Consider the following 190,813-nt stretch of genomic DNA (forward strand, 5'->3'; position numbering starts at 1 on the left):
AAGCCTTCATCTTTCAAGCCGGAGACAAATTCGATCTCGCGAAACTGCATGGATTGAAAACCGCTCGCCGGTTTCAAACGATCGCGGAACTCGAGGAAATTGAACGGCGTCATCGTCTCCAAGATGTGTAGCTGCGCGAGCAGAAGCTTTTCGATTTCGACGACGCGCTCTAGAGCGCGCGTCGCCGGGACGACGCGCATCTCGTCCATGTATGCGATGGAAGCATCGATCTCGTGCAAGATCTGTTTGAACCACAGTTCGTATGTTTGGTGTGTGATGATGAAGAGGAGTTCGTCATGATGCGGTGGCGTCGATAGACATTCCTGCAACGCGATCAGCTCGCGCACGCGCAGGTAACGGTTGTAAGAGAGCGGCGCGCCGCGGCCGTAGTCATCCTGAGCCATTTCGCTACCCCCTTGCTTTAGAAGCGGAAATCCGCGCCCATCGCCTCTTCGGCGTAGGCGCGCGTGCTGACGATCCTTTCGAGCTCGCGCATGGCGATCTCCAGCTCTTCATCCGCGGTGTAAAAATGGGGCGAGATGCGGATCCCCGCGCCCGGTCGATAATCGACGATGATCTCGCGGCGAAGCAGTTCGCGCGTGACCGCCGCGCCATGTTCGACATCTATGGTGACAGTTCCCCCGCGCTCTTCAGCGCGGCGCGGCGTGTTAACTTTAAATCCGCGCTCTTCGGCCAAACGGATCAGCATCTCGGTTTGTTTGATGCTCTTGGCGCGGATCTTTTCGACGCCGATCCGGCTGATGATCTCGTAGCCGGATTGCGCCGCATAAAGGGCTGGGATGGCCGGAGATCCGTGGAGGAAGCGCGCGATCCCTTGTGCATAGCGCATCGGCGGGAGCGCGAAGGCGAAGGGCTCCGCGTGCGCCATCCAACCTGTGACCTTGGGCTCCAAATCGTGCCAGCGCGGATGAACGTAAAGATAAGCCGCGCCCGGTCCGCCGCATAGCCATTTGACCGAGCCGCCGGTGGCGAAATCGACATCCAACTCTTGCACGCTGAACGGGATGGTCCCCGCCGATTGATAGGTGTCGAGGATGACAAGGGCGCCGACTTCATGTGCGCGCCGTGTGATCGCCTGCACGTCTTGTAGGGCTGAGCTTTTGAAGAGCACGTGCGAGATGGGGACAAGTAGCGTCTCTTCATCGATCGCTTCGAGCATCCGTTCGAGCTGCACGGTGATGCCGTCGTCCGATGGGACGCGCACGAGGCGAAACCGGCCATCGCGCGCATGCGCTTCATAAACGTAGATCACCGAGGGAAATTCGAGTTCCGAATAGACGATCTTGTTGCGTTTCCCCTGCGGCTCGAAACATGAGAGGATGATGGATTGGCAGAGCGACACGTTCTGATGCATGACGACTGTGCCCGGCGGCGCGCCGATGATCTGTGCCACTAGGTCTCCGACCGTCAGCGGCATCTCCCACCACCCTTCGGCCCAAGCGCGCACTCCGCGCGTCGCCCAGGCATCGGCGTACGCTTGAAGCCGTTCGTATGTGGCGCGTGGCATCGCTCCCAGACTGTGCGAGACGAGATAGATCGTTCGTTCGAGAATAGGGAACTCCCGCCGCCAGCTCAGCAGTTCATCCATAAACTCCCCTCTCTTCGTGACACAAGAGCAGCTCGCCTTTAACGTCTGCTCTTTGCCTGCGGTAAGACTCGGCTACGCGGACCGCTTGGATCCTCGCTCATCTCGATCAGAACAGCAATCGAAGGGCGGGGAGTCCACGCCGCATCCTTTCGACTGGATGATCGCTTATGAGCGATTCTCGCCCGATCGCTTCTGTCGCGATGGCGATGATTCTATGCGCGAGGTCAAAGATGATGCCGAACGCTTCGCGGTCGAGATCTAGCCGCACGGTCTCTGGCTTCGTATCGTGGCAATGCGCCGCTTCGTAAAGCAGCGAGCGCGCCGCGCGCAGTTCGGCCCAGAGGCGCCGCGCGCGTTCGGTCATCTTATCGCGCGCGAGGATTTCGTGAAGCGCGCGCTCTGCCATGCCGCAGGCGGCGGCAGCGTGGCTTAGGAGAAAAGCGTCGCGCGTCGTTCGCAAAATCCTTTCGCCGTCGCCTTCGTTGCCGATCATCTCTTCGATTGGCACGCGCAACGCCGCGCACTTGACGTGCGCGATCGGATATCCGGTCGCCGTCTCTTGCAGCCCTTCGATCTCCAATCCCGCCATGCGCGCGCCGATGACGAAAGCGGTGGAACGGCCCGACTCCGCCGGGCGATTGGCGTTCGCTACGCGAGCGAAGATCGTGTAAAGATCAGCCAGTCCCGCGTTGAGCGCGAAGGGCGCCGTCCCTTCGAGCCGATAGAGCCCATCTTCGCGTCGCGCCGTCGGTCCGGCATCGTCGGTCGGTAACGAAATGGCCGCGATGGCTCGACCTGCGGTGATGCGCGAAAGCCAGAAGTCGCGCAGATGGTCGGGCGCTGCCAACGCCAATGGATAAGAGGCGAGACCTTGCGTGGCGAACAGATAGTCAGCCGCGGGCGATGCATGTGCCAGCCTCTCCCGTACTATGCACAGCGCGCGCATGTCGAGCGGGGGCGAAGGGAGCGCGACCGCATAGCGCAACAGGTCGGCTTGCGCGAGGAGCGCCGCCATCTCTCGGTAAACTTGCGGATCGCGTGAAAAGCGCGCGCGCGGTTCGATCTCGATTTCGACGAACCGCGCGAGGCTGCGCGCTAGGCGCGCATGTTCCTCGGTCAGAGCGGGAGCGTCTTCGAACAGCGAATCCATCGTCGGTTTTCGCCGCTTCGAACAGCGAATCCATCGTCGGTTTTCGCCGCCAACTCAGGGTTGAGCCGAAGCGACCGTTTCAACCCACGGGAAGCGGCGAGCAAAATTTTGCCAGCAAATCTGGCTCCTTCGGAACGAGCCGTGTCGCGCGCTTTTTGCGCTCAATGCCCGGTAAAGCGCGGGGCGCGACGCTCCAGAAAAGCGCGCACGCCTTCGCGCGCATCTTGCGTCTGAAAACAGCGCAATTGCGATTCGAGTTCGTATTGGAGCATTTGGTCCAGAGTCGCGTGATCGCTCATGTAGACGGCGTGTTTCGCTGCCGTGATCACGGCAGGGGGCGCATCGCGCAGCCTCTCGGCGAACCGCCTCGTTTCGGCCTCGAGCTCTTCATCCGGGAAGACGCGGTTGACCAGTCCGAAACGCCACGCCTCTTCTGCCGTGATCGTCTCGCCGAGGAAGAACATCTCGCAGGCGATGTTGGGCGGCACGATGCGCGGCAGAAAATATGTCCCGCCCCAGTCGGGGTGAAGGCCAAGGCGCACGAACGATTGCGTAAACGTCGCCGAACGCGCCGCGAGGCGAATGTCGCAGGCCAGAGCGAGATTGCATCCCGCTCCGGCGGCTGGTCCGGGGATCGAGGCGATGACTGGTTTGGGCATCTGTCGGATCGCCGTGACGACGCGGCGTCCGGCGCCGAGCAGCCGCGCGAACTCATCCGTGTCGCGGCGTTCCATGAGTTCAGCGATCGCCTCGACATCGCCGCCAGCGCAGAAGGCTTGACCGGCTCCGGTGATGACGACTACGCGGATACGCGGGTCGCTTCCGGCGCGCTCCAATACCTCTGCCAGATCGCGCCGCATATGGCCTGCGAAAGCGTTGAGGCGTTCTGGGCGGTTGAGCGTGATCGTGACGATGCCAGCTTCGCAACTTACTTTGATGTGTTCCAACATGGGCCACTCACCGCTGTGATGATTACGCTTGCGCCGGGCGCGCTCATTGCCCTTTGAATTGCGGCTTGCGCTTTTCGACGTAAGCGGTCAATCCCTCTTTGGCATCCTCGCTCATGAAGAGCTGTTGTTGCAGCTCGCGCTCAAGTGCCAGCGCGTACTCGAACGGTATCTCCGCGCCCGATTGCACGCTCCGTTTGATCCTTCCAACGGCCCGCGCCGCCTTGTTCGGCGGAGTGAACTGCTGGGCGTATGCCATCACCTGTTCCATGAACTTCTCGTTGTTCTCGGCTTCGAAGATGTGGTTGATGATGCCGAGTTCGAGACCTTTTTCGAAATCGAACAGTTCGCCCGTCGTCATCAGCTCGATGGCGCGCGATTTCCCGATCAAGCGGGCCAGCCGCTGTGTCCCGCCAGTGCCGGGAAGAACGCCCAGTGAGACCTCCGGCAGCCCCAGTTTGCCTGCCCCCTTGCGCGCGATGCGGATGTCGGCGGCCATCGCGATCTCCAACCCGCCGCCGACCGTGTGGCCATTGAGCGCGGCGATGACGAGCTTGGGCGTCTGCTCAAGTCGCGAGAGCGTCTCGTTGGCATGAAGGCAGAAGAAATATTTGAAACTCGGGGTCACTTCGGCCAACATGCGAATGTTGGCGCCAGCCGAAAAGAATTTGTCGCCGTGACCGGTGATGACGATGACATGCACGCTATCGTCCATCCGCGCATCGAGGATGGATCGGTCGAGCTCTTGCATCATCTCATAGGTGTAGGTGTTGGCTGGCGGATCGTTGAGCGTCAGCAGTGCGATGCCATTTTGCACGCGATAGCGGACCAGCGATCCCCTCTCAGCCGATTGCGCCGTCGCATCAGTCATTTGTTTATTCCTCCAACTAAAATTTCCAACTCGCAGCAGGTCGCTCACGGCGAAAGCCTCAGATTCGCAAGCGTCCGCCCCTTACGTGGCGCGCTGTCTCGCTCCTTGCGCTTCGCTCGGGCGCCACCGCGCCACATAAGGGGTTGAAGCGCCGCCGTGAACGGATGAGCAGACCTGAAGCGACATCTATCACGCGGGACCCAGCAAGCGAATGATAGCTCGCTTCCAGTCGACCTTCAAGCGGGCCTTGACACGAAGCGGGCGTGGCGCGTAGCTTCTGAGATTTGCCGGAGGGCAGTGCGGGCATAGAGGGAGGCGCATCCGTTCTGGTGAACGGCGCGGTCTTCAAAACCGTCGGCGAGCTCGCCGATGCGCGAGCTCGGGTAGGTTCGATTCCTACACGCCTCCGCCAGCCTGACGGACTGAAGGTCGATCAACTTTCAAGCGAAGCTCGCGCTCGGTTACTTGGGGCTCGCGTTTTATGCTTGATTGGATCGCGCTCAACATGACGCCGGGAGTAGGGCCGCGCATCGCCGCGCGTCTGCTCGAGCATTTCGGCTCGGCGCGCGCCGTGTTCGATGCTCCGCGCACGGAACTTGAACGGTTGGGGCTATCCGAAGAGACGGTCGCCAGCATCATCGCGCGGGATCAACATGAGCGTGCGGAACGCGAACTGGCAAGCGTGCGCGCGCTGGGCGGAGATCTATTGGTGCTCGATGACGGCGCCTATCCGGCTCTGCTGCGCGAGATCCACGATCCGCCGCTTGCGCTTTACGTGCGCGGCGCATGGAAAGAGTGTCTGGAAGCCCCATGCATCGCGATGGTCGGTTCGCGCCGTTGTTCGACCTATGGGCAGAATGCGGCGACGATGCTCGCGCGCGATCTAGCCGAGCGCGGCGTGACGATCATCTCCGGGCTCGCGCGCGGGATCGATGCTGCTTCGCACCGAGGCGCGCTCGAAGCTGATGGACGAACGGTCGCCGTACTCGGGACGGGGATCGATGATGTCTACCCGCGCGAGCATCGCAAGCTCGTCGAAGAGATTTTGGCGAAAGGCGGGAGCCTCGTCTCCGAGTTTCCGCTCGGCACTCCGCCGATGGGCCAGAACTTCCCTTACCGCAACCGCATCATCAGCGGATTGAGTTTAGGCGTGCTTGTGGTCGAGGCGGCGGAAAATAGCGGATCGTTGATCACGGCGCGACTCGCGCTCGAACAAGGGCGTGAAGTTTTCGCCGTGCCGGGCAACATCACGTCGCGCACTTCGTTCGGCACGAACTACTTGATCAAAGGGGCGGGCGCTAAGCTGGTCCAGAGTTGGCGAGATGTGGTGGCCGAATTGCCGGCAGAGATCGCTTCGGCGATGTTGCCGGAAAAGAAGAAAGGTCGGCAAACGGCGGCGCAACTGGCGCTCGATTTAAGTGGCTTAGCTGAATCGGAGCGCGCCATCTTGAATCTACTCTCGCCCGATGAGCCGGCTCATATCGACGCGCTGGCGCAGGCGAGCAAGATGACGATCGCGGATCTGAACGCCGCGTTGCTCAATCTCGAACTGCGCGATCTGATCATCCAGCTTCCGGGCAGGTGTTTCGTGCGAAAACTATGAACCTTCGGCGAAGGCTCGGAGAGAGGTTGGCGCTCGGGTCGAAGGGTGAGACAATTAAAAGCGCTCTCAATTGCATCTAAAAATCATCGCCTTAAAGGGGTTCAGCTATAGGTTAGCATAAAGCTATTATGGCCAAGAATTTAGTCATCGTCGAATCGCCCGCGAAAGCCAAAACGATCGGCAAGTACTTGGGGCGCGATTTTCGCGTCATGGCTTCGCTCGGCCACATCAAGGATCTGCCATCCAAGGGGCTCGGTGTGGATATCGAGCATGATTTCAAGCCGATATACGAGATCATCCCCGATTCGAAAAAACGAAATAACAAAAAGATCATCGCCGAGTTGAAGGAAGCGGCCAAAGAATCGGACGCGATCTACTTGGCGGCGGATCCGGATCGTGAAGGAGAGGCCATCTGTCAGCATTTGGCCGAGGAGGTCGTGCCGAAGCGTCCGCGCAAGCCTTACTACCGCGTGCGTTTCAACGAGATCACGCAACGGGCCGTGCGCGAAGCTTTCAGCAATCCGACGCAGATCGACCAGAATCTAGTCGATGCGCAACAGGCGCGGCGCGTGCTCGATCGTTTGGTCGGCTACAAAGTCTCACCGCTGCTGTGTCGTACCATCGGCGGGCGGTTGAGCGCCGGGCGCGTGCAATCGGTTGCGCTCCGCATGATCGTCGAGCGCGAGCGCGAGATCGAGAATTTCGTCAAGACCGAGTACTGGACCATCACGGCGAATCTCGCGGCCAAACTGCCGCCAGCGTTCGACGCGCGTTTGGTCAAAGTCGATGACAAGACCGTAAAGACGAGCGGTTTCGACGAAGGGGCGAAGAAGAACGAACTGCACATCAAGGATGAAGAGCAAGCTCGTGCGCTCGTCACCGAAGCGGAGAAAGAGAGATTCGTCGTCATCGACGTTTCGACGCGCGAGCGTAAGCGCAATCCAGTCCCGCCGTTTACGACCTCTAAGTTGCAGCAGGAGGCTTCGCGAAAACTTGGCTTCTCGGTCAAAAAGACGATGCAGATCGCGCAGCGCTTATATGAAGGCGTCGAACTCGGCGACGAGGGTTCCGTCGGATTGATCACCTACATGCGCACCGATTCGACGCGCGTCTCGGAGGTCGCTTTGCAAGAGGTGCGCGCGCTGATCGGCGAGCAGTACGGCAAAGACTACCTTCCCGAAAAGCCGAACCACTACCGATCGAAGAAGGATGCGCAGGACGCGCACGAGGCGATCCGTCCGACCGAAGTCCACCGCACGCCCGAATCGGTGGCGAAATTCCTGAGCCGCGATGAACTAAAACTTTACCGTTTGATCTGGCAGCGCTTCGTCGCCTCGCAGATGACGCCCGCGGTTTACGATCAGACGACGGTGGAGATCAAAGCCGGGCGCTTCCTGTTCCGCGCGACCGGATCGGTCCAGAAGTTCGACGGCTTTTTGCGCGTCTATGAAGAGGGGCGCGATGAGAAGTCCGAAGAGGAGGACGAGGCGGCGCGCGCGCTGCCGCCCATCGAACGCGGCGAGGAATTGAAGCTGAATTCGCTCACGCCGGAGCAGCACTGGACCGAGCCGCCGCCGCGCTATACGGAGGCGACGCTCGTCAAAGCGCTCGAAGAGAAGGGCATCGGTCGTCCTTCGACCTATGCGACGATCATGGCGACGATTCAAGATCGCGATTACGTCGAGAAGATAGATGGGCGGTTCCATCCGACGCCGCTCGGCATGACGGTTTGCGACCTTCTCGTCGCCAACTTCGACGACCTCTTCAACGAGTCATACACGGCGCGCATGGAAGAGGAGCTGGATGAGATCGAAGAGGGCAAGAGGCGGTGGACCGAAGCCTTGCGCGAGTTCTATGCGAAGTTCGAGAAGGATCTGCAACGGGCCGAAAAGCAGATGAAGCAAGCCAAACGGCAAGCCATCCCGACCGATGAGGTGTGCGAAAAGTGCGGCGCGCCGATGGTCATCAAACTGGGCCGCTTCGGCCAATTCCTCGCCTGTTCGAACTACCCCGAGTGCCGCACGACGCGCGAACTGGCGCGCCCGGGTTCGAGCGAAGAGGCTGAAAACGGCGAGGCGGCTTCGTTCGAGGATGAGAGATGCGAACTCTGCGGTCGCCCGATGGCGCTCAAGCGCGGGCGATACGGGCCGTTCTTGGGCTGCACCGGTTATCCCGAATGTCGCAACATCCGCAAGATCAGTAAGAAGACCGGAACGATAGCTCCTGCTCCGGTGCCGCTCGAAGAGACTTGCCCGGTCGATGGCGCGCCGCTCGTCATGCGACAGGGACCTTACGGCCAATTCGTCTCGTGCTCGAACTACCCGGAGTGCAAGTATGTGAAGCGTGAGACGACCGGGGTGGCCTGTCCGCGACCCGGCTGCCGTGGCGAGATCGTCGTCAAACGATCGAAGCGGGGCAAGATCTTCTACGGCTGTTCGGAGTACCCCGAATGCGCGATCGTCTTTTGGGATAAACCGGTGCCGGAGCCGTGCCCGAGATGCAATGCGCCGTTTCTCCTTGAGAAGGCGACTAAAAAGGAGGGGATCGTTCGCCGCTGCTCGCGCGAAGAGTGCGATTACCGTCGCGCCGTCAGTACGGAGGAGCAGGCGATGGGGCAGGAGACGGCGCAGCCCGAAGCGACGCTTGTCTCATGATGCGCGGGATGCGACTTTTGCTGGGCCAAGCTTGAACTCGAAACTCTTTCGAGGCATTTTCCGCTTCATCATCCGGTAGATCGTGCTAGGCCAAGCTTGAACTCGAAACTCTTTCGAGGCCAAGCTCGGGTGTTGCGGCGCTCGGGTTAGACCAGATTCGGTTAAAATCCTTTTCGAGTCGGACGGCCATTTGATGCTCGTCTTCTACTTTCTAATGGCCTTGGCCATCTGGCAAGGGGTGAGGTCGGTTATCGGCGGGGGGCGCTTTCTCGCCCACGTTCGCCGTGAGACCGGGCGGCGAGCTGAAGGCTACGCGCCATACGCTTCGATCATCGTTCCCTGTCGCGGATTGGACCAGAACTTGCGCGACAATCTGCGCGCGCTTTTTTGTCAAGACTATCCGCAATATGAACTCATCTTCGTCGCGGACGATGCGAACGATCCGGCGCTCACCGTCGTGCGCGCGTTGCAAGATGAGTTGCGGGATGGAGAGACGGTGGATCGCGCTCTGCGCCCGGCGATTCAAAATGTGCCCTGTCGCGTGCGCCTCCTCATAGCTGGACCAGCGCGGGATCGCGGGCAAAAGGTTCACAATCTCAGCTTCGCCGTGCGTGAAGCCGATCCGACGAGCGAGGTCCTCGTCTTCGTCGATACGGACGCGCGTCCGCATGCCGGTTGGCTGCGCGCGCTCGTTGCGCCGCTGGCTGACGAAACTGTAGGAGCGGCGACCGGGTATCGCTGGTTTCTGCCCGTGCGCGGCGGATTAGCCTCGCATCTACGGTCGGTGTGGAACGCTTCGATCGCTTCGGCTCTCGGACCGGATGGGAAGAGGAACTTTTGTTGGGGCGGTTCGACGGCCATCCGGCGTGTGACTTTCGACCGCGCGCGCGTCATGGCGCACTGGCGCGGCGCGCTTTCAGACGATTTCGCTCTGACGCGCGCGTTGCAAAACGAGGGGCTACGAATACATTTCGTCCCCGATTGCCTTCTGCCTTCGCATGAGGATTGCTCTTGGGGGGAATTGCTTGAGTTTACGACGCGGCAGCTTAAGATCACGCGCGTTTACGCTCCGCACTTGTGGCGGTTGGCGCTCATCGGCAATGCGCTCTTCGCCCTCGCCTTCTGGGGCGGCATGGCGCTCTCGATCGCGCGCGCTTCGACGCTGGCCGCCTGCCTCGTCGCTTCGGTCTTCGTCTTGGGCGCGTTGAAGGCGTGGATGCGCCTGTACGCCGTGCTCATCCCGCTGGCCCGTTTGCGCGATGAGATCGGCAAAACCGCTTGGGCGCATCTTCTGCTCTGGCCCATCGCATCGGTCCTCTTTCTTTACAATACGCTTCTTGCGGCGTGGTCGCGCCGATTGACTTGGCGCGGCATTGAATACGAATTGAAATCGCCGACGGAAACTGTCATCATTGGCGAAAACGGCTGCGCGCAACGGGATGCTCTTCTCTCGCGCTAGCGAGACCCATTTCGAACGAGGGAGCGATGTTCGATAAAGCGAGGCAGTTGGCGCGATTGATCCGCTCGACGGCGCGAGAGCGCAAACTCGATACGCTCATCTTTTTCGTCACCTCGCGCTGTAACGCGCGTTGTGAGACGTGCTTCTACTGGCGCGAGTTGAATCGCCCCGGAGATTTGACTTTCGAGCAGATCGAAAGGATCTCGCGCACCGCGCCGCGGATCGGAGACTTATGGTTATCTGGCGGGGAGCCGACTTTGCGCCGCGATCTCGCCGAAATAATCGATCTGTTCGTCACCAATAACGGCGTGCGGCGCGTCATCATCCCGACCAATGCGCTCGTCAAAGAGAGAGTCTATGCGACGGTCGAACATGTGCTAAGCCGTCACGAAGCCCTGCATCTTTACCTGAACATCGCGCTCGACGGATTGGGCGAAACGCACGATCGCATCCGCGGCGTGCCTGGCAATTGGGAAAGAACGCTTGCTTGCATTCGAACGCTCGGCCCGCTCAAAAAGCGGTTCGAGGAGCGCTTCCGCTTGAACGTGAACACCGTCGTGTGTGCGGAGAATTACTTTGAGATCGAACGTTTGGCCGATTACCTTTGGGAGAACTTCGATCTCGACGGTCACTACTTCAATCTCGTTCGCGGCGAGACGAAGAAGGGGGAGGCGATCAAAAGGATCCCGCCGGAGGTGTTGCCGGCGATCTACGCGCGCATCGCGCGTTTGACGAAACGTTATGGCGACCGCATGTTCGCCGCCGATGATGCGGCGACGCGCTTTGTCAAGAATCTCGTCTATGTGGGCGCGATCACGACGCACTATCGCGTGCAGGTCCGCAACTTCGAGCGTCCATCCGAATGGCCCATGCCGTGCACGGCTGGCGAGACGATCGCTGTGATAGATTACAATGGCGATGTGCGCGCGTGCGAATTGCGCGGCAGATTCGCTCGGCTCGCCGACTACGATTTCGACTTCGGCGCGCTGTGGGCGAGCGAAGCGCGGCAGACGGAACTGCGCGCTATCGATGGCGGGCGCGCTTGTTGGTGCACGCATGTCTGTTTCATCCACGATTCCATGCGCCATTCGCGTCGCGCGATGTTGTGGGAGCTGCCGAAGAACTATGTGACGCGAAGCAAGTGGCAGATCGCGCAGGAGACGTCATAATGAAGAGGGATGATGACAAAAATGTCACGCGACGAAGCGCGATCGCTTATGCCGCCGGATTATCGGTCGTCTTCTCCGTGCTCACGTTTCTAGGCCTAGGCCTGTTGCTGGACCGTTGGCTGGGCACAAGTCCATGGATGGTCGCCATCGGCATCGTAGTGGGCTCGGCCATCGGCCTTTACGAATTCATCAGGGTCACGACCAAGCTCTGACCCTAAAGCGCGCCCATCCGGCCTCGACATCGCCCGATCCAGCATGTAAAATGGCCTGTTTGCTCGATGGGCGACGCGCTCGACAGTGTGGCTAGCGACTCGATCGATGGCGAGCGTGAGGCGGTCGTGCGCCGGTTGTTCCGCCTGATGATATGGACCGTCCTTTTCGCCACGGCATTGAGCTCGCTTTTGGCGCCTTGGCGGGTGACGAGCGGGTTGTTGCTCGGGGGCGCGCTCGCGCTGCTCAACTTTCACTATCTGAGGACATCTGTTGCGGCTGTTTTCACGTCGGAGCGAAATCGTGGTTGGAAAAGGCGCGCGGCGCGATATCTGCTGCGTTACATCGTCATCATCGCATCGCTCGCCATCGCGAGCTGGCTCGAGATCGCTTCAGTGGCGGCGGTCATCATCGGGTTGTGTTCTTTCGTCGTCGCCGCATTGATCGAAGCGTCAATCCAGTTATATCGCGCATTCGTTCGTTGAGAGGAGATCGTTGATGCTCTGGTTGCTGGTCGAAGAGGCGGCGAAAAGTGAGGCGGAGCGGGAATCGGCTCATCACGCGCCAGCCATCGTCGAATTCGTCAATCGCCATATCGGCGAGGCCGTCCACCATTTCCAGGTGACCTACACCAAGCCGCTTTGGGATCGCCTTCTGAGCAACTTCGGCACCACGGCGGAGAGCGTCTTCGGCCCATACACGCCCGAAAACGCCGTCCCGTGGTACACGGTGATGTTCGTCATCGCCTGTCTGCTCTGTTTGGCTGTGGTCCTCTTCATGCGGCGGCGGCTATCGGTCGAGGATCCGGATGCGAAACAACAGATCCTGGAGACCGGCATCTTGACGATCAAGAACCTTCTGCTCGATAACGTCGGCTCACACGGCATGAAATATTTCCCGGTGATCGCGACATTTGCCGTGTTGATTCTGATCTCCAATCTGATGGCGCTCATTCCCGGGCTGATGCCGCCGACGGCTTCGATGTCTGTGACCTTCGCGCTCGGATTGACATCGTTCATCTACTACAATTACGTCGGCATCAGCGAGAACGGGTTATTCGGTCACTTGCGCCATTTCGCTGGCCCGATGCTGGTTTTGGCGCCGCTTCTTTTCCCGATCGAGATCATCAGCAATCTCGTCCGCCCGTTGTCGTTAAGCGTGCGACTTTTCGGCAACATGTTCGGCGATGAGCAGATCGCGGTCAACATCGCGAACATCTGGCCGCCGTTCACTTATCTGCTCTCGGTCATACTCTACCCGTTAACGGCCTTCGTCGCCTTCGTGCAAACGTTCATCTTCGTTTTGCTTTCGATCATCTACGTCAGCGAGGTGACGCACGCGCCGCACGAAGAGCACGAAAAAGAGCCGGGCGGGATCATCACTTTGCCGAACTCATTGGAGGCCGGCGGAGGGCACTGAGGCGCCGGAAGTTCTCCATTGTGAGGGCGGCTCGAAGCGCGGGATTCTCCGTAGCAGAGCGAATGCGACCGCGCGTGATGAGGGCGCTTCTGCGCGGTTTACAGGGTTTCGTTTGAAGCGCGCTTCGAGCGGCGCGTCCGATGGGCGCGCACGTTGAGGCGCAGGGTCAAAGATCGCTCGAAAGCGCAAAGAGAGGGAAGGCGCCGGATCATCGTTCGATTGAGCCTTCATCGCTGGAGCGCCGTCGTCCCCCCGGACCGGACGGTCGAATACCGGATGAGCGGCGAACTCATAGCCTTTCAGCGTCTTTCGCCTCTCGTAAAGGGCGCTTCGAGCCACAACTCGAAGAAAGGAGAGAGCGATGAACAGACTGCGTTTCGTCCTTTTTTCCGTGCTCGGCATGTTGATGCTCGCCGCGCCAACTTTCGCGCAGGCGGCGGAAGTGGCTGCCGACAACGCCTTCACCGTTTCGAAATACGCTAAGCTTGCAGCCGGTTTCGGCTTCGGACTGGCCGCGGGATTGGCCGCGCTGGGCCAGTCGCGCGTCGCCGCCGCGGCAGCCGAGGGCGCGGCCCGCAATCCTGGCGCCAGCGGGCGTATCCAGACCTTGATGATCCTCGGTCTGGTGTTCATCGAAACGTTGGTGCTTTTCACGTTGCTCGTCGCGTTCCTCTTCCTCAGAGTTTGATTCGAGCGAAAGAGGGGCGTTCGGGCGCAGGTTCTTGAACCTGCGCCCTTTGTCTTTGATCGAGCTCGGCGAGCGGCGTTTGCGCGCCCGAAAAGCGGCGTGTTACGCTCGCAACTCAAAGGCCGCAAAAGCGCGCAAGGAGGCGACGGCGATGAGAAGATGCCCGAAGTGCAACGCGCTGTATGATGATTCCGTTTCGCTCTGCCCGCAAGACGGCGAGATATTGGAAAAAGACGGCGATGAATTGATCGGACGGGTGCTCGGTGGGAAGTACCGGATCGAAGAGCGGATCGGCGAAGGCGGCATGGGGAAGATCTATCGTGCGACGCATGTGTTGATGGATAAGACGGTCGCCGTCAAAGTGCTCTCTCCGCAACTGGCCGCTGATCGAAACGTCGTGGCGAGGTTTACGCGCGAAGCCCGCATCGCGTCGCGCATCTCGCATCCACACGCGATCGCCGTCACGGATTTTGGCGAGGATGCTGGGCGCGTTTTCCTCGCGATGGAGTATTTGCCGGGACGGACGCTCAAGGAGTTGATCGAAGAGGAAGGGCCTTTACCGATCGACCGCGTCGTCGAAATAGCTCGGCAGATAGCCAGCGCGCTTGATGCGGCGCATGCTCAGGGCGTCATCCATCGCGATCTTAAGAGCGCGAACGTGATGCTGACTGAAGTGGAGGGAAAGGAGGACTGGGTCAAGGTTCTCGACTTCGGCATCGCCAAAATAACCGAAGCGATGGATCCGGATCTGACTGCCCCTCATCTTGTCGTCGGCACGCCGCACTACATGTCGCCCGAGCAGTGTGCGCATGCCTCTGTCGATGCGCGTTCTGATGTTTACAGCCTTGGCGTCATCATCTACGAGATGCTGACTGGACACGTCCCCTTCATGGCCGACTCCGCTGCCGAAGTCTTGCACAAGCAGATGCATGAACCGCCGCCATCCGTGCGCGAAGAGCGTCCGGCGTTGCCGCTTGCCATCGATCGCGTGGTCGCACGCGCGTTGGCGAAGCGGCCCGAGGAGAGATTCCAATCGGCGGGCGAGCTTGCCGAAGCGCTCGCTTTGGCTGCGACCGGCGTCGAGCAAACGGCCGCTTTCGCCGAGAAGCCGCGCAGCGTCCTCTCCGTCGGAGAGGCGACGAAGGACGGCGCGGGCGAAGCGCTTCCGAAGAGTTCGCCGCCTCCGGGTCGGATCAAACCTTGGCATTTACTCGTCCCGGGATTCGTTCTGCTGGCCATCGTCTTCGCCATCTTCTACGTTTGGCATCTAAACGCGGAAAAGAAGGAGCCGCCGATCGTCAATGAGCCTGGGTTGCGGCCCGTGCGTCCGGCACGCCCGGCGACTGGTGAAAGCGAAAGAGATTTGGCTTCGGGGCTGGACTCGAACATCAATGCTAACCGGCAGGCGACGGAGGGCGCGACTACGGCGTTCCCCGTCCCAACTGATATCGGGCCCGCGCTTTCGCCAAACGTCGAGCCGCGTTTGATCGAAGAGGCGAAACCGGGCGACCGGAATGTGAATGGAAATGTGGGAATCAGCAAACCTCAAACAGTTGGGCCGGGCACTTCGCCCGAGAGTAAGCCGATCGCTTCGCCTGCGCCGCAGAGAAGGCAATCACCGGAACCTTCTTCGATCGGAAAACCGTCGCCGACGCCTACCGTTTCTTCATCGCCCAGCCTCAATCCGCCGACTCTTTGATGTGGCGTGTCGGCTCATCAGCGTAGGGGACGAAACAGCGTCTGCACCGCGCCTCGTACAGATCCGCCGCGCCGACGGCGACGCGCCCTTCTACGGGAGCGATGCGTTGCGAATAGTTCGCCGGTTGTCCGCAGCGGACGCAGATGGCGTGGGTTTTTGTGATGTATTCGGCGATCGCCAGCAACTGGGGCATCGGTTCGAAGGGGCGACCCATGTAATCTTGGTCGAGGCCGGCGATGATGACGCGAATGCCGCGCCGAGCGAGTTCATTGGCGACATCGACGAGGTCGTTATCGAAGAATTGCCCTTCGTCGATGCCGACAACTTCGGTGCCGGGTTCGATCCGCGCAAGGATCTCCGCCGCCGATTCGACGGCGATCGATTCGTGGCGCATGTCCGAGTGAGAGACGATGTGATCGGCGGAGTAACGCGCGTCGATCTTGTGTTTGAAGACTTGGACCTTTTGGCGGGCGATCTTGGCGCGCCTGATGCGCCGAATGAGCTCTTCGGATTTGCCGGAGAACATCGAACCGGCGATCACTTCGATCCATCCGGTCCCGGGATGTTTGTGTGGCGGCCAATCGTTCTCTTGGACGATCATCTCTGCCATGGTTCGCTGAACTCCGGATACTTCGCTATGTTCCATTCGAGCGGTAGAGCGTTGGATTGTAAAAAGGGGCGAAGGCGGCGATCAACGCGAGTTCAAAGCTCAATGCGCGTGAGAGCAAGCCGCGCGAGAAGACGCCCCACGCGCCTCTGTTACTGCGCACATCCTCCTCGCCCGTGATCTCATCGATGATCTCGCCGAGTTCGCGCCCGGTCTCGATGACGCGCGTGACGATCGTTTCGGGGACCGGGATGGCTGGGCCAGCGCCGAAGGATCCGCGCGTGCCATCGGTCACGTAGGCCCAGTTGCGCAGCAGCGTCAAGCGCTCCCCGGCGCCGGAGATCATATGGAAACCGCCTTCGAGGCCGAGGAAGAAATCCGCCGTAAGCCCCTCGCGTTGCAAACGAGCGCGCACTGCGTGAGCGCGCTCGCGCGCGCCGCGCATCGATTCGGCATCGTCGAGTGGCATTGCGGCGATGTGCGTCTGCACCTCGCGCGGGATCACCTCGGCATCGCGCCAATGGGGATCGAGTTCGGCGAGCCGCGCAAGGCATGAGCGGACGGCGGCTATCTTGGCCGCGCGCCTTGACCCGAGAGCGACTTTGATCATCTTCGGGCGCAAAGCCTATAACAGAAGCGCGCGGCGCGTCAAAGCCGCTCCGGCGTGGCTTGCTTGACTTTGGGTCTAGGCGCTTGTTGTAATCGAAGCAAAGGGAAAGGAGCCTTCGGGAAGATGTCCGTCCATGAGCTTATCTACGATTGGAATCAAGTCGAGCCGACGATGAAGAAACCGGATCGGCGCATCAGCTTCGATGACGAAACGTTGCGCGATGGGTTGCAGTCGCCGTCGGTGCGCGAGCCGTCCATCGAAAAGAAGCTGGAGCTTCTTCACCTGATGGACGAACTGGGGATCGACACGGCGGACATCGGGTTGCCCGGCGCGGGCGGCATGCATGCTGCCGGAGTGGAGCGTCTGGCGCGCGAGATCGCCGATAAAAGGATGCGCATCCGTCCGAACTGCGCCGCGCGCACCCATCTCGATGACATCATCCCGATCGTCGAGATCTCGAATCGAGCCGGGATCGCCATCGAAGCTTGTACCTTCATCGGTTCATCGCCCATCCGTTTCTACGCTGAAGATTGGACGCTCGACAAGCTCCTCAAGCTCACGGAAGAGGCCGTCACCTTCGCCGTCAAACAGGGGCTTCCGGTCATGTACGTCACGGAAGACACGACGCGCGCGCAACCTGAAACGATCCGCGCGCTCTATACGACGGCGATCCAATGCGGAGCGCGGGCCGTTTGCGTCTGTGATACGGTCGGGCATGCGACGCCCGATGGGGCGCGGGCCGTCATCCGCTTCGTGCGTCGGATCATCGAGGAGCAGGGCGAACCGGTCAGGCTCGATTGGCATGGCCATCAGGACCGTGGATTGGGCGTCATCAATTCGATCGCCGCCGTCGAGGCCGGGGCCGATCAGGTGCATGGCACTGCGCTCGGCATCGGCGAGCGCGTCGGCAATACGCCGATGGATCAATTGCTCGTCAACTTCAAGTTGATGGGTTGGATCGAGAACGATCTTTCGCGTCTGCGCGATTATTGCGAAACGGCGGCGGAAGCTTGTAACTGGACCATTCCGCGAAACTATCCCGTCTTCGGGCGCGACGCCTTCCGCACTGCGACGGGCGTTCATGCCGCCGCGGTGATCAAAAGCTACAAGAAAGGCGATTCGGAACTGGCCGATGCGGTCTATTCGGGCGTGCCCGCCGGACTCTTCGGTTTGCGACAGGTGATCGAGATCGGACCGATGAGCGGGCGGTCGAACGTCATCTTCTGGTTGGAATCGCGGGGCATTGAACCGACCGAAGAGCGCGTGGCGCGCATCTTCGCGCGCGCGAAGCAGTCATCTTCCGTGTTGACCGAAGAGGAGATCATGCAGCTCATCTAGCGCGACTGAAGGATCGCGGTTCGGTGGCTGGGCGACTAAGTTATGGCGGTCTCTTCAATCACATTTGCTCCGGCGAAGATCGTGCGGGCCCTGTTACAAGCCGGGTGCGTTCGTCGCGCCTTCTCCTTTTTCGAGGAGCGGGCCGAAGAGATCGACGATCTGCATGCGGAGATCTGCTCCATTCCGGCTCCCCCTTTCGGTGAGGAGCGGCGCGCTCGCTATCTTCGCGGGCGATTGGCCCAGGTCGAGCCTGACGAATTGGAACTCGACGAAGAGGGGAACGTGATTGCGCTGCTTCGCGGTCGGTCCCTGTTTCCCCTTCTCGTCCTGAGCGCGCACATCGACACGGTCTTCCCTCCGAACACGGATTTCACCGTGCGCCGCGAAGGGCGCATCCTTCGCGCGCCGGGCATCGCCGATGATGGGTGCGGTTTGGCGGCGCTCATCGCACTGGCTGAAGCCATTCGGCGTTATGAGATCAAGACGAAAGGTTCGATCCTCTTCGTCGGCACGGTCGGCGAAGAGGGGGAAGGTAACCTTCGCGGCGTGCGCCATCTGTTGTTGAAGGGGAGATGGGCGGGCCGGATCGATTCGTTCATCAGCTTAGATGGTGCTGGACTCGAGCGCATCACTAACGGCGCCTTAGGGTCGCGACGCTTCCGTGTGCGTTTCATCGGAGCCGGCGGGCATTCGTGGGGAGATTTCGGCATCGCCAATCCGATCCACGCATTGGGGCGCGCCATCGCGCGTTTGGTCGTCTATCCCACGCCGCTGCGCCCGCGCACTTCGTTCAATGTCGGGCGGATAGAAGGCGGAGCTGGCGTGAACGTCATCGCGCGCGAAGCGACGATGGATGTCGATCTGCGCTCGGAGTCGGCGGAAGAGTTGGCGCGTTTGACGAATTTCTTCCACCGCACAGTTGCAGAAGCGGCTGCCGCCGAAAATGGCGCGCGCGCTTCGAGCGCGCCGCCGATCGAATTCGAGATCGAGCTGATCGGCGAGCGACCGGGAGGAGAGACGCCAGCCGAATCGACGCTCGTTCGATTGGCGCGTGAAGCGACGCGCGTGTTCGGCGTCGATCCATTTCTCGATCGCGCTTCGACCGATGCCAATATCGCCATCTCGATGGGGATCCCAGCGATCACGATCGGCGTCGGCGGCACTTCGGGGAACGTCCACACGCTCAATGAGTGGTACGATCCGCACGGGCGCGAGGAAGGGCTTAAACGCGCGCTATTGATCGCCCTTGGCATAGCTGGTCTCGGTTGATCTTGGGACCGGTTTTAGCATCTTTGCTCTCCAACTCGATGACGCAGGTTTTCCGAAGATGGTTGATGTTCTCAAACGCATACGTCAACGAGCGGCTGCCGATCCGCAGCACATCGTTCTGCCCGAAGGTGAGGATCCGCGCACGATCGTCGCCGCGGCAACGTGCTTGCGCGAGAGGCTGGCGCGCTTGACTCTGTTGGGTGATGTGGAGCGCATCAGAGAGAAGGCGCGCGAAGTGGACGCGGATCTGACCGGCGCGGAGATCTTCGATCATCGGCGTGCGCCGGACTTCGAGAAGATGGCGATGCTCTATTATGAACTTCGTCGCGCTAAAGGCGTGACGTTCGACGAGGCGCGACGCGCGGTCGAGGATCCGCTCTATTACGGCGATCTGATGGTGCGTGCGGGGCGGGCCGACGGATCGGTCGCGGGAGCGACGAATACGACGGCCCATACGGTCCGCGCGGCGCTTCATTGCATCGGTCTGCGCGCCGGTTTCAAGATCGTCTCGAGCTTTTTCGTGATGGTGGTGCCCAAAAAAGAGTTCGGCGCAGACGGGGCGCTCATCTACGCCGATTGCGGAGTGGTGATCGAGCCTTCGGCGGCGGAGCTAGCCGAGATCGCCATCGCTTCGGCGGAGTCGTGTCGCGCGTTGCTCGGGGTTGAGCCGCGCATCGCCATGCTCTCGTTCTCGACCAAAGGAAGCGCCTCGCATCGATTGATCGACAAGGTCGTCGAAGCGACACGCACCGTGCGCGCGCGCGCGCCCGAGTTGCTCGTCGATGGCGAACTGCAAGCTGACGCCGCCCTCATCCCACAAGTGGCCCAATCGAAAGCTCCGGGCTCGCCCGTCGCCGGACGCGCTAATGTCCTCATCTTCCCGGATCTTCAAGCTGGCAACATCGCTTATAAGTTGACGGAACGGTTGGCAGGGGCGACGGCCATCGGGCCGATCCTGCAAGGGCTGGACCGCCCGGCGAACGATCTATCGCGCGGTTGTAAGGCTGAAGATATCGTCGATGCGATCGCTATCACAGCCGTGCAGGCCCAAGCCCGTAAAGGCGCGGGATAGGCGGGCTGGCGAGCGCCGATAGTCACATTATCGTCGGGGGGCGGGCGTAGCGGCGTTGGCGACGCGCGGTCGGTCCAGCAGCGATTTCAGACGTAAGATGGGTCGTGTGGCGATCGTTCGTTGAAGTTCTGTTCCCAATCGAAATCCCTCATCGAGCGCTTGTGTAACTCTTCCCAATCTTCGCGAGGGATGCGAAGGAAGGCTTGGATGACTTTGGGATCGAACTGAGTGCCCGAGTGGCGGCATAGTTCAGAAGCGGCCCATTCATAGGAGCGACCTTTTCGATAGATGCGGTCGCTCATCATCGCATCGAGCGCGTCGGCGACGGCGAAGATGCGCGCTTTGATGTCTATCTCTTCGCCGCGCAGTCCCAGCGGATAGCCGGATCCGTCCCATCTTTCATGATGCTGGCCGACGACACATGCCGCCCCTTCCAAAAACTTTATGCCGCTTAACATCTGTTGACCGAGACGCGGATGCTCGCGCATGCGCTGCCACTCCTCTTCCGTGAGCTGCCCGGGTTTGCGTAGGATGGCGTCGGGAATGCCGATCTTGCCTATGTCGTGGAGCAGCGCGCCGAACTCCAGCGCGCGCATCTCCTCTTCAGAGAGTCCGAGTTCGCGGCCCAGCCTGAGGCTGAAGTTGACGACGCGCTCCGAATGGCCGCGCGTTTCGGAATCGCGCATCTCGAGCGCCATCACGAGCGCGCGCAAAGTGGCGCGATATGACTCTTCAAGCGAAACAAGCGCGCGATCGAGTTGCGCCGTCCGTTCCTCGACGAGCTTTTCGAGAAAGTTCTCGTAGTGGCGTTTGGCGACGATCAGATCGCGGTGTTCGAGGGCGCGCTCAACAGCCGCTTCGACGTGGCGCAGATCGAATGGCTTCATGATGTAATCGAACGCGCCGACGCGCAACGCTTCGATCGCGCTCTCGATCGTTTGCATGCCGCTGATGAGGATGACGACCGTGTCCGGAGCGAGCGCGAGCACGCGCGGGACCAGCTCGAGCCCGCTCATGCCTTTCATCATGATGTCGCTGATCACCAGGTCATAGTTGCAAACGAGCAACCGCTCCAGCGCTTGCTCGGCGGAGTTGACCGTCTCGCATTCGTAGTTGCCGCTCAAGAGATCAAAAAGCACGCTGCCGACCTCGAGTTCGTCATCGGCGATGAGAATGCGCCTTTTTGATCCGCTCCCCTGAATCATCTTGAAAGATGACTTTCCCTTAAAATATTCCCAAGCGCCAACGGGGCATATCGGGGCAAGAGTTTGGCGCGGTGGGAGAACCGTGAGGCGGAACATATTGTAGCAATATGAAGGTTCCATCACAAGGCGGTGTAAAAATGCGACCATTTAATGGGTTAGGGTTCAAAGCGCGAAGGCTGAGCGCGAGCTTGCGTTTGGTGGTTTCGGTCCCGCAGGCAGGAACGACCCGGACCGTTCTGATGGACGCGATCTAGCGGCCTTCTCTCGGGTAGTTTTAAAAGCCTTTCTATGAAGGCTTGAAGATCTCGAAGATCGAATCCCACACGAGGAGGGTGATGCGCCTCATCCGCAAGAGTCGGGTGTGCTCGACCTTCGCGCGACGCGCGGAAAGGACAAGTCTTCATTAGTTCGAGCGGAGGCGCGCTGCGGCAACGCCAAATCTTTTAGATCTTCTTTATTTATTAGTTTGACCGGAAACGGTCGCTCCCCTTGTGACTCGTGGGACTCATGTCGTTCAGCAACGCGAGCCGCTCTTTGCGTAAGGGCGAATCTTGATCTTCGGACATGTTGGGCGCCCGAACTTTCTAGCCGCCGCATCTCTGGCATAAAGGTCAAAGAAGGTGGTCGTGCGTCGAGAGTTGACTGCCACCTTCCTTCCTCTTATGATTTGAGCCAAGGGTTGCCGGAGTGGCGAAATTGGTATACGCACCAGACTCAAAATCTGGCGGGGTTCACTCCCCATGTCGGTTCGAGTCCGACCTCCGGCACCAATAATTTTTTAGTATCCCAGCGCTCCCTTAGCATCGATTCGATCGGAAAGTCTCTATTCCCCTCCTCTGGGGCGCGACCGTGCGCGATCGCGTTGGCTCACACATCGATCGGAGGGATCTTTCCCCCATTGGCGGTAAGGAGAGTCGCTTTGCCGCATCACAAGCCGGGGCTTGTTTGGGAGTGGAGTTCGTCGGTGGGCGATAGCGTGAGAAGTCACTTCACGGGTCAGGATCTCTCTTCAGGCGGCGAAAAGCGCGGACCGATCTGTTTCGATTCTCCACTAGACTTTTGATCGCCTAAAACGTCGTCTATCCTTGATGCGCTTGATGCCCATGCCAGCGTTTCGATTCTCCACCGGACTCTTGATCGCCTAAAACTGTTCAAAGGAGCATAGGAACGTGCAAGACGAGGTGGGAGTCGGCTGTCCAAACTCCGTATTGTGGGTAAGGCGCGCGTGTCGCTAAAGATGCCGAACCCGATCAGAGCCTAAATTCATATTGTGAGAGTTGAGCAGACTTTTTCGCTATAAATCGATCAACAAAGGCCTAAACTTCATATTGTGAGAGGCTAAGCCTGGCGCTGGATGCCCGAACCGAGGGCGATCGCGCCGGATGGGAGAAGAAGGCCGCAGAGGGCTTGTGGGATAATCGTCGTGCACTTTGGGGATCAAGGGGCGCATCCCGATATAACTACGGCGGGAATCAGACAGAGCCGCTGGCGCTCGATTTTGTCGTTCTCGGCGCATCCCGATATAACTACGGCGGGAACACACCGCCTCGGCGGTGGCGACTTCGGATGCCGAGCGCGGGCGGTGACTCAGATGATGAGGACTGTGAAGCGATAAAAGGTCAAATAGAGAGCTGGTTCTAGAGGCCATCTCTTCGGACGGTCCACTACGTGTGAAGCGATAAGAAGTCAAATCGAGAGAGGAGTTTGAAGCGATTGTAGCTTGCAGTCATGACTGCTTCTCGACGCTCGTTCTACGAGTTCCGACTGCAAGCGCCTAATCGCGGCGTTGCGGGAAAGAAGGATATCGCTAATTCTCGACGTTGCGTTCCACGATCTCCGAGGAAAGGAGGCGTTGTGATGAAAGCGCATCGGGGGCGTGTCGTTTTGCTGATGGCGTTGATGTTTCTAGCGCCGACGATTGGCCGCGGCCAGAGCCAGCCCTATTATCAACCCCATTTTCCCCCGGAGGAGTTTAGGGCTCGATGGAACAAGATCTTCGACAAGATCGGCCCGGGAGCCATCGCCATCGTCCAGGGGGCGCCGCAAGTGGGCGGTTTTATCTATCCCCGTCAGACGAATGAGTTCTACTATCTCTGCGGTATTGAGACGCCACATTCTTACATCATTCTTGATGGACGAACGCGTCGGGCGATACTGTTTCTTCCACCTCGGAATCCTCGACTGGAAAGCGCTGAGGGGCGGGTCCTCTCAGCCGAAGATGCTGAATTGGCGAAGAGGCTTACCGGCGTTGATGAAACGTTGAGCACACAGATGCTGACGGTCGATTGGCTGCGGCAATTTTTAGGGCGGCCAACTCCGGTGATCTACACGCCGTTCGCTCCGGCAGAAGGTGCCGCGCAGAGTCGTGGCGAGCTTCTGGCGGCCAATGCCAGCATCGCGCTCGATTATTGGGATGGACGCCCCTCACGGGAAGCGCACTTCGTCGGGCTTCTGCGCACGCGCCTTCCTCAGATAGAGGTTCGAGATCTTTCGCCTATCCTTGATGAGTTGCGCAGTGTGAAGAGCCCACGCGAGATCGCGCTCATCCGCCGAGCCTCTCAGTTGGCTGGACTCGGCATCATCGAAGCGATGAAGGCGACGCGGCCCGGCATTTACGAATATCAACTCGATGCCGTGGCGCGGTACGTGTATCTCGTCAATGGAGCACGGCTGGAGGGTTATCGTTCAATCGTCGCCTCCGGCACCGCCAATATCTGGAACATTCACTATTATCGTAACCTAGATCGATTGAAAGACGGCGATCTCGTGTTGATGGACTATGCCCCCGACTATGGTTATTACACCAGCGACATCGCTCGGATGTGGCCGGTCAACGGTAAGTTCAGTCCCTGGCAGCGTGAGCTGCTTCAGTTCGTGCTGGAATATCGCAAGGCCATCCTCGCCCGCATTCGTCCCGGCGTGACCGTACAAACCATCATGGACGAGGCGAAGGCCGCGATGGAAGAGGTCTTTCGCCGAACGAAGTTCTCCAAACCGATTTATGAGCAGGCCGCCCGTCGGTTGGTAGAGACGGGCGGAGGCGTCTTCTCTCACCCAGTCGGAATGGCCGTTCATGATGTGGGGGCTTACACACGTGACGTTCTCAAACCCGGGCAGGTCTTCTCCATCGATCCTCAACTGCGAGTGCCCGAAGAGAATCTCTATCTCCGGTATGAAGATGTCGTCGTGGTGACGGAGACGGGCGTGGAGAATTTCACCGATTTCTTGCCCTCAGAATTGGACGATATCGAGAAGCTGGTCGGGCGAGGGGGTCTGCTGCAGATGTTCCCCCCTGCTTCTGAAGACGAACTGAAGCGACTCGGCAAACCGCAGGCTAGCGATGTTGCCTCAACTGCCGATCGCGCTGAACGAAATGGCAGGTGAGCGAGCTGAGTGTTCGAACGCCGCTGATGATCGCTTCTAGTTATCGGCGCGCCCCGAAACGCTGCATTTGCTGAAACGATCGCGGACTTCCGTGAAACGGATCAGTGAGGTTGCGCCCGTCGCTGCTGGCGTAAGAGCAAAACGCCAAAATATGCTTCGCCTCGAGCTTTAGTCGTGATAGGACATAGGTGAAAAATCGTATGGCAAAACGCCAAAATATGCTTCGCCTCGAGCGAGGCGAGTCGTTTGTCGGCAAGCGGCTGGTCTTGAGCGAAAAGCCCCATCTGAGTGTGGGGGGAAGCGCTGAGGGGAGAGAATCCGTTTCAGTTCGACGGACGCGAAAAGATCATACACGTGTGTCAATGAAAGGCGGCCAACCGGTCAAGCTGCGTGCTCGCTTCGCGCGAAAAGATCATACACGTGTGTCAATGAAAGGGAGCAGTGGCGCATGCTCTTGCTTAGGTCTAGCTTGAAAAGATCATACACGTGTGTCAGTGAAAGGCTCTATCGGCAAGCCTGCGTCTTGCCACGCCGCCCAACCGCCTACTAGCGCACGCGCCATCTCCCATCCAGCTTTCTTGAGTTCTTGCGCCACACGGGCGCTTGTCGCTTCGTCCCTTCAAGCGCAATAGGCGATGAGCCATGCGTCTCGGGTGAGGCCGAGTTCTTGAGCTCGCTCGACCGCACGATCGGGCGGCAGGCGCACCGCTCCTTTAGCTTGCCGCCCGTCGAGATTACGTTCGGCGCGCACATCGAGTAAAACGATCGGCGCCCCCGATTCTTGTAAGCGACGCAACTCGTCGAGCGTAATCCTCGAAGTTCGATCGTCCGCTGCAGGGGGCTGGATTAACGGAAGCGCCGCGCCCTTCGAATCGCTGCGTTGGGCGTTCTGCATTGATCGAGCTCCCGGCGGCTCGAAGCTTTGATCGAGCGCGCGATCGGAAGCACCCGATTCGCCACGCTCTTTCATCGCTCGCCTTCGCGCGATGCGGGCGAGCAACATGGGCGAGCTGCCGTGCAGCACGACCGAGATCAGCACCACGAGCGAACACAGGGCAAACAACCGATCGCTTCCCGGCAAACCGGCGAAGACGGGCAGCAAGATCAACAGCAGCGAACTCAAGCCTCGCGGCCCGAACCAAGCGATCAACAGTCGCCCGCGCGTATCGACATTTGAGCCGAGAAGCGAAAGCAAGTAGATGGGCGGGCGCAAAAGGAGCGCGATGAACGTAAACAGCAATGTGGGGCCATCGAGCGCCGCAAAGCCGCTCCAGATGAGCGAGCCTCCTAACAGGACGAAGGTGAAAAGGAGCAGCATTTCAGCCGTCACTTCGCCATATTCGACGAAGCAGTCGCACAGTTCTAAGTCGAGCGCAGCGATCGTCGCTCCGGCAGTGAAGGCGGCGAGGAAACCGCTGCCGTGCACGGCTTCGGCGGCAGCGAAGGCGGCAAACGCCACTCCGAGCGAATAGAGCGATTCGTAGTCGCGACGCACCCCGATCCTCTTCCTGATCAGATCGAGCGCTGCGACCCCCAGCAGCCCGATGAGAATGCCTGCTCCGGGACCGAGGATGAGCAGTTCCAATCCTAACTTCGCCAGCTTTCGACCGCTGAGAGGTTCATTTGGATCCAAAAGGGCTATGGCGACGATGACGATCGGCAAGAGCACGGCATCGTTCAACCCGCTTTCCATCTGTAGCGCGTGGCGCGCATCAGCCTGGATGTCGCGCCGCCGCAGCAGCCCGCGAAGCAACACCGGATCGGTGGAAGCGAGCGCTGCGCCGAGGATCGCCGCCGCCGCTGGCGGTAAATCCAATAACCGCCACGCGGCCAATGTCGTGAGCGCTGCCGTTAGAAGCGTTCCTGGGCCAAGCAGGCGAAAGGCCAGTGCGCCGCGGCCTTTGACTTCAGCGATGTTGAGCGTGACGGCATCGGTAAAGAGCACAAGCGCAAGGCTTAGGGTGGCGACGACGCGCAGCGCCGCCGAGTCGAGCGAAAGGTCGAGCAGCCCTAGCCCCGCGGGGCCGAGGGCTGCGCCGAGCGCGAGGAAGACGGCGACTTGCGGCAATCCGCTACGCTCGATCAGCCCCGAAAGCAGTGCGGAGACGATGATGACGACGCCAATGATGGCGAGAGCGGCGGCGAACGTTTCGGCGCTGAAAGGATTCATCGTTTGCTCAAGGCTCGTTTGGAATAAATCCGCATCGTGTGTGGGGGCGGTCGATCCACCGCTTGCTCTTGATCGAAACGGCGATGGTCGCAAAGTTTGTCGCGGCTCCCCTCTACCGGAGTTCGCATCGCTTGGGCATCTGACTCCGAAAGCTTTCGCGATGCCATATGGATCAAACATTCGGCAGGCGAAGCGGCGGAAGGGCACGTTCTAGTTCATCTCGCGCGCTCTCCAACCAGGGCGGCAATCGCAGCTCACTCCCCAAGCGTTCGAGCGGCTCATCGACGGTGAACCCCGGGCCATCGGTAGCGATTTCAAAGAGGACGCCCCCGGGTTCGCGAAAGTAGATCGAACGAAAGTAAACGCGATTCATCACCGGAGTGACGTTCAATCCCCGACGCGCGATCTCTTGTCGCCATTCGCGCTGCGTGATTTCATCCGACGTGCGCCACGCGACATGGTGGATCGAGCCGGCGGCGACTAACCCACGCCCAATCTCCGGCGCGCAGCGCACGTCGATCGTCGTTCCGAATCCCTTCAATCCGATCTCATAACGAACGATGCCTTCTTCCCTCCGCACGGGATTGAAATTCATCGTTTCGACCAGCAAACTCTCCGTTTGCGTGAGCGATTCGACGCAGAGCGTGACGCCATCGAGGCCGCGAATGGCGTGCGCGAACGGCACGGGAGCGGTCCACGCGCTCTTTTGCGCGCGAGCCGAAAGATCCGAGACGGGGCGCGCCACCAATTCGAGCATCAACCCATCTGGATCGCGGAAGGGGATAACCTGATCATCGAACCGACGCATGGGACGGGTGAACTCGACGTTGTGCGCGGTGAAACGCTCGATCCAGTATCCGGTAGAAGACTCCGGCACGGCGAATGAGACCGTTATCGCTTGGCCCGTGCCGCGACGACCGCGCGGCACATCCGGCCAGACGAAAAAAGTGAGCAGCGTACCTGGGCTGCCATTCTCATCGCCGTAGTAGAGATGGTACGAAGTCGGATCGTCGAAGTTGACCGTCAATTTGACCAAACGGAGACCGAGCACGCCTGTATAGAAATCCAGATTGCGTTGAGCGTTATTGGCGATGGCCGTAACGTGATGTATCCCCAATATGCGTTGGTCCATGTCGAGTCCTTAGGAGCATCGTCAGCCATCGCTCAACGCGAATTGCTGTGAACGTTGGCAGCAAAAGATGAGCATCGGCGGGATGCCCCGGTCATCTGTTCAATGTCAAGGGCGATACTGCAGATTATACGCTTTGATCTTCGAATTGAGCGTCGTCGCGTTCATGCCCAAAAGGCGCGCCGCGCGCGATTGATGCCCGCCCGTTTGTTCGAGCGCACGGCGTATCAAATCCATTTCGAAACGCCGCACCTCATCGTAGAAGTTTATCCCGCGTCCGACATCAAGTGCCGCCGCCGCATTGGATATCGGCGCGCGCTGAAGAGCCCGCTGTGGATCGCGTATCTCCTGCGGCAGGCATTCGACCGTAAGCTCTTGTCCGGGAGCGATGACGACGGCGCGTTCGATGACGTTCTCTAGCTCGCGAACGTTGCCGGGCCACGAGTAGTTCTCCAATAACGCGAGGACTTCAGGCGATAGTTGGTCCGAGACGTGGCGACCATTTTCGGCGTTAAACTTGCGGATGAAATGTTGGGCCAACGGCAAGATATCTTCGCGGCGGTCGCGCAAGGGGGGAAGTTCGATCGGGACGACGGCGAGCCGATAGTAAAGATCTTCGCGAAAGTGGCCCTGCCGGACGGCCTCGCGCAGATCTATGTTGGTGGCGGCGATGATGCGCACGTCGACGCGCCGCGGAGTCGTATCGCCGAGCGGCGTAAACTCGCGCTCTTGGATGACGCGCAGCAGTTTCGCTTGCGTTTCGAACGGTAGATCGCCGATCTCGTCAAGAAAGATGGTCCCGCCGTCCGCGACCTCGAAAAGCCCTTTCTTCGCTGTGATCGCGCCGGTGAAGGCGCCTTTCGTGTGGCCGAAGAGTTCGGATTCGAGCAGCTCCGATGGGATGTTGAGCGAATTGACGATGACGAAAGGTTTCGACGCGCGCGGACTCTGTTCATGGATGGCCTTGGCGATCAGTTCTTTGCCGGTGCCGGATTCGCCCATGATCAGGACGGTCGAGCGGGCCGGGGCGACTTGGTCCACCAAGCGAAAGATCGCTTGCATGGCTTCAGAGCGACCGATGATCGCGCCGCGATCGACCTCGCGGCTCATCGCGCGCCGTAGCGCTTGTCGCTCTTCCTCTTTGCGCCGGCGCCGGACGCCTGCGGCGACCGTTTGCGTGATCTGCTCGTTTTGAAAAGGTTTGCGGATGCAACCGAACGCGCCCCGTTCCCAAGCCGCGATCGCCGTGTCGAAGGTCGCATAGGCTGTGATCATTACGACGACGGCATCGGCATCGAGCTTGAGGATCTCTTCAAGCGCGCGCAACCCTCCCATTCCGGGCATCGAAACGTCGAGCAGGACGACATCATAAGGGCGATGCGCGTAAGCTTCGACGCCCTCCTCGCCGGTCTTGGCCAGATCGACGCGGTATCCTTCGGCTGAAAGGAGCGTCTCGAGCACATCGCGCATGACCTCCTCATCGTCAACGACAAGCACGGAACCCTTCTTGGCCATATACCTTCTCCCCACGCACGAAGAGGATATCCCGATTTTACAACGCTCGGCACGGCGGCGACGAATGCCGAGGGCGATTAAGACGGCGCGCGGCGAGCGGTGAGCGAAGTTTGATGGATGACTGATCGCCTGTTTTCGCTTCTTCGAAACCGCGACTGGCATCCAAGTTATCGAAGTTTGATGGATGACTGATCGCCCCGCGCTTTGTCGATGGAGATCTTCGTCGCAAGTCGTCGTTCGAAGCCTTGAAGGCGAATGGCCGCCCATGCGGAGCAACGCGGCAGGCGGCTGTGGAGAGCGCGCCGCTCTCCTCTGCTGGCGATGATCGTCCGGTGGCGTCTCTTCGCGCGATAGATAGCTTGCGATGAGCGGTTCGGCGATCCAAATCAAGAGGCCACTTTCGACTCGCTCTTTTGAGCGTTCTCCGGCGCGTAGTAGAGGATGCGGCTGCAATTGTCACACAGAATGATCTCGTCGCCACGCCGCACTTCCGCCATCACTTGCGGGCGCAGCGTCATGAAACAGGCGGTGCAAGATCCGTCGCGCGCTTCGACCACCGCAAGCCCATCGCGCACACGCGCGCTGATGCGCTCATATAACGCGATGACGTTGCGCGGCAACGAAGCGGCGAGCTCGCCGCGCTCGCGTTGTCGCGCTTCGAGCCGTGCGGCTTGCTGGCGCGTTTGTTCCTCGAAACTATGCAACTTCTCCTCGAGTTCGGCGCGCAGACGTGCGATCTCCGGCTCGCGTTCCTTGATTTCGCTCTCCGCCTGTTCGATGGCCTCCATCTGCTCGAGGATCTGCGTCTCCAGTTGCGAGATCTGTTTGCGCGCGGCATCTATCTCGCGGATCGCCGCCGTGTAATCCTTCTCGTTCTTCGAAGCCATCAAATTGCGCTCGGCCCTTTCGGCGCGCGCGCGCGTTGCGGCCAACTCCTTTTCGAGCTGCCCTCGCAGCTTGTTGGCCTCATCGCGGCGATTCTCGATCGTGCGAAACTCAAAGGCGCGCTGTTCGAACTCTCTTTCGATCTCAGCGCGCCTTTGCGGGATTGCTTCCAAGTCTGCTTTCAAGTGGCGTATTTCTGAATCCAGATGCTGCAGTGCGACCAATCGCTCCAGTTCCTTGATCACTCTCTTCGTCCTCCAGATGGCACGGCGCTCGTGACGCGCTTCGCTTAAATCAAGAATAATCTCACATCGGAGTGAAGACAAGCAAGTTTCGGCTCCTGAGGTGAGCTTTCAATCCGAGCTTCGATTCGCTTCGCGCAGACGACGTACGAGGTCTGGAACGGCTCGCATCAGGCTCCACCGTGAGCCGTCCGTGAAACGGCGCGCGAGCGTGCGAAAGAGCCGTTGCGCTTGCGGCGTGTAGCGAAACCACCACGGATCGCGCCACCAGATCGCGCGGTTCGTATGAACGTGCAGCGGGGCGACGAACTCGAGAAGCCCCAAGCGACCGTGCGTCCGCCCCCATCCGCTCTGCCGCACGCCTCCCCACGGCGCTTGGGCGATGGCGTGGGTGTAGAGCACTTCGTTGACCATCACCGTGCCGGCGATGACCTGCTCTGCCAACCGCCGTCCGCGCCGCAGATCTCTGGTCCAGATGCTCGCCGTCAACCCATACGCGCAATCGTTGGCTAAGCGGATCGCTTCCCCTTCATCCCGGAAAGTCATCACCGGAAGCACTGGGCCGAAAGTCTCTTCGCGCATGATGCGCATGGAATGGTCCACTCCGGTTAGGATCGTCGGCGCGTAGAAGAGGCCCGCGCCCCGCCCGATCCTTTCTCCGCCGATGAGAAGCCGCGCCCCGCGCCGCAGCGCATCGCGCACGTGTTCTTCGACCGTTCTGATCTGCCGTTCGCTCGCCATGGCGCCAACGTCTTCGCCGATGCGCAGTCGACTCGTCTCTGCGACGACGCGGCGCAGGAAATCTTGCGCGATGCGTTCGTGCACGTAGCAGCGCTCCACGGATGCGCAAGCTTGCCCGGCGTTGGCGAATGCGCCCCATACGGCGGCTGCCGCCGCTTTATCCAAATCGGCGTCATCGAGCACGAGCAGCGGATCCTTGCCGCCGAGTTCGAGAACGACCGGAACCAGATTCTGCGCCGCCGCGGCGGCGACGCGCCGACCCGTGGCGGCGCTCCCCGTGAAGATGACCTTGTCGATCTTCGATGAGGCGAGCGCAGCTCCCGCCGCTCCATCGCCTGTGACGATTTGCAGGACGTTTTCCGGTAGGCCGGCTTGGGCGAAGACTTCGCCGATCTTGAGCGCCGTCAACGGCGCCAATTCGCTCGGTTTAAGGACCACCGCGTTGCCGGCGATGAGCGCCATCGCTGTCTGGCCCAGCGGGATCGCCCATGGAAAGTTCCACGGCGAGATGATGCCGATCGTGCCGAGCGGGCGGTAGATGATGCGCGAAGAGCGCCCGAGAAGGGCGTAATGGCCGATGGCGATCCTTTCGTCACGAAGCAGTTTTTGCGCGTGGTGCGCGAAATAGTGGAGCAGGTCGAGCGTCGGAACGATCTCCATCGCGATCGCTTCAGCCAAAGGTTTACCCGACTCGCGCGCGATCAAAGAGGCGATCTCGTCAAGTCGCTCCAGCACGATCTCGCGCGCCCGCAAAAGCGCCCGCCCGCGCTCGGCGAAACTGCGCGCTGCCCAATCCGGCTGCGCCGCGCGCGCCCGATCGACGGCGCGTTCGACTTCGGCGGCGGAAGAGGCGGGCGCGCGCCCGAGTTCTTCGCCAGTAACCGGGTCATAGGAGATGATCTCGCGCGTCAAAGATGACGATTCAATCTGAGATCCGTTCGGGCTTCTCGCTTCGCGCATATGAGCTCTCCTTCATCGAGCGGATTATCTCTCGAAGGCGGTTCGAGCGAAAGTCCATCTCAGCCGCGTCCGATTGTCGCCTCGTCGCCCTTTTGATTACAATCGGGAAGTTTCCTCGATATCGCCATCATCAGGAAGGAGATGCGATGCGAAGACCGCAGCTTGCCGAATTCATGCGCCGCATGGATTCGCATTCTATCGCCATCATCGCCAGCGCGCGCGAAGCGGTGCGCTCGAATGATACGACCTATCGCTTTCGTCAAGATTCGGACTTCTATTACTTGACTGGTTTCAACGAACCGGAAGCGATCGCCGTCATTGCGCCTGAAGACGAAAAACCGTATACCCTTTTCGTCCGTCCGCGCGATCCGGAGAAAGAGACGTGGGATGGCCCGCGGGCCGGCGTGGAAGGGGCGATCGAGCGGTATGGAGCCGACGCGGCTTTCCCCATCGGGGAGTTTCAGGGCAAATTGCAGGAGCTTCTGAAGGGAAAACGGACGCTCTACTATCGGCTCGGCGTCGATCACGAACTGGACCGGGTCATCATCGGCGAGATCGCTCGCATGCGCGCTCTCGGGCGGCGAGGCATCGTGCCTCCGCAAACGATCGTTGATACGGGCGCCCTCTTGCACGAGATGCGTTTGATCAAGAGCGACGATGAGATCGCCCTCATCCAACGCGCCGCCGAGATCACCGCCGAGGCCCATCGAGAAGCGATGACGAAAGCCCGTCCGGGGATGAGGGAGTACGAGATCGAGGCTCTGATCGAATATATCTTCCGCCGCCGCGGGGCGACGGCGGCCTATAACTCAATCATCGGCAGCGGAGCGAACGCGACGATCCTCCACTACTCGATCAACGATGCGGTGTTACGAGAAGGCGATCTGTTGCTCATCGATGCGGGGGCGGAGTACCAGGGTTATGCCGCCGACATCACGCGCACTTTTCCCGTAAGCGGGCGTTTCAGCAAGGAGCAGCGCGATATCTACGAGGTCGTGCTCGAAACGCAGAAAGAGTGCATCGAGATGGTTCGCCCCGGGGTAACTATCGATGAGCTTCATAATCGCTCGGTTGAGATCCTAACCGAAGGGATGATTCGCTTGGGTCTGCTCGCGGGCGACGCCAGCCAACTCATCAAAGAAGAGGTTTACAAGCGCTTCTACATGCATCGTCTGGGACATTATCTCGGTCTCGACGTGCATGATGTCGGCCTGTACTACGTCGATGGTCAATCGAGAAGGCTCGAAGCGGGCATGGTAATCACGATCGAACCCGGGTTATATGTCGCGCGCGAAGCTGAAGCGCCGGAGCGGTATCGCGGCATCGGCGTGCGCATCGAGGATGATGTGTTGGTGACAACAGAAGGGCACCGCGTTTTGACGAGCGGCGTGCCGAAGGAGATCGAAGAGTTGGAGGATCTGATCGCGCGCGCCCGTGAGAGAGCAAGCCATCCCATCGCCTGATGCCGATGAAGAAGATGGTTCAACTGACGCCATCTGTTTGAGATAGTTCGGCGACTATTTCACGCGCGACCGTGCGCGCTCGCTCGGTCTCCTCGGGGCGGAAAGAGACGGCGCCGACCACCGCATGTCCACCGCCGCCGTATCGCTCGCAGATCGTCGCGATATTGTGACGGCGCGGTCGCGGACTCCACGGGTTGGAGCCAACGGAAATCTTGGTGCGGCCCGGGCCGCGCGTGAGCGCGACCGAATAGGTCGTCTCTGGAAACAGGTAGTATGGGGCGAACTTGTTGAAGCTTTCGACGCCTTCATCGAGCAGATCGAAGAAGACGACCCCGTCCTTGTAGATCGCCTTACGCTGCACCAGCCCCAAGGCCTCTTGCTGCTCCTTGAGCGCGCGCGCGAACCGCTTTTGCACCTCTTCGGCGGTCGCCACCTCATCGAGCGATCGGGTGCAGAGGGCGCGGATGATCCCTTCGATGAATCCTTCGTCTTCTTCGCTTTCGATGACCAGCATCAATTGAAGCGCGGGCGCGCGGAGTTCGACGGCCTCGGCGGCTGAAGCGTAAAATGCGCCGTCTATTTTGTGGGCCCAAGCGATGAGCGGATCGAGCTTGGGGTCATAGAAGGAGTAGCGCTGGCGCGCGTAATCGGCGATCAGCTCTGTGCATGAGCGGCGCGTCGGATCCCACACCTTACGCTCGGTCTTCGTGCGATGGTAATGTTCTTCATCGGCGGGCGTGAGAAAGGCCGATTGATGGTGGTCAAACCACCAGGTCAAACGTTCAGAAGGGCTGTATTTGAAATCGACGATGGCGTTCTCGTCGCCGTCGAACATCTCCGCGTCGAACAGATCCCCGGGACGGTGATAGAGCCCGCGATAGAGGACTTCCGCGTCGGCGTGAATGCGCTCCGTGTAGAAACGGGTGAAGACCGCGGCTGAGGCTACTCCATCGAAACAACGACCGTGATAAAGCAAACGAAGTTTCATGGCGGTGCTACATTGAGATGAATTGAGCGAAAGAAATAACGCGACATATTAGCAATTATCGCGGCGCAAGACTAGCCGCGAAAAGGGCGCGGGCGCGGTTTCGGGCGGTTTGAGGTGCTTGCGGTTTGTCTGTGATAATGGGGGAGAGTGCCGTCGCGTTCAGCGACGATCGAGAACGAGGGAGATGGTTTTGACGATGAGTCGTTTCGCCGTGTTTGCCGTTCGCCTGAGTTTAGTTTCGATCATCGCTCTTCAATTCCTATCTTTGGCTTGCGGCCAAACCTCTCAACGGAATTCGCCGGATGGCGCTTCGACGCCGCCATTGCGCCGTTATCTGATCACGCCGGAAACTTTGCCTCCGCCGTTTGCCACGCCCGATGCGACCAATCCGCCGCGCATTATCCCGCAGCCGCCGGGGGCGAAGTTGAACATGCCGCCCGGCTTTAAGATCGACACCTATGCGGAAGGGTTCAAACGCCCGCGCGAGATCGCGCTTGCGCCGAACGGCGATGTGTTCGTCGCCGATTCGGAGGCCGGACAGATCATCATCTTGCGCGACGCGAACGGTGACGGGAAACCGGATCAACGTTTCGTCTTCGCTTCGGGATTGCTGTTGCCTTATGGCATCGCTTTCTGGCGCGATTACGTTTATATCGGCACCACCAATGCCGTTCTGCGATTCCGCTATCGGCCCGGCCAGACGCGCGCTGAGGGCGCGCCGGAGAAGATCGCCGATCTGCCCGGTCGCGGCTATCGCGAGCATTGGACGCGCAATCTCATCTTCAGTCCCGACGGTCGTGAACTCTATGTGACCGTCGGATCGGAGACGAACGTTTCGGTCGAACTCGAACCGATGCGCGCCGCCATCACGGAGTTCAATCCCGACGGGACCGGAAAAAGGATCTTCGCCAGCGGCTTGCGCAATCCGATCGGGCTCGCCTTCAATCCCGTAACTGGCAAGCTCTGGGCCGCCGTTCAAGAGCGCGATCGCATCGGCGATGATCTCGTGCCCGATTACGTTACGGAGATCAAAGAGGGCGCATTCTACGGTTGGCCTTTCGCGTACATCGGGCAGAACGAAGATCCGCGGCGCAAAGGGGAGCGCCCCGATCTGGTCCAGCGCACCGTCAAGCCTGATGTCCTAATCCAAGCCCATTCTGCAGTCATGGACATCGTCTTCTACGACGGCAAGATGTTTCCCGCCGAATACCGCGGCGACGCCTTCGTCTCGCTGCACGGTTCATGGAATCGGTCGAAGCGGACCGGTTACAAGATCGTCCGCATACGTTTCAAAGACGGAAGGCCGGTGGATGGAAGCTACGAGGATTTCATCACCGGTTGGATGCTCGATGAGGATCGTCCAGAAGTGTGGGGGCGGCCCGTCGGTCTGCTCGTTTTGCCGGATGGCTCGCTGCTCATCGTCGATGATGGCGCAAATAAGATTTGGCGCGTCACTTATAACGGGCCGCGGTGAGCAGGCGATGATCGGCCCGAAGGCGTTTGAAAGGCGGAGCGGCTTAATTGCGCTCGCCTGTATCATCCTTCTGCGCCTCTCTGTAATCTCGCAGGACGTCGCGAAGATCGAAGGCGTCGTGCGCGATCAACTCGGCGCTCCGGTCCAGGGCGCGACAGTCGCGCTTCGCGGCAAGGCTTGTGAAGCGAGGACGCGCACCGATGAGAACGGGCGTTTCCAGCTTCAGGATCTTCGGATCAACGCGCTCGAATGCAAGCTCGTGGTGGACGCGCGCGGGTTTGCTCTCTATGAAGAGGCTTTGCGCGAGCTGCTCTCGCGAGAGCAACCGTGGCAAATCAAGCTCGCGCCTGCATCGTTCAACGAGCGCGTGACCGTCACGGCATCGCGCATTCCGGCGCGCTTGGGAGACACGCCGCAGAGTCTGCTTACGCTTTCGCGAAGCGAGCTTGAGACGACGGCGGCTCCGACGCTCGACGACGCTCTGCGTCAGATCGCCGGATTCTCTCTCTTCCGTCGCGCCAGCAGTCGCACGGCCAATCCGACCGCGCAGGGCGTGAGCTTGCGCGGTGTCGGCGCAAGCGGTGCCAGCCGCGCGCTCGTCCTCGCCGATGGCGTGCCGCTCAACGATCCATTTGGCGGTTGGGTCTATTGGGGACGGGTCCCATCGGCTGCGATCGAGCGCATCGAGGTGTTGCGCGGGGCGGCGTCCGATCTTTACGGCAGTTCCGCGCTCGGCGGCGTCATCCAGATCCTCACGCGCCGAGCGGATAAGCCAGCGATCACGCTCGAAACCTCTTACGGCAATGAACGGACCGGACTCGCTTCGCTCTTCGCTGGCGGAAGGTGGTCCAAGTGGGGAATCGCTTTGGCGGCGGAAGGGTTTCGCACGGATGGTTACATCCTCGTCGATGGGCGCGCGCGTGGACCGGTCGATACGCCTGCCGGGAGCGAGCGTTTCGCCTTCGATCTAACCTTGGATCGAAGTTTCGATGAGCGTGGGCGCATCTTCTGGCGCGGATCATATTTTGGCGAGGTTCGCGGCAACGGAACGCCTCTGCAGACCAACCAGACGCGCATTCGACAGTTGAGCGGGGGCATTAATCGGCGGTCGTCGAGATCGGGAGAGTTCGATCTGCGAGCCTATCTGAATGCGCAGGTATACGATCAGACGTTTTCAGCCGTCGCGCCGGACCGCCGATCAGAGGATTTGACGCGCGCGCAACGCTCTCCATCACAATCATCTGGGGCGATCCTACAGTGGTCCAAAGCCTTCGCCCGCCATACGCTCATCGCTGGGTCCGAGGTGCGCGAAGTGCGCGGCGCAAGCGATGAGACGGCCTACGCCATCAATCAAGCGACTTCGCTCGTCGGAACGGGCGGCAGGCAACGCACGATGAGTTTCTTCGCCGAAGAGATCGCGCGCCTCTCCTCGCAAATCATCGTCACAGCCGTCGCGCGTTATGATCGCTGGCGTAACTTCGATGCGCTGCGCACCACGAAGCAGCTTGCACGAAACGTCGTGACGGTCGAGCCTTTCGTCGAAAGGAGAGAGGCCGCCGTCAGTCCGCGCCTTTCCGCGCTCTATCGTCCGAGCGATCGTTTCGCGTTCTTCGCTTCGGCTTATCGCGCGTTCCGCGCCCCGACGCTCAATGAGCTCTACCGTTCGTTTCGCGTCGGCGATGTTTTGACGCTCGCTAATCCTGATCTTCGCGCGGAGAGGTTAGTGGGCGGCGAAGCTGGAGCGAGTTACACGCGCGCGCGCTTCGTCGCGCGAAGCGCCCTCTTTTGGTCGGAGATCGCACGTCCCGTGGCCAATGTGACGATCTCGGTCGCGCCGAATCTCATCACGCGCCAGCGACAGAATCTCGGACGGACGCGCGCGCGCGGTCTCGAGCTAGATGTCGAGTGGCGTGCCGGAACCCATTGGGCTATCAACGGCGGGTATCTGCTGGCCGATGCGACCGTCATCAGTTTCCCTGTGAATCGAGCGTTGGAGGGGTTGCGCGTGCCGCAAGTGGCACGACATCAGTTCACGGTACAGACGCGGTATGGGACGCCTTCCGGCTTCACCTTCGCTGCGCAGGCGCGCGCTTCGAGCGCGCAATTCGACGACGATCAGAACCTGTTTCGCCTCGCCCCCTACTTTACGATGGATCTCTATGCGGCGCGCAAATTGCGCCGAAAGGTAGAGGTGTTTGGCGCCGTCGAGAACGTTTTCGACGCGCGCTACGATGTCGGTCGGACGCCGATCAGAACCGTCGGACCGCCGCGCCTTGTGCGACTCGGATTGCGTTTGACGCTGAGCGCGCGCTGATCTTTCCCCGTCAACGCTCAGGCTCGCCGGTCCAGGACCAGACAAGCTAGACCGCGAAGCAAGTCGGCGTCGAAATCCGACTGGTCCAGCGCGGCGCAAGCTTCGGCATAGGCTTCCAGAGCCCGTTGACGCGCTCCGTCTATGCCGTAGAGGGTGACGTAAGTCGCCTTCTGCGCGCGCAGATCCTTGCCGGGAGTCTTGCCTAGATCGTGCGCCGTGGCCGTCGCATCGAGGAGGTCATCCGTAATTTGGAAGAGCAGACCCAGCATCTCTCCGTATCGCGTGATCGTTTCGAGCGATCGCGCGCCGGCGATGATCGCCCCGCAGCGTGCCGCTCCTACGATCAGCGCCCCGGTCTTGGAACGATGAATGCGTCGAAGCTCGGCTTCTGAGATGGCGCGCCCTTCTGACGCGAGATCGAAAGCCTGTCCGGCCACCATGCCGTGCGGCGTGCCCGCCGCGCGCGCGAGCTCAGCGATCAAGCGCACGCGCGTCGTGTGCTCTAACGCCTCATCTTCGGCGATGGCTTTGAAAGCGAGCGTTTGCAGCGCATCGCCTGCCAAGATGGCCGTCGCTTCATCGAAACGGACGTGACAAGTGGGACGACCGCGCCGCAGTTCATCATCGTCCATCGCGGGCAGATCGTCGTGGATGAGCGAGTAAGTGTGGATCAATTCGAAAGCGCAGGCAGTCGTGAGTAGATCGGCTTCGCGTGCGCCGAGAGTTTCACCAACCGCCAGAAGGAGCGTCGGACGAAATCGTTTGCCGCCAGCGAACAAGCTCCAACGGATCGCTGCGTGAAGCCGTTCGGGCGGATCGGTTTCGCGTGGAATCAACTGGTCCAGTCGCGCTTCGATGCGAGGACGCCTCTCTTCCAAGAAAGAGCGGGCGCGCGAAAGTAGAGCCGCGTGATCAGAAGGGGATATCATCCTCATCCGCGTCTCGTCCGTCCTCTTCGCCGGTGCCACTTTCGCCGAGGCCGCGCGCCCCGAGATCGCTCGTGAAGACGCGACCGTTGGCATCTTGCAGCAAGATCTCGATCCTGCGTTCCGCCTCACTCAGCCGCTCTTGGCATTCGCGCGATAAGCGCACGCCTTGTTCGAAAAGCTCCAGGCTCTTTTCGAGAGGAAGATCGCCGCGCTCCAGTTCGCGCACGATCTGCTCGAGCTGCGCTAACGCCGATTCGAAGTCAAGCTCTTTGCTCATCGTCCTCCTCTCCGGGCGAAACCTCTTTCGCCGCTCAAGTCGATTCGATCGCCTCGATACGACAGCGAAGTTTCCCGTTCGCCAGACGCAAATCGATTCGCTCGCCTTCGCGCACATCGTCCGTCGATCGGACCAGCGCCCCATCTTCTTTCTGGACCAGGGCATAACCGCGCCGCAGAACGGCCAGCGGCGAGAGGGCTTCGAGCGAAGTGACGGCCCGACTCAGCCTGCTCTTCTCATCTTCGATGCGCATCTCGATACGCGCCTCGAGCGCGGCGCGTATCTCCGTCAAACGGATGCGGTCGTGCAGAAGGCGCGAGGATAAGCCTTTCGGGGTGATACGGAAACAGGTTTCGGCAGCGCGTTGGCGCTCGCTTCTCAAACGGTTTTTGATCGCCGCCTCGAGCCGCGCGCGTAATTCGGCGGTCCGTTCGAGCGCGCTTCGGAGTCGCGCGCGCGCCTCATCGAAGCCGGGCGACATCGCCGCTTCTTGCAGGCGCGCTCTGGCGCGTAACGTGCGAAGTCGAGCCGCTTGCCCGAGGCTGCGCGTCAGATCCGCGATGCGCGCGGCGAGACCATCTTCGCAGGCGGCGACCATCTCGGCGGCTGCCGATGGCGTCGGGGCGCGTAGATCGGCGGCGAAATCGGCGATGGTGAAATCGGTCTCGTGTCCGACGGCGGAGATGATCGGAATAGTTGAGGCGCGAATGGCGCGCGCCACCTCTTCTTCATTGAACGCCCAAAGATCTTCGATCGAGCCGCCGCCACGCCCGACGATGATCGCGTCGACGCAGTCATCGAAGCGACCATCCCGCAAGGCTTGTCGATGATATTCGTTCAGTAAAGCGATGGCGCGCGCGATCTCTTGGCCGGCCCCTTCGCCTTGAACGCGAACGGGGACGAACAGAATACTCACGGTCCGCGTGCGCCTCGTGATGACGTGCAAGATATCGTGGATCGCGGCTCCTGAAGGTGAAGTCACCACGCCCACGCGACGGGGCAGTAAGGGGAGGGGCCTCTTCAGGGATTGATCGAATAGACCTTCGGCGGCGAGGCGATCGCGCAGTTGCTCGAAAGCGATGCGCAACGCCCCGATGCCGACAGGGTCAAGCGATTCGACGCATAACTCGTATTCGCCGCGCGGTTCGTAGACTGTAAGGTGGCCGCGCGCGCGAACCTTTAGGCCATCGTAGGGCCGGAAACGAATGTACACGTTTGTGTTGCGGAAACAGGTCGCGCGAAGTTGCGCGCCTTCGTCTTTGATGGTGAAGTACCAGTGACCTGAAGTGTGATCTTTGAAGTTAGAGATCTCGCCCTCGACCCAGACGGAAGGGAAGCGCACCTCGAGCGCTTCGCGCACCTGAGCCGTCAATTCGGAGACCGTCAAGGGGCGCCGCTCTGATTCGCTGAAAAGGTTTTGCAACAGCGGGGATCTCATCTCGACCGAATGATAAATGCTCTCAATGCCAACCACCGCGCAGCGCTCAGCCGCTAAGGCATTTCATCTCGACCGAATGATAAATGTTCTCGCGGAACGATCACAACCTCAGGCTGATCGGTAAGGAGCGCCGCTTGCCAAAGCGCGTGAAGATGCCGGGCGAATCGCGTCCGGCGGGGTTCAGCGCGATTTAGCCGCGGGCCTTTCAAAAACATCGCTTCTTAGCGATCTGAGACTTAGTGGTATGGCGTTGAAAGGCATCGCTTCAATCTCTCCCTGTGACGCGAACGACCGGTCCCAGATTCGTGGCGGCGGCGTCTTGGCGTTTGAGGCGAACGCGGAGAAGCGGCGCATGATCATCGCGCGCGCGCGATAGGTAGGTGATGGTGTAAGCGGCGCGAAGTTGGGCGACGACTGCGTCGTATGCGCGCTGTAAATCTTCAAGCCGGTTGATCGGAAAATAGACGCCGCCCGAAACGGCAGCGAGTTTTTGTCCCTCCTCGTTGGCGCGCGAGGTCAGAGTGAGATAGCGCGTGCGCACCGGATCGAGCGAATCGATACCCTTAGCTGCATCTGCTGGAATCAGCTCCGATGGGACATACAGCGGATAGATGATCGCTCCGGATTCGCTCACCAACTCCAGCACCGCCGAGAAGGGAAGAAATGACCTGTTGTCGTCCCCATCGGAGAGGACCACGATCGCCGTCCGCTCGTTGCGCAATGGGCGCAAGGTCTCGATGAGGACATAGGCGAGCGCATCGTAAAGCGCCGTTGCGCCGCCCGCCTCGATCTGTTTGACTCGTTCGGCGAGCAACTGTTTGTCAGTCGTGAAATCCGAGATGAGTTGCACATCGTCGCGGAAGCTCACGATGGCGAGCCGATCCTGTGGCCCGATGGTGTTGACGAAGGCGAGCGCAGCTTTTCTGATGAAATCCAATTTCTCCTCGACGCTGCCGGATACGTCGAGCAGAAGGACCAGATTGAACGGCGCCGTAGTCGGCTGCACATCGACTACGGGGCGCGGCTCCCCGTCTTCGAGCACGATGAAATCGTCGGCGCGAAGGCCGCTGATCGATACCCCGTTGCGATCTTTGACGCTCACGTTGAAGCGAGCGAGTTTGGTTCCCGCAGGAGCGCGCTCGCCATCGCGCGACACGAGCCGCGGAGCTTGCCCCTCGTGCGGCGGCAGAGTGCCGAGATAATCATCGACCGAGCGCGGCGAGATCTTGCGGATCGCGGCGATCAGATCTTCATTGCCGCTGCGAATGATGGCCCGCGCCGCTTCCGTCAATTGCCGCTCGCGCAGATCCGCCGGCGCAAGCTCTGGATCGACGCCGAAGAGGATGACTCCGCGGTGAGTCGTCAGGGCGAGTCGCGCGCGTCTCTCCTCGGGCGCATTCTTTTCGCCCAGATAGCCGGCGAGTTCGAACCTGCCGCCGCGCCCTTCCTTGGGCTGGGCCAGTTTGATTTCGCTCAGATAGCGCGGTCGGCTCGCCGTCCAGACGAAACTATAGCTCAGCGCTTCGACGGGGACATCGGCATGGATCGTGCCCGTATCGGTCTCAGCGATGGCTTCGCGAAAATCGCCGATGATGTCGATGGCGCCGGCCGTAGTCGTCGCGCGCACGCGCGCGCGCGCGGGAACGCGGAGTGTGATGTCGATTCGGTCCGATGCCCGTGGCTCGATCTCGACCGCTTTCTCGCTTGCGCGTATGAGAAGCGCCCCTTCGTCAACCTGGCCGATCGGCGAATCGGCGATGAGACTTGCGCCTTTCTGTCCCTCCGCAGCGATCAGTTTAATGCGACCCTCGCGATTGCGCACGACGATGCGTGCGCCGTCGGATAGCGGCACTTCACGCTCCACCCTTTGCGCCCTGGCGTCCGGTGCGCCTAGCAGCGCGATGACGAAAAGGAGCGCTCGACAGATGTGCTGTCCGGCATCCGAGCCGCTTCGATGAAGCATCGGATCCAAATCTTGCCTAAGCGAAAAGCGCGGGTCAAGCGGGCGGATCGAAACGTCGAAGCGCTGCGCTGACAATTGCCGCGCCTCAGTTTGTGGCGGTCCGCCGGCCAAATTACGTAAGTTTCGTCCTGTTCGGGATAGCATGAGATTCACGTAAGTTTCGTTTTGTTCGTGATAGCATGTTAGACTAAATGGTTTCAAACGAAGGAAAATCTTCATCTTTTGCCAGAATCGAGATGATGACCGGACACGAAATCAGAGAGACTTTCTTGCGCTTCTTCGAAGAACGCGGCCACGTGCGCGTCCCGTCGAGCCCGCTTCTTCCGGCCAACGACCCGACGCTTCTGTTCGCCAACGCCGGCATGAATCAGTTCAAGGACGTCTTCACCGGGGTCGAACGGCGTCCTTACAAGCGCGCGACTTCGGCGCAAAAGTGCATTCGCGCCGGCGGCAAGCACAACGATCTCGACGATGTCGGCAAAACGGCGCGCCACCACACCTTCTTCGAGATGCTCGGCAACTTCTCCTTCGGCGACTATTTCAAGCGCGAAGCGATCGAATACGCGCTCGATCTGCTGCTGAACGTCTACAAGCTCCCGCTCGAAAGGCTGTGGTTTACCGTTTACGAAACGGATGATGAGGCCGCCGAGCTGTGGGTCAAGGCCGGAGCGTCGCCCGAGCGCGTCTTGCGTTTCGGCGCCAAAGAGAACTTCTGGCAGATGGGCGATACCGGCCCGTGCGGGCCGTGCAGCGAGATCCACTACTATCAAGGGCCAGACCCGCACGACCCGACCAAAAACCGCGCCGAACTGGTCAACGGTCCGGGCGATGAGACGATCGAGATCTGGAATCTGGTCTTCATGCAGTACGACCGCAGCGCCGATGGGACGCTCACGCCGCTTCCGGCGCCTTCGGTCGACACGGGCGCGGGATTGGAACGGCTGGCCGCCGTGCTCCAAGGCGTGCGCTCGAATTTCGATACGGACCTGTTGCGCCCGCTCGTCGATTTCGCGGCGGAGTTAGCCGGACGCCCGTATGTCGCCGATTCACACGAAGGCTTCGCCATGCGCGTCATCGCCGATCACGCGCGCGCAACGGCTTTCTCCATCGCCGATGGCATCTACCCGGGCAACGAAGGGCGCAACTACGTCCTGCGCAAGATCATGCGCCGCGCCATCTATCACGGGCGGCACGCGCTCGGACTGGACCGGCCCTTCTTTCACCGCGTGACGGACAAGGTGGTCGAGATGATGCGCGGCCCGTATCCGGAACTCGAAGCGGCGCGCGCGCTCATCGAACGGATCGTCAAGAGCGAAGAGGAGCGTTTCGGCGCGACGCTCAGCACGGGGTTGCAGAAGCTCGAAGCGTTGCTCGCCACTGTGCCCTACGGTGAGATGCCGGATTACAAGGAACTGGCGCGGCTTTATGACACCTTCGGCACGCCGCGCGATCTCATTCGCGTCTCGCTCGAAGAGCGCGGCATCTCAATCCCGGAAGACGAATTCAATCTTCGCTTCGAAGAGGCTCTAGGCGAACTGCAACGCGCGAGCGCGCGCAGCGTGGACGCGCGCGCCAAAACCAAAGAGGTTTATGCGCGACTCGCTGAACGACTGGGGCGCACGGAGTTTACCGGCTACGAAGGGACGCGCCTCGCTGGCGCGCGCATCGTCGCGCTCATCAGGGGCGACGAAGAGGTCGCCGCACTGCACGCGGGAGAAGAAGGCGAACTGGTTCTCGATCGCACGCCCTTTTACGCCGAGGCGGGCGGGCAGGTCGGCGACACGGGCGTCATCGTCACGAGCCGGTCGGACGCGCGCGTGCTCGACACCCAAGCGCCGGTCAGCGGTCTCATCGTGCATCGCGTTCGCGTCGAACGGGGCGAATTCAAAGCAGGCGACGAGGTGACGGCGCAAGTCGATGAGGAACGGCGCAACGCCATTCGCCGCAACCACACGGCGACGCACCTGCTCCATGCCGCGCTGCGCGAGGTCTTGGGCGCGCACGTCAAGCAGGCCGGCTCGCTCGTCGCGCCCAATCGCCTGCGCTTCGACTTCACGCACTTTCAACCGCTGACGGCGGAAGAGATCGCCGAGATCGAACGCTTGGTCAACGATCAGATCCTGCGCAACGTCGCCGTGCAAACGGAGATCATGCCGCTCGCCGAAGCTTTGCGTTCGGGCGCGATGGCGCTCTTCGGCGAAAAGTACGGCGAGCGAGTGCGCGTGCTCACCGTTCCGGGCTTTTCCAAAGAGCTGTGCGGCGGGACGCACGTGCGCGCCACGGGCGACATCGGCCCCTTCAAGATCGTGCGGGATGAAGCCGTCGCTTCGGGCACACGTCGCGTCGAAGCGATCACGGGCACGGAAGCCATCGCCCGTTTCCAAGAGGATGAAGAGTTGGTCAACGCGCTTGCCAGCGAACTGCGCACGGCGCGCGAGCGATTGCCTGAAACGGTCGAGAAGCTTCAAGAGGAATTACGACGCGCGCGTCGCGAGGTCGAAGAGCTGCGTTTGAAACTGGCCGCGGGGGGAGCGACGGTGACTTCAACCGATGGCGAAGTGCGCGACTGCGGCGGCGTCCGCGTGCTCGTGCGTGAAGTAAGCGATCTTGACGCCTCGGGCTTGCGCCAACTCTCTGACACGTTGCTTGCGCGGCTCAAATCGGGCGTCGTCGTTTTGGGGCGCCGTGCCGAAGGCAAGGCTTCGCTCCTTGTGCGCGTTTCGGCTGACTTGCGTTCGACGATCCAAGCCGGACAGGTCATCCGCGAACTGGCACCCATCTTGGGCGGGCGCGGCGGCGGACGCCCTGATCTGGCCGAAGGCGGCGGCCCCCAAGCGGAAAAGCTTCAAGAGGCTTTGTCGGCAAGTTACGCCGTCATCGAACGATTGGCCAAGACCGCCTCGGCGCAAGGGTGATCGCGTCATGCGCTCCATAGCGTGGCGCGCCTTTGATGCGAAGCGAATGAGAAAGGGGCGCTTAATTAGCGCCCCTCTCTTTATCGAAGTGATAACCGCGACTCAGTTCCCTTTCTGACGCTCCGTGAGCGCGATGTTCATCTTCTCAAGCGTCTCACGGTTGAGGGTTCCGGTAACGCGCAGCCCTTCAGCTTGCTGATACTTTCTCAGGGCCGCGCGCGTCGCCGGATCGAGCCGACCGGTCGCCTCTCCCGTGTAAAAGCCGCGTTGCTTGAGGATCTCTTGTGCCTGTTTGATCTGGTCTCGGGTAGCGCGGAATGGGGCGCTACGTCTTCTCGTCGTCGCGGCGTTTGCGTTCTTGTTCGCATTCGCGTTCTTGTTCGCGTTGGCGTTCTTATTGGCGTTCGCGTTCTGCGCTTGCCCAATCAGAGGCGTCGTTCGCGCCCAAGCAACTCCGGATAGGACTAAAGACAGCGCTAATGCGAGCGTGAGGTTACGCATAAGCTCCTCCTAACCTCCTTCTCGAGGGATTCTCATTTTGAAGAGATCATCACGATTTTTAGCCAACGCCGTGAGCAAGTCAAGGGAAGATCCAGCGGCCCAAGCGCGGTCTGGTGAGCGATGATCCGCCATCCTTCGGCGCGCTGGAGATCACAGCTTCTTCCGTTCTTCGGATAAGGCGCAGCTTTCAGCGTCTAACTTTGAGATCGCAATCGCCCTGGGCGAAGAGAATTCTCGGGGGTCGCTCGTGAATCTTACACGCCGCAGGGATTGCGACTACAGGGAGAATCGACAACTGTAAGCATCTACGCATCCTGCATTGAGGAGAGAGGCGATGATTAAGCGAAGCGCTCGCGCGCAAAATTTAAGGGGCGCGATTCAAGCGCCCCTTTGGTCATCGCTGGTCCGGTTGATTCTGCGCGTTCGGATCCGGCGCTCGCCGCTTCAGTTTCGGGGGCTCGTTCTTTTGCTCCTCCTTCTTCTCGTTCTGATTCGAATCATCCGTCGTCGGCGGGCGACGCTTCAGGGTCGGGCGGCCCGATCCTTCTTTGTCGCCGATATCGCCAGCCGTCGAAACGCGCGCGTTCGACAATCTCATCAGTCGCGCTTTGACGCGCTGAAATTCGGATGTGTCCAGGATGTATTCCTCGCGCTCCGGGAAACGGGCCACGAGTTCGCGCGTCGCCTGCAAACGCTCAACCGAAGGCGGGTGCGTCGAGAACAGACGCGAGATCGTGCCCGGCTTTTTCTTCTCTTTGGCGGCCAGTTTCTCAAACATCGTCGCCAAGGCATTCGGATCATATCCGGCGGCCCACAAGTATTGAGCGCCGAGGCGATCGGCCTCTTCCTCCGCGCTACGGCTGAACTTCAGAAAGCCCAAGCCTAAACCGAGATTGGCGGCATCATAAGCTATCGGCGGGATGCCGAGGAAGATCCCGGCGATCAATCCGATCTCCGCCAATCTCGCCTTCGCCAACTGCTCCATCGTGTGACGCGCTGCAACGTGGGCGATTTCGTGGGCCATCACACCAGCCAATTCAGCCTCATTGTCAGCGGCAAGGATCAAACCTTTATTGACGTAAAAGAAGCCGCCCGGAAGCGCAAAGGCGTTCACTTCATCCGAATCGATCACCTTGATCGTGAAGGGCACCTTGGCATCCGAATGCAAGACGAGGTTTTGCCCGACGCGATTGATGTATTCGGTGATGACCGGATCATCGATGAACTTCGCCTCTCGATCCACTTCCGCTGCCAATTGACGTCCTAGAGCCACCTCCTTTTCCAGCGAACCGCTCATCTTGGCGAAGATGCCGGTGTTGATATTCCGCTTTCCGACCAGACGTGGATCTTCGTTCTTCGAGAGCGGGCGCTGTTTCTGCGCTTCCGTCGCGGAAGCCGCTTTCCGATCTTCGCCCGATGCCTTGTCCGAAGCGCCCTGTTGCGCGCCAGCCGACTGCCCGCCCGTTTGCTTCGACGGCGATGGTTGCGCGACCTCTTGCGGTTTCGCCTGATCCGTCTGCGCCTGTTGCTGAACGCTTGATTGTTGAGCTCCAATCGGCAGCGCGCCCAACCAGAGCGCAAGCGTCAGGATGATGGCGGTGACGTTGCGGGAGAGTTTGCGTGATATCATGGTAGATCTCCAAAAGCTCTGGAAAGAATCGCTCCTCGCATCCCTCCTCGATCGGGATGCCTTACGATCGTCATGGAGTGCGCCACGAAAACTCTCAAGGATCTCAACTTTTCGAGGGATTTTCGGCGCGATTATTCGATGCCTCGATTCGGCCCTTTGGTTGCGCCCGCCAGAGCGCGATCCGCACTCGCAGCGCCATTATAACAGCCTGCACGCCGAAACTGCCATGGCGCTTCATCGAAAGATGAAATCCGAAAACTATGGACGCCTGGCGCCGGAGCGTGTTAGAGTCAAAGAACCTTGCCCCCTTAGCTATCCTCACCGCCGAACTCGATCCCGTTCAGCCCAAAGTGAGACGCACCTAATGCGTTTGAGGGGATAACGCTTCGGTCCGAGTTGGTTTCAACGTCGTTTATGAAACGCACGCAAGACAAGATCAAGGATTTCGTCGAAGTTGCGAAGGTCGAAGAACTGCGCGATTTCACCTCTGATCCGGCGCGCACGCTCACCGCTTATCGTTTCACCGACACGACGGCCGATCTGGTCGCGCGCTGGCTCGATACGCTCGCCGATTTGCCTCGCGGGCGCGGTGCAGCGCGAGCTCTGGCTGGGGTGCGCGGCGTCGGCAAAAGTCACACGCTCGCCGTCTTCGGCGCTTTGGCGGCATATCCCAACTTGCGTCCGCTGGTCACCGACGCGCACGTCGCAACATGCGCCCGCCGTTTGATGAATCGCCGCTACGTGTTGGTGCGTGTGCGCCGCGGGACGCGCCAGACCTTGTGGGAAGAGATGGCGGCGGCTTTGGCGGAAACCTTCGGTGGCGACGAGAGCCGTTGGGGCAGCGAGCCGGAGGCGATAGTAACGGCAGCTTGCGCGCAGGCCGCCGAAGCGACGTTACTGTTTTTGATCGACACGGCAGCCGAGCGCGAACGTCGCGTCGGACGTAATGATGGCCCGTTCCTTAGTCGAATGGCCCGCGCGGCAGAGAGCGCGAACGCTTTTCTCGCCCTCGCGCTCGACGATGATATCGCCGATGCCAGCGGGGCGAACGCCACCTTGGCGGGGACTTTTCAGATAGATTATCTCGATCCTGAGCACCTTTACCGCATCGCCGAAGCCCATGTGTTGCGCAAGACGCCGCAAGCGCGCGCCGCGTTACATGAGCTCTATTTGAATCTGCGCGCTTTCTTGCCGAGTTTTCGGTGGAGCGAGCCGCGCTTCACCGCCCTTTATCCGCTCCACCCGCTCATCGCTGATATCGCGGCTTCGGTCCGTCTTTATGCACAAGGTTTCGCGTTTCTCCCGTTCGCCGCGCAATCCGCCCAACGCGCTGCCAATCGTCCGGCCCTCTCGCTCGTCCTCGTCGACGAGGTCTTCGATCATGCCGAGCGCGCCCTGCGTCAAGCTGAAGAGTTGCGCGAAGCGATCGCCGCTTATGATGAACTGGTAAGGCAGATCAATTCTCAATTTCCGGTCATGCAGCGGCTGGAAGCGAAGTTGGCATTGAAGGCGCTGTTCATCCTTTCGCTCGAAGGGAGCGGCGCGACGCCGAGCGAACTGTGCGCCGCGCTTCTGCTCTACGATGAGGCGCAACCGGAGGCCGCCCCAACGCGCCTAAGCGCGATTCTCGAACGCTTCGCGGCGGCAGTCGAGCTGGACCGGAGGCGCGATGGTCATGAGGTGCGTTATCGTCTGCGCATCGACGCCGCGCGAGGCTTTGAAGAGGCTCTTGGGGCCGCCGCCGATTCCATCCCCGACGCGGTTGTAAAACGCTTTTGGCGAAACATCGCACGCCGCCGTTTCGCTGACTGGCCCATTGAGGACGAAGCTTCTTCCACGGCGGGGTTTCATTTCGTCTGGCGTGGGACGCGAAGGCCGGGGCGCGTCTTTTGGGTCGAAGAAGATCCGGCCAACATGCCGACCGATTCGGCGAGCGACGATTGGCATTTTTCGATCTTCGCTCCGGGGACGCTGGACCATCCGATCACGACTCAGGAGAGGGCGGTGGCGGCAAGATGGCTGCCAAGTGAGCCGCGGGCTGATGAGGTGGAGGTCATCCGACGCCTCGCCGCGCTCCACACGCACGAACCTTTGACGGCGGAATTTGGCGATGCGGCGCGCGCCGCGCTGGCTTCGCTGAGCGCTCAGGCTGAGCGCATCTGGACGCGCCTTTATCTCGACGAAGGGCGCATCGCTGTCGGCGCGACCGAGCGCGCTTTGAGCGAGGAAGCGCGCGCCGCATCATCTCTGGCGGAGATTCTGCAAGAGGCGCTCGGCGAACGTTTCGCCGAGGTCTATCCGCAACATCCGACCTTTGCCGAGATCTTGGAGGAGGAAGCCGCCGCGCGATTGATCGAAGGGATCTTCGGTGGGTTCGATCCGAACGACGCCGAAGTGCAGCGGCTGGCTCAGGCTTTCGCCGTCCCTCTCGGGTTAGTCGTCAAGCGCGGCGACTCTCTCACTCTCAGCATGGGCGATGAGATGTTCGCTTCAGCCTGGACCAGAGAGATCCTTCACCTGATCGAAAAAGCCAACGGCGCGATGGTGCCGATAGAAGAGGTGCGAAGCGCATTGCGCCATCCGCCCTTCGGTCTACTGCCGGAAGCGCAAAAGCTGATCATCGCCGCGCTCGTCGGAAGTCGCCGGATCGAACTCGTGACGGTAAACGAGGACCGCATCACGCGCCGCACGCTCGATCGGACGCTGCGTTGGGATGAGATCAAGGGTGTGGTGCGCGCGGCGAGCATCACGCACAGCGCAAAAGAGTTGACCGCGTGGGCGCGTATGCTCACCGGAGATGGATCTTTGACGCCGATCGTCGAGCAAACCGCACGGCTTCGGGTGCGCGACGCGCTCGCGGCGTGGTTCGATCGTTGGCAGCGCGAAGGCTGCCTACAAAAGCTCACGTCGTTACCCGACCAGGCCCTTTCGACGCGCTTGTGGAACATGATCGCCTGCGTCCGCCGCAGTTTCGGCTCAGTTGCCGAGATAGTCGAGGCGGCAATCAACGATCAGATCCCACTCGAAGAGGGCCTGCAACGCATAGCCGATTGCTTCGCCGATGACATGCACCGTTTCGTGCGCGCGCGAAGATACCTCGAGCATCTAATGCGTTTCGCCGACGGGCTGGACCGGTGGAGGTGGATGCGCGCTTACCTGTGCGAAGCGGAGTCGACCGGGATCGCCGAGATCGAAGATCTCCGGCTGGATCTATTGGCGATGACCGAAGATCTGTTCGCGCTAGCGGAAGAAGGTGAAGCCGAACGCCTCGAATCGCTATGGCAGCGCTACCACGGCGAGTATACCGCACACTATCTGGCGGCGCATGCGATCGCCTGTGAGAGGGTGAATGAGCAGCTCGAAGAGTTTTGGCGCAGCGACGCGTGGCGCGAATTCGAGAACCTGCGCCCGCTATCGAGCATCGGCATCTGGGCGGCGGAAGAGGCCGCTCGGCTATTGCGTCGCTTCGGAGCGCGGCGGATCTGTCGCTGGTCAGCCGAACAGGCCTTGAGCGTGCAGCCGCGTTGCTACTGCGGCTTTCGTTTACGCGAAAAGGATGAGTTCGCGCGCGCGCTGCAAGAGATGCGAGATCTCGTCGCTTTAGGACGTACCGCTTATCGTCAAGCGGTGGCGGCGCTCGCGCAGAATCTGGTCGAAGCCCTCAACCTGCTGGCCCAATCGGATCCTGATGAACGGACTTCGAAGCGCGCGCGCCGCTTGGCCGACATGATCGCGCTCGGCGGCACGCCCGAATGGTTCGAGCGCGACGACGTGCTCTTGATCGAGCGCGCCTTGCAAATGGGTGCGACGGCCTCTCCCGTCCGTCTCTCGCTGCCGACAGAAATCTTCGGCTTGATCACTCATGATGAATTGCGCACGCGCCTCGAGCACTGGCTCGATGCTCTTCCACACGCAGCGACGCTCATCGAAATCAGGGCCTCGCCTTGAAGGGCGCGGGAGGTTGCGCGACGAACGTTTTTGCGCTAAGCATTCGCGTCGGAATGAAGCGAGAGAGGTGGCGCATCTCCGTTATCGGGGCCGGTCGGTTAGGCACGGCGATGGCCTTGGCTTTAGCCGCGCGCGGCTATCAGATCGAAGCGTTCGTCACGCGCCGTAAGGGCCATGCCGAGCGCGCGCGTCGTCTCCTTCGCGAACGAGATCCGGCGGCTAACCCGCGAGCCCTCTCGGCTGCGCAATTGACCGAACTGCCAGCCTGCGATCTGTTGCTCATCGCCACTCCGGACGACGAGATCAAAGAGGTCGCGCGCTCTCTTGCCAGCGCCCTTCCGAGCGGTCCATCTGGCGGCGTCGCGCTTCACACTAGCGGAGCGCTCTCATCCGAAGAGTTGCGACCGCTGCGCGAAGCCGGATGGCGCGTCGGTTCGCTGCACCCGCTCGTTTCTATCAGCGACGCGCGGAGCGGAGCGGGAAGGTTCGCGGGAGCCTTCTTTTGTCTTGAGGGAGAGCGGTCGGCGTTGAAGGCAGGGCGCCGAATCGCGCATGATCTCGGCGGATTCGCGTTCTCGATCCCGCCGGAGAAGAAGGCGCTCTATCATGCCGCTGCCGTGATCGCGTCCGGCCATACGGCAGCCCTCTTTTCGCTCGCGCTGGAGCTATTTCAAAGGTGCGGTCTGCGGCATAAAGAAGCGCAACGCGCGCTCATACCGCTTCTTCGATCGACGGTCGAAAACCTTTCCGCTAAATTGCCCGCACGCGCGATGACTGGAACGTTTGCACGTGGAGATGTCGAAACGGTCAAAAGGCACCTCGCCGTTTTGAGCGCTCAACCGGAAGCGCTCGAGATCTATCGCCTGCTCGGTTTACGCGCGTTGCGGCTCGCCGCTCCCTCCGCGCGAGAGGAGATCGAAAGCTTGTTGCGTTTGAAGGGAAAGGTTCGCAGGAAGTAGAATGTCTCTCGCTTAACGTTCACAACCGGCGAAGCGATGGCGCGTTCGAGGGATCAGCTCGGTGGACCAGCGTGTCTACTCGCTTCGCGGGAAAGCGAAGGCGGAGAGATTCGGCCAGAGATGGAGACGACACCTAACGCGAGCTACAGCTTGACCCTGAGAGTCAAATTGATCAATCGGACGGGCGCGCTCGGGGCTTTGACGACGGCTATCGGGCGCGCCGGGGGCGACATCGGCGCGATCGATATCGTCAGCGTCGGGCGTGGCGTGATCGTGCGCGACATCACCGTCAACGCCTCATCAAGCGAACACGGTGCGCGCATCATCGAAGCCGTGCGCGCCGTTGAAGGGGTTGAGGTCATCAACGTTTCGGACCGCACTTTCCTGCTCCACCTCGGGGGCAAGATCGAAGTCGTCCCCAAGGCGCCGCTCAAGACGCGCGACGATCTTTCGATGGCCTATACGCCCGGAGTCGCGCGCGTTTGTCAAGCGATCCATCGAAGCCCGGAGAAAGTCTTCACGTTGACGATCAAACGCAACACGGTGGCCGTCGTCACAGATGGCACGGCGGTCCTGGGGTTGGGCGATATCGGTCCAGCCGCCGCGCTCCCCGTCATGGAAGGGAAGGCGATGCTCTTCAAAGAGTTCGGCGGCGTCGACGCTTTCCCCATCTGCCTCGACACGAAGGACCCAGATGAGATCGTGCGAACCGTCAGAGCGATCGCCCCCGTCTTCGGCGGCATCAACCTCGAAGACATCTCCGCGCCGCGCTGTTTCCAGATCGAGGAGCGTTTGAAAGAGGAGCTTGACATCCCTGTCTTTCACGACGATCAACACGGCACGGCGGTCGTCGTTCTGGCAGCGCTCATCAATGCGCTCAAGATAGTGGACAAGCGAATGGATGAGATCAAGGTCGTCGTCAATGGCGTCGGCGCGGCGGGCGTCGCGTGCACGAAGATCTTGTTGTCAGCTGGGGCGAAGAATATCATCGGGTGCGATCAGTATGGCGCCATCTACCGCGGTCGGAGCGAACACATGAACTGGATCAAGGATTGGTATGCGCAGAACACCAATCCGGATAACGAGCGCGGGACGATCCACGACGTGATCCGCGGCGCCGACGTCTTCCTCGGGCTTTCCGTTCCGGGCGTGATCGCGATCGAAGATATCAAGCGCATGAACGCGCGACCGATCGTCTTCGCCATGGCCAATCCGATTCCGGAGATCATGCCCGAAGAGGCCGCCGCATATGTCGCCGTCATGGCCACGGGCCGGTCCGATTATCCGAACCAGATCAACAACGTCTTATGCTTCCCCGGCATCTTTCGCGGAGCGTTGAACTGTCGCGCTTCACAGATCAACGAGGAGATGAAGTTGGCCGCCGCACGAGCCATCGCCGAGATCATCACCGATGAAGAACTCAATCCGGAATACATCGTACCATCGGTCTTCGATCGAAGAGTGGCTGAATCGGTCGCGCGCGCGACCGAAGAGGCGGCCTACCGCACCGGGGTGGCGCGCCGCGAACGGCACACGGAAGAGACCGTGAGCGACGAACTGGCGAGCGTGTAGCTCTATCCCCGAAAGCTAGCTGAATGAGCTGGGCCAAATACGCGAGCGCCGCTGCGACTTCAAACTATTTCCCGCACCTGAGCGTCACGCGCACAGGTTGCGCGAGCGCGCTCGCAGGGATTTCAAGCGTCTGCGCCTTGCAACCCCGCGCCTTCACGATGATCTTGAGTCGCCCCATGTGAAGCGGCGGCAGAACCGCCACGCCGCGCGCGTCCGAATAGCCCCACGCTTCGCAGAAGAAACCATCCGTCCGGTTGGATTCAAGCTTCACATATGCCTTGCTGATCGGATGCCCGTCCTCATCGAAGACGCGCAGGTCAAGGCGCCCGATACCATTGGGCCGGTCAGGCGCGCGCCCCATATTCGGGATCTCTTCGCCTGTCGCCTGAAATCCTCCGCCACCGCCGCTGCCCGGAAGACTCGAATTGCCCTCCGACCCTGAAACCGATGATTGGGATGATTGGTAAGATCCTCCGCCACCGCCACCATTCGAGGATCTCGCGTTGATCTCTTGGGAAGAGTCGGAAGAGTTCATTTCCCGATTGTGAGAAGAACTCTTCGTCCCGACGGCGTTGCCACCGTTTCCGGTCTGAATCTTCTCCTGTGCGACGATCGGGCCGATGGCGAAGACGGCGATGATTAACCCGAGAACCGATATTCTCATTTTGAGAGCAGCTCCTTAGTCCTGAAGATTCACCCGTCGCGCGGAAGTGTCACGCATCTCGCGGGCCTACGGATGGGGGATCTGTGGAGAGAGCGCCGCCGATCCTCGCATGCCGGTCACTTCGGCAACCGCTCCGGACCGTGCGCGCGCGTCGCGCGTTTAGGTCGAGCGGCTTTGCGCTCCACAGCTTTCGCTCGCGGATGGCCATTTTCGGTGCCGTGCCACTTGCGACGGCGCGTCGAAGACGCGCTCATAATTATAGCTTGAGATAGACTTCGAGGAGAAGCTCTTTATTTCATGCCGTTCGATCGGCTCTGAGGGGCTTGGGGAGAGGGCTTTCGAAAAGCTCCCGCGCGCCTTGCGCTTTGTGGCGGGAACGGGCATAATCTTTGGCGTTTTGGTTCCTGCTCTCGCGCATCGGAGGCGATGCGCATAGCCGCGACTTACGGGCGACAGCGTTCGGCTGAGAAGAGAGTGAGGTCGGTTGATAGTTTCGGGAGAGTCGGGCGTGTCGCTACGTCGCGCGAAGGCCTCTGATCGAAGTCCGCGATCGATTTGCCCGCCCTTCCCTTAACCCCTGATAGAGGAAGAAAGAAGATGTCTACAAAACTTTTTGTCGGTAATCTCCCTTTTCGCATCACGAGCGAAGACTTGCGCGATCTGTTCTCGCAAGCAGGCACAGTCGAATCGGCGTCAGTGATCGAGGATCGCGACACGGGCCGTTCACGCGGCTTCGGCTTCGTCGAAATGGCGACTGCGGAAGAGGCGGCCATCGCCATCGAGCAGTTCAATGGACGCGATTTCGAAGGGCGCAGCTTAACGGTCAACGAGGCGAAACCACGCACGGATAGAGGCGGCGGTTTCAATCGCAGCGGTGGTGGATTCAATCGCGGCGGGCGCGGCGGACGCGATCATCGTCGCGGCGGACGCGAACCGCGCTGGTAATCCTCGCGTTATCTGCTAGTGCGAAAGGGCCGGTCAAGTTGCCATATGGAGCTGACCGGCCCTCATCTTTACGGAGCATTCTGGACCTGACTTTCGATAGAGTTCGAAGCCAAAGACTCAGCGCCTCGATATGGCAGCCTTCGGCGCGCAGCCTCACGTTCTGGGTAGAACGATTCTCCGCGTCGGAGCGCAATATGCTCAGAACGGTCGAGAGGGGGCGAACTTAAGCTGCTCCACTGCCCAACGCGCTTCAACAGAGCGACTGAACGAGCGCGGCATTACGCTCGCCAGCCTGATCGCTACCAATTAGCCCAACGCGCTTCAACAGAGCGACTGAACGAGCGCGTCCGATGCCCCGCTATCGCCGAGCTTCGGGCGTCACCCTCAGACGCACGCGTTGCCCCGCGCGCAGCACTTCGAGTTCATACTCGACGCCCGCTTTCATCTCCGAGAGCGCGTAGGTGTAATCGTATATATCCTTTATCTCGCGCCCGGCGAGCCTGATGATGACATCGCCGGCTTTGAGGCCGGCCCGTTCGGCGGGCGATCCCTCGCGCACGGCGTCGATGAGCACGCCTCCGCTTGTCTCCGCATAATTGGGGATCGTGCCCAAGTAGACGCGAAAGCCCGTCGTTCGCGCCATGGTCTCTTTGCCGACGACGGCGTAATCGGGCCTTTGCGGCAGACGATCTATTTCACGCGCGATCTCATAGACGAAACGCGCGATGCGCGCCTCGCCCTCGTAATTGATCTTCTCCGCCGTATCAGAAGGTTTGTGGTAATCTTCATGCGTTCCGGTCCAGAAGAAGAGAACGGGGATTCGGCGCGCGTAGAACGAAGCGTAATCGCTCGGACCGAACCCGTCCTCGTTGAGGACCAAGCTGTTAAAGAGCCCAGGCGAACGCCCTTTGCCGTCGCGTTGACGCGCTGCGTTATGTTGATCCTGTTCGCCTCCTCTTTGCGCCTCGCCCAAACGACGATTTATCTCGTCGATCATCGCGCGCCATCGCGAAGAGGTGCCGATGCCGCCGACGATCAATCGCTCGTTGCGCAAACGTCCGATCATATCCATGTTGAGCATGGCCACCGTCTGCGCTAAAGGGAAGACGGGATTTCGAACGTAATAGTTCGAACCGAGCAACCCCAGCTCTTCCGCGCCGAAAGCGGCGAAGATGAGCGTGCGATGCGGTCGCTCTCGCGCGAAGAGGCGAGCCAACTCCAGCAGCGCTGCCGTTCCCGAAGCGTTATCATCGGCGCCATAATGGATCGCGCGTTGGGCTGGCGCGAGGCTACCGCGCCCGCCGAAGCCCAAGTGATCGTAATGCGCTCCGATGACGATCGCTTCGGACTTGAGTTTGGGATCTGTTCCATCGACGATCCCGATGACGTTGGCCGTCTCAGCGCCGCGTCGCAGCATCTCAGTCTCGATAGTTAAGGCGACCTCGCGCAGCAGAACCGCTCGATTGAAATGGACCGCCGGATCCGCCTTATCGCGCGCCTCGGCGGAGGACGTTCGATCTTGAGGGGCTACGCCATCCCGCTGAGTGGGCGGGGATTTGAGCGGCAGATCGATGCGACCCTCTTGAAGGATCCGCCGCGCCGCCATTTGCGAGATTAGAACGGCGACGATGCCAACATCGCCCGCCGGATGATCAGAAGCGGCTCGCATCAACGGATCGTCGGCCAGATCCTCCGCGCTCGCGACGAAGATGACGGCGCGCGCGCCGCGTTCACGCGCGCTGATGACGCGGCGCCGCGGATCGGAATAGCTGGCTAACGTGGCGTGCGGGTCCTCACCTTCCGGCGGGCGCGAAAGGAGCATGACCGCTTTGCCCCGCACATCCACCCCAGCATAATCGTCGCGCTTCAACTCGTCGGCGACGATCCCGCTGCCGACGAAGACGATCTGGATATTCTCAAGACGCGCGTTGCTCGTCCACGGCAAAGGGGCCCAATCCTCATTCAAGCGCAGATCCAAGGCGATATTCGCCGCACCATTCTCCCGCGTGACGAGAGACATGGCGTTGCGCTGGCCCAGTCGCCCTTCGCTCGTGATATTGAAGACTTGCAGATACTCGCGATAGCTCGGCTTCGAAGAGGCTGATACGGCGCAGCATGGACGCAATCCTAGACGGGCGAACTCTTCGGCGATGTACTGCGCCGCGCGCGCCGCTCCCGGCGTCCCCGCCCGCCTCCCCTCGAATCGAGCCGAAGCCAGCGCTTCGACATGGCGGCGTAAAAGATGGACATCGGGCGTCGCTTTCGGAGTTGGCGCTTGGGCAACCGCTGGCGCCCAAAAAGCGGCGATGGCTAGCAATCGCGCCGCCGCCTTTAGCCAGCCTCCTCGCAACCTCGTTTTCATGGGCGAACCTCGCTACTTAATCGCTTTGCACCATACGGATCAGCCGGGCGGCCAACTCATCGGGCGGCCACCGAGCACGTGTAAGTGAAGGTGGAAAACGGATTGCCCGACGCCCGGGCCAGTATTGATGACCGTGCGATAGCCGCCGCGCTTTTCCGTCAATCCTTCAGCGTTGGCGACTCGCGCCGCCGTCACTAACAGGTGGCCTAACGTTTCACGCCGTTCAGGTGTGGCTTCGTCGAGCGACGCGAAGTGCTCGCGCGGCACGACGAGGATATGGACGGGCGCTTGCGGATTGATGTCGCGGAACGCCACGCATATCTCATCCTGATGAACGACGGTCGCTGGCAACTCACCCGCGATGATGCGGCAGAAGATGCAATCAGTTCGCGTCATGCGCTTTACCTCTGGTGCAGATTTTAGCGATCACCGATTATCGGCTCAATGGCTCATCTCATGCGCTCGATGCGCGCGCCGACGGCGCGCAGCTTATCTTCGATCCTTTCGTATCCGCGATCGATGTGATAGACGCGGTCGATGACCGTTTCGCCTTCCGCGGCGAGGCCAGCGAGGACGAGCGAAGCCGAAGCGCGCAGATCTGAAGCTTGAACGTTGGCTCCCATCAACCGCGTCGGTCCGTGGACGATCGCCGTGCGCCCTTCGATCTCGATGCGCGCTCCCATACGCCTCATCTCCGCCGCGTGCATGAAACGGTTCTCGAAGATCGTCTCGGTGATGCGCGCTTCACCTTCGGCTTGCGTCATCAGGGCCATGTACTGCGCCTGCATGTCGGTCGGAAATCCTGGGTACGGTTCGGTGACGACATCACGCGCGATGAAAGCCCCTTCGTGACCGGCGACGCGAAGCGTGCTTTGATCGAGCTCTTCGATTGTGACTCCGACTTCGCGCAGTTGTTCGATGGTTGCCGTCAGATGTTCCGGGCAACAGTCCTTCAACTCCAGTTCGCCGCGCGTGATAGCCGCGGCGACGAGGAAAGTCCCCGTCTCGATGCGATCCGGGATGATCCTGTGCTCGGCACCGCCCAAAGCCTCGACCCCTTCGATCTCGATCACGCTCGTTCCGGCGCCGCGCACGCGCGCGCCCATGCGATTTAGCAGCGCCGCCAGATCGCTCACTTCGGGTTCGCGCGCCGCATTGCGCAATACGGTTTTGCCGCGCGCGAGCGTCGCCGCCATCATCAGGTTCTCCGTCCCCGTGACCGTCACCTTGCTGAATTCTATTTCGGTTCCACGAAGTCGTTCTCCGTTTGGGATGCGCGCAACGACGTAGCCTGCTTCCAGAGATATTTCCGCACCGAGTTGACGCAATCCCTCGAGATGAAGATCGATCGGTCGCGTTCCGATGGCACATCCGCCGGGAAGCGAGACGCGCGCCCGCCCGAATCGCGCCACCAGCGGTCCGAGCACGAGGACAGAGGCGCGCATCGTCTTGACCAGATCATAAGGCGCTTCGAAGAGTTCGACGTGCGCCGCGTTGATCTTGTGCGTATGAAGCTCCGGCGTCAGCACCGTCGCCCCCAAATCCTCGAGCAGACGGCGCAACGTCATGCAGTCGCGGACATATGGCACGTTATGCAGCGTCACCGTCTCCGCCGTCAAAAGCGCGGCGGCCATGCATGGCAAAGCCGAGTTCTTCGCGCCGCTAATACGCACCTGACCGCGCAACTCTCTTCCGCCCTGAATGTAAAATTTGTCCATTCGCGCTCTCCTAAGCCGGAGAATCTATCACGTCGCCACGCCGATCATCCAACTTCAACGGCGACGCAAGATGAATGTCCGCGGGATATCCTGCAGATCGCGGCGCACCTCGAGCACGCGCCATATGGCTCCATCTATCGCCTCTTTCACGGCCTGTTCTTGTCCGAACCCGATCTCGAAAAGAAGGAAGCCCTCATCGCGCAGGAAGAGAGGCGCTTCGACGAGCAAACGGCGGATGAGGCTCAACGGATCGTCGCCGGGAGTAAGCGCGATGCGCGGTTCGAAGGCGCGCACCTCAAGCTGCAATGCAGGCAGATCGGCGGCGGCGACATAAGGGGGATTTGAAACGATCAGGTCGAATTGCGCCCTTGCAGCGAAAGCGGAGAAAAGATCCATCGCCACGAAACACAGCCGCTCGCTTACTCCGTGTCTCCGCGCGTTTCGTCGAGCGACTTCGAGCGCTGCCGAAGATAGATCCACGCCGACGGCGCGCCAGCGCGGTCTTTCGTTCAGTAGCGCGATCGCAATGCATCCTGACCCCGTCCCAAGGTCACAGACAAAAGCCTCTTCGCGCGGTCCGACTTCAAGGGCCGCTTCCACGAGCAGTTCCGTTTCCGGGCGTGGGATCAACACTTCAGGCGTGACGAGGAAATCGAGGCCGAAAAACTCCTGATGTCCGGTGATGTATTGGAGCGGTTCCCCGCGCGCGCGCCGCGCCACCAACGCGCGAAACCTCTCGCCTTGCTCGGGCGTCAAAGCATCATCTCGATTTGTGAATAGAAAGAGGCGATCGCAACCTAATACGTGCGTCAATAAGCTCATCGCTTCGCGCCGCGCTTCGGCGATCTCGACTCGCCGAAGCGTTGTGGCCGCTTCGCTCAGCGCCTGAGCAATGGTCTGCCCACGATCGCTCATATGATCTCTTCTTCGGTCGCGAAAACGACCGCAGTCGATTTCCCCAGCCCTTGAAGCTATAATAGAGACCCAAACGTTCGTCGTACAAGGAGCCCGAAGCGATGCGCGTCGAACTGAAGATCAAGGGGATGCATTGTGAATCGTGCGCCGCAGATATCAAAGAGACTTTGGAAGAGACCGATGGCGTGCGAAGTGCCGAAGTGAGTCTCAACGATAGGGCCGCAATCGTCGAATTCGACGAACGGGTCATCCAGCAAAGCGCCCTCATCAAGAAGATTCAGGATTTGGGCTATCAGGCGACGGTCGCAAACGAGAGCTGAAGAACCGCTCTTCGTCCGATGGAGCAAAGAGATGGATAGAAGGATTGAACAAGCGACAGATGCGCTGATCGAGTCTTATACGGGCGGCGGGATAAAGATCCATCACCTGGACCGACAACCGCTCCCTTCGCATGAAGCGATCATCCGCATGATCGATGTCATGCACGAGCTCGTCTTCCCGGGCTACGCTGGCGCGCAAGGGCTAGCCGGTGGAAGTTTACGCCGCCACGTCGAAGCGCGCATCATGTGGCTCTACGAAGCGCTGACCGAACAGATCAGCCGCGCCATCAATCACGGGCAGAAGATCGGCGCGCACTGCGAAGTGACCGAACGCGAAGCCGCTGATTGCGCCGCAGAATTCTTGGCTCAGCTTCCGCGCGTGCGCGAAGTGCTCGCGACCGATGTGCAGGCGGCATATGACGGCGATCCGGCGGCGACCTGCCTTGACGAGATCATCTTCAGTTATCCGGGCGTCTATGCGGTAATGGTCTACCGATTGGCGCACGAACTCTACAAGCTGCGCGTGCCGCTCATCCCGCGCATCATGACCGAACACGCGCACCATCGCACCGGCATAGACATCCATCCGGGAACGAGGATCGGTTCGCGCTTCTTCATCGACCACGGCACGGGCGTGGTCATCGGCGGCACGGCGATCATCGGCAACAACGTCAAGCTCTATCAAGGCGTGACGCTCGGCGCCTTCTCCTTCGATAAAGACGCCAACGGACAATTGATCCGCAACACGAAACGCCATCCGACCATCGAAGACGATGTGGTGATCTACGCGGGAGCGACGATCTTGGGCGGCGACACGGTGATCGGACGCGGCAGCGTCATCGGCGGCAATGTCTGGTTGACCCATTCTGTGCCGCCGGGAACGCGCGTTCTGCAAGAAGCGCCGAAGCTGCGCATCATCACGCCGGAAGGGACGAAGGAAGAGGAGATCGAATCGGTGGCGAAGAAGTAAGAGACCCTGCATCACGTCTTCAGAGTTTCGCATAGAACGCCCCGATCGAATCGGTGGCGAAGAAGTTAAGATGCGCGATCGTCACACTCCTCTGAGGTGGCGGACTAACGATCAGCTAAAAACCGCACAATGGCCGAAAGCGCTGATGAGATCGTCGTGCTTTGGATCACCGCCGGGCTTGGGTGCGATGGCGAGACCATCGCGCTGACCGGCGCGACGCAGCCGAGCCTCGAAGAGTTGATTCTGGGCGGGCTGCCAGGCATCCCGCGCCTCGTCCTGCACAACCCGCTTCTCGCCTACGAAGTGGGCGAAGAGTTCCTCGCGCCTTTCCATCGCGCCGCGCGCGGCGAAATAGACCGGTTCATCCTCGTCATCGAAGGCTCCATCCCGGACGAGACGAACAAGCCGGAAGGTTACTGGGCCGCTTTCGGCGTGGACCAGCAAACCGGGCAACCGATCACCACGTGCGAATGGATCGACCGGCTGGCACCAAAAGCATGGGCCGTGGTCGCGGTCGGCACGTGCGCCGCCTACGGCGGCATCCATGCGATGGAAGGCAATCCAACGGGCTGCATGGGATTAGCTGATTATCTCGGGTGGGATTGGCGCTCGCGCGCCGGCATCCCGATCGTCAACGTGCCCGGATGCCCGACCTTGCCCGATAACCTGACCGAGACGCTCCTTTATCTGTTGCGCCAAGCGGCGGGGCTGGCGCCGATGATCCCGCTCGACGATCAACTGCGCCCGACGTGGCTCTTCGAGCAAACGGCGCACGAAGGATGCAATCGCGGCGGATACTACGAACAGGCGGAGTTCGGCGAAGAGTACGGCTCGCCTAAATGCATCGTCAAACTGGGTTGCTGGGGGCCGGTGGTCCAGTGCAATGTCGGCCGGCGAAGTTGGCTGGGCGGCGTTGGCGGTTGCGCCAACGTCGGCGGCATCTGCATCGGCTGCACGATGCCGAGCTTTCCTGACAAGTTCATGCCGTTCATGAATCAACCGCCCGGTTCGTTGCTTTCGTCGCACGCGGTAGCGACGTATGGCCGGGCCGTGCACGCGCTGCGGCGTTTCACGCAGGCTTCGCTCAACAAGGAACCTAGCTGGCGACAGAAAAAGCCAGTTCAAGCGGCTGGATCGGATTCGAGAAATCGCTGACCGACGGAAATGAACCGCATGGAAGTGGATCAATCGTGGGGGCAGAAGGCGGAGGATGCGCTCGGGTTGGCGAGCGCATCGGAGGCCGAAAAGCTCCTCGTCATGCTCGCGGCCACCTTCTTCCCGTTCTGTTCGGATTCGGCGAACGATATTCAGTGCGCGGCAGAGATGCCTGATACGACGACGCTCTACCGCACGCTCGTCGAGCAGATCCCGGCCATCCTCTTCACCGCATCGCTCGAAGGTGGGATCAGTGAAGCTTACGTCAGCCCGCAGATCGAACAACTGCTCGGCTTCACGCAAGAAGAATGGTTGAACGATCCAGTGCGTTGGTATCAGCAGATCCACTCGGATGACAAAGCCCGCTGGAGCATGGACGCGGCGCAGATGCTGCTCACGGGAGAGCCGCTGCGCGCCGATTACCGCGTGATCGCGCGCGATGGGCGCGTCGTCTGGTTCCATTGCGAGGTCAAGATGGTGCGCCGCACAGATGGGCGTCCGTGGTTCATTCACGGAGCGGCGTTCGACATTACGGAACTGAAACGGGCCGAAGAAGCTTTGCGCCGCGCAGCGGACGAACTTGAAGCGCGAGTCGAAGAGCGCACGGCAGAGCTTGCGCGCGTCAACGCGCAGTTGCGTTCGGAGATCGCCGAGCGCAAGCGCATCGAGGAAGAACTTCGCCGCGCGCGCGACGAACTCGAAATCCACGTCGAGCAGCGCACCGTTGAACTGGTCAAAGCGAACGAGGCGCTGCTGCGCGAAATCGGCGAACGTCGCCGCACCGAAGACGCGCTGCGCAAAAGCGAAGGGACCTTGCGCGCGTTGTTCGATTGCGCTCCCGATGCGATCATCGTCATAGATCAACGAGGGTACATCCTCCAACTGAACGCGCAAGCTGAGAAGATTTTTCAGTATGGGCGCGATGAGATGCAGAATCAATCGATCGAAGTGCTGCTCCCGGAAGTAGACTGGACCAGTTGGTGCGATCGCGCATTTCACCTTGGCGAATTTGAGTCATGCGGTCAGCGCAAAGATGGGGGGTTGTTCCCCGTCGATGTCCGCTTGAGTCCGACGGAGACGAAAGAAGGGCGCTTGGTGATCGCCGTCATTCGCGACATCACAACGCGCAAACAGTCCGAACGCGAACTGCGCGAGTACGCCTCGCGCTTGAAAACGCTCTCTCGCCGGTTAATGGAAGTGCAGGAGGTCGAGCGCCGGCGCATCGCGCGCGAGCTTCACGACGAAATAGGGCAGACGCTGACCGGCCTGAAGCTGACTTTGGAGATGGGAGCGCGACTGCCGCGCGAAAAACCTCAAGAAGTATTCGGTCAAGCGCTGGAGATGGTCAACGGACTGATGGCGACGACGCGCAAAATCTCTTTGGATCTGCGTCCGGGCGTGCTCGACGACCTAGGACTTCTTCCCGCCCTGATCTGGCAGATCGAACACTACACGGCGCAGACGCGCGTGCGCGTCGAGTTCAAGCATCACGGGCTCGAGGGTCGCCGTCTCCCGCCAGAGGTCGAAACGGCGGCCTACCGCATCGTTCAAGAGGCTTTGACCAACATCGCGCGCCATGCGCAAGTGGATGAAGCTGTGGTGCAAGTTTTGGCCGACGATCAGACGATCTTGATCAACGTCGAAGATCGCGGCGTAGGTTTCGATCCTGAAGTCGTCTTTGCGACGAACGAGACGAGCGGGCTGGCCGGCATGCGCGAACGCGCCGTGTTGCTCGGCGGAAAACTGACGGTCGAATCACGGCCCGGCGGCGGCGCTCGGTTGACGGCGATTTTGAAGACCGGAAGGAACGAGGTCGCCAGCTAAATTGAATCGAAAGCGTTCGGCAGTTTGAGAAGGTTCGTCGGCGATGGTCACGATCGTACTGGCAGATGATCATCACATCGTCCGTCAAGGGGTCCGCGCGTTGCTCGAAGCCGAACCGGACTTCGAAGTCGTCGCGGAAACGGGCGATGGGTTGGAAACGCTTCAAACCCTCGAGCGGTTGAAGCCCAACGTGCTCGTGCTCGATCTGATGATGCCGGGGCTCAACGGGCTCGAGGTCGTGCGCCGCGCGAGCAGATTGTCGCCGCACACGCGCACGGTGATCCTTTCGATGTATGCCGATGAAGCTTACGTGCTCGAAGCATTGAGAAACGGCGCCGCCGGGTACGTGCTCAAGGATTCGAGCGCGACCGATCTGGTGAAGGCCATCCGCGAAGCGGCCGCTGGGCGGCGCTACTTGAGCCCGCCGCTCTCCGATCGCGCAATCGAAGCTTATCGCGAGAAGGCTGCCGCCACGGCCGTCGATCGGTACGAGACGTTGACCGCGCGCGAACGCGAAGTGCTCCACTTGGCGGCGGAAGGTTACACCAACGCCGAAATAGCCGCGCGTTTAGGCATCAGCCAGCGCACGGCTGAAACGCACCGCGCGCACCTCATGCACAAGTTGGGGTTGCACACGCAAGCCGACTTGATCCGCTACGCGCTGCGGCGCGGCATCATCCCGATGGAAGACTGACCGGCAAGTGTGGGCGGAAGATCGCCCGGGCCAACCACAAGGTGGGATGTCTCTTCGCAATCTAGCACCGGAGCATCTGCGTGCGGTTCAAACTGTCCTCATCGAAACGGATCTCACTTCCCTTGATCCCTAAGACGATGAGAAAGCATCGTTGATCGTCGGCGCGCCCTTTTCCGTGAAAGTTCCCCTCGGAAACTGGCTTGAGGGCGAGGGCGGCGGAGTTTAAAATCGGGCGGGATGGAAGAGTCCGAAGCCGTCGTGCGATCCAAATTCATCGGCCCACTGTCAAAGGGCCTGCGCGCCACGGCGTCGCTCTACGATGGGATTGAAAGTTCGTTCGAGGATGCGCGCACGCAACGAAGCTTCGCCGTCTTTCTCGTCTTCATCTTCGCGTTCTCTCTCGTCTTGATCGAAAGCAACAGACAAGGACTGCTGCCTGAAGAACTGCGAGGGCGCATCTCCACCAATCATTTCGGAGCAGTGGCACTGGCCTTCACTTTGCTGTTGATCTTCGAAGTGTTGTCACTCGTCTTCGCTTTGGCCCGTTCAGTGGCCGATTCGATAGGCAAGCAGTTCGAGCTTCTCTCGTTGGTGCTTTTGCGCAAAGCTTTCTTCGAGGTGTCACATTTCGGCGAGCCCGTCGATTGGAAGACCGCTGCGCCCGCCGTGCCGGTCGTCATCGCCGACATGGCCGGCGCGCTGCTCATCTTCGCGGCGACGAGCTTCTACTACCGGTTGCAACGACATCGCCGGATCACCTCGGACGAAGCGGATCAAGCGGGGTTCGTCGCGGCGAAAAAAGCGGTGGCGCTGCTCCTGTTGGGCGCTTTCATTTTGCTCGGAGCGCGAGAGATGCTGCTCATCTGGTTGAGCGCTCCTGATCGCGGCGCGCAACGCTTCTTCGAGATCTTCTACACGGTGCTCATCTTCAGCGATGTGCTGTTGGTGCTCATCGCCTTGTGCTACAGTACGCGCTATCCGGTTGTCTTTCGCAACTCCGGGTTCGCGGCGGCAACCGTCATGATGAGACTGGCGCTGACCGCTCCGCGCTACATCAACGTGCTGCTCGGTTTGGGAGCGGTGCTCTTCTCCATCGCGCTGACGCTCGCCTACAACTCCTACATGGCCAAACTGGCCGAGCGACAGTGAATCCCAACGGGTCTCTTTCCTGTGGTTCGCGGCGCGTCTCAGGCTGAAAAATACGTGCGACGCGCGCCGATAAATACGTAGGTTTACGAATAGACACGGGCGCCGAAGCGCGAGAGAATCCGGCCCGTAACGAAAGCGCGATCCGGCGGGGTTTGGTTGCTTGCTGCAACAAATCCCCATCCGCGCCTTTCGGCGCCGCATATTTCCAAGACCGAGGAGACCAAGCGCAATGGCAGCCGAAGAGATCCCCTACGGACGAAGAACGCAACATGCGCCCGCCGTCAAAGAAGTGCACATCGTCTGGATCACGGCCGGCTTGAGCTGCGATGGCGATTCCGTCGCTGTCACCGGCGCAAGCCAACCGAGCATCGAAGATGTGCTCCTCGGCGCGATCCCCGGGCTTCCCAAAGTCCACCTACACAATCCCGTGCTCGCCTACGAGGTCGGCGAGGATTTCATGCAGTACTACTACAAGGCCGAGCGCGGCGAACTCGATCCGTTCGTCCTCGTCGTCGAAGGCTCCATCCCCAACGAAGAGATCAAGCGTGAAGGCTACTGGGCAGCGCTCGGAACCGATCCGGCCACTGGGCAACCGATCACGACGAGCGAGTGGATCAGTCGGCTGGCGCCCAAGGCTTTCGCCGTCGTCGGCATCGGCACGTGCGCAACCTACGGCGGCATCCACGCGATGGCGGGCAACCCGACCGGCTGCATGGGGCTGGCCGACTATCTGGGCTGGAACTGGCGCTCGCGCGCCGGCATCCCGATCGTCAACGTGCCCGGCTGTCCGGTGCAACCGGATAACTTCATGGAGACGGTCCTTTACCTGCTCTATCAAGCGGCGGGGCTGGCGCCGATGATCCCGCTCGACGATCAACTGCGCCCAAAGTGGCTTTTCGGCAGCACGGTGCATGAAGGCTGCGACCGCGCCGGCTACTACGAGCAAGGCGATTTCGCCAACGAGTACGGCTCGCCTAAATGCATCGTCAAACTGGGTTGCTGGGGGCCGGTCGTCAACTGCAATGTGCCGAAGCGCGGTTGGATGGCTGGCATCGGTGGCTGTCCCAACGTCGGCGGCATCTGCATCGGCTGCACGATGCCGGGCTTTCCTGACAAATTCATGCCGTTCATGGATGAACCGCCGGGAGCGCGCGCTTCGACTGGGGCTTCCGCCGTTTACGGCAGAGTGATCCGCAGCTTGCGCAGCATCACCAACGCGACCGTCAACAAAGAACCGAAGTGGCGGCGACGCGGAACCGAGTTGACGACCGGTTACCGGCCAAGGACCTACTGAAGAAAGGAGCCGCAACGATGAGCACGATGACGAGAACGAAACCCGAAGCGCCAGCCGCGACGCGCAATCTGGTCGAGATGAACTGGGATCCGATCACGCGCATCGTCGGGAGTTTGGGCATCTACACCAAGATCGATTTCAAAAACCGCGAAGTCGCCGAATGCTACAGCACCTCCTCGATCTTTCGCGGCTACAGCATCTTCATGAAGGGCAAAGATCCGCGCGATGCGCACTTCATCACGAGTCGCATCTGCGGTATCTGCGGCGACAATCACGCCACCTGCGCGATCTACGCGCAGAACATGGCTTTCGGCGTGCGCCCGCCTGCGCTCGGCGAATGGATCATCAATCTGGGCGAAGCCGCCGAGTACATGTTCGATCACAACATCTATCAGGATAATTTGGTCGGCGTCGATTTCTGCGAGCAGATGGTCAAAGAGACCAACCCGAGCGTGTGGGAGAAGGCGCAGAAGACCGAAGCGCCGAACGCGGCGCTGCATGGCTACCGCCGGATCAGCGACATCATGACGGCGCTCAATCCGTTCACCGGCGAGTTCTATCGCGAAGCGCTGCTCATGAGCCGTCTGACGCGCGAGATGTTCTGTTTGATGGAAGGGCGACACGTGCATCCTTCGACGCTCTATCCGGGCGGCGTCGGGACGGTGCCGACGATTCAGCTCTTCACCGACTATCTGGTCCGGTTGATGAAGTACGTCGAGTTCATGAAGAAGGTCGTCCCGATGCACGACGATCTGTTCGATTTCTTCTACGAAGCGTTGCCGGGCTACGAGCGTGTCGGTCAGCGGCGCGTGCTGCTCGGTTGCTGGGGATCGTTCAACAACCCGGACGTGTGCGATTACACCTACGAGCGCATGACCGAGTGGGGCAACGCGATGTATGTGACGCCGGGAGTCGTCGTCGATGGTCAACTGGTGACGACCGATCTAGTGAAGATCAATCTCGGCATTCGCATCCTGCTCGGCAGTTCCTACTACGAGGATTGGGAGAACGCCGAGACTTTCGTCCAGCGCGATCCGCTCGGCAACCCCGTCGATAAACGCCATCCGTGGAACCAGACGACCATTCCGAAGCCGCAGAAGCGCGATTTTCAAGACAAATACACGTGGGTCATGTCGCCGCGCTGGTACGACGAGCGGACGGGCGACTATTTAGCGCTCGACACAGGTGGTGGACCGATCGCCCGTTTCTGGGCGACGGCGCTCGCCGGCAAAGTCGATATCGGCTACATCAAAGCGACTGGGCAGAGCGTGAAGATCTACTTGCCGAAGACGGCGACCAAGCCCGAAGTCGAGTTCGAATGGAAGATCCCGAAGTGGTCCAACGCCATCGAACGGGATCGAGCGCGCACATACTTTCAAGCTTACGCGGCGGCGGCGGCGCTCTACTTTTTGGAGAAGGTGATGGCCGAGGTTCATGCCGGAAGGACGAAGACATGGTCCGAGTTCAAGGTGCCGGATGAAGCCATCGGCTGCGGATTCCACGAAGCCGTGCGCGGTGTGCTTTCGCATCATGTGGTGATCCGCGACGGCAAGATCGCCAACTATCATCCATATCCGCCGACGCCGTGGAACGCCAGCCCGCGCGACATCTACGGCACGCCCGGCCCATACGAGGATGCCGTGCAGAACACGCCCATCTTCGAAGAGAACGGGCCGGACAAGTTCAAAGGCATCGACATCATGCGCGCCGTCCGCAGCTTCGATCCGTGCTTGCCGTGCGGCGTGCACATGTATCTGGGCGGCGGTAAGGTGCTCGAAGTGCGTCATTCACCCGTCTTCGGGCCGTTTGGGAAGTGATCATGGAACAGCAGATGCAAGCTTGCGCCCGGCGGATCGAAGAGTTGGTCCAGAGGATCGAGAGTCTCACAGACGCACGCGCGCGCGACGTCGCCGTCGAACTCGTGCAAGAGCTTATGCGCATGCACGGAGCGGCGCTTGAGCGGCTGCTCGAGATCGTCTGGGGGCGAAATGAACCAGAACTCATCGAAGCTTTCGCGCGCGATGATCTCGTCGGTCCGCTGCTTCTGCTTTACGACCTTCACCCGCTGGACCAAGAGACGCGCGTCCGCGAGGCGATCGAGCGCGTGCGGCCATACTTGCGTTCGCATGGCGGCGATGTCGAACTCCTGCGGATCAGCGATGGTGTGGTTCACTTGAGACTTCGCGGCAGTTGCCACGGCTGCGCTTCGTCGGCGCAGACGCTGCGCTTGGCGATCGAAGCGGCGATCTACGAAGCGGCGCCGGAGATCGCCGCGCTCGAAGTCGAAGGCGTCGCGCAACCCGCCACATCTTTTGTGCCGCTCGAAAGCGGGCGGGGCAACGCCAATGGGAAACGGAAGACTCACGGCGTTTGGGAAGAGGTGGAAGCGCCGCTCTCGCTTGCGCCGGGTAGCGCGCGCATCATCGAAGCGCGCGGACGGCGCATCCTCTTCTGCCGTCTGGACGATCGCTTCTTCGCCTATGAAGACCGATGCCCAGCTTGCGGCGGCGCGCTCGATGCCGCGCGTTTCGAAGACGTGATGCTCGTGTGCCCTGTGTGTGGTCGACGCTACGATGTGGTTCGCGCCGGACGTGCGAGCGACGGCGCGAACCCACACCTCGAACCGCTGCCGCTGTTGCTCGAACATGGGCGGGCAAAGATAGCGCTGCCAGCGTGATCGTCTGACTTGGGTGGGCGTGCACTTTGCGAAAGAAGCGAGGCATTTAAGATTGAACGTGGTTTTATCGAGCAATAACGAGCCTTTGGTTGCGCTCCGCCGTTTGATTGAAAGGCGCGACGCACGCGGCGATGAGACATGCGAACTTTGCGGTAGCGTTCTCACCGCGCAACATTCGCACCTGATCGAGATGGCAACCGGTAGGTTGCTTTGCGCCTGTGACGTTTGCGCGACATCGTTCGGAAACGACGGCAAGGCTCGATACCGGCGCGTACCGCAGCGCGTCCGCTTTCTGCCCGATCTCGATCTGACCGACGAGCAGTGGGACGATCTGATGATCCCGATCGGACTGGCCTTCTTCTTCCGAAGCACGCCGCAGAATCGGGTGGTGGCCTTTTATCCCAGCCCAGCTGGTCCGACCGAATCTTTGCTCCCGCTCGAAGCGTGGGATTCGATCGTCGCAGCCAATCCGGTGCTCCGGAGTTTGGAGCCGGATGTCGAAGCGTTGTTGGTCAATCGTCTGCGTGAGGCCGAGTATTACATCGCTCCCATCGATGAATGCTACCGTCTCGTCGGGCTGATCCGTCTTCATTGGCGAGGGCTTGGCGGCGGAGCGCGCGTGTGGGACGAGATCGCGGCCTTCTTCGATGGATTGCGAAAGCGTTCGCGCGAGGGAGAGGCAGATGCCTGAGCTGATCTTCAGCGTGCAGAAGGCGGAAGCCGTCAAGTTCGCCATCGCGCCGCAGCTCGCTTTCACCTTGCGCATCGAGAACATGGCGCGCGAAGAACCGGTCCAGACGGTCGCGCTCCGTTGCCAGATCATGATCGAACCGGCGCGCCGCCGCTACGCTGTGCGGGAGAAGGAGCCGCTCGCGGAGTTGTTCGGCGAACCGGAGCGTTGGGCGCAGACCGTGCGCCGCATGCTTTGGACGCACGCGCACGTGATCGTCCCGCCGTTCGTCGGCGAAACGAGCGTCGAGCTGTCGGTGCCGTGCACGTTCGATTTCAACGTCGCGGCGACGAAATATTTCGCTGCGCTCGAGGATGGCGAAGTGCCGCTCGATCTGCTGTTCAGCGGGACGGTCTTCTACCGGAACGAAGACGGGGCCTTGCAGGTGGCGCAGATCCCTTGGGAGAAAGAGGCGCGCTTTCTTCTGCCCGTGCGCATATGGCGCGAGATGATGGAGGCTTACTACCCGAACAGCGCATGGGTCTGTTTGGGCCGTGACGTGTTCGACCGATTGCGGCGCTACAAGGCTCGGCGCGGACTGGCGACTTGGGAGCAGACCATCGAATCGCTCCTTGCGCAAACGGAAGAAGAGGACGGGGTGAAAGAATCCTTCGTGACGGAAGAGGCGCGCGCCGAAGACGGCAACGGCGAAGCGGTTCACTGATCGCCTTGAAGCGACGGGCTGGTTCTTTCGACGGGAGCCGATTTTAAAAAGGATGGCGAGATGAACACCGAGATGCTCGATTCGATCGTCAAAGCGATCCTTTACGAAGGTTACATCCTGTATCCTTACCGCCCGTCCGCGCTCAAGAACCGGCAGCGCTGGAACTTCGGCGTGCTCTATCCGGCGAGCTACTGCGCGATGCAATCGGGGACGGATGCGCACGCGCTGCAAGCTGAATGCCTGCTGCTCGGCGATGAGCGGACGCAACTGGGAATCGTCGTGCGCTTCTTGCATCCACTGATGCGTGAAGTCGGCAAGATAGGCGAGCGCGGAGAGGATTGTTGGGAGATAGTGGAAGCGCTCGAAGTCGATGGCCAGATCTTTTACACCTGGCAGGAAGCAGTCGAAAGAAGCGTTCACCTCGTTCTCGGTGCGCTGGGAGAACTGCTCGGAGCGCCTCGCACCGCGTCCTTCAACTTTCCGGCGAACCGTCGAATCGAGTTCATCCGTGATCGGACGGATAGAGCGGTCGGCGTGCTCATCCGAAGGCAACACGCGATCAGCGGCGGCGTCGAAGTCTCGCTCGAACGGCTCGATGCCGGAGTCTTCAAAGCGACGGCGCGCGTCGAGAACCGCACCGCTTTCGACGGCGCCGGTGCGAGCCGCGACGAAGCGTTGCTTCGTTCGCTCGCTTCGGCTCACGTCATTTTCGAAGTGCGAGGCGGCGAGTTCATCTCGCTCCTCGATCCGCCCGCAGAGTTGCGCGCGCATGTCGCCGCTTGTCGTAACGTGGGCGTCTGGCCGGTGCTCGTCGGAGAGCCGGGCGCGCGCGATCTCATGCTCGCCTCGCCGATCATCCTTTACGATTACCCGCGAGTCGCGCCGGAGAGCGCGGGCGACCTGTTCGACGGCACGGAGATAGACGAATTGCTTTCGCTTCGCATCTTGACGCTGACCGATGAAGAGAAGCGCGAGGCGCGCGCGGCGGATGAACGAGCGCGCGCACTGCTTGAAAGAACCGAGAGCTTGCATGCGGGGCAGATGCTCCGGTTGCACGGGGCGATTCGTGAAATGCGCCCCGTCGAGGGCGAAGAAGCGACGGACAAAAGATGAACGAATGGGAGTGGGAACTGATCGAAGCAAAGACCCCGCTCGCCAGCCTATGCGTGCGGGGCGTCGCAGTCCGGCCCGGCGATCGCGTGCGTCTGTGGCCGCAGGGCAACGCGGATATCTTCGATCTAGCGCTCGCCGGAAAAACGGCCACCATCGAAGCGATTGAACAAGACTACGATGGTCGGGTGTTGGTCGCTGTCGTCATCGACGATGATCCGGGGCGAGATCTAGGACTGCTTCGACAGCCGGGCCACCGCTTCTTCTTCTCGCCGGAGGAGATCGAACCGGTGGAGCCTCGCACTCCGCTGCCAGGGGGAGGGAAATGCGAATCTTGATCGCCGGCATCGGCAACATCTTTCTCGGCGACGATGGCTTCGGTTGCGAGGTGATCCGCCGATTGGTCCAACGCGAACTTCCTGCGGGCGTGCGCGTCGTGGATTTCGGGATTCGCGGCTTCGATCTGGCCTATGCGTTGATGGAGCGCAACGATGCGGTGATCCTCGTCGATGCGGTCCCGCGCGGCGAAGAGCCCGGCACGCTTTACACGATCCAACCCGATCTGGACCAGTTGGGCGAGGTGAACATCGAAACGCACGGGATGAATCCCGTCAAAGCGCTCTCGCTCGCCAGCGCGATGGGCGAAAAACCAGCGCGCATCCTGCTGGTTGGATGCGAACCGGCTTGCTTCGACGGCATGGGGCTGAGCCCAGCGGTGGAAGCGGCGGCGAACGAGGCGGTGAGTATGATCGAGGAGTTGATCGCGGAGTTCGCCCGCGAGAGCGCACACGAGGGCGAACGGATGGAAGATCGCCGAAGCGGGAAAGGAGGAAGATGAAGATGGGCGAGAAGCGAGGATCTGGAAACGTGATCTGGAAGTTGCTCGGCGGCGCGGCCTTGGCGCTCGTCGTCGCCGGCTTGATCGTCACCTATCCGGACATCAAACGTTACGTGAAGATCAGCACCATGTGAGTCGAAACGCTGAGGCGCGAGCTTCGACGTGGAGCCTCGGCCCGCAGTCATCCGCGCTTGATCGATGTTCGGCTATGGGAGAGTCGACGCGAAATGTCTGAAGTCGTCGGGCGCGAAGAAGGTGAAGCGACGTATCTGTTCGATGCGCCTACGAGCCGCATCACCGTGCGCGTTTCCGCCACCGGGTTGCTTTCGGCTTTCGGCCACAGCCCGACGCTCACCTTCCGCGATCTCGCGGGCGAGGCGCGTTTCGATCCCGCGCACCCGGATAAGGCTCGGCTCCGCGTGCGCGTTCGGGCCGATTCGCTTGAAGTCGTCGAAGGAGTCAACGATCGTGATCGCGCGGAGATCGAGCGGCGAGCGCGCGAGGAGGTCCTCAAGACCGAGCGCTATCCGGAAATAATCTTTGAAAGCCGCAAGATCGCGGTCGAAAGGATCTTCGAGGGCCATTACGTCGCCCGGATCATCGGCGAACTGACGCTTTGCGGGGGCGCGCGCCCGTGCGAGATTCAAGCTCGCGTATTTGCCAACGAAAGTATGCTGCGTGCGAGCGGCGAATTTTCGCTCCGACAATCCGCGTTCGGCATCAAACCGGTGACCGCTTTGGGCGGAGCGATCAAGGTCAAGGACGAGGTGCGCATCTCATTCGAGGTCGTCGCGCGGCAAGCGTGAATGTTCGGCGGTGGCCTGAACCGGGTCAGAAAGTGGGCGCGTTATGCGCTTGCTTGGAGATATGGCGTGAGCCATGCATGAGTTATCCATCGCCCTAAGCATCGTTGATCTTGCTGCCGAAGAAGCAGATCGGCGCGGCGTCAAAGTCAACGCCGTGCACTTACGCCTCGGGCCGCTCGCGGGAGTCGTCAAGGACGCGCTTCTTTTCTCATACGATCTCGCGTGCGAAGGGACGCCGCTCGACAAATCGCGCTTGATCATCGAGGAGGTTCCCGTCGTGGTCCACTGCTCGCGTTGCGAAACGGACCGAGAGCCGATCTCGATGCAGGATCTGCGTTGCTCTGTGTGCGGCGATCCTACCTACGAGATCGTACAAGGCAGAGAGATGGAGATCGTCGCACTGGAGGTCGAATGATGAACGGACCGCGTCTGGTCGAAGTCAGGCAGAAGGTCTTGAAACAGAACGATCTGCTCGCGCGCGCGTTGCGCGAGCGGTTCCGACGCGCCGGCGTGTATGTCGTCAGCCTCGTCTCCAGTCCCGGCTCGGGCAAGACCGCGTTCCTCGAGCGCACGCTTCACGATTTCGCTCGTCGGCACAGCGTGGCGGCGCTGGTTGGCGATCTGGCAACCGAAAACGACGCGCAACGGCTGCGTCGTAGCGGCGCGTGCGTGCGGCAGATCACGACCGGGACGGTGTGCCATCTGGATGCGGCGATGATCGAGCGCGCGCTCGAGGATTGGAGGCTGGAAGAACTCGATTTCCTCTTCATCGAGAACGTCGGCAACCTCGTCTGCCCCGCAAGCTACGATCTCGGCGAAGAACTGCGCTTCGTGTTAATGTCTGTGACCGAAGGCGAAGATAAACCGCTCAAGTACCCGACCATCTTCAACACGGCGGATGTGACCGTGTTGACGAAGATCGATCTGGCGACAGCGGTTGAATTCGATCTCGAAGCGGCGAAGGAGAACATTCGTGCCGTTCGTCCCGGCATGCGCATCTTCGAGGTTTCGGCGAAGACCGGAGCCGGGATGATCGAGTGCTGGCGTTACCTTGAAGAGCGTCGCGACGAAGCGCGCGCCGGTTCCGCCCTTTCGGCCTAGGCTCGGAGCGCTGCGCTCGTTCTTTCCAGCGTCGCCAGTCGGCGAAGTTCGGCACGCCCGACCTATTTCGATTTGAGAGGAGCATGGTTCGAGCATGTGTTTAGCGATCCCCGGTCAAATAGTCAGACTGCTCGACGACGAGGGCCATTACGCCGTGGTCGATGTCTCAGGCGTGCGACGGACGATCAACATCGGCTTGTTGCGCGAAGATGGCGTCAAACCAGACGATTGGGTGCTGATCCACGTCGGTTTTGCCATGAGCAAGATCAGCGACGAGCAGGCGAAGGACCAGTTGCGCTTGCTCGAAATGCTCGGCGAAGCGAGCATGGCAATCGAAGAGGTGAGCGGCTACAGCTTCGGCGAACGAGCTGAGGGCGACCGAGAGGGCCCCAATCACGAATCGAAGAGCGGGTAGCTAAGGCAAAAGGGTGGCCTTTTGACGAGAGCGAGTCGAGATCTTGTGGCGCCGCCATCCTTGATGGTGACGATGAACAAGCCAGATCGGAGGTGGATCATGTCCGAAGGAGCGAAAGAAGGATCGAGCAAAGCGCCGTCGCAAGTCGGCGAGAGTCATTCGCTCGCCCCGCGCTGCGTCACGTGTCAAGATGAAGCTGTGCCGGTCACGGTCCTTGAGTTGCACGCAGACGCCCAAGCGCTGGTGGAAAATGGTTCGGGCCAGCGCGCGTTGGTGGCGATCGATTTCACTCCGGAGGCCCGCGTCGGAGACATCTTGCTGGTCCATTCGGGCGTCGCCATCGCACGCCTCGACGAGGAAAGATCATGAAGTACGTCGATGAATTCCGCGATCCCGCGTTGATACGCAAGACGGCGGACGAGATCGCGCGCGTGATCGAACGCGATCGTCACTACCGCATCATGGAAGTGTGCGGCGGTCACACCTTCTCCATCTACCGTTTCGGATTGCAGCGCCTGTTGCCCGAAAACATCGAACTCGTGCACGGTCCCGGCTGTCCGGTCTGCGTGCTGCCGATGGGGCGCATGGACGATGGGCTGGCCATTGCCGCACGTCCCGAAGTCATCTTCACAGCCTTCGGCGACGTCATGCGCGTCCCCGGAAGACGGGGGACGCCGCTCGAGATGCGCGCCAAAGGGGCCGATGTGCGCATGGTCTATTCGCCGCTCGATGCGCTGAAGCTTGCGACCGAGAATCCCGATCGTCAGGTCGTCTTCTTCGCCATCGGGTTCGAGACGACGGCCCCATCGACGGCGCTCACGCTCTTGCGCGCGCGTTCGTTGAACGTAGACAACTTCAGCGTCTTCTGCAATCACGTGTTGATCCTGCCGGCGATTCGCGCCATTCTCGATTCGCCCGATATGAGGATCGACGGCTTCATCGGCCCCGGCCATGTCTCGACCGTAATTGGCGCACGCCCCTACGAGTTCATCGCGCGCGAGTACGGGAAGCCCGTAGTCATCTCGGGATTCGAGCCGCTGGACCTGTTGCAATCCATCCTCATGCTCATCAAACAGCTCAACCAAGGGCGCGCCGAGGTTGAGAACCAGTACGCGCGCGTCGTCCCGTGGGATGGGAACCGCCCCGCTTTGCGCGCGCTGGCCGAAGTCTTCGCGGTGCGCCCATTCTTCGAGTGGCGCGGGTTAGGCTTCATCTCGCAATCGGCTTTACGGCTTCGCGACGAGTTCGCCGCATGGGATGCGGAAACGCGCTTTTCTGTCCCGGGCGTGCGCGTTACAGACCCGAAAGCGGCTCAGTGCGGCGAAGTGCTCAAAGGCGTGTTGCCACCGAACCGCTGCAAACTGTTCGGCAGAGAGTGCACGCCGGAGCATCCAGTCGGCGCGCTCATGGTCTCGTCCGAAGGTGCTTGCGCGGCTTACTACCACTACGTCCACGCGATGGTGACGGCAGGCGATTGACCTGTCGAAGGTCGCGCGAAGGTTCCAGAGCTTCGAATCGTTCGGCGAGAGGGTTGAGCAGGATGGTCGCAGAGATCGTAACAGCGCGTTTCACCGATGAGCGCGTCGAACTCGCACACGGCGCCGGAGGCAAGGCGAGTCGCCGTCTGGTCGAAGGGCTGTTGCTGCCTTACCTTTCAAACGCCATCCTCGACGAACTCGGCGACGCCGCGCATCTCGAAGTTCATGGCGCGAAGCTGGCTTTCACCGCAGATAGCTTCGTCGTCAAACCGCTCGCTTTCCCCGGCGGATCGATCGGCGAGCTGGCCGTCAATGGCACGGTCAACGATCTGGCCGTGTCGGGTGCAAAACCGCTGGCGCTCGTGATGACGCTGATCCTCGAGGCCGGTCTTTCGACTTCCATCGTCGAACGCGAAATCGCTGCCATGGCCGAAGCCGCGCGACGGGCCGGCGTGCTCATCGTCGGCGGCGACACCAAGGTGGTCGAACACGGCAAGGCGGATGGTCTGTACATCACGACGGCAGGGATCGGACTGACGGATGCGCGCCTTCATCTCGCGCCATCCAACGTTCACGTCGGAGATAAGGTCTTGCTTTCCGGTCCAGTCGGCGACCACGGGATCACCGTTCTGCTCGCGCGCGGCGAAATAGATCTCGAAGCCGATCTTCGCTCCGATACGAGATCGGTCTGGCCTTTGGTCAGCGCGTTGATCGACGCTGCGGCTTCAAGCGTTCGCTGGATGCGCGATCCCACGCGCGGCGGAGCAGCGACGGCGCTCAACGAGCTGGCGCGCGCCGCGAAAGTGGCCATCGTGTTGGATGAAGAGAGCGTGCCGGTACGCCCGGCGGTGCGCGGCGCGTGCGAGATCTTGGGGCTCGATCCGCTGCACATCGCATGCGAAGGTCAATTCGTCGCCATCGTCGCTCCTGAACGAGCGGATGCGGCGCTAGAAGCTTTGCGGCGCGCGCCCGGCGGCGAAGAGGCCGCTCTCATCGGCGAAATTCAAGAGGCGCCCGCCGGACTTGTCATCGCGCGTTCGGCTTACGGCGGCAGCCGCGTCGTTGACATGCTCGTCGGCGATCCGCTGCCGCGCATATGCTGAGCGGTTCACTGGACCAGTCGCGTTGTGGATCGCGAGATGAACCGAAGCGTTTGCCGATCTTCAACGATTAAAGGGCGATGAAGGAAGCGATGCTCCATCGCTGGATCGAGGAACGATTGCTGGAGCGCAATCGCGTCTCGCAAGCGTTCTTTCCGCGCGAAGCGATGCGGTTAGCCGAAGCGTGTCGCCAAATGGCCGAGCGCTTCCTCGAAGGCGGGCGTCTGCTCGCTTTCGGGCGCGGCCCATACGCGACCGACGCGCAGCACGTTTCGGTCGAATTCTTGCATCCGGTCATCGTCGGCAAACGCGCCCTGCCCGCGCTCGATCTCAGCCTGTGTTTCGGCTCGTGGCTCGAAACCATCGCGCGACCGCAGGATATGGTGATGGGATTCGGCCCGCCGGAAGGGGACGATGAAGTGGAGGCCGTTCTGCAAAAGGCACACAACAAGGGAGCGTTGACCTTCGCGCTTCCCGGGCAGCGAGCGGATTACGCGACCGCTGCGCCTTCGGATGATCCCTTCATCCATCAAGAGATGATCGAGATCCTTTACCACACCTTGTGGGAGACGGTCCACGTCTTCTTCGAGCACAGAGAAGTCGCACCGCGCGATGCGGGCGAAGCGTCATTCCTCTACCCATTTCTCGGCGGTCACCAGCGCGACCTCGCCGCTGTCACGGCGGAAGTGGCGGCGTCCATCCTGAGCAAAGCGCGCGAAGACGAACGATTGCGCGTCGAAGCAGCCAAGATGTGCGCCGCGACGATCGCCGATTGCGCGGCGGCGATGGCTGAACGGTTGCGAAGAGGCGGTCGCATCATCGCCTTCGGCAACGGCGGATCGGCGACCGACGCCAACGATTTCGTGCTCGATTGCGTGATGCCGCCACAAGGCGCGATGCGCCCCATCCCTGCCGTCTCTCTGGCGATGGAGCCCGCCGTGTTGACGGCGGTCGCCAACGATGTCGGTCAAGAAGTGATCTTCTTGCGCCAACTCATCGCGCACGCGCGAACGGAAGACATCGCTTTGGCCATCTCCACGAGCGGGGGATCGAAAAACATCATCATCGCGCTCGAAGAGGCGCGCCGTCGCGGCATGCTGACCGTCGGATTGCTCGGCTACGACGGCGGCGAGATCGTCCGCCGGCGATTGGTCGATTTCGCGCTCGTCGTCCGTTGCGATTACATCCCGCGCATTCAAGAGACGCAAGCGTCGATCTATCACACGCTGCGCGAAGCGCTGGACCGACTCTCGGCGGATTGAAAGCGCTCTCGCCGCGCGAGGTTGAGCGAACGGTGGCGAGAGGATGATCGATGATGGTGGAACGTAGCGATCGACGGGCCAAAGTTCATCACATCGAAGGGTGATCGAGGCCGAGTGATGTTGGAACTTTACGGCACGCGAAGTTGTCCGTACACGGCTGAGCTGCGCGCCGATCTCGAATGGCGCGGCGAAAGCTTCGTCGAATACGATGTCGAACTCGACCAGGAAGCTTTGCGCCGCATGCTCGAGCTGACCGGAGGCAATCGCATGGTGCCCGTGCTGGTCAAAGAGGGCCGCGTCATACAGACGGGATGGCAAGGGCGTGGCTGTTACATCTAAAGCCACTTCGCAAAAGGCGGAAGGGCGGCGATCCGACTCTCGACTTGCTTGCCATCGCTAAACACGGAGATCGCTGTACATCTTCACCATTCGACGATGGCCGATGGCTCTTAAAGTCCAAACGAATCAGCAAGCGGTGCGCGTTCGCGTGCGCGGCGTCGTTCAAGGGGTCGGCTTTCGCCCGTTCGTCTACCGCGAAGCCACGCGCTTGGGACTTGCGGGATGGGTGCTCAACGGCGAACAGGGCGTCGAGATCCATCTTGAAGGAGAAGCCGCGCGCATCGAGCTGTTCTTGGCCGCGCTCGAAAAGCGCCCGCCCTCAGCCGCGCGCATCGCCGCAATCGAAACGGAGCGCGTTCAACCCTGCGGTTGCGCCGGGTTCAGCATTCGCGAGAGCGAAAAACGTGATCACCCGACGGTGCGCGTCTCGCCCGATCTGGCGATCTGCGAAGCTTGTTTGCGCGAGTTGTTCGACCCGCGCGACCGGCGTTTCCGCTACCCTTACATCAACTGCACTGATTGCGGCCCGCGCTATTCGATCACGCTCGGACTGCCTTACGATCGCCCACAGACCACGATGCGCGCGTGGCCGCTGTGCGATGATTGCGCGCGCGAATATCACGATCCGCGCGACCGGCGCTTTCACGCGCAGCCGGTGGCGTGCCCGCGTTGCGGTCCGCGTTACAAGCTTCTGATCGGAGCGGAGACGATCGAGGACGCGCCGATCGCGGCGGCTGCGCGATTGTTGCGCCGAGGGGGCATCGTCGCCGTGAAAGGCATCGGCGGTTACCACCTCGCTTGCGATGCGCTGAACGCCGCGGCGGTGCAAGCGTTGCGCGAGCGCAAGTTCCGCAAAGAGAAGCCCTTCGCTCTGATGGTGCGCGATCTCGATCTGGCACGGCGTCTCGTCGAACTGACGGATGATGCAGTGCGCATGCTCGTGTCGGTCGCGCGCCCCATCGTCCTCTGTCCGGCGCGGCAGGTGATCGAAGGCGTCGCGCCAGAGAACTGCGATCTGGGGATCATGCTCCCTTACGCCCCTTTGCATCACCTTTTGTTCGCCGCAGGCGCGCCGCCCGTGCTCGTCATGACCAGCGCCAACCGGTCCAGCGAACCCATCGCTTACGAGGACGAAGACGCGCGCGATCGCCTTGCGGGAATCGCCGACGCCTTACTCATCGGCGAACGCCCCATCGCGCGGCGCGTCGATGATTCCATCACGCGCGACACGGTTTTCGGGCCGCAAGTGCTTCGTCGTGCGCGCGGCTATGCGCCCGCGACGGTAACGATGTTGCCGACGAAGCGCACGATCCTCGCCGTCGGAGCCGATCTGAAAAATTCCATCACGCTCGTCGTGCGCGGACAGGCCATCGTCAGCCAGCACATCGGCGACCTCGACCATTTCGCCGCCCGCCGCGCTTTCGCTGAGACGATACGCGATCTGTGCGCGCTCTACGAGGTGGACGAACGCGATCTGGTGATCGCGCACGATGCGCATCCGCAGTATTTTTCGACCGAATACGCCGTCGGTCGCGCGAGCACGGTGATCCCCGTGCAACATCATCGCGCGCACGTCGCGAGCGTGCTGGCCGAGCGCGAAGCGTGGGAGACGCGCGTCATCGGTTTCGCGTTCGACGGCACAGGCTACGGCGATGACGGCGCCATTTGGGGCGGCGAGATCTTCGCCGGAAGCCTGCGCGAAGGTTTCAAGAGGGTCGCCCATTTACGCGCGGCGTCGCTGCCCGGCGGCGATGCCGCCGCTCGCTGGCCCAGTCAGGCTGCCGCCGGTTTCCTCGCCGCGTTCGACGACGCAATGCTTTCGCCCCTCAGCGATCAGCTCGGACGCAGATTCGCTCTCGCGTTGAGTTTGGCGCGAAAGAACGTGCGCTCTTTCCCGACGACATCTATGGGACGCCTCTTCGATGCGGTGGCCGCCGTGCTCGGATTTGCGCGCGAGACGAGCTTCGAAGCGCAGGCGGCGATGTGGCTCGAATACACAGCACGTCAAAGCCCTCCAGTTCCACCCTACCCTTTCCCTTTCACGGGCAAAGAATTGGACCATCGCCCGCTGCTTGCAAACATCATCGCCGACTGGCGGCGCGGTCGCCCCGTTCAAGAGATCGCGCGTGCTTTTCACGCGAGCGTCGCACACGCGGTTGCAGAAGCGAGCCTTGCGCTCTCCGCAGAATTCGGCACGAAGACGATCGTTCTCTCCGGCGGCGTCTTTCAAAACTCCCTGCTGCTCGAAGAGATCGCCGCGCGGCTCGACCGATGCGCGTCACTTCGGATCTGGTGCAATCGAGAGGTTCCGCCGAACGACGGCGGCATAAGCCTCGGACAGGCCGCCAGCGCCGCTTTTCAGGATATATAAAGAACTTATAAAGATCCGCCCTCTCCTAAACGATCCGATCGACGAAGAGATCGGGGGCGTCGCCTCTACGCCCCGCCGATTTGGCCCTAATTCAGAGGAAAACGCGACGCTCCGCCGCGCACTAAGTCAACACCTTACGATGCGCGGAAAGCGATTTAAATTATTAATGAAACCATACGGACAATTTGTTGTTATCATTGTTGCTTCTATTCACTTGGGCGATCTCTTCCGAGCGGGGAAGACCCGAGATACGGGAAGTTTTTGAAGTTCAGAAGTGACCATGAAAGACGCAAACTGTTTTGGCTTGCCGGCACCCGATGGCTTATACGATCCACAATGGGAGCATGATGCGTGTGGCGTAGGATTCGTCGTTGATATCAAAGGGCGTCGATCACACAAGATTATCGAACAAGGGATTCAGATTTTAGAGAACTTGGTGCATCGCGGAGCCTGCGGTTGCGATCCCGAAACAGGCGACGGGGCTGGGATTCTCATTCAGATTCCGCACGAGTTCTTGCGGCGCGAGCGGTCGCTTCCAGCCGAAGGGCGGTATGCGGTCGGCATGGTCTTTCTGCCGCGCGAGCGTCATGACCGCGCGCTGTGCGAAGCGTTGATCCGCGCCGTGGTCGAAGAGGAGGGGCAAGAGTTTCTCGGCTGGCGTGACGTTCCGGTTGACAACACGAAGCTCGGGACGCTAGCGCGCGCCTCCGAACCCGTGATCCGTCAATTCTTCGTCGGGCGAGCGGCGCGCATTACAGATCAAGAGGCTTTCGAGCGCAAACTCTTGGTCATCCGCAAAGTGATCGAGAGCCGCGCCGAGAAACTACCGCTCAAACAGGGCGAATGCTTTTACATTTGCAGCCTCTCGTCGCGCACCGTCGTTTACAAGGGGCTGTTGCTGGCGCATCAGATCAGCGGATACTATCTGGACCTGCGCGAATCCGCGGTGGTGAGCGCGCTGGCGCTCGTGCATCAGCGTTTCAGCACGAACACTTTTCCTACTTGGCCGCTCGCGCATCCGTACCGGATGCTGGCGCACAACGGCGAGATCAACACCTTGCGCGGCAATCGCAACTGGATGCGCGCGCGTCAAGCGCAGCTTCGCTCGGCGCTTTTCGGTGACGATGTGCGCAAGCTCATCCCGCTCGTGACCGAAACGGGGAGCGATTCGGCGACGCTCGACAACGCGCTCGAACTGCTCGTGCGTGGCGGGCGGAGCTTGGCGCACGCCATCCTCATGCTCATCCCCGAAGCGTGGGACAAGCACCAGTTCATGTCGCCGGAGCGCAAGGCATTTTACGAGTACCATTCCTGTTTGATGGAGCCGTGGGATGGGCCCGCGGCGGTCGCCTTCACCGACGGCGTCTCGATCGGCGCCGTGCTCGACCGGAATGGATTACGCCCAGCGCGCTACTGGATCACTGAAGATGATCTGGTCATCATGGCTTCGGAGACGGGCGTGCTCGATCTGCCGGAAGAGCGCGTCCGCCACAAGTGGCGCTTGCAACCCGGGAAGATCCTTCTGGTCAACACCGAAGAGGGGCGCATCGTCGATGATGACGAGATCAAGGATCGGCTGGCGCGCCGCCGTCCTTACCGCGAATGGCTCGACCTCAATCGCATAGATTTGCGCGAGCTTCCGCCGCCGCCGAAGTCGCATCAACCCGATCATTTGACCGTGCTCGAACGGCAGAAGGTTTTCGGCTACACGCTCGAAGACCTGCGGATGATCCTTGCGCCGATGGCGCGCGATGCGGAAGAGCCGGTCGGTTCGATGGGCAACGACACGCCCGTCGCCGTTCTTTCCGAGCGCCCGCAGCTTCTTTACAACTACTTCAAACAGCTCTTCGCGCAGGTGACCAATCCGCCGATCGATCCGATCCGCGAAGAGATCGTCATGTCGCTCGCCGACTACATCGGCAAAGAAGGGAGTCTGCTCGAAGAGACGCCCGAACAGTGCCATCAATTGCGCCTCTCGTCGCCGATCCTGACCAACGAAGAGCTCGAAAAACTGCGCCACGTCGAACATGGGGACTTTCGCGCGCGCACGCTGAGCATGCTCTTCGATCCCGAAACCGGTCCAGCCGGGATGGAAGCCGCGTTGGTCTCGCTTTGCAAGCAGGCGAGCCGTGCGGTCGCCGATGGCATAAGCATCATCATCCTGTCGGATCGCGGCGTCGATCGCGAGCACGCGCCCATTCCGGCTCTGCTTGCGACGTCGGCGGTCCACCATCATCTGATCCGCGAAGGGACGCGCACGGCGGTCGGTCTGGTGGTCGAGTCGGGCGAGCCGCGCGAAGTGCACCATTTCTGTCTGCTCATCGGCTATGGCGCGAGCGCCGTCAACCCCTATCTCGCCTTCGAAACGCTCGCCGACATGATCCGCGAAGGGATGCTGCCCGACGGGCTGACCTTCGACAAAGCGTGTCGCAACTATATCAAAGCGATCAACAAGGGGTTGCTCAAGACGATGTCCAAGATGGGCATCTCCACTTTGCAAAGTTATCGCGGCGCGCAGATTTTTGAAGCGATCGGGCTGCATCAGGAGGTGATCGACAAGTACTTCACGCACACGGCTTCGCGCATCAGCGGCGTGAAACTAGAGACGATCGCTGAAGAGACGCTGGCGCGCCATCGCTTCGCCTATCCGCCAGCGCACATCCCCGAAGAGATTGAACTCGATCCCGGCGGTTGGTATCAGTGGCGGCGCGGCGGCGAGTTTCACATGATCAATCCCGAGATGGTCGCTAAACTTCAACATGCGGTCCAACTCGGCGATTACCGCGTCTACAAAGAGTATGCGGCGCTGGTCAACGAACAGAGCGAACGCCTAGCGACGCTGCGCGGGCTGTTCCGTTTCAAGAAGACCGATCCCATCCCGCTCGAAGAGGTCGAACCGGCGAGCGAAATCGTCAAACGGTTCGTCACGGGCGCGATGTCGCTCGGCTCGATCAGCCGCGAAGCGCATGAAACCATCGCCATTGCGATGAACCGTTTGGGCGGCAAGAGCAACACGGGCGAAGGCGGCGAAGATCCGGAGCGCTACCGGCCCGATCCGAACGGCGACAACCGTCGCAGCGCAATCAAGCAGGTTGCCTCGGCTCGTTTCGGCGTGACGACGCACTATCTGGTCAATGCCGATGAATTGCAGATCAAGATGGCGCAAGGAGCTAAACCGGGCGAGGGCGGACAACTGCCGGGCCACAAAGTTGACAAGTACATCGCCAAGCTTCGCCATTCGACGCCGGGCGTGACGCTGATCTCGCCGCCGCCGCACCATGACATCTACTCGATCGAGGATCTGGCCCAACTGATCTTCGATCTCAAGAACGTCAATCCACAGGCGCGCATCTCGGTCAAGCTCGTCTCCGAAGTCGGCGTCGGCACGGTCGCTGCGGGCGTCGCCAAAGCGCACGCCGATCACATCTTGATCAGCGGTTATGAAGGCGGCACCGGAGCCTCGCCGCTCAGCTCGATCAAGCATGCCGGCATCCCGTGGGAGCTGGGGCTGGCCGAGACGCAGCAAGTGCTCGTCAAGAACCGCCTTCGCGGGCGCGTCGTGTTGCAAACGGACGGGCAGCTCAAGACCGGTCGCGATGTGGTGATCGCCGCGTTGCTCGGCGCGGAAGAGTTCGGTTTTTCGACCACGGCACTGATCTCGCTCGGCTGCGTGATGATGCGCGTCTGTCACCTGAACACGTGTCCCGTCGGCATCGCCACGCAGGATGAGGAGCTACGCCGGCGTTTCGCCGGAAAGCCGGAGTATCTGGTCAACTACTTCATGTTCGTCGCCGAAGAGGTGCGCGAGTTGATGGCGCAACTCGGTTTCCGCCGCTTCGACGAGATGATCGGGCGTGTGGATCTGCTCGAGATGAAAGAAGCCATCGATCATTGGAAGGCGCGCGGCGTGGATGTGAGCGCGCTCTTGCACATGCCCGAAGCTGGACCAGACGCGCCGCTGCGTTGCGTCGAGAGACAGGATCACGGGTTGGAGCGTCAACTCGATGTGCAACTCCTCGAACTCTGTCGTCCAGCGCTCGAACGAATAGAGCGCGTCGAGCTCAGCTTCCCGATCCGTAATTCGAATCGCACTGTCGGGACGATGTTGAGCGGCGAGGTGGCGCGTCGCTACGGCGAAGCGGGCTTGCCCGATGACACGATTCGTCTTCACTTCAAGGGTTCCGCCGGACAGAGCTTCGGCGCTTTTCTGCACAACGGCATCACGCTCGTTCTCGAAGGCGATGCCAACGATTATCTCGGCAAAGGCATCTCAGGCGGGCGCATCATCGTCCGTCCGCCGCGTGAAAGTCGTCGCCCCGCCGAAGAGAACATCATCGCCGGAAACACCCTGCTTTATGGGGCAACGGGCGGGGAAGTCTTCTTGCGCGGCGTGGTCGGCGAACGCTTCGCCGTGCGCAACAGCGGCGCGCGCGCGGTAGTTGAAGGCGCGGGCGATCACTGTTGCGAGTACATGACGGGCGGCGTGGTGGTCGTGCTCGGTCGAACGGGGCGCAATTTCGCCGCTGGGATGAGCGGCGGAGTCGCTTACGTGTGGGACGTTGACGGACTATTCGCCCAGCGCGTCAACGACGGCGGCGGTTCCATCCTGCTCGAGGAGGTGACCGACCCGGAAGATCTCGCGACGCTGCGCGATCTCATCGAGCGTCATTACTTCTACACCGATAGCGAGCGCGCCAAAGCGGCGCTCGAAAACTGGGGCGAGATCAAACGTCAGTTCGTCAAAGTGATCTCGGTCGAGTACAAGAGGATGCTCGCCGAACTCAAAGAAGAACAACAGGCGGCTTTCGTCTAAATGTCGAAGCGACACTGCGCCGCTTAAGCGGAGCGGCGGCGCAATCTAATTCAAGCGTGTCGAGGTGAAGATGGCAGATCCGAAAGGCTTTTTGAAGTACACACGAGAGAACGCGCCGCGTCGCCCGGTCGAAGAGCGCAAGCGCGATTGGCGCGAAGTCTATCTGCCGATGGAACCGGAACGGTTACAACGGCAAGCGGCGCGCTGCATGGATTGCGGCATCCCTTTCTGCCATCAAGGCTGCCCGCTGGGCAACATCATCCCCGATTGGAACGACCTCGTCTATCGCGGCAGATGGGAAGAGGCACTGGCGCGCCTTCACGCGACCAACAATTTCCCTGAATTTACGGGCCGCCTGTGTCCTGCGCCGTGCGAAGCGGCCTGCGTGCTCGGCATCAACCAGCCGCCGGTGACGATCAAACAGATCGAGCAGCAGATCATCGATTATGCCTTCGAGCGCGGTTGGGTGCGGCCCGAACCGCCCGAAGTGCGCACCGGCAAGCGCGTCGCGGTCGTCGGCTCTGGTCCGGCGGGGCTCGCCTGCGCGCAGCAGTTGAACCGCGCGGGCCACTGGGTCACGGTCTTCGAGCGCGCGGATCGCATCGGCGGACTGCTCCGCTACGGCATTCCGGATTTCAAAATGGAGAAGCAGGTGCTCGACCGGCGCCTTGAGTTGATGGAGGCCGAAGGCGTCGTCTTCAAACCAGGTGTCGAGGTCGGCGTGGACATCACGGCGGAAGAGTTGCTCGCGCGTTTCGATGCCGTGTGTCTTGCCATCGGCGCGACGGTCCCACGCGATCTTCCCGTTCCGGGGCGCGAGCTTCGAGGCATCCATTTCGCGATGGACTACCTGACCCAGCAGAACCGCATCAACGCCGGCGATCACATCCCGCCGGAAGAGCGCATCACGGCTGAAGGCAAGCGCGTGGCGATCATCGGCGGCGGCGACACGGGCGCAGATTGCCTGGGCACAGCCCATCGTCAAGGCGCAGTGGAAGTCTATCAGATCGAGCTTCTGCCTCAACCGCCGCGCGAAAGAGACCGGACCATGCCGTGGCCCACCTATCCGATGATCCTGCGCACTTCGGCGGCGCACGAGGAAGGCGGCGTGCGCGAATGGAGCATCAACACTAAGAGGTTCGAAGGTGACGAATGCGGCAACGTCCGTCGGCTCCACGCCGTGCGTCTCGAATGGGACGAAAATCGCCGCATGCGCGAGATTCCGGGCTCCGAATTTTCGCTCGAAGTCGAACTGGTGCTGCTGGCGATGGGTTTTCTCCACCCGCAGCAGACCGGATTGCTGGACCAGTTAGGAGTCGAGCGCGACGCGCGCGGCAACGTGAGGACCGAAAATTACGCGACCAGCGTCCCGGGCGTTTTCGCTTGCGGCGATGCGCGGCGCGGACAGTCGCTGATCGTGTGGGCGATCGCCGAAGGGCGCGAGTGCGCGCACTACGTGGACCGCTACTTGATGGGCGCCTCCAGCTTGCCGCTGAGCGGCGCCGCGAGGGGATTTCGTCCAACCTCATTGCGCTCCACGTGTTGTGCTCCGGTAGCGGCTTTTTGACAGGCGCAAACTTGAGCCGGATCTTCAGATCAGCTTAGGCCGGTGGAGAAAGCGCTCACAAGTTTCTCAATGACCGGAAGGCGCTGCTAAGTAAAGCCCGATCTAGCACTTTGCTAGATCGGGCTTTGAGTCTTCCCTCCGCTCCGGACAGTCAGAAGCTGAGCGTCGCTCGCAGATTGATCGTTCGGTTACCGGTCGGCGCCCCCACGATGCCGAACGTCGTGCTGAAGACGTTGGCGTCGGGGAATCCCCAACGGGGATGGTTCAGAACGTTGCTCGCGCTGACGAACAGCTCAAGGCGCGTCTTCTCAGTGAGCCCGAACTCCTTCGTGAGCGAAGCGTCCAACTGGAACGTGTTTCGATCGCGCAGGAAGATCAACTGCCCGAACTCACCAGGCGTAGTATTCGGGAGCAAGAACTGGGGATTCGCGCGCCCATCCGGGCCGATCAAGCTCGGATCAACGGCGAGGCGCTGTAGATCGGTTATGCCTACCCGGTTCACGCGTTGAAGCTGTGCGTCGAACATCTTCTGGAGTTGCTCCAGCGTGACACCCGGAGCGAGTTGCACGCCGCTCGCAGCCGGGTTGTTCGTATTGTTGACCGTCTGGAAGCCGCCGGTCAGTTGAATCGGCGCTCCCGTCTGGAAGACGAAGATCGCACCGAGCGTCCATCCTCCGATCAGCGCGTTGAGGAAACGGTTATTGATGGACAACCAACGTCCGCGCCCGATCGGCAAGTCATACGTCCCGAAAGATTGGATGACGTGGCGAATGTCGAAAGGCGAGACTCGCTTGTCCAGTTTGATGTTACGCAGGGTTGTGAAATCGAGACTCTGGTTCTGATTGTCAACGGCGAGATTCGTGAGGCTCTTGCTCCAGGTGTAGTTCGTCGTCCACGTCAGCCCTCGCTGGAAGCGCTGCCGCAGTTGAACCTGCAATCCGTTATAGCTATGCCATCCCGTATCGTCCACATAACCCAAGCGTCCCGCGACATACGGATTGAGCAGGAAGAAGTTGATCGGGTAAGGACCGGGCGCATTATAGCGTGGATCGATCCGCAGGCAGGGGCTGAAAGAGCTTCCGAACATGCGGCAAACGTAGTTCGAGTTCGTCGCCAGCGTCGTCGCCAGCGCGCCAGCGGCTCCGGTCTGCAACTGTGTGATGAAGGTCGGATTTTGATACCCGGAGCCAGCGGCGATGGCCGGGACTCCGCCGCGCGCCCCGAAGGCCGCGTCGAAGATGGGCAGAGGCACTTGGCCGGGGAGCCCGCGGTACTGGAAGCTGTTCACGCCCGCCGCCTGATTGATGGCGAGATTTCGTTGCGCGTTCTTGAACTCTTGCAAGAAGCCGTTGTTGAAGATGTCCACTTCGTTCAGATTGCTGGTGCGCCAGGCGAGTTTGGAAGTGTTCCCCACGTACCGAACCTCAAGCACGGAGTTCTTCCGCAGCTCGCGTTGAATCCCGAGATTCCAGTTGATCGTGTAGGGCGCGCGAAGCGTAGGATCGAAAGCGTTGATCGTCCGCGCGAACGTTTGATCCGCTTGATTGATGACCTTCTTGTAATCGGTCGTCGTAAACGCGAACGAGTTTACTGTCAGCGGGCTTGCCACGAGGTCCGAGAGCGTGTAGAACGCCGGAAGATTCGTCTGGCCCGGCTGTCCGGGGATGAGCGGGATCGCGTTGATGAATTTGCCCACATTGGGGCCTAGGTTGGCGGCGAAGAACTGCGTCCCCTCGTCGTAGTAGCTGATCCCGTAATAGGCGCGGATCACGGTCTTCTCTTCGCCCAAGAGTTTACCTAGCAAGCCCGACCGTTTAGGCGGATTCCAGGCGAGGCCGAGATTGGGCGCGAAGTTGCGCCAATCGGTCTTGTATGGAGCGCGTCCCACATAAAGCAACGGCGGGCCTCCGCTCAATACGCTCGCCATATCGGGAACGGCTGTGATGCCTTTGCCGTCTTTCATCGGGCCTTGGATCTCCCACCGCAATCCGTAATTGAGCGTCAGGTTCCGCGTGACGCGCCAGCGATCCTGCGCGTAAACGCCTCCCATGAGCGAATTCGTCCACGTGTAGTTGATGAAACCGTCATATTTGAAGGTGTCAGGATTCACGACGCGGGTGAAATTCGCCGCCGCCACTCGCCCTACTAGGAGATTGTAGAGATTTAAAGGGTTCCCCAGTTCCGTCGGATTGATCCCCGGAATCGTCGCGGTCGTAAAGGCGGTAGCGGCTTGCAGCGGATCGCCTGCAGGCGTACCCAGGGTGTAGGTTGGTATGGGGAACACTTCGGCCGTATCGTTCCACACGGTCTTGCGGAAGCTGCCGCCGAGCGTGATCGTATGCTCGCCCCGGTTCAAAGTCAGCGTGTCATAGATCGTCGTAATGTAATGGCGTCCCGTCACGTTCTGTTGGTCGATGAACGGGACTGTGACGTTGAAAGGCAGCAGCGTGCCGATACGCAGCGGCTTGCCATCGAATTGATAGTAGGGGCCGTATTCAGCGCGCGTGTTGCTATCGCCGCTATGCTGCACTCCGTAGCGGAATTCGTTGAACGTCTGGGGCGAGAGGGTCGACTGCAGCGCCATGGACCAGATGTAGTAACCCAGGCGGAAGGGGTTGACGCGATTTAGCCCGGGCACGGGAAGGCGTCGCTGCCCAGGTTGCCAACTGTGATAGTAGTTCCACGTGAACGTGAACTGCTCCCCTGGCGTGATGTGGTAATCGAATCGCGCCGTGGGGAAGTACTGATAGAGATTGTTCTCTTCATCCCACGTGTAGGTGTCGTTGTTGAGATCGTTATCGGGGATCTTCGCCGCATATTTTGTCGCTTCGTTGTTGAGAGCCAAAATGGCCTGCGTCACGCGATCGAGGCGTGTGGGCAAACCCTTAGCCGCCGCTAGATCCAGAACGTTCACGGTCCGTATCTGATTCGTCGTGCCGCTGACGATGTAAGTGTAGATCCCGCGCTGAGCTTCAGGCGTCGGCACCGTGAACGTCGTCGTGACTCGCATAGGCTGCAACCGCCGCTCGTAGTTCACGAAGAAGAACATCTTCTTCTTCCACGAACCGAACGGGATCAGGGGGCCGCCGAGATTCCCGCCGTAATCGTGGCGGCGAAACCAAGTCCGCGGCAACCCTTGCGCGTTTCGGGCCCAAGTATTGGCGTTGAACCGCTCGCTTTGCGGTTCATAGAAGAGGCTGCCGTGATATTCTTCTCCGCCACGTCGGGTAACGAATTTGATGTTCGTGCCGCTTTGCGCTCCGGAATCGGCGCCCAATCCTCCGGTCTCGACCGAGACCTCTTCGACAGCCCCAGGCCTTATGGGAACGGTCATGAAGAATACCGTCCCGCCGCTTTTGAAGCCGTTCGAGGCGTTGTTGATGCCATCGACGGTGACGTTGAGCGCTCCGCCGGCTAGGTTGTTGTACCTAGTGCTTCCGCCAGTTGCCGGAGCCGCCCCCGGAGCGAGCCGAGCCAGGGCGAGCACGTTGCTGCGATTGGCCAGCGGCAGCCGCGTGATCGTCTCTTTCGGGATCGTGCTTGTCACCAGTTGCGAGGTCGTCTCCAGCATGGGCGATGAGCCGCTCACGACTTCGACGGTCCCGGTCATCTGACCAACCTCTAAGCGAATACGCACGTCCGTCGTTTGGCTCGTCGAGACGACGATGTTCGAGACGACCGCCGCCTGAAAGCCCGGCGCCGTCACCGTTACCTCGTACACCCCGCTGGACAGATCCGGGAAAAGGAAGGTCCCTTGTTCGCTGGAGGTCGTCTCCTTCGTGAGCCCGGTGTGCGTGTCTTTCAACACGACCTTCGCATTTGGGACGACAGCCCCCGTCGGATCCTCGACGGTCCCGGAAATCGAGCCGACGATGCGCAACTGTGCCAAGCCCAAGGGGCCGCCCAGCATCAGCGCGAGCATCGCCAGGAAAATTATTCTTCGGCCCAGCATCCCGCCTCTTGGGACTGCGACCGCAATAAAGGCGCTGGGGATGCCTCCCCCTAGATACTTCGACTTCATTCTCGCCCCTCCGTCGTCAAAATTTAGGGTGTGGTTAACATCCTTAGAGGGTAGGCCCCCGTACTGCCATGTCTTGAACGATTTGAGGATGAATTGAATAAAATTAACGTGAATTTAGGGCGCGAATCCCTTCCGGTTCTTCTTGCGACCGAGGCGCGTCGTCCATCGTGACAGCCGGAGCGGACTGCGGGGCATCGCTCGCGCGGTTGACCGAAAGTTATTCGGCGAGATCGTGTGCAGCGCGTCGCACACGGCGAAATCGCTCGCCCGGTTTACCGAAAGTTATGCCGATCGCTATAACCAAGTGGATATTGACAAAACGGGATTTTCCGTGTATCTGGGGCAAAGCCATCCGTAAGGAGTGTAATGATGAAGGTCACGAAACTTCTTTCGGCCCTCTTTCTGTGCGCTCTCGTCGCAGGTTATTCGTCCCTTCGCGAACCGCTAGCGCAGACCGGGCAAACGAGCGCGCCCTCATCGGCGGCGCTCATCGAGCGCGGCAAATATCTGGTCGAACGAGTCGCCATGTGCATCGACTGCCATTCGCCACGCACGCCGACTGGAGAGTTCGATCAGAAACGCTGGTTGCAGGGAAGCGTTCTCGACTTCGCGCCGCGCCATCCGATCCCGAACTGGACCGATATTGCGCCGGCGATCGCCGGGCTTCCCGGCTACACCGAGGAAGAAGCGGTGCGTCTGCTTGAAACGGGGCTCGGGCCCAACGGCAAACCTCTGCGCCCGCCGATGCCGCCTTACCGGTTGAATCATGAGGACGCGCTGGCGGTCGTCGCCTATCTCAAATCGCTTGGCGGGAAGAAGTAAAAATCAGCGGCGACGAGAGGGTCCGTCTCATTCGGCACCACATTTAAGCTCTTTGAGCGCGCGGAAGCCGATCACCTTGTCGATGCCTTCGGCACCACAATTAAGACCATTTGCGCCTCAAAGCGGTGAAGGGGGCGCATCCTTAACTGATCTCGCGGTTTGACGGGACCGCTTCGGCGGACTCATCGAAGACAACCAAATCAGGTTCCGCATCCTTGACGGGGCTCGCGGTTGACGCCGCCCATCCCTTCTGTTTAGCATTCGCTGGTCAACCAGCGAAACATCTTCGAACGGCAGGGGAGGCTCTTCGACGATAGACCGGCAGACCGCGATCGAACTGCTGATCATAGTCATTGTCGCGACCGTGCATGGGTATGCGGCGGCATGGCTCGCCGTACGGATGCTCTTTCGGCCACGCCATCCGGTCAAGCTCTTTGGCATCACCATCTGGCCGCAGGGGATGATCCCGCGCCATCGCGAGCGATTGGCCGAGACGATCGGGCGTGCCGTCGGCGAAGAGTTGGTTTCGCAAGAGACCGTCACCAGAGCGCTCTTTGATACGGGCTTCTTCCGGAGGAAGATCGAATCCTTTCTCTCCGCTTATGTCGAAGAGGCCTTGAGCCGCGAATACGGATCGTTCCTCGATATTTTACCGGCCAAACTGCGTGCGCCGACGCTCGAAGCCATCGCCGCGCTTCAGCGACGCATTGCCGAGCGCATCACAGCTCTTCTGAGCAGTCCGGAGATGAGGGAGTCTGTGCGCGCGTTTGTCGAACGGCGCGCCGATGAGTTGCTCGCCCGCCGTCTCAACGAAGTGCTCGATGATGAGGCCTTCGCGCAAGCTGTGCGCTTCATCGAAGAGCGCTTTGCGCGCATCGTGCGCGAACCCGGATTCGAAGCGCGCGTGCGTTCCTTCGTCTGCGAGCGCTTCGCCGAACTTACCCATAGCGCCGCGCCGCTCGCCGAACTTTTCACACCCGAAACTATCGCCATCATCAAAGAGCACATCAGCCGGCAGATGCAACCCATCGCGCATCAACTGGCCGAGATCGCCACTTCCGGTCGCACGCGCACGCAGATCGGCGCGCTCATCAAGCGCGAAGTGGACGATTACTACGCCCAGCTCTCCTTCTTCAAGAAGATCTTCATCTCGCGCGAGCGCATCCACCGCGAGGTCGATGAACTTGTCAACAACAGCCTGCCGCGCAAGATAGACGAATATCTTCGCGGTGAGGCCTTCGCCCAAGAGGCCGTGCGATTCCTGCACGCGACGATCGACAGCGTGCTCGAACGCCCGATCAATGAGATCACGGCGCAGATCTCTCCTGATAAACTCGCCACCATCCGCGAGCAGATCACCATGCGCCTCCTCGCCTTCGCGCGCAGCCCCGAAGTCACAAACGCGGTTTCGCTCTACGCCCGGGAAGCGATGGAGCGCATTCGCCCCCACACTCTGCGCGCTTTGTTGCAGCACATCAAGCCTGAAGCCGCGCCCCAACTCAAAGAGCGGTTGGCGCAAACCCTCTTTCGCGCCATCTCACGACCCGAAACGGCGCAAGCGATCAACGCGATCATCAACGCACAGATCGAACGGTTGCTCGTCGCGCCGATCGGGCGATTGAACAGCTACATCTCCGAAGATCTGATCCGACAAGCGACTCAAGCGCTGGCAGATCGCATCGTCGCTTCGGCGCAGGAACGACTCCCCGCCACGATCACGGAGTTCGATGTCGGCGGCATCGTTCGGCGCAAAGTCTCCGATTATCCGGTCGAGAAACTGGAGGAGCTTGTCCTATCGGTCTCGCGACAGCATCTGCGCACCATTGAACTTTTCGGTCTCATCATCGGTTTCATGATCGGAGTCGTGCAAGCCGCTTACTTCTACGCCGCGCGCTACTGGTTCGAGCGCTAGCCGCAATGCGCGCCGATCTTCGAGTGCGGCTTCGCCAACGCCGCCCGCGCGGGTCAGTCTTCCGATTGGTCCAATGTGAATCCGCGCAAGCGGTTCATAATGAGTTCGTGCTGAAACCCGGCGCGCAGCAGGTGATCGTAGAGCCTCTTCAGTTCGGCGCGTGAACGCGGGAGGCCGGTTCGCGCGATCCGCCGTTCGATCGCGCGGTCGAGCAGCTCTTCTTCAGGATTTTCGGCGAAGACCGCCTCGATCGCTGCGCGCGCCGTCTCTTCGGCGACCTTTTGGGCGGCAAGTTCACGCAACAGACGGCGCTTGCCGACGGGCTTTCGCTTGACGCGATAAGAGGCGTAATCGAGCGCGAACCTCTCATCTTCCACGTATCCATACCCGCGCAGTTTTTCGATCGCCTCTTCGACCGCCTCGGCGCTGGCCCACTCCTTTTCGAGCAATCGCTCGCGCAGTTCGCCTTCGGAGCGCGGACGCGCCGCGAGCAATCGGATGGCGCGCTTCATCACTCGCTCGCGCGCTGGCTCTTCTTTGAGAGGCGCTTCATCGGGGGGGTCGGCGCGCTGGCGAGGCCTCAGAGAGCCGCGCTTTCGAATCCCCTCTGGATCGCCCGTTTTGCCCTCTTCGGCGAGCGGCTCGATTTCGCGCCAGTTTCGCGCGCGCTTCGGTTCGCGCTCCGCCTCGTCGGTCTCCGTGGAGCGTCCTTTTCGCATCGCGCTTCAACTTTAATTTCAAAACGAGTCGGCGCGCAAATCGCAAACCGCTCGGCGCTTGTTTGATTTCGCGCGCCATGATGTTCAATCGGCGTTCGCGCCTCTTTCGACGCCATCATTCATGTGCGTGCGGTTACGAAAAGCGCCTTGGCGTATAATCGGCGTTGACGCAAAAGGAGGTAATATCATGGCTCTCCCTCTAGCGCTGCCGGTCTTTGCGGAGCATCTATCGCTCGGGCGCGCTTCCGAGATCAGGCGCGAATTCTCGTGAGGAGATAATCGCTTCGAACGTTGGACTGTTAAAGCGTTGAATCTGGAGGGCGCAAGGGACACGCGATGGATGGGATCCTCGTCATCGACAAGCCTGCCGGCTGGACCTCGCACGACGTCGTTGCGCGCGCGCGCCGCATGCTCGGCGAGCGACGGATCGGACACACGGGGACGCTCGATCCGTTCGCTACGGGCGTGCTCGTGTTGCTCGTCGGGCGCGCGACGCGACTGGCGCAGTTCCTCGCGGGGGCGGAAAAAGAGTACGAAGCGATCGTCCGTTTCGGTTACGCGACGGTGACGGGCGATCTGACGGGCGCGCCTTGCGAAGAGGCGAAAGAATGCCCCATGTGGGATGAGGAGAAGATCGAGGGGGCGATAAAGAGTTTGCGCGGCGAGATAGAGCAAGTGCCTCCTCTCTATTCGGCGAAGAAGATCGGTGGGCAGAAGCTTTATGAACTCGCGCGGCGCGGTCAGAAGGTCGAGAGACGACCTCTTCGCGTCGTCATCTATGAGCTTGAAGCTTTGCGTGGAGATGGAGCCTTGCTTCGACGAAATAGCGATGGGACGTGCGATCTGCGCGTGCGCGTGCGCTGTTCGGCGGGAACCTATGTGCGCGCGCTCGCTGAAGATCTGGGGCGGCGGCTAGGGATCGGCGCGCACCTGAGGGCTTTACGGCGAACGCGCGCAGGGGCCTTTAGTCTCGCCGACGCCCTTACGCTCGATGAATTGGAGGCGATCCTCTCTCACGGAGGATCGCCGCTCTTACCAGCTGAGGCAGCGTTACGCGAACTGCCTTCGCTGCATCTAACAGAAGACCAAACGCGCCGCATCCGTCATGGTGCGACGATATCATCGGTCGGCGAAGGTTTGGGCGAAGGGCAGATGGTGCGTTTGCACGATGAGGCGGGACGATTGGCGGCGATCGGCGTTTATGCGCGCGGGCGCATACAGCCGCGCATCGTGTTGATGCCAACGAAATAAAGATTGACTCAATTCTCCCCTTGCTGTGTTATACTTAATGCAGTTTTAGAGCGCGTCGGCTGCGCTCGCCGCTGGAAGCGAACACACCGCCGGTTAAGCTCAATCGTTCTTGACAAAGCGAGACGTTCAGGGGGCATGAAACCGAGTCCGGTTCTCATGCTTCAAGTTTGGGGTGTAAATGGCGTTCGTCGTTTTGATGGGCGCTTAGCTCGCACTAGTGCAGAAGAAGAGATATGCAAGAGCAGAACAGAAACAAGGGTTTCGACATCAGCGAACGGTTGGAGCAGTTGAGGCGTGAGCGCGAAGCCCTTCGCTGGGAAGGGACTTTCCGCGACTACTTCGAACTGGTCGTTCAGAACCCGAAATTGGCGCAACTGTCGCACGCGCGCATCAACGAGATGATACATGCGGCGGGTGTGGAGAAGATCAACGAGGGCACCCGCGACGAAATCATACGCTATAACTTCTTCGCCCGAGAGCTCTTCGGCATCGAGGAGTCGATCCAAAAGATCGTCGAGTATTTCAAATCCGCCGCGCAGCGGCTCGAAGTGCGCAAACGCATCCTGCTGTTGATGGGACCGGTCGGCGGCGGTAAATCGACCATCGTCAATATGCTCAAACGCGGGCTCGAGGAGTGGACGCGCACCGACCAAGGCGCCGTTTACGCGATTAAAGATTGTCCGATGCACGAAGAGCCGCTACATCTGATCCCACACGAACTCCGTCCGGAGATCGAAAGGCTCTACGGAATCTACATCGAGGGCGATCTCTGCCCGCAGTGCCGTTACATGCTGGAGCACACTTATGGCGGGCGGCACGAAGATGTGCGCGTGCATCGCATCGTCTTTTCGGAAAAGGATCGGATCGGCATCGGCACCTTCGCCCCGTCGGATCCGAAGAGTCAAGACATCACGGAGCTTACTGGCTCGATCGATCTTTCAACCATCGGCGAAGTGGGCGTCGAATCGGACCCGCGCGCCTATCGGTTCGACGGCGAGCTGAACATCGCCAACCGGGGCATCATGGAGTTCGTCGAGATGCTCAAAGTCGATGAGAAGTTTTTGTACTCGCTCTTGACGCTTTCGCAAGAGCAGAGCATCAAGACGGGGCGCTTTGCGATGATCTACGCCGACGAGGTGATCATCTCGCACACGAACGAGAACGAGTATTTGGCTTTCGCCGGAAACAAGAAGGCAGAGGCCTTACAGGATCGCATCATCCTCGTGCGCGTGCCATACAACTTGCGCGTGTCGCAGGAAGAGCGCATCTACGACAAGCTCCTGAAACAATCGGAAGCGCTCAAGAACGTCCATATCGCGCCTTACACGCTGAAGGTCGCGGCGATGTTCGCCGTCATGACGCGGCTCGAAGAGCCGAAGCGCGCCAACGTCGACATCGTCAAGAAGATGAAACTTTACGATGGCGAAGATGTCGAGGGATACAAGTCGAAGGACGTGCGCGAGCTCAAAGAAGAGGCCGAGCGCGAGGGCATGGATGGCATCAGCCCGCGCTACATCATCAATCGTCTATCGTCGGCTCTGGTGCGCGATGGCGTCACTTGCTTGACGCCGATCGATGCGCTGCGCGCGATCAAAGATGGCTTCGACACGCACACCGGCATCACGCCCGAACAGCGCGAGCGCTACTTGAACTTGATCAGCTTGGCGCGCAAAGAATACGACGAGATCGCCAAGGTCGAGGTTCAGCGCGCCTTCGTCTACTCGTTCGAGGAGATGGCGCGCACCCTTTGCAATAACTATCTCGATAACGTCGAGGCCTACTGCAACAAGGAGAAGATCAAAGATCCGATCACCGAAGAGGAGATGGAGCCAGATGAGCAGTTGATGCGCTCGATCGAAGAGCAGATCGGGATCACCGAGAACGCGAAGAACACTTTCCGACAGGAGATCCTGATCCGCATCTCGTCCTATGCGCGCAAAGGGAAAGCGTTCGATTACACCTCGCACGAACGGTTGAAAGAGGCGATCGAGAAGAAGATCTTCGCCGATTTGAAGGACGTGGTGAAGATCACCACCTCGACCAAGACGCCCGATCCCGATCAATTGCGGCGCATCAATGAGGTGATCGATCGCCTCATACGCGAGCATGGTTACTGCCCCGTTTGCGCCAATGAGCTATTGAGTTATGTCGGCACGTTGTTGTCGCGTTAGCGAGCGATGACGATTTGGCGATGGCCGCCGCCGCCGCCCGCCCGCGCTTTTGTGGTGATAAAGCGCGGGCGAAACTCTTCGAGGGAAGGTGCTTCAACGAAGCGAGAGGAAGATTGGGAAACTTGAGGGTCGAACCTCTGTTGAGCGAATGGTGAAGTCCCATGATGATTCAGCGCAACGATTGGTCGCTGCAGCGTAAGGGGATCATCGATCAGGAGCGGCACAAGGAGCGGGTGCGCGAGGCGATACGACAGAATTTGGGCTCCATCGTCTCGAACGAGGCGATCATCCTCTCCGATGGCAAGAAGACCGTCCGCGTCCCGATCCGCTCGCTCGAAGAGTACAAATTCCGCTTCGATTATCGCAAACGGCGTCATGTGGGCCAGGGCGATGGGAAGACGAAGGTCGGCGACGTGATCGCGCGCGAGGGGCAAGGCGGACCCGGAGCGGGCGCTGGGCCGGCAGGGCAAGAGGCCGGCAGCGAATACTATGAGGCCGAAGTCGAGATCGACGAGATCGCCGCTCTGATCTTCGAGGATCTGCACCTGCCGTTTCTCGAGGAGAAGGCCAAACGCGCCGTCCCGTCGCGAGCCACGCGCTTTACCGAGATAAGGCGCACGGGCATCTTGGCGAATCTGGATAAACGCCGGATGATCCTCGAGAACATCAAGCGCAACGCGCGCGAAAGGAACGATCCGCGCTTCGGCAACGTGAAGAAGGAGGATCTGCGTTTCAAGGCCTGGGAAGAGATCCCGCACTATGAATCGAACGCCGTCGTCATCGCGATGATGGACGTCTCGGGTTCGATGGGCGAGTTCAAGAAGTATATCGCTCGTTCATTCTACTTTTGGATGGTCCGGTTCCTGCGTACCAAATATGATAACGTCGATATCGTCTTCATCTCGCACCACACGGAAGCGCGCGAGGTCACCGAAGAGCAGTTCTTCACGCAGGGCGAATCGGGCGGGACCGTCGTCTCTTCAGCCTATCGTCTGGCGCTCGATATCATCCGCGAGCGCTATAACCCGCGCGATTGGAATATCTATCCGTTCCATTTCTCCGATGGCGACAACTATTACTCGGATAACGAAGAGGCCGTGCGCTTGGCCGATGAGCTGATCGCGACTTGCAACCTCTTCGGCTATGGCGAGATCGGGGAGGAGGGCGGAGCTGGTTATCGGCGTTCATCCGGCGCGCTGCTTTCGATCTTCAACGACCGGTTGAAGAATAAGGAGCGATTCGTCGGCGTGCGCATCGACGACAAAGAGGACGTCTATCCGGCGCTGCGCCAATTCTTCGGCAAACGGGGCGAACTATAGCTGAAAGATGTCGGACCGAGAGATCAAAGAGCTGGAAAAGGCCCTCGAGCAGATTTGGGATGTCGCTTTGCGCTTCGGGCTCGATCCTTTCCCGACCCATTTTGAGATCGTGCCCGCGACGGTGATGTACGAGATCGGTTCCTATGCCCTGCCCGGAAGGTATTCCCACTGGACGTTCGGCAAAGCCTATCAGCGGATGAAGACGATGTATGACTTCGGGCTGTCGAAGATCTACGAAGTCGTCATCAATACGAACCCGGCCTACGGCTTCTTGCTCGAAACGAACAGTTTGATTCAGAACAAGCTCGTCATGGCGCACGTGCTCGGGCATACAGACTTTTTCAAGAACAACGTCTACTTCTCGAAGACCAACCGGCGCATGATCGAAACGGCATCGACGCATGCGGCGCGGATGGCCGAATATGAGTTCAAATATGGGCGCAAGACGGTCGAAAAGTTCCTCGACGCCGTGCTCTCGATCGAGGAGCATATCGATCCCGATTTCTTCATCCGTCGCGATGGCGAGGAGAAGAGAGCGCAAGCTTCGCCGAAAAAGGTCGAGGGGCGATACGATGACCTCTTAGGTCCGCGCGAGGTCAAGCCCGCGGAAGAGGAGAAGCCGCGCGGCGAGCGGTTGCCGGAAAAGGATATCGTTTACTACATCATGAAAAACTCGCCCGTCCTCGAAGATTGGCAGCGCGATATCATGGCGATGATCCATGAGGAGATGGAATATTTCATCCCGCAGATGCAGACGAAGGTGATGAACGAGGGATGGGCCTCTTTCTGGCACGCGCGGATCATGCGCGAACTCGATTTGACGGATGAAGAGCTGATCGAATTCGCCGAGTTGCACGCGAGCGTCGTCTCGCCTCACAAGGGACAGCTCAATCCATACTATCTCGGTTACAAGATCTTCGAAGACATCGAGCGTCGTTGGGATAACCCGACGAAGGAGGAGCAGGAACTCTTCGGTCGGCGACCGGGGCAAGGGCGCGAGAAGATCTTCGAGGTGCGGGAATTGGAGAACGACGTCTCTTTCTTGCGCAATTACTTGACCGAGGAGTTATGCGAGGAATTGGATCTATTCGTCTATGAGCTGGTCGATGACGAAGAGTGGCGCGTGACGGAGAAGAACTGGGAGCGGGTGCGCGATCAGCTGGTGGCGAACATGACCAACTTCGGTTTCCCTTACATCGTCGTCGCGGATGGCGATTACAATCGGAACCGCGAACTCTATCTGCAACATAGGTACGAGGGGGCGGAGTTGGACCAGAAATATGCTCGCAAGGTGCTCGAATATATCTACACGCTCTGGGGGCGCCCCGTGCATCTTGAAACGGTCGTCGATGGCGAGACGATCGTGATGCATTACGATGGGCAAGAGCATGATGAAGATTAAGGGGATCGTCTCGCAAACGATCGCTGCGCCTTTGCGAAGAGCGCCGCGTGGACAGGCGGGAGGGTTCAGAGGGGCCGATTCGCGATCATCTTCGCCAAAGCCCGCTCCGGCTGCGTTGATCAGTTGGCGGACCTCTCACCGCGACGGCGGCGCGGGTTAGGCCGCATCCGGCGAAGCCGCAGCGCCTCATCTTTGGTCAGCAGATTCAACGCATCGACGACGGGCACGAGACGCCTGCCCCAGCGAAGCACACGCTTGACGAACTGCGGATTCAACTTGTCGCCGAGTAGCGCGACCTCTCCGATGCGATCCTCTTCAGCTTCGTATACCTCGCAAACTTCATCGACGATCGCGCCGATGAAGCGCTCGCCCAAGCGTATGGCGAGGATGTGGCGCGGCTGAGTGTGCGCTTCGACTTCGGCGCGCAAGCGAAGATCGACCACTGGCAGCATGTGCCCACGCACATCGATCACGCCGACCAGAAATTTCGGCGCGCGCGGCATGCGCACTGGCTCTTGATAGGCGAAGACTTCGGCGACCTCGCTCACGTCGAAAGCGAAATATTCATCGTCGAGACGGAAGATGACGAATTCTCGTAGCGCATCGTGAGCTTGCATCTTCGATCCCCAAGACCTATCCGTAAGCTGCGTTCAGTCTCTTCGCCACAGGGCCTCTCAAGTTCGGTGAAACCCTTTCTCGATATCGCGAAGCGCCAAGCGCAAGATGATCGGGCGCCCATGAGGGCAGGTCGTCGGCGAACTAGTCGTCAGAAGCTGATCGATCAGCCACCGCATCTTCTCCATCGTCAGCGGCGTATTGATCTTGATCGCCGCGCGGCAGGCGAGCGCGGCGGCGAGGCGATCGCGTAAGTTCTCGCGCGCCGCGCCGCGCTTCTCCACATCGACGGCTTCGAGAGCTTCGAGCAGAAGGTTGCGCGCTTCAGCCGGGGGCAGATCGGCGGGGACGGCGCGGATGGCGACGGTGCGCCCGGAAAGTCGCATCAAGGCGAACCCGATGGCTTCCAACTCATCGGCGATGGTCTCGAAGGCGGCGGCCTGCGCTGGCGTCAGGTCGAAGACTTCGGGCACGAGCAGTTGTTGCGATTCGATGGGGCGAGCCTCTTCACGCGCGCGGTATTTGTCGAAAAGTATGCGTTCGTGGGCGACATGCTGATCGATGAGAAGCAAGCCTTCGGCATCGGTTGCGATGATGTAGCTGTCCTCCAACTGGCCCAGTGGGCGAATATCCGAAGAGAGCGATCCCAGCTCGACTTCGCGGACGAGAGGCGAAACGGATGCGAGCGGCGGAAGCGCGGTCCGCTCCGCTCTGATCTCAAGCGTTGCGTCCATCTTTTCGGCCTTGTCGGTTGGCGCGCTGTGCCGCTCAAGCGCAGCGGGAGACGTCGTGGCCGACGCGCGAGCTTGCGCTTCGAAGCTTATGGCTTCGTGGCGGTCGGCGTTGAGCGGTCGGTCGGTGCGCGCGCCCACTACGATGTCACCGCCATGCGGCGCGGTCGGTTTATGATCTGCGTTGAGCGGTCGGTCGGGGCGGGCGAATTCGCGTTGGTGGCTTCGATCGAAGGCGATCCTCTCTTGCCTCAGTTGCGCGAACGGCGCGTTTCGGGATGGGGCGGGTTCGATCCGCGCCTCGCCAGGTGCGACCGCGAGCGGCACATATCCGGCGCCGTGGAGCGCGGCGCGCACGGCTTCGCGTATGGTTTCGGCCACCAATTCGGGGCGGCGGAACCGCACCTCTATTTTTGCCGGATGGACGTTCACATCAACCTCATCGAATGGCACATCGAGGAAGAGGAGCGCTGCCGGATAAGTTCCGTGCGGCAGGATGGACCGGTAAGCTTCCGACAGGGCGCGCGCGATGAGCTTATCGCGCACGAAGCGCCCGTTGACGAAAAGATACTGCGCGTCGCGCGAGGTGCGCCGCTCTCTGGGCGCGGAGACGAAGCCGCGCACGAAGGCGCTTCCGCGCTCGCCGCCTTCGACGAGCAGCAGGTTTTCGATGAAATCAGCGCCGAAGATCTGGTACGCGCGTTCGCGCAAGTCGAGGGCTGGAGCGGCGCGCAGCGTTTCGCGTCCGTTGTTGATGAGCGTGAACTCGATCTCCGGGTGGGCCAGCGCGTAATGTGTGATGAGGTTCGTGAGATGGAAGCTTTCGGTCGCCTCTGAACGCAAGAACTTACGGCGCGCCGGGACGTTGAAGAAAAGATCGCGCATGGTGATCGTCGTCCCGCGCGGGTGAGCGGCAGGTTCGACGTCGCGCAGCTTCCCGCCTTCGATCCGAACGCGCGTCCCATGCGGTTCATCGTCACACTTGGTCACGAGTTCGACGCGCGAAACGGCGGCGATCGAGGCCAGCGCTTCGCCGCGAAATCCGAGGGTGCGGATCTCGAAGAGATCTTCGAGCCGGCTGATCTTCGATGTCGCGTGGCGTTCGAAGGCGAGGATAGCATCATCTCGCGCCATCCCTTCGCCATCATCGGCGACGCGCAATAGGCGACGCCCGCCGCCCTCGAAGTGGATCTCGATCCGTTTCGCTCCGGCATCGATCGAGTTTTCGACCAGTTCCTTGGCTACCGAGGCGGGACGCTCGATCACCTCACCGGCGGCGATCTGGTTGCTCAGTTGATCAGGAAGAACTTTGATCTTGCCCATCTTTTGAGACCGTCGGAACCATTATCGCCGTTTCCGAGGCGCGGCGGAAGGCGGCTGAGACGGATTCGCGAGAGAGCTAGAGATAGACGATCGAATGATCGCGCAGGTTCAAATCCACGGCTTCGTAAAGCCAATCGATGATGTATCGACCGTGTCGGGCGAGCAGCGATGTGATGTTGATCTTCCTCTCTTGAAGCGTCTTCTCCGGATAGAGCGAAGTGAACGCGCGTTCGATTTGACGATGGACTGCTTGGTCGCGCTCCATCTGCGCGCGATGGAAGCGTAGGCGCAGACCGCGCAGTTGATAGTTGATCTTTCTGCGCCCCGCATCGAGCGCGGCAGCTAAAGTCGGATCGAAACGTTGTAGATGTTCGCGCAATTCATCGAGCGCGCGGTTGACCGTCTCATCCACTTGATCGAACTTCTGCGCCGTCTCGCGCCCCAAGTGTTCCTCGACGACGCGCGCTACCACGGCATCGTGCCCGGCAAACAGATCCGTAAAATGGAGCCCATAGCGGGCGAGCGTGCGCGCGATGCGCCGTTCGACGACCGTCATGCTCGCGCGCGGTAGGATCGGCGTCGTCGGGCGCCCCAATATGCGGTAGACCTCCGAGGTTTGAGCGAAATAGGCGATCTCCGCCGCGCCGCCGAAATAGGCCACCGTAGGCAGAAGGTAGTCTTGGACGACAGCGCGCAAGGTCACGTTCGGACTGAAGAGTTCGGGGTCACGCTTCGCCCAGGCGCTCAACTCTTCGAGCGAGTATTCGGCCTGCGCATCTTTGAGACAATAGCGATCGCCGCTGGCGCGTATGAGCGCATGGCGCGCCCCATTCAGGTGAAGGAAGAGCGGAAAAGAGTCGGATGAAACGAGCACTTGGGCATGGAAGCCCGATTCTTCGAGCTCTCGACTGCGCGCGACGAGCGCCGCCGCGATTTCTGGGGCGCGACTTGCCGCTTCAGCGTACAGCGGAGCGGCTAATCTCTTCAGGTGCGCTTCGAGCGGATCGAGGACGATCAGCCCGTAGTGGCCGAGGAGCGAAAGCATCATGCGGGCGAACGCTTCGCCATAACCGAACCCGGGCGCGTATGACGCGCGCAGCAACTGTTCGAGCGCGGGGGAGAATTCCGTCTTGGGGAGGATATCCAGCAGGCTTTCGATGAGCGCGTTGACCGATTGGTCCAGTCTGACCTCGCCGACCGGCGCGCCTTCACGATGTAGCGTCTCGGGAGCTCGAACGCTCGCCAGTCGCCCGTCACAGGCGATCACGCTGGCCGTCTGCACTTCAGCCCAATCGTGATCTTCGGTAGCGATCCAGAAGACGGGCACCGCCGCCACGCCGCGCCCGTTTAGACATTGGGCCAGTTTGATGGCCGAGAGCGCCTTGTAGATGGTGTAAAGCGGGCCGGTGAACAGACCGGCTTGTTGGCCTGAGACGACGGCGACCGTTTCGGCGTGGCGCAGACGCGCAATGTTGGCTAGGCTCTCTTGGGGCGCATCCCAACGCTTGTGCATCTCTTCGAGCGCATCGCAGAGCGCTTGGCGATCCACGACATAGGCGGCGAGGACTTCTCGAACGCGAGTTGCGACCTCGCAGTGGTGGCGCACCGCCGTCGGGTAGAAGCGCCGCAGACTCTCCGGATCGCGCAAGTAGGAGAGGAAGAGATGAGATTGGTGCGGAAGACGTTCGAAAGGCAGGGCTTCGACGCGCAATCCGACCTTCTCGGGCGAGCTGTAACACGCGCTTTCTGCTGTCGTACTCACCACGCCTTTGCCCTTTCAGTCGACGAACAGAGCCGCATCGCGATTTTCGTGGACCGCTCTAGATGCGAAACGCCGCAAAACGAGCGGCGAAAACTTCACGTGCTAGATTGGCGTCCGAGCGCGAAACATTATAGCGATTGTCGGCGATGGCGTGCAAACCTGCCTTGACGAAGTCGCAAGCGCATTGCGATGATGTTAATCTGTCGATCATCGCAACGCCAGATGTGGGTTCATCTGTTGAGCGCGATTTTCGCCTGAAGTTATGGCCAACGTGCAAGATATGCTCGATCTTTTGATCATCGGCGCCGGGCCGGCGGGCATCTCTGCGGCTGATATGGCGGCGCAAGAGGGATTGAACTACCTCGTCATCGAGAAGGGACTTATCGCCAACACGATCTATCGTTATCCGATCGGTTTGACGGTCTTCTCCACTCCGGACGAACTCGAGATGCGGCCCAACACGCTGCACCCGTGCCGCGAAAAACCGACGCGCGAAGAGCTTTTGACGCACTACGTGCGTTTCGTGCTGGATCGCGATTTGCGCATCAATACTGAGGAGGAGGTCATTGCGCTCAAGCGCGAGGATGCCCATTTCCTCGTTCGGACGACGCGCGCCGAATACCGATCTGCGTGTGTGCTTGCGGCGATCGGCGCGATGGCCCATCCGCGGCGGCTCGGCGTCAAGGGCGAAGATCTACCGAAGGTCCACCATCGCTTCGTCGAAGCTTTCCCCTACGTGCGAAAAGAAGCGCTCGTCGTGGGCGGCGGGAATTCTGCCGCCGAGGCCGCGCTCTTCCTCGCTGAGGCCGGAGCGCGCACGAAACTTGCGATCTGGCGCAGCGATTGGGAGAACCGCGATCCGAAGCGCGGCGCGATCAAACATTGGGTGCGCACGCCGCTCGAGCGGCAAATAGAGCTGGGCAATTTGGAGGTGCTGCTCTTCCGCGAAATCGCCGAAATTGGGGAAAAAGAGGTGCGCATCGTTCTCGAAGATGGCACGGAGCGAACGATCGCCAACGATGTGGTCTTCGTCCTGATCGGAAGCGATGCCGATCTCAGCTTGTTGCGGCAGGTCGGAGTTGAAACCTATCGTTCGGGCTTGTGCGAAGTTCCCGTCTATGATCCGGAAAGTTTCGAGACGAATGTCGCGGGGCTATACGTCGCCGGACATTTCACGCTGGCCCGACACATCAAGGAAGCGATCGCCGTCCCGCGCCGGATCGTGCCGCTGATCGCGCGAAAGTTGCGGAGCGCAGCGCGTTAACATGTCAGCGGTGCGTTCACTCCGGTGTGGCTTTCAACCTTTCAGGATCCCACCGATAGATGCGCCGCTCGAAATAGGCCGTGTTCGAAAGGACGGCTGGACCGGCGGCGCGGAATCCGAAGACCGCATCTTCGATGACCGATTGGCGCGAACGAACGGCGGCGAAGAAATTCTTGTGATGATCGAGATGATCGCTGTAACCTTGCGGCGCTGCATAAACCTCCGTCGTCCGCGCGGTGATCTCTTGCGAAAGCGATTCTGGATACTTCGCCCGATACTCTTTCAGGAATCGCTCCTGCACCGCTTGCGGGAATGTGTTGATCGTATAGCCGGGCTCGCGCAACTTAGGTGAACGGGCGAGCGTGACGCTATTGCCGCCGATGATTAGCGTCCCTTCGCTGCCGACGAACCTGAAACCTTCTTCGCCGCCGCCGCCGTCCATGAAGTTGACTTTGAGATTGAGGTTGAAGGCATCGTGCGTCTTCGCCTTCGGGTAATCGTAGATGCCGAGCATCACGTCGGGGACGTCGCGCCCATCCTTCCAATAGCGCAATCCACCTGTCGCCAGAATCCGTTCCGGCCCCAGACTGTCGAGGACGTAGTGGATGCCGCTGAACAGATGGACGAACAGGTCGCCTGGGATGCCGGTCCCGTAATCTCGATAATTGCGCCAGCGAAAGAGACGAACGGGGTCGAACGGTCGTTTCGGCGCTTTGCCCAAGAATCGATCCCAATCGATATTCTGCGGCGAGGCGTCGGGCGGGATCGTATATTGCCAAGCGCCGATGGGCGTGTTGCGATTCCAGTAGGCTTCGATCAGCGTGATCGTCCCGATCGCCCCTTGAGCGATCAGCTCTTTGGCTTTGCGATAGACGATCGAGGAGACGCGCTGGCTGCCGATTTGACAGATGCGTCCCGTCCTGTTCTGAGCTTCGATGATGCGCGCGCCCTCTTCGATGTCGTGAATCATCGGCTTTTCGAGATAGACATCCTTGCCGGCTTTCATCGCCTCGATCGCCATCTCGGCGTGCCAGTGGTCGGGCGTGGCGATAATCACGGCATCGACATCCGGGCGCGACAGGATCTCGCGATAATCGCGCGTCGTGAAGATCGGGCGTTTGCCGGTCGAAACGGTTGAGGCTCCCGCGCTCATGGCTTGCACCCTCTCCGTGCTCAGGGCGCTCTGTCCGGAGCCGAAGACTTCCTGCGCGCGAATGAGCCGTCCGTCGTAAACATCGGCGACGGCGACCAGTTCGACGCCGGGCACGCGCAGCGCGGTCATCGTGTTGGCGGTCCCCATCCCGCCCATGCCGATGGTCGCGATCTGTATGCGATCGTTAGGCGAGATCTGCGGCGAAGCTTCTGGCGTCTGGTATTCGATTGGGAAGACTTTAGCCGCGCCGGTTGCAACTACCGTCCCGGCAGCGAGGCGGAGAAAATCGCGGCGAGATGATCTAGAGCGATCTCGGGTCATAAGCTTTGTCCCCTCCGAGTTTGAGCTGGTTGAAAGCGGCGAAAAATCTGATTGCGGATCGCACCGAACATGGCATACAAGCGACGCACGATCGGTCCAGTCATGGAAGCGAAAGAGCGTCGCCCGTTATTGCGCTCTCGGGTTTCGAAAAGCTTGAGCCAGATTGCATCCGACTCAGCTCAAAGCGCGGCCTGTCGATCTACGTCCAAGCTCGATAAAAGGCGATCTCCTGCCAAGCTTTCGCCGTGCGCTCTTCGAGTCGGGCTAGTTCCTCCGCGCTCAACGCTTGCGCATTCCGCGCGGCTTGGATGTTTTGCGCGAGTTGTTGCGGATTCTCGGCAGCGATGATGCACGCCGATACGCCGGGTTGCGAGAGCACATAGCTGATCGCTTCGGTTATCGTGAGCAGTCCGGGGCGGAGCAAGCGTCCGTAAGCCGGGATCTTCATCGCCACTACGCCGACGCCACGTTCGCGCGCCGCGGGCAGCGCATGTTTGATGAATGGACGCGGATGGTGAACGTCAGCCGCGTTGAGCGCGATGAGCGTCACATCGAACGGGTAACGGCGAAGCCCCTCGGCGATCACCATCGGATCGTGATGTCCGGTGATGCCGCAAAACCGAATCAATCTTTGTCTCTTGGCCTCTTCGATCGCTTCGATGGCGCCGCCGCGGCTCATCATCACATCGAGTTCTTCACGGAACGAGACATGATGCATCTGCCACAGGTCCAGATAATCCGTTTTGAGGCGACGCAAGGAGCGCTCGAGTTCGCGCCATGCGCCATCGCGCGTGCGTTGATCGGTCTTGCTCGAAAGAAAGATCTGCGTGCGGTAGGGCGGAAGGACGCGCCCCAGTTGTTCTTCGCTCGCGCCGTAGTTAGCTGCCGTGTCGAAGTAGCGAACGCCCAATTCGAGCGCCGCTTCGATCAAGCGGATCGCTTCCGCTTCGCGATCGGGTTTGCTGAGCGGAGTCTGCCCAGCGCCGCCTAGCCCGAAGATGGGAATGCTCACGCCCGTGCGACCGAGCTTGCGCGTGGGTATCGGCGAGGGCGGCAGACCGCGTTGCGCGTTCATTGGCGAAGATTCCGCGCTGCGAACGCAACCGATTTGCGCCAGCGCGGCCCCACCTGCGGCTAACTGGCGGATGAAGTCTCGCCGCGAAGTCTTGTGTGGCATCTTCTCTCCCCTCAACTGACTTCCGATCTGAAGGTCGAGTGCGGGAAAAGCTTGGCAAGATGAGCCGAAGTTGTCAACGTCTTCCGGCCATGCGGGAGGCTCGGAGGGCGGAGCCATTTGGCGAAGATTTTTAACGCATCATCGAAAGCGACGTCCTTCAAACTCATCTCGTTAATCTCGGATCGGCTTGGCGGATCAAGGGCCCGTTCAAGCCGGTTTCGGCGCGCCCGTTCGCTCCATCGCGGCGCGCACGCAGCGGACGGTATCGCGCGCGATGAGCAGCTCTTCATCGGTTGGGATGACATATGCGGCAAGCTTCGCGCCGTCACGACTGATTAAGCCTTCGCGTCCGTTCTTGTGCGCGGCGTTCTTCTCCGGGTCCAGTTCCAGCCCGAACCATTCCAGCCCCTCGCAGATGCGGGCGCGTATTTCGGGCGAGTTCTCGCCGATCCCGCCCGTGAAGATCACGGCATCGGCTCCGCCCACCGCGGCTAGATACGCGCCGATGTACTTGCGCGCGCGGTAGCAGAAGATCTCGATCGCCAAGCGCGCGCGCCGATCGTTGTGTTCGCGCGCTTCATCGAGCAACTCGCGCATGTCATTCGTCAAACCTGAAATGCCGAGCAGGCCCGATTGTTTGTTGAGCAACATCTCCACTTCTTGCGTCGTCAAGCCTTCTTTGGCGGCGAGGAAATCGACGATGGCTGGATCTATATCGCCCGAACGTGTGCCCATCACCAATCCTTCGAGCGGCGTCAGACCCATCGAGGTGTCGAGCGACTGACCGCGCTTGATCGCCGTCGCCGAACATCCGTTGCCGAGATGAAGCGAGATGACATTCGTCTCTTCACGCGCGATGCCGCGCAAAGTTCGGTAGCGGTAGGCGACGTAACGGTGTGAGGTTCCGTGAAATCCGTAGCGGCGAATGCGGTGGCGCCGATATAGCTGATACGGGATGGCGTAAAGATAAGCGTGTTCGGGCAGAGTTTGATGGAAGGCGGTGTCGAAGACGGCGACTTGCGGCACGCCCGGACCCAGACTTTCGCGCGCGGCGATGATGCCGCGAATATTGGCCGGATTGTGAAGCGGCGCAAGATCGATGCAATCCTCGATGCCGCGCAACACCTCATCCGTAATGATGACCGATTGAGTGAAACGTTCGCCGCCGTGCACGACGCGATGGCCCACGGCGTTGATATCGCCGACGCTATGGATCTCGCTGACGTTCGACTCCGGAGCGCAGGCCCAGCGAATGATCTGTTCGACTGCCGCGCGATGATCGCGCACCGGGGCCGTGAAACGTTGTGCGGGCTGCCCTTCGGCTTGAAAGGTGATGATGGCTTCGCCGCCGATCCGCTCGATCACGCCGCGCGCTAACTTCCGATCCGCATCCTGCGCGATCAAATCGAGATCGGTCGCGATCAGTTGGAACTTGACGGAAGAGCTTCCGCAATTTAGCACGAGAACGTTCATCGCTGTAACAACCTTTCCCGCGATCGCTCGCCCGTCGCAAGCGACGCGCCTCACATCTCAGCTGCGCAAACGGTTCGCCGCTTCGATGAGGCGCCTTCGCAGATCGTCTTCGTCTATCGTCAAAAGGCGCCCCTCGCGAAATATCTCCCGACCGGCGACGACCGTCAACCGCACATCGTTGGCTGAGGATGAGAAAACGATCGCCGCTTGCACGTCGTGAGTCGGCAACTGGTGCAGATGATCGAGCGCGATGACGGTGAAATCGGCCTCTTTACCCGCTTCGAGCGATCCCGTGCGATCATCGAGCCCGAGCGCGCGCGCGCCGCCGAGCGTCGCCGCGTGAAGCGCCTGCGCGGCTGAAACTCGATGACCGGTCCGATCATCGCCTGAGCTGTCTCCGTCGCTCGTGCCATCATAGCGCGAGACCAGAGCGGCAAAGCGTGCCTCTTCCAAAATGTCGCAGGTGTTGTTACTGGCGACCGAATCTGATCCGAGTCCGACTTTCACCCCGTGGCGAAGGAAGCGAGTGAAAGGCGCGCGGCCATGACCGAGTTTGGCGTTCGATTTCGGGCAGTGCGCGATGCGCGCGTCGAAAGAAGCGATGGTCGCGATATCGGCATCGTCCGTGCGGATGCAGTGGGCCAATAACGGTCGCGCGCCGAGCACGCCGAGCCGCGCGAGATACTGGATGGTCGAAATGCCTGGGGCGCGCCATTCGATGCCGCGCCGCGCAAGCCCCTCGGCGAAGGGGCCGCGCCCGTAGAGCATAAGGTCGGTCTCCGCCTGCGATTCCGCCGCGTGCATCATCATCGGTAGTTCGTTCTCTCTCGCATAGGTGGCGACCATTTCAAGGAGCGGGGCGCTCACCGTGTAAGGCGCGTGCGGCGAGAGGCCGAGAAGCACGCGCTCCGTCTCGAATTCACGTAGCGCGGCAATGCTCTCCTGCATCTTCGCGAACTGTTCGCGCGCCGTGCGCACGTCCGGGCCGAAGACCTCTTTGTAAACGATGCCACGCAACCCAACTTCCCGCAGTGCGTAGAAGCTCGCTTGGGCGACGTCGCTCGCGTCGCCCGTGCAAGTGACGCCGGCGCGCGCCGCTTCGGCAGCGCCGAGCAGCGCCGAGAGCTTCAGATCCTCTTCGGTCATCCGTTCGAGTCGCGTGATGGTGATGCGTCGCAACCACGCGAAGAAGTCGGCTTCATCCGCTTCGAGCGCGTTGCGCAGCAGGCTGAGTTCCAGATGCGAATGGGCGTTGATAAGTCCGGGCAGAATCGCCGCCCGGGCGAAATCTCGGATCGGAGCCTCCGGGAAGCGCTCGGTCAGATGGGCGCGCGCGCCGACAGCGATGATGCGCTCGCCTTCGACGGCGAGCGCGCCCGATTCGATCGGAGGCGAAGAGATGGGGAGCACCCACTGCGCGGCATAGATGATCATCTTGGCGGTCCCTCTCAAAAAAGCTCGATGCGCATATGAGATTCAAGGGGATCTCTGCGCGAAGTCGCCCGCATACGCTTCGCATAGCCTCGCCGATGAGTTCGGCGCTGGCCCGATCGCGCTCAACCTATCTCTTCGCGGCTCGACGTGCGCGTATCGGTGCCGAGTTCATGCAAACGTTCGATCAAGCGGCTGTTGCCGTGCAGCGAGGTGATGACGCTGAAGTTGACTTCGTGCATGTCGTTACCTGAATCGCGGACGCTGAAATCCTCCAACCGTAGCCCCTCTTGTTCGAGCAGATCGAGCAAGCGGCTCAGCGCAATCGCTGGCTCGCGCGTCTTGAAGGTGTATTCGTAAATGCGCCTTCGCCGGACCACCGCTCGCTCCAAGGGGCGCAAGAGGACGAGCACGCCGATGACGAAGCCGGTGGCGAGCGCTGCCGGTCCGAACATCCCTTCGCCGATGGCGATCCCCACGGCGGTGACGATGAAGATGGTCGCAGCTGTGGTCAAGCCCGTCACCGAACCGCGCGATTGCAGGATCACGCCTGCGCCGATGAAGCCGACTCCGGCGACGACTTGTGCGACCAGACGGGCTGGATCCGTGTAGGGCGCGCCGCCGCTGATGTGGCGCGAAGTGATCATGAAGAGCGTCGCTCCCATGCAGATCAGCACGTTCGTGCGAAGGCCAGCGGGTTTGCGACTCAATTCGCGCTCCATGCCGATGGCCCCGCCGCAGATGATCGCAAAGAGCAACTTGATCCCGATCTGCACGATGCTCAAATCAAAAATCATCGTTCGTCCTCAGATCATCGAAACGTCTTAACGGACCTCGCCTTTCGCGAGCGAGAAGAAACCACAGCGCACCGCTTACTGTTATCACAACTCCGGCGCTGGCCATAACCGGACGGATGCCGAGACGGTCGGCTGCCGCTCCCGCAACTAGCATCGAACCGAGCATGGCCAGCATCGCCAGCGTCTCGTGCGCGGCGAAGACGCGCCCACCGAAACGATCTTCGATCCTCTGCATCAAAAGCGTCTGTTGCGCGGTCCACCAAATGGCGTAGTTCACCTCACGCACGACGAGGACGAGCGCCCCACTCCACAGATCCGGCATACAACTAAAAGCGATGAGGGCCGCGCCGTCAAGGGCGAGCGAGCGCCCGAGGCGCGCCGTCAAACTCGTCTGCGCGCTCAAGCGCCGGGCGATGATCGCGCCACAGACGCCACCGATTCCCATCGCCGCAAACAGCACGGAGATGCCGAAGTCGGTTGAACTGTGGACCAATTGCCCAAAGCGCGCGCCGAAGACGCTGTAAAGCGCCCGCGCCGCGCCGTTGCCCAATCCCCAACCAGCCGTGACGATGAAGATGGCAGAGAGCATCCGCTCGCTTCGAACATAACGCCAGCCATCGCAAAGCTCAACGATCGAGCGGCGCAGCGCAAGCGTGACTTTGTCCTTCAAACCGAACGCGCGCGGCGTCGGCGCTTTCGAAGAGGTCGAAGATCGCGATGCGACATTTATGCGGCGGACGATGAGCGCCGAAAGCAGGAAGGAAATGGCATTGATGATGAAGACCGTTTCGCGATTGAAAACGCTCGACAAGAAGCCGCCGAAAGCGGAACCGATAGCCAACGTCGCCGCCGTGGTCGAAGCCGAAAGCGCGTTGGCCGTCAATATCTCTGCCGCGCTTCGGGCAAGTTGAGGGAGCAAGGCGCGCTTGGCGGCGTTAAAGAAAGCGGCGATCGAAAAGAGCGCGGCGCTGACCAAATACGCGAGCGCGAGCGAGCGAAGATAGATGGCCAAGATGAATCCCAATGCTAGCGCGGCCCGCACCAGATCCGCGCCGATCATCACGCGGCGCCTTTCGGCGCGATCGACCGTTATGCCCGCGATCGGGCCGAAGAAGAAGAGCGGAAGATGGCGAGAGACGGCGTAGATGGCGATCGCCAAGCCCTCATGGGCTGGACCGGCGAGTTCGATGATGAGCGCCAGAACGGCGATGTTGTTCAACCAGTCGCCGATCTCCGAGATGACTTGCGCCGACCACAGATGGCGCAGGTTTGCATTGGCGATCAGTAACTGCCGGTAGGTCACCGGCTTCCCTCCGACCCTCTGATGGGCGTCGCTTGTTGTTTGCGGCGATTATAGCGTTCCAGGATCGAGGCCACGTAAGCGCGCGTTTTGGGGTAAGGGATGCGCGCTATGTACTCTTCGGTCGAAAGGGGGAGATCGCGCGGCAGGGCGCGATTCCATTCCGCGGCCCGGGTCGGACCGGCGTTATAAGCGGCCAAGATGCGCGGCAGCGGATCCGGGGAGTTGCGATACTCTTTGCTGATCTTTCCGAGATACCAGCAGCCAATCTGGATGTTGCGCTCAGGGTCGCGCAGGACGCGCACCGGATCGCGCGCCATTTCGCGGTCGAGTCCGCGCGCCCCAGTTTCGATCGCCCATTCATGCCCGACCGTCGGAGTGATCTGCATCAATCCGATCTCGCCGGCGTCGCCTATCTGCCACGGACGAAAATATGTCTCTTCGTAGATGATGCTCCAGACGAGATCCGGATCGAGGCCGTAAGCCGCCGCTTGGCGCGCGATGATCGCGTCGAAGCGGTGCGTCCAGTAATGTTCGAAGGCGAAGAGCGCGATGGCGCTGGAGATGATGAGGAGGAGCGCGACGAGGATAGGGCGTTTCATGATCAGTTTCGACGGCGAAGCGCTTGCCAGAAGAAGGTCGGTGAGCAGCTCCAATCGACGCCCTCGTAGCGCGAAAGGAGCGCGCGCCGATCAAGGACGTGCCCTTGCAACCAGACATCCGCCTCCAAGAAAGCGCCGATGCTGAGTTCGCCGCGAAGCGAGCGGCGGTTGATGAGGATCTCCAAACGAAGTTGTTCGAGATCGAGATGGACCCAGTAGAGCCGCCGTCCCGAGAGCGGATTGCGCAGTTCGCGAAAAGCGAGGACGCGACCGCTCACATGCCAATCGTTCTCGTAGGTCGCGCGCTCCGGAGCGTACTCTTCGAGCTGCTCCCAACGAGCGCATCCCTTCGCGCCGACCCGCCCGCGATACGCTAGACCGCACAGCCCGACATGGAGCGTGTCGGCGCGAAACTCCTCGAAGCTCACCTCCGTGAAGTTCTGTAGTTCGAAGAGGACTTGCACTTCGGTGCCGTACAGATAACCGTGGACCAGCGCCTCGCCCTCTTCGGCATACTCGGTGAGCGCCCAGGGGCTGATCGAGTGCGCATAACGCGCGCGGAAGCCCGGGCGACAATCGGCATAGAAGATCTCGCCGTCATCAGATTCATAGAGCATCGTCCAAACTTCCAACCCTTCGCCGAGTTTCCAACATCGCCCATGAAGGACCGCGCCGTGGCATGGGAGATAGGTCGGTTCGCCCTGATCGCCCGCCCGCTCGACGAGGAGATTGAAATCCTTCTTGCTCGGCAGCTCTAACCCGATAGCTCTGAACGTCGCATCCATAATCAAACAATCAAGACAGCTTTACGATCGACAACATGAGATTCAGCGCGTCAGTTACTTTACTTCAGAAGGGTGATCAGATGGTAATCGAGCGGCGCCCTCTTCATCAATTCGACGCGCGGCGTTGTTGACGTGGGGGAGTTTCGTTCGCCGCATCTGCCGCGCGCGGCGCGCGCACACGGAACCCGCGAATGTTGCGCTCTGGACCATAGGCCGGAGGTTCGCCCGAACGCACCATTTGCGCGAACAGCTCTACATCATAATCGGCCTCGCGCGACATCTCTTCGCGGATGCGATGTAGGACCTCCAAAAATTTCGGCTTGCGATACATGATCCTTTCAAATCGCCGCCCGCCAATCGCCCTCAGTCGCCTCTGAAACCAGAAACTCCGGCGTGACGATCATCGGGACGAAGAATCCCGCCGTCGTGTTGAAGAGGCGAATGCGCGCTTGGCGTCGCACGTTGGCCAGATGACCGAAATTCCATGTCACAAGATAATCTATCTTATGGTATGACGCGAAGGCGACGTGCATGGCATCGGCGATGTATTTGCGATGGAAGATGCCGCGTGAAACGTATCCGTCGGCGAGGATCGCGATCTCGTCCGTAAGCTCCAGCTGTTCGAGCGGCGCGACCAGCTTCAAGTAGGCCGTGCGATGCGGTTCCGGCACGCGCTCCAGCTCGCGCACGACCAACGGCGAGATCACCGCGCGGTATTCCGCCATCTCGTGCTCCCACCAGCGGATCGTCAAGTCGCGACGAAACGGTTCGCCGTTATCGAGATAGGCGCCGATCACCGATGTCTCAAGATATATGCTCTGTTTCATCTTTCTTGACTCGGAGCGTTGCGTTTAGCTTCGCTGATCGGCTTCGCTTCGAGCGGCTCAAGCAACACCGCCGGACGACGGAAATCGAAATAGACGCGGAAGTGGCGCAAGACGTTGCCGCCGATGATGCCCGTTTGCTCAAAGCCCGCCGTCTCGTTGATCGCGCTCATATCCAGCACAACGGCGGAGACGTTCGGACGCGCATGCGCGCCTAGGTAGATGCTCGGCAGCAGAAGCAGCGGAACGTTCTCGGCCACGCCAGCCGCTCCGTAAACGATCATGCGCGTCTTTTGCGCGTAACGTTCCATCTCCTCGCGCTCGGCCAACTCTTCGGAGACGACGGAGATGCTGGCTCCGGTGTCGATGATGAAATTGAGCGGCTTGTCGACTCCTTCGAGCTTCACCTGGCCGCTCCAGAAACCGCTCGACGTTGTGCGAATCGGGATCTCCGCGCGTAAGGGGGTGGCCTCTATGGTTTTCTCGTCATCGCGTTGATCGTCACGCTTGAAGTGAATCTCGCGCGTCGCGTAATCGACGATCGTCAGGTACTTCGACATGACCGAAAGGCCAATGTAGCCGTCGATCTTCTCCTGATCGTTATAAAAGCGACGGATATAAGTCGGGACGTTCTCGATGCGCGCCTCTCCGATCTGGATCGAGTTCAAGAAACCGTAAACGATCTCAAAACGCCCCGGACCGCCGACGGCGCGAGCCATGCCGCCACGCGCGATCGGACGGATCCCTAACCGAGCAGCGGTTTGGTCAGAGATGACGCACATGCCGGAGCCCGTGTCGAGCACAAAGCGGAAAGGATCGGTCCGATCGTTGACGCGCACTTCGATGATGGGACGATTATTCGCCAACTCGAAGGGCACCGTGGTGGTCACTGGACCAGAAACTTGATAGAGCGGACGTTGCGCGCCGAGGAAACGCAGGAAATCTATCAGACCGCGAATGCGCGCGCGCCGGTCTTCATCCGTGCGGGGCGCGACGCGCAAGAAACGCTCATATGCGTCGGCGGCTTCGTTGTAACGTTCCGAACGCGCGGCAGCTTGCGCAAGGCTAAAGATGAAATCCGGATCGCGCGGCGCAAGGAAGACGGCGCGCCGCAGACCGCGCAAACTCGACTGTAGGCGATTCTCGTAGAAGTCGAGCATCGCCAGTCCGGCGACGGCCAGCGGATCGTTTTCGTTGAGCGAGTAAGCGTTGTGCAACGCCTCGCCGGAACGGGCGAAGTCGCCTGCTCCGAGCAGCGCCCAGCCGACCAACGCCCAAGCGCGCGCCGAACTCGGATCGTTGCGCACGACGTGGAGCGCTTGCTCAAAAGCCTCTTGCAACTTCCTCTGCTTGAGAAGCGCAAGGCTCAAACCAAGGCGCGCCGTCGCGTTGCTGCCGTCGCGTTCGACCAATTCGCGGTAGATCTTCTCCGCCGCGGCGAAATCCCCCTCAGTGATCGCGCGTTCGGCCCGTTTGTAACGGTCGTCGGCGGCAACGGAGGAGACGAGGAGGCAGAGAAGAGCGCCGATGGCGATCGCCATCGAGCCGTTCCCGTTCTTGGCGGTTGGACGCATAGAGAGCATGGCCCATCCCTCACTTTAAGACTTCGCCCGTCTTCATGGACCAGAGGACAAGATCCAACTCATCGAAATCGATCTGGATCTCGTCGGCGAACCGTTTCAGTCTCCCTTCGACTTCCAAATATCGGGCGCGAGTCGTTGGCGGTGCCGCTGATTCGATTCGCCCTAGTTCAGCGAGGCTGCGCAGGATGTGTTTATCCAAAATGGCGTAACCGCGGAAACCTATGTTACGCAGGAAATGGCTCGCTTCCTTGTAGCCCAACCCCTTAATGCTACGCTCACGCGCCAGCCAGTCGCGCCGCGCCTGCGGATCGGCGAAGCTCGCTAACTTCTGGCGCAAGCGCAAGCCGCATGTTCGTTGCAGGTAATCGCGCGTCTCGATGACGTACCGCGCGCGCGCGCGCGGGTAGCGGTGTACGCCGCGCAAGGCGCTTGATAGCTCTTCGTGCGTGCCGTCGAGAAGATATGGGCGCACCGCTTCGATCGAGCGCAAACCCATCCGCGCCGAAGCGCCCGCCGTGAAGATGCAAAAGACCATCTCCTCCCAGAGCCTAGCGTCCGATCCTGATCGCCACACGTCGCTGAACTCCGCCAACCGCGCGCGGATCTCCGCGGCGCGTTGACGGTGAACTTCGAGTATGCGGGCGATCGTGACATTGGAAGCTTCTTCTCGTCGCACGATGTTTCATCGAGCGCTTTCTACGCTCAACTCGCTGAGTTAGATTGTAGGAGCCTGCTCTAAACCTTGTCAACGAACTTCTCCTGAGCGACTCATTTCACAAAGTTCGGACGATCTGAGCGATAAAGGAGGTCAGCGGTGCGCCCGATCGGGCGCGGACTTGCAAGCGTCCGAAGGGTTCTCTCTTGAACCGATGGCAGATGTGGTCGATGGGAGGATCAAGAGGCGGTGGCATCAGAACTCGTCGAGCTGGTCGAAGTCGCTGGACCAGTAGGGGATCGCTCAGGAGATGAGGGCGGCGGCGCGATCGTCGAACAATCGCACACTACGCATAACGAGGCATCCCCTCCTCATCACCCTCGATCCTCTATCTCAAGAGAACGGCAGGATCGCCTGATCGGGACCAGCGCCTTTCATCCGCGCGCCACGTTCGCTGATTGTGAGGTCGGTCCAGACGGAGATGGTGTCGCGGGCGACGAGCTATCGTTACTAATGGGCCGATGGACGACCGGGCTCGAAGCGGAGAACGCGAGAGGGCCATGGTTCTGCCGAAGGGGCGGACCAAAACCACAGCATCGGCGGAAGATCCGTTCGATTTCAACGTTCGAGCTAGGCCGATGCCTTATGCGATCTGGAGCCTTTCGCGCCTTTAGATCTAGGGATTGCGATGCGCTTCCTTGATCTCACGGCGCGCGTTGCGTTCGGCTTCACGAGCCTCTTTCTCGCTCACGCCCAGATCTTGAAGCGTCTGCCCTAGGCTCTTGCCGCTGCGCAATCCGGCCAAGATGGCTTCCGTCGTCACGTTGGGATGCTTAGCGCTCAAGTTCCGCGCGACGACGTTCGCCGCGATGAATTGTCCGAAGGTCAGATGAGGATTAAGCGCGCGTTCGGCTTGATATTTTTGCTCCAGTTCCTCGGGCGTCATATTCAACTTCTTCGCGATGCCGCGCGCTCGATCGCGATCCACGTCTCGAGCGGCCTTGTCGCTTCGTCCCGGCGACGCGGCGTTCGTTGGCCGTGACGGATTGGTCGTCGGAACGTTCCTCACTGGCCCTCGACCGATACCGCGACCGCGACCTTGTGACAGCGCTTGGATGCTCACAGCGGCTGTCAGCAGGCCAAGCAGCGCTACGCCCATCCAGATTTTGATGTGTCTCATCTCCCTTCCACCTCCGAATTAGTCGATCGAGCGCGCTCCGACGGCCTGAGACATCGAAGCGCGCTCGCGCCGCCGCTCGTGCGAGCGCACGGCGCTTTGTGCCTTGGACGCTCATCGAGAGAACGGAGCAAAAATTGTACCGCTAGTCGCCAAGGGGCGAAAAATGGCCGCGCGCGCGTCGGCGGCGAAGCGAGTCGAGGTGATCGGTGTTTCAGAATGTGACAGGTAGGCGATCCTCTTTCCATCGCGCGGCGCTCAAGGTCGTTGGCGATGCGACGAATACCAGTGGACCGGCCATCCGAGCGCGATCAAGCCTAGTCCGATCAGCGAACGGAGCGGAGCCGTCAGCAACGTGCTTACCAGCAGCCAGACCGTCGCCAACAGAAAGAGCGCGGGGACGATCGGATAACCCCACGTGCGATAGGGGCGCGGGGCGTGCGGCAGGCGGCGACGCAACGCGAAGACGGCGCTCGTCGTCAAGCCGTAGAAGATCCATGAGCCGAAGATGACATAATCGGTCAGCGTGTCGAACGAACCGGAGAGCGTCAAGATGCTGGCCCAGACGGCTTGCGCGATGAGCGCGCCCGTCGGCACGCGGCTGCGGCTCGACAGTTTCGCCAAACTTTGGAAGAAGAGGCCATCGCGCGCCATCGCAAATGGCACTCGCGCGCCGGTCAGAATCGAGGTGTGAAGCGTGCCGACGGACGAAGCCATGAGCGCGGCGGCGATGAGCCCTGTGGCGAGCGATCCGAGAAAACGGCGCGTCACTTCGGTCGCAACCGAAGAATTCGGCGAAACGCTCGCCACTTCGGTTGGCGTGAGCACGTAGAAATAGGCCGCGTTGACGAAGACGTAAAGCAGGATGATGATGATCGTGCCGCCGATCAGCGCGAGCGGAATATTACGTTGTGGGTTTTTAATCTCACCCGCGACGAGCGTGATGTTGTTCCACCCATCATAACCCCAAAGCGCGCCGAGCATCGCGGCGCTGAATCCGGCTAGTCCCATGCGTGCCGTCTCTTCGACGCCGACGCATGTTCCGCCCATATCGCTCGCGCTGAAATGGGTCCAATCGCCCGGCGCGAGGAGGAAAGCGCCGAGTCCGACGCCGAGGACGAGCGTGATCTTGATGCCCGTGAGAAAGGTTGCGACCCGACCGCTAATCGCTACCGCCGCGCAGTTGATCAGCGTCATCAGCGCGATGATGCCGAGAGCGACAAGTTGAAGGGGGCCTAATGAGAACCTCCGTCCGAACAGATCGAGCGAAAAGAGTTGATGATCGAGCGCGCCGCCGACGAGGACATTCAAAAAGATGGCGAACGCGACGGCGACCGAAGCCTGTGAACCGGTCTTGGCGATGAAGATCTGCATCCAGCCGTAAAGGAAAGCCAGACGCGACCCATAAGCTTCACGCAAGAAAACGTACTCGCCGCCCGCTTGCGGCATCATCGCGGCTAGCTCCGCGTAGGTGAGCGCGCCAGCTAAGCTGAGCAGTCCGGCGACGATCCACGCCGTAAGAACCAGGCCGGGCGTTCCAACGTTACAGGTCATGACGCGGGCTTTCAAGAAGACGCCCGTGCCGATGACGTTGCCGACGACGATCGAAATCGCGGCGATGAGTCCGAGCCCGCGAATCAACGATGTCGGCACCGCGTTGCTGTCGCTCATATAATTGCCGCTCGAGTCAGAGGGATACAAAGAGCGTGAAGAGCCCGCTTCAATCGAGTTCATTCATCAACAGATCCTCGTAAGAGTCGCGCCGACGCACAAGGCGGGGACAGCCATCGTCGCGCACCATGACGATGGCCGGCAGCGGTCGTCCATTGTACGCAAACATCTGGGCGACGGTGTACGCGCCAGCGTTGAGCAGAGCGAGCACCTCTCCCGGACGAACGTCGCGCGGCAAGAGGCGATAGTCTGGAAGGCGCCCTTGTCGCTCGATGTCGAAATAGACATCGCCTGAATCGCACAGTGGGCCGGCGACCTTGTAAGGCATGTCGTGCGGCGCGTCGGCCCGCTCGGCGGAGATCAGGTGATAGTACCAGTGATAAGTGCTCATCGAGAGGAGCAGATTGAAACCGGCATCCGTCAGCAACCACGTGTCGCCCGTTTCCGGACGCCGTTTGACATTGCGCACGGTCGTCAACAGGACCCCAGCATCGGCGACGATGCTGCGCCCCGGTTCGAAGAGGAATGTGATGCGGTCGAGAAGGTGATCGGCTCGCGCGCGACGCGCCTCTTCTCGCGCAACGCGCATCACTTCACGCAGGACTTCTGCCGGATCAAGATCGGCCTCGAGCATCTCGCGTTCGTGCGCCGGCAGAGCATCAGCCTGCGAACGATCGCGCAGATAGTTGACGGGAAAGCCACCGCCGAGGTTGATGTGCTCGATCGCGTGGCAGGTCCTGTCGTAGATCTCGATCAGATGTCGCCACACGGCTTCGAAAGCGCGAGCGAAAGGCTCGACGTCGGGCGTTTGCGAACCGATGTGGATGTGTATGCCGCATAGGTGGACCAGTTCGGGACGGGCGAGAGCGCGCGCGAAAGCTTCGCTCACTTCGGCGGCTGAGATGCCGAACTTCGAGGTAAGCAGCGCCGTCTGCAATCCGGGATGGGAGCGCGTCTCGACTTCGGGCACGAGCCGCAGCGCAATGCGCGCGCGCCGACCGAGCCTTTCGGCTGTTCTTTCGATCAGCTCGATTTCGTAGATCGAGTCAACGTTGATGGCGTAGATCCCGGCGACGATCGCTTCGCTGATCTCGGCTTCGGTCTTGCTCGTGCCGTTGAAGATGATCTGGTTCGGGCGAAAGCCTGCGCGCTGCGCTTTGTAAAGTTCACCGCCGCTGTTCACCTCGATATCGATCCCGGCGTCGCGCACGGCGCGCAGGATGGCCAACGTCGAGTTCGCTTTCGCGGCGTAACAGAACTTGACCGGACGCGCGATCTCCCGCGCGGCGCGCGTCAAGCGCTCGATGTTCCGTCGAATGCGCGATTCCGAAAAGACGAAAAGCGGCGTGTCGTGTTGGCGCGCGAGTTCGATCGCGTCAACCCCGTCGATGGCGAGGTGGCCGCGCTGCGGTTCAAGGTATCCGGCTATCGCCCATGCCGGGAACGAGGCGATTCGCTGCTCTATCATAACTTCCTCAACGCGATGGCGTTCTTACCCATGGAGGCGACGCGCGTTCATTCGAAAGGTCGAGCGCGGACGCTAGGCTGTCACGCTCATCACGATCCTGGTCCTTCGCGATATGTTCGGTCGAGCGTGGACGCTGGACACCGGAGCAGATGCGAAGATAGTCTTGAAAGACTTGTGCGGTCAAGTCGTGAGCCGGAGTGGATCGACTTCTGGAGTGATCGAATGGCGAACGAGCGAATCATCGATTGGGAACTCATCCGACGCGATTTCCCGGTGACGGAACGCATGGCCTATCTGAACAGCGCCGCTGCTGGACCGATCGCGCGTCCGGTCGCTGAAGCGGCCATCGGTTTTTATCGCGATATGATGATGGGCGGCGACGCTCGCTGGGACGACTGGCGCGAAGAGGTGGAAAGGGCGCGCGCCAGCGTCGCACGATTGATCAACGCCGATCTGGATGAGGTCGCGTTTACGACGAACACTTCGACCGGAATGAACCTGATCGTCGATGCGCTCGCAGATGCGGGCGAGGTGATCTCGTGTGAACTCGAGTTTCCGACTTCCACCATCCCCTGGATGCATCGCGGCGTGCGCGTGCGCTTTGCCGAAACCGTCGAGGGACAGTTGCTGCCCGAAGCGATTCGCCGCGCGATGACAAGGCGAACCGGGATTATCGCGATCAGCCACGTGCAGTACTCGAACGGTTTTCGCGCCGATCTCGAAGAGATCGGGAGGATCAAAGGTGATCACTGGTTGGTCGTCAACGCGAGTCAATCGGCGGGCGTTCTGCCGATCGACGTAAAGCGGATGCGCATCGATGCGCTCTGCGCGACTGGCCACAAGTGGCTGTGCGCGGGTTATGGCGTCGGCTTCGTTTATCTCAGCCGTCGCCTCCTAGAGCGGACAAAACCGCATGCCATCAGTTGGATGAGCGTTCACGAACCGTTTGCGATGCGCAACGATCGTTTCCGCGTAAGGGGCGATGCGGCGGCGCGCGCCGAGGTCGGCTGTTCACACTTTGCGGGCATCTTTGCGCTCGGCGCGGCGGCTGAATACATTCAGGCGATCGGCATCGAACGGATCGCGCAGCGGGCGCTGGCCCTGAACGAGCATCTGACGCGCGAACTCGAGCGCGCCGGGTGGCGCGTCCTTTCGCCGCTCGGTGAGGCGCGCTCGGCAGAAACGCTCGTCGCCGCCGCCGATCCGCCGCGCGTCGTCGCGCACTTGAAAGAGCGCGGCATCGCTGTCACGGAAAAGCCGGAGGGTTTCCGCGTCGCGACGCATTTCTTCAATACGACGGGCGATATTACGCGGCTCATCGCCGCGCTCGGTGAGACGTGGGCACAGGTCGTCTGAGGCGAGGGGCGGTCCGCGTTTTCAAGCTTTGACTCGCCGCCGGTCGCTCGCGGCGGAAGCGTAGGTTTCGCCGTTGGCGTTTCCGAGGTTGAGCTTTGACGCCCATTCGGATTAAATTCTGCAACGCGGCTGTCGAACTGCTTCGATCAAGATTCTGCTTCTGAGGAGATGAAGCTATGGAAGCTCTCGGGATGATCGAAACCAAAGGATTGGTGGCGATGATCGAGGCTGCCGATGCGATGGTCAAGGCGGCCAACGTCACGCTCGTCGGTTATGAGAAGATCGGCGCCGGATTCGTCACGGCGATCGTGCGCGGTGACGTGGCGGCGGTCAAAGCGGCGACGGATGCTGGCGCTGCCGCCGCACGAAGGGTCGGCGAGTTGGTCAGCGTGCACGTCATCCCGCGCCCGCACGCGAGCGTTGACGAGAATCTGCCCGTCAGCTTCAACTATCAAGGCGGATGATCATCGCACGAATACTCGGCACCGTCGTCTCGACGCAGAAGGATCCGAAGCTCGAAGGGCGCAAACTGCTCATCGTCCGTCCGCTCAATTTGGATGGATCGGACGGGAGCGGTTATCTGGTCGCCGTCGATACGGTCGGTGCGGGCTTTCATGAGCGCGTGCTCGTCGTGTCGGGATCGAGCGCGCGCTTGGCGCAAGGCATGAAGGATACGCCGGTCGATGCGGCGATCATCGGCGTCATCGACACGGTCGATTTCATCAACGATTGATCCATCGCCGTGGGAGATGCAGCTTGCGCGCGTCATCGGCACCGTGGTTTCGACGCAGAAGAACGATTCGCTCGAAGGGCGTAAACTGCTCATCATCCAATCGCTCGATGCGGACTTGCGCCCGCAAGGGAAACCGCTCGTCGCTTTGGATGCTGTCGGCGCCGGCATCGGCGAACTCGTCTTCTGGTGTCGCGGCAAGGAGGCGAGCTTCCCGTTCGAACGAGAAGATACGCCGACCGATTGCACCATCGTCGGCATCGTCGATTCGCCCGCGCACGTCGTGAAAGGGAACGGAAGATGATCATCGCGCGCGTCATCGGCACCGTGGTTTCGACGCAGAAGAACGAGCGCTATGCGAACGCGCGCATCATGCTCTGTCAGCCGATCACGCCCGAAGGCGAAGAGGTGGGAACGACGCTTCTGGCCCTTGATTCCGTCGATGCCGGGGTGGGCGATACGGTCCTCATCGTGCAGGAAGGGTGGAGCGCCTCCGTCGTGGCGACCGGGCGCCCAGGAGCGGCCATCGATTCGGCGATCGTCGGCGTGATCGATCGGATCGATCTGTTGCCAGAGGAAGGGGCCTCATGAACGATGAACGGGAGATTCGCGCGCTGGCCGAACGCATCGCTCGGAGGTTAGAGGGCGAGCCCGCAGCTCGAATGACGGAACTAGACGCCGTGCGCGCGGCGCTCGCCGAGATAGAACGTCGTTTGGCGCGTGTCGAATCGCAACTCGAAGCGTCAGCGCACAAAGCCCCGATCGAAGATCATCCCTCCGCGCCCATCTCCTCGTCCATCTCGCACCCGAGTCAAGAGAGGTTCGGCGTCGGCGAAGCCGTCGCCGAACTGGTTGATTATCTCGAACAGGAGAAGATCTGCAACCTGGAGCCGGGTAAAAAGCCCTGTGATCATTGCGCGATGTGCAGCGCGCGCGGGTTCTGAACGCTTAGCGGCTCTGCGCTGCATTGCTGTTCCGCCGTAGCGCGTTCGGATCGATGCGGGGGACTTGTCGCGCTCCTTCTTCCGCGCGGAAATAGGGCTCTTCCTTGAATCCGAAGAGGCTCGCCACCAAAACCATCGGGAACTGATTGCGCGTCGTGTTGTAATCCTGCACCGCGGCGTTGTAGTCCTGGCGCGCGACGGCGATTCGATTCTCGGTTCCGGCGATCTCATCCTGAAGCTTCAGAAAACTCTCGTTCGAACGGAGCGTCGGATAGTTTTCGACGAGCACGAGGAGCCGCCCGAGCGCGGAGGTCAGGTTCTGGTTCGCTTGGATGATCTGCTCGCGCTGTTCGGGCGTGCGGTTCTGTGGATCGCCTTGCGTCGCGTTCAGTAGCTGCGAACGCGCTTGCGCGATCTGACCGAAGACCTCTTGTTCTTGAATGCCGGCCATCTGCGCCGCCGCGACCAAATTCGGGATCAGATCGGCGCGCCGTTGAATCTGCGTTTCGACGTTGGCCCAGCGGGCGCGCACGTTCTGCTGCTTTTCGACCAGCGTGTTGTAGCCACAACCGCTGTTGGCGATAGAGATCAGCGTAATCGCTACCAGTAGCACGATGTGTCGTCTTTTCATCTTCATTCCTCCCTACCGAAGTCTGACTTGGGAAAAGGTCCTTCCGATCAGGCGCAGAGCGCGTGTCTCCTTCGCCAAGTTCAACCGTCATGGGTGGATTCATCCAGACGGTCGGTGAAGTCGATGAGACGCTCGATCTGCGCCAGATAAGCGGCGAAGAGTTGTTCAACTTCCGCTCGGTCGATCTCATCTGCGCCTCGTTCGCGAAGAGCGAGCAGGGCATCGAAAACGGCCCGGTCCAATGCTAAGCGCTCTGCGGCGAGCGCGATGAGGTCGCGTTTGGCGACGGGCGGCTTCCTCTCGCCGCTCAGCATCAAGGCGGGCGCTAGAAGGGCTATGACGCCCGGGAGACTTTCAATCATCAGTGCGCGCAAACGCTCAGGCGAGCTGGCCCCCGAAATGTAGCGGCGGCGCAGTTGGAGCAACTTGCCGCGTAACTCGTATTCGGTCTGATGTCTCAGATTCTCGTCAGAGATCGTCACGCCTTCGAACGGATCGACGCCATAAAGCACGCGCCGCGCATCCTCCATGTGATGAAATTCGATGGGGAAAACATCGGCAGCCTCACGCAGTTCGTCGAGCGTGAAGTAGACGGGAGGCGAATATCCTAACCGTTGCCAGTTACGCACGGGTCCTTGAGCGAGTCGCAGATCGTCGAACGTAATGCGTCGCAGCACGACCAGCAGGTTGTAGTCCGATTGCTGCGGGATGTGATCGCCGACGGCGGCTGAGCCGTAAAGAACAACGGCGATCAGATTCTGCCCATGCGTCTCGCACAGATCGTCGATCAGCGCGCGTAAGATGTTTTCGATTCGAGCGCTCATCGGAGCCTTCCCCGAAGTGGATCTCTACCAACTGCCACAGCTCATAATCCGCGTCGGCGATACGCGACTCTAGCGGCGAGCCTTCCCCGAAGTGAATCTCTACCAACTACCACCAGCGCCGCCGCCGCCGAAATCTCCGCCACCGCCGAAGCCGCCAAACCCCCCACCTCCGCCGAAACCGCCGCCGCCGCCCCACGTCCAACCGCGCGCGCCGCTGCGACCTGCGCGACCGCCGCTCAGGATCGAGCCCCAAATGAGCAGACTCAAACAGCCGCGCCCCGCCGGATTCGACATCAGGAGGAGAAACAAAAACAGGACGATAAAGAAGATGGCGCAGGCCGAGAGCGGGGAGACAGAAGGGGTCTGTTCCGCAGGCCGCTCCGCATGATAGGCCTGGCTTCGATCTATGCCCTCAAGATCGAACCCGCGCTTTTCTGCTAGCGTCGCGATGATCCCTTGAACGGCTATCATGATGCCTTCGCCGTAACGCCCTTCGCGAAAATAGGGGCGCATGCGCCGCCCGATCTCGCCGACCAGTCCATCGGGAAGATCGCCTTCGAGATGGCGGCTCACCTGAATGAAATATTTTCGATCATCGACGGCGACAAGCAGGAGCAGCCCGTTCTTCTCCCCTTCGCTCGATCCGATCCCCCAACTGCGGGCCAGTTCAAGAGAATAATCGAAGATATCTTCGCCGCCAGTGGTCCGCACGGTGACGACGGCAAATTCGATGTCAGCGCGCTCTTTCAGATTGCGCAACAGCGTTTCAAGCCGAGCGGCAGTTTGCGAGTCGATGACGCCCGCAAAGTCGTTCACGTATCCGACGGGCGCCGGAAAGGTAGACCCGCTGCGCTGCGCGCGGATGGCGATGGCAAAGCCGAACGCGGAGAGCCAAAGGAGCAGAAGGGGTCGAAGCGTGCGCATCTGAGTCGCTCAAAATATACCAGTTGTGCCAAGAAGACGCACGGCCTAGGGGGACATCTCTACCATGATGGAGTTCGTTTCGCGCGATCTCAGATGCCTCGCGCCATGAAGATCATGATAGAGTTCATTTCGCGCAACAAGCTTCTCGTGAAACCTGCTGGACCGGCGCATTCAATCCTCGATCATCAAATGTAGAAGATAGAAGAACGCGACACCGATGAATACGACGACCGAGGTCAAAGGGTTCTTCTCCTCTAGATGATTGACCTCGGGGATCAAATCGCTCGCCGCGACATAGAGCGTCACACCTGCCGAGAAGGGGAGCGCGTAGGCAACGAGCGGTTCGATATGGGCCTGCGCTATGGCAACGCTCATCACCCCGAGAAGAGTCGCTCCGCCGATCAGGAGCGTAGCCCAGCGCGCGCGTCGCATCTCGCGACCCGAGGCGAGCATGATCGAGGCGGCGGTGAACCCTTCGGGAACTTTGTGTAAGAGCACGGCGATGAAGACCAGCAGTCCGACCTTGAAGTTGACGAGGAAAGCGGCGGCGATCGAGACGCCATCGAAGAGGGTGTGAATCGAAAGGCCGCCGATCGCCGCATAAGCGGCCGTCGGGCGCAAAAGTCGCTCCGGGTGGGTCTCGGCACCGAAGTGAAAATGCGGCGCGATGGTGTGCTCAAAAAGATGGATGAGCAGATAGCCCGCTAGTAACAGCGTTGTTGCATTTAAAACAGCGTGGTCGGATGATCTCCGAGCCCAAACCTCAACCGTCGCCGGGACGACCTCGATGAAGATCGCCGCGAGCATAAAGCCTGCGCCGAGCGCGATGAGAAAGCGGAGAAGGCGCGCGTTACGGGCAAGCGAAGCGGAGGAAGTGACAAGCAACCCGCCGATGACGTTAGCCGTGGCGAGCGCCAAACCGAAGAGGAAGAAGGTCGCGTAGTTCATCCGTTTTTCGCTTCAGGGCGGAGGCTCCACTATACAGGAGAGGGACGGCGATTGACCAGAGGAGGTTTAAGCTGGCGGCGAGTACACCATTTCGTGCTTAAAATTTTCTTGGCGAGGGGCGAAAATTCCTCTTGACAGCGCTTAGAAGTCCGGCGTACTATGCGCGGCAGGTGGAAGAGAGTGGTCCAAAGTGGGCTAACTTCCGCAGCTTGGGGCCAATTATTAAAGTTCTACTGGAAGTTTTAAGCAATCGCGGGCGATGCGCGGCGAAACGCGATGTTACGAGGCAGCTATACGGCGCGGATGGACTCCAAAGGGCGGCTCAAGGTGCCGACAGCGTTTCGTCGCCTCATCGAAGAAAAGTACGGGGTGGAGCTTTATGTGACCAGTTTGACGGGCGACGCGGCGCGCATCTATCCGTTGCCTGAGTGGGAGGCGATCGAGCAGCGTTTGGCGTTATTGCCTTCGATGGATCCGGCGCGGCGCAAGTTTCTGGAGCGGACGAACTATTACGGGCAGCAGACGAGCATGGACGCGCAGGGGCGCGTGCTCATTCACCCGCTGTTACGCAAGAGCGCTAATTTGTGGGGCGAGGTTGCGGTGCTCGGTTATCTCAGTTATCTGGAGGTTTGGGATCGCGAGCGGTTCGAGCAAAAGCTCCTTGCCGAGCCTTACACGGCGGAGGACGAAGCGACGATCGCGAGGTTAGGGATCTAATGGTTTCACGGAGCGCGATGGAGGGGAACGGGCCGGTGGAAGGTCAATTCCCCTCCATCGCCAGTGAAGAGTGATGGAAGGGCCGCAGAGACGCGGTGAGATCTTTGAATCGGATCACGGGGCGAGCGATGGGGCGTCCGTGGGGGGCAGGGGCGCGCTGCATCGTCCCGTGTTGCTTCAGGAGACGCTTCGCGCGCTGGCTCCGGAAGGCGGCGGGTTGTTCTTCGATGCGACGATCGGTACGGGCGGGCATGCCGAGGCCTTGCTCGAAGCGTCTCCTGATGTGCGCCTGATTGGCGTTGACCGCGATCGCGAGGCTTTGCGCGTGGCCGCCGAGAGGCTGCGGCGATTCGGCGACCGGGTTCATCTCGCACACGCCGATTTTCGCGATATCGCGCGCGTCGTTGAGGAGGCGGGGGGCGGCCAGTTAACGGGCATCCTCGTCGATTTGGGCGTCTCTTCGTTGCAGCTCGACGCGCCGGAACGCGGCTTCAGTTTTCGCTTCGATGCGCCGCTCGATATGCGCATGGATGTCGAAAGCGATGCGGAGACGGCGGCGGAGCTTCTGGCCCGTTTATCCGAAGCGGAGATCGCGCGCATCCTCCGTGAGTATGGCGAAGAGCCGCGGGCGCAGCAGATCGCCAGAGCGATCGTCGAGCGGCGGCGGCGCGGAGAACCGGTGCGGACCACGGGGGACTTGGCCGCCTTGGTCGCAGAGGTCACGCGGCGCGGTCGCACGCGAATCCATCCGGCGACGCGCACCTTTCAAGCTTTGCGCATCGCCGTCAACCGTGAGCTCGAGGGGTTGGACCAGTTCATCGAGCGCGCGGTCGCTCTTTTGGAGACGATGGGGCGATTGGTCATCATCAGCTTCCATTCGTTGGAGGACCGCATCGTCAAACGGGCCTTTCGCCGTCTCGCCAGTGAGGGGCGTGTTGAGCTTTTGACAAAGCGGCCCGTCGTCCCCACTTTCGAAGAGAAGGGCCGTAATCCGCGGGCGCGTAGCGCTAAACTTCGCGCGTTGCGCAAACTCTCATAGGTTCTAAACGAAGCGGTTATAGGGAGTTTCAGCGGTGAGGGGAGTGTCGCCAGCCAAGCGAGAGAGGGTTGTTCGCCGAACATGGGACCGCCGCGCCTTCGCACGTTTGGCTTGGCTGTTGATCGGCAGTTCGATATTGGTTGCGGGATTCGTTCATGCTGCGGCGCAGCATTTCGCCGCAGTGAGATTGGGGTATGAGGCGGAGTCTTTGCGGCGGGAGCGCGCGCGTTTGCTCGAAGAACGAAGGCAGCTACTGATCGCGCTCGAGCGCGCCGACTCGCCGCAGGCGATCGAGCGGGCGGCGCGCGCCCAAGGGTTAGAGCCAGCGCGCGCTTGGCAGGTCAACAGAGCGATAACGCACACCGCCCCCGCGCTAGGGGCGACCTCGACTTTCGGTCCTTGAGATGGGCTCGCTCAAGGCTCTGCGGATCATCGGGCTTCTCGCCAGCGGGCCTGTTCGACGTTTGTAGTGCGAGCGATGGGCGTCACGCCAAAGCGGTATGTTATGTTCAGAGGCTCAGCAGCGCACCGCACATCCGAAGATTCTGTCGTCGCCGGGCGGCGCATGCGGATCGTGCTTGGCGCCTTCATCCTGTGGATGGGCGTAATCGCTGGGCGTTTGATCTATCTGCAGACATCGCGCCATGAGGAATTGGCTGCGCGCGCGCGCGCGCAACAACTCGTGCAGATCGAAATTGAGCCGTTACGCGGGACGATCATCGATCGTCAAGGGCGCGAGCTTGCGCGCAGCATCGAAACTGACTCCTTCTTCGCCGTCCCCGAAGAGATCGAGGATGTTCAAACTGTAGCGCGGCGCCTCGCCCCCCTGCTTGGCACAGAGATTGGAGCGCTCGCTTCGCGTCTGGAGAGCGCGCGCGCCGAAGGGCGGCGTTTCGTCTGGCTCGCGCGCAAGCTCGATGCTGAACGCGCCGCTGCCGTGCGCGCGCTTGCGCTGCGTGGCGTCTATGAGCTCAAGGAGCCAAAGCGCTTCTACCCCAATGGCGCTTTGGCCGCCCATGTGCTCGGTTTCGTCAGCCTGGATGAGGAGGGATTGGCCGGGGTCGAGCGTTTTCACAACGCATCGCTGACCGGGGAAGAGGGGCGAATCTGGATCGAGCGTGATGCGCATCGTCGCTCTTACGAAAGCTTTGAGGTGGCGGCGCGCGAGGGCAATGAGATCGTCCTCACGCTGGACCAGACGATTCAACATTGGGCCGAGCAGGCTTTGCAAGAGGCGGTCGAAAGATCGCAAGCGCGCGCCGGAACGGCCATCGTGCTCGATCCCAAGACGGGCGAGATCCTCGCTCTTGCCAACGCGCCGACTTTCGATCCCAACGAGGCGCGCGCGCTTCCGCCCGATCGACTGCGCAACGAGGCGTTGCAGAACATCTACGAACCGGGCTCGACCTTCAAGATCGTCTCTTTCGCCGCTGCGCTCGAAGAAGGGTTAGCGCGGCCCGATGAAAGGATCGATTGTCAGATGGGCGCGATCGTCGTCGCCGGGCGCACCGTTCACGATCATCATCCGTTCGGCATCCTGACGCTTACCGAAGCGCTCGCCAAATCCTCCAACGTTGCGGCGATCAAATTGGGCTTGCGCGTCGGAAGCGCGCGCTTGTACGAGTACATCCGCCGCTTCGGTTTCGGCGCGAAGACGGGGGTTGAGCTGCCGGGCGAGACCGCCGGACTATTGCGCCCGGTTGAGCGTTGGCAGCCGAGTTCGATCGGCTCGATCGCCATCGGTCAAGAGATCGGCGTTACCCCGCTGCAAGTCGCCGCGGCTTTTGCCGCCGTAGCAAACGACGGGGTGCGCGTCGCGCCGCATCTGGTGCGTGAAGTGCGCTCGGGCGATGGTGCGGTCGTCAAACGCGCGCAGCCCGAGGCGCGGCGCGTGATCAGCGCCGAAACTGCGCGCACCTTGCGCGGGATGCTCGAGATGGTCACGCTCAAGGGGACGGCCCGGCGCGCACAGCTCGACGGCTACACGGCGGCGGGTAAGACCGGGACGGCGCAGAAAGTCGATCCGCGAACGCACGCTTACTCGAAGACGAAATACGTCGCATCGTTCGTCGGATTTGCTCCCGCGTCGGATCCGCGAGTGGTCATCATCGTCGTCATCGATGAACCGCGCGGCGCCTATCATGGCGGCGAAGTGGCGGCGCCGGTCTTTCGCGAAATCGCTGAGCGCGTGCTGCCCTACTTGGATGTCGCGCCTGACGTCATCGGACCAAACCTCGCCGATCAAATGGGCGCGCGCCATTCGGAAGCGCGCGTGCCACAGGTCGCCATCGAACGAAGAGGCGAGATGGTTCTCGCCCATGCGCAAGGGGCAGGTTTTACGATGCCAGATCTACGCGGACAGAGTCTACGCGACGCGGCGCGCCTTTGCGCGCAGCTCGGCTTGTCTCTCGTCGCCGATGGCGAGGGGCGCGTGATCGCGCAGGAGCCGGAGGCGGGCGCTGCGGTGCGCGCTGGCGATACGGTGCGCGTCCTTTTCGCGCGCAGCGAATAGGGGCGCTTCTGGTTTGCACGACTTCGCAAACTTCGTGGCGGGCACGATCCATGGCTTACAACGCGCAGGATAAAACGGATCACGAGGAGTTAAAGCGGCGAATCAGCGATTGTCGCGCGCGCTTGCGGCGCGCGCGCGTCATGAGAAGGCGAGCGGAGGAGCGAATCGAGGCGCGGCTGATTAAGCGGTCGATCGATGAAGAGCTTCGATGCGAAAACGGCGAGATGTTGATCGCCATTACCGTGCTACAGTGATGGGCGAGATCGATTCGGTCCATCGAGTCAGAGGCGTGGCGGATGACTTGAAACGAAGGGGAGCAAAGTGAGGCTCGACGAAGCAGCGCGATTGATGGGCGCGGACGCACCGCGCGATGCACCGCTCGATGTGGCGATCGCCGGGTTCGCGGTCGATTCGCGCGCCATCGAACCGGGCCATCTCTTCTTCGCGCTGTCGCCGGAGGACTACCGCCGCCACTATTTCACGGCGACGAGTTTCACCGACGCTCATCGGTTCATCCCGGAAGCGTTCGCGCGCGGCGCCGTCGGCGCGGTCGCGCGGCGCGCGCGGGTTGTCGGCGACGGCGAACTTGAGCGTTTCGCCGATCGGTTGCTGCTCGTCGAAGACGTGATCGAAGCGTTGCAGAAGCTCGCGCATGGCGTCGTCCGTAACTGGGGCGGGCCAGTAGTCGCCATCGCCGGAAGCGCTGGCAAGACGACGACCAAAGATCTGACAGCGCTCGTGTTGCAAACCGCCGGCAAGCGCGTCGTCAAAAGCATAAAGAACTTCAACAACGAACTCGGCGTGCCGCTCTCCATCCTGCAGATGGAATCTGGCGGGCGCACGCCGAACGATTTCGATGTCGCCGTCATCGAGATGGGAACTTCGATGCCGGGGGAGCTGGAGCGTCTAGCGCAGATCGCGCCACCGAAGATCGCCGTCGAAGTTTGCGTCGGGCCGGAGCATCTTGAGTTTCTCGGCACGATTGAAGACGTGGCGCGCGAAGAGAGCGCTCTCGTGCGGCACATCCGTCCGGGCGGCGTCGCCATACTCAACGCCGATGACCCGTGGGTCATGTGGATGGCCCAGTTTCATCGGGGGCCGCGCATGACCTTCGGCATCAGGGAGCGGGCCGATGTTTCGGCGACTGAGATCGAGGCGCTCGATCTGGATCGCCTGCGCTTCCGTCTGCAAACGCCGCGCGGGCGCGTCTGGGCCGAACTCCCGTTGGCGGGACGGCATAATCTGTCGAACGCGCTGGCGGCGGCGGCGGTCGCCACTTGTTTCGAGATCGCGCCAGAGTTGATCGCCGAGGCTTTTGCGCGCGCGCGTCCGTCCGAGATGCGCGGCGAAATTTTGCGTTTCGCTCAGGGATTCACCGTGATCGACGACTCTTACAACTCGAACCCGGCTTCGCTGCTCGCCATGGCGCGCGCCGTTGCAGAGGCGGACGCCAAACGGCGCATCATCGTCGCCGGCGAGATGTTAGAGCTCGGGCCGAAAGCGGCTGAGCTGCATCGCGAGGCCGGGCGCGAGATCGCCGGACTGCCGATCGATGTTTTGTGGGGCGTGCGCGGACTGGCTGAAGAATTGGTTAGCGGGGCGCGCGCATCGGGCATGAAAGAAGCCCGCTTCTTCGCTTCAGTTGACGACGCGGCGCAAGCTCTGCGTGCCGAATTGCGTTCCGGCGATCTCGTTCTGATCAAAGGCTCGCGCGGCGTGCGAACCGATCGGATCGTCACGGCTTTGAAGGAGAGTTTCGCGTTGGAAGGCGAAGACGCATTGCATACGGATGGCGGCGCAAAGTGGCGGTTTGAATTGAAAGGCGAGTGAGCGGAAGGCGATGTTCTACTACCTCTTTTATGAGTGGCTCTACCGCAGCCTGCAGGCGCATGAGGAGTCGTATTTCGTCAAGGCGCTCAACGTCTTTCAATACATCACGTTTCGCACGGCCTATGCTGCCGTGACGGCGTTGGTGCTTTCGCTTCTATTGGGCAAGCCCGTGATCAGATGGTTACGCGAATGGAACATCGGGCAGCAGATTCGCCAGGAAGGGCCACAGTGGCACATGTCGAAGCGGAACACGCCGACGATGGGCGGTGTGCTCATCATCGGTTCGGTCATCGTTTCGACTCTGCTGTGGGGGCGTTTAGATAAGCTTTACGTCTGGATCGCATTGGTGGCGACGACGCTCTTTGCGGCGATCGGCTTTTTGGATGACTACTTGAAGGTCAAGCGGCGTCAAAGCCTTGGGTTGACCGGGCGGCAGAAGCTGCTGGGACAGCTGCTCGTCGCCCTCTTGGTGTGGGGCGTACTCTACTGCTGTACGGAGTACACGTGGAACGTCAACGTGCCGTTCTTCAAGGCGACGGCCGATCCGAACCCGCGCACGAGCATCAGTTACATCGGGCCTTATCTTTACCTGCCGTTTATCGTGCTCGTGTTGCTGGGCACGTCGAATGCGGTGAACTTGACCGATGGTCTGGATGGGCTGGCGATCAGCGTCACGTTCATCGCGATGGCCGCTTTGACGGCTTTCACCTATGTGACGGGGCACGCCGGGTTTGCCAGCTACTTAGGTTTGACGCACCGGCCCGAAGTCGCCGAGTTGACTGTCTTCTGCGGCGCGATGGCTGGCGCGAGTCTAGGGTTCCTGTGGTACAACGCGCCGCCTGCGGAAGTCTTCATGGGCGATGTCGGCAGTCTCGCCATCGGCGGCGCGATCGGCACCGTGGCCGTATTGACCAAACAGGAGTTCATGCTCTTGATGGTCGGCGGCGTCTTCGTCATCGAAGCGCTTTCCGTGATGTTGCAGGTCTTTTCGTTTAAAACGACGCGGCGGCGCATCTTCAAAATGGCGCCGCTTCATCACCATTTCGAGATGCTCGGGTGGCGCGAATCGAAGGTCGTCTTTCGCTTTCTGATTCTGGCGATCCTCTTCGCGCTGCTTAGCCTTTCGACCTTGAAGTTGCGTTGACGATGGAGCTTGCGGGTAAAAAGGCGCTGGTCATCGGGGCCGGGCGGAGCGGCACGGCGGCGGCGCGTTTTCTCGCAGAGCGCGGCGCGCGCGTTGCGCTCAATGACCGCAAGCCGCTTGAAGAATGGAGCGCCGAGGCGCGCGCGCTCGAAAGCGCAGGCGTGAAGCTGTTTTCGGGCGATGTGCCGCAGTGGATGCTGGACCACGCGGATCTGCTCGTCGTCAGTCCGGGCGTGCCGACCAAGAGCATCGCGGTGCGCTATGCCGAACGGGCCGGCGTCGAGATCGTCGGCGAAGTCGAGCTCGCTTATCGTTTCTTACGCGGACGGTTGGTCGCCATCACGGGCACCAATGGCAAGACGACGACCACGGCGCTCGTCGGCCAATTGCTCGCAGACGCAGGGTTCCATGTGCAAGTGGGCGGCAACATCGGCACGCCGCTCATTTCGCTCGTCGAAACGTCGCGCGATGACGGCTGGACCGTCGCTGAAATCTCCAGCTTTCAGCTTGAGACGACCGACCTGTTTCATCCGCACGTGGCCGCCGTCTTGAACGTCACGCCGGACCACATGGATCGCTACGAGACGTTCAACGATTACGCCGCCGCTAAGCACCGCATCTTCCGCCGGCAGACGGAAGATGATTGGGCCGTGCTCAACGCCGACGACGAAACGGTTTCATCGTGGGCATCGGGGCTCTGTGCGCGCGTCCTCTGGTTCAGCCGGCGGCGCGAAGTCGAGCGCGGGATCTTCTTGCGCGGAAGGACGCTGATCGCGCGCTTCGATGAGGGCGAAAGAGAGCTTCTGGCGGTGGACGAATTGAGCTTGCGCGGCGCGCACAACGTCGAAAACGTGATGGCCGCTCTGTGCATGGGGCGCGCGTGCGGCGCACCTTTCGAGACGATGTGCGACACGGTGCGCCGTTTTCGCGGCGTCGAGCATCGTCTCGAACTGGTCGCCGAGATCGAAGGCGTCCGTTTCTATAACGATTCCAAGGCGACCAACGTCGATGCGGCGGTGAAGGCTTTCGAAGCCTTCAGCGAAGACGGTGGGCGCATCGTCGCCATCATGGGCGGGCGCGGCAAAGGCGCACCCTACGCGCCGCTTGCGCCGTTAATTGAGAGCCGAGCGCGCGCCCTTGTGCTCATCGGCGAAGATGCCGATCGCATCGCGCGAGAACTCGGGCCGTTTGCGCCAGCCGTCGAACGCGCCGCGGATATGTGCGATGCGGTCGCACGCGCGTTTCGCCTAGCGCAGCCCGGCGACATAGTTTTGCTCGCTCCGGCGTGCGCCAGCTACGACATGTTCGCCGATTTCGAGGATCGCGGGCGGAAGTTCAAAGAGGCGGTGAGGGGGCTGATCGGGAAGGAATCCGTCGAGGCGCGCTGAACTGGACCAGCGCGCTGGGCGTTTCGTGAGGATGGGCGATGTCACGACGTTGGCAAGTAGATGAATGGCTGTTCGCCGCGGCAGTTGGCCTGACGCTCTTCGGCGTCGTGATGGTTTACAGCGCCTCGGCCTTCGTCGCGATGGAGGAACAGCACAACCCGGCCCACTATCTCTTGCGGCAGGGGTTGTGGGCGGCGATCGGTTTGAGCGTGATGATCGCCGCCATGCGGTTCGACTACGAGCATTTGAACGACGGGTTCATCGTTTACGGGGCGCTTCTGTTCGTCTGCGCGTTGCTTCTCGCCGTGTTCGCTTTCCCGCGCGTTAACGGCGCGCACCGCTGGATCAGGCTCTTCGGCTTTTCGGTGCAGCCGTCGGAGGTGGCGAAATTCGCGCTCGTCCTCTTTCTCGCTCATCGGTTCGGGCGCGGCGGGGAAGAAGGGTCTTTGAAAACTTTCGTCTCGGTTCTCGCCGTGACCGGCCTGTTGGCCCTTTTGATCGTCATCGAGCCGGATCTGGGAACGGCTTCGATGCTGGTTGCGACGTGCTGGATCATCTGTTTCGCTGCCGGCGTGCGTTTGCGCTATCTCTTTGCGCTCCTCCTCCCGGCGGCGATCGGATTCACTCTGTTGTTGCTATTCGTCCCGTGGCGCATGCGGCGGTTAATGGCGTTTCTCGATCCGTGGGCCGATCCGCAAGGGGCGGGCTATCAGGTGGTCCAGTCGCTCATCGGCATCGGTTCCGGCGGGATTCACGGTTTGGGGTTCGCGCAGGGGCGACAGAAGATGTTCTTCCTGCCTTTGGCCCATTCGGATTTCATCTTCGCCATCATCGGCGAAGAATTAGGATTGGTCGGCGCGCTCGCGGTGTTGGCGGCTTTCGCGCTCTTCGGTTGGCGCGGCGTGCGTGCGGCGCTTCGCGCGCCAGATCGCTTCGGGATGCTGCTCGGGCTCGGCATCGTCGCGCAGGTTTTGACGCAAGCGCTCTTCAATATGAGCGTCGTTTTGGGGCTCGTCCCGACCAAGGGCATCCCGTTGCCGTTCGTCTCTTACGGCGGCTCATCGCTCGTCCCGTTGCTCTTTTCGGTCGGCGTGCTGCTCAATATTTCGTCTCGAGCGCGCGGTCGCGCTGATCGTTACGGGCGTTTCGGCGAAGCTTGGGAAGTGGCCTCCGGTTCTTTGAAAACTCAACCGCGGATACCGTTGCGATGGCAGATCAGAGGGTCGTGAGGATGCGCGTCATGATCGCTGCCGGAGGGACGGGCGGACACATCTATCCGGGCATCGCGGTGGCGAAAGAGATCTTGCGGCGCGATCCGCGCGCCCGCATACGTTTCGTCGGCACGCGCCGCGGGCTCGAAGCGCGCATCGTCGCGCACGCCGGATTCGATCTCGATTTCATCGAGATCGGCGGATTAAAGGCGGTCGGGCTCCGGGCGCGCGCGCGTAGCCTCTGGCAGTTGCCGTCGAGCTTTCTGGCGGCACGACGCTTGATCGCGGCTTTCGCCCCCGACGTCGTCATCGGCACGGGCGGATATGTGACCGGACCGGTGCTGCTTGCCGCGTGGTCGCGGCGCGTGCCGACGCTCGTGATGGAGTCGAACGCGCTGCCCGGCTGGACCAATCGAGTGCTGGCGCGCTTTGTGGATGCGGCGGCGGTGACGTTCGCGGAATCGCTTCGGTTCTTTCGCGGCAAAGGGGTGGTGACGGGCAATCCCGTGCGACCGGAGTTCTTTGACATTCCGCCGAAAAGGCGCGATCCTTCTCGTTTTTCGCTGCTCGTCTTCGGCGGCTCGCAAGGCGCGCGCGCGATCAATCAAGCGATGGTCGCCGCGCTCGATCGTCTGGCGGAAAGACGGGCAGTGCTGCGCATCAGGCATCAGACGGGCGACGCCGATTACGACTGGGTGCGCGCTGAATATGAACGCAAAGGGTGGCGCGATCGATGCGACATCAGGCGTTACATTGATGACATGGTGGCCGCTTTCGCCGAAGCCGATCTCATCATCTGTCGTGCCGGCGCGACGACGACGGCGGAACTGGTCGCCGCTGGCAAAGCTGCGATCATGATCCCGTTTCCGTTCGCGGCGGACGATCATCAGCGGCGCAACGCCGAGGCGCTGGAAAAGGCGGGAGCCGCGCGGATGATCCTGCAGAAGGATTTGAGTGGCGAAAGTTTGGCGAATGAGATCGGCAAGTTGATGGACCATCCGGAGCGCATCACGGCGATGGAAGAGGCGAGCCGGAAGTTGGCGCGCCGCGACGCGGCGGCGCGGATAGTCGATTTGGTGGAGAGATTGATCAAAGAGCGCAAGGTTTGATTTGGTCGGCCTCGTGTGATGAAGATAATTGTGCTAGAGACGGCCATCTTGATCGGGCGGTGAAAGAGATGTTTCGGCGCATCCAACATGTGCATTTAGTTGGCGTTGGCGGGAGCGGGATGTCCGGCATCGCCGAGGTCTTGGTCAACTTAGGGTTTCGCGTCTCCGGCTCCGATTTGAAACGCTCGGAGGTGATCGAGCGTCTGGAACGGTTGGGCGTGAAGTTCTACGAAGGGCACGCGCCGGAGCACGTCGGCGATGCGCAAGTCGTCGTTCGCTCGAGCGCCGTGCGCGACGACAACCCAGAGATCGTCGAGGCGCGGCGTCGATTGATTCCGGTTATCCCGCGCGCCGAGATGCTCGCCGAGTTGATGCGCCTGAAGCCCCATACGGTGGCGGTCGCCGGATCGCACGGCAAGACGACGACCACTTCGATGATCGCGACGGTTCTCGGTCAAGCTGGGCTCGATCCGACGGTGATCGTCGGCGGCATCGTCAAAGCTTTCGGCTCGAACGCGCGGCTCGGTAAGAGCGATTTGATGGTCGTCGAAGCGGATGAAAGCGATCGTTCGTTCCTCTTACTGACGCCAACCATTGCCGTGGTGACGAACATCGATCGCGAACACATGGATCACTACCGTGATATGGCTGACGTGCGCACTTGTTTCACCGATTTCGTCAACAAAGTGCCTTTCTACGGCGCGGTGGTGTTGTGTCTTGACGATCCGCACGTGCAGGCGATCATCCCGCAGGTCGAGCGGCGGCGCATTACCTACGGGTTGAGCGCGCAGGCCGACATCTCGGCCCATGCGATCCAGTTCAATGACCGTTTCGGTTCGCGTTTCGCCGTCTGGCGCAACGGCGTGCCGATGGGTGAAGTCGAATTGCGCGTGCCCGGACTACATAACGTCTACAATGCGCTCGCTGCTGTCGCCGTCGGCTTCGAGTGGGGCGTTCCCTTCGACGCCATCGCGCGTGCGCTCGGTGAATTCACCGGGGTCCAGCGGCGCTTCCAGTTCAAAGGCGAAGTCGCGGGCGTGCTCGTCGTCGATGATTATGGCCACCATCCGACCGAGATACGAGCGACGCTCAAGGCGGCGAAATCGGGATCCGAAGGGCGCCGGATCGTCGTGCTCTTTCAACCGCATCGTTACACGCGCACGCATGATTTGATGGACGAATTCGCGCGTTCGTTCAACAACGCCGACGTGTTGCTCGTGACGGATATCTACGCGGCAGGCGAAGATCCAATCGAAGGCGTCACGGCGGAAGCGTTAACCGAAGCGATCAAACGTTTCGGTCATAAGGACGCGCGCTATGTTGGGCCGCTCGATCTGGCCGCCGACGCTCTGCTCGAAGAGGTTCGCGAAGGCGATATGGTCATCACTTTAGGGGCGGGCAACGTCTATCGGGCCGGCGAACGTTTGCTTCAGATGTTGGAGGGGCGAAGTCGCCACCGCGCGCCTTGAGGCGCGACTTTCTGAGGAGGATGAGGGAGCAGCGTTGAGCGCATTGAGGGAACAGGTCGTCACATCGCGCGCGCGGAATGTTGCTCGCAGCGGCATGCCCGTCACGCAGCGCCCCGCGCGCCGGGCCAAGCGCGTGGCAAACGGCGCGTCATGGGGGCGCCTGGCTATGGCGGTGCCGTGGTTGGGCAAAGCTCTGCTCGCTGTGAGCGCGGGGGTGCTTCTGTTCGCGACGTATAGGGCCACAGCTTCTGCGACCATCTTTCAGCTTGCGCGCGTTGACGTTGAAGGAGGGGCGCGCACCCCGCGCGAAGAGATACAAGCCGTGGTGCGCCGCATCGTAGGGCGCGAAGGCGTATGGCGCGCGGATGTTTGGGCCATCAAAGGCGAATTGGAGAAGCTGCCATGGGTGCGCGAAGCGATCGTCTCGCGCGTGCTCCCTTCGACCGTGCGCGTGCGCATTCGCGAACGCGCGCCCTACGCTGTCGCGCGCACGTCGCAGGGGCGTCTTCTCTGGGTCGATGAGGAAGGCGCCCTTCTCGGTGAATTCGCTTCGTCAGATGAGATGCCGCCGTTTTTGATCCGCGGATTGGACGAAGCGCCAACGGAAGCTTCTCGGCGGACCAATCGCGAACGGCTCGCGCGTTATCGCGAGATGCTGAACGAGTGGAGAGCGCGTGGACTTGTCGAGCGCGTGAGCGAAGTCAACCTCGGCGATCTGCGCGATGTGCGCGCGCAGCTTGCGGGCGCCGATTCGGGGATCGAAGTCCGTCTGGGCGGACGCGACTTCGGGGCGCGATTAGAACGGGCGCTCAAGGCGCTCGCCGAGATGCGGCAAGCGGGGCGCGAGGTCGTCAGTTTGGACGCGACACAGGACCGGCGCGTCATCGTCGGTCTCGCTTCGGGAGCGCGATTGTCGGATGGCGCGTCCGCTGGACCGGTGACGCCGCTGAGCGGAGCGAAAGGGGTGAATCGTCGGAGGGAGGATTGAAGGCGCATGGCGAAACGCGCGACACATACGGTAGGATTGGACATCGGCACTAGCCGCGTCTCGTGCATCATCGGCGAGATGAACGAGGCCACTGGATTACTCGAAATCGTCGGCATCGGCGAAGCCGAATCGCGTGGGCTTCGCAAAGGCGTCGTCGTCAATCCGGAGGCGGCGGTCGATGCCATCAGCCGCGCCGTCGAAGAGGCCGAACGCATGAGTGGACTTGAGGCAGAGGCCGTGACGATTAACCTCGCTGGAACGCACATCATGGGGTTGAACGGTCAAGCGGTGGTCGCCGTTTCAGGGCGTGACCGCGAGATCACCGCCGATGACGTGCGGCGCGCGATCGATTCGGCTTGCGCCGTCCAGCTTCCCGCCGGGCGCGAGATCGTTGACCGGTTGCCACAGGAGTTCATCGTCGATGATCAAGACGGTATCAACGATCCCGTCGGCATGATCGGCGCGCGTCTCGCCGTCCGCGTGCACATCATCACCAGCCCCGTGACGGCGCGACAGAACGCCATCAACGCCGTCAATCGCGCCGGGTTGATCGTCGCCGACATGATCCTCAGTCAATTAGCTGCTGCGGAGGCTGCGCTGACCGAAGAGGAGAAGGAGTTCGGCGCCGCCTTGGTCTCGATCGGCGCGGAGACGACCGGGTTGGTCATCTATCAGCGCGGCGCGGTCCAGCACACGGCCGTCTTCGCGTTGGGCGGCGCGCACTTTACCAACGATATCGCCTTCGGTTTGCGCACGCCCGTGCCCGAAGCGGAGAAGATCAAACGCGCCTTCGGTTACGCTTCGAGCGCCAATCTCCACGAGGCGGAGCGCGGCGAGATGATCGAAGTCCCTTCCGTTGGCGGGCGGCCACCGCGCCAACTCTCGCGCCAGATACTTTGCGACATCCTGCAGCCGCGCGCTGAAGAGGTGCTGACGCACGTCGCCGATGAGATCCGCGAAGCGGGATGGGAGAGGCAACTTTCAAGCGGCGTGGTCCTGACGGGCGGGGGCGCGATGCTCGGCGGCATGATAGAGATCGCCGAACAGGTCTTCGATGCGCCGGTGCGCTTGGGCTATCCGGAGCGGGATCGCTTCGGCGGACTCATCGAAGATATTCAATCTCCGGCGTGGACGACCGCCGCCGGATTGTGTTTAATCGCGCAGCGCGCGCTGGATCGCGAGATGCGCGCGGCCCATGCGCCGCGCCGCGGCGCGACTCGCCTGACGCATCTCGTCTCGCGGTTTCGCGATCGTTTCAGTGGCATTTTCTGACAAGTTGTTGTATGCTGCCGCGCCAGCCAACACAAGATGTCGACCGCAACATATGGCTGTTCGCGGCTGGAGCGACCCAAGATAAGGGATGATGAGATCGAAGACAAGGGGCAAGAATTCACAGGAGAGGGGATCGGAAAGATGATGCCGGATGGTCGTCAACCGGATAGCGGAATCAATATCTTCATCGATGATGAACCGCCACCGACGGGCGCGCGAATCAAGGTGATCGGTGTCGGCGGCGGCGGCTCGAACGCCGTCAATCGCATGATCGAGGCCGGGATCGAAGGGATCGAATTCCTCGTCGCCAACACCGACTTGCAAGCGCTCAAACGTTCGCGTGCGCCGATCAAGATTCAACTCGGCAGCAAGCTGACCAAGGGGTTGGGTGCCGGGGCTAACCCGGAGATCGGGCGTAACGCCGCGCTCGAAGATACCGAGAAGATCATCGAAGTTCTGGAGGGCGCCGATATGGTCTTCGTCACCGCCGGTTTGGGCGGCGGAACCGGCACGGGCGCGGCGCCGATCATCGCCAGTCTGGCGACGGAATTGAATGCGCTGACTGTCGCCGTCGTCACCAAGCCTTTTCATTTCGAGGGAAGGCGGCGGATGCAGCAAGCCGAGCAGGGGCTGCAGGAGTTGCGCGGTTGCGTCGATACGGTCATCACCATCCCGAACGAGAGGTTGCTGCATACGGTGGATCGCAGCATGTCGCTCACCGATGCTTTCAGAATGGCCGACGACGTGCTCCTTCAAGCGGTGCAGGGGATCAGCGACCTGATCACCGTGCCGGGTTTGATCAATCTCGATTTCGCAGACGTGCGGGCGATCATGGCTGGGATGGGGATGGCGCTGATGGGGGCCGGACGCGCGCGCGGCGAAAATCGCGCGCTCGAAGCGACGCAGCAGGCGATCTCCTCGCCGCTTCTCGAAGAGGCGACCATTCAAGGGGCTAAAGGGGTGCTCATCAACATCACGGGCGGGCCCGATCTGACGCTTTATGAGGTCAATGAAGCCTCGTCGATCATCCGCGAGGCGGCGGATGAAGACGCGAACATCATCTTCGGTGCGGTCATCGACGAGAACATGCGCGATGAGATGAAGATCACCGTGATCGCGACCGGATTCGATAAGACGGCGGCTGATCTTGCGGGTCAATCGCAAGTGACGACTGCGCGATATGCGGCGCGCGAGGAGATCCCGACCCGTTCGGTCGGCACGGCGCGCGCGGATGATTTGGATGTGCCGACCTTCATCCGCAAGAAAGCCGATTAGGTCGGGCGCCGAAAGACCCGTTCGGGAAAAATCTTCTCGAATCCCAAGTTGAGACTTGCAAACTGCGTCGCGGTCATGTAGCATGTGATCAACTCTTAGAAAATACTTCAAATCCATCGCGGGTAAAAATCTCGCCTAAATGCGGCCACGCTCGATGCTGATCGGCAAGACCGTGTGCGTTGAGCGCAGACTCGGCGCAGGAGAACGGCATGACCGCAGGCAATTCCCGCAGCGGAGGTAGAAAAGGACTGTGAATCGTAAGTTGATCAGGCCAAGTCTAGCGGAGATCAAAGAACGCGAAGCGATGCAACAACGCGAACGCGCTGCGCAGCGCAACACCATACCGCCACAGCAGCGCGCGGTTCAGCAACCCCAACCGACTCCGGCGACGGCCGTCGCCCCGGCGATGCCGCAACCGCGCAAGCGCATCCCGCCGGTGGAGACCTTCGCCGAGGTCTTCTACTACAAGAAACAGATGGATGCCCACACGCCGATGGTGATCGTCTTGCAGGATGGAGAGGAGATCGAAGGCACGATCGAGTGGTATGATCGCGGCGCGATCAAGGTCAATCGCAAATCGGCGCCAAACCTTCTCCTGCTCAAACACAACATCAAGTACATGTACAAGGCAGAGGAGCGCGCGACCGCTGACGATAAGGAGGCGGAGCAAGAGGAGTAGCGCGAGAGCTTCGGCGTTTCCTCTCCTTACTCTTTTGGTCCATGGCAGAAGCGCCGCGCAACATCGCCTCTTCGCCGAAGCCTATTTCGGCGAGGTTGCCGCGCATCGGCATCACGATGGGCGATCCGGCTGGGATCGGTCCAGAAGTGGTGCTCAAAGCGGTGGCCGAACCTGAAGTGCTGCGTCTTTGTACGCCCATCATCATCGGCGATGCGCAATGGTTGGCGCACACGGCGCGCACGCTCAATCTGCAATGCGGTTACGAGATCGTGCGTCGTGAAGAGCCTCTGCCCGATGAGCTGATCGGACCGGTCATTTATCATCTGGACAACATCCATGGGCACATCGAGTGGGGACGGGAGTCGGATCTGGCCGGGCGCGCCGCGGCGCAGTATATCGAAGCCGCGGTCGAACTGTGTTTTGCCGGAGCGATAGACGCGATCGCGACGGCGCCGATCAATAAGCGCGCCCTCTTCCTCGGAGGCTATCGCTTTCCTGGACACACGGAATTCCTCGCCCATCTGACCGGGACGAAGGAATATGCGATGGCTTTCGTCGCGGCGAATCTGCGCGTCGTGTTGCTCTCAACGCACGTGCCCTTGGCTGAGGCGATTCGCTTGGTCGAGCGCGACCGCATCGTGCGCACCATTCATCTGACCCACCGTGAGATGCGGCGATGGGGGATCGAACGCCCGCGCATCGCCATGGCGGCGCTCAACCCGCATGGCGCGGAAGGCGGGCTGTTCGGCGTCGAAGAGGCGTCGGAGATCATGCCTGCCGTTGAGCATTGTCGGCAGGTGGAGGGGATCGATGTTTACGGTCCAATCTCCGCCGATACGGTCTTCTTGCGCGCCGCGCGTGGCGAATTCGATGTCGTCGTCGCTTGTTATCACGATCAGGCGATGATCCCGGTTAAGTGCCTCTCCTTCGGAGAGGCTGTCAACGTCACTTTGGGTCTGCCGTTCATCCGCACTTCGGTCGATCACGGCACGGCGTTCGACATCGCGGGAAGAGGCATCGCCGAACATTCAAGCATGGTCGCGGCCATCACGCTGGCCGCGCAGCTTGTGCGGGCCGAGGGGTTAAGTCGGGCGGTTGGAGTTTGAGCGCCTGCCCCGCCGAGGATAGAATCTTCTGGAAAGCGCTGGATGGGGGATCGGGGAAGTTGAGCACTTCGGATTCGCAAGCGACTGCGCGCCGTATCCTCGTGGCGGATGATGATCCAGCCATTCTGCGTCTGGTGACCGCCGTCTTGCAAAAGGAAGGGTTCACCGTCGTGCAGGCGCGCGATGGGCGCGAGGCGTTCAAGATCCTGCAGACCGACGCCAATTTTGTGGCGGGCATCTTCGACGTGGTGATGCCGCACATCCAAGGGCCCGAGTTGCTGCGTTACATGCGCACGGAGAAGCGTCTGATGCGCATCCCCGTGATGATGATGACCGCCGAGCAGAACCCCAAGTTCTCATCGGAAAGCTTCGCCGCCGGAGCCGTCGTCTTCCTGCCCAAACCGTTCACCACGACGCAGCTTCAAACGATGCTTCGCCTGCTCATCAGCAAGGCGAAAACCTAAGGCGCGGCGGTCTCGAACGCAACCACTGTTCGTCAAAAATATAGAGCTGCAAATCAGCCTTATCAGAGGACGGTAACGCAACTCCTGTTCGTCAAATTGGAATCCCTTCCAACGCCTCTTCTCATGCGAAAGCGCGGTCAATAAAGGCGGAGATCCCTTCGCTCAGTGGTCCGATTCGCCGCGCCCCGGTGATGAGCGTTACGCAAGCGGATCGGACGTGGCGCGCCGTTATCTATCCGCGATCTCTACGAAGAACAGCTTCGACTCGCAACCGAAAGATCACCCGCGAGTCGGGATCTTCGAGGGGCGAGCGTCACGCGAGTTCGGTTTCGAGCCGTGAGGCGCGGGGCACGGAAGCGAGGCATGGCGATTGATAGACATCTCAGCCGTTGGTAAGATTCTGGCTGCGGTCGAGCAGATGGCTCTCGTTACGGACTTCATCGTCATCGGAAGCGGCATCGCCGGATTGCGCGCGGCGATAGAGATCGCGCGCGCCGGAGCGCAAGTTACGGTTCTTACCAAAGAGCGCGCCGAAGAATCGAATACGGAATACGCCCAAGGCGGCATCGCCGTCGCGCTCTCGGAAGATGACGAAGTGGAGTTGCATGAGGAAGACACGTTGCGCGCCGGAGCCGGGCTATGTGATCCAGAAGCAGTGCGCGTCCTCGTCGAAGATGGCGTGCGCTACATTCAGGAACTGATCGACTGGGGAGCCGAATTCGATCGCGAGGGCGGGCGTTTGGTCTTCACGCAAGAGGCGGCCCATTCCCGTCGGAGAATACTTCATGCGCATGGCGATTCGACGGGGCGCGAGATAGTGCGCACGCTGCTTGTGCGCGCGGGCGAGGAAGCGAACATCATCTTTCTCCCGCATGCTGCGACGGAGTCGCTGATCGTCGCGGATGGGCGTTGTTGTGGCGTTCTGTTCCGCGATCCGTTGGTCCGCGCGCCGCGCGAGCTTCATGGGCGGGCGGTCATCCTCGCTTCGGGCGGCGCTGGACAGATCTATCAACACACGACCAATCCGGAAGTCGCCACCGGCGACGGGATGGCGATGGCTTATGAGGCGGGCGCCGAACTGGCCGACATGGAGTTCGTCCAGTTCCATCCGACAGCGTTGAGCATCGCCGGTGCGCCGCGTTTCCTTTTGTCGGAAGCGATGCGCGGCGAAGGCGGCGTGCTGCGAAACGTCGAGGGCGAGCGCTTCATGCCGCGTTATCACGAACGGGCTGAGCTTGCGCCGCGCGATATAGTCAGTCGCGCCATCGTCGCGGAGATGGACCGGACCGGCGCGCAGTTCGTCTATCTCGACATGACCGGTTTGGGGGAGCGTTTTTTGCGCCAGCGCTTCCCGAAGATTTTCGAAACCTGTTTGCGCTATGGGCTGAACGTCGCGCGCGATCTCATCCCCGTCGCCCCGGCGGCCCACTATTTCATGGGCGGAGTGCGCACGGATCTCGATGGGCGCACGACGTTGCCCGGCCTTTATGCGGCGGGCGAAGTCGCATGCACGGGAGTGCACGGGGCGAACCGTTTAGCTTCGAACTCTTTGCTCGAAGGACTGGTCTTCGGAGCGCGCGCTGGGGGCGCTGCGGCGCGAGATTGGGCGCGCGGCGAACCTTCGATCTGCGGTCAAGTGAAGATGGAGGATGTGCGCGAGGCGCGCGGGCGAATGGGGTTCGCCGTGCGCAAGCGCGTGCGGCGTGTGATGTGGGAGCGCGTTGGCATCATTCGGACGCGCGAATCTCTGTTGCGCGCGCTCGATGAATTCGAGCGTATCGCGCAGGCGCAACTTAGCCGGGCGTCGCGCAATTTTCTGACCGTCGCGCAATTGGTCGCGCGCGCCGCGCTCTGGCGCGAAGAATCGCGCGGGGCGCACTTCCGACGCGATTTCCCGCACAGCGACGACCGTTGGCGCGCGCACTCGGTCCAGCGCAAGGGCGAAGCGGTGAAGACTGTAGAGACGATCGATTTCGGTGAGGCTAGGTCGAGAGCCTGAAAGGCGGGTTCGGCGATGGCCCATTTCCAAAATCTCCATAGCTGGGCGCTCTCGCCGCGCGAAGCGGTCGAACTACAGAGGAGCTTGCGCGGCAAGGTGCGGATCGAACCGCTCGGTCGAGAGATCGGCACGATCGCTGGAGCTGATATCTCCTTCGATAAATTCTCTTCGACGGTCTACGCTGGGATCGTGGTTCTGCGTTTGCCGAGCCTAGAGGTGATCGAAGAAGTCGGCGTGCGTAGCGAAGCCCAGTTTCCTTATGTGCCGGGTTTGCTCTCTTTTCGCGAGACGCCGCCGTTGCTGGAGGCTTGGGCGAAGCTCAAGTGCGAGCCCGATGCGGTGATGCTCGATGGGCAGGGCATCGCTCATCCGCGACGGGTCGGCATCGCCTCGCATTTCGGTCTGATCGTGGATCGGCCTGCTTTGGGTTGCGCGAAATCGGTCCTCGTCGGTCGGTATGTCGAGCCAGAGCGCGAGCCTGGGAGCTGGACGCCGCTGGTCCATCAGGGAGAGACGGTGGGCGCCGCTTTGCGAACCAAAGCGGGCGTGCAACCCGTCTTCGTCTCGCCGGGCCATCTGATCGACTTGCAGGGTGCGATCGCGTTGACGCTCCGCTGTTGCAAAGCATCGCGCGTGCCCGAGCCGACGCGACTCGCCCATCTTTTGGTCAACGCCGTGCGGCGCGGCGAGCGCACGATCGATGAACTGGACCGGACGCCGCGACAGGATAGCTTGTTCGATTGATCCCTCTCAACGGCTTTTAGCGCGCACCGGCTCGAGATCAGGCTCTTCCGTTGGCCGTTCGCGCCCGCCATCGCCGGATGTTGAAGCCGGAACCGGAGGCGGCGGGCTGGCGACGAGCTTCTCGAGCGCCGCTTCTAGAACCTCATTGATGCGCGTCACCAAGACGAATTCGATCTCGCGTCGCACATCTTCGGGCACTTTCTCCAGATCAGCTTCGTTGCGCGCGGGCAGTATCACGCGCCGTATGCCAGCGCGATGAGCTGCGAGGACCTTCTCTTTGATGCCGCCGACTGGAAAGACCAAGCCGGAGAGCGTGATCTCCCCGGTCATCGCCGTATCGGAGCGGACGCGGCGGCCCGTGTAGAGCGAGGCGAGCGCCGTCGTGATCGCGACTCCCGCGCTCGGCCCATCTTTCGGGATCGCGCCGGCTGGGACGTGGATGTGAACGCCGTAGTTTTTGAACATCTCCGGATTGATGTCCCACTCGGCGGCGTGCGACCAGAGATAGGAGCGGGCCGCGCGGGCAGACTCTTGCATCACTTCGCCCAGTTGCCCGGTCAGGATCAGGCCAGATCCGCCCGGCAACAGCGTCGCTTCGATGAAGAGGATCTCGCCGCCCATCTCGGTCCAGGCTAGTCCTGTCGCGACGCCGACCGGCAACTCTTTGCGCGCCTCTTCGATGAAGAAGCGCGGCGCGCCCAGATAATCTTTGACTTGCGCGGCGTCGACTTTGATTCTGTCCGCTTCGCCTTTAGCGATCTTCAAGGCGGCTTTGCGCGCGATCTGACCGATGGATCGCTCCAGTTGGCGCACGCCGGCTTCGCGCGTATAGCGCGCGATGATCAGTTGCAGGGCTTCGTCGGTGATTTCGAACTGGTCCGGTCGCAGTCCGTTCTCCTGCACCTGACGCGGGACGAGATATCGTTTGGCGATCTGCAACTTCTCCTGTTCGCTGTAGCCGGCCAAGTAGATGATCTCCATGCGGTCGCGCAGCGGAGGCGGAATCGGGCCCAGTTGATTAGCCGTCGCGATGAAGAAGACTTTCGAGAGATCGAACGGCAGATCCAGATAGTGATCGCGAAAGCTGTAATTCTGTTGCGGATCGAGGATCTCGAGCAAAGCGGCTGCCGGATCGCCGCGGAAATCCATCCCGAGTTTATCTATTTCATCGAGCATCAGGACGGGATTATTTGTCCCCGCGCGGCGAATCGCTTGGATGATCCGTCCGGGCATCGCGCCGATGTAAGTGCGGCGATGGCCGCGCAGTTCCGCTTCATCGCGCACGCCGCCCAAGCTGATGCGTTCGAACTGGCGCCCCAGCGCGCGCGCGATCGAACGACCTAGGCTCGTCTTGCCGACGCCCGGCGGGCCGACGAAACAGAGAATAGGGCTCTTGGCATCCGGGCGCAGTTTGAGGACGGCGAGGAACTCGAGGATCCGTTCTTTGACATCTTCAAGTCCGTAGTGGTCTTCGTCCAGAATGCGGCGCGCCTCTTCGAGATCGAGTTTGTCGGGCGAGGATTTGCGCCAAGGCAGCTCGAGAATGTATTCGAGATAGGAGCGTATGACGTGATAGTCGGGCGCGGCGGACGGGAGCTTCTCCATGCGCCTTAGTTCGCGTTCGGCTTCGGCGCGGACCTCATCCGGAAGATCGGCCGTGGCGAGCCGCTCGCGCAGCATTTCGACCTCAGCTTTTTCTCCGCCTTCATCCTCGCCCAGCTCTTTCTGGATCGCCTTAAGCTGTTGCCGCAAGAAGTAGTCGCGTTGCGCTTTGGTCATCTCGCTTTGCGCTTCGGCGGCGATCTTGGTGCGAAGCTGTAGGATCTCGATCTCGCGCGCAAGATAGGTGTAGGTCAGATGAAGCAACTGGTCCACCGTCTGCGCCTCGAGCATCGCCTGCTCTTGCTCTTGGCCGAGATCGAGCACGGAGGCGAGGAAATAGGCGAGCTGGACGGGATCCTGAGTGCCGAGGATGATCGAGCGCACTTCAGGGGGAACCTGCGGCATCATCGCCAACGCCTGTTGGATGAGCGCGTTGATGTTGCGGCGTAACGCTTCGACTTCCGCCGCATCTTCGACCTTGAGCGCGGGCAGGATCTCGACTCGGGCGCGCAAGTAAGGCTGTTCGTGCACCCATCCGACGATGCGTATCCGTTCGAGCCCTTGAACGATGAGCTGAATGGTCTGCGAGCTCTCATCGCGCATCATGCGTTTGATGGTGACGAGCGTTCCCGTCTCGAAGAGATCGGCTGGACCGGCCTCGTGCTCGCCTGCGCTCGCTGGGCGCACGCCGAAACAGGCGAGAAGCTTCTCCTCGGTCGAAAGGGCCGCCTCGACGGCGGCGACCGAACGCGGGCGCCCGACCGTCAGCGGCACGACGGTCGCCGGAAAGAGCGTCGTGTTCTGGAGCGGCAGCACAGCCGCTTCGAAAGGAAGCGAGGCTGATCCGGGCGTGCTCGCATATCGCTCAGCTTCGTTGTAATCCGTCGTCTCAACCATCGTCTTCACCCTATCGTCTCGAATCCTCTCACCTTTAGCCGCAGCGCAAATTGAGTATGAGCAAGCCATCGCGATAATCGCGCTCGATCTCCGCCCCCTCGATCGGGCAAGGGAAGCGCAAAGTCTTCTCGAATCGGCTGTAGGTGATCTCCAGTTGATGACACAAGATGTTTTGCCGACACATGGTGTCGCGCCTCGAGCCGGAGATCCGCAAGATCGAATCGCGAATCGTGATCTCTAGTTCATCGGGCCGAACTCCGGCGAGTTCGACTTTGACGATCCATCCGTCCGCAGTGCGATATACGTCTGCGGGCGGATGCCATTCCGCTCCGGTGACGGGGCGTTTCATCCGATTCGTCGGGACTAAGCGGAAAAAGTTCTCCGTTGACTTGCCCATCTTCATCTCTCCTTCGCGCGGCGTTGAAGGTGTCGACGCGAGATCTTTAAGATACACAGCGGAAGAGGCGCAGGCAAACATCAAGAAACCTTCAGCGCGCTCTTTTCAATCGAAGAAGCGGCTCCAGAAGGAGTGGCCGCTCGAGATCTCTTCGAGCGCGTGTGCGAGTTCACGGTCCTCTTCGGTCTCCAGCGCGATATCGGCCATCGAGATGATGCCGCGTAGATTGCCATCCTGATCGACCACCGGGATACGGCGCACTTGCTTGTCGCCCATCTTGCGAATCACGTCAACGACGCGGTCATCGGGTTGCGCCGTGTGCACCTCTGTCGTCATAACCTCTTCGACGCGCGTGGTGCGCGGGTCTTTCCCCATCGCGATCGCGCGGATGACGATGTCGCGGTCGGTGATGAGACCGACGAGTTTGCCATGGTTGCGCCCTTCACCTTTCGCCGCTTCTGCCGATTCGATCGCGACGGGATCGACGATCGGGATGATTCCCGTATCCTCTTCGAGCATCCATTTGGCGATTTGTTCGAGCGTCGCGTCGCGCGTCGCGACCGTCACCTCGCGCGTCATGATATCGCGGCAAAGGATGTGTGTGCGCCGCCCCTCATAACCGAAAGCATGATCTTGATCGTGATCCTCTCGTGCGCCCTTGCCTTTGGACATTTAAGATCCCTCCTTGCTCCTGCCGAGTGCTGTTAAGCTCCACAAGAGCGACTGGCTCGTGCGAGAGGCGGGCCGTCCGCTCCTTAAAGTCGCTGAGAGGGGAGCACTCGCCGATTATACAAGGCTTTGGAAAAATTACCAGCGGCGCCTCTTCATCGCAAAAGATCCTTTACGCGATGCGCCGTTCGCTGGTGGAATTCAAGGCCGAGCTTCGATTTCGACGGTCATTTGCACGGTCGCATAGATCTCAAGGCGGCCAGGCTCGATCGGCGTTGACGCCTCCGCTGCGGGCATGCTCCGGCTGAGTTCATAACGCGGCAACGGGCGCACGACACCGCCCTCCTCCACTTCGAGGATGCGGATGACCCGCCCGCCAAGAGAACGAGCGATAGCCTGCGCTTTGTCGAGAGCGGCGCGCGCCGCGTCGCTCAAAGCGCGTGCGCGTACCTCGCGATCTTGACGCAGGGTGAAGCTCAGGCTGTCGATGTTGTTCGCCCCAGCGCGCGCGGCCTCATCGATGACGGCGCCGACTTTCGTCAGATCGTTCAAGGTGACGACGACCGCATTGCGCGCTACATATCCAGTGATCGTCGGCGGCACGTTCGGGCGATAGTCCATCTGCGGCTGGAGGCTATAGCCGCTCGTCTTGATCTCAGCTCCTGGACCGGCTACCGCTTCAACGGCGCGTTGTACAGCATCGCTGCGACGCGCGTTCTCCTGTTGGGCTTCGAGCGCGCTCTTGCTTTGCGTGACGACGGCGATGGTGACGATGGCCGTATCGGGTTGCGCTTGCACGGTGGCGTCGCCGTTGACCGTGACGCGCGTGAAACCGGATAACAGATCGCGAGAATCCGAATCGGTCGTCGGCTTCAACGTGCGCGCTTCAAAGGGCAGGCCCTCCTGAAATGTCGTTATCGCATCGGGGCGAAGCTGGCCCACCGCTTCGACTGCGGTCCCTTCGCGAAACCATGTCTCACTTCGGAAGCGTTGGGCATTGAGCAACAAGAACTTCTGCTGCGCCGTGACGATCAACCACCCGCCCGGCTCGACCGTATGCGCTAGCTTCCCGCGCACCGTCGTCTCTTGGGCGAGGGCGGCAGCTGCAAGCAGAAAGGATAACGCGCTCATTTGCGCCAATCTCGCCAAAAGTCTCATCGCTTCTTGAATCATCTCGTGCTCCTTCGTCGCTCGGTGTTAATACCCTTGAACTTTGCAAGGACGCTCTGTTTGTAACACGTTCGAAGGAGAGAAGCGAGCTATGCGCACAAGGTTGCCCGCATATTCGACGATTTGTTAGGATGTCCATAACTTGCCATGAAAGGTCTCGAAAGGCGGTTGATCAACTTCAAGAAGCCCGAACGCAAGGGCCGCCTCATCACGGTCGGGCGCGTTGAGGATTTGCCTGAAGGTCGCAGCGCTACGGTCGAGTTGAACGATGGGGCGGAGCTCGCCATTTACAACGTCGGAGGGAGATTTTACGCCATCGAGAATTTCTGTCCGCATAAGGGGGCGCCGCTCGCCGATGGTTTTCTACACGGGCGCATCGTCGAATGCTGTTTGCACGGCTGGCGCTTCGATGTCGGGACGGGCCAATGTTTGACGCGCCCGGGCTGCGACATCGAGACTTACGAAGTCATCATCGAAGATGGGTTGATAAAGATCAAAGTGTGATCAATGCCTGCGCCTGTCAACTTGACTTCACGGGCATGCGAGGGTTGATAAAGATCAACGTGTAATCAATGCGCCGTGGCAGATGGCTCGTTTGGAAAAACATAGGGCGATCGCATTGAAATCCGCTTGGGAAGTGACAGCGTAGAAGACTTGCCTTAAAGGATGGCAGAGCATGCCGCCGATTTACGCGCCTGATATTTCGCGACCAGCCGCCGCGCTTGTGGTTCGATGCCAAATCTTCTTGAATGAAGCCTCTTTGAAGCGGGTCCGCGAGTTGCGAGTTCTAGCGCTCGATGAACTAGGGGGCGGCAAGCTGAATCCTCTTGCTCAGCGCCTCCTCTGCCAAAGGTTGCTTCTTTCCTGAGGGAGCTGGGGGATCAAACGTTAGGCAGACTGCGCATCCCACCATTCCACCAGCGATCTGGTTTCGGTAGCTTGGGGGCAACCGGTAGGTAGACTGTCCCATAGGTCAATCGCCCTTCTGCTTGACTGGCGAAAGATGCTGGCTCATCTCGAGCATGCGTTGAACCGGACGGAGCGCGCGTCGCATGGTTTCTTCGTCAATCGTAATCTCCGGTCTTCGGTCACGCATGCAGAGGTAGAGCTTCTCCAGCGTGTTCAGACGCATGTACGGGCACAGCGCGCAACTGCAACCGGAGTTCGGTGGCGAGCAGATGAACTCAGCATCGGGGCGCGCTTTCTTCATCTGGTGCAGGATGCCCGCTTCTGTTGCAACGATGAACTGTTTCTTCTCCGTGTGTTTCTCGACGTACTTCAAGAGCGCGAGCGTCGAGCCGACGAACTCCGCTTGTTGCAGCACGGCCTCTTCGCATTCGGGATGCGCGATGATCGCCGCTTCCGGATATTCGGCGCGTAGTTGCAGCAAGCGGCGCGCGTTGAACTGTTCGTGGACGATGCAGAAACCGGGCCAGAGGACCATCTTCCGCCCGGTCTGCTTTTCGACCCAGCGCCCCAAGTGCCTGTCTGGGCCGAAGACGATCGGTTTGTCGGGCGGGAGTTGACGGATGATGTCAACCGCGTTCGATGAGGTGACGATCACATCTGACAGCGCTTTCACCGCCGCCGAGGAGTTGATGTAGTTGACGACGATATGGTCGGGATACTGTTTCAACCACTCGGCATAAACATCTGCCGGGCAGCGATCGGCAAGCGAGCAACCGGCGTCAAGATCCGGCAGGTAGACCGGTTTATCCGGATTGAGGATTTTCGCCGTCTCGGCCATGAAGTGGACGCCGCAGAAGACTATGCAATCGGCATTGGTCTTCGCCGCAGCTTGCGCCAGAGCGAGCGAATCGCCGACGAAATCGGCCAGATCCTGAATAGCTTCGTCCTGATAGTAGTGGGCGAGGATGACGGCGTTCATCTCCTCTTTGAGGCGCGAGATCTCCGCTTCGAGATCGAGCGACGGATCGATCGTCGCCAAGCGCGCCGACAGATCCATCTCTTGTCCGGCGTTTATGGCTGCGTTTGGTGCGCTGTTCTGCATCGTGCTGTTCCCCGCAAAGCGCGATATTTTCGCTCAGGTTAATTTTAAGCGGTTTCGACCGGAGCGTCATCCTTCGCCATTGACGCTCCGGCGCTCTTTCTAAGGATGCGTCATCTCTTCCGGTTTGACGTAACGATCGAACTCTTCGCCCGTCAGGATGCCGAGTTCGATCGCCGCTTCGCGCAAACTAATGCCCCGCTTGTGCGCGTGTTTGGCGATCTTCGCCGCGTTGTCATAGCCGATGTAAGGATTGAGCGCCGTCACCAGCATGAGCGAATTGCGCACATGCTCGGCGATGCGCTCGCGGTTGAGTTCGATGCCGACGACGCAGTAATCGACGAAGTTGTGGCAGGCATCGCCGAGCAGCCGGATCGAGTGAAGTAGATTGTAGATCATCACGGGTTTGAAGACGTTCAGCTCGAAGTTGCCTTGCGATCCAGCAAAAACGATCGCCGCATTGTTGCCCATGACTTGGACCGCGACCATGGTCATCGCCTCGCACTGCGTCGGATTGACCTTGCCGGGCATGATCGAAGAGCCGGGTTCATTCTCCGGCAAGATGAGCTCGCCCAGACCGGCGCGCGGCCCCGAAGCGAGCCAGCGTATGTCGTTAGCGATCTTCATCAGCGAGGCGGCGAGCGTCGCGAGCGCGCCGCTTGCGAAGACGATCTCGTCGTGCGCCGAAAGCGCGGCGAATTTGTTCGGGTGAGAACGGAAGGGAAGCCCAGTGAGCTCGGCGATCTTGGCGGCGGCGCGTTCGGCGAATTCGGGATGCGTATTGAGTCCGGTGCCGACCGCCGTGCCGCCGATGGCCAGATCGTACAGCCCATCGAGCGTTTGCTTCAGGCGTTGCGCATCGCGTTCGAGCAGACTGGCCCAGCCGGACATCTCCTGTCCTACCGTGAGCGGCGTCGCGTCTTGCAAATGCGTGCGCCCGATCTTGACGACATCGGCGAACTCTCTGGCTTTGGTTTCGATCGCTCCGCGTAGCCGGTCCACTTCTGGGATCAGACGGTTCATCGCCTCTGCCGCCGCGATGTGCATCGCCGTCGGGAACGTATCGTTCGACGATTGCGACATGTTCACATCGTCGTTCGGGTGGATCGGCTTTTTGCTTCCGAGTTGGCCGCCCGCAAGCTCGATCGCGCGATTGGCGATGACCTCATTGACGTTCATGTTCGTCTGCGTGCCGCTGCCCGTTTGCCAAACGCGCAAAGGGAAATGCGCGTCGAGCTTTCCGGCGATCACTTCATCCGCCGCTTGCACGATCAACCGCGCTTTCTCTTCGGGCAGCTTGCCGAGTTCAAGGTTGACGAGCGCGGCGGCCTTCTTCAGGATGCCGAACGCGCGGATGAGTTCGCGCGGCATCAGATCGTCGCCGATGCTGAAATATTTGAGCGAGCGTTGAGTTTGCGCTCCCCAGTATTTATCCGCCGGGACTTCGATTTCCCCCATCGAATCGCGCTCGATGCGCGTCCCACGTGTTTGCTCCTTCTTTTCGATCGCTTCCTGTGCCATGGGCGAAGAATTTCCCTCGATCCGAAAATTTTTAACGCCGATGATTCAATTTTACATTCTCATCCGACTCGGCGGCGAGCGCGTGACTCGCGTTCGGGCTTTTGACGTCACGCCTGAACGTGATAAGCCTAGTTCGAGCCGCCTTCCGCATCAGGTGACGCTACATGGGCAGATCACGGGTTGGACGTGATAAGCCTACTTCGAGCCGCCTTCCGCTTCCGTCGGAAGTCCCGCTCGTTGCCAAGCTTTCCAGCCGCCGGCCAGCGAGTAGACGTTCTCGTAGCCCATGCGTTGCAGCGCGTCGGCGGCGAGCGCCGAACGGTAACCGCCGCCGCAGTAGAGGATCAATTCGGTCTTCTTGTCGGGTATGACGCGCTCGATGTCGCGTTCGATGATCCCTTTGCCGAGGTGGATCGCGCCCGCGGCATGTCCGCGCTCCCACTCGTGATCCTCGCGCACGTCGATCAAACGAGCTTGCGGGTTCTCCGCCAGCCGCTTCTGCGCCTCCTCGACGCTGATCTCACGCACGCGCGTTTTGGCTTCTGCGACCAGCTTCAAAAAACCCTCCGTATGTTCCATGACGGCAACTCCTCAACTGAAGTGTCATTCGGCGGCGCCGACGAGCGTTTCCATTCGCATCGCATCCTTGATCGCCGAGCGCCATATCTTCTCGAGTTCGCGCACGTCGCGCGCGATGACCTCTTGACCGTCAACCGAGATGCGCAACAATTGCCCGCCAACGCGACCGATCATCGTCAGCGGGCAACGAAGCTCAGCCGCGATCTCCTCCATGCGTCCAAGGACGGCTTCGTCGAAGCTGACGACGATGCGCGAAGGCGTTTCGGCAAAGAGGCGCGCTGCCGTTTGCAGCGTCCCGCCGAGATCTATTTCGGCGCCGATCGCTTCGCGGTTGAGCGACGAAAAACACATCTCGGCGAGGGCAATGGCCAGCCCGCCTTCGGCGCAATCGTGCGCCGCGCGAAGCAGCCCTTCTTCGGCGGCGCGCAAGACAGTCTCCTGCACGGCCCGTTCGCGTTCCCAATCGATCTTCGGAACGTGCCCTTGCTGGACCAATCGCTGCGTGTCTATCTTCAAAACGGTAGCGGCGTACTCGCTGAGCGCGAGATCATCGCGCGTCTCTCCCAGTAGCGCGATGATCTCGCCTGCCTTCTTGAAGCCCGGCTGAATCACGCGGCGCACGTCTTCGATCAAGCCGACCATGCCGACCACCGGAGTGGGCCAGATGCCGCGCCCTTCTGTCTCGTTGTAGAAAGAGACGTTGCCGCTCACCACAGGTGTGCGAAGTTCGCGGCAGGCTTCGGCCATGCCGTCGATGACCTCCGAAAAAGACCACATCACCTCGGGCCGTTCGGGCGAGGCGAAGTTCAGGCAGTTGGTGATGGCGATGGGTCTTGCGCCGACGCAGACGACGTTGCGCGCCGCTTCGGCGACCACGAGCTTCGCCCCTTCGCGCGGATCGGCGGCGCACAGACGCCCGTTGCCGTCGAGCGACATGGCGAGCGCGCGGCGCGTCTCTTTGATGCGTATGACGGCGGCGTCTGCTCCGGGCAGCACGACCGTGTTGGTGCGCACCATGTGATCGTACTGCTCGAAGACCCACTCTTTGGAAGCGATGTTGGGCGAAGCGAGCAACTTTTCGAGAGCCTCGTTGTAGTCGATGCCGGCTGCTTCTTCTGACCGGATGACCTCCTCGATTGATTGAGCGCCTTCCGCTCGCGTCGCCGTTTCGGCGAAGCTCTCCTGCGCGCGGGCCATTCGATCTTCGTCTCGTCCGGCGGGCGGTCTCAGCGGTCGTTGGTAACGCGGCGCATCGTCCGTCAAAGCTGTCACGGGAATATCGGCGACCACTTCGCCGTGATGGCGGACCACAAGGCGTTTTGTATCCGTGACGCGACCGATGACGACCGCATCCAGCTCCCATTTGCGAAAGATGTCGATCACCTCGCGCTCGCGCCCTTTGTGCGCGACAAGAAGCATGCGCTCTTGGGATTCCGAAAGCATGATCTCGTAAGCGTTCATCCCTTGTTCGCGTTGCGGGACGAGATCGAGATCAAGCTCGATGCCGGTTCCAGCCCGCGCCGCCATCTCGCAGGAGCTAGAAGTGAGACCAGCCGCGCCCATGTCTTGGATGCCGGCCACCGCGCCCGAACGCATCGCTTCGAGGCACGCTTCGAGAAGGAGCTTCTCCAGAAACGGATCGCCGACTTGAACTGTGGGCCGCTTCGATAGAGCCTCTTCATCGAATTCAGCCGAGGCCATCGTCGCGCCGTGGATGCCGTCGCGCCCCGTTTTGGCTCCGACGTAGAGGACGGGATTGCCGATGCCTGAAGCGCGCGCAAAGAAGATCTGATCGCGCCGGACCAGTCCGAGGGCGAAAGCGTTGACCAGCGGATTGAAGTTGTACACGTCGTCGAAGAAGACCTCGCCGCCGACCGTGGCGACCCCGAAACAGTTCCCGTAGTGGGCGATTCCGGCGACGACGCCAGCGAACAGCGCGCGATTGCGGCGTCCGTACTCGGGGTGGTCCAGTCTGCCGAAGCGGAGCGAGTTCATCGCGGCCACGGGGCGCGCGCCCATCGTGAAGACGTCTCGAAGGATGCCGCCGACGCCGGTCGCCGCGCCTTGAAAAGGTTCGATGAAGGATGGGTGGTTGTGCGATTCGATCTTGAAGGCGGCGCACCAGCCATCGCCGACGTCAACCACGCCGGCGTTCTCGCCCGGCGGCACGATGACGCGCTCGCCCGCAGTCGGGAGTCGCTTCAAGTGAACGCGCGAGGATTTGTAGGAGCAATGCTCCGACCACATCACCGAGAAGATGCCGAGTTCGACGAGATTGGGTTCGCGCCCCAAGAGACTTCGAATGCGCTCGTACTCTTCATCCGTCAGATTGTGCGCCGCGATGACTTCGGGTGTGACGTTCATCGGTAGATTGAGCTTCTTTAAGGAGTAAACGTGAGATTTTAAGTCGAAAAAACGGCCAAGACAACTCCGCTCAGCCGAAACGCATTTGCTTGTGGCGAAGAATTCGCTCGTTTTGATGCGTTCTCCGACCGAGTAAATGTTCCTTTCGCGGGATGATTACGGTGAGAAGTCGGATCGCTGGTTTCTCGAAGGCCGCCCGATCCAAATTGATGAAGACCGGACTAACGATCGACTCACGTTGCCGCTTTGACGATCAAGGTGCGAAGCTTTATGGCTTCGCGTTCAAGGCCTTTTCGATCGCGGCTCGCAGTTCAGGCGGCTTGATGCGCCCGAAGCGCCTGTAGACCAAAGTGCCCTTGGCGTCGAAGAGGAAGGTGGCGGGAAGCGCGCCGCTCCATTCTTGATCGACGACGGAGATGGCCATTTCCGGATCGACGACGTTCAGTAGATAAGTGGGCATCGTCGCGCCCATTTCGCGTAAGAACTGCGGAACGCCACGGTCGATGTCGCTTACGTCATCCAGCGAGATGGTGACGAAATCGAGCCCGCGCGAGCGATACTCGCGATCGATCGCGACGAGGTCGGGGAACTCTTCGCGGCAAGGTTCGCACCACGTGGCCCAGAAGTTAATCAATAGCGGGCGTTTGGCTTGTGCGGGTCGCCCGAGAAGCTCGCGTAGACCATTTGTATTGATCTCGCTCACCTTGATGGGAGCGCTTTCGGTGGCGCGAGCGTCGCGCGTCGTTTCCCCTGAGCCATCTCGAGTTGAGCCCTGTTGAAAGCGTTCGGAGGATGTCGGACATCCCCCGAACGCGAAAGGCGAAAGGATCAATGTTAGCGTCAACGCCGTTGAGTAAATCTTCATCACTCACCCATGCCCCTATGAAGCGCGCTTGATGGTGCAGCCGAAGGCGCGCGCTTCGGTCTTAGCGACCTGTCGGCCAGCGAGGATCGCTTCGATCGCATCGCGCAGATCTTGCGACTGGACCTGCGATTCGTCGCGCGAGTTATCGATCCGCCCGTGATAGACCAGCTTGCCGCTTGCGTCGAAGAGGAAGGCTTCGGGCGTAACTTGCGCGCCCAGCCGATCGGCAAGTTTGTTCCCATGATCTTTAAGGATCGTGAACTTCAGATTGTGTTCGGCGGCATGCCGCTTGACGACATCGACAGGTTCAGTCGCGTTCGCGTTGATCCCGATGACGGCGATCCCACGCGCGCCGTAATCTTCAGCGAGCTTCTCCATCCGCGCGTTGTAAGCGTTTGAGACCGGGCATTGGGTTGAGATGAAGATCAGAACTGTCCCGTTCTTCCCGCGTAGCGAGCTGAGAGAGTGTTCTTTGCCATCGAGATCCGGAAGCCGAAAGTCCGGCATACTCTCGCCGATCTTGATGCCGGCTCTCATCGCGCCATCACCGCCTTGCCAGGCGACGACGGCGATGAATGAGAGGGCGAGAAGCAAAAGCGCAAGGGCGTAATTTCTCCTCATAGTCCAGAGCTCCTTTTCGGCAGAGTTTTTCGGAAGCGCGACTCACAGCTTAGCAGCAGAAGCAAGCCTATGACAAGCGTTTAAAGCCGCTCGAGTGAGGGCGGGGGAGAGGCAGTTGACGAACCGATCGGCCCAAACGCGCGGTTTTTGCCGAAGCTTAGAACGTCACGATTCAGCGATCTGCGCCTTGATCGTTCAGAACCTTAAGCAGCGTGAAGCGCCACAGCATGCGCCGTTCTACTGCATCGTAAACGTAGCGCGCCTCGATGACACGCCACAGGCCCAGATATTGCCAGCGCCCGGCGGCGAGTTTGTTGAATAGCGGGACCGCTTGACCGCTTGCGATGGCATCGAGCAGGGCGCGATTGCCCGGCGATAGACGTTGGTCGCCGTGGCGCCCTTCGCCGGTGTAGATGATCTGATCGGGCGTCGCGCCCCAAGCGTCCGGGTAGCAGGGCGTGTGACGCCCGAAGTCCGTGAGCAGCGAGATCAGGCGACCGCCCCTCTGATAGATGCCGCGGCGCGTGCGGTGAATGCGGTTTACCGCTTCCCAAGGGAGGGATGAGGCGGCGGCCAGTTCGCCGCGAGCGGTTGGCAGATCGGCGGCGACTTGCTGGTCCATTTCCGGCGCTCGGGTTTCAGCCATCGCGATCTTCTAAGCCTTCAGGTCGAGTTCAGCTTTCGGCCATCTTTGCGATGGTCGTCGCAAGGGAGTTGAAGATCGCCGATCCATCGCTCGATCCCAACAGATCTTCACAGGCCCTTTCCGGATGTGGCATCATGCCGAGCACGTTGCGCCCGCGGTTGCAGATGCCGGCGATCGAGGCGCGCGATCCGTTCGGGTTGCTGGTATCGGTGAGGCGCCCGCGTTCATCGCAATAGCGGAAAATGATCCGCCCTTCGCGCTCAAGTTCGTCGAGCGTCGCATCGTCGCAGAAGTAGTTCCCTTCGGCGTGAGCGATCGGGAGGCGAAGGACCGCGCCTTGCTTGAGCATGTGCGTGAAGGGCGTGTCGCTGTTCTCGACGCGCACGTGAACATGGCGGCAGATGAAATGCAGATCGCGATTGCGCATGAGCGCTCCCGGAAGGAGTCCCGCTTCGCACAGGATCTGAAAGCCATTGCAGATGCCGAGCACGAATCGGCCATGCGCGGCGAACTTGCGCACCGATTGCATGACCGGCGAAAAGCGGGCGAGCGCGCCCGCGCGCAAATAGTCGCCGTAAGAGAAACCGCCCGGAATGATGATGGCATCGTAAGCGCTCAGGTCCGTCTCGCGGTGCCAAATGAAATCCACGGGCTGGCCCACATGTTTCGAGACGACGTGATATGCGTCATGATCGCAGTTCGATCCGGGAAAGACGATGACTCCGAATTTCATGGCTCTTCGATCTCGATGCGGTAATCTTCGATAACTGGATTCGATAGCACTTCTCTTGCCAACCGTTCAGCCAGCGCACGCGCGCGCTCGGCGTCGAGCGTTTCCGCGAGCGCGATCTCAAAATATTTCCCTTGTCTGATGTCGGTGATGCCTTGCCAGCCCATCAGTTCGACCGAATGATGGATGGCTTTGCCTTGTGGGTCGAGGACGCTCGGTTTGAGCGTCACGTAGACTTTCGCCTTCATGCTTTTCGCCTCTCGCTGCGGTTTTCCGTTCGTCGCTATTGCGTAACGCTGATATTGTCGAATAAAATGGCGCCCGTTCCAAGCTGACCAAAGCCTCGCGACCGGGAACCGCCGTTTTCACCTCGCCGCAATGTGTATCGTTCTAGCTCGTAAGGAGGCGAGTCCATGCAAAATCCGCAATACGACGGCCCTTTCGAGAGCCATGAAAGGTCGAGCACCGGACTTGAGCCAAACATCGTCGCGTTGCTTTGCTACATCTTGGCCCCTTTGACCGGTATCGTCTTCTACGTGGTGGAGAAGGAGAGCCGCTTCGTCCGCTATCACGCCATGCAGTCGATCCTCTTTGGCGTCGCGGCGATCGTCATCAGCATAGCTTACAACGTCCTTTCGATCATCGTCAGTTCCTTCTCTTGGGTTATCGGCATGCTCTTCGGGTTGGGCGGCCTGTTCTTGGCGCTCCTGTTCGTCGCCGCTTGGATCTATTGTCTGCTCAAGGCCTATCAGGGGCAGAGGTTCAAACTGCCCATCATCGGTGATGTGGCTGAGCAGTGGACGAGATGATGCGCGCACGTCAACGGTCGAAGACACGGGCGAAGATGCGATCGACGTTGCGGAGATAGGTGTCGAGCGAGAAGATCGCCTCTATCTCTTCGCGCGTCAAGCGAGACGTGATGTCGGCATCTTGTAGGACGCGCGAACGAAAATCGCCCCCTTCATCCCAGACCTTCATGGCGTTGCGTTGCACCCATTCATAGGCCGTCTCGCGACTCACTCCCTTGCGGGTCAGAGCGAGCAGCAGTTGACCGCTGAAGATCAGACCGCGCGTCAATTGCAAGTTCTCGAGCATCCGTTCAGGGTAAACGACCAGATTGTCGAAAAGGTGGGCGCTGCGGTCGAGCATGTAGTCGAGCGCGATCGAGGAATCGGGCAGAATCACTCGTTCGGCTGCCGAATGTGAGATGTCGCGCTCGTGCCACAGCGCGACGTTCTCCAGCCCGGCGATGGCGTTAGCGCGCACGACGCGCGCCAGTCCGCAGATCCTTTCCGACAGTATCGGATTACGTTTGTGCGGCATGGCGCTCGATCCTTTCTGCCCGCGCTTGAACCTCTCTTCGGCCTCGCGCACTTCGGTCCGTTGCCAATGGCGCACTTGAAGCGCGAACTTCTCGAGCGAGGAGGCGATGATCGCCAACGTCGTCAGATATTCGGCGTAGCGATCGCGTTGGATGATCTGAGTTGAGGCGGGCGCGGGCTTCAGGCCCAATCGCGCGCAGACGCGCTCTTCGACTTCCGGGTCAAGGTGCGCGAAGGCCCCGACGGCGCCGCTGATCTTGCCGACGGCGACCGTCGCGCGCGCCTTTTCGAGCCGCGCGCGATTGCGCCGCATCTCATCGTACCAAAGAGCGAAAGTCAACCCGAACGAGGTCGGTTCGGCGTGAATGCCGTGCGTGCGTCCGATCTGCGGCGTGCGTTTGAATTCGAAGGCGCGCCGTTTGAAGACTTCCATCAGGCGGTCGATCTTCGCGCAAAGTATGTCGCAGGCATCGCGTAAAAGCAGCGCGTTGGCCGTATCGACCACGTCCGAGGAGGTCAACCCGTAGTGAAGAAAACGGGCCGCATCGCCGACCTGCTCGGCGATGGAAGTGGTAAATGCGATCACGTCGTGATCGGTCGTCTTTTCGATCTCATGGATACGCGCGATGTCAATGCGCGCGCGCTCGCGCAGCGCGGCGGCGGCTTCGCGCGGGATCGCGCCCATCTCGGCGTGCACGTCGCAAACGGCCAGTTCGACTTCTAGCCACTTCTGAAACTTATTCTCTTCCGACCAGAGCGCGCCCATCTCGGGCAAGGTGTAACGTGTGATCATCTTCGCCGTCGATCCTTAGGAGGTGGTCGATCTTGGCGAGCGTCGCCGCCTCGCTCGTCAAAGTTCTATCCAAGGCGTCGGCTCCTTCGCCGACGAGATGACGATCTCCGTCTGCGGCTGAAAGATCGGATTGCGCGCGCGCAGCGCCATCTCAGCCGAAATGCGCGCCAAATGCGGATTGTTCGCGCGTTGCGAAAGGTGCGCGAGCACGATATGCGACGCCGCCCCGTCGAAATCATCGCGCAGCCATTCGGCTACCGCTTCGTTTGAAAGGTGGCCCGTGCGCGACAAGATCCGTTGTTTGAGTTCCCACGGGTAGACCGGACAGGCTTTGAGCATATCCGGATCGTGGTTCGATTCGATGATGATCGCCGCGCAACCTTTCAACCGTTCGCGCACGAGCGTCGTGATATGACCGCAATCGAGCACCACCCCGATGCGCACGCCTGCATATGCGACGTTCAATCCGAAATGATCGACGGCGTCATGCGGGACGGTGAACGGATGAAAATCGAGCTGGCCGATGCAGAAATCGCGACTCGAAGAGATCGTTTCGACCCGTTCGCGCAAAGCTTCGAGACGTTTGCGCGGCTCATCGGAAGAGACGCCGCGCCGCTCGCTGACATAAGCCTCGCGCGTCTCTCCGGTAAGGTAGACGGGGCAGCGCAGGTTTTTGAGCAGGACGCGCAACCCGCCGGCGTGATCGCCATGCTCGTGCGTTAAGATAACGCCATCGAGCCGCGCCGGGTCGCAGCCGACGAGCATCAGACGACGGGCGATCTCGCGCGCGCTCAGCCCCGCATCTACGAGCACATGGGTCTCGCCCGCGACGATAAGGATCGCGTTGCCGGTCGAACCGCTGCCTAAAACGGTAAAGCGCATCTGTCTTCGGCCCGAATTCGCCGCGCGGCCACGTGCTGGGCCACTGGCTGGCCCCACCGTGGAGATCGCCGCTCGATTTAGATCTCCAAACGCGCGCGGTCGACGCGAAATCCGTTCAAATCGCCGAGCGCGCCAAAAGCCATCCGCTCCGTTTGCAAATAGGTGCGGGCGAGATCCCGTAAATCCTCCGGCGTCACGCGCTCGATCAGTTCGATCGTCTCTTCGGGCGGGATGTAACGCCCGTGAATTATCTCTTGACGCGCTAACGTTCCGGCCCGCATGCTCGAGGATTCAAGTCCCAAGAGGATCGAAGAGATCGCTTGATCTTTGGCCAAACGAAGCTCTTCGTCGCTGACCGGCTCGCGCGCGATGCGGCGCAGTTCTCGCATCGATAGGTCCAGCACTTCGCCGAGTTGGTCCGGCGAAGTCCCCGCGTAGACTTGGAAGACTCCGACATCGCTGAAAGCGCTCGTCGCCGCGCCGACCGAGTAGGCCAGTCCGCGCTCTTCGCGGATCGTTTGCCATAAGCGGCTCGAGGTCCCGCCGCCCAAGATCGAGATCAAAAGATTCGCCGCAAAGCGCTCCTCGCTGCGGGCCGAAGGCCACGGCGCGGCGAGGATCATGTGGGCCTGTTCGAGATCGCGTTTGCGCTCGATGAGGATGGGGGCTGCCGGCGTCGGCCTTTCCACACTCGGCGCGTCATCCTCGCTCGGCACGGCGGAAAAGACTTGCGCTGCCAGCTCGACCAACCTCTCGTGTTCGATGTTACCTGCCGCCGCCACGACGATATTGCGCGGCGCGTAGCTTCGCCGATGGAAGTAAAGCGTTCGCTCGCGATCGAAAGTCGGAACCGTAGCCGGCGTGCCTTCGATGGGCCGCCCGAGAGGATGCTGCGGGAAGAAGGCGTCGTTGAAGAGCTCGGCCAGCAACTCTTCGGGCGTGTCTTCGACCATCTTTATCTCTTCGAGGATGACGCGCTGTTCGATGGCCAAATCCTCTGGCGCAAATCGCGGGCGCGCGACGATGTCGGAGAGAAGATCGAAGGCTTGCTCGATCGCCGTATCGACGACTTTCAGCGAGAAGCCGGTCAGTTCGTGCATCGTGTAAGCGTCGAGGTGGCCGCCTAACCGATCCGTCTCGATGGCGATATCGAGCGCCGTGCGGCGCAGCGTGCCTTTGAAGACGGCATGCTCGATGAAGTGGCAGATGCCGTTCAATTCTGCCGGTTCATGGCGTGAGCCGCGCCGCACCCAAATCCCAACGGTCGCCGACCGCAGCCACGGCATTCGCTCGGTGATGACCGTCAAACCGTTTTCAAGTCTCGTCTTGCGAACCTGATCTCGCATCTCGCGTGCGAACATGCGCTTGTCACCGGAAGAGAAAGCATCGTAGCATGAGCGAAGAGGTAGGGCAAATCCCTCTCGCGCCGAAGAAGGGCGCGAGACGCTCGCCCGCGCTCAGACCGAGGCTGGCCCTCACAAGGCTTCGCATCGCCTGACATGCGTGATATCCTTGTTAGCGCGCGTCTCCCCACAAAGCGTTGTGACAAGAAGGGCATCCCTTTTCGCATGCTAAACGGAGTTGAGCGATTGCGTCGCGCCGTCATTACGGGAGTAGGCTGCGTGACGCCGATCGGCATCGGACGCGCGGCTTTCTGGCGAGCGCTTCTAGCCGGTGAAAGCGGCGTGCGACGTATCGAGAGCTTCGATGTGGCATGTTCTCCCGTGAAAATCGCCGCCGAAGTGCGCGATTTCGATTGGGAGCGTGAGGTCGCGCCGCACGACAGAAAACACGTCGCACGCATCGTGCCGCTCGCGCTGGCAGCCGCGCGCGAAGCGCTCGCCGATGCGCGCCTTCGACCGCATGACCTTTCGCTCGATGAGCGCCGCGCCTTCGGCGTCGTCCTCGGCACAGGCGGCGGCGGATTGGCTTTCACCGAACGGCAGTACCAATACTGGTACATTGGTCCGCGCCATAAAGCGAGCGTCTACACGATCCCTTCATCGACGCATGGTGGGTTGTCGAGCGAGCTTTCGATGGCTTTCGGCCTGCGCGGGGTGTCGCACGTCATTTCGACCGGATGTACGAGCTCGACCGATGCGATTGCTTATGCCGCCGAACACATCGCGCTCGGCAGGCAACAGATCATGTTGACGGGAGGGGTTGACGCTCCGATCGCGCCGGGGATCCTAGCCGCTTTCAACTTGATGCGGGTATTGACGACCGAGTGGAACGATGAGCCGCATCGCGCTTCGCGCCCGTTCTCGCGCGACCGGTCCGGTATGGTCTTGGGCGAAGGGGCGTGGCTCTTCGTGCTCGAAGAGCGCGACCGAGCCATCGCGCGCGGCGCTTTCATCTATGGCGAGATCACTGGCTATGGGGCGACGTGCGATGCCTATCATCGCGTGCGTTTGGAAGAGAGCGGAGAGGAACCCGCGCGAGCCATCAGCCTAGCGTTGGAAGACGCGGGGCGTCGGGCAGAAGAGGTGGATTACGTCAATCTTCATGGGACTTCGACCGCGCTCAACGATCGGATCGAGACGCGCGCTTTGAAACTCGCCCTGGGCGCGCATGCGCAGCGAATACCGATGTCGGCGACCAAATCCCAGATCGGGCATCCACAGGGAGCCTCGGGCGCCGCCGGTTTGGCGGCGACGCTCTGCGCCATGCACACGGGACTGATCCCGCCGACGATTAATTTGGATGAACCTGATCCAGAGTGCGACCTCGATTATGTGCCGCATCGCGCGCGACGGGCGGATGTTCGCGTCGCCATCTGCAATTGCATCGGGTTCGGTTCGAAGAACAGCGCGATTGTCGTCGAGAAGGTAACTGGGTGAAGAGGCTGTCAGATCCAACTCGCCACAGCAAGCTAGAGCTTTGAGCGCTGAAGCCAAAAGGCAGCCCGGTGATCGATTCGGTCCGCCATCCGGTCACCCTATCGCCTATGGGCCTGTTACTAGATCTACGTTCGGTCGTTTCCAGATCTCTAGTTTTGGTCGCGCTGTCTTAGGATCTCCTGTTAAACCTATGTTCGATCGTTTACGCCATCGCAGCGACGAATTGGAGCATATCGACATAGGCGATTACGCGCCAGAAGAATATGAAGGTTGCCTTCTCGAGTTGCAGCGCGTCAATCGTCTCCTGGGCGATGAACGCGCTTTACGCTCTTCGCTGTTCAATGATGTCGAGCGGAGCGGAAGGGAGAGCTTCTCCGTGCTCGATGTCGGCGCCGGATCTGGCCATCTATTGCGCGTCACGGCGAAGTGGGCGCGAAAGCGTGGAAAGGAAGCGCGGCTGATCGGCGTCGAACTCAACGCGCGCGCCGCGCAGGCGATCCATGAAGGGGCGCGCGATTTCGCTGAGATCGAGGCGGTGCGCGCCGATGCGCGAGCGTTGCCTTTTAGCGATGGCGCTTTCGATTACGCCATCTGCTCGCTCTTCATCCATCATTTTCGCGATGAGGAGTGCGTCGGCGTGTTGAGCGAAATGGCGCGCGTCGCGCGGAAGATCTTCGTCATCGACCTCAATCGCCACTGGCTCGCCTACGGCCTTTTCGTCACCGCGGGGCGCATCTTCCTGCACAATCGCCTGGTGCGCGAAGATGGAGCGCTTTCGATCCGCCGTGGATTTCGTCATGATGAGTTGCTCGCGTTGGCGAAAAGGGCGAATCTGAAGGCGATCGAAATCCGACGCTCGTTCCCGTTCCGTTTCGTGCTGTGCGCTTTGTCGTCATGAGCCCAGAGGCCGAGGTCATCATCATCGGTGGTGGTCCAGCAGGCGCGAGTCTAGCCATTCGTTTGGCGCAATGGGGGCTCGATGTCGCCGTGTTTGAGGAGCGTCGCTTCCCGCGACACAAGCTTTGTGGAGAGTTCATCTCGCCCGAGTGCTTTTACCATTTCGCCCAGTTCGGTCTGCGCGAGCGAATGGAGCGTGCCGGTGGGACGGAATTGCGAGAGACGGTCTTCTACTCGCCGCGCGGGCGGAGCTTCGTCATCCCGAACGAGTGGTTCGGTGGACCGGCGCTCGGGTTGAGTCGCGCGCGTATGGATGATCTGCTGCTTGCGCGCGCGCGCGATGTCGGCGCCAGGGTCTATCTGCAGACGCGCGCCATCGAGGCGATCGAAGACGATGGGCGAATCGTGGGCGTCATCACGCGCGGCGCTGATGGCGTCAGACAGATGCGCGCGCGATTGATCGTCGATGCGACCGGTAAGCGGCGCGCGATCGCGCGGAAGCTCGAAAGAAGAGGGGCGCGGAACGGCCCTTCGAGAAGGGCGCTGATCGCTTTCAAAGCGCATCTGCGTTCAGCGCAACCGGCAAGAGCGACTTGTGAGATCTACTTCTACCGTGGCGGTTATGGCGGTTTGAGCCCGATCGAAGATGGATTGTGCAACCTCTGTTTCATCGTCAGCGCAGGAGACGTGCGCGCATGTGCGGGCGATGTCCCGCGCTTGGTCCGCGAACTCATCTGCGTCAATCCGCGCGCCGCGCAGACCTTGCGCGATGCCGAACCTGTCACGCCGTGGTCGAGCGTCTCGATCGAAAGGTTCGGTCCGCTAGAGCTCGCGCCAGCGGAAAACCTCCTCGTCGTCGGCGACGCCGCCTCGTTCATCGATCCGTTCACCGGAAGCGGGATTTTGCTCGCGTTGGAAAATAGCGCGCTCCTCGCTCGCATCTTGAAGGGCTGGTGGCAGAGCGATGCTGAAAGTTGGGAGGAGTTGGCGTGCGCGTACCGAAGCGCTTATGAGGCGCGCTTCGGTTGGCGTTTGCGCTGGTCGGCAGCCCTACGTCGTTTGATCCATGTGCCGCCTTCGCTATTGGAGATCGGCGCCGCCTTCTTTGGAATGGGCGCGTTACGGAGAGCCGTGGCGCGCGCGACGCGCGCGTCGCGATTATGTTCTTGATCCCAACAAAATCCTTGTCAGGAGAGCCTTTTTCGGTTAAAAGAGGCTTATCGACAAGGTGCTCGAGGGGCATCGTCGCTCTTTGAAGGGGCAAGGGAAAGGCCCTCGCCGCGAGGTTGATTCAAGGATTGGATATTTTCCCTTCCCGTTTTTTTGAGGAGGACGGAGAGCTATGCAGGTAAACTTGCGAGCCATTTCGTGGCTCATCTTGGGATCCTTTTGTCTTTCGTTCTGTCTCGTTCTGTCCGTTTCAGCGTATGCGCAGGCGCAGGCGAACGCGGCCGATCTCGGCGGTTTCATTCGCGATCCGCAGGGAGCTGTGATCGTCGGGGCGACGATCACGGCGCGCAATCCGGCCATCAATTTGGTTCGCTCGACGACGAGCAACGCCGAGGGATTCTACCAGTTGATCAACTTGCCGCCGGGCGAGTACGAAGTGACGGTCGAAGCGCAAAACTTCAAGCGCGCCGTCGTCCCGAACGTGCGCCTGACGGTGGGCCAGCGCGCCGACCTCGACGTGACGCTCGAGGTCGGGCAGATCGGCGAGACGGTGACCGTGTCGGGCGCGACGACCGAACTGATCGAGACCTCGCGCACGGCGGTCGCCAACACCATCGAACAGCAGCGCATAGATAACCTGCCGATCAACGAGCGAAGCTACCTCAACTTCGCGCTGACTTTATCGAACATCACGCGCGACAACACGCGCCCGATCGGGCCAGCGCCCACTTCCGGGTTGAACATCGGCGGACAACGCGGGCGGTCGAATCTCGTCCAAGTCGATGGCGCGGACAACACCGACAATTCGATCAATGCGGCGCGCTCGACCGTCAGCCAAGAGGCGGTGCAAGAGTTTCAGGTGGTCACCAACTCTTTCATGCCGGAGTTCGGGCGATCGGCTGGGGGCGTCATCAACGTCGTCACCAAATCTGGGACCAACGAGCTGCGCGGCAATCTGTTCGGCTTCATCCGTCACAAGACGATTCAAGCGCGCAATCCATTCGCCCCGATCATCGACAACGATCCGAACAAAAAGCCGCCCTTCACGCGCGCGCAATACGGCGCGACGCTCGGCGGCCCGCTCGCCAAGGATCGAACGTTCTTCTTCTTCTCTTTTGAACAACGGCGGCGACAAGAATCCGGCTTTTTCACGAGCGATGTCGCGCAAGGTTTAACTGGAAGCGTGACCATCGGCGCTCCATTTCTGCCTTTCACGCAGACGTTTAACTTCTTGACCTTGGGACAGGTCGCCTACGTGCAAGGGCTGTTACAGGCGGCGCAAGCGGCAGCCGCCGGCGGCAATGCGGCTTTGAGCGCGCAGCTCGCGCAAGCTGCCATTCAATATGCGGCGCTCGCTTCGAGCGGCGGGAATACGGCTTTGACTGGCACGAACCCGCTACGTAGTCCGGGCGGCGCGATCCCCGCCGGGCAGGTGATCGGCCCGCGCTTTTTCTTATCGGGCGCGCCCGTTCCTGTCGGCACGCTCAACGCGCAAGGGCAGCCGATCGCTTTCCGTCCTCTGCTGCTGTTGCAGCGCATCTTTCCGGTTTCGGAAGCGACGACCTTTTCATCCTTCAGACTGGACCACCGCATCACATCGAACAACATCTTGACGATGCGCTTCGGCTACAATCCGAGCGACATCACCGGCATTCAAGTCGAATCGCAGAATCAGGCGCTGGGCCAGAACGATCTCTCGCGCACCGGCATCCAGCAGATACGCGATTCGACATTTGTCGCCACGCTCGCTTCGACGCTTTCGAGCCGCGTCGTCAACGAAGCGCGTTTCCAGTTCGCGCAACGGCGCGCCGTCTTCCGCTCGCAAAACGGTGACGCCGTTGCTTTCAACATCACGGGCACGGCCTTCATCGGGCGTGAGCTGTTTTCGCCCGTCGTGCGCACGGAGAACCGCTATCAATACACGGACAACCTGAACATCGTCGCCGGCACGCATACCTTGAAGTTTGGCGCTGACGTCAACTTCATTCGCATCCCGGAAGCGATCTTCGAATTGAACTTCGCCGGGTTGTTCAACTTCGGCGGTCTCGCGGCGACGACGCTCGCCGCTTTCCCGACCGTTGGCACCCTTGCGCCGCCGGATTTTACGCCCGTGCAACAGTACGGCTTGGGATTTCCGACCAACTTCATTCAGGGCTTCGGCAATCCCGTCAGCCGATTGTCGAATAAACCGCTCGCCTTCTTCGGGCAGGATTCGTGGAAGATCGGACGGCGCGTCACGCTCAACTACGGCGTGCGCTACGATGTGGAGCTGACCGAACAGATCGCGCCCGTCGGATTCACCGATCCGTTGACGGGCATCAGGCTCTCCGCCGATGACGTGCGCGCGGCGCAGGATGCGCTCGGCGTGCGTCAAGGCATTCCGCGCGATAAGAACAACATCGCGCCGCGCCTCGGCATCGCGTGGGATGTCGAAGGCAACGGCGCGACGTTGATTCGCGCGGCGATCGGTCTCTTCTACGATAAACCGCTGCAAGCGATCGCGTTCAATTCCGACATCGCCGATGCGGCGCAGCAACAGCAACTGGTGTTGTTGCCGGGCAGCCCCGCGCCGACGGCGCTGCTGAATGCGACGCAGGTCTTCCAGGGCACGGTCTGCTCACAAGCCAGCCCGTCGCCCATTTGCACACCGGGGTTGCAGACGCCGGGCGTCGCGCCGACGGCGCAGTATCAGTTTGGACGGCAACGTTTCAATGATCAGACCTTCCCCGGCTTTGGGCCGGTTCTGCCGTTCACGTTACCGGTCGCCGCGGATTTCGAGTACGCCTATGCGACGCAAGCGAATCTCACCCTCGAACGGCGCTTGACCGACGATATGGCCTTGTCGGTCAGCTACCTTTTCGTCGGCACGCGCCACTTGCCGCGCCCCTTGGATGTCAACGCGCCGCGCGTCGAGCTACAAATAGAGAACTTCCGTCGTTACGCGAATCGTCTGCCGACCAACACGACGGAAGTGGCGCTGGCGACCGCTGGTCTCTTCCCGACGACGGCGCCGGGTTCGACCTTCACCAATCCTTTGACGGGCGAAACATTCGCCGTCATCTTGCCGGGCATCATCGTGCAGGGGCCGCGCGGGCGCGTCATCTCACCAGCGGTGGCCAATTTCTTCCGTCCGAGCGGACCGAACTATTTCCTCGCGGCAGCCGTTTCCGGCGGCGCGATCACCAAAGCGGTGCTCGATTCGCAACTTGTCGGCACGCTTCGCTCGCCCGGCGTGCTCGCCCCGTATGGTTCGGTCAACGCGCAAGTCTCGAACGGCAACTCCAATTACAACGGGATGAATGTCGAGCTTCGTCGCCGTTTTGCGAATAACTTCCAATTCCTCGCTTCCTACACTTGGTCGCACACGATCGATGATTCGAGCGATCTGCAGACGCTGCTTCTGCCGCAGGACAACCGCAATCTGCGCGCCGAGCGATCCGATTCGCTCTTCGATCAGCGCCACCGGTTCGTCTTCAGCGGCGTGTTCACTTCGCCACCGGCGTGGCGCGACGGCACGGGCGCGCAACGGTTCTTCGCTGATTTCATCATCGCACCGATCTTCGAGATCTCGTCGGGACGCCCGTTCAACATCCTCACCGGAGTTGACACCAACAACGACCAATCGAACCAAACGGATCGGCCCAACGTCTTGCCAGATGGCACGCTCGTCCTGCCGCCCGCTTTCTCGACAGGAAGCTTGGGGCGCAACCGCGGCATCACGCACTCTTACGCTTCGCTCGATCTGCGTGTGACGCGCGTCATACGCTTCGGCGAGCGCGTCCGTTTGGACATCATCGCTGAAGGCTTCAACCTCTTCAATCGTTTCAACGAAGCGGCGGCTTCGCCCTTCTTCCAAGATGTCAACGCTTTCGGTCAGCGCGGCCCCGGTGGGCGTTACTACAGCCGGCCCACAGCCGCTTACGACCCGCGGCAGTTCCAGTTCGGCTTGAAGTTGAACTTCTAGCTCTGCGAACGCGGAAAAGAAGCGAAGCGATCGGGTTTTAAGATGCCCGGTCGCTTCGACTTTTGAGGGCGCATGGCGGAAGTCGGCATGGACGTTCGGACGATTGCCTCGCGCTCTGCTATAGCGAACCTCGCCTTTGGCGTGCGCATCGCAAGTGTTAGCATCTAAGGCGGTCGAGGAGAGGAAGAGGACCGACAAGCTCGTGGTGGTTGCTGGCACGCTCAAGCGGAGTTGAGGAGAAGAGATGAAGAAGGCCCTGTTGTTGATCGCCATCGTCGCCTTTTTGTCGAACGCGCATGCGCAATCGGGGGCGGTCCGTCCCCGCCGCGTAAGCCCAACGGGCAGTTCAAATGCCACTGGAGCGTCGGCAAATAATGCCTCCAGCGCGCCAACCGTCGGAGCGCCGCGGTTAGACACTACGCGCGCCTATACGCTCTTGCAGCAAAAGCAGTACGAGGCGGCGCTGGCCGAAGCGCGAAGGATCACGGTCGCCGATCCGCAAAACGCCGAGGCGTGGAAGATCGCCGGTTTCGCCGAGTTGAGTTTGAAGCGATTCAAAGAGGCGGCGGACGATCTGCAACGCGCTTATGATCTGCAACGCGCCGCTGGCGAAGAGGATGTGAATACGCGCGACGCATTGGCGCAAGCGCTGGTCCGCTCTGAGCAGTTCGAAAAGGCGCTGCCCCTGCTTGTCGCTGCGACGACGCGCCCTGGCGTAAGACCCGATGCGGGTTTGCTCTACTACCGCGGGTTGGCGGAATTTCGCACAGGGAAGATCGATGAAGCGCGCCGTTCCTTCGAGGAAGTGATCAAACTTGAACCGCGCAACAGCGCCGCGCTCTTCTATCTCGGGCGCATCGCGCAAGACAAGAAGGATTTGAATACGGCGATCACGATGCTCAATCGCGCGACGCAGAGCGATCCGCAACTTGCCGAAGCGTGGACGCTGTTGACGGTGGCCTATTTGCAGCGCGCCTCTTCCGCTGCAAACGAAACGCAGGCGAAAGCCGACTACGCGAACGCGGCGCGCGCTGGCGAATCTCTCTATCGCCTGAAAACGGATGCGGCATCGGCGCTGCTCTACGGTCAAGCTTTGATCTATGCCGAACAGTATGCCCGCGCCGTGCCTGTGCTCGAACGCGCGACTAATCTCAATGCGCAGGATGGGACGGCCTTCTACTTTCTGGGTATCGCGCAATCGCGTTTGAAGAATTTCCCGCAGGCCATCGTCGCGCTCGAACGGGCGGCGACCATTTCGACTAACGACGCGAACATCTATCGCGAGCTCGGCTACGCTTATGAGGCTTCGAAACAATACGCCAAAGCGCTCGCCGCTTACGAGAAAGGGCTGAGCATCGCGCCTAATGATGCGGATCTTAAGGAATCAGCCGAGCGCGTGCGCCCATTTGCGAAATGAGCGCGCCTCGACCCGCTATAAATCTTCAAGTCAACGACTCGCAATAGAGCGGTCGATAGATAGCTTGCGGATGAAAGCTCAGCGTGACGATCGTCAGTTTTAACCCTTTTGAGGCCGCTGTCGATAGATAGCTTGCGGATAAGGGGCCAGGCCGTTGTGTCGTTGTGGGACGAATAAGTCGTGTCTACATCGAGCGGGAAGATCGGGATGGGGCGATTCCGCTGGCGGGCGACGACCTGTTAGGCCGGCTCCAACTTCGTTGTGATTGCCTGAACATCCGGTTCTCGATCTCGAGCTATCCGCCCGTCACGAAGTTGAGAGCCGCCAGCAACTCGACGGAATGTTCAGCGCCGTTGGATCGCGAAGCGGCAGAGCCTTGCTCGTCGGAGCCTTCTTGAAAAAGAGCAGCGTTTCGTTGCGGGCGGCGTCGGTTCCGCCGTCGCAACCGGCATGATGATCGAGGCCGAAAGCAATTCGCCGGTTGTAGACACAAAGCCAGACAGACGCACTTGTCGCCCCTTGGCACGATGAGCGAGACTGGAAGCGAACATGAAGCTTGAGCCGTGCTTCCAGCAAGTCGATTCGGGCGAGCGTGAGGACTCGCCCTGATCGACCTTCGCCGGTCACGGAGTTGATCGCTCTGCGCCGCTAGTTGTATTTATCAAGCTTGTCGCGCGTCGGCGTCGCGCGACGCTCGCCGCTCCGGTTAGTCCCACGCCCAACAACAGCATCGTCGCCGGTTCTGGCACGGGCTGCGTCCGGCTGTAGCGAAACTGCGCGATGGCGAATCCGTATAAGTTATCAGGGTACGGGGCGGAGACTTGAAAGACCACGCGCGTGAACGGAGTGGTCGTCGTCTGCGCGGCGAAAAGCAGCGCTCCATTACCACCGTAAACCGAGCGCGTGATCGAGCCGACCAAGTTCGTTCCGTTGTAGAAGGACGCGACGATGTTGTATGGCCCGTAAGCGTTTGGCTGCGCTTCGGCGCCGAAGACGTAGGCGGGTTGTGAAAGGTTGATAGTCAACGTGCTCGCTCCGGGATTGACGAAGAGCACGCGCGGTGTGTTCGATTCCGTGTTCGGCGGGCTACCCCAAGCGCCCCAGTTCGTCGGCACGGTTCGCACTTGAACGGCAACCGAAAAGGGGCTCGTCGAAAAGGAGAGCGTCATCGTCCCATCGCTCAGCGAGCTGAGCGAGGTGAGTTCCTTCTGTGTGATGTTTATCTTCGTCGTAGTTGAAAGGTATGTGCTGTCGGGTTGCGGGATAGTCAGAAAGTCGGCTCGCGCTGCAACGCCCGCGCTGGCTACCAGCAGCAGCGTCAGAGATACCTTCGCCCATCCGCGCGCTCCGGCTCGCCTTCTGTACGAAGTTTGCTCGAACATCTTTCTTTCTCCTTGAATTCAGTAGAGTTTTCGGTTCGCTGCCGGAACGCATGAGCGCGTCGCCGAACGGGGCCGACGAACTCCTTGCGCGGCGGCGCGAACTGCGGGCAAAGGGTGGGGTGATGGCGCGAATGGAAATGTTGGGGTTGTTTCGAGGCGACTCGACACCCCGGAGCGCCCGTCGTCCCCATGACGGGCTGGCGCCGAGTTGCTTCTCGGCTCTTCCAGCGTCGCCGCAGCGCGTTCAGCATCGAACATGCGCTGCGGACGATTGTGGTTTCGGAAAAGATAGACTTCCAATCGCCCCTGCTTTCCAGAAAATCCCGGGTCGACTCCTCCAAGGAGAGAGCGCTCGAACAGGGACCTCTTGCGAGCTGATCGGACAATCTCGGCCCGACATCACGCCAACCACAAAGACGCTCGAAAAAGAGGGGCGCACGCGCCGCGCTTTGCGGTCCAAGGATTCGAAAAGGAACCTCTCGCGAGCGTGCCGCTTTTTCGTCTGGGGAAACTCGCCTTCTCACTCTAAAGGTGGCATGCCCGATCAATCGCACGAAGCTCGCCTTTCGTCCGGGAAAACCATTTTCTCCCGACAAGACTTCCTTTCGTCGCGCTTTGCAGTATCATTGGCATCGAACCCGAAGTTTCCGGGAGGTGACGGGGCGAGATGATCAACGAAGCGGAATTCAAGGCGCTTTGCGAGGAACTGCGGGCCGAGGTGCCGAACATCCTCAAGCGGCGCCCGCCACACATGAACGAAGAGAGCGTCTTGCTACAAGAGCTTTACGTGCGGCTCTGTCAGCGTCTCGGAATAGATCCGGCGGTGGGAACCGGCGCGCTCGACGGCCTTCCCGAAGATGCGCTATCGGCGATCTTCGAGATCAACGAGATCATGCGACAGCACGCTTCGCCGTCGTTCAACCATTCAAGGATCGTCAAAGAGTTCTTGCATGAATCTTTGCGCGGGATCGCGGAAACGACTTGAAACGCGCGATCGCGCAGAGGACCATAGTCCATAAGGAGATGGCTTGCGCGTAGGTGTCGCGGGGCTTCCCAAACCTGAGATCTTGGCTCCGGGGCGAGGTGCCATCATGAAACGAGGCGAAAGTTTCGGTGCGGTGCGCACGCGCGAAGTGAAGATCCCTTCGGGCGATCTTCTGCTCGAAGGGGAGTTGAGCGTGCCCGAAGGGGCGAGGGGTATCGTGCTTTTCGCGCACGGTTCGGGAAGCAGTCGTTTCAGTCCACGCAATCAGTTCGTCGCGCGCGTGTTGAGGGAACGGCGCATCGCCACGCTGCTCTTCGATCTGTTGACGCGCGACGAAGAAGCTTTCGACCTGAAGACGGCTGCTTTGCGGTTCGATACGAGGCTGTTGGCCAAAAGATTGGTGGATGCCACCCGCTGGTTGGATCGTCTCGATGAGGTGCGCGATCTGAATGTCGGCTATTTCGGCGCGAGCACCGGAGGCGGAGCCGCGCTCGTCGCCGCCGCCGAACTCGGCGATGAGATCTCTGCCGTCGTCTCGCGCGGCGGGCGGCCCGACTTGGCCGGGGAAGAGGCGTTGCGGCGCGTCATCTCTCCCACTCTGTTGATCGTCGGCGAGCGCGACCCGGTTGTTCTGAAGCTTAACGAGGAGGCCTTCGCGCTTTTGGGTTGCGAGAAAGAGCTCGTCGTCATCCCACGCGCGACTCATCTCTTCGAAGAGCCGGGCGCGCTCGAAGAGGTGGCGCGCCTTGCCGCCGATTGGTTCGAACGACACATGCCAGATTCGTGAACCGGTTCGATCGCCGCTGAACTTAGCGCGGCACGCCAGATATCGCATGATCGGCTGAAGAACTGCTGAACTCAACCTCGATGTCGTGTGATTCTTGATTGAAGGCCGTCTCTTGTATGGCATCTTTGACGAATCATTATGGCGCGCAATTTCATCATCTTCGCAGGCACAGCGAATCGCGATTTGGCTTCGGCGATCGCGCGTGAATTGAACACGACGCTCGGCTTGGCTGCCGTCGAGAATTTCCCCGACGGCGAAACGACCGTCAGGTTGGAGGAGCCCGTGCGCGGTCGCGAGGTCTTCATCGTGCAGCCGACCTCGCCGCCGGTGAACGATCACTTGCTTGAGCTTCTCGCCTTCGCCGATGCCTGTCGCCGCGCTTCCGCCGCCCGGATCACCGCAGTGGTCCCGTATTTCGGTTACGCGCGCGCCGACAAACGCCACGGACGGCGCGAACCGATCACCGCCAGCATGATCGCCGATCTGATGCAAACGGTCGGCATCGATCATCTCATCACGCTCGACTTGCACGCGCCACAGATCGAAGGCTTCTTCCGCATCCCTGTAGATAGCCTGACGGCGGTGCCGACGTTGGCGCGCGCGTTGCGCGATCGCGTGCCCGATGATGCGGTCGTCGTCTCGCCCGATACCGGGCGCGTTCATGCGGCGACCATGTACGCGCACCGCTTGAAGACTTCGGTCGTCGTCTTACACAAACAGCGCGCGAGCGGCACCGAAACGCGCATCACGCACGTCGTCGGCGATGTGCGCGATCGCGCGTGCGTGATCGTCGATGATATGATCTCGACGGGCGGCACGATGGCCGAAAGCATCGAGGCGTTGCTCGCCGCCGGGGCGCGCCCCGAATTCACGCTCGTTGCCACGCATGGATTGTTCTTGCCCGGCGCGCGCGCCAAGCTAGACCATCCGAGCGTGCGCGCCGTTGTCGTCACCGATTCGGTGGAGATCATCTCGCGCGATTGGCCGCAGCTTGAGGTCGTCTCCATCGCTCCGCTCATCGCCGAAGCGATACGCCACACGTTGATCAACGGCGCGTTCGATCTCGCTTGAACCGCTGTCCGAATGAGGCGCGCCCTAACGCTTCGGGCGAGCTTCTATTTACGCGGACAAGACACGCTGGTGGACGGCTCAAACTTGGCGTTCCGCTGACGGGTCCCTCGCTTGAATCAGGCCAGCCATTATGCCATCAGCTTTGCGATCCGTTCCGCGCATCTCTCATCTCTTCACCGAGATTTCATCGCGTAACACCACGCCACCTTTCATGACGAAACGCACGCGCTCCAGTTCCGTGATGTCACGCAACGGATCGCCCGCGACGGCGATCAGGTCGGCATATTTGCCCGCTTCGATCACGCCAAGGTCATCTTGCGCATTGAGCAGTTCAGCCGCCACGATCGTCGCCGAACGGATCGCTTCAAGCGGCGCCATCCCGTACCGGACCATGAACGAGAACTCTTTCGCCTCGTTCTCGGTCCAAGGATAACCGCCAGCGTCCGTCCCGTAAGCGATGCGCACGCCTTTGCGCACGGCCAAGCGGAAAGCTTGCGCTTCCGCGTCGCGCATCTGAAGCCACACGGGCGCTCCGGCTGCGGCGCGACCGGGCGCGACGTAAACGCCGACGTAGATCGTCGGGCACCAGAAGATGCCGCGCTTGTTCATCTCATCCATCAACTCTTCATCGAGCCCGTAACCGTGCTCGATGGAGTCGAACCCATGTCGAACCGCGGCGGCGATGCCATCGCGACCCATCGCGTGCGCGGCGATCCGCCGCCCCAAACGATGCGCTTCTGTGACGAACGCTTCGAGCTCATCGTCCGTGAAGTTCAGCATGCTATGCAAGACGCCATCTTTGAAGTAGTATCGCCGATCGACGTAGACCTTGATCCAATCGGCGCCATATTTGACCTGCTCGCGCACGCCGCGTCGAATCTCCTCTGGACCATCGACGAACTGCACGCCTTCGGGCATCTTCAGTTCCCAAGCGTAACCGGTGATCGGATACATCCCCGTGGCGGAGAAAGCGCGCGTGGCGACGAACATGCGCGGACCGGTGATGACGCCGTTTTCGATCGCTTTTTTGACGTCAACGTCGGCGTACATCGCGCCTTCGGTGCCGAGATCACGAATCGTCGTAAAGCCGTTCATCACGGCGGTGCGCGCCGCAACCGCAGCGCGAAGAGTGCGGTAGGGGATCGATTCCTTCAGAAGCTGTGCGTCGTAATCGGCGGAAGTCACATCGCCTTGCAACAAGACGTGCGTGTGGCAATCGATCAACCCGGGAAGCACGGTGGCCGATGAAAGGTCTATGCGTTGCGCATCCGCCGAAGCTTGTCGCGCTATCTCGGCATATGGTCCGACGGCGCGGATTCGCTCGCCGACGATGAGCACGCCTTGATCTTCGAGCGCGCGCCCGGCGCGCACGTCGAGCAACCGCCCGGCGCGAACGAGCATTTGGCGCTGACTCGGTGCGGATGCCTGTGCGTGGACCAGCCCCGTGAAAGAGACGGAAAAGACGAGCAAAGCGATAATGGTCAGTAAGCCAGACGCTTCTTTTCGCCGCCCACGGTTCCCGCAGACGGAAACGAAAGCGATGATGATCAGTAGGTTATTCCACGGTCCTTTCATTGACGTTCCTCCAATCTGCCCACAATTCTTGACGGCGATCACCTCGGCACTGGGCCAATCATAAGCGACCGTCGTCGCTGTGCATCTTCGATTTCATCGGTTGATTCAACAGTTCGACTGAAGTGCTGTGCCTGAAGCAGCACCGGGCACAAAAGAAAGCTCGCAGACTGGCTCTTAGTCAAGCGATGGTTATGCCTCATCGGTTGGCGACAGTGCTACAGCGACACAACAGCAACACCGATTGTGAAGACGTCTATCTATGATGGTTCCAGACCTTCCTTGTGCATTCCTCTGCATGCCACGGCGCAGAGCACGGTGTTGACGAGAGGCACGCTGAGGGCGGTCAGGTGGAGTAACTTGTTGTGTGTCGTCCGCCGATCAAACGCGATTCTCTTTCTTTAAGACTCTTTTTGAAGCACGGGCGGTTTGATCTCCGGTAATTGCAATCTATCCGCTACGGTTGAACATAGCCCTTTCAGCTTTTATTCATCCAGCTAACTAGACCCATTCATAATATTCATCCAGCTAACTAGACCCATTCATAAATGCCCAATTTCTCCCCGCCATTCTTAGAATTAGCTACCCTGAACGCTTGTCGAGTCCCTCTCTGCAACACTTCGATTCTCATTGATACTGCCGCAAAATTCTTGCGCCACCTGTCAGAAATTCACGGCGCATGAGATAGCACGCAGAATTTCAGCGTTGCCCTCGCGTGAAGGATAAACGCCAAGATCTCGCAATCATCGTGCATTCCGAATTGTGCAGCGCATAGAAAGTGGGGATGCGGCACTATGCTTGCTCGATCTCTGCGTGGAGCGCAACCAGTCTCTGCTCATGCGTTGCGACTCGGCGCGAGCAGCACAAACTTCGACGAAAGAAGTGCAAACTGGTCGCGCCGCGCCTGACGCTACAGCAAGATGTTGCTTCTCGGAAATGATGTCCATGATGTCGGCTGAGGTGAAACCGGAACTCGCTTCTGAAGGATGAGCGGCTCGCAGCGTAGATCAGAGTTAGTGAACTGCTGGTGCTATTAGGAGGGGCTACTATGCTTACCCGATCATTTCAACGGCTCACCGCGATGGTTACGCTGATTGCCGTATGGACTTCTAACGCTTTGGCGCGTTCGACATCGCTTGTTGCAGGACAGAATTCAGTTTGTGAATCGTGCGCACAACCACCTCAAACATCCTCAGACTCACAGCGATCCGATCCATTTCAACCTCGCGGTGGATGGCGTAAGCCGCGCAGCGCACAACTCGGCTCAACTCCAGAAGCTCGCGCCGCTTATGAACGGCTGACGCCCGAACAGAAGGAAGAAGCTATCAAAAAGCTGCGCGAGTATTTACAACCTGCTGTTCAACGAGAGATGGAACGTCGCGCACAAATGCGTCCGCCCAGTTTGGAACAAATCTTCAGGGGCGAAGTCTCCTCTCAGGAGCTTGAGAGTTCGGCTATGTTCGATGCTCCACTGGCTTTCACCGGGCAAGGCGCGCGACAATTCCTCGTGCGACAGAAGGGTTCGAGCAGCGGCCGAGCTAGTCAATCATCTCTAGCTGAGAATCAATCATCGCCGAGCAGCGCCGGAACAGAAGGGATTGAGCCGTTGCGCCCGCCTGATGAATGTTACCCTTACCCGTATCCTTGCGAACCCGGCAATCTTCCGCCGCGCATCACCAGCGTGACAGCTTCGCCGACTTCGGGCGCGGTGCCGCTCGCAGTCAATTTCAGCGTCAACGCTTATGACCCGGATGGTTACATTGTGGATTACTTCTGGACCTTCGGCGATGGCGCAAGCGACACGGGAGCTTCGGTAGCGCACACCTATCAAGCAGCAGGCAGTTACACAGCGACCATCACGGTGACGGATGATTATGGGGATACGGCGAGCGCGTCCGTCGTTATCCAAGTCACAGGACCACCATCGCCACCACCGCCGCCGGGTTCAGATGCGGATGCTGACGGCTTACCGGATGATTTCGAGAATCAAGTAGCAGACGCTTTCACGCCGATTTATCACGTTGGAAATGAACAACCGGGCACAGGCTTTGCGCTCTTTGGCGATTACGTGCCGCAGACGGCGATACAAGTCTTTCCGCCCGTGCCGCCGATCAGCCATTTCCGTGTACAACCACTTGGATTTGCGACGGACGCTTACGGCAATCAATATGGCTTCCTGCGGATTGATTACCTGACGCTGTGGAACCGCGATGATGGGCTAGATGTCACTTGGTTCTGTAGACTCAACTTAGAGCTTCTGGCAGAAGCCTACAACCTTGCAGGCATAGGTATCACAGTAGGTGACATACTTGAGAGTGTAACGGGGCACATGGTGGATAACGAGCGTTCTGCGGTGTTAGTAGCCGCTCCTGTCTCGGCTCCCAACGTCTTCAACACTAATCCATGGGCTTACAGCGCCTACAGCTTCTTCACGACAGCACACGAAGGAAGCATCCTCTTTGACCAGAGCCGCTACTATTATCCGGATCAGCCAGTACCGGCGGGATGGCATATCCATTTGTGGCTTTCGCGCTCTAAACACGGCACATACCCCTTCCACCCTGCTGGATTTCCAATCTTCCGCCCCGTGTGGATACTTCTGTACTTTTCAGGAATTGAGTTTCTCTATGGCATGGGGTGGATTGATGAGTACACCTATCTAGCCTTTGCCTATGCGGGCGATGTTACTTTCTATTCCTGCATTGTGGAACGCTTCGACGAGTTAGGCGTGTCGTTTGCTGCGACGCGCAGCAACGTTGGCGAGCCGAGTAACCCGATCAACGGTTCACACTTCATCCAAGACACGCAGCACGGATTGCGGCAGAAGTTAGAAATGCCGTTGTGGTAGAACTTGAAGAGCCTAGCGAGAACGTTTTCTCGCTAGACTCTTCCTTAAAGGATAAACAAAAAGGAGAAGCTGTCCTATGTTTAAGAGAATCATCACACTGCTTATAGTAGGGCTGGTCATTAACTTGGTTTGTGTTACGCCCACCGTCGTTGGTCAGCAAACTGGCTCGGACGCGCGTGCTGAGAAGATGAAGGCGAAAGTCATTAAGATTGGAACGGGGCCGGATGCGCGCGTCGAAGTTAGATTGAGCAATGGCCGACGGGTGAAAGGCTACATCAGCGAGAGCAAGGATGATTATTTCACAGTAGTGGATGATAAAGCTGGTGTCGCCACACGCATAGATTACACGCAAGTGCAAAGGATCAGTGTTCAAAGACATCTCTCGTCCGGAGCCAAACGGATGATTACTGGCGCAATTTTGCTGGGCATGATTTTGTTTTTTGGGGTTCTTGCCGCCAAATCATGAGAATCAATGCCCATGATTTTGCCTTTTACTTCTCTACCATAGATTTCCTCTATGGAATAGGAGCGATAGATGAGTACACCTATCTGTATCTCGCCTATGTCGGCGATTTCGCCTTCTACTCCTGTTTGGTTGAGCGCTTCGACGAGTTAGGTGTAGCGTTTGCTGCCGCGCGCATCAATGTTGGCGAGCCAAACAACCCGATCAACGGCTCTCACTTCATTCAAGATACGCAGCACGGATTGCGGCAGAAGCTAGAAGAGTCGCTGTGGTAGTGACTCGGAGAGTTGCGGGGGAACGTTTCCTCCCGCAGCTCTTCCTTCATATGGCGAAATCCTCTCTCCTCTAGCAGTAAATAAGCAACTCTGAAAGGAGCACATTCATGTTGAAGAAGCTAGTCTCAATCATCACCGCCGGATTAGTCGTCAATCTTCTTTGCGTTGCGTCTGTTACTGCCGAGACGAATGCAGATAAAGAAGTTCGTTTTGCTGAGAACGTGAAAGCGGGCATCGTTCGTCTCGGCATAGGTCCAGAGGCAAGAGTCGAGATTAAATTACGCGATGGAAGAAAATTAAAAGGCTATATCAGCGAAATCGGCGATGAGTACTTCGTCGTGACGGATGCGAAAACTGGCACAGCGACATCTATCCCTTACCCTCAGGTGCAGAAGGCTAAGGGACACAACACCAGACAAAACATTATAGTTGCCGTTGTCTTAGGTTTCTTGATTGTCGGGCTAATTCTGGCCGCTAAGGCCTGAAAACAGATGTTGTCCAGCAATCAAGGCGACGAGCATCAACGTAGGCGAGCCAAACAATCCGATCAACGGCTCTCACTTCATCCAAGGCACGCAACACGGATTGCGGCAGAAGTTAGAAATGCCGTTGTGGTAGAACTTGAAGAGCCTAGCGAGAACGTTTTCTCGCTAGACTCTTCCTTAAAGGATAAACAAAAAGGAGAAGCTGTCCTATGTTTAAGAGAATCATCACACTGCTTATAGTAGGGCTGGTCATTAACTTGGTTTGTGTTACGCCCACCGTCGTTGGTCAGCAAACTGGCTCG

At 60.6% G+C, this 190,813-nt stretch carries 164 protein-coding genes and 2 tRNA genes (1 of these 166 only partly in view); 97 read left to right on the forward strand and 69 right to left on the reverse strand.

Features of this window, described 5'->3' with window-relative positions:
• The 5 genes from PYK22_RS14975 to PYK22_RS14995 all read right to left on the reverse strand — a co-directional run.
• Positions 1-404 carry the 5' portion of a tryptophan 2,3-dioxygenase gene (locus tag PYK22_RS14975; protein WP_041978489.1) on the reverse strand. The gene continues 439 nt to the left of window position 1, outside the view, so the window shows 404 of its 843 coding nt (coding positions 1-404); it begins with the start codon at positions 402-404; the stop codon falls past the left edge of the window.
• 17 nt (positions 405-421) lie between these two features.
• On the reverse strand, positions 422-1,609 hold the full coding sequence (locus tag PYK22_RS14980) for an aminotransferase class V-fold PLP-dependent enzyme (RefSeq protein WP_041978491.1): 1,188 nt from the start codon (positions 1,607-1,609) through the stop codon (positions 422-424).
• Between the two features lie 106 nt (positions 1,610-1,715).
• The gene (locus tag PYK22_RS14985; RefSeq protein WP_041978494.1) at positions 1,716-2,759 is read right to left on the reverse strand and encodes an acyl-CoA dehydrogenase family protein; all 1,044 of its coding nucleotides are present in this window, start codon (positions 2,757-2,759) and stop codon (positions 1,716-1,718) included.
• Positions 2,760-2,920: 161 nt separating this feature from the next.
• The gene (locus PYK22_RS14990) at positions 2,921-3,709 is read right to left on the reverse strand and encodes an enoyl-CoA hydratase/isomerase family protein (protein ID WP_041978498.1); all 789 of its coding nucleotides are present in this window, start codon (positions 3,707-3,709) and stop codon (positions 2,921-2,923) included.
• 43 nt (positions 3,710-3,752) lie between these two features.
• A complete protein-coding gene (locus tag PYK22_RS14995) occupies positions 3,753-4,577 on the reverse strand; it encodes an enoyl-CoA hydratase/isomerase family protein (protein ID WP_041978500.1) in 825 nt (274 codons plus the stop codon).
• A 311-nt stretch (positions 4,578-4,888) separates the two neighbouring features.
• Between PYK22_RS14995 and PYK22_RS17685 the strand changes: the two genes are divergently transcribed.
• The 10 genes from PYK22_RS17685 (at position 4,889) to PYK22_RS17025 (ending at position 15,478) form a co-directional block, all read left to right on the forward strand.
• Positions 4,889-4,989: transfer RNA gene (locus tag PYK22_RS17685), tRNA-Sec, on the forward strand.
• A gap of 69 nt (positions 4,990-5,058) precedes the next feature.
• Entirely contained in the window at positions 5,059-6,180 is a 1,122-nt protein-coding gene (gene dprA / locus PYK22_RS15000; protein WP_041978504.1) for a DNA-processing protein DprA, read from the forward strand.
• 128 nt (positions 6,181-6,308) lie between these two features.
• A complete protein-coding gene (gene topA / locus PYK22_RS15005; protein ID WP_041978506.1) occupies positions 6,309-8,834 on the forward strand; it encodes a type I DNA topoisomerase in 2,526 nt (841 codons plus the stop codon).
• A 193-nt stretch (positions 8,835-9,027) separates the two neighbouring features.
• Positions 9,028-10,293: a glycosyltransferase gene (locus tag PYK22_RS15010; RefSeq protein ID WP_041978509.1), complete on the forward strand. Its 1,266-nt coding sequence runs from the start codon at positions 9,028-9,030 to the stop codon at positions 10,291-10,293.
• A 26-nt stretch (positions 10,294-10,319) separates the two neighbouring features.
• Complete coding sequence (locus PYK22_RS15015; RefSeq protein WP_041978510.1) at positions 10,320-11,462, forward strand: radical SAM protein; 1,143 nt, start codon at positions 10,320-10,322, stop codon at positions 11,460-11,462.
• A complete protein-coding gene (locus tag PYK22_RS17690) occupies positions 11,462-11,674 on the forward strand; it encodes an AtpZ/AtpI family protein (RefSeq protein WP_041978513.1) in 213 nt (70 codons plus the stop codon). Before PYK22_RS15015 ends, PYK22_RS17690 begins: the two co-directional genes overlap by 1 nt.
• 66 nt (positions 11,675-11,740) lie before the next feature.
• A complete protein-coding gene (locus tag PYK22_RS15025; RefSeq protein WP_041978514.1) occupies positions 11,741-12,157 on the forward strand; it encodes an ATP synthase subunit I in 417 nt (138 codons plus the stop codon).
• Between the two features lie 13 nt (positions 12,158-12,170).
• A complete protein-coding gene (atpB, locus tag PYK22_RS15030) occupies positions 12,171-13,091 on the forward strand; it encodes a F0F1 ATP synthase subunit A (RefSeq protein ID WP_060635742.1) in 921 nt (306 codons plus the stop codon).
• Between the two features lie 361 nt (positions 13,092-13,452).
• A complete protein-coding gene (locus tag PYK22_RS15035; RefSeq protein ID WP_041978516.1) occupies positions 13,453-13,779 on the forward strand; it encodes an ATP synthase F0 subunit C in 327 nt (108 codons plus the stop codon).
• Positions 13,780-13,930: 151 nt separating this feature from the next.
• Positions 13,931-15,478: a serine/threonine-protein kinase gene (locus PYK22_RS17025; RefSeq protein ID WP_157770922.1), complete on the forward strand. Its 1,548-nt coding sequence runs from the start codon at positions 13,931-13,933 to the stop codon at positions 15,476-15,478.
• Here PYK22_RS17025 and PYK22_RS15045 read toward each other — a convergent pair.
• Positions 15,459-16,079, reverse strand: coding sequence for a thymidine kinase (locus PYK22_RS15045; protein ID WP_041979272.1), 621 nt, complete (start codon positions 16,077-16,079; stop codon positions 15,459-15,461). The two genes, PYK22_RS17025 and PYK22_RS15045, sit on opposite strands and share 20 nt — an antisense overlap.
• 34 nt (positions 16,080-16,113) lie before the next feature.
• The gene (locus PYK22_RS15050; protein WP_060635744.1) at positions 16,114-16,695 is read right to left on the reverse strand and encodes a DUF84 family protein; all 582 of its coding nucleotides are present in this window, start codon (positions 16,693-16,695) and stop codon (positions 16,114-16,116) included.
• Positions 16,696-16,818: 123 nt separating this feature from the next.
• Here PYK22_RS15050 and PYK22_RS15055 point away from each other — a divergent pair, with 123 nt between their 5' ends.
• The 3 genes from PYK22_RS15055 to pta are packed head-to-tail and all read left to right on the forward strand — an operon-like array spanning position 16,819 to position 20,374.
• Positions 16,819-18,033, forward strand: coding sequence for a LeuA family protein (locus tag PYK22_RS15055; protein ID WP_083437899.1), 1,215 nt, complete (start codon positions 16,819-16,821; stop codon positions 18,031-18,033).
• A gap of 42 nt (positions 18,034-18,075) precedes the next feature.
• Positions 18,076-19,302, forward strand: a complete 1,227-nt coding sequence (locus PYK22_RS15060) for a M20/M25/M40 family metallo-hydrolase (RefSeq protein WP_041978519.1) — start codon at positions 18,076-18,078, stop codon at positions 19,300-19,302.
• A gap of 58 nt (positions 19,303-19,360) precedes the next feature.
• Positions 19,361-20,374, forward strand: a complete 1,014-nt coding sequence (gene pta / locus PYK22_RS15065) for a phosphate acetyltransferase (RefSeq protein WP_041978521.1) — start codon at positions 19,361-19,363, stop codon at positions 20,372-20,374.
• 86 nt (positions 20,375-20,460) lie between these two features.
• On the opposite strand, the gene PYK22_RS15070 is transcribed toward pta, so the two are convergent.
• Entirely contained in the window at positions 20,461-21,579 is a 1,119-nt protein-coding gene (locus tag PYK22_RS15070) for an HD domain-containing phosphohydrolase (RefSeq protein WP_041978523.1), read from the reverse strand.
• A gap of 681 nt (positions 21,580-22,260) precedes the next feature.
• Between PYK22_RS15070 and PYK22_RS15075 the strand changes: the two genes are divergently transcribed.
• Together PYK22_RS15075 and PYK22_RS15080 are read left to right on the forward strand one after the other, a co-directional pair.
• A tRNA-Leu gene (locus PYK22_RS15075) sits at positions 22,261-22,349 on the forward strand.
• 1,087 nt (positions 22,350-23,436) lie between these two features.
• Entirely contained in the window at positions 23,437-24,963 is a 1,527-nt protein-coding gene (locus PYK22_RS15080; protein WP_060635745.1) for an aminopeptidase P N-terminal domain-containing protein, read from the forward strand.
• 619 nt (positions 24,964-25,582) lie between these two features.
• Here the strand turns inward: PYK22_RS15080 and PYK22_RS15085 are convergent.
• The 5 genes from PYK22_RS15085 to PYK22_RS15105 all read right to left on the reverse strand — a co-directional run bounded on the left by PYK22_RS15085 (position 25,583) and on the right by PYK22_RS15105 (position 32,605).
• The gene (locus PYK22_RS15085) at positions 25,583-27,133 is read right to left on the reverse strand and encodes a cation:proton antiporter domain-containing protein (RefSeq protein WP_041978526.1); all 1,551 of its coding nucleotides are present in this window, start codon (positions 27,131-27,133) and stop codon (positions 25,583-25,585) included.
• Between the two features lie 172 nt (positions 27,134-27,305).
• Positions 27,306-28,265 carry a ring-cleaving dioxygenase gene (locus PYK22_RS15090; RefSeq protein ID WP_041978528.1) on the reverse strand — a complete coding sequence of 320 codons (960 nt, stop codon included), beginning with the start codon at positions 28,263-28,265 and terminating at the stop codon, positions 27,306-27,308.
• A 105-nt stretch (positions 28,266-28,370) separates the two neighbouring features.
• A complete protein-coding gene (locus PYK22_RS15095; protein WP_041979282.1) occupies positions 28,371-29,777 on the reverse strand; it encodes a sigma-54-dependent transcriptional regulator in 1,407 nt (468 codons plus the stop codon).
• Positions 29,778-30,163: 386 nt separating this feature from the next.
• On the reverse strand, positions 30,164-30,907 hold the full coding sequence (locus tag PYK22_RS15100; RefSeq protein WP_041978531.1) for a zinc ribbon domain-containing protein: 744 nt from the start codon (positions 30,905-30,907) through the stop codon (positions 30,164-30,166).
• Between the two features lie 108 nt (positions 30,908-31,015).
• Positions 31,016-32,605, reverse strand: a complete 1,590-nt coding sequence (locus tag PYK22_RS15105) for an aldehyde dehydrogenase family protein (RefSeq protein ID WP_060635747.1) — start codon at positions 32,603-32,605, stop codon at positions 31,016-31,018.
• A gap of 146 nt (positions 32,606-32,751) precedes the next feature.
• Between PYK22_RS15105 and pepP the strand changes: the two genes are divergently transcribed.
• Entirely contained in the window at positions 32,752-34,068 is a 1,317-nt protein-coding gene (gene pepP, locus PYK22_RS15110; protein ID WP_041979286.1) for a Xaa-Pro aminopeptidase, read from the forward strand.
• A gap of 19 nt (positions 34,069-34,087) precedes the next feature.
• On the opposite strand, the gene PYK22_RS15115 is transcribed toward pepP, so the two are convergent.
• Positions 34,088-35,056 (reverse strand): phosphoesterase, encoded by a 969-nt coding sequence (locus PYK22_RS15115; RefSeq protein WP_041978532.1) that lies wholly within the window; start codon positions 35,054-35,056, stop codon positions 34,088-34,090.
• Positions 35,057-35,240: 184 nt separating this feature from the next.
• Between PYK22_RS15115 and PYK22_RS15120 the strand changes: the two genes are divergently transcribed.
• Together PYK22_RS15120 and PYK22_RS18215 are read left to right on the forward strand one after the other, a co-directional pair.
• The gene (locus PYK22_RS15120) at positions 35,241-36,530 is read left to right on the forward strand and encodes a PQQ-dependent sugar dehydrogenase (RefSeq protein WP_060635748.1); all 1,290 of its coding nucleotides are present in this window, start codon (positions 35,241-35,243) and stop codon (positions 36,528-36,530) included.
• A gap of 7 nt (positions 36,531-36,537) precedes the next feature.
• Positions 36,538-38,844 (forward strand): TonB-dependent receptor, encoded by a 2,307-nt coding sequence (locus tag PYK22_RS18215; protein WP_041978536.1) that lies wholly within the window; start codon positions 36,538-36,540, stop codon positions 38,842-38,844.
• 17 nt (positions 38,845-38,861) lie between these two features.
• Here PYK22_RS18215 and PYK22_RS15130 read toward each other — a convergent pair whose 3' ends face one another.
• From PYK22_RS15130 to PYK22_RS15145, 4 genes are all read right to left on the reverse strand, one after another.
• Positions 38,862-39,779, reverse strand: a complete 918-nt coding sequence (locus PYK22_RS15130; protein WP_041978538.1) for a polyprenyl synthetase family protein — start codon at positions 39,777-39,779, stop codon at positions 38,862-38,864.
• On the reverse strand, positions 39,757-40,050 hold the full coding sequence (gene xseB, locus PYK22_RS18110; protein ID WP_041978540.1) for an exodeoxyribonuclease VII small subunit: 294 nt from the start codon (positions 40,048-40,050) through the stop codon (positions 39,757-39,759). The genes PYK22_RS15130 and xseB overlap by 23 nt, the downstream gene beginning before the upstream one ends.
• Before the next feature lie 34 nt (positions 40,051-40,084).
• A complete protein-coding gene (xseA, locus tag PYK22_RS15140) occupies positions 40,085-41,488 on the reverse strand; it encodes an exodeoxyribonuclease VII large subunit (RefSeq protein ID WP_041978543.1) in 1,404 nt (467 codons plus the stop codon).
• A gap of 265 nt (positions 41,489-41,753) precedes the next feature.
• Positions 41,754-43,451: a VWA domain-containing protein gene (locus PYK22_RS15145; RefSeq protein ID WP_157770923.1), complete on the reverse strand. Its 1,698-nt coding sequence runs from the start codon at positions 43,449-43,451 to the stop codon at positions 41,754-41,756.
• Between the two features lie 236 nt (positions 43,452-43,687).
• On the opposite strand from PYK22_RS15145, the gene alaS reads away from it, so the two are divergent.
• Positions 43,688-46,366: an alanine--tRNA ligase gene (alaS, locus tag PYK22_RS15150; RefSeq protein WP_211197730.1), complete on the forward strand. Its 2,679-nt coding sequence runs from the start codon at positions 43,688-43,690 to the stop codon at positions 46,364-46,366.
• 102 nt (positions 46,367-46,468) lie between these two features.
• On the opposite strand, the gene PYK22_RS17030 is transcribed toward alaS, so the two are convergent.
• Positions 46,469-46,867: a peptidoglycan-binding domain-containing protein gene (locus PYK22_RS17030; RefSeq protein WP_060635750.1), complete on the reverse strand. Its 399-nt coding sequence runs from the start codon at positions 46,865-46,867 to the stop codon at positions 46,469-46,471.
• Between the two features lie 394 nt (positions 46,868-47,261).
• Entirely contained in the window at positions 47,262-48,497 is a 1,236-nt protein-coding gene (locus tag PYK22_RS15160; protein ID WP_060635751.1) for a M48 family metallopeptidase, read from the reverse strand.
• Between the two features lie 414 nt (positions 48,498-48,911).
• On the opposite strand from PYK22_RS15160, the gene PYK22_RS15170 reads away from it, so the two are divergent.
• The 3 genes from PYK22_RS15170 (at position 48,912) to PYK22_RS15180 (ending at position 54,976) form a co-directional block, all read left to right on the forward strand.
• Positions 48,912-52,445, forward strand: coding sequence for a hypothetical protein (locus tag PYK22_RS15170; protein WP_041978547.1), 3,534 nt, complete (start codon positions 48,912-48,914; stop codon positions 52,443-52,445).
• 53 nt (positions 52,446-52,498) lie between these two features.
• Entirely contained in the window at positions 52,499-53,404 is a 906-nt protein-coding gene (locus PYK22_RS15175; protein WP_157770924.1) for a Rossmann-like and DUF2520 domain-containing protein, read from the forward strand.
• A gap of 120 nt (positions 53,405-53,524) precedes the next feature.
• Positions 53,525-54,976, forward strand: coding sequence for a malic enzyme-like NAD(P)-binding protein (locus PYK22_RS15180; protein ID WP_041979297.1), 1,452 nt, complete (start codon positions 53,525-53,527; stop codon positions 54,974-54,976).
• Between the two features lie 64 nt (positions 54,977-55,040).
• Here PYK22_RS15180 and PYK22_RS15185 read toward each other — a convergent pair whose 3' ends face one another.
• Both PYK22_RS15185 and PYK22_RS18440 read right to left on the reverse strand, forming a co-directional pair.
• Positions 55,041-55,640 carry a carboxypeptidase-like regulatory domain-containing protein gene (locus PYK22_RS15185; protein ID WP_041978549.1) on the reverse strand — a complete coding sequence of 200 codons (600 nt, stop codon included), beginning with the start codon at positions 55,638-55,640 and terminating at the stop codon, positions 55,041-55,043.
• 116 nt (positions 55,641-55,756) lie between these two features.
• Positions 55,757-55,894 carry a hypothetical protein gene (locus PYK22_RS18440; RefSeq protein ID WP_162199843.1) on the reverse strand — a complete coding sequence of 46 codons (138 nt, stop codon included), beginning with the start codon at positions 55,892-55,894 and terminating at the stop codon, positions 55,757-55,759.
• Between the two features lie 343 nt (positions 55,895-56,237).
• On the opposite strand from PYK22_RS18440, the gene PYK22_RS15190 reads away from it, so the two are divergent.
• The gene (locus tag PYK22_RS15190; protein ID WP_041978551.1) at positions 56,238-56,585 is read left to right on the forward strand and encodes an RNA recognition motif domain-containing protein; all 348 of its coding nucleotides are present in this window, start codon (positions 56,238-56,240) and stop codon (positions 56,583-56,585) included.
• 358 nt (positions 56,586-56,943) lie between these two features.
• On the opposite strand, the gene PYK22_RS17035 is transcribed toward PYK22_RS15190, so the two are convergent.
• The 4 genes from PYK22_RS17035 to prmC are packed head-to-tail and all read right to left on the reverse strand — an operon-like array spanning position 56,944 to position 61,580.
• Positions 56,944-58,947, reverse strand: coding sequence for a M28 family peptidase (locus tag PYK22_RS17035; protein WP_060635753.1), 2,004 nt, complete (start codon positions 58,945-58,947; stop codon positions 56,944-56,946).
• 39 nt (positions 58,948-58,986) lie between these two features.
• Positions 58,987-59,343 (reverse strand): histidine triad nucleotide-binding protein, encoded by a 357-nt coding sequence (locus PYK22_RS15205; RefSeq protein ID WP_041978553.1) that lies wholly within the window; start codon positions 59,341-59,343, stop codon positions 58,987-58,989.
• A gap of 53 nt (positions 59,344-59,396) precedes the next feature.
• Positions 59,397-60,665, reverse strand: a complete 1,269-nt coding sequence (murA, locus tag PYK22_RS15210) for a UDP-N-acetylglucosamine 1-carboxyvinyltransferase (protein WP_041978554.1) — start codon at positions 60,663-60,665, stop codon at positions 59,397-59,399.
• 54 nt (positions 60,666-60,719) lie between these two features.
• Positions 60,720-61,580, reverse strand: a complete 861-nt coding sequence (prmC, locus tag PYK22_RS15215; protein ID WP_041978556.1) for a peptide chain release factor N(5)-glutamine methyltransferase — start codon at positions 61,578-61,580, stop codon at positions 60,720-60,722.
• Positions 61,581-61,681: 101 nt separating this feature from the next.
• Here prmC and PYK22_RS15220 point away from each other — a divergent pair, with 101 nt between their 5' ends.
• The 27 genes from PYK22_RS15220 (at position 61,682) to PYK22_RS15340 (ending at position 90,257) form a co-directional block, all read left to right on the forward strand.
• A complete protein-coding gene (locus tag PYK22_RS15220) occupies positions 61,682-61,900 on the forward strand; it encodes a heavy-metal-associated domain-containing protein (protein WP_041978557.1) in 219 nt (72 codons plus the stop codon).
• Positions 61,901-61,931: 31 nt separating this feature from the next.
• Positions 61,932-62,870 (forward strand): serine O-acetyltransferase EpsC, encoded by a 939-nt coding sequence (epsC, locus tag PYK22_RS15225; RefSeq protein ID WP_041978559.1) that lies wholly within the window; start codon positions 61,932-61,934, stop codon positions 62,868-62,870.
• A gap of 129 nt (positions 62,871-62,999) precedes the next feature.
• Positions 63,000-64,025: an NADH-quinone oxidoreductase subunit B family protein gene (locus tag PYK22_RS15230; RefSeq protein ID WP_041978562.1), complete on the forward strand. Its 1,026-nt coding sequence runs from the start codon at positions 63,000-63,002 to the stop codon at positions 64,023-64,025.
• Positions 64,026-64,034: 9 nt separating this feature from the next.
• Positions 64,035-65,849: a PAS domain-containing sensor histidine kinase gene (locus PYK22_RS15235; protein WP_041978564.1), complete on the forward strand. Its 1,815-nt coding sequence runs from the start codon at positions 64,035-64,037 to the stop codon at positions 65,847-65,849.
• 43 nt (positions 65,850-65,892) lie between these two features.
• Positions 65,893-66,543 carry a response regulator gene (locus PYK22_RS15240; RefSeq protein WP_041978566.1) on the forward strand — a complete coding sequence of 217 codons (651 nt, stop codon included), beginning with the start codon at positions 65,893-65,895 and terminating at the stop codon, positions 66,541-66,543.
• A 237-nt stretch (positions 66,544-66,780) separates the two neighbouring features.
• On the forward strand, positions 66,781-67,692 hold the full coding sequence (locus PYK22_RS15245; protein ID WP_211197732.1) for a hypothetical protein: 912 nt from the start codon (positions 66,781-66,783) through the stop codon (positions 67,690-67,692).
• 229 nt (positions 67,693-67,921) lie between these two features.
• A complete protein-coding gene (locus PYK22_RS15250) occupies positions 67,922-68,986 on the forward strand; it encodes an NADH-quinone oxidoreductase subunit B family protein (protein WP_041978568.1) in 1,065 nt (354 codons plus the stop codon).
• Positions 68,987-69,003: 17 nt separating this feature from the next.
• A complete protein-coding gene (locus PYK22_RS15255; protein ID WP_041979300.1) occupies positions 69,004-70,803 on the forward strand; it encodes a nickel-dependent hydrogenase large subunit in 1,800 nt (599 codons plus the stop codon).
• A 2-nt stretch (positions 70,804-70,805) separates the two neighbouring features.
• Entirely contained in the window at positions 70,806-71,663 is an 858-nt protein-coding gene (locus PYK22_RS15260; protein WP_041978571.1) for a NifU family protein, read from the forward strand.
• A gap of 58 nt (positions 71,664-71,721) precedes the next feature.
• Positions 71,722-72,354, forward strand: a complete 633-nt coding sequence (locus PYK22_RS15265) for a DUF5947 family protein (RefSeq protein ID WP_235789176.1) — start codon at positions 71,722-71,724, stop codon at positions 72,352-72,354.
• Entirely contained in the window at positions 72,347-73,057 is a 711-nt protein-coding gene (locus PYK22_RS15270; RefSeq protein ID WP_041978573.1) for a DUF6084 family protein, read from the forward strand. Before PYK22_RS15265 ends, PYK22_RS15270 begins: the two co-directional genes overlap by 8 nt.
• A gap of 60 nt (positions 73,058-73,117) precedes the next feature.
• Positions 73,118-74,170, forward strand: coding sequence for a hypothetical protein (locus PYK22_RS15275; RefSeq protein ID WP_060635754.1), 1,053 nt, complete (start codon positions 73,118-73,120; stop codon positions 74,168-74,170).
• Complete coding sequence (locus tag PYK22_RS17040; RefSeq protein ID WP_060635755.1) at positions 74,167-74,505, forward strand: hypothetical protein; 339 nt, start codon at positions 74,167-74,169, stop codon at positions 74,503-74,505. The genes PYK22_RS15275 and PYK22_RS17040 overlap by 4 nt, the downstream gene beginning before the upstream one ends.
• Positions 74,493-75,005 carry a hydrogenase maturation protease gene (locus PYK22_RS15280; protein ID WP_041978576.1) on the forward strand — a complete coding sequence of 171 codons (513 nt, stop codon included), beginning with the start codon at positions 74,493-74,495 and terminating at the stop codon, positions 75,003-75,005. Before PYK22_RS17040 ends, PYK22_RS15280 begins: the two co-directional genes overlap by 13 nt.
• A gap of 2 nt (positions 75,006-75,007) precedes the next feature.
• Positions 75,008-75,139 (forward strand): DUF6893 family small protein, encoded by a 132-nt coding sequence (locus PYK22_RS18220; RefSeq protein WP_268871527.1) that lies wholly within the window; start codon positions 75,008-75,010, stop codon positions 75,137-75,139.
• Between the two features lie 93 nt (positions 75,140-75,232).
• Entirely contained in the window at positions 75,233-75,811 is a 579-nt protein-coding gene (locus PYK22_RS15285; protein WP_041978578.1) for a YceI family protein, read from the forward strand.
• A 73-nt stretch (positions 75,812-75,884) separates the two neighbouring features.
• On the forward strand, positions 75,885-76,226 hold the full coding sequence (locus PYK22_RS15290) for a hydrogenase maturation nickel metallochaperone HypA/HybF (RefSeq protein ID WP_041978579.1): 342 nt from the start codon (positions 75,885-75,887) through the stop codon (positions 76,224-76,226).
• A complete protein-coding gene (gene hypB / locus PYK22_RS15295; RefSeq protein ID WP_041978581.1) occupies positions 76,223-76,912 on the forward strand; it encodes a hydrogenase nickel incorporation protein HypB in 690 nt (229 codons plus the stop codon). Before PYK22_RS15290 ends, hypB begins: the two co-directional genes overlap by 4 nt.
• A 94-nt stretch (positions 76,913-77,006) precedes the next feature.
• Entirely contained in the window at positions 77,007-77,327 is a 321-nt protein-coding gene (locus tag PYK22_RS15300) for a HypC/HybG/HupF family hydrogenase formation chaperone (RefSeq protein ID WP_041978583.1), read from the forward strand.
• 99 nt (positions 77,328-77,426) lie between these two features.
• Complete coding sequence (locus PYK22_RS15305) at positions 77,427-77,696, forward strand: HypC/HybG/HupF family hydrogenase formation chaperone (protein ID WP_041979302.1); 270 nt, start codon at positions 77,427-77,429, stop codon at positions 77,694-77,696.
• Positions 77,693-78,805 carry a hydrogenase formation protein HypD gene (gene hypD / locus PYK22_RS15310; protein WP_041978585.1) on the forward strand — a complete coding sequence of 371 codons (1,113 nt, stop codon included), beginning with the start codon at positions 77,693-77,695 and terminating at the stop codon, positions 78,803-78,805. Before PYK22_RS15305 ends, hypD begins: the two co-directional genes overlap by 4 nt.
• A 62-nt stretch (positions 78,806-78,867) precedes the next feature.
• Positions 78,868-79,908, forward strand: coding sequence for a hydrogenase expression/formation protein HypE (hypE, locus tag PYK22_RS15315; protein WP_041978587.1), 1,041 nt, complete (start codon positions 78,868-78,870; stop codon positions 79,906-79,908).
• 77 nt (positions 79,909-79,985) lie between these two features.
• Positions 79,986-81,167 carry an SIS domain-containing protein gene (locus PYK22_RS15320; protein WP_041978589.1) on the forward strand — a complete coding sequence of 394 codons (1,182 nt, stop codon included), beginning with the start codon at positions 79,986-79,988 and terminating at the stop codon, positions 81,165-81,167.
• A gap of 117 nt (positions 81,168-81,284) precedes the next feature.
• Positions 81,285-81,506: a Uxx-star family glutaredoxin-like (seleno)protein gene (locus tag PYK22_RS15325; protein WP_041978592.1), complete on the forward strand. Its 222-nt coding sequence runs from the start codon at positions 81,285-81,287 to the stop codon at positions 81,504-81,506.
• A 103-nt stretch (positions 81,507-81,609) separates the two neighbouring features.
• A complete protein-coding gene (gene hypF / locus PYK22_RS15330) occupies positions 81,610-83,877 on the forward strand; it encodes a carbamoyltransferase HypF (RefSeq protein WP_041978594.1) in 2,268 nt (755 codons plus the stop codon).
• Positions 83,878-84,157: 280 nt separating this feature from the next.
• Positions 84,158-88,690, forward strand: coding sequence for a glutamate synthase large subunit (gene gltB, locus PYK22_RS15335; RefSeq protein WP_041978596.1), 4,533 nt, complete (start codon positions 84,158-84,160; stop codon positions 88,688-88,690).
• Positions 88,691-88,760: 70 nt separating this feature from the next.
• Positions 88,761-90,257: a glutamate synthase subunit beta gene (locus PYK22_RS15340; protein WP_083437905.1), complete on the forward strand. Its 1,497-nt coding sequence runs from the start codon at positions 88,761-88,763 to the stop codon at positions 90,255-90,257.
• Positions 90,258-90,408: 151 nt separating this feature from the next.
• Here PYK22_RS15340 and PYK22_RS15345 read toward each other — a convergent pair whose 3' ends face one another.
• Positions 90,409-94,179 (reverse strand): TonB-dependent receptor, encoded by a 3,771-nt coding sequence (locus tag PYK22_RS15345; RefSeq protein ID WP_041978598.1) that lies wholly within the window; start codon positions 94,177-94,179, stop codon positions 90,409-90,411.
• 468 nt (positions 94,180-94,647) lie between these two features.
• Between PYK22_RS15345 and PYK22_RS15350 the strand changes: the two genes are divergently transcribed.
• Both PYK22_RS15350 and PYK22_RS15355 read left to right on the forward strand, forming a co-directional pair.
• A complete protein-coding gene (locus PYK22_RS15350) occupies positions 94,648-95,100 on the forward strand; it encodes a c-type cytochrome (protein WP_041979304.1) in 453 nt (150 codons plus the stop codon).
• Positions 95,101-95,464: 364 nt separating this feature from the next.
• Positions 95,465-97,012 (forward strand): DUF445 family protein, encoded by a 1,548-nt coding sequence (locus tag PYK22_RS15355; protein WP_041978600.1) that lies wholly within the window; start codon positions 95,465-95,467, stop codon positions 97,010-97,012.
• A 53-nt stretch (positions 97,013-97,065) separates the two neighbouring features.
• On the opposite strand, the gene PYK22_RS17045 is transcribed toward PYK22_RS15355, so the two are convergent.
• Entirely contained in the window at positions 97,066-97,731 is a 666-nt protein-coding gene (locus PYK22_RS17045) for a regulatory protein RecX (RefSeq protein WP_060635757.1), read from the reverse strand.
• Between the two features lie 336 nt (positions 97,732-98,067).
• Here PYK22_RS17045 and truB point away from each other — a divergent pair, with 336 nt between their 5' ends.
• The 4 genes from truB to PYK22_RS15385 all read left to right on the forward strand — a co-directional run bounded on the left by truB (position 98,068) and on the right by PYK22_RS15385 (position 103,874).
• Positions 98,068-98,982, forward strand: coding sequence for a tRNA pseudouridine(55) synthase TruB (gene truB, locus PYK22_RS15370; protein WP_041978604.1), 915 nt, complete (start codon positions 98,068-98,070; stop codon positions 98,980-98,982).
• 233 nt (positions 98,983-99,215) lie between these two features.
• Entirely contained in the window at positions 99,216-101,153 is a 1,938-nt protein-coding gene (locus PYK22_RS15375; protein ID WP_041978607.1) for a PrkA family serine protein kinase, read from the forward strand.
• Positions 101,154-101,314: 161 nt separating this feature from the next.
• Positions 101,315-102,472, forward strand: coding sequence for a sporulation protein YhbH (gene yhbH / locus PYK22_RS15380; RefSeq protein WP_041978610.1), 1,158 nt, complete (start codon positions 101,315-101,317; stop codon positions 102,470-102,472).
• 7 nt (positions 102,473-102,479) lie between these two features.
• The gene (locus tag PYK22_RS15385; protein WP_041978612.1) at positions 102,480-103,874 is read left to right on the forward strand and encodes a SpoVR family protein; all 1,395 of its coding nucleotides are present in this window, start codon (positions 102,480-102,482) and stop codon (positions 103,872-103,874) included.
• A 119-nt stretch (positions 103,875-103,993) separates the two neighbouring features.
• Here PYK22_RS15385 and PYK22_RS15390 read toward each other — a convergent pair whose 3' ends face one another.
• The 3 genes from PYK22_RS15390 to bshC form a co-directional block, all read right to left on the reverse strand.
• Positions 103,994-104,491: a chemotaxis protein CheW gene (locus PYK22_RS15390; RefSeq protein WP_041978614.1), complete on the reverse strand. Its 498-nt coding sequence runs from the start codon at positions 104,489-104,491 to the stop codon at positions 103,994-103,996.
• Between the two features lie 57 nt (positions 104,492-104,548).
• On the reverse strand, positions 104,549-106,543 hold the full coding sequence (mutL, locus tag PYK22_RS15395; RefSeq protein WP_041978616.1) for a DNA mismatch repair endonuclease MutL: 1,995 nt from the start codon (positions 106,541-106,543) through the stop codon (positions 104,549-104,551).
• A gap of 76 nt (positions 106,544-106,619) precedes the next feature.
• Entirely contained in the window at positions 106,620-108,305 is a 1,686-nt protein-coding gene (bshC, locus tag PYK22_RS15400; RefSeq protein ID WP_157770925.1) for a bacillithiol biosynthesis cysteine-adding enzyme BshC, read from the reverse strand.
• Positions 108,306-108,567: 262 nt separating this feature from the next.
• Between bshC and PYK22_RS15405 the strand changes: the two genes are divergently transcribed.
• The gene (locus tag PYK22_RS15405) at positions 108,568-109,569 is read left to right on the forward strand and encodes an NAD(P)-binding domain-containing protein (RefSeq protein WP_060635758.1); all 1,002 of its coding nucleotides are present in this window, start codon (positions 108,568-108,570) and stop codon (positions 109,567-109,569) included.
• 16 nt (positions 109,570-109,585) lie between these two features.
• On the opposite strand, the gene PYK22_RS15410 is transcribed toward PYK22_RS15405, so the two are convergent.
• From PYK22_RS15410 to lysA, 15 genes are all read right to left on the reverse strand, one after another.
• Positions 109,586-111,043, reverse strand: a complete 1,458-nt coding sequence (locus PYK22_RS15410) for a Gfo/Idh/MocA family protein (protein WP_041978622.1) — start codon at positions 111,041-111,043, stop codon at positions 109,586-109,588.
• 199 nt (positions 111,044-111,242) lie between these two features.
• Positions 111,243-112,220 carry an aldo/keto reductase gene (locus PYK22_RS15415; RefSeq protein WP_041979308.1) on the reverse strand — a complete coding sequence of 326 codons (978 nt, stop codon included), beginning with the start codon at positions 112,218-112,220 and terminating at the stop codon, positions 111,243-111,245.
• Positions 112,221-112,427: 207 nt separating this feature from the next.
• Positions 112,428-113,693 carry an acetate kinase gene (locus tag PYK22_RS15420; protein WP_041978623.1) on the reverse strand — a complete coding sequence of 422 codons (1,266 nt, stop codon included), beginning with the start codon at positions 113,691-113,693 and terminating at the stop codon, positions 112,428-112,430.
• A 57-nt stretch (positions 113,694-113,750) separates the two neighbouring features.
• Positions 113,751-115,127, reverse strand: coding sequence for an amidohydrolase family protein (locus tag PYK22_RS15425; protein ID WP_041978626.1), 1,377 nt, complete (start codon positions 115,125-115,127; stop codon positions 113,751-113,753).
• Positions 115,128-115,249: 122 nt separating this feature from the next.
• Positions 115,250-115,921, reverse strand: a complete 672-nt coding sequence (locus PYK22_RS17050; RefSeq protein ID WP_060635759.1) for an MgtC/SapB family protein — start codon at positions 115,919-115,921, stop codon at positions 115,250-115,252.
• The gene (locus PYK22_RS17055) at positions 115,911-117,224 is read right to left on the reverse strand and encodes an MFS transporter (RefSeq protein ID WP_060635760.1); all 1,314 of its coding nucleotides are present in this window, start codon (positions 117,222-117,224) and stop codon (positions 115,911-115,913) included. Before PYK22_RS17055 ends, PYK22_RS17050 begins: the two co-directional genes overlap by 11 nt.
• Complete coding sequence (locus PYK22_RS15440) at positions 117,221-117,823, reverse strand: lytic transglycosylase domain-containing protein (protein WP_041978628.1); 603 nt, start codon at positions 117,821-117,823, stop codon at positions 117,221-117,223. Before PYK22_RS15440 ends, PYK22_RS17055 begins: the two co-directional genes overlap by 4 nt.
• Before the next feature lie 2 nt (positions 117,824-117,825).
• Entirely contained in the window at positions 117,826-118,608 is a 783-nt protein-coding gene (locus PYK22_RS15445) for a DUF3881 family protein (RefSeq protein WP_041978630.1), read from the reverse strand.
• A gap of 106 nt (positions 118,609-118,714) precedes the next feature.
• Positions 118,715-118,939 carry a hypothetical protein gene (locus PYK22_RS15450; RefSeq protein WP_041978632.1) on the reverse strand — a complete coding sequence of 75 codons (225 nt, stop codon included), beginning with the start codon at positions 118,937-118,939 and terminating at the stop codon, positions 118,715-118,717.
• Between the two features lie 7 nt (positions 118,940-118,946).
• The gene (locus PYK22_RS15455) at positions 118,947-119,435 is read right to left on the reverse strand and encodes a type II toxin-antitoxin system VapC family toxin (RefSeq protein ID WP_041978635.1); all 489 of its coding nucleotides are present in this window, start codon (positions 119,433-119,435) and stop codon (positions 118,947-118,949) included.
• Entirely contained in the window at positions 119,432-121,015 is a 1,584-nt protein-coding gene (locus PYK22_RS15460; RefSeq protein WP_083437908.1) for an aspartyl protease family protein, read from the reverse strand. The genes PYK22_RS15455 and PYK22_RS15460 overlap by 4 nt, the downstream gene beginning before the upstream one ends.
• A gap of 10 nt (positions 121,016-121,025) precedes the next feature.
• Positions 121,026-121,691 (reverse strand): N-glycosylase/DNA lyase, encoded by a 666-nt coding sequence (locus tag PYK22_RS15465; protein WP_060635761.1) that lies wholly within the window; start codon positions 121,689-121,691, stop codon positions 121,026-121,028.
• A gap of 655 nt (positions 121,692-122,346) precedes the next feature.
• Complete coding sequence (locus tag PYK22_RS15470; protein ID WP_041978638.1) at positions 122,347-122,850, reverse strand: Clp protease N-terminal domain-containing protein; 504 nt, start codon at positions 122,848-122,850, stop codon at positions 122,347-122,349.
• Positions 122,851-123,105: 255 nt separating this feature from the next.
• Positions 123,106-124,518, reverse strand: coding sequence for an APC family permease (locus tag PYK22_RS15475; RefSeq protein ID WP_041978640.1), 1,413 nt, complete (start codon positions 124,516-124,518; stop codon positions 123,106-123,108).
• A 49-nt stretch (positions 124,519-124,567) separates the two neighbouring features.
• Positions 124,568-125,986 (reverse strand): diaminopimelate decarboxylase, encoded by a 1,419-nt coding sequence (gene lysA, locus PYK22_RS15480; protein ID WP_041978642.1) that lies wholly within the window; start codon positions 125,984-125,986, stop codon positions 124,568-124,570.
• Between the two features lie 222 nt (positions 125,987-126,208).
• Here lysA and PYK22_RS15485 point away from each other — a divergent pair, with 222 nt between their 5' ends.
• The 6 genes from PYK22_RS15485 to PYK22_RS15510 all read left to right on the forward strand — a co-directional run bounded on the left by PYK22_RS15485 (position 126,209) and on the right by PYK22_RS15510 (position 129,016).
• Positions 126,209-127,342, forward strand: coding sequence for an aminotransferase class V-fold PLP-dependent enzyme (locus PYK22_RS15485; RefSeq protein ID WP_041978644.1), 1,134 nt, complete (start codon positions 126,209-126,211; stop codon positions 127,340-127,342).
• A gap of 176 nt (positions 127,343-127,518) precedes the next feature.
• Positions 127,519-127,806 carry an ethanolamine utilization microcompartment protein EutM gene (gene eutM / locus PYK22_RS15490; RefSeq protein ID WP_041978646.1) on the forward strand — a complete coding sequence of 96 codons (288 nt, stop codon included), beginning with the start codon at positions 127,519-127,521 and terminating at the stop codon, positions 127,804-127,806.
• Entirely contained in the window at positions 127,803-128,075 is a 273-nt protein-coding gene (locus tag PYK22_RS15495) for a EutN/CcmL family microcompartment protein (RefSeq protein WP_041978648.1), read from the forward strand. Before eutM ends, PYK22_RS15495 begins: the two co-directional genes overlap by 4 nt.
• Positions 128,076-128,091: 16 nt before the next feature.
• The gene (locus PYK22_RS15500) at positions 128,092-128,376 is read left to right on the forward strand and encodes a EutN/CcmL family microcompartment protein (RefSeq protein WP_041978650.1); all 285 of its coding nucleotides are present in this window, start codon (positions 128,092-128,094) and stop codon (positions 128,374-128,376) included.
• On the forward strand, positions 128,373-128,663 hold the full coding sequence (locus PYK22_RS15505; RefSeq protein WP_041978653.1) for a EutN/CcmL family microcompartment protein: 291 nt from the start codon (positions 128,373-128,375) through the stop codon (positions 128,661-128,663). The genes PYK22_RS15500 and PYK22_RS15505 overlap by 4 nt, the downstream gene beginning before the upstream one ends.
• Positions 128,660-129,016, forward strand: coding sequence for a hypothetical protein (locus tag PYK22_RS15510; protein WP_041978655.1), 357 nt, complete (start codon positions 128,660-128,662; stop codon positions 129,014-129,016). The genes PYK22_RS15505 and PYK22_RS15510 overlap by 4 nt, the downstream gene beginning before the upstream one ends.
• Positions 129,017-129,020: 4 nt before the next feature.
• Here PYK22_RS15510 and PYK22_RS15515 read toward each other — a convergent pair whose 3' ends face one another.
• The 4 genes from PYK22_RS15515 to PYK22_RS15530 form a co-directional block, all read right to left on the reverse strand.
• Complete coding sequence (locus tag PYK22_RS15515; RefSeq protein WP_041979314.1) at positions 129,021-129,647, reverse strand: LemA family protein; 627 nt, start codon at positions 129,645-129,647, stop codon at positions 129,021-129,023.
• An 80-nt stretch (positions 129,648-129,727) separates the two neighbouring features.
• Positions 129,728-130,471 (reverse strand): hypothetical protein, encoded by a 744-nt coding sequence (locus tag PYK22_RS15520; protein ID WP_041978657.1) that lies wholly within the window; start codon positions 130,469-130,471, stop codon positions 129,728-129,730.
• 99 nt (positions 130,472-130,570) lie between these two features.
• The gene (locus tag PYK22_RS15525; RefSeq protein ID WP_060635762.1) at positions 130,571-131,395 is read right to left on the reverse strand and encodes a TPM domain-containing protein; all 825 of its coding nucleotides are present in this window, start codon (positions 131,393-131,395) and stop codon (positions 130,571-130,573) included.
• 171 nt (positions 131,396-131,566) lie between these two features.
• On the reverse strand, positions 131,567-132,343 hold the full coding sequence (locus PYK22_RS15530; protein ID WP_041978660.1) for a ZIP family metal transporter: 777 nt from the start codon (positions 132,341-132,343) through the stop codon (positions 131,567-131,569).
• 276 nt (positions 132,344-132,619) lie between these two features.
• On the opposite strand from PYK22_RS15530, the gene PYK22_RS15535 reads away from it, so the two are divergent.
• The 19 genes from PYK22_RS15535 (at position 132,620) to nfi (ending at position 153,289) form a co-directional block, all read left to right on the forward strand.
• A complete protein-coding gene (locus PYK22_RS15535; protein WP_041978663.1) occupies positions 132,620-133,060 on the forward strand; it encodes a division/cell wall cluster transcriptional repressor MraZ in 441 nt (146 codons plus the stop codon).
• A gap of 73 nt (positions 133,061-133,133) precedes the next feature.
• On the forward strand, positions 133,134-134,099 hold the full coding sequence (gene rsmH, locus PYK22_RS15540) for a 16S rRNA (cytosine(1402)-N(4))-methyltransferase RsmH (RefSeq protein WP_083437912.1): 966 nt from the start codon (positions 133,134-133,136) through the stop codon (positions 134,097-134,099).
• Between the two features lie 34 nt (positions 134,100-134,133).
• Positions 134,134-134,502, forward strand: a complete 369-nt coding sequence (locus PYK22_RS15545; RefSeq protein WP_157770926.1) for a hypothetical protein — start codon at positions 134,134-134,136, stop codon at positions 134,500-134,502.
• 102 nt (positions 134,503-134,604) lie between these two features.
• Complete coding sequence (locus PYK22_RS15550) at positions 134,605-136,611, forward strand: penicillin-binding protein (protein WP_041979319.1); 2,007 nt, start codon at positions 134,605-134,607, stop codon at positions 136,609-136,611.
• Between the two features lie 50 nt (positions 136,612-136,661).
• Entirely contained in the window at positions 136,662-136,865 is a 204-nt protein-coding gene (locus PYK22_RS15555; RefSeq protein ID WP_041978668.1) for a hypothetical protein, read from the forward strand.
• A 67-nt stretch (positions 136,866-136,932) separates the two neighbouring features.
• Positions 136,933-138,441 carry a UDP-N-acetylmuramoyl-tripeptide--D-alanyl-D-alanine ligase gene (locus tag PYK22_RS15560; protein WP_162199869.1) on the forward strand — a complete coding sequence of 503 codons (1,509 nt, stop codon included), beginning with the start codon at positions 136,933-136,935 and terminating at the stop codon, positions 138,439-138,441.
• A 10-nt stretch (positions 138,442-138,451) separates the two neighbouring features.
• Entirely contained in the window at positions 138,452-139,585 is a 1,134-nt protein-coding gene (gene mraY / locus PYK22_RS15565; RefSeq protein ID WP_041978670.1) for a phospho-N-acetylmuramoyl-pentapeptide-transferase, read from the forward strand.
• A gap of 2 nt (positions 139,586-139,587) precedes the next feature.
• Entirely contained in the window at positions 139,588-140,973 is a 1,386-nt protein-coding gene (gene murD / locus PYK22_RS15570) for a UDP-N-acetylmuramoyl-L-alanine--D-glutamate ligase (RefSeq protein ID WP_041978673.1), read from the forward strand.
• Positions 140,974-141,011: 38 nt separating this feature from the next.
• Positions 141,012-142,202 carry a putative lipid II flippase FtsW gene (gene ftsW / locus PYK22_RS15575; protein WP_060635765.1) on the forward strand — a complete coding sequence of 397 codons (1,191 nt, stop codon included), beginning with the start codon at positions 141,012-141,014 and terminating at the stop codon, positions 142,200-142,202.
• Positions 142,181-143,293 carry an undecaprenyldiphospho-muramoylpentapeptide beta-N-acetylglucosaminyltransferase gene (murG, locus tag PYK22_RS15580; RefSeq protein ID WP_083437913.1) on the forward strand — a complete coding sequence of 371 codons (1,113 nt, stop codon included), beginning with the start codon at positions 142,181-142,183 and terminating at the stop codon, positions 143,291-143,293. The genes ftsW and murG overlap by 22 nt, the downstream gene beginning before the upstream one ends.
• A gap of 68 nt (positions 143,294-143,361) precedes the next feature.
• Positions 143,362-144,762 carry a UDP-N-acetylmuramate--L-alanine ligase gene (gene murC / locus PYK22_RS15585; RefSeq protein ID WP_041978675.1) on the forward strand — a complete coding sequence of 467 codons (1,401 nt, stop codon included), beginning with the start codon at positions 143,362-143,364 and terminating at the stop codon, positions 144,760-144,762.
• 34 nt (positions 144,763-144,796) lie between these two features.
• A complete protein-coding gene (locus PYK22_RS15590) occupies positions 144,797-145,750 on the forward strand; it encodes a cell division protein FtsQ/DivIB (protein ID WP_157770927.1) in 954 nt (317 codons plus the stop codon).
• Positions 145,751-145,756: 6 nt separating this feature from the next.
• Positions 145,757-147,022 carry a cell division protein FtsA gene (ftsA, locus tag PYK22_RS15595; protein WP_060635766.1) on the forward strand — a complete coding sequence of 422 codons (1,266 nt, stop codon included), beginning with the start codon at positions 145,757-145,759 and terminating at the stop codon, positions 147,020-147,022.
• Between the two features lie 36 nt (positions 147,023-147,058).
• Positions 147,059-148,297, forward strand: a complete 1,239-nt coding sequence (ftsZ, locus tag PYK22_RS15600) for a cell division protein FtsZ (protein ID WP_211197735.1) — start codon at positions 147,059-147,061, stop codon at positions 148,295-148,297.
• A gap of 250 nt (positions 148,298-148,547) precedes the next feature.
• The gene (locus PYK22_RS15605) at positions 148,548-148,976 is read left to right on the forward strand and encodes a hypothetical protein (protein WP_083437914.1); all 429 of its coding nucleotides are present in this window, start codon (positions 148,548-148,550) and stop codon (positions 148,974-148,976) included.
• A 41-nt stretch (positions 148,977-149,017) separates the two neighbouring features.
• Entirely contained in the window at positions 149,018-150,082 is a 1,065-nt protein-coding gene (gene pdxA, locus PYK22_RS15610) for a 4-hydroxythreonine-4-phosphate dehydrogenase PdxA (protein WP_041978678.1), read from the forward strand.
• A gap of 59 nt (positions 150,083-150,141) precedes the next feature.
• Positions 150,142-150,546, forward strand: a complete 405-nt coding sequence (locus PYK22_RS15615) for a response regulator (RefSeq protein ID WP_157770928.1) — start codon at positions 150,142-150,144, stop codon at positions 150,544-150,546.
• Between the two features lie 370 nt (positions 150,547-150,916).
• Positions 150,917-152,545 (forward strand): L-aspartate oxidase, encoded by a 1,629-nt coding sequence (gene nadB / locus PYK22_RS15620; RefSeq protein ID WP_211197736.1) that lies wholly within the window; start codon positions 150,917-150,919, stop codon positions 152,543-152,545.
• A 15-nt stretch (positions 152,546-152,560) separates the two neighbouring features.
• Positions 152,561-153,289: a deoxyribonuclease V gene (gene nfi / locus PYK22_RS15625; RefSeq protein WP_041978682.1), complete on the forward strand. Its 729-nt coding sequence runs from the start codon at positions 152,561-152,563 to the stop codon at positions 153,287-153,289.
• Positions 153,290-153,295: 6 nt separating this feature from the next.
• Here the strand turns inward: nfi and lon are convergent, their stop codons facing one another.
• The 4 genes from lon to PYK22_RS15645 all read right to left on the reverse strand — a co-directional run bounded on the left by lon (position 153,296) and on the right by PYK22_RS15645 (position 158,027).
• Entirely contained in the window at positions 153,296-155,788 is a 2,493-nt protein-coding gene (gene lon / locus PYK22_RS15630) for an endopeptidase La (protein ID WP_083437915.1), read from the reverse strand.
• A 34-nt stretch (positions 155,789-155,822) separates the two neighbouring features.
• Positions 155,823-156,185 (reverse strand): Hsp20/alpha crystallin family protein, encoded by a 363-nt coding sequence (locus tag PYK22_RS15635; RefSeq protein ID WP_157770929.1) that lies wholly within the window; start codon positions 156,183-156,185, stop codon positions 155,823-155,825.
• Between the two features lie 105 nt (positions 156,186-156,290).
• Positions 156,291-156,857, reverse strand: a complete 567-nt coding sequence (locus tag PYK22_RS15640; RefSeq protein WP_060635770.1) for a CBS domain-containing protein — start codon at positions 156,855-156,857, stop codon at positions 156,291-156,293.
• 198 nt (positions 156,858-157,055) lie between these two features.
• The gene (locus PYK22_RS15645; RefSeq protein WP_060635771.1) at positions 157,056-158,027 is read right to left on the reverse strand and encodes an SIMPL domain-containing protein; all 972 of its coding nucleotides are present in this window, start codon (positions 158,025-158,027) and stop codon (positions 157,056-157,058) included.
• A 144-nt stretch (positions 158,028-158,171) separates the two neighbouring features.
• On the opposite strand from PYK22_RS15645, the gene PYK22_RS15650 reads away from it, so the two are divergent.
• Positions 158,172-158,528 (forward strand): Rieske (2Fe-2S) protein, encoded by a 357-nt coding sequence (locus tag PYK22_RS15650; protein ID WP_041978685.1) that lies wholly within the window; start codon positions 158,172-158,174, stop codon positions 158,526-158,528.
• Positions 158,529-158,997: 469 nt separating this feature from the next.
• Here the strand turns inward: PYK22_RS15650 and nadA are convergent, their stop codons facing one another.
• Together nadA and fumC are read right to left on the reverse strand one after the other, a co-directional pair.
• The gene (nadA, locus tag PYK22_RS15660) at positions 158,998-159,990 is read right to left on the reverse strand and encodes a quinolinate synthase NadA (RefSeq protein ID WP_041979333.1); all 993 of its coding nucleotides are present in this window, start codon (positions 159,988-159,990) and stop codon (positions 158,998-159,000) included.
• 144 nt (positions 159,991-160,134) lie between these two features.
• Positions 160,135-161,553: a class II fumarate hydratase gene (gene fumC, locus PYK22_RS15665; protein WP_041978689.1), complete on the reverse strand. Its 1,419-nt coding sequence runs from the start codon at positions 161,551-161,553 to the stop codon at positions 160,135-160,137.
• 40 nt (positions 161,554-161,593) lie between these two features.
• On the opposite strand from fumC, the gene PYK22_RS15670 reads away from it, so the two are divergent.
• Positions 161,594-161,743, forward strand: a complete 150-nt coding sequence (locus PYK22_RS15670) for a hypothetical protein (protein ID WP_157770930.1) — start codon at positions 161,594-161,596, stop codon at positions 161,741-161,743.
• A 5-nt stretch (positions 161,744-161,748) separates the two neighbouring features.
• Here PYK22_RS15670 and PYK22_RS15675 read toward each other — a convergent pair whose 3' ends face one another.
• The 7 genes from PYK22_RS15675 to purS all read right to left on the reverse strand — a co-directional run bounded on the left by PYK22_RS15675 (position 161,749) and on the right by purS (position 167,606).
• Positions 161,749-162,132 carry a rhodanese-like domain-containing protein gene (locus PYK22_RS15675; RefSeq protein ID WP_041978694.1) on the reverse strand — a complete coding sequence of 128 codons (384 nt, stop codon included), beginning with the start codon at positions 162,130-162,132 and terminating at the stop codon, positions 161,749-161,751.
• A 24-nt stretch (positions 162,133-162,156) separates the two neighbouring features.
• Positions 162,157-164,496: a phosphoribosylformylglycinamidine synthase subunit PurL gene (purL, locus tag PYK22_RS15680; protein WP_041978696.1), complete on the reverse strand. Its 2,340-nt coding sequence runs from the start codon at positions 164,494-164,496 to the stop codon at positions 162,157-162,159.
• Between the two features lie 268 nt (positions 164,497-164,764).
• Positions 164,765-165,361, reverse strand: a complete 597-nt coding sequence (locus tag PYK22_RS15685) for a TlpA family protein disulfide reductase (RefSeq protein ID WP_041978698.1) — start codon at positions 165,359-165,361, stop codon at positions 164,765-164,767.
• A gap of 15 nt (positions 165,362-165,376) precedes the next feature.
• Positions 165,377-165,982, reverse strand: a complete 606-nt coding sequence (locus PYK22_RS15690) for a thioredoxin family protein (RefSeq protein ID WP_060635772.1) — start codon at positions 165,980-165,982, stop codon at positions 165,377-165,379.
• A 172-nt stretch (positions 165,983-166,154) separates the two neighbouring features.
• Complete coding sequence (locus PYK22_RS15695; protein WP_157770931.1) at positions 166,155-166,628, reverse strand: hypothetical protein; 474 nt, start codon at positions 166,626-166,628, stop codon at positions 166,155-166,157.
• A gap of 28 nt (positions 166,629-166,656) precedes the next feature.
• A complete protein-coding gene (gene purQ / locus PYK22_RS15700; protein WP_041978700.1) occupies positions 166,657-167,361 on the reverse strand; it encodes a phosphoribosylformylglycinamidine synthase subunit PurQ in 705 nt (234 codons plus the stop codon).
• Entirely contained in the window at positions 167,358-167,606 is a 249-nt protein-coding gene (gene purS / locus PYK22_RS15705) for a phosphoribosylformylglycinamidine synthase subunit PurS (RefSeq protein WP_041978702.1), read from the reverse strand. Before purS ends, purQ begins: the two co-directional genes overlap by 4 nt.
• A gap of 165 nt (positions 167,607-167,771) precedes the next feature.
• On the opposite strand from purS, the gene PYK22_RS15710 reads away from it, so the two are divergent.
• Complete coding sequence (locus tag PYK22_RS15710) at positions 167,772-168,167, forward strand: DUF4870 domain-containing protein (RefSeq protein WP_041978704.1); 396 nt, start codon at positions 167,772-167,774, stop codon at positions 168,165-168,167.
• A 10-nt stretch (positions 168,168-168,177) separates the two neighbouring features.
• Here PYK22_RS15710 and purB read toward each other — a convergent pair whose 3' ends face one another.
• The 3 genes from purB to PYK22_RS15725 all read right to left on the reverse strand — a co-directional run bounded on the left by purB (position 168,178) and on the right by PYK22_RS15725 (position 171,701).
• Entirely contained in the window at positions 168,178-169,473 is a 1,296-nt protein-coding gene (gene purB / locus PYK22_RS15715; RefSeq protein ID WP_041978705.1) for an adenylosuccinate lyase, read from the reverse strand.
• Between the two features lie 57 nt (positions 169,474-169,530).
• Positions 169,531-170,355, reverse strand: coding sequence for an MBL fold metallo-hydrolase (locus PYK22_RS15720; RefSeq protein ID WP_041978707.1), 825 nt, complete (start codon positions 170,353-170,355; stop codon positions 169,531-169,533).
• Between the two features lie 77 nt (positions 170,356-170,432).
• Complete coding sequence (locus PYK22_RS15725; RefSeq protein WP_162199870.1) at positions 170,433-171,701, reverse strand: M16 family metallopeptidase; 1,269 nt, start codon at positions 171,699-171,701, stop codon at positions 170,433-170,435.
• A gap of 222 nt (positions 171,702-171,923) precedes the next feature.
• Between PYK22_RS15725 and PYK22_RS15730 the strand changes: the two genes are divergently transcribed.
• From PYK22_RS15730 to PYK22_RS15755, 5 genes are all read left to right on the forward strand, one after another.
• On the forward strand, positions 171,924-173,195 hold the full coding sequence (locus tag PYK22_RS15730; protein ID WP_041979337.1) for a beta-ketoacyl-[acyl-carrier-protein] synthase family protein: 1,272 nt from the start codon (positions 171,924-171,926) through the stop codon (positions 173,193-173,195).
• A 190-nt stretch (positions 173,196-173,385) separates the two neighbouring features.
• A complete protein-coding gene (locus PYK22_RS15735) occupies positions 173,386-174,093 on the forward strand; it encodes a methyltransferase domain-containing protein (protein ID WP_041978712.1) in 708 nt (235 codons plus the stop codon).
• The gene (locus tag PYK22_RS15740) at positions 174,090-175,262 is read left to right on the forward strand and encodes an NAD(P)/FAD-dependent oxidoreductase (RefSeq protein WP_041978714.1); all 1,173 of its coding nucleotides are present in this window, start codon (positions 174,090-174,092) and stop codon (positions 175,260-175,262) included. Before PYK22_RS15735 ends, PYK22_RS15740 begins: the two co-directional genes overlap by 4 nt.
• Before the next feature lie 172 nt (positions 175,263-175,434).
• A complete protein-coding gene (locus PYK22_RS15750; RefSeq protein ID WP_060635774.1) occupies positions 175,435-179,226 on the forward strand; it encodes a TonB-dependent receptor in 3,792 nt (1,263 codons plus the stop codon).
• Positions 179,227-179,470: 244 nt separating this feature from the next.
• Positions 179,471-180,643, forward strand: coding sequence for a tetratricopeptide repeat protein (locus PYK22_RS15755; protein WP_041978721.1), 1,173 nt, complete (start codon positions 179,471-179,473; stop codon positions 180,641-180,643).
• Positions 180,644-180,949: 306 nt separating this feature from the next.
• On the opposite strand, the gene PYK22_RS15760 is transcribed toward PYK22_RS15755, so the two are convergent.
• Both PYK22_RS15760 and PYK22_RS15765 read right to left on the reverse strand, forming a co-directional pair.
• Entirely contained in the window at positions 180,950-181,270 is a 321-nt protein-coding gene (locus PYK22_RS15760) for a hypothetical protein (RefSeq protein WP_041978723.1), read from the reverse strand.
• The gene (locus PYK22_RS15765) at positions 181,267-182,025 is read right to left on the reverse strand and encodes a PEP-CTERM sorting domain-containing protein (RefSeq protein ID WP_041978725.1); all 759 of its coding nucleotides are present in this window, start codon (positions 182,023-182,025) and stop codon (positions 181,267-181,269) included. Before PYK22_RS15765 ends, PYK22_RS15760 begins: the two co-directional genes overlap by 4 nt.
• A gap of 667 nt (positions 182,026-182,692) precedes the next feature.
• Here PYK22_RS15765 and PYK22_RS15775 point away from each other — a divergent pair.
• The 3 genes from PYK22_RS15775 to PYK22_RS15785 all read left to right on the forward strand — a co-directional run bounded on the left by PYK22_RS15775 (position 182,693) and on the right by PYK22_RS15785 (position 184,868).
• Entirely contained in the window at positions 182,693-183,010 is a 318-nt protein-coding gene (locus tag PYK22_RS15775; RefSeq protein WP_041978729.1) for a hypothetical protein, read from the forward strand.
• A 106-nt stretch (positions 183,011-183,116) separates the two neighbouring features.
• Positions 183,117-183,797, forward strand: a complete 681-nt coding sequence (locus tag PYK22_RS15780) for a dienelactone hydrolase family protein (protein ID WP_041978731.1) — start codon at positions 183,117-183,119, stop codon at positions 183,795-183,797.
• Positions 183,798-183,935: 138 nt separating this feature from the next.
• On the forward strand, positions 183,936-184,868 hold the full coding sequence (locus tag PYK22_RS15785; protein WP_041978733.1) for a ribose-phosphate diphosphokinase: 933 nt from the start codon (positions 183,936-183,938) through the stop codon (positions 184,866-184,868).
• A gap of 165 nt (positions 184,869-185,033) precedes the next feature.
• Here the strand turns inward: PYK22_RS15785 and PYK22_RS15790 are convergent, their stop codons facing one another.
• Complete coding sequence (locus PYK22_RS15790) at positions 185,034-186,443, reverse strand: amidohydrolase family protein (protein WP_060635775.1); 1,410 nt, start codon at positions 186,441-186,443, stop codon at positions 185,034-185,036.
• 1,045 nt (positions 186,444-187,488) lie between these two features.
• Here PYK22_RS15790 and PYK22_RS17060 point away from each other — a divergent pair.
• The 4 genes from PYK22_RS17060 to PYK22_RS15810 all read left to right on the forward strand — a co-directional run bounded on the left by PYK22_RS17060 (position 187,489) and on the right by PYK22_RS15810 (position 190,511).
• The gene (locus PYK22_RS17060) at positions 187,489-189,288 is read left to right on the forward strand and encodes a PKD domain-containing protein (protein WP_083437916.1); all 1,800 of its coding nucleotides are present in this window, start codon (positions 187,489-187,491) and stop codon (positions 189,286-189,288) included.
• 76 nt (positions 189,289-189,364) lie between these two features.
• On the forward strand, positions 189,365-189,754 hold the full coding sequence (locus tag PYK22_RS15800) for a hypothetical protein (RefSeq protein WP_041978735.1): 390 nt from the start codon (positions 189,365-189,367) through the stop codon (positions 189,752-189,754).
• On the forward strand, positions 189,751-190,026 hold the full coding sequence (locus tag PYK22_RS15805) for a hypothetical protein (RefSeq protein WP_041978737.1): 276 nt from the start codon (positions 189,751-189,753) through the stop codon (positions 190,024-190,026). The genes PYK22_RS15800 and PYK22_RS15805 overlap by 4 nt, the downstream gene beginning before the upstream one ends.
• Before the next feature lie 107 nt (positions 190,027-190,133).
• Positions 190,134-190,511: a hypothetical protein gene (locus PYK22_RS15810; protein ID WP_041978740.1), complete on the forward strand. Its 378-nt coding sequence runs from the start codon at positions 190,134-190,136 to the stop codon at positions 190,509-190,511.
• The last annotated feature ends 302 nt before the right edge of the window (positions 190,512-190,813 follow it).

The sequence above is a fragment of the Pyrinomonas methylaliphatogenes genome, from assembly GCF_000820845.2.
GTDB lineage: Bacteria > Acidobacteriota > Blastocatellia > Pyrinomonadales > Pyrinomonadaceae > Pyrinomonas > Pyrinomonas methylaliphatogenes.

What these genes read in the sequence shown, in the direction of transcription:
- PYK22_RS14980 (WP_041978491.1), bottom strand. Translation starts at nt 1,609, where the DNA reads ATGGATGAACTGCTGAGCTGGCGGCGGGAGTTCCCTATTCTCGAACGA.
- PYK22_RS14985 (WP_041978494.1), bottom strand. Translation starts at nt 2,759, where the DNA reads ATGGATTCGCTGTTCGAAGACGCTCCCGCTCTGACCGAGGAACATGCG.
- PYK22_RS14990 (WP_041978498.1), bottom strand. Translation starts at nt 3,709, where the DNA reads ATGTTGGAACACATCAAAGTAAGTTGCGAAGCTGGCATCGTCACGATC.
- PYK22_RS14995 (WP_041978500.1), bottom strand. Translation starts at nt 4,577, where the DNA reads ATGACTGATGCGACGGCGCAATCGGCTGAGAGGGGATCGCTGGTCCGC.
- dprA (WP_041978504.1), top strand. Translation starts at nt 5,059, where the DNA reads ATGCTTGATTGGATCGCGCTCAACATGACGCCGGGAGTAGGGCCGCGC.
- topA (WP_041978506.1), top strand. Translation starts at nt 6,309, where the DNA reads ATGGCCAAGAATTTAGTCATCGTCGAATCGCCCGCGAAAGCCAAAACG.
- PYK22_RS15010 (WP_041978509.1), top strand. Translation starts at nt 9,028, where the DNA reads ATGCTCGTCTTCTACTTTCTAATGGCCTTGGCCATCTGGCAAGGGGTG.
- PYK22_RS15015 (WP_041978510.1), top strand. Translation starts at nt 10,320, where the DNA reads ATGTTCGATAAAGCGAGGCAGTTGGCGCGATTGATCCGCTCGACGGCG.
- PYK22_RS17690 (WP_041978513.1), top strand. Translation starts at nt 11,462, where the DNA reads ATGAAGAGGGATGATGACAAAAATGTCACGCGACGAAGCGCGATCGCT.
- PYK22_RS15025 (WP_041978514.1), top strand. Translation starts at nt 11,741, where the DNA reads ATGGGCGACGCGCTCGACAGTGTGGCTAGCGACTCGATCGATGGCGAG.
- atpB (WP_060635742.1), top strand. Translation starts at nt 12,171, where the DNA reads ATGCTCTGGTTGCTGGTCGAAGAGGCGGCGAAAAGTGAGGCGGAGCGG.
- PYK22_RS15035 (WP_041978516.1), top strand. Translation starts at nt 13,453, where the DNA reads ATGAACAGACTGCGTTTCGTCCTTTTTTCCGTGCTCGGCATGTTGATG.
- PYK22_RS17025 (WP_157770922.1), top strand. Translation starts at nt 13,931, where the DNA reads ATGAGAAGATGCCCGAAGTGCAACGCGCTGTATGATGATTCCGTTTCG.
- PYK22_RS15045 (WP_041979272.1), bottom strand. Translation starts at nt 16,079, where the DNA reads ATGATCGTCCAAGAGAACGATTGGCCGCCACACAAACATCCCGGGACC.
- PYK22_RS15050 (WP_060635744.1), bottom strand. Translation starts at nt 16,695, where the DNA reads ATGATCAAAGTCGCTCTCGGGTCAAGGCGCGCGGCCAAGATAGCCGCC.
- PYK22_RS15055 (WP_083437899.1), top strand. Translation starts at nt 16,819, where the DNA reads ATGTCCGTCCATGAGCTTATCTACGATTGGAATCAAGTCGAGCCGACG.
- PYK22_RS15060 (WP_041978519.1), top strand. Translation starts at nt 18,076, where the DNA reads ATGGCGGTCTCTTCAATCACATTTGCTCCGGCGAAGATCGTGCGGGCC.
- pta (WP_041978521.1), top strand. Translation starts at nt 19,361, where the DNA reads ATGGTTGATGTTCTCAAACGCATACGTCAACGAGCGGCTGCCGATCCG.
- PYK22_RS15070 (WP_041978523.1), bottom strand. Translation starts at nt 21,579, where the DNA reads ATGATTCAGGGGAGCGGATCAAAAAGGCGCATTCTCATCGCCGATGAC.
- PYK22_RS15080 (WP_060635745.1), top strand. Translation starts at nt 23,437, where the DNA reads ATGAAAGCGCATCGGGGGCGTGTCGTTTTGCTGATGGCGTTGATGTTT.
- PYK22_RS15085 (WP_041978526.1), bottom strand. Translation starts at nt 27,133, where the DNA reads ATGAATCCTTTCAGCGCCGAAACGTTCGCCGCCGCTCTCGCCATCATT.
- PYK22_RS15090 (WP_041978528.1), bottom strand. Translation starts at nt 28,265, where the DNA reads ATGGACCAACGCATATTGGGGATACATCACGTTACGGCCATCGCCAAT.
- PYK22_RS15095 (WP_041979282.1), bottom strand. Translation starts at nt 29,777, where the DNA reads ATGGCCAAGAAGGGTTCCGTGCTTGTCGTTGACGATGAGGAGGTCATG.
- PYK22_RS15105 (WP_060635747.1), bottom strand. Translation starts at nt 32,605, where the DNA reads ATGCGCGAAGCGAGAAGCCCGAACGGATCTCAGATTGAATCGTCATCT.
- pepP (WP_041979286.1), top strand. Translation starts at nt 32,752, where the DNA reads ATGCGAAGACCGCAGCTTGCCGAATTCATGCGCCGCATGGATTCGCAT.
- PYK22_RS15115 (WP_041978532.1), bottom strand. Translation starts at nt 35,056, where the DNA reads ATGAAACTTCGTTTGCTTTATCACGGTCGTTGTTTCGATGGAGTAGCC.
- PYK22_RS15120 (WP_060635748.1), top strand. Translation starts at nt 35,241, where the DNA reads ATGGTTTTGACGATGAGTCGTTTCGCCGTGTTTGCCGTTCGCCTGAGT.
- PYK22_RS18215 (WP_041978536.1), top strand. Translation starts at nt 36,538, where the DNA reads ATGATCGGCCCGAAGGCGTTTGAAAGGCGGAGCGGCTTAATTGCGCTC.
- PYK22_RS15130 (WP_041978538.1), bottom strand. Translation starts at nt 39,779, where the DNA reads ATGAGGATGATATCCCCTTCTGATCACGCGGCTCTACTTTCGCGCGCC.
- xseB (WP_041978540.1), bottom strand. Translation starts at nt 40,050, where the DNA reads ATGAGCAAAGAGCTTGACTTCGAATCGGCGTTAGCGCAGCTCGAGCAG.
- xseA (WP_041978543.1), bottom strand. Translation starts at nt 41,488, where the DNA reads ATGAGATCCCCGCTGTTGCAAAACCTTTTCAGCGAATCAGAGCGGCGC.
- PYK22_RS15145 (WP_157770923.1), bottom strand. Translation starts at nt 43,451, where the DNA reads ATGCTTCATCGAAGCGGCTCGGATGCCGGACAGCACATCTGTCGAGCG.
- alaS (WP_211197730.1), top strand. Translation starts at nt 43,688, where the DNA reads ATGATGACCGGACACGAAATCAGAGAGACTTTCTTGCGCTTCTTCGAA.
- PYK22_RS17030 (WP_060635750.1), bottom strand. Translation starts at nt 46,867, where the DNA reads ATGCGTAACCTCACGCTCGCATTAGCGCTGTCTTTAGTCCTATCCGGA.
- PYK22_RS15160 (WP_060635751.1), bottom strand. Translation starts at nt 48,497, where the DNA reads ATGATATCACGCAAACTCTCCCGCAACGTCACCGCCATCATCCTGACG.
- PYK22_RS15170 (WP_041978547.1), top strand. Translation starts at nt 48,912, where the DNA reads ATGAAACGCACGCAAGACAAGATCAAGGATTTCGTCGAAGTTGCGAAG.
- PYK22_RS15175 (WP_157770924.1), top strand. Translation starts at nt 52,499, where the DNA reads ATGAAGCGAGAGAGGTGGCGCATCTCCGTTATCGGGGCCGGTCGGTTA.
- PYK22_RS15180 (WP_041979297.1), top strand. Translation starts at nt 53,525, where the DNA reads ATGGAGACGACACCTAACGCGAGCTACAGCTTGACCCTGAGAGTCAAA.
- PYK22_RS15185 (WP_041978549.1), bottom strand. Translation starts at nt 55,640, where the DNA reads ATGAGAATATCGGTTCTCGGGTTAATCATCGCCGTCTTCGCCATCGGC.
- PYK22_RS18440 (WP_162199843.1), bottom strand. Translation starts at nt 55,894, where the DNA reads ATGAGCGCGTCTTCGACGCGCCGTCGCAAGTGGCACGGCACCGAAAAT.
- PYK22_RS15190 (WP_041978551.1), top strand. Translation starts at nt 56,238, where the DNA reads ATGTCTACAAAACTTTTTGTCGGTAATCTCCCTTTTCGCATCACGAGC.
- PYK22_RS17035 (WP_060635753.1), bottom strand. Translation starts at nt 58,947, where the DNA reads ATGAAAACGAGGTTGCGAGGAGGCTGGCTAAAGGCGGCGGCGCGATTG.
- PYK22_RS15205 (WP_041978553.1), bottom strand. Translation starts at nt 59,343, where the DNA reads ATGACGCGAACTGATTGCATCTTCTGCCGCATCATCGCGGGTGAGTTG.
- murA (WP_041978554.1), bottom strand. Translation starts at nt 60,665, where the DNA reads ATGGACAAATTTTACATTCAGGGCGGAAGAGAGTTGCGCGGTCAGGTG.
- prmC (WP_041978556.1), bottom strand. Translation starts at nt 61,580, where the DNA reads ATGAGCGATCGTGGGCAGACCATTGCTCAGGCGCTGAGCGAAGCGGCC.
- PYK22_RS15220 (WP_041978557.1), top strand. Translation starts at nt 61,682, where the DNA reads ATGCGCGTCGAACTGAAGATCAAGGGGATGCATTGTGAATCGTGCGCC.
- epsC (WP_041978559.1), top strand. Translation starts at nt 61,932, where the DNA reads ATGGATAGAAGGATTGAACAAGCGACAGATGCGCTGATCGAGTCTTAT.
- PYK22_RS15230 (WP_041978562.1), top strand. Translation starts at nt 63,000, where the DNA reads ATGGCCGAAAGCGCTGATGAGATCGTCGTGCTTTGGATCACCGCCGGG.
- PYK22_RS15235 (WP_041978564.1), top strand. Translation starts at nt 64,035, where the DNA reads ATGAACCGCATGGAAGTGGATCAATCGTGGGGGCAGAAGGCGGAGGAT.
- PYK22_RS15240 (WP_041978566.1), top strand. Translation starts at nt 65,893, where the DNA reads ATGGTCACGATCGTACTGGCAGATGATCATCACATCGTCCGTCAAGGG.
- PYK22_RS15245 (WP_211197732.1), top strand. Translation starts at nt 66,781, where the DNA reads ATGGAAGAGTCCGAAGCCGTCGTGCGATCCAAATTCATCGGCCCACTG.
- PYK22_RS15250 (WP_041978568.1), top strand. Translation starts at nt 67,922, where the DNA reads ATGGCAGCCGAAGAGATCCCCTACGGACGAAGAACGCAACATGCGCCC.
- PYK22_RS15255 (WP_041979300.1), top strand. Translation starts at nt 69,004, where the DNA reads ATGAGCACGATGACGAGAACGAAACCCGAAGCGCCAGCCGCGACGCGC.
- PYK22_RS15260 (WP_041978571.1), top strand. Translation starts at nt 70,806, where the DNA reads ATGGAACAGCAGATGCAAGCTTGCGCCCGGCGGATCGAAGAGTTGGTC.
- PYK22_RS15270 (WP_041978573.1), top strand. Translation starts at nt 72,347, where the DNA reads ATGCCTGAGCTGATCTTCAGCGTGCAGAAGGCGGAAGCCGTCAAGTTC.
- PYK22_RS15275 (WP_060635754.1), top strand. Translation starts at nt 73,118, where the DNA reads ATGAACACCGAGATGCTCGATTCGATCGTCAAAGCGATCCTTTACGAA.
- PYK22_RS17040 (WP_060635755.1), top strand. Translation starts at nt 74,167, where the DNA reads ATGAACGAATGGGAGTGGGAACTGATCGAAGCAAAGACCCCGCTCGCC.
- PYK22_RS15280 (WP_041978576.1), top strand. Translation starts at nt 74,493, where the DNA reads ATGCGAATCTTGATCGCCGGCATCGGCAACATCTTTCTCGGCGACGAT.
- PYK22_RS18220 (WP_268871527.1), top strand. Translation starts at nt 75,008, where the DNA reads ATGGGCGAGAAGCGAGGATCTGGAAACGTGATCTGGAAGTTGCTCGGC.
- PYK22_RS15285 (WP_041978578.1), top strand. Translation starts at nt 75,233, where the DNA reads ATGTCTGAAGTCGTCGGGCGCGAAGAAGGTGAAGCGACGTATCTGTTC.
- PYK22_RS15290 (WP_041978579.1), top strand. Translation starts at nt 75,885, where the DNA reads ATGCATGAGTTATCCATCGCCCTAAGCATCGTTGATCTTGCTGCCGAA.
- hypB (WP_041978581.1), top strand. Translation starts at nt 76,223, where the DNA reads ATGATGAACGGACCGCGTCTGGTCGAAGTCAGGCAGAAGGTCTTGAAA.
- PYK22_RS15300 (WP_041978583.1), top strand. Translation starts at nt 77,007, where the DNA reads ATGTGTTTAGCGATCCCCGGTCAAATAGTCAGACTGCTCGACGACGAG.
- PYK22_RS15305 (WP_041979302.1), top strand. Translation starts at nt 77,427, where the DNA reads ATGTCCGAAGGAGCGAAAGAAGGATCGAGCAAAGCGCCGTCGCAAGTC.
- hypD (WP_041978585.1), top strand. Translation starts at nt 77,693, where the DNA reads ATGAAGTACGTCGATGAATTCCGCGATCCCGCGTTGATACGCAAGACG.
- hypE (WP_041978587.1), top strand. Translation starts at nt 78,868, where the DNA reads ATGGTCGCAGAGATCGTAACAGCGCGTTTCACCGATGAGCGCGTCGAA.
- PYK22_RS15320 (WP_041978589.1), top strand. Translation starts at nt 79,986, where the DNA reads ATGAAGGAAGCGATGCTCCATCGCTGGATCGAGGAACGATTGCTGGAG.
- PYK22_RS15325 (WP_041978592.1), top strand. Translation starts at nt 81,285, where the DNA reads ATGTTGGAACTTTACGGCACGCGAAGTTGTCCGTACACGGCTGAGCTG.
- hypF (WP_041978594.1), top strand. Translation starts at nt 81,610, where the DNA reads ATGGCTCTTAAAGTCCAAACGAATCAGCAAGCGGTGCGCGTTCGCGTG.
- gltB (WP_041978596.1), top strand. Translation starts at nt 84,158, where the DNA reads ATGAAAGACGCAAACTGTTTTGGCTTGCCGGCACCCGATGGCTTATAC.
- PYK22_RS15340 (WP_083437905.1), top strand. Translation starts at nt 88,761, where the DNA reads ATGGCAGATCCGAAAGGCTTTTTGAAGTACACACGAGAGAACGCGCCG.
- PYK22_RS15345 (WP_041978598.1), bottom strand. Translation starts at nt 94,179, where the DNA reads ATGCTCGCGCTGATGCTGGGCGGCCCCTTGGGCTTGGCACAGTTGCGC.
- PYK22_RS15350 (WP_041979304.1), top strand. Translation starts at nt 94,648, where the DNA reads ATGAAGGTCACGAAACTTCTTTCGGCCCTCTTTCTGTGCGCTCTCGTC.
- PYK22_RS17045 (WP_060635757.1), bottom strand. Translation starts at nt 97,731, where the DNA reads ATGCGAAAAGGACGCTCCACGGAGACCGACGAGGCGGAGCGCGAACCG.
- truB (WP_041978604.1), top strand. Translation starts at nt 98,068, where the DNA reads ATGGATGGGATCCTCGTCATCGACAAGCCTGCCGGCTGGACCTCGCAC.
- PYK22_RS15375 (WP_041978607.1), top strand. Translation starts at nt 99,216, where the DNA reads ATGCAAGAGCAGAACAGAAACAAGGGTTTCGACATCAGCGAACGGTTG.
- yhbH (WP_041978610.1), top strand. Translation starts at nt 101,315, where the DNA reads ATGATGATTCAGCGCAACGATTGGTCGCTGCAGCGTAAGGGGATCATC.
- PYK22_RS15385 (WP_041978612.1), top strand. Translation starts at nt 102,480, where the DNA reads ATGTCGGACCGAGAGATCAAAGAGCTGGAAAAGGCCCTCGAGCAGATT.
- PYK22_RS15390 (WP_041978614.1), bottom strand. Translation starts at nt 104,491, where the DNA reads ATGCAAGCTCACGATGCGCTACGAGAATTCGTCATCTTCCGTCTCGAC.
- mutL (WP_041978616.1), bottom strand. Translation starts at nt 106,543, where the DNA reads ATGGGCAAGATCAAAGTTCTTCCTGATCAACTGAGCAACCAGATCGCC.
- PYK22_RS15405 (WP_060635758.1), top strand. Translation starts at nt 108,568, where the DNA reads ATGGCCAACGTGCAAGATATGCTCGATCTTTTGATCATCGGCGCCGGG.
- PYK22_RS15410 (WP_041978622.1), bottom strand. Translation starts at nt 111,043, where the DNA reads ATGACCCGAGATCGCTCTAGATCATCTCGCCGCGATTTTCTCCGCCTC.
- PYK22_RS15415 (WP_041979308.1), bottom strand. Translation starts at nt 112,220, where the DNA reads ATGCCACACAAGACTTCGCGGCGAGACTTCATCCGCCAGTTAGCCGCA.
- PYK22_RS15420 (WP_041978623.1), bottom strand. Translation starts at nt 113,693, where the DNA reads ATGAACGTTCTCGTGCTAAATTGCGGAAGCTCTTCCGTCAAGTTCCAA.
- PYK22_RS15425 (WP_041978626.1), bottom strand. Translation starts at nt 115,127, where the DNA reads ATGATCATCTATGCCGCGCAGTGGGTGCTCCCCATCTCTTCGCCTCCG.
- PYK22_RS17050 (WP_060635759.1), bottom strand. Translation starts at nt 115,921, where the DNA reads ATGATTTTTGATTTGAGCATCGTGCAGATCGGGATCAAGTTGCTCTTT.
- PYK22_RS15440 (WP_041978628.1), bottom strand. Translation starts at nt 117,823, where the DNA reads ATGAAACGCCCTATCCTCGTCGCGCTCCTCCTCATCATCTCCAGCGCC.
- PYK22_RS15445 (WP_041978630.1), bottom strand. Translation starts at nt 118,608, where the DNA reads ATGGATGCGACGTTCAGAGCTATCGGGTTAGAGCTGCCGAGCAAGAAG.
- PYK22_RS15450 (WP_041978632.1), bottom strand. Translation starts at nt 118,939, where the DNA reads ATGTATCGCAAGCCGAAATTTTTGGAGGTCCTACATCGCATCCGCGAA.
- PYK22_RS15455 (WP_041978635.1), bottom strand. Translation starts at nt 119,435, where the DNA reads ATGAAACAGAGCATATATCTTGAGACATCGGTGATCGGCGCCTATCTC.
- PYK22_RS15460 (WP_083437908.1), bottom strand. Translation starts at nt 121,015, where the DNA reads ATGCTCTCTATGCGTCCAACCGCCAAGAACGGGAACGGCTCGATGGCG.
- PYK22_RS15470 (WP_041978638.1), bottom strand. Translation starts at nt 122,850, where the DNA reads ATGAGACACATCAAAATCTGGATGGGCGTAGCGCTGCTTGGCCTGCTG.
- PYK22_RS15475 (WP_041978640.1), bottom strand. Translation starts at nt 124,518, where the DNA reads ATGAGCGACAGCAACGCGGTGCCGACATCGTTGATTCGCGGGCTCGGA.
- lysA (WP_041978642.1), bottom strand. Translation starts at nt 125,986, where the DNA reads ATGATAGAGCAGCGAATCGCCTCGTTCCCGGCATGGGCGATAGCCGGA.
- PYK22_RS15485 (WP_041978644.1), top strand. Translation starts at nt 126,209, where the DNA reads ATGGCGAACGAGCGAATCATCGATTGGGAACTCATCCGACGCGATTTC.
- eutM (WP_041978646.1), top strand. Translation starts at nt 127,519, where the DNA reads ATGGAAGCTCTCGGGATGATCGAAACCAAAGGATTGGTGGCGATGATC.
- PYK22_RS15495 (WP_041978648.1), top strand. Translation starts at nt 127,803, where the DNA reads ATGATCATCGCACGAATACTCGGCACCGTCGTCTCGACGCAGAAGGAT.
- PYK22_RS15500 (WP_041978650.1), top strand. Translation starts at nt 128,092, where the DNA reads ATGCAGCTTGCGCGCGTCATCGGCACCGTGGTTTCGACGCAGAAGAAC.
- PYK22_RS15505 (WP_041978653.1), top strand. Translation starts at nt 128,373, where the DNA reads ATGATCATCGCGCGCGTCATCGGCACCGTGGTTTCGACGCAGAAGAAC.
- PYK22_RS15510 (WP_041978655.1), top strand. Translation starts at nt 128,660, where the DNA reads ATGAACGATGAACGGGAGATTCGCGCGCTGGCCGAACGCATCGCTCGG.
- PYK22_RS15515 (WP_041979314.1), bottom strand. Translation starts at nt 129,647, where the DNA reads ATGAAAAGACGACACATCGTGCTACTGGTAGCGATTACGCTGATCTCT.
- PYK22_RS15520 (WP_041978657.1), bottom strand. Translation starts at nt 130,471, where the DNA reads ATGAGCGCTCGAATCGAAAACATCTTACGCGCGCTGATCGACGATCTG.
- PYK22_RS15525 (WP_060635762.1), bottom strand. Translation starts at nt 131,395, where the DNA reads ATGCGCACGCTTCGACCCCTTCTGCTCCTTTGGCTCTCCGCGTTCGGC.
- PYK22_RS15530 (WP_041978660.1), bottom strand. Translation starts at nt 132,343, where the DNA reads ATGAACTACGCGACCTTCTTCCTCTTCGGTTTGGCGCTCGCCACGGCT.
- PYK22_RS15535 (WP_041978663.1), top strand. Translation starts at nt 132,620, where the DNA reads ATGTTACGAGGCAGCTATACGGCGCGGATGGACTCCAAAGGGCGGCTC.
- rsmH (WP_083437912.1), top strand. Translation starts at nt 133,134, where the DNA reads ATGGAAGGGCCGCAGAGACGCGGTGAGATCTTTGAATCGGATCACGGG.
- PYK22_RS15550 (WP_041979319.1), top strand. Translation starts at nt 134,605, where the DNA reads ATGTTCAGAGGCTCAGCAGCGCACCGCACATCCGAAGATTCTGTCGTC.
- PYK22_RS15555 (WP_041978668.1), top strand. Translation starts at nt 136,662, where the DNA reads ATGGCTTACAACGCGCAGGATAAAACGGATCACGAGGAGTTAAAGCGG.
- mraY (WP_041978670.1), top strand. Translation starts at nt 138,452, where the DNA reads ATGTTCTACTACCTCTTTTATGAGTGGCTCTACCGCAGCCTGCAGGCG.
- murD (WP_041978673.1), top strand. Translation starts at nt 139,588, where the DNA reads ATGGAGCTTGCGGGTAAAAAGGCGCTGGTCATCGGGGCCGGGCGGAGC.
- ftsW (WP_060635765.1), top strand. Translation starts at nt 141,012, where the DNA reads ATGTCACGACGTTGGCAAGTAGATGAATGGCTGTTCGCCGCGGCAGTT.
- murG (WP_083437913.1), top strand. Translation starts at nt 142,181, where the DNA reads ATGGCAGATCAGAGGGTCGTGAGGATGCGCGTCATGATCGCTGCCGGA.
- murC (WP_041978675.1), top strand. Translation starts at nt 143,362, where the DNA reads ATGTTTCGGCGCATCCAACATGTGCATTTAGTTGGCGTTGGCGGGAGC.
- ftsA (WP_060635766.1), top strand. Translation starts at nt 145,757, where the DNA reads ATGGCGAAACGCGCGACACATACGGTAGGATTGGACATCGGCACTAGC.
- ftsZ (WP_211197735.1), top strand. Translation starts at nt 147,059, where the DNA reads ATGTCGACCGCAACATATGGCTGTTCGCGGCTGGAGCGACCCAAGATA.
- pdxA (WP_041978678.1), top strand. Translation starts at nt 149,018, where the DNA reads ATGGCAGAAGCGCCGCGCAACATCGCCTCTTCGCCGAAGCCTATTTCG.
- nfi (WP_041978682.1), top strand. Translation starts at nt 152,561, where the DNA reads ATGGCCCATTTCCAAAATCTCCATAGCTGGGCGCTCTCGCCGCGCGAA.
- lon (WP_083437915.1), bottom strand. Translation starts at nt 155,788, where the DNA reads ATGGTTGAGACGACGGATTACAACGAAGCTGAGCGATATGCGAGCACG.
- PYK22_RS15635 (WP_157770929.1), bottom strand. Translation starts at nt 156,185, where the DNA reads ATGGGCAAGTCAACGGAGAACTTTTTCCGCTTAGTCCCGACGAATCGG.
- PYK22_RS15640 (WP_060635770.1), bottom strand. Translation starts at nt 156,857, where the DNA reads ATGTCCAAAGGCAAGGGCGCACGAGAGGATCACGATCAAGATCATGCT.
- PYK22_RS15645 (WP_060635771.1), bottom strand. Translation starts at nt 158,027, where the DNA reads ATGATTCAAGAAGCGATGAGACTTTTGGCGAGATTGGCGCAAATGAGC.
- PYK22_RS15650 (WP_041978685.1), top strand. Translation starts at nt 158,172, where the DNA reads ATGAAAGGTCTCGAAAGGCGGTTGATCAACTTCAAGAAGCCCGAACGC.
- nadA (WP_041979333.1), bottom strand. Translation starts at nt 159,990, where the DNA reads ATGGATCTGTCGGCGCGCTTGGCGACGATCGATCCGTCGCTCGATCTC.
- fumC (WP_041978689.1), bottom strand. Translation starts at nt 161,553, where the DNA reads ATGGCACAGGAAGCGATCGAAAAGAAGGAGCAAACACGTGGGACGCGC.
- PYK22_RS15670 (WP_157770930.1), top strand. Translation starts at nt 161,594, where the DNA reads ATGATTCAATTTTACATTCTCATCCGACTCGGCGGCGAGCGCGTGACT.
- PYK22_RS15675 (WP_041978694.1), bottom strand. Translation starts at nt 162,132, where the DNA reads ATGGAACATACGGAGGGTTTTTTGAAGCTGGTCGCAGAAGCCAAAACG.
- purL (WP_041978696.1), bottom strand. Translation starts at nt 164,496, where the DNA reads ATGAACGTCACACCCGAAGTCATCGCGGCGCACAATCTGACGGATGAA.
- PYK22_RS15685 (WP_041978698.1), bottom strand. Translation starts at nt 165,361, where the DNA reads ATGAAGATTTACTCAACGGCGTTGACGCTAACATTGATCCTTTCGCCT.
- PYK22_RS15690 (WP_060635772.1), bottom strand. Translation starts at nt 165,982, where the DNA reads ATGAGGAGAAATTACGCCCTTGCGCTTTTGCTTCTCGCCCTCTCATTC.
- PYK22_RS15695 (WP_157770931.1), bottom strand. Translation starts at nt 166,628, where the DNA reads ATGGCTGAAACCCGAGCGCCGGAAATGGACCAGCAAGTCGCCGCCGAT.
- purQ (WP_041978700.1), bottom strand. Translation starts at nt 167,361, where the DNA reads ATGAAATTCGGAGTCATCGTCTTTCCCGGATCGAACTGCGATCATGAC.
- purS (WP_041978702.1), bottom strand. Translation starts at nt 167,606, where the DNA reads ATGAAGGCGAAAGTCTACGTGACGCTCAAACCGAGCGTCCTCGACCCA.
- PYK22_RS15710 (WP_041978704.1), top strand. Translation starts at nt 167,772, where the DNA reads ATGCAAAATCCGCAATACGACGGCCCTTTCGAGAGCCATGAAAGGTCG.
- purB (WP_041978705.1), bottom strand. Translation starts at nt 169,473, where the DNA reads ATGATCACACGTTACACCTTGCCCGAGATGGGCGCGCTCTGGTCGGAA.
- PYK22_RS15720 (WP_041978707.1), bottom strand. Translation starts at nt 170,355, where the DNA reads ATGCGCTTTACCGTTTTAGGCAGCGGTTCGACCGGCAACGCGATCCTT.
- PYK22_RS15725 (WP_162199870.1), bottom strand. Translation starts at nt 171,701, where the DNA reads ATGCGAGATCAGGTTCGCAAGACGAGACTTGAAAACGGTTTGACGGTC.
- PYK22_RS15730 (WP_041979337.1), top strand. Translation starts at nt 171,924, where the DNA reads ATGCTAAACGGAGTTGAGCGATTGCGTCGCGCCGTCATTACGGGAGTA.
- PYK22_RS15735 (WP_041978712.1), top strand. Translation starts at nt 173,386, where the DNA reads ATGTTCGATCGTTTACGCCATCGCAGCGACGAATTGGAGCATATCGAC.
- PYK22_RS15740 (WP_041978714.1), top strand. Translation starts at nt 174,090, where the DNA reads ATGAGCCCAGAGGCCGAGGTCATCATCATCGGTGGTGGTCCAGCAGGC.
- PYK22_RS15750 (WP_060635774.1), top strand. Translation starts at nt 175,435, where the DNA reads ATGCAGGTAAACTTGCGAGCCATTTCGTGGCTCATCTTGGGATCCTTT.
- PYK22_RS15755 (WP_041978721.1), top strand. Translation starts at nt 179,471, where the DNA reads ATGAAGAAGGCCCTGTTGTTGATCGCCATCGTCGCCTTTTTGTCGAAC.
- PYK22_RS15765 (WP_041978725.1), bottom strand. Translation starts at nt 182,025, where the DNA reads ATGTTCGAGCAAACTTCGTACAGAAGGCGAGCCGGAGCGCGCGGATGG.
- PYK22_RS15775 (WP_041978729.1), top strand. Translation starts at nt 182,693, where the DNA reads ATGATCAACGAAGCGGAATTCAAGGCGCTTTGCGAGGAACTGCGGGCC.
- PYK22_RS15780 (WP_041978731.1), top strand. Translation starts at nt 183,117, where the DNA reads ATGAAACGAGGCGAAAGTTTCGGTGCGGTGCGCACGCGCGAAGTGAAG.
- PYK22_RS15785 (WP_041978733.1), top strand. Translation starts at nt 183,936, where the DNA reads ATGGCGCGCAATTTCATCATCTTCGCAGGCACAGCGAATCGCGATTTG.
- PYK22_RS15790 (WP_060635775.1), bottom strand. Translation starts at nt 186,443, where the DNA reads ATGAAAGGACCGTGGAATAACCTACTGATCATCATCGCTTTCGTTTCC.
- PYK22_RS17060 (WP_083437916.1), top strand. Translation starts at nt 187,489, where the DNA reads ATGCTTACCCGATCATTTCAACGGCTCACCGCGATGGTTACGCTGATT.
- PYK22_RS15800 (WP_041978735.1), top strand. Translation starts at nt 189,365, where the DNA reads ATGTTTAAGAGAATCATCACACTGCTTATAGTAGGGCTGGTCATTAAC.
- PYK22_RS15805 (WP_041978737.1), top strand. Translation starts at nt 189,751, where the DNA reads ATGAGAATCAATGCCCATGATTTTGCCTTTTACTTCTCTACCATAGAT.
- PYK22_RS15810 (WP_041978740.1), top strand. Translation starts at nt 190,134, where the DNA reads ATGTTGAAGAAGCTAGTCTCAATCATCACCGCCGGATTAGTCGTCAAT.